We start from the raw sequence: 229,227 nt of genomic DNA on the forward strand, positions 1-229,227 counted from the left end.
ATCTGTTCGTCCGTAAATCGCGTTCGCTTCATTGTCCGTCCTCAAGTTGGATCGGACTCTAACCGACGATGGAGGAAAAATCCCGTGGCAGGTCAGGATCTCCATAGGTGACGATCACATCCACGCCGTCCTTTCGCAGATTGTTCGTGCCGTATGGGAATAGGGCTTGGCCTATGCCTTCGCCTTGTCGCCCGGTGGCTACCGCAGCTGGCGACAGCATGAAGGCCGTTCGGTCATCCTCGGTGTCCCGCACGGGCTTGAACGGGGCAGTGTGAGGCGGTCCACCATTCACGCGGGCACGCGCCAGACCGCCCGCCGTTCCTCTCACGAGCATCTCCAAGGGGGTGTAGGCCAGCGTCGTTACTTCGAGAATGTCGCGGGTGGGTGCCCACGTCGCTCAGCGCCGCATCAGGGCGGAGCGCGGCACCAGTGAGGTGGTGTCGCCAATCGCATGCACCTCAAAGCCATCCGACGCTTGCAAGGCATCTTTGATCATCCCTGTCCTTTGTGACACCCACGATGGTCAGACGGTCACTCATGGACTGTATTTACACCCGAGCGGGCCAGCCATCATGCACCATGAAAGCGCAAGCGCCTGTTTCAAGGCCGTCGAAGCTACGCAGAACGGGTTGCAGCGCCGATCGGCACAATGTGGTTATCCCACGCGACAGCTTGGTCTTGCAGGACGCGCGCCTGACCGTCGTTCAACGCATGAAACACACCTTGCCCTGTGGACGCGACAAAGCCATCGGTGCCTGGCGCCAGTCCGCAAACGTCGCGAAGCAACACCTCGTTCTGGAACACGGCAGAGGCCGCATCGAACACCTGCACGCGGCCGCCACGCGGCGAGGTGATGCCCACCTGTCGACCGTCACCGCTGAACGACACGCTGCCTGCGTAGCCTTCCATCGCGGCGTGAAGCGCCTCAGGCGCACGCGCCCAGACCGGGGCTTGCCCGCGTTTGTGCAGCATCAACAGGGCAGGGGCATCGGTCACCTCGCCTTGCCATTGCAGCGCCAGCGCCACTTGACCATCCGGCCCGACGGCGAGGTGTCGCATCGAGTTCTTGTGCTCCGCGTCGGGCGGCGCCACCTGTTCGAGGATCTCACCCGACAGCGACACATAGGTCAGGTTGGGTGCCATGAAGGGGATGTTGAGCTTGGCGCGTCCGGCCTCCGGGTGGGTTTCGATCCCTCCGTTGCCGATCGCAAGCGTCTGCCCGTCGGGCATCAGCCGCAGTTCGTGCGGACCGACTCCGCCAGAGCTGAATTCCCAAAGCCGGGTGTAGCCACCGGCCACATCCCAGACACCGACAACACCGCGCGCGGTTTCGAAATCGTTTTCCGTGGTGAACAGCAGGCTGCCATCGGCAGAGAACGCGCCGTGCCCATAGAAATGCCGCCCCTCGGGCGCGGTCAGTTCGGCTTTCACCTCCCCGCTCAGGCAATCCAGAACGATGGCATAGGTGCCGGGACGGCGGGCAAAGGCCACCGCCTCGGCGCGTGTGGGGTGCGCGGCCGCCGCATGGCCCCGCGTCGGTAGCGGCACAGAAAACAGGCTGACGCCATCCACCGAGACGCCGTGCAGCGCATAGCCACCTGCAGTGTGCTGCGCCGCCGCAAGGTAGCGCGGCCCGCCCACATCGGCCCATCCCTGCGCAGGCCAAAGGCCCGCCGCGATCATGCCGCTCAGCATGCCCCGTCGTGACAGCATGTCAGTCCCCATCCAAAGCGTTGAAACCTTCGACCACGCCCAGTTCGGGACCAAGCTCCAGCCCGATGACCGTGCGCACGCTGTCCACCGCCCCTTGCAACACTTCCACCTTGAAGCGCCCCATCGGCGTGTCCACGTTGGCAAAGGTCGGGCTGTCCTGCGCCTCGACCTCGGCGAAGGCGTCGGCATAGGCGTCCTGGATGTTCTTCGCGACCTCGGGGGCCTCTGCGGCCAATGCGAGGGCCAGCGCTTCGGTCCCTTCCAGCGACAGACGCACATGACGCAGCGACCGTTCGGACCGGCGCGCTTCGGCGCGGGCCGGGCGGGGACGGTCAAAACTGCCCATGGGTCGCCCGATCCGCGTGTCAGAGGTGAATTGCAGTCCGGCTGTCACGGCCTTGAACAGCTCTTGCAGGGCCTCTTCGCGGGTCTGATAGCGGCTGCCCTCGTCGGTGAACTCGACAACAAAATCCTGCCAGTCCGCGAGGATCGCGTCGGCGATGTCGGATGTGTCCCGCGCCACGGCCTGCACCAATTGGCAGGTGTAGTCGGACCCGTCGGCGTATGCCGGATCATAGAGCAGAAATTCCAGCGCGTAGAACCCGCGCGCGGCGATGGAGACCTCCTGGAACGCTTCAGGGTTCGTCACCACCGGGTCTTCGTCGGCGATCAGCCCGGCCAGCGTCCGTGGCGTGACGCCCCGGCTGTCCGGCCAGAAGGCGAGCGCAAAGGCGCGGTCGTCGACCTCTGTGGGGCCAAAGCGCAGGTGGCTGACGCGCACCCAGGCGTCGAAGGCCTCCGCCCAGGCGTCGCGCAGGGCGACGCTGTCGGGCGCGCAGTCCTGAGCGGCGGCGGCGTCAAGCGCATGGCTGCGCTCGGCCAGGGTCTCGAAGCCGGGCAGGACCACGTCCCGCACCACCTGCGCCGGATCGGGGTTTGCCATGGCGACACCGGCCAGCAGGGAAAACGTCAGCGACAGGGATTTCAGCATCAGAGACTCTCCAGAAAAGCGATCAAGGCGGCGCGGTCAGGCGGCGGCATCTGCGCCACGCTATCACGTGCGGGCTGCGCCTCCCCCCCGTGCCAAAGCACAGCTTCGAGCAGGGAGCGCGCGCGCCCGTCGTGCAGGAACTGCGTATGCCCGGAGACCTCCTGCGTCAAACCGATCCCCCAAAGCGGCGGCGTGCGCCATTCCTGACCGTCGGCGCGCGCCTCGGGCCGGTTGTCCGCCAGACCCGGCCCCATGTCGTGCAGCAGCAGGTCGGTGTAGGGCCAGATCAGCTGGAAGGATTGCTCGGGGCGATCCTCCAGACGATGAGTGACGAATTTCGGGGTATGGCAGGAGGTGCAACCGGTCTCATAGAGCAGCTGCTTGCCGCGCAAGACCTGCGGGTCGTCCACATTGCGTCGCTCCGGCACAGCGAGGTTGCGGCTGTAGAAGGTCACAAGGTCCAGGCCCTCGGCGTCGATTTCAAAGCCGCGCTCGTCCTGGTCGCCGTGAATTGTCAGCTGACAATCGACCTGAGCCGCCGTGCATTCGCCCGCCCCAGAGCTGAACAGCGGGTTGGAAATGCCAATGTCGCCGGAAAAGGCTGCCGCCGATTGTTCGCGGATTGTCGGGGCTCCGGCCTTCAGCCCGAAGCGCCCCAGCATGGGTCGGTCGAACTCCCCGGACCAGATGATCTGCGCCTTGCCGGAAATGCCGTCGCCGTCCGCATCGTCAGGGTCGGCCTGCGCAAGGATGTCCTCGGCCGGGATCGCCTCCAGCAGGCCAAGGCCGATCATCTGCGGCGCGACGCGCGGTGACAGCATCGCATCCTGGGCCAAGGGACCGTAGCCCAGATCAGCGGCGGTGTAGGTCGGCGCGCGCAGATGCGCGACCTCACCGCCGGACAGCGGCACCTCGACCTCGTCGTAGTCGATTTGCAGGCGGTATTCTGCATTGTGGCCTGCGTTGGCAAACTCCTGCAGCTGCAGCCCGTAGTTCGGTTCCGGCACGGTGCCGAGGTAGCCTTCGATCTCTGGCACCAGATCGTCCGGCCCCGCGGGGACGGAGACACGCAAGAACATGGATGTGGCGGTATCGTCCGGGCCTGCGGGCACATGGCCGCGCCCGTCCTTGATGTGGCAGCGCTGGCAGGAGCGCGCGTTGTACAGCGGTCCCAGCCCGTCAGAGGCCAGTGTCGAGGAGGGGGCCGACACCCAGACCTTCTTGAACAGGCCGTTGCCGACCTTGAAAGTCAGCTCACGTTCAAAGGAAATATTGGCCGAGGGCTGGGAAAATGCGTCCTGGGTCATCCGCGCCCGCACGGTGGCTGCCCCGCCGGACATGGTCTCGAACGGTTGCGGCGCATCGAAATTCTCGGGCGCGGCAAGCGCCCCGGCGATGCGCGCGGTTTCGTCCTTGGTTCGGGGGATCACGTTGAGATGGATGTCATCCAATTCCTGCGCGGGGAGGGTCGTTCCGCTCAGCAGCAGTGCAAACAGGGAGGTCACGCAGGTGGTCTTCATCTTCAGCCTCAGGCCCTTCGGTAAGAATGGCGAACGCCCGCAGGAGGGATGCGGGCGTTGCAGGACGGGCGGCACAGGGGGATACCAGCATGACGTGCGCCGCTCATCGTTTCACGGTCTTATTGGAAGACGGCCTCGGGATTGTCGAGGCTGTCGGACCCTTCGATGTTCACGTCGTCAGCCTGCATCAGGGCCACGACGCGTTCGATGCTGCGGGTCTGGTCGACCAGCGCGTCAACGCCACCCATGATAAGCGCCTCGCCTTTGTCGCTGCCGCGTTCCAGCATCTGGTCGTAGGCGAACCCGCCTTCGGCCGCGTCGACGATATCACCGAGCTTGTCCATGGTGGTGTCGAGCTTGGCGGTGAGCTCCGCGTCTAGGTCGGCGTCCATTTCAGCGACCATATCGCTGAGGCTGGGGCCGGTCACTTCGGAGCCGTCGACACGGGTGTAGCTGCCGGTATAGACGTTTTGCACGCCCTTGCCGTCGTAGTAGTGCGAGTTGTGCGTGTTGTCGGAGAAGCAGTCGTGCTCTTCCTCGGGGTCATTCAGCATCAGGCCCAGACGCATCCGCTCGCCCGCTTGCTCACCGTAGGACAGGGAGCCCATGCCGGTCAGCATGGCGGTGATGCCTGCGTCTTCGTCGTCCAGCAGCGTGGTGCGCGCGTCGCCGCCCTCGGCCCACTGGGCGGTCATCCACTCAAGGTCAGAGACCAGCAGATCGGTCGCGGCCTTCAGGTAGTCGCCACGGCGGTCGCAGTTGCCGTTGGTGCAGTCGTCGCCTGTGGCAAAATCGGTGGCGGGACGGTCGCCGGCACCGGCCTCGTGGCCGTTCAGATCCTGACCCCAGAGAAGGAATTCCACCGCGTGGTAGCCGGAGGCCACGTTGGCCTCGACGCCGTCCGCCTCGTGCAGGGTTTCACCGATCAGCTCCGGCGTGATCTCGGTGGCGTCAACCTCTTCGCCCGACAGGGTAAAGGTCGGGTTGGCGACAACATTCAGCGCGGCAAGCTGGTTTTCATCGGTCGGCCCGCCGTAGGTGGCATCAACGTAGTCGATCAGCCCTTCGTCCAGCGGCCAGGCGTTGACCTTGCCTTCCCAGTCGTCAACGATCGCGTTGCCGAAACGGAACGCTTCGGTCTGCTGGTAGGGCACGCGCGCGGCCAGCCATGCTTCGCGGGCGGCGGACAGCGTTTCGTCTGACGGGCTTTCCAGCAGAGCGGCGACCGCCGTTTGCAGGGTCTGCGCGGTGGTCAGCGAATCCTCGTAGCCCGCATGCGCGATATCTGCGTAGGTGTCGAGCACCTCGGATTTCTCCACGGCCAGCGCGGGTGTTGCGCACAGAGCCGCCAGTGCGACCGAACCTTTGATGAATTTCATGACTGTTTCCCTCGGTTATCCTGTCGCCGTATTCCTGAGCAATTTGCTCGGCGATGTCAATCCCGGCGGAATTAACCTGGAGAAACGGAGCGATCCGCTGTCTGATCGGGATTTGAAGAGCGGCCCGGTCAAAGCCGCTTTTCAAAAAAGAAGTCCGGGTAGGGGTCCTCGTTGAAGCGGTCGATTTCTGTCCAGCCGCGTTTGCGGTAAAAGGCGATGGCCTCTGGCAGGGCGGAGTTCGTGTCCAACCTGAGCAGGTCGATCCCCAGACTGCGCGCGCGGTCTTCGACCGTGTCCATCAACTGGCCGGCAAGGCCCATGCCACGCGCCGACTGCGCAACCCAGAGGCGCTTGATCTCGGCATAACCTTTGTCAGTGCCCTTCAGCCCGACGCAGCCAATGGGCAGCCCGTCCGACAGGGCAATCAGGAAGGACCCGCGCGGCGGGATCATATCGGTGGCTTCGGGATCGGCGGAGCGCGTCACGTCGAACCCTGTCCGCAGGCGCTGGGCGAGTTCTTCGTAATAGACCTGAAGACAGGCACGGGCGCGTGGCTCTTCTGGAGAGAGCTCCTCAAGCCTGACCCGTTCCATGCCAAGCGCAGTGGCGACGATGTCCATGGCGTTCAGCAGGATCTCCGGGCGCGGATGGCGGGCGACGATCTGCTCTGCCTGCTGGTCGGAAAGCCGCTCATATTCGGCAAATTCTGCACGACCGCTATTGGTCAGCTGGGCTTCACGGCGGCGCCCATCGGTGGAGGAGGCGGTGAGTTCGATCAGCCCCTCGTCCTCAAGTCCGCGCAACAGGCGGCTCATCAAACCGGAATCGAGGCGCAGATAGGCCCTGATCTCCCCGATATCGTGCATTCCGTGCCCAATCGCGTTCAGCACGCGCGCCGGTCCAAGGGGGCGGCCGCGCCCGAGGAAGGAGGAATCCAGCACACCGGCTTCGGTCGTGACGGCGCGGTGAAAGCGGCGCGTGCGCGCAATGGGATCAGATAACATGTGTGGCTCCGATACTTATTACCTGACATTTGTCAGCAAATTCGGGCGCGGTCAATTGCTCACGGGAAGCAAATGCGAAAACACGTGCCGGAGGCCCTTGGCACGAGGTGAATGTCGCCGCCATGCGCCTGCAAGATTGTGCGGGCGATGGTCAATCCCATGCCTGTGCCGCCGGAGTCCCGGCGCGTGGTAAAGAACGGGTCGAACACGCGGGCGGCGTTGCCGTCGGAGATGCCCGGCCCATCATCACAGACCAAGAGGCCCGTTTCGGTCTGAGACAGCGTAACGTTCTGCGCGCCCATGGCCGCGGCGTTGTTCAGCAGGTGCAGCAACACCACGGCCAGCCCGTCAGAGGACAAGGGCAAGATGGCGGTGTCCCCTGTATGATGAACCGCGATATGAACCTGTCCCAGAACCAGATCCAGGGCGCGCTGCACGGTGGTTTCGCCCAAGTATCGCACTTCGCGCGCCTGTGCGACGCGGCGCAGAGCGGCCAGCTGGGTTTCGATTTGCAGCCGCGCGCTGTCGATCTGGTCCAGCAGCCGCGCGTCCTCCGCCGTCAGCGAGCCGCCATCCTGCATCAGTTCGACCCCGGCGCGGATGCCCGCTACGGGGGTCTTCAGCTCATGCGTCACATGATCGGTGAAGGCGCGCACGGTGGCTTCGCGGTCGCGCAGGGCGTCGGCCATGGCGATGACGCGCTGGGCGGTGGCGTGCAGTTCGCGGGTGCCGTGGTGGCGTGGTCGGTCGGCAGCCCCTTCGGCGAGGGCAAAGGCCTCCAACGCGCGAATGGGGCGTAACAGCAAGCGCACCAACAGCCAGCCCAACGCCCCCGTGGCCGCGGCAATGACGGCGGCGACGAGCATCGCGGCGGGGCGAAAGCCGATCTCGGCCCCGAGGTAGCGCAGCACCACCAGTCCGGCGAGCGACATGGCCAGGGTCGCGGCCAGCGCGCCGCCAAGGACGAAGGCCAGAGAGGGCCGCCAGCGCCGCGCGGTCATCCGCAGTGCCCTAGGCGCATACCTTGGCCATGCACGGTTTCGATCGCGTCGGGCAGGCCCGCCTCGGCCAGTTTGCGGCGCAGATTGCGCAAATGGCTGTCCATGGTGCGGTCGGATTGCTGCGCACCCGCGCCCCAGACAGCGTTGGCCAGTTCGGCGCGCGACAGCAGGCGATTGGCCGCACCGACCAGAGCGGCGATCAACTGAAACTCGGTTCCGGTGAGAGACAGCGGCTGGTCGTCAATCCGGCAGTGGCGCGCGCTCAGATCCAGTGCAATGCGTCCGTGTCGTCGGGTTTCGGCGGGAGCAGCGCCGCTGGTGCGGCGCAGGATGGCCGCGATGCGGGCCACCAGTTCGCGCGGGCTGAAGGGTTTGGAGACGTAGTCGTCCGCCCCCAGTTCCAGCCCGACAATGCGATCCACTTCGTCATCGCGCGCGGTGAGAAAAAGGATTGGCACCTGAGAGGTCTGGCGGATGCGGCGGCAGACCTCGAGCCCGTCCATTTCCGGCAGGCCGATGTCGAGCACCACAAGGTCAGGGGTGCTGCGGCGGGCTTCGGTCAAGCCTTGCGTCCCGTCTGCGGCGCAGAGCACGTCATGGCCCGCACGTTTCAATGCCGTGCGCACCAGGTCGCGCAGTCGGGGGTCGTCGTCGACCACGAGGATCTTCATGGATGCTGCTCCGTTTTACTGGGGGCAGATTGGCAAGAAGCTGCGCGGTGGGAAAGCCCCCAAGGCGTGCGGTGTCTGCGCATGTGCATGGTATGCGGTGCAGAGGGTGGGGAGGGGTTATGCAGAGGCTGCGCAATCAGACGCCTTGGCCGCTGGGGAGAATCGTGCCCAGTCACGCGGCATGACAGGTCATGAGCCTGAAGTCTCAACCGCGGAGGTTGGCCTCCAACTGGCGTAAAATCGCACGGACAGGGGGTTAGCCGGGCTGGTGTTCGCGGGACAATACCGTGGCGATGGCCTGCGCCAGATGATTGGTGCTGATGGGCTTTGTCAGGTAAGCGTCGGCGAGGGTTGTTTCGACCCGCATTTCAGTCTCGGGCAGGCCTGACATGAGCACAACCGGCGTCTGCGCGTTTGTGGCGCGCAGGGCGCGCAGGAAGTCCGTTCCGTGCTGGCCTGCGCCGAGGATCAGGTCCACGAGGAACAGCTGAGGGCCGTCCTGCGCTATCGTGGATTGCAGCGCGCCGTTCACGGTGGTGGACGTGGAGACGCGGTATCCTATCGAGGTCAACATCCGCGCGAGGGCGCTTTGGACCGAAGGGTTGTCCTCCAGCACATGAATGTGTTCGCCTGAGCCGCGCCTGATCTGCCCGGGCGTTGTCGAGACCGTGGCGCTGGGCGACGTCTGCGAGCGCGGCAGCATCAAGACCACGCGGGTGCCATTGTTCGGCTGGCTGTCGATGCAGGCGTCGCCGCCGGATTGGCGAGAGAAGCCGAGGACCATGGACAGGCCCAGACCGCTGCCGCGCCCGACGCCTTTGGTCGAAAAGAACGGCTCGAACGCGCGGGCGAGCGTTTCGGGCAACATGCCGCGACCTGTGTCGGTCACGGCGATCTCGACATAGGCGCCTGGCTCCAGTTCCATGCCGAGGTTGGGCGTGTCTTCGGCCACGACGCGGTTACGAGCGCAGATCTGAAGTGTGCCGCCATTGGGCATGGCATCGCGGGCGTTGATGGCCACATTCAGCAGCGCGGCCTCCAGACGGCTGGCATCGACCCAGACGGGCCAGAGGTCGGCGTCCAGCTCCATCTTCACGGTGACATATTCGGTCAACAGGCGTCGCAGCGTGTTTTGCAGCCCGCCCAGCACCTTGCCGAGGTCATGCGCAGTGGGTTTGAGCATCTGGCGGCGGGCAAAGGCCAGCAGGTGGGTGGTGAGGTCCGCACCACGGCCAACAGCGGTCACGATCTCTTCGATCAGTTCCTTGTCGGTTTCGCCGGCTTCTTGCAAAAGCTGTGCGTTGCCTTGAATGACGGTCAGCAGGTTGTTGAAATCATGCGCAATCCCGCCGGTAAGCTGGCCAATGGCTTCCAGCCTTTGCGCGGCCATCAGCGAGGTTTCCAGCGCCCGTCTTCGGGTCACGTCGGTGAGCAGCCCGACGGAGCGAATGGGCACACCCATGTCGTCGCACAGCATGCGTCCCTGAGCGTGAAACCAGCGCACGTTGCCGTCCTTCATGACAAAGCGGACTTCTTCGGAAATCGGAGCATCGGGGGTGCGGACGAGTTGATCGACGATGGCATGAAAGGTGGCGGCGTCGTCGGGAAACAGAAGACCATCAATGCCTTCCTCGCGCAGAATGTCGTGGAATTCCTGTTTCTTGTAGCCGAGGTCACGAATGAAACTGGGGGAGAAAAAGACCTTGTTGCTTTTGACGTCCCAGTCCCAGATTGCGGCCATTTCGGTGGCAAGGGCGTAGCGTTCCTCGGAGGCGCGCAGCCGGTCGGTGCGCTCTGCGACCGTGCCTTCGAGGATCTGGTTCGCCCGTTGCTGCTGCTGGCGTTGTTGATATTGTTCGGAGATGTCTTCCTCGGAGACGATGGCGACGTAATCGCCGGTGATCGGATCGCGTCCACGGCGGGCCGACACAAGGTGCCAGTGCAGCCCGTCACTGCGCCGGACGAGCGCCTCGCACGAAAGGCTTTGATCGGCGCGGATGCGATCCAGAAGATCATGTGCAATTTCGCGGTCGACGAACCGGGCCTCCAGATCACTGCGCCCGCCGGAGCGCGCGCGCGCGGGGCCATGCCATGCGGCGGACGACGGGTTCTGCGCCAGAAGCTGACCATCGAGCGAGAAGGTGGCCACTGCCAGCGCCGTGGCGCGGGCGGCTTCCATCAGGCGCAGCGTGTCGGCATCGACGACATCGGCGTGGGTTCGGTGGACTTCGATCAGGATTCCCGCAGATGTATCGTTCAGCCAGACGGGCTGACACGACAACAGCGCGGGGATTGGCGTTCCGCCGGGATAGAGCGTCCATGTATCCTGAATTGGGGTCGATCCCGAGGCCGTGTCCACCACCTGACGCAATCGCCGCCGGGCTGTGTCCGTGTCGGTCGAAAAATCCCGCGCAAGCAGCGAGGGAAGATCCGGGGCCTTCCAGAAATGCACCGCCGCTGCATTGGCCCACCACATGCAATGCGCGTCGACGTCGAAGACCCAGATCGGAGTCTTCAGCGCGGCGAATTGGCGCAAATCGCCGTGGGATTTGAGTGTGAGGCGGTTCAAAATCTTCACGGGCTCCGGGCCAGTCGTAAAATAATAGGGTAACGATAGACGCGGCCTGTGCGATCGCGCAAGCGCCGCCTTTCAACCTGTGTGACGGATGTGCGCCGCGACAGAGGAGGGACCGGCCTGTTCGGAGTTGGGACTTGGGGGGCCTTGAGGCGTAAAATAGCGTTCGAAATTGGCGAATCTGCTGCTTTGCGCGGGGCGTGACGGTCAGGCATGTCGTAGCCGGACGCATAGGAATTACCCATTCAGGTATAAATTGCGTCGGCTTTTTCATCGTAAAGCCGGATGGAACGTCGGCGGGTGCGCTGGCGACAGAAATCCGAGCGCGGCGCATGAGAAATTTTTGTTTCCAAGTGGAAGAGTTCTGGACAAGTTGGCCTTTATCATGGTCCCATGGGGCCGAGACAGCGATGCTGTTGCCGTACGCTGCGAGGACCGCAAGGTTTCCCGCACCAGTCAAGATGTAGGGGAGGACATCATGGCACGATTTTGCGGAACGTCCGTCTTGGCGCATGTCTGCGCCTCGGGACGTCGCTGCACCCCCGGCCAACTCTGGACCCTATGCAGGCGCGTGTTGCCCCCTGATGTGGCGTGATGGCGGATTGAGAATACCAAACAAAGGCTCACAAGAGCCGGTCTTTCTGGGAGGAAATGAAATGCACACACGGAGAACCTTTTTCGGCGCAACGGCCGCCGCGCTGACGGCGACGCTGATGTCGACCACCAGCGCGCTGGCCGCGGATGTGACACTTTCGATGGAACACATGCTGCCGGCGCAGGCCACGGTTCCGACGGAGATCCTTCAGCCCTGGGCCGACAGGATCGAAGCGGAGTCCAACGGTCGCATCGAGGTAGAGATCTACCCGTCCATGCAACTGGGTGGCAGCCCGCCCGAGCTGTTCGACCATGTGCAGGATGGCATCATCGACGTGGGCTGGACCGTGGTTGGGTACACGCCGGGCCGGTTCCCGCGCAGCGAAGTGTTCGAGCTGCCCTTCATGGTCGAAGATGCGCGCGCCGCGTCCTATGCCTATGCCAAGATCAGCGAAGAACAGATGCAGGATGCTGATTTCGCAGACGTCAAGGTCATTGGCACATGGGTGCATGGCCCGGGTTTGTTTCACACCAACAAGGCGGTCAATGTTCCCTCTGACCTTGAGGGTATGAAGATCCGCGGTGGGTCACGGCTGGTGAACGACCTGCTGACCCGCGTCGGCGCGGAGCCCATCGGGATGCCGGTTCCGGCCGTGTCCGAGGCCCTGTCCAAGGGCGTTCTGGATGGCACCACGATCCCGTGGGAAGTGACCCCTGCCTTGAAAGTCGCGGAACTGGTGAGCCACCACACTGAGTTCGACGGCCCGGCCCTGTATACGCTGACCTTTGTGATGGCGATGAACAAGGACGTCTACGAGTCCATGGACGAGGACCTTCAGAAAGTCATCGACGACAATTCTGGCGTGGCGTTCTCGATCTTTGCCGGTGGCACGCAGGCGGATGCCGATGCTCCGGCGCGGCAGATCGCGGTGGATCTTGGCAACGACATCAATGTTGTGTCCGAAGAGGATGCGCAGGAGTGGGACGCCCTGGTCAACCCGATCTACGAGACGTGGATTGCGGACATGGAGAGCAAAGGCATCGACGGTCAGGCGCTGATCGACGAAGCCAAAGCCCTGATGGGGGAATATGATCCCTCCATGGACACCTGGGGCCAGTAAACCCTCAGGATGCGGGGCTGCGTGCGTTGACCGTGGCCCCGGACTTTCAACCAGAACTCAGAACTTGAGGGGAATGCTGCGATGGCCGGTTTGCACCGCATCGTGCTGGGGCTTGCGCGTGTGATGGCGCTGGCCGGGGGTACCGTGCTGACGATTTTGATCGTGATGACCTGCCTGTCCATTCTGGGCCGCGTGGGCAATTCCGTGCTGCACTGGATGACCGGGGTGGGTCTGGCGGCGGGATTTGCCCAAGGCATGATCGACGCGGGCTTTGGCGCGATCCGGGGCGATTTCGAGCTGGTGGAGGCCGGCATGGCCTTTTGCATCTTTGCCTTTCTGCCGTTTTGTACCGTCTCTGGCGGACATGCGGCGGTGGACGTGTTCACCAATGTGCTGCCGCGCGGGGTGAACCGCGCGCTGGATGTGCTGATTGCCGTCTTGATGGCCGTTGTGATGGTGGTGATCGCCGTGCAGCTCAACGAGGGCATGGCGCGCAAGATCAGTTCCGGGCAGACGACGCTGCTGTTGCAGTTCCCGGTCTGGTGGGCCTACGCGGGGAGCCTTGTGGGCGCGACGCTGACCGCCTTGACCGCCTGTTACGTCGTAATACTGCGGGTTTATGAAATGCTGACAGGGCGTGTGATCGCGCCGAACGCTTTGGGGGCGAACCATTGAGCAACCTCGAAATCGGGATCTGGTCCTTTCCCGCCCTTCTGCTGCTGATCTTCCTGCGGGTGCCGATCGGGCTGGCCATGTTTTCCGCGGGCTTTGCCGGGATGTGGATGGTGATGGGCAACACGCGCCTGCCTATGGCGCAGCTCAAGGATATCGCTTTTACAACCTTCTCCAGCTACTCGCTGTCGATTGTGCCGATGTTCCTGTTGATGGGGTATTTTGCCACGCTCGGCGGTATGTCCCAGTCGCTGTTCAAGGCGGCGGAGAACTTTCTCGGGCATCGTCGTGGCGGTGTGGCCATGGCGGCCATTGGCGCCTGCGCGGGCTTTGGCGCGATCTGCGGGTCCTCGCTGGCCACCGCAGCCACCATGAGCCGGGTCGCCCTGCCAGAGTTGAAGCGCTACGGCTATGATGGCGGGTTCTCGACCGCGACGCTGGCCGCCGGGGGCACGCTGGGCATCCTGATCCCGCCAAGCGTCGTGCTGGTGATCTACGCCATCCTGACGGAGCAAAACATTGCCAAGCTGTTCCTTGCGGCCTTTGTTCCCGGTGTGCTGGCGGCCATCGGCTACATGGTGGCCGTGTCGATTTACGTCCGGATGAACCCGGGCAGCGCAGGTGTGCGACCGCCCGTTCCGATGGGCGAGCGGTTCCGCGCGTTGCTGGATGTCTGGCCGGTGTTGCTGGTGTTTATCGCGGTGGTGGGCGGTATTTACGGTGGTATCTTCACCCCGACGGAGGGGGCGGCGGTGGGCGCGCTGGGCACCGGCATCATCGCGCTGGCGAATGGTGGCCTGACCTTTCGCACGCTGCTGGACAGCTTTACCGATACGGCGCGATCTTCTGCCATGATCTTTTTCATCGTTCTGGGGGCCGCGTTCTACAATGCCTTTCTGGCACGGACGCGCCTGCCGCAGGAGCTTTCGTCCTGGGTGGTGGAACTGGGCATGTCACCTTTGGCGGTTCTGGTGGCGATCCTGGCGATCTACCTTGTGCTGGGCTGCTTCATGGACTCCCTGTCGATGATCCTGCTGACCATCCCGATTTTCTTTCCGGTGATCATGGCGATGGATTTCGGACTGTCGCCCGAGCACACGGCGATCTGGTTCGGCATTCTGGTTCTGATCGTGGTGGAGGTCGGTCTGATCACGCCGCCGGTGGGGATGAACCTGTTCGTCATCAACGCAATGTCACCTGAGACGCCGATGGTCAGCACCTACCGGGCGGTGATGTACTATGTGATGTCGGACCTGGTGCGGGTGGTGCTGCTGGTGGCTTTTCCGGCGATCACGCTGTTTCTGCTGCCCTGATCCGCACGTGTCGCCTTCGTGGAGGGCGGGGCTATCTTTTGAGTATTTGACAAGCAAAGAAGCAGGGGCGCGGTGGCGCGTCCCGGTGTTTCGAGAGGAGACAAGATGCAGATTTCCGGACATGTGGCGATCGTGACAGGTGGGGCGAGCGGCCTGGGCGCGGCGACGGCGCGGCGGCTGGCGGCCGAGGGGGCCAAGGTCGGTATCCTCGATTTCGATGCCGACCGTGCCGCAGAGGTGGCGCGCGAGATCGGTGGTCATGCGGTGAAGACCGATGTGGGGTTGGAGGCGTCTGTGGCGGAGGCCGTGGCAGAGGTGACGGCGACCTTGGGCGCGCCTCGGATCTCGGTGTCCTGCGCCGGGATCGGATTGGCCGCGCGCGTGGTGGGGCGCGATGGGGGTCTGTCCTCGGAGTTGTTTGAAAAGACCATCCGCGTGAACCTGATGGGGTCCTATTATGTCATGAGCCACGCGGCACGCGAAATGATGGCGCTTGACCCATTGGAAAGCGGAGAACGCGGGGTGGTGATCAACACGGCCTCGGTCGCCTACGAGGACGGGCAGATCGGGCAGGTGGCCTATTCGGCGTCCAAAGGGGGCATCGCCGCCATGTGTCTGCCAGCGGCGCGCGAAATGGCCAAGCAGGGCGTGCGCGTCATGGCGATTGCGCCGGGGTTGTTCAACACGCCGATGATGGAAGGTCTGCCCCAGGAAACGGTGGATGGTATCGTGGCGAACATTCCCTTTCCGCACCGTCTGGGCCTGCCGGAGGAATATGCGCAGCTTGTCACGCAGATTTGCGAGAGTGCCTATCTGAACGGGACAGTGATCCGGCTGGATGCCGCTGTGCGCTTGCCACAGCGCTGACGTTTCAGGGCAGGACGGGCGCGCGGGTCTGATGACGGATCGCGTGGCAATGGTAGGGCGGATCGGGCCGATGGCGCGTTCCGCCCGATTGCTGAGCGCAGTCTGAGCGCGGTTTTGCGATGCATAGTCCGGTCATCAGGAGCGACCGCGCCTTGGGTCAGTTTAGGTCTGCCAGCAGGCGCCCATGGCGCTTTGTCTCGGATAGAACATCGGCCAATGTGTGCATGCCTTGTGCCTCCAGCATGGGCAGCATCCGGGCCAGAACCTCTGCCGTGGCATGGGCGTCGCCGAGCGCGGTATGTCGCAGATTCGGCGGGATGGTGACCGCGAGCCGGTCGCACAGCGCGTCCAATGTGTGTTCCTGCGAGGCACCGAACAGGATCGCGGACAGAAGTACCGTGTCAAGGATGGGGTGATCCCACTCCACCCCGATACGCCGCTTGTGCCGATGCAGAAATGCCATGTCGAAGGGGGCGTTGTGCGCCACGATGACGGAGCCGCGCGCGAAGGTGTGAAATTTTTTCCCCGCAATGGCGATGTCGGGCTGACCTGCGACCATGGCGTCCGTCACCCGATGCACTTTGGTGGAGGAGGGTGGGATAGGACGGCCCGGATCAACAAGCTGGTTCATGCGTTCGCCCGGCACCAGACGCCCGTTGACGATGCGCACCGCGCCGATCTGCACGATCTCATCCTTGTGCGGCAGCAGGCCGGTTGTCTCTGTGTCGAAAACGGTGAAGGTCAGCCGGCGCAGCGGTGTCTGGTCCAGCGCGCCATCGTTCTGGTCGAGCAGGTCGAAGTCATAGGTCAACGGGCGCGCGGCCTCTGGCGGCAGGTCCAGATGCGCGGCATCCACCAGCATCATGTAGCCACCGCTTTGCATCGGGCGCAGCCGGGCGTCGTAGCTTTGCGTGCCGTCATGGCCTGCGAGGGTGATGCTGACCTCGCGCCCGCTGCGGTTCATGCGATCGCGGGCCTTTTCCAGCGCCTTGGCATCGAAATAATCGCTGAGGTGCGCATTCAATCGGGGCACGCCCTGACTGGCCAGAACCTCGGCGGCTTGACCGTCATACAGGACGATGTGATCGGAAGCGTTGACGAGCAGGGTCGCCACCGGGATTTCCGTCAGCAGGGCGGTCAGGCGGGCTTTCTCGGATTCCAGTCGGGCGGTCTCCGAGGCGATGCGGTCCGCGGTGACCATGGTGCTGTCTGACAGTTTGCTTGACAGGGCGCCGGCGGCGGGGGCGAGGTCGCCCAGATATCGCGCGCGGCCCGTGTCCATGCGCAAGGCAACGCCGGCATGGGCCCGCGTGCGGAGGTCCGCCGCAATCCGCTCGATGGGCTTGGCCACGTTTTCGTCGAACAACAGCCAGACCCCGGCGGACAGCGCAATCAGGGCGAACGCGCAGAGGATCGCAGCAAAGATAAAGCCGTTGGTCACATCGCTTTCCAGCGCGCGTTGCCAGCCAAGGTAAAGCGCACCAAGCGTCAGGCCGGTGCCGCCCAACCCGATCAGGCAAAAGAACAGAAAGATCCGCGTGCGCAGGGACAGGCTTTGCAGCATCAGAGCGCCTCGCAGACGGTTTGAACGATGGGGTCATCGGCGCCCACCGTGCGCCAGACGGGATCTGCGCCATCATCGCGGGCAGGGTCGGCGCGGCGCTTGTTGGCACAGTCGATCATGATTTCCACCTGGGTGAGCGGCTGCCAGCGGCCGAAGAAATAGAGGTCGGTGATATAAAGCTGCGGCGTCTCCAGATTGGCCTGGGTGCGTCGGGTGTCCACCGCGATAAAGCGGTCTGTCATGGGAAAGACGTAGGTCCAAGGTCGCCACGGCGCTTTGGACGGAGCGGTTTGCGCGACCAGAACGCCCTCTGGGAGGCCATTCACGGTGCGACCGTACCAGCCATATTCAGAGGATATCGTGGCGGCCAGCATCGCGGCTCCGGCGCCGATCGGCACCAGCCAGCGCGGCAGGGCAACGAAGCGTGTGATCAGCAGCATCACGCCAGCCCCCGCGATCCCGGCAAAAATCACCGCCAGCAATTCCAGAAACATGGTCTTCCTCCTCCTCGTGCGGTCAGTGCCGCCCGTCTGCCCGACGGATCGGGCGATGTCCCTTGGCGCGCTGCGCCGTCAGCCCAACATCCCCTTGCCATGCCCAGCAGCGGATTGCAGCGATTTGACCACAACAAAAGCGTCGCGCAAATGACTTCGCTCAAAATCCGACAGGCTGGCGGGGGGAAGATAGTTGTCCGGAGCCTGACCGGACTTTACCTGCCGGGCCTGATGCTCCAGCCTGGTCTCGGCAATCAGGTCGTAGGCGTCCAGCAGGTCATGCCCGCCCGAGGCGCTGAGGCGGCCTGCGCTGATCGCGGCCTCCAGCCGTGCACGGGTGTTGACCGGGGCAAGCCGCCCCTGCAGCGCGTAGAGCCTGCCAAGGTCAACCACAGGCACGACGCCGGAATGCTTCAGGTCGATGCGGTTCTTGTGCTCGCCGGATTTGATCGTGGCAAAGCCGCGCAACAGCCCCAGTGGCGGCGTGTGTTTCAGCGCGTTGGACACCATATGTGCCACGAAGATCGAGTTCTTCGCGGCGTGTTCCAGCGTCTCGGTTTGCAGGGTGTCGAGCAATGTGGCGTCCCCGCCGATGGGCCGCAGATCGAACATCACCGAGGCCAGCATCTGGGATTCCGGGGTCGGTTTGCCGATCCAGTTGCGGAAATAGATGCGCCAGGTCTTGAGCGGTTGGCACCAGCGCGGGGCGGAGGCCATCATCTCGCCGGGGCAAAATACGTAGCCGCAGGTGTTGAGACCGGCGGTGACCTGCTGCGCCAGATCCGCAAAGTACGGCCGCATGTCTTCGGTGAAATCGTCGTGCAGGATCAGCACGTTGTCCTGGTCGGACACGCCGGTCTGTTCCTGCCGCCCCTGACTGCCGCACGCCGCCCAGACGAAAGGCACCGGGGCGGGGCCAAGGCGCGCCTCGGCCAGGGCCAGCAGGCGCCGGGTGGCGGTGTCGGCGATATCGGTGATGAGCCGTGTGACCACTTCGTGGCGGTTTCCGGCGGCGACGAGCTGAACCAGCAGCTGCGGAATGCGGGCCGTCACATGGGCCATGGTGGCGGCGTCGGGGGCCCGCGCGATTTCGGCCACCAGTTCGGCAGAGCTTGTGGCCTGAAAGCGGGTCAGATCGGTTTGCGAGACCATGCCCAGCAGGCGGCCTGCCTCTGCAATGGGCACGTGGCCGATGTGGCGCTCCAACATCATGTGCAGCACGTCGGACCCGATGGCGCTGGGCGGCAGGGTCACGGGATCCGCGGTCATCACGGCTGTGATCGGCGTGTCCAGTGGCAGGTCACCGCCCACAACCTTGCCCGACATGTCGCGGATCGTGGCGATACCGCGCAGCACGTCGCCATCGCAGATACAGATCGAGGAGACGTGCCGTGCCTGCATCATCTGGGCGGCCTCTTGGACCGTGGTCTGCGGCGCGCAGGTGAGTGTCCTGGTCGCCATAAGTGTTTCCACGCGGCTGGTGGCCAGATCAGCCGGGCGCGGTCGGGCCGGGCGCGTCCGGTCAAAGAACCGCGTGACCGCCGGCTCGTGTGTCACGAGCGTCAGGAAATCCGCGCGGGGCAGAACAAGCAGCACGCTGTCAGCGGTGGTACGCGCCTGCGTCACGGCCCGTCCGTCGCGGGTCAATCCGCGCTCCCCAAAGGAATTGCGCGGTCCCAGCACGGAGATCTGGACATCATTGCAGTCGCGTATCTCGACGGCACCGGAGTGGATCAGGTACAGCCCCTCCAGGTCCTCGCCCAAGCCATAGACGGGTTGCCCTGCGGCCAGAGAGGTTGTCCGAAACGCGGGCAGCAGGTCGTCGATCACCTCGGCAGGCAGGCTGTCATAGGGGTGGACGGTGGCCAGGAAGGCCCTGAGGGAATCTTGGTCGATGGGCATGGCTGCCTCCCTGCGGGAACTCTGTGCAGTGTATCGCGCCAAAGCGGGAAATCGTAGGGCAAACAAGCCTTTGCCCGAATTTTGTGATGCGCCCTTTGTGGTGCCGGGGCGCTGCCTCGCCCGCGCAATGCGACCGAACAAAAGAAAACCGGCCCCCGCGGAGGGGACCGGTCGGTTTTACTTCACGTGAGGCGTCAGTGATCGACGGCTGTCCCGGCGCCGCGCGGAACGCGCACCGATTCCACCAGCTCTTCGATGTGCTGCGGGATGGGCGCTGTGAGCTTCGACACGGTAAAGGCCACCGCAAAGTTCAGCATCGCGCCAACCGCCCCGAAGGATGTCGATTTCACCGTCAGGAACAGCGGGTCCGCATCGTCAAAGCTGTTGGTGCCCGGAATGAAGAACCAGCCCTTGTGCAGGAAGATGTAGACCAGCGTCACCACCAGACCGGTGATCATGCCAGCCACGGCCCCCTTGTTGTTCACCTTGGTGAAGATGCCCATCATCAGCACAGGGAAGATCGACGCCGCCGCGAGGCCGAAAGCCAAGGCCACCGTCTGGGCTGCAAAGCCCGGAGGGTTGAGGCCGAGGTAGGTGGCCACCGCGATGGCAACGGCCATGGCGATCCGGGCAGACATCAGCTCGTTCTTCTCTGACATATGCGGGGTCAGCTGCCCTTTCAGCAGGTCGTGAGACACCGCCGACGAGATCGCCAGCAACAGACCGGCAGCCGTGGACAGTGCCGCCGCAAGACCGCCTGCCGCCACAAGACCGATCACCCAGCCCGGCAGGTTGGCGATTTCCGGGTTGGCCAGAACAAGGATGTCCTGGTTGAAGTTGGTCAGCTCGTTTTCCGATCCCCAGCCAGCGGCTTCCATCGTCGCGACTGTTTCCGGATCCTGGTCGTTGAAATACGCGATGCGACCATCACCGTTCTTGTCTTCCCAGTTCAGCATGTTGGTCTTTTGCCACGTCGCCATCCAGTCATAGTCGGCGTCGGTTTCGATGGTCTCGGTGGAGACGGGCTCACCCGAGGCACCATTCGGCCAGAATTGCTCTGTGATGTTCAGACGCGCCATTGCGCCGACAGCCGGGGCGGTGAGGTAGAGCAGTGCAATGAACACTAGCGCCCAGCCTGCGGACCAGCGTGCATCCGCCACCTTTGGCACGGTGAAGAAGCGCATGATGACGTGGGGCAGACCGGCGGTGCCGATCATCAGCGACAGGGTGAACAGCACCATGTTGAAGGTGTCACCGTTGTGCGCCGTGTACTCCTTGAAGCCCAGCTCGGTGACGATCTGGTCGAGCTTCATCAACAATGGCTCGCCAGTGTCAGTGGAGCCGAAAAGCCCAAGCGCGGGAACCGGGTTGCCGGTCAACTGCAACGAAATGAAGATCGCCGGGATGGTATAGGCCAGGATGAGCACGCAGTACTGTGCCACCTGCGTATAGGTCACGCCCTTCATGCCGCCGAACACCGCGTAGGCAAAGACGACGACCGCGCCGATCAACAGGCCGGTGGTGTTGGAGACTTCGAGGAAGCGGCCAAAGGCCACGCCCACGCCGGTCATCTGGCCGATGACGTAGGTCACGGAGGCGACGATCAGGCAGATCACCGCCACCATGCGCGCGGTGGGGGAGTAGAAGCGATCCCCGATAAACTCTGACACGGTGTATTTGCCGAACTTGCGCAGATAGGGCGCAAGCAGCAGCGCCAGCAGAACATAGCCGCCCGTCCATCCCATCAGATAGGTGGAGTTGTCGTAGCCAACGAAGGCGATCAGGCCCGCCATGGAGATGAACGACGCCGCAGACATCCAGTCCGCCGCCGTCGCCATCCCGTTGGTGACCGGGTGGACACCGCGACCGGCGGCGTAGAATTCGGATGTGGACCCGGCACGGGCCCAGATCGCGATGCCGATATAGAGCGCAAAGGACGCGCCCACGAACAGCAGGTTGATGGTAAACTGGTCCATGATCACTCCTCCTCGACGCCGAATTCACGGTCCAGTCTGTTCATGCGGAACGCGTAAAAGAAGATCAGCGCCAGAAAGACCAGGATCGACCCTTGTTGCGCCACCCAAAAGCCAAGGTCCGTGCCGCCCACGCTGATGCCTGACAGCATCGGTCGCAGCAGGATGCCAAAGCCAAAGGGCACGATGGCCCAGATGACAAGGCTGATGAGGATGATGCGCACGTTGGCTTTCCAATAGCTTCGGTCAGCTTCGGCCTGCGCGGCCGCATGTGTGGTGTGATCCGTCATGTTGCGGGTCCTCCTTCCCAAAATTCGCCCCGGGGAAGCGGGGCGCCCCTCTCCAGTCCCGCCGCGCCGTGGCGCAACGGGGTGACGTCCCTTAGCGGGTCGCCTCTTTCACGATCACGGCCATTTTTGCCGCGATATCGTCGATCTCGCCCATGGCATTGACGCCAAGCAGCGCGCCTTGTTCGCGGTAGTGGCTGATCAGCGGCGCGGTGCTTGCGTGGTATGCTTCAAGGCGGCTCGCCACGGTTTCCGCAGTGTCATCGGCGCGACGGTTGAAGTCCGTGCTGCCGCATTTGTCGCAAGAGCCGGCCTGTGTCGGCTGCTTGAAGTCGTCGTGATAGCCTTCGCCACAACCCGCGCAGGTGTATCGGCCAGCCACGCGTGCGACCATCGCGGCATCGTCCACCTCGAGGCTGATCGCCGCGTCGATCCTGCTGCCGGTCTCTGCCAGCAGCGCATCCAGCGCCTCGGCCTGCACGGCGGTGCGCGGAAAGCCGTCAAGGATGACGCCCTTGTCGCAATCGGGTTGAGCCATGCGGTCGCGGAGGATTGCGATGACGATATCGTCGCTCACAAGCTCGCCTGCTTCCATCACGGTCTTGGCGCGCTTGCCGGCCTCCGTGCCAGCGGCGACCGCTGCGCGCAGCAGGTCCCCGGTGGACAATTGGACAAGGCCGAACTTCTCTTCGAGCATCCGCGCCTGCGTGCCTTTGCCGGCCCCCGGAGGGCCCAGCAGGATCAGGACCGGCGCGGTGTGGTGGGTCAGTGTACCATCCATGGATCACGCCCCCCGGTTCATGCGGTTTTCGATGAGGTCATCGACCACCTGCGGTTCTGCGAGGGTGGATGTGTCGCCGAGCGCGCCGTAGTCGTTTTCGGCGATCTTGCGCAGGATGCGGCGCATGATCTTGCCGGAGCGGGTTTTCGGCAGGCCCGGCGCCCACTGGATCAGATCCGGCGAGGCGATGGGGCCGATTTCCGCGCGGACCCAGGTGCGCAGCTCCTTGCGCAGGTCTTCGGTCGGCTCGACGCCGTTCATCAGGGTTACGTAGCAGTAAATGCCCTGGCCCTTGATCTCATGCGGGTAGCCGACGACCGCAGCCTCGGCGACCTTTTCGTGCGCGACGAGGGCGGATTCCACCTCTGCCGTGCCCATGCGGTGGCCGGACACGTTGATCACGTCATCGACGCGGCCGGTGATCCAGTAGTCGCCATCGGCGTCCCGGCGGCAGCCGTCGCCGGAGAAATAGTAGCCTTTGTAGTCCGAGAAATAGGTCTTCTCGAACCGTTCGTGGTCACCCCAGACGGTGCGCATCTGGCCCGGCCAGCTGTCGGCGATGGCCAGCACGCCCTCAGTCGGGGAGGCGTCGATTTCCTGCCCGCTCTGCGGGTCCAGCACCACCGGCTGAATGCCGAAGAACGGCTTCATCGCGGCGCCCGGTTTGGTGGCATGGGCGCCGGGCAGGGGGGTCAGAAGGTGCCCGCCGGTTTCCGTCTGCCACCATGTGTCCACGATGGGGCAGCGACCACCGCCGACCATGTCGTTGTACCAGTTCCACGCCTCCGGGTTGATCGGTTCGCCCACCGTCCCGAGGAGTCGCAGCGAGGATAGATCGTATTTCGTTACGAATTCGTTGCCCTGGCCCATCAGCGCGCGAATCGCCGTGGGCGCGGTGTAGAACTGGTTCACCTTGTGCTTTTCACAGACCTGCCAAAAGCGGCTGGCGTCCGGATAGGTCGGCACGCCTTCGAACATCAGCGTGGTCGCGCCATTGGCCAAGGGCCCGTAAACAATATAGGAATGGCCCGTGACCCAGCCCACATCGGCGCTGCACCAGAAGACGTCGCCGTCGTGGTAATCGAACACGACCTCATGCGTCAGGCTGGCGTAAAGCAAATATCCACCAGTGGTGTGTACAACGCCCTTGGGCTGACCCGTGGAGCCGGAGGTGTAGAGAATGAACAGCGGGTCTTCGGCCTTCATTTCCGCCGGCTGGCAGTGGTCGGAGGCTTCGATCGCCATTTCGTTGTAGTCGTAGTCGCGGCCGTCGACCCAGGTGGTCTGGCCGCCGGTGCGTTTCACCACGAGGCATTTGACGCTGTCCTTGCAGTGCAGCAGCGCCTTGTCGGCATTGGTTTTCAGCGGGGTCTTGCGGCCGCCGCGCGGGGCTTCGTCCGCGGTGATCACGACCTTGGCGTCACAGCCGTTCACACGGGCGGACAGCGCGTCGGGGGAGAAACCGGCGAAAACGATGGAATGGATCGCGCCGATGCGCGCGCAGGCGAGCATGGCGTAGGCGGCCTCTGGGATCATCGGCAGGTAGATGATGACCCGGTCACCTTTGCGCACGCCCATGGTTTCCAGCACGTTGGCCATGCGGCAGACGCGGCGATGCAGGTCGTTGTAGGTGATCGACTGGGCGGTCTCGTTGGGGTCGTCGGGTTCAAAGATGATGGCGGTCTGGTTGCCGCGGGTCTCAAGGTGGCGGTCGATGCAGTTGGCGGCGACGTTGAGCGTGCCATCGCGGAACCATTCGATGCTGACCTGGCCGAGGGTGAAATCGGTGTTCTTGATCTCGGTCGGCTGCTTCATCCAGTCGAGCCGCTTCGCCTGCTCGCCCCAGAAGGCCTCCGGATCCGCCACCGAGCTCGCATACAGCGCGTCGTACCGCGCGGCGTCAACGTGGGCGCTTTTTGTCAACTCGGCCGAAGGCGCATAGGTTGCGGCGTCGGTGGGATTGCTCTGTTCGTTCATGGAAATCTCCCCCTCCATTTCTGACCAGATGGCGTGCCTGTCGTTGCGTCACCATCAGGGGGTTACCATACGCTAAGTCGAAAATTTATCTATAACACCCATTTAAATAACAGAAAATTTGTAAATGCTGTCGATCATCAAGTGATAATCAGTAAATTAATTTGCGGCGGTGACGCTAACATCCTTGTTTTACCGTGGCTTGCGGATTTCGCGTAATGCGTGTGTTTTAAGCCCTGTGCCCATTTCTGCGCCGCAGAATTTCAGTTCTGAGGGTGCGACAAAACGTTCCGCCGCGCCTGCCTGAACGTGTGTCTGCCGCTAACATCGGCCGCTTTCTTCGAATCTCCATCGAGGCGCCAAATGTCTTGCGCCGTGGCGCGGTTCCACTAGGCTCGTGTTTAGAGCGGGTTTACCGCCGCAAAGGAGACGGGGCAGAACCATGCCCCGCAAAGGGAGGACTATCATGAATTTGACGACGAAACTCTGTGTCTCGGCGTTGGCGCTGAGCTTTGCCACCGAGGCGGCTGCCACCGAATGGAATGTCTCTGTCTGGGGCAAACGCCGCGCGTTTACCGAGCACATCCACAAGCTGGCCGAACTGGTCGAAGAAAAGACCGACGGCGCGTTCACCATGAATATCAGCTACGGCGGCCTGTCCAAAAACCGTGAAAACCTCGACGGTATCTCCATCGGTGCGTTTGAGATGGCGCAGTTCTGCGCCGGCTATCACCCCGACAAGAACCGCGCGATCACCGTGCTGGAGCTGCCTTTCCTTGGCGTTCAAACGCTGGATGAAGAGGTCGCCGTCAGCCATGCGGTCTATGATCACCCGGCGGTGGCGGACGAAATGGCTCAGTGGAACGCCATGATGCTGATGACCTCGCCCATGCCGCAGTACAACATTGTGGGCACGGGAGAGGCCCGCAGTGAGCTGTCGGAATTTGACGGGATGCGTGTGCGCGCCACCGGCGGCATTGGCCAGGCGTTCGAGGCGGTCGGTGCCGTGCCGACCTCTGTGACCTCCTCCGAGGCCTATCAGGCGATGGAAAGCGGTGTCGTGGACACGGTGGCCTTTGCCCAGCACGCGCATCTTTCGTTCGGCACCATCAACGAAGCGGACTGGTGGACCGCGAACCTGAACCCCGGCACGGTGAACTGCCCGGTGGTTGTAAACATCGACGCCTATGACATGCTGTCCGACGAAGAACGCGCTGCGCTGGACGAGAGCGTGCCCGAGGCGATCGACTATTACCTGTCCAACTACGGCGAGCTTCTGAAGCGCTGGGACGAAGTGCTGGCAGAGAAAGACGTCCAGAAGGTCGAGATTTCTGACGAGGAACTGGCCAAATTCAAGGATGTGGCCGGGCAGCCGATCCACGATGCCTGGATCGCGGACATGAGCGCGCAGGGGCTTCCGGCGCAGGAACTGTATGACCTCGTGCAGGCCACGCTCGCAGAGCAGCGCGGCAACTGATCCACGGCTGGGGTTCGGCGGGTCCGGACCCCTTTTCATGACAAGATGACCTGCAATGCGGGAGGATAGCCTATGGCCGGAGCAGCATCTGTTCTGGAGGACGACAGCCTGTTGTCGCGCCTCGACCAGAGGTTGGCAAAGCTGGAATGGGGCATGGCCTTTGTGTCCGGCCTCGGGGCTTTTGCGCTGATGATTCTGGCGGTGAGGTCCGTGGGCGGGCGCGAGCTGTTCGAGGCGCCTCTGCGCGGCTATGTCGACTGGATCGAGATGGCCATGCCGCTGATCGCGATTTTCGGCATCTCTTATGTGCAGCGCCAGGGCGGGCATATTCGCATGGACATCGTGATTGGCCAGCTGAGCGGGCGGTCCCTGTGGCTGCTTGAGCTTGTAACCACGTTTTTCGCCTTGGTGCTGATGGTGTTTCTTGTCGTTGGCGCGTGGGCGCATTTCGACAGATCGTTCGATTTTGCCGCCCAGAACTGGAGCCGGGACAGCACGATCGATATCGGCCTGCCGATCTGGCCTGCCAAGCTGGTGGTGCCTGTGGCCTTTGGCGTGGTGTGCCTGCGGATGATTTTGCAGATGGTGGGCTTTGGTCGTGCGTTCTGGTTGGGGCTGGAACGTCCGGTGGCGGTGCCGCTGGTCCTGTCTGCGGCAGAGCAGGCGCAGGCCGAAGCAGAACATATGACCGGTCATGACGCGTAACGCGCGTCTTGGGCGACGGATAATGCGCGAGACAGCGCAGAGCAGGGGAGGGGCGCGATGACAAGCACCGACATCGGGCTTTGGGTCACTGGCGGGATGCTGGTGATGGTAATTTTGGGGATGCGCGTGGCCTATGCGGCGGCCATGGCGGGGTTTGTCGGGCTGATCTGGATTTTCTGGTCCAAGACGGGCTACGCGCCGGATCGCTTTTTCTACTTCAACGAACGGCGGGAGATGTGGGACGGCGCACTCGGCAAAGCCTTCCTGACGGCGGGGCAGGTGCCTCACGGCAAGGTCACGAACCAAGCGTTGTCTTTGATCCCGACGTTTATCCTGATCGGCTATCTTGCCTATTACGCAGGCCTGACCCGTGCGCTGTTCGAGGCGGCAAAGCGGTGGATCGCCTGGTTGCCGGGCGGGCTGGCCGTGTCGACGGTGTTTGCCACCGCAGGTTTTGCCGCCGTGTCCGGCGCGTCGGTGGCAACGGCGGCGGTCTTTGCCCGCATCGCCATTCCGGAAATGCTCAAAGTCGGTTACGACAAGCGTTTTGCGGCGGGGGTCGTTGCGGCGGGCGGAACGCTGGCGTCGCTCATCCCGCCCTCGGCGATCCTTGTGATCTATGCGATCATCGTGGAGCAGGACGTGGGCAGGCTGCTGTTGGCGGGGTTCATTCCCGGCATGTTCTCGGCCTTTGTCTACGCGGCGTTGATCGTGGGGCTTGCGCTGACCATCCCGAATTTCGGACCACCGGTCACGGGGTTCACGTGGAAACAACGCTTTGAAAGCCTGCCACCGGCGCTGCCCATTGTTGCCGTGGTCGTGATCATCGTCTTCTTTGTGTACAATCCGTTTGGGGGCGATGCCTGGGGCACGCCGACCGAAGGGGGTGCCATCGGGGCCTTTATCGTCTTTCTCATGGCGCTGTGGCGCGGGATGCGTTGGCCGGAGCTGAAGGATGCCCTGGTGGAAACCGCCAAGCTGTCGATCATGATCTTTACCATCATCTGGGGTGTGCTGATCTACGTGCGGTTCCTCGGGTTTGCGCAGTTGCCCAAGGTGTTTTCGGATTGGATCACGTCGCTGGACTATCCGCCGATGCTGATCCTGATCTGCATCCTGCTGGCCTACGCCGTGCTGGGCATGTTCATGGATGCCATCGGGATGCTGCTGCTGACCTTGCCGGTGGTGTATCCGGCAGTCATGGCGCTGAACGGGGGCGAGTTTGTGTCTGCGGCGGACAGTGCCTTTGGCATGAACGGGACGATGTGCGCGATCTGGTTCGGCATTCTGGTGGTGAAGATGGCGGAGTTCTGTCTGATCACGCCGCCCATTGGCCTGAACTGTTTTGTGGTGGCGGGCGTGCGCCCCGAACTGTCGGTGCAGGATGTGTTTCGGGGCGTCATGCCGTTCTTTGTCGCGGATGCCGTGACGATTGCGCTGCTGGTGGCTTTCCCGGCCATCGTGCTGTGGTTGCCGTCTTTGGCATGAAGTCAGGTCGCCGGGCCGCGTCCGGCGACCGCAAGGGTCAGACGTGGCGCATGGCCTGATGCGCAAATCCCAGTTTCGAGCGTACCGGATCCGACAGCACAAAGGGGTACACGTCCGACAGATCCAGTGCGCGGTTGACGTGGTTGATTGCCATGGACAGATCGACCGCGAGCGTCAGCAACCGCTCTGTGTCGCTTTCGCGGTAGGCGTCGTAGCCCGACGGTGGACCCGAGGGCAGGGACAACCCTGACGCCGCCGCACTGTCCAACAGGTCGGTCAGGTGCAGCAGGTGCGCGATGGTTTCCGCCCAATCCTCGTGCGGGTGCGCGGTGGCGTAATCGGTGATATACGTCTGGCCCGGACTTTTGGGATTGGCGTAGTGTTGTTTCAATGCCTCGCCATAGTCCGCACGCTCATCCCCGAAACGCGCGCGGAAGTCGCTGAGGAAGCCTTGATCCTCTGCCAGCCGCTCGAACAAGAAGTGCGCCAGCTCGTGGCGCATGTGGCCGATCATGGTCCGATACAGTTCGCCCATGTCTTCCTGGCGCTGCGCAAGTTCCGCGTCGGAGGCTTCGGACACGTTGATCGTGATCGTGCCGGCAGCATGTCCCATGGTGACCTGCGCCTCACCCTCGGCGGTCTGTTCCGAGAGCAGTTTGAACACCGGACGCCTGCCCTGGTCATTGGCGGTGAACCAGTCCCAGCGCATGACATTGGCAAGCACCCATCGCTTGGCTTCTTCGGTGCGCTGCCACAGCGGCAGGTTGTCCGGCTCGCGCAGGTCAGGGACCGTTTCGGTCATCGCACAGGACCGGCAAAGCCCACCGGTGTCGGCTTGCGTTTCTGCGGTCCAGTTGCAGCCGATGTCGGCGCGGTTTTTACAGGCCGTCCCGTGCGGTGTCATGGTTTGTGCGTCGGGGTCAAAATAAACCTGCGTCCCGCAGGTGCAGGCCGTGTTGTGAAACCAGAGCCGCGCATTGCAGGAGGGGCAGTGAAAGATTTGCATTCTTGTATCTCCGTGACGACGGTCTCGTATCACCTGGCCCTAGTGGCTGAGGTGTGCCGGTCATCGCATCTGAACGCTTCGGATTTGTTTGCGTTCCGGGCGAGAAAGGTCTTTTCCGAATCTTGTTATTCCATTATTCTGGAAATATGGAAAAAGAAGCGATAACTCAGCTGACAGCCTTGGCGCACCCACGCCGCCTGCGCCTGTTCCGCCTGCTTATGCGGCGGTATCCCGAACAGGTGGCAGCGGGGGATCTGGCGCAGGCTCTGGGGTTGCCGGCCTCGTCGCTGTCAGCGGCGCTGACCCAGTTGCGACAGGCGGGTTTGGTGACACAGTCCCGTCACGGGACGTCGTTACTCTATGCGGCGGATCTGGGCGGGGCGGGGGCGCTGACCGATTATCTGATCTCTGATTGTTGCCGGGGCCGCGTAGAGACCTGTTTTGACAAAAAACTGCCTGAGGCGGACATGACGAAAACCTGGAATGTGCTGTTTGTGTGTTCGGGCAATTCTGCCCGGTCCATTTTTGCCGAGACGATCCTGCGAGATTGGGCGGGAGACAGGTTCAACGTGTTCTCTGCGGGGACGCGCCCACAGTCGACGCTGAATCCTTTCGCTGTGGAGCTGTTGCGCGCCAAAGGACATGACACCGGCGCGCTGCGCGCCAAACATGTATCAGAGTTTCAGGAGCAGAGCGCGCCACAGATGGATTTCGTCTTTACCGTCTGCGACACAGCCGCGAACGAAGAATGCCCGCCGTGGCCCGGACAGCCGATCACCGGTCATTGGGGCCAGGCCGATCCCGTCGCGGCCACCGGCACCGAGGCGGAAAAACGCCTCGCCTTTCAACAGGCATACGGCGGACTGAAACGCCGGATCAAAGCCTTTGCTGCGCTGCCGGTCGACACGCTCGACCGGGCCAGCCTGCAGCGGCAGATCGATGATATCGCACGTGAGAAAGAAGACCTATGACTGTTTACGCGTTGAATGGCCTTGGCCGAATGGGGAAACTGGCTTTGAAGCCGCTGCTTGAGGCCGGGATCGACATTGCCTGGATCAACGACGCGGTGGGTGATCCGGAAATGCATGCGCATTTGCTGGAATTCGATACGGTGCACGGTCGCTGGGACGCAACATTCGACCACGATGCGGACAGCCTGACCATCAACGGCACGCGCTTGCCTGTCTTTGGCGAAAAGAGTCTCGCAAAGCTGCCGCTCGACGGGGTGGACGTCGTGATAGATTGCACCGGCTATTTCAAGACGGCGGAGCGCATCCAGCCGTATTTTGACGCCGGCGTGAAAAAGGTTGTGGTCTCTGCCCCGGTGAAGGACGGCAAAACCGCCAATATCGTGGTGGGCGTGAACGACGACACCTATGATCCGGCCGTGCATGATATCGTCACGGCCGCGTCGTGTACCACGAATTGCCTCGCCCCGGTGGTGAAGGTCATTCACGAGGGGCTGGGGATCAAACATGGGTCGATCACCACCATCCACGACGTGACGAACACGCAAACACTTGTAGATCGTCCGGCCAAGGACCTTCGCCGCGCACGGTCTGCGTTGAACTCGCTGATCCCTACGTCCACGGGCTCGGCCACCGCGATTACGTTGATCTACCCTGAACTGAAAGGTCGTTTGAACGGCCATGCAATACGGGTGCCGTTGCTGAATGCGTCGTTGACCGATTGTGTCTTTGAGGTCGAGCGGGAGACAACGGTTGAGGAGGTCAACGCCCTGTTCCAGGCCGCCGCCGAAGGACCTCTCGCAGGCATTCTGGGCTACGAGGAACGTCCGCTTGTGTCTTGCGACTACATCAATGACGCAAGGTCGAGCATCGTGGACGCGCCGTCGACGATGGTGATCAACGGCACGCAGGTGAAGGTCTACGCCTGGTACGATAACGAATGGGGCTACGCACAGCGATTGGCAGATGTGGCCTTGATGGTTGGTCGTAGCCTTTGATAGGCGGTCTTTTTGCGGCCTTGGAATGAGTACGTGCCAAAGCAAAGAAGCCTCAAAGCGCAGGTTGCGCCTTTGCTTGCATAAAGACTGCCGGGTCAGCCAACACAGGGCGCTCGGGACAGAGCCCCAAACAACAGCAGGGTGCAGATCAAAATGACATTCACAACGGCGCGTCCGCTCGCGGCCTACATCACTGTCACCGGGGCCTATTGGGTCTTTATGCTGACCGATGGCGCGCTCAGGATGCTTGTGCTGCTGCATTTTCACACGCTCGGGTTCAGCCCGGTTCAGCTGGCCTACCTGTTTGTGCTTTACGAAGTGGCAGGTGTCATCACCAACCTCTCAGCCGGGTGGATCGCGGCGCGGTTTGGTTTGACCTCGACGCTTTACGCGGGGCTTGGCTTGCAGGTTGTGGCGCTGCTGGCGCTGGCACAACTGGATCCTGCCTGGGGGCTTAGCGCGTCGGTGGTCTTTGTCATGCTGGTACAGGGGGTCTCTGGCGTGGCCAAGGATCTGTCCAAGATGTCCGCCAAATCCGCTGTCAAGTTTCTGGCCCCCAGCGGGCAAGGCGGGCTGTTTCGGTGGGTCGCGCTGCTTACGGGCTCAAAGAACGCGGTCAAGGGTATCGGGTTCCTGCTTGGCGCGGTGATGCTGGCATTTGCCGGGTTCCGCCCGTCGATTTACGCGATGGCGGCGATCCTCATGGCGGTCCTGCTGGTGATTGTGCTGCGGATGCCGGGCGGGCTGCCGATGGGCAAGAAAGGGGTCAAATTCACGTCCGTCTTTTCGAGGGATCGGAATGTGAACTGGCTTTCAGCGGCGCGGGTGTTTCTCTTTGGGGCCCGCGATGTGTGGTTCGTGGTGGGGATCCCGGTCTATTTTTACGCCGTGCTCTCTGACGGATCGGAGGCTGGCAACCGCGCCGCGTTCTTCATCATCGGCAGCTTTATGGCGGTATGGACGATCCTCTACGGCGCGGTTCAGGCCTACGCGCCCAAGGTGTTGCGTGCGGCGACGCGACCCGAGGCGCAGCTTGTCACTGCTGCCAAGGGCTGGGCCATGGCGCTGGTTCCGGTGCCGCTGGTGCTTGCCGTATTGGTGAGTGTCGCGGGGGGCGCTGCCGCGTGGCTGACCGCGACGATCATCGCGGGACTGCTGGTGTTCGGCGCCGTTTTTGCCGTGAATTCGTCGCTTCACAGCTATCTGATCCTCGCCTTCTCTCACGGGGATCGGGTCACCATGGACGTGGGGTTCTACTATATGGCCAACGCGGCGGGGAGGCTGTTGGGCACGCTGTTGTCGGGGGTGAGTTACCAGATCGGCGGGTTGCCTGCCTGTCTGGGCACGGCTGCCGTGATGGTCGCCTTCAGCGCTATTGGGTCTGGCCGCTTGCGCGCGTCGGGCTGACGCCTTGCGCTGGGCGGTCGGGCCGAGATGCTCCTCGCCGCCGGAACGCACATGAAAAAAGTGGCTCAGCGTGCGGACACTTCGCGCAGCAGTGCTTCCAGTCCATCTTCCAACCCGGCGAAGGCGTCGGCCAGCCGCGCCTCGATTTCTTGCTGGTAGGCCATTGCCAAGGGAAGAAGGTCCGCCATCAGTGCGCGCCCCTTGTCAGTCAGCGCAAGCCGCACCAGCCGCCGGTCACCTGCATCCTGTGCCTTGACGATCAGGCCGGCTGCCTCCAGCCGGGATGCGGCGCGGCTGACCTTGCTTTTTTCCATGGCCACGCGCGCCTCGATGTCGCGCACAGAGACTGTCTGTGCACCGTCCACGGGTTTGGCCAAGTGCACAAGCACGCGCCATTCCGGGATCGAGACGCCAAACCGCGCCCGATACTGCCGTGCCAGTTCTTCGGACGTACGGTCGGCGGCAACGGCCAGCCGATACGGCGTGAAATGGCTTAGATCGAAGTCGGGCAGGGGAGGCTTGTTTGTCATGGCATTCCTTTTGACCCAAACCGGGCACAGGCGCAAAGGTGAACCGCCTTTACAACATTATGGTTGACTTCATTGCATATGCAACGAATATTCACGGCAACCGCAGTCACCAGGGAGGAGACGGGATGACCACGCAAGATTTGCCGCAGGGTATGATCCGAGCGCCGCAGGGTGCCGGTCCGCACGAGGGTTACATGCCGGGCTTTGGCAATGACTTTGAGTCGGAGGCCCTGCCAGATGCGCTTCCACAGGGCATGAATTCGCCGCAAAAGTGCAACTACGGCCTGTACGGTGAGCAACTCTCGGGCACGGCCTTTACTGTGCATCCGCCGGAGCGCACCTGGGTGTATCGCATTCGGCCATCGGTCAAACACTCCACGCGCTATACGCGGATCGATCTTCCCTACTGGGAAACTGCGCCCCACCAGCCTGCGGATGTGATTTCTCTCGGGCAATACCGTTGGGACGCGGTGCCGCATACCGATGAGCCGCTCACCTGGCTGACCGGAATGCGCACCATGACCACCGCAGGGGATGTGAATACCCAAGTGGGCATGGCCAGTCACATCTACCTTGTGACTGAAAGCATGGTGGACAGCTACTTCTACTCGGCGGATTCCGAATTGCTGGTTGTGCCGCAGGAGGGGCGCTTGCGCTTTTGCACCGAGCTTGGCGTGCTTGACGTGGCCCCCAAGGAGATCGCCATTCTGCCGCGCGGTCTTGTCTATCGGGTCGAGGTGCTCGACGGGCCGTGCCGCGGCTTCGTCTGTGAAAACTACGGCCAGAAGTTCGAATTGCCGGCCCGTGGCCCCATCGGGGCCAATGCCATGGCCAACCCGCGTGACTTTAAGGCGCCCGTGGCGGCGTTTGAGGATCGCGAGGTGCCCTCGACCTTGACGATCAAATGGTGCGGACAGTTTCACGAGACAAAGATCGCGCAAAGCCCGCTGGACGTGGTGGCGTGGCATGGCAATTACGCGCCTTACAAATACGACCTGACCACCTATTGCCCGGTCGGCGCCATTTTGTTCGACCATCCCGACCCGTCGATCTTTACCGTCCTGACCGCGCCGTCGGGGTCTCCGGGCACGGCCAATATCGACTTCGTTCTGTTTCGTGAACGCTGGATGGTGGCAGAAAATACGTTCCGCCCGCCGTGGTATCACAAGAACATCATGTCCGAATTGATGGGCAACATCTACGGCCAGTATGACGCCAAACCGCAGGGCTTTGCCCCCGGCGGCATGTCGCTGCACAACATGATGCTGCCGCATGGGCCGGACCGTGATGCGTTCGAGAGCGCGTCGAATTCCAACCTCGGGCCGCGGAAGCTTGAAAGCACCATGTCCTTCATGTTCGAGACCCGCTTTCCGCAGCATCTGACGGAATTCGCTGGCAAGGAAGCGCCGTTGCAGGACGATTACATCGACTGCTGGGACAGTCTGGAGAAGAAGTTCGACGGTACGCCCGGCACCAAATGAACGGCAATCCGCAATCTTGCACGTCGGAGCCAAGGGGAGGGCCTGTGCGATGATCCTGTACAGCTACTGGCGTTCCACGACGTCCATGCGGGTGCGCGCGGCGCTTAACGTGAAGGGCGTGGCCTACGACATCGCACCAGTCAACCTGCTGGAAGGGGCGCAACGCGCGTCCGACTACGCAGCCTTGAACCCTGTGGAAGCGGTGCCAACGCTGGTGCTGAAAGACGGCACAGCGCTGACACAATCCATGGCGATCCTCGACTGGCTCGAAGAGACGCATCCGGAGCCGCCTTTGCTGCCCGCCGCCCCGGTTGCCCGTGCACATGTGCGGGCAGCGGCACAAACCATTGCGATGGATATTCATCCGGTGAACAATCTCAAGGTTTTAGCGCATCTCAAAACGCGCGGCTTTGACGATCTGGCGGCGACAGATTGGATATGTCACTGGATGGCGCGTGGTCTTGCCGCGTACCAACGCTTGATTGCAAAAGAGGGGCGGTTCAGCTTTGGCGATGAGCTGACGCAGGCCGACCTGTGCTTGGTGGCGCAGATGGTCAATGCCCGCCGTTGGGGGCTGGATCTTGCGCCGCTGACCCGCCTGACCGAAATTGACAGCGCCGTGCGAGATATCCCCGCGATCCGCGCGGCGCTGCCCGAAAATCAACCCGATGCCCCGATGAAGGAGGCCATATGCCCCTGAACATAAGCTGGGTCGAAAGCGCAAACACGCCCGACACCGATTTCCCCCTCAACAACTTGCCCTACGGCGCTTTCGTCAGCGACGCGGGAGAGCCGCATTGCGGTGTGGCAATCGGGGATATGATCCTTGATGTGACCGCGCTGGAGGCTGATGGCGTGCTTGCCGTGCCCGAGGAGGAGGAGGTCTTCTTTTTCGGTGACTGGAGCGAGTTCATGACACTCGGGCCAGAGATCTGGACCGGTTTTCGTGACGCGCTGACAGAGCTTCTGTCAGAGGCCTACGCAGATCCGCAGGGCCTGACGGGCTACATGGTGCCACAAGTGGGCACGCAAATGCTCATGCCGTTCACCGTCTCCGAGTTCACCGATTTCTACGCCTCGAAAAACCATGCCAGCAACGTTGGCACCATGTTTCGCGGGCCGGAAAATGCGCTGCCGCCAAATTGGTTGTCGATGCCCATCGGCTACAACGGCCGTGCCTCGTCTGTGGTGGTCTCGGGCACCGATGTGCGCCGTCCCTGGGGACAACTCAAATCTCCTGATGCCGAGTTGCCGGTCTTCGCGCCCTGCAAACGCTTCGACATCGAGTTGGAAATGGGCGCGATCGTGGGTCAGCCATCCGAAGGGCCGGTGACGGTTGCAGAAGCAGACGACATGATCTTCGGGTATGTGCTGCTGAACGACTGGTCCGCGCGCGACATTCAGGCTTGGGAATACCAGCCGCTTGGCCCGTTTCAGTCGAAGGCGACAGCCACCACTATCTCGCCTTGGATCGTGCCCAAAGCGGCATTGGAAGAGTTCCGGGTGGACACACCCAACCGCGAACGTCCCCTGCTTGAGCACCTGACGGAACCCGGCCCGATGTTGTACGACATTGCGCTGGAGGTCGGCATGGCCCCCGAAGGCAAATCCGAAACGGTCATCGCGCGCACCAATTATCGTGAAATGTACTACTCTTCGGCGCAGCAGCTGGCGCATCACAGCACCTCCGGTTGCCCGATGCGCGTCGGTGATCTGCTTGGTTCCGGCACCATCTCGGGTCCGGAAAAGGACCAGCGCGGCGCGCTTTTGGAAATCACCTGGGGCGGCAAGGAGCCAATCACGCTGGACACCGGCGAAACCCGCAGCTTCATCGAAGACGGCGACACGCTGACCTTGCGTGGCGCGGCCATTGGTGATGGCTATCGCGTAGGCTTCGGTGCCTGCGTGGGCACGGTGCTGCCCGCACTGGACGACCCGTACAAGCGCTAAGCCGTTTCTCGGCTTCGCAAAAACTCAAATCCGCGCCGTCAACAGGCGCACCCGACAGAAGGACACGGAAAATATGGCCAAGGCATTCGCATCCGCAGGCGACATGGCAGAGAAGAAGACCAGCTTCACACAGGTGGGCGAGGGGCTTTATGCCTTTACCGCCGAGGGCGACCCCAACACCGGCGTCATCATTGGCGACGACAGCGTCATGATCGTCGAGGCGCAGGCCACACCGCGCCTTGCGCGCAAGGTGATCGAACACGTCCGCGAGGTCACGGACAAGCCGATCACTCACCTCGTCATGACGCATTACCATGCGGTGCGCGTGCTGGGGGCCTCGGCCTATGGCGCGCGGGAAATTATCATGTCGGACACCGCGCGCGCCATGGTGGCCGAGCGCGGGCAGGAGGATTGGGACAGTGAGTTCGAACGCTTCCCGCGCCTGTTTCAGGGCCACGAGGAGATCCCCGGCCTGACATGGCCGACCACGACCTTCAGCGACTCCATGACCGTTTACCTTGGCAATCGTCGTGTGGACATCATGCATCTGGGCCGCGCCCACACCGCCGGCGACGCCGTGGTCTGGGTGCCGGATCAGGAGGTCATGTTCACCGGTGACATCGTCGAATATCATTCCGCCTGCTACTGCGGGGACGGGCACTTTTCTGACTGGGAAGACACTCTGATGAACATCGCGGAGTTCGAGCCCAAATCCATCGCTCCGGGGCGCGGCGACGCGCTTGTGGGCGAAGAAATGGTGGCCGAGGCGCTCGCCAGCACGGCAGATTTTGTCAAATCCACCTACAAACCCATCGCCAAGGTCGTTGCCCGTGGCGGCACGCTCAAAGAAGCATGGGATGCTTGCCGCGCAGAATGCGACCCCAAGTTCAGCGACTATGCCATCTACGAGCATTGCCTGCCCTTCAACGTCGCCCGTGCCTACGACGAGGCCCGTGGCATCGACACGCCCCGTGTCTGGACCGCACAGCGTGACAAGGACATGTGGAATGCCCTGCAGGACTGACGACGTCTGAACAGTACATCGGGAAGGGCTTTGGAGAGAGCTCTTCCCGGTGACACCGTCGATAGAGGAGGAGCCGAGATGATCCATGACCGCTACCAGCTTGCGTTCAAGCTGTACCCTTACGCCCGCAGCGCCGATCAGGATGCTGACGCGCCTGTGCGCCACCCCGTCGTGGTTCTCGGTGGCGGCCCCGTCGGCATCGCCACGGCGCTCGACCTTGGGCTGCAAGGCATCCCTGTTGTGGTGCTCGACGATCACGAGGGGATCGGGCAGGGATCGCGCGCCATCTGCTTTGCCAAACGCTCGCTGGAGATCGCGCATCGCTACGGCTGTGGTCAGGCAATGCTGGACAAGGGCATCATCTGGAACCTCGGCAAGGTCTTTCACGACGACCGAAAGGTGTTTGAATTCAACTTGCTGCCCGAAGAAGGCCACCGCTTTCCGGCGTTCATCAACTTGCAGCAACCGTATTTCGAGCGCTTTCTGGTGGAACGGGTGCGGCAGGCTCAGGCCGAGGGCGCGCCCATCGAAATCCGTGGCCGCAACCGCGTCGACCAGGTGGAAGTTTCCGACGGCGGCGCGCTGTTGACCGTCGCTACCCCAGAGGGTCCTTATACCATCGAGGCGGATTGGCTGATCGGGGCCGACGGCGCGTCCAGCCCGCTGCGCGGCATGATGGGCCTGGACTTTGATGGACGTGTGTTCGAGGACAGTTTTCTCATCGCGGACATCCGCATGGTGAACGATGATTTCCCGACGGAGCGCTGGTTCTGGTTTGAGCCGCACTTCAAATCGGGGGCCTCGACCCTGTTGCACCGGCAGCCGGACGGCATCTGGCGGGTGGACTTCCAGATTGGCTGGGACGTGGACCGCAAGACCGAATTGCAGGAAGAAAACGTACGGGCACGGCTCGACGCCATGCTCGGCGATGTCGAGTACGAGATCGTCTGGACCTCTATCTACACTTTCCAATGTCGCCGCATGAAGAAGTTCCGGCACAACCGGGTGATCTTTGCCGGGGATGCCGCACATCAGGTGTCACCCTTTGGCGCGCGCGGCGCGAATTCCGGGATGCAGGATGTCGACAACCTCGGCTGGAAGCTCGGCGCGGTGATCCGGGGCGAAGCGCCCGAGACGCTGCTCGACAGCTATGACACTGAGCGCGTTCACGGCGCTGATGAAAACATCCTGAATTCAACGCGATCCACCGATTTCATCACGCCGAAATCCAAGGTGAGTCACACCTTCCGCAACGCGGTTCTGGATCTGGCCGAAACCAATGCCTTTGCCCGGCCGCTGGTCAATTCCGGTCGGTTGTCCGTGCCCTGCACCTACGATGGTTCGACGCTGAACACGCCTGATGCGCTGGAGGGAGGGCCTGCCCGCACGCGGCCCGGCAGCCCGTGTCCCGATGCGCCAGTTTCAGACGGGTTTCTGCTGGATGGCCTTGGCCACGGCTTCAAATTGCTGGCAGTGAATACCGAGGTGCCGCAGGGTGCTTTGCCTGTGGTTTCCGTCTCGACTGAAAGCGATCCGGAGGGGGCGCTGGCACAGCGATATCTAGGCGACGCGACCACTGCGGTCTACCTGATCCGGCCGGATCAACACGTCGCGGCGCGCTGGTCCAGCTATGACGCCCAAGCCGTATCAGAGGCGCTCTCGCGCGCCATGGGGAAGGTCTGAACGATGACGGAAATGCTCTTGAACACGCAGCCGAATATCGCGGACCCTGATGGGTTTTACGCGGAACTGATCGCGGCGCATGACGGTCTGTCAGACGAGGAAAGCCAGACGGTGAATGCCCGGCTGATTCTGCTTTTGGCCAATCATGTGGGGGATCGCGAGGTGCTTCGCGCAGCTTTGAAGGCGGCACGGGGCGACTGACGCCCCGTCCGTGATCTCGGGTCAGCCCCAATCGCGGCAGACGTATTTGATCTCGGTGAAGGCCTCCAACCCCTGCCGCGCGCCTTCACGGCCAAGGCCGGATTGCTTCATCCCGCCAAAGGGGATCGGGGCGCCGGTCACCTTGGTGCGGTTGACCGCGACCATGCCGAACTGCAACGCGCGGGTGGCGCGGTAGATGCGGCGCGGGTTCATGGTGTGGACATAGGCGACCAGCCCGTATTCGGTGTCATTGGCGCGGGCGAGCACATCGGCCTCGTCGTCGAATGGCACCAGCGCCGCCACGGGACCAAAGGTTTCCTCGCGCAGGATGTCCGCATCGTCGGGCACATCGGCCAACACCGTGGCCGGATAAAACAGCGGCCCCCGGTCCAGACGCGCGCCGCCACAGGTCAGCCGCGCGCCTTTGGCCAGCGCGTCAGCCACCTGAGATTCCTGTTTGGCAACAGCGGCTTCGTTCATCAGGGGGCCAAGGTCCCGGTCTTCCATCCCGGCGCCGATGGTCAGCGCTTTGCTGGCTTGGGTGAATTTCTCGACAAAGGCGTCATAAATCCCACGCGCCACAAAGATCCGGTTCGCGCCAAGGCAATCCTGCCCCGTCGTGGCGAATTTGGCCTTGATGGTTTCCTCTACGGCGCGGTCCAGATCGGCATCGTCGAAGATAATGACGGGGGCGTGTCCGCCAAGCTCCATCACCAGCTTCTTCATGGTTCCGGCGCATTGACGATATAGCAGGCGACCGACCTCGGTGGAGCCGGTAAAGGACAGGGCGCGCACGCGGTGGTCCTGCGTCCAAGGTTCCACGATTTCCGGCGCGTGGCCCGGCACCACGTTGAAGACACCGGCGGGCATGCCGGCGCGCTCTGCCAGCTCTGCCAGTGCGAGGGCGGAGTAGGGCGTTTCTGCCGATGGGTGCGCCACGATGGTACAGCCGGCGGCCAGGGCCGCAGCAGCCTTGCGGGTCAGCATGGCGGTGGGAAAGTTCCACGGCGTGATCAGGGCAACGACGCCCACGGGTTCGCGCCACAGCTCGACCTCGGCGTCGGGCAGGTGGCTGGTGACGCCCTCGATGTTGGGGCGGCGGGTTTCTTCGGCATAGAATTCGATGAACGACGCCGCATAGTCGATTTCGCCGCGCGCCTCCGACAGTGGTTTGCCCTGTTCGGCCACCATCAGGCGGGCCAGATCCTCTTTGGCTTCCACGACCAGATCGTACCAGCGGCGCAGAATGGCGGCACGGTCCTGGGGAAGTGTCACAGACCAGCTGGCAAAGGCGGCCTGTGCAGCATCCACCGCCTGCGTTGCCTGTGCGCCGTCGAGTTTTGCAACGCTGCCAATGGGTTGTCCTGTCGCCGGATCAGTGACGGTGAAGGTCGCGCTGTCGGTGCCAGCGGTCCATTTGCCGTCGATGTAGCCAAAGCTGCGTTGCAGGCGGCGGTCGGTCAGCTTGGTGTCGTGGGGGATGTGGTCGAGCATTTCGCTGTCCTTGGGGTGAGGCGGATTTGACCTCAGTCTAGGGCAAGCGGGGCAGAGGGTGTGTTTGAACTGGAGCGGTCAAACAGTGGTTTCCTCGGGGCAGGGGCCGCGGTGCAGAGGATCTGTCTGTTACCCTTTGAGAGGGGGCAACGGGTCCGGGGCGGTTTTGATCGTTTTTGTCACGATGTAGCCAAAGTATTTCTCGATCCCTAAGCGGTCGTCCGCGAGCAGATCGTCCATCAACCTTTGATAGGCATCCACATCCGACACGACCAGCCGCAGGATGTAATCCACGCCACCGCCCAGCGCCCAGGCGCCGCGCACCTCTGCACGGTCCTGCATGGCGGTCTCGAACGTCCGGAAATCTTCGGCCCGATGGCCAGACAGGGTGATCTGCACGAGGACTTCGGTCACGGGGGCGATTTTGCGAATATCCACCTGCGCTGTGTAACCCGTTATGAAACCGGCGCTTTCCAGCTTTTTCAATCGCTCCCAGCAGGGGCTGGGGGAGAGGTTCACGCGCTCGGCCAGGGCGACCTTTGTCATACGCCCATCCTGCTGCAGCGCGTGCAGGATAGCGAGGTCGTACTGGTCCAGTTTTGGGGCAACGGTGGGCAAGGGGGGCTCCGGCTCAGGCTGGCCGGACCTTATACCGCTTGCGCTTTGGTTGAAAGGTCACAGCGCCGAGATGCCGCCATCCAATGTGATCGCTTGCCCGGTCATGAAGCTGTTGGCGGGCGAGGTGATCCAGAGCGCGGCATCGGCCATCTCCTGGGCGGTGCCGAAGCGTCCCAAGGCATTTAAAGGACTGTGAAGGCGGGATTTTTCAAGTCCCATCGCGTCAAGCATCGGCGTATCGGTAAAGCTGGGACACAGGGCATTGACCCGGATTTTCTGGCGCTTGAGCTCATGCGCGAGGGAGCGGGTGAGGCCCACCACGCCGTGTTTTGTCGCGGCGTAGGCAGCAAGCCCAGGCGCGCCGGAAATGCCTGCCAGGGAGGCGATATTCAGGATGCGGCCGTGATCGCGCATGGCAGGGATTTCAGCCTGCAAGCTATTGAAAAGCCCGGTCAAGTTGACCGCGAGCAGGCGGGACCAGTCGTCGGCTGACAGCTCAGTGAGCTTGCCGTGCGGGCCGGAGATACCAGCGTTGTTGACTGCAATGTCGATGGGGCCGAAGCGGTCGACACCTGCAGCGATCATCGCGCGGACAGATGCCGCGTCGGTCACATCGCAGGTGGTTGCAAAGGTTTGATCCGCCTCGGTAATTTTACCCATGGCCAGGTCGGAGAGGATAAGGCTCGCGCCGTGTTCGCTGAAGGTGGCGGCCATAGCCTGTCCCAATCCGCCGGCGGCACCGGTGATCAGAACCGTCTGTCCGGTGAGGTCGATTTTCATGTCGGCTTCCTTTGCGCTGTGAGGGGCAACAAACCACAGGCAAGCGCCGGGGTTAAGAGGGCGCGCGCATAGGTTAACGCGGTTTGGGCATGGCATATATTGTGGGTGGGCGTGGCGAGGCTACGAGGATGGAACCGGATGTTAAGTCGCATTAACCCGCGAACCGACCGGTTACCGGTGCAAAACCGGTCGGTTGTTAACCTCTTCCAGGTCGTACTGCATGACGTTGGGGCAGGATTGGTTTACACCGGCGTGATTTGTGATTTCTACCGTCACCTCGAGAGCCATCTGCGAGAGACCAAGCCTCCCTCCGTGAACGTGGAGCGCCTGACCGGCCATCAGTTTCAGGATGACCGATCCGGGTGTTTCAGCCGATGGTTTCATCGTCTGGTCCTGTCGTCGGCAGCCGCGGGGAATACGCGGGACAGGCCGTCACAGAAGAGCGGCGGACGATTGGCAAGCAGGCAAGATGCCTGAAATCCCAAATTCCATCCCGGGATCAGTTTGCCCCCAACGCGCGCCTTAACGAAGCCTATGCGCTGTCGGGAGCGCCACAGTCTTTGGCCAACTTAACCGGCGACCAGCGTGCTTTAAGGCGTTGCTGCCCGGACGGTGCTGAGTGCAGACGGTCCGACGGCCTCGAAAGACGGCACACCGAGTTGGCCCAGGGCGCGCACCAGCTCCAGCTGCAAAATCTCAAACGCACGCCGCGCGCCTGCGTCACCCCCCGCGCCAACACCATAGGCAAAGGCGCGGCCTGCAAAGGTGAAGTCGGCGCCCAAAGCCCTTGCGCGCAGGATATCGGCGCCGCGACGGATGCCACTGTCGAGGATGATCGTCATGCGGCCCGCGACCGCGTCAGCAATTGCGGGCAGAGCCTCGATGGAGGGCGGACCAAAGGCCACCTGGCGCCCGCCATGGTTCGACACGACAATGCCATCGCAGCCCAGTTCGGCGCAGGTCACGGCGTCCTGGGGATGCAAGATGCCCTTGACCAGAAGCCTGCCTTTCCAGCGCTCGCGCAGGTGTTTGAGGTCGTCCCAGGTGAACCCTGGCGTAATCAGCGTTTTTTGCACCTCTGCATAGGAGGTCGCGCTTTGCAGAAGGTCGGCATAGTTGGCCACATTCGGTGTGCCGTGTTTGAGGCTGGTCAATGCCCAACGCGGGTTGCACATGCATTGAAAGATCACTTCGGGCGTAAAGCGGAAGGGCACGGCAAGCTGATTGCGGATATCGCGGTCGCGCTTTCCTGCGGCCGGGACATCGGCGGTGACCATCAGCGTTGTGTAGCCTGCGGCCTCTGCCCGGGCGATCAACCCTTCGGTCACGTTTGTGTCGCTTGAGACGTAGAGTTGGAACCAGCCGTTGCCATCGGCAGCGTAGGCCAGAGCTTCGAGCGTGGTCGAAGAGGCCGAGCTTGCCGTGTAGGGGATGTTCTGCGCCTTGCAGAGCCGCGCCAGGGTGAGGTCAGCCCCCGGCCAAAAGGCATTGAGCATCCCGATGGGGGGCATGCCGAAGGGCTGATCAAAGGTCTGTCCGAAAATGGTCGTGCGCGTGTCGATTTTTGACACGTCGACCATGTAGCGCGGTGTCAGCTCGACCTCTTCGAAGGCCTCGGCGTTGCGGCGCATGTTGCGTTCGCTTTCCGCGCCGCCATCGACCAGATCGAAGGCAAAGCGCGGAATCCGGCCCTTGGCGCGCAGGCGCAGGTCCTCGATCGAGGCGGCACGCTCCAGTCCCATCAGATCGACCACCCACCGTCGACGGCAAAGGCCTGCCCGGTGGTGAACGCCGCAAGGTCGCCTGCGAGGTAACACACCATTTCGGCAATTTCTTCGGGCTGGCCAAGGCGGCCCATGGGCTGCCGGTCCTGAAACGCGGCCAGCGCCTTGTCGTAGTCCCCCGTGGCGGCCAGGCGATCATTCAATGACGGGCTCTGCACGGTGCCGGGACAGATTGCGTTACAGCGGATGCCATCCTTGACGAAGTCAGCCGCGATGGATTTGGTCATGCCGATGATGGCGGCCTTTGACGCGCCGTAGGCAAAGCGGCGCGGCGCGCCCTTTTCGCTGGAGACGATGGACGCGATGTTGATGATTGAGCCGCTCTTGTTGGCGAGCATACCGGGCAGCACGGCCTTGGTGATGCGGTACATGGCCTTTGCGTTCAGATCGAAGGCGCGGTCCCAGACATCTTCGTCGCAATCCAGGATCGTGCCGTCATGCACCCAGCCGGCGCAGTTCAGCAGGATATTCACGGTGCCTGCGGAGGCAACGATCGCGTCGACCGCCGCGGCGTCGAGAACGTCCAGGGCGTATCCCGTGATATTGGGCGAGGTTTCCGCCAGTTCGGCAACCGCCGCGCCATCCAGATCGGTGGCGATGACCTTGGCACCGCGCGCCGCGAGCGCCTCGGCGCTGGCGCGTCCGATGCCGGCGCCTGCGGCCGTGATCAATGCCGTTTTGCCTTCGAGTGAGTGTTCCATGGTTTTCTCCTAGCGGGCGAGCCAGCCGCCATCGACGGTGACCACGCTTCCGTGGCAGTAACTTGCGGCGTCAGACGCCAGAAAAACCGCCGCCCCCGCGATTTCGGAAGGGTCGGCAAAGCGACCGGCGGGTATGCGATCCAGCAGGGCTTTTGACCGGTCGGGGTCGTCACGCAGAGCCTGCGTGTTGTCCGTGGCGGTGTAGCCCGGTGCGATGCTGTTGACGTTGACACCGCGCGGCGCCCATTCGTTGCATAGCGCTTTGGTCAGGCCAACGACCGCATGTTTGCTGGACACATAGGCGGGCACGCGCAAGCCGCCTTGTGATGCCAGGACAGAGGACACGATGATGATCTTGCCCGAACCTTGGGCCACCATGCGCGTGCCCGCCGCCTGAGACAGCAGCCAGACGGAGTCGAGGTTGACGGAGATCACGCGCCGCCAATCGTCCAGCGGCATGTCGGTGCTGTCCTCGCGGTGGATGATCCCGGCGTTGTTCACAAGGATGTCGAGCCCGCCGAGCGCGTCGCTGGCAAAGGCCACCACACGGTCTGCCGCGGCTTGATCCATGCCGGCAAAGTCGGCCTGCACGGCGGCACCCTTGACGCCCAGGGCTTTGATCCTGGCGAGCGTTTCGTCGGGTTCATGGCTTCGGTAGGTCAGCGCCACATCGGCCCCGGCGGCGGCAAGGCCGAGGGCTATGCCCTCGCCGATGCCGGTTGCTCCGCCGGTGACCAGTGCTTTGCGACCGCTCAGGTCAAACGGGTTGCCCATGTCAGTAGCGGTTCGCGATGGGCAGTTCTTCGGCAGGGAAGAGGCTGATGACCTCGCAGCCGTTCTCTGTCACGACGACTTCTTCCTCGATCCGGGCGGCGGAATAGCCGTCGCTTGCGGGGCAGTAGGTTTCCAGGGCGAAGACCATACCGGTCTGGATCTCCATTGGGTGATCCATGGACACGGCGCGGGAGATGATGGGCCGTTCGTGCAGCGCAAGGCCCAGCCCGTGACCGAATTGCAGACCAAAGGCCTGATCTTCGCTTGCAAAACCGAGGGATTCCGCCGTTGGCCAGACTTCGGCCACCTTGTCAGTAGACACGCCGGGTTTGATCATCGCGATGGAGGCATCAATCCATTCGCGGGCCTTCACATAGGCGTCGTTCTGCGAGGGTGTCGCGCGACCGACGTTGAACGTGCGGTAGTAGCAGGTGCGATAGCCCTGGTAGGATTGCAGGATATCAAAGAAAGCCTGATCGCCGGGCCGGATCAGGCGGTCGGTGAAGTTGTGCGGGTGCGGATTGCAGCGTTCGCCGGAAATGGCGTTGATCGCTTCCACATCGTCCGAGCCCATTTCGTAGAGCATCTTGTTGGACAGGGCGACGATATCGTTTTCGCGCACGCCCGGTTTCAGCTCTTCGTAGATCATGTGATAGACGCCATCGACCATGGCCGCCGCCTGGGTCAAAAGCTGGATTTCGTCCGTATTCTTGATTTCACGCGCCGCCAGCATGATCTGTTGGCCATCCACCACGTTCAGACCTTCTTGTTGCAGCGCGTGGAACATGGCCGTTTCGGCATAATCCACGCCAACGGGCATATCGGCCATTCCCGCGTCGCGGATCAATCCGGCGATCTGCTTGGCGTATTTCTGCATCAGGCCGAATTCCGGCGGGATGGTGCCGCGCATGCCCACAACGCCAGCAAGGCAATGGCTTGGCTCCAGCCAGTCGGAGTGGCGCTTGTGGTGTTCTGCGGCGGACCCAAAGTCCCAGACATAGGGGCTGTCGTCCCCTGTCAGCAGGCAGAAACGGCACATCTTGTCGCGTTCCCATTCGCCGATCTTGGTGGCGGACACGTAGCGGATGTTGTTCACGTCGAACAGCAGCAGCGTGCCCGCGTTCGAGTTCTTAAGCGACTGACGGGTCCGGGCCAGACGGTAGCGGCGCAGGCGGTCGTGGTCGATCCGGCGTTCGAAATCCACGGACATGTGGCCATGGGCGGGCAGCTTTTCGCGCCACTCCCAATTGGGTTCAAGATCCTGCGGTGTGAGCAGGTTTGGCATGAGGGCATTGCCTGGACGTTCTGACATGGAAGTCTCCTTCGGGAGCGTTAGCCCCGTTTGACATACGGATTTGAAATGCGTGGCCGGTTACTGGATGCACCAGCCGCCATCGACGTGGATCATCTGGCCGGTCATGTAGTCGCTGTCATTGCTGGCAAGGAATGACGCGGTGCCGACAATGTCCCTGGGGTAGGACACGCGCTTGATCTGAAGCGCATCGCGCACGATGTCGTCGTAGGCCTGCCCCTCTTTTTGCTTGAAGCCGATGTCCACGAGGTCCTTGTCCAGCTGTTCCCAAAGAGGGGTCACCACGACGCCCGGCGCGTAGCCGTTTACGGTGATGCCATGCTCGGCCAGCCCGATTGCGCCACAATGCGTCAGAGCGAGGCAGCCGTATTTTGATGTACAGTAGACGGTGACATCCACCAACGGCTTGCGGGAGGCGATGGAGCCCACGTTGATAAGCTTGTAGGGGTGATCTTCCATCGGGCCTTGGGCGATCATCTGGCGAGCGGTTTCCTGCATGCCAAGCCACATCGCCTTGGTGTTGACGTTCATGATCAGGTCCCAGTTGTCTTCGTCGATATCCATGAAGAACCGGGGCTTGTTCAGGCCTGCGTTGAACACGCCGACATTGATCGAGCCAAAAGCGTCGACGGTCGCAGCCACGGCGGCGGCGTTGTCTTCGCGCTTGGTGACATCCATCCTGATCGCGATTGCCTTGCCGTTGTTGGCGGCGTTGATGTCGTCAGCGACCGTTTGAGCCATCTCGAGGTCGAGATCGCCGATGCACACATTTGCGCCTTGTTCAGCGAAGGAGCGTGCATTGGCTTCACCCATGCCGCGGGCGGCTCCGGTGATGAGAATATTCTTACCTTTGAGGCGGTTGGGGTCCATGGATGTCTCCTCCTGACGTCATGATTATGGGGGTGGTGCCAAGGTTGCGTCGGCTCTCTCCTGCGCGCGACGCAGTGCTTTTTGCAGGCTGATGATCCCGCGCAGCATGTCGTGGAACTCTTCTCCGCAAATCTGGATGATCTCGCAGATTTCCGGGATCGGCGGGCGGGGCCAGAACTGAAGCTCGTCGCGCCAGGACATGGCGTCGACCGCTTCGAATATGGGCGACAGGCGGCGCACATCGGGGTCGGACCCCACGGAATACCGCGGGTTCGTCCGACTGCCGTTCTGGACATAGAGTTTTTGTGCCGGTGGCGAGGTGAAGACCAGCAAGGCCTCGACCGCCGCAGCAACACGTTCCTTGGGCAGATTTGCCGGGATGCCCATCACATAGCCCCCCACAGGTGCGATCGGTGCGCCGTTCGGCCCTGCGGGATGCGGCAGATACCCGGTCTGGCCATTGGCCGGGGACGCGTCATCCAGTTCAAAATACGGGGCGAGCAGCGTATAGCCGTACGCCATGGCAATCCGGCCCGCCGCATAGGGGCGAATGCGCTCATACCACGACATGGACAGAATATCCGGCGGGGAATACTTGAGCAGCTCGTTGAGGAATTCTGCGGCCTGCAAACCGGCGGCCGTATCAATGGTGACACGGTAATTGCGTTTCGCCAGATCCTGCGTGTCAAAGCCGCCCGCATTGGGTTTCAGATCAAGGATCGGTTGCCCGAAATCTGCCAATGTCATCAGAACGGTGTGACCCAATGCCGTGCCGCGCGCCGCATTCCAGGCGATCCCGTGCAGTCCGCGTTGCGGATTGTGCAATGCCTTGGCCGCACTCAGCAATTCATGCGTCGTTGCCGGTGGTGCGATGCCCGCGCGGGTGAAAAGATCCTTGCGATAGAACAACAGCTCCGGCGTTGTTTGCGCGGGAATGCCAAAGGCGCGACCATTCCAATGCGCCGCTTGCCAACCCGCCGTGTGAAAATCGGACGGATCGATGCGGGCAATATCCATCGCAACGTCGAGCGGCATCAAAACGTTGCTTTCAGCGAAACCACCGACCCATGGCAAATCGACGGCGATAATATCGTAATTGCTCGATTTGCGGTTTGCATTGCGCATTGTTTCTTCGCGCAAGCGGTCGATGGAAAAAGCGCGTTGGTGAATTTGCGTGCCGATTGTCTGTTCGAATTGCCGTTTGAGGTTGTCCATCACCATGAAGGTCGGATCCCCGTGGACCAGAACCCGCAGCCCTCCCGCGAGCTTGAGCGGCTCTACCAGCACCTCCATCGGCGGGATTGATTTCGCCTTCATGTAGGACTCACCGTAGTAGTATTCGGTCGTGTCCGTCGTGGCGCCGCCGTTGAAATGCGCGCTTGCCATCCGGTGCACGCGGCTGGCCAGCTGTGTCCATTGTTCCATCAGGTGAACGCTGGGATGCAGGGAAAAGCTCTTGCCGGTCGCAGTGCGTGGCCGCTGATCAATCAGCCCCGCCTCTTGCATGTCCTTGATGCGCCGGTTGGCCGTTGCGTAGGGCGCGCGACTGGCGCCGATCAAAGAGGTCATTGTGATCAGCCGCCCCTCAAGATGGCCGCGGATCAGATGAGCCGAAATGCGCAAATTCGGGGTGAGGGCCAATAGGTCGGAAGAGTTTTCAAGTTCGTCGCCGAACTCTTCTATAAAGGACAGCACGCTCAGCATGTCGGCCCTCGCTTGGGGCGGCATGAGCTGATTGAAAGTCTCTTCATTCATGACGTTCATGCCCCTTCCAATTCCCTTTCCTTCATTTTGGCGTTGTCTTGACTGTTTTTGGTCGCTTGCTTTGTTCAATTCGGATTTTTTGGAAATCGTCATGAGCTGTGATCCATCTAGACGTGAGAATGGATCCGGAATGTATCGCGAAAAAATCCAATATGGATATTTTATTGTCGAGAATGGACGTTATTCAGGGAGGGCAGCCAAGGTACGTGGGTGCAAGGTGGCTGCGATCATACCGGCACGCCGGATGATGATTCCCCATCGGGAGAGTGGGGAGCAGACGAAATGTCTAAAATGTTCTTGGAGGAGATCACCATGACTCTACGCACAATCCTGACTGCGACGGCGGCCACCACAGCATTGAGCGTCGCGGGCGCAGCTTATGCCGAAAGCCACAGCCCGATGCGCATCGGCATCACGCAAAACAACGTCGGCGTCGACAGCTATCAAACCACCTACGAAAACGCCTTTATCGCCGCCGCCGAAGCCAATGATAATGTTGAAGTCGTGGTTCTGGATGCCGGTGGCGACGTCGCCCGCCAGATCGCGCAGATGGAAGATCTGATCCAGCAGGACGTCGACGCCATCATCATCTGGCCAACCAACGGCGAAGCGGTCATCCCCGCCGTTCGCAAGGCGCATTCCGCCGAAATCCCTGTTATCGTTACAAATTCCAACATTGCCGAAGCCGGGTTCGACTTTGTTTCGACCTTCTCCGGTCCGGACAACATCACGCAAGGGTCGCGGTCCGCAGAAATCATGTGTGACCGCTTCAAGGCGCTGGGCATCGAAGACGAAGCGCGCGTCGTGCAGATTTCCGGCCAGCCAGGCTACACCACCGCCATCGAGCGTCAGAAGGGCTTTGACGACCGCCTGCCAGAGGTCTGCCCGAATGTGACGCTGGTCGAGACCCAGCCCGGCGACTGGAACCGCGAAAAATCCCAGCAAGTCATGGAAGCGTTCCTTGTCAAATATGACGACATCGACGGTGTCTATGCCGGTGATGACAACATGGGTGTCGGCGCATTGAACGCGGCACTGGCGGCTGACCGTGCCGAAGGGATCACCTTTGTGGGGGCCACCAACTTTGCCGTTGGCTACGAGGCGATGGAGCGTGGCGAATACTGGGGGTCCATCTACCAGTCGCCGGTTGATGACGCAGAAGCCGCGCTTCAGTCCGCGATCGACCTGATCAGCGGTGAGGAGCTGCCGTTCCTTAACTACTTCGACACGCCCAAGATCACGCAGGACAACATGACGGAATTCACAAAGCCGGTGTTCTGATCACCTCCCGTGTTGAGGGGCGCTTCGGCGCCCCGCTTCGCTTTATCATCATCATAAATCTACCGGGGGACGTGTCATGGGGCGTGTGACAGGGCGGTCTTGTATTGTGACGGGGGCCGCGCAAGGCATCGGACGCGCGATTGCCGAGGCGTTGCTGGACGAAGGGGCTGACGTCTGTTTTGCGGACATCAACGGCGACAAGGTTGCGCAAGTGGCAACAGCCAACGCGGAAAGATCGGCGCAACATGGTGGCAAGGTGACCTATGCGCAGGTCGACGTCACGGATCGAGGGTCCGTCAAGGCGATGATCGCGCATACGGTCGAGCGCTTTGGCAAGCTTGATGTCAAATTCAACAATGCCGGCGTGAACCGTCCGATGAATTTCCTGGATGTGACCGAAGACAACTGGAATTTCATTATGGGCGTCAACGGATTGGGGTGCATGATCGGCATGCAGGAAGCGGCCAGTCAGATGATCGCCCAAGGCACGGGCGGCAAGATCATCAACACCGCATCCATTGCCAGCCGGCAAGGGTTCGACAATGTTGCTCCGTATTGTGCCAGTAAATTCGCCGTTGTGGCGCTGACCCAGTCGGGCGCGCGCGATCTGGCCAAGCACAACATCACCGTCACGGGGTTTGCGCCCGGGGTCGTGGCCACGGAAATGTGGGAGCAGGTCGATCAGGACCTGATGAAGATCGGTGCCGCAGAGCGTCCGGGACAAGCGATGGAAGAGTTCTCGTCCGAGATCCTGCGCGGGCGCGTTGCCAAGCCGGACGATATCACCGGGACGACGACATATCTGGCGTCCAGAGACAGTGACTACATGACCGGCCAGATCGTCATGATCGACGGCGGAATGACCCTGGTCTGATCCAGAAGCGTCAGTGGCTGGGCCTTGGCCCGTGGGAGGGGAATATGGAGAGCATGTCTAAAGCAGGCATAGGACGATTTTTGGCGCGGCAGGGCATCTTGATTGCATTTGCCGTGTTCATCATCGGGTTCACGTTGGCGAACGGACGATTTCTGAGCCCTGAAAATGTGATGGGTGTGGTGCGATCCTCTGCCATTCTGGGGGTCATGGCGCTTGGTGTGACCTTTGTGGTCATCAGCGGCAATCTGGACTTGTCCGTCGGGTCGATGATGTCGTTCTCGACCATTGTGGTTCTGGATCTGCATGACAAGATCGGCCCCGTCCTGGCCATTCCCGCGATGTTTGTCATGACGCTGTGTCTGGGGGCCTTCATCGGATTTCTGGTGGGCTACCTCAAACTGAACTCGCTGATTGTGACGCTGGGGATGCTCTCTGCGATACACGGTTTGACGCTGACGTATTCTGGCGGTCAGAACATGGATATCGCCGACAAGGAAGGGACGTGGTTCAGCGTCTTTGGCCAAGGCTCGGCGCTTGGTATCCCCGTACCCATCCTGATTTTCCTGCTTTTGGCGGCGCTCTTGGGGATCGTATTGGCGAAAACGCCATTTGGACGCAAAGTCTATGCGGTTGGCGGCAACGGAACCGCCGCGACCTTTTCGGGCATCAAGCGGGCGCGCATCGTCTTCTTGTGTTACGTGATGTCGTCGTTTTGCGTGGCCGTGGCGGGGCTTATCCAGGCCAGCCGGTCGCTGGGGTCGCAAAACACCGTCGGCCAGGGACTTGAACTTGACGTGCTGGCCGCCGTGATCCTGGGCGGCGCATCGTTGCTGGGCGGGTCTGGAACGATCTTCAAAACTGTCATCGGCGTGCTGATCCTTGGGTTCATCCAGAACGGTCTGCTGCTGGTTGGCCTCCAGTTCTATGTCCAGTTCGTCGTGACATGGGCCATCATCATTCTTGCAGTCTGGCTCGATATTGCAGCCAAGCGCGGCAAGCTTTTGTCGACAATCGCGTAAGGGAGCGGAAAAATGGAAGCTGGAAACCTGTCCAAGTTTCTCAAGAACGGCGCGATTTGGGGCTTTATCGTTATAGAGCTGATCTTCTTCAGCGTGGCGGGCGAATTCATGTCGCTGTCCGACAAGGCCTTCATGGATGTGGACAACATGCTGTTGTTGCTCAAGCAATCGGCCCCCATCGGCATCATCGCCATGGGCATGACCATCATCATGGTCAACGGGAATATCGACCTGAGCGTCGGGGCGATCTTTGCACTGTCTGCGGTGATCCTGCTCGACAGTCTGACCTGGACGGTCTTTGCGGGGCTGGGCGATTGGGTGATCCCTGTGTCATGGGCCCTGGCCTTGCTGACCGGGGTTGGTCTTGGGGCGATCAACGGATTCATCGTGTGGAAGACCGGCGTCGACGCGTTCATCGTGACGCTGGGCTCCATGCTGGGCTTTCGCGGGCTGGTGTTCATGTACAACGGTGAAACCCCGACCTCGAGCCTGAACTGGACACTGGTGGATTTCGCAGAAGCACAGTTCCTTGGGCTGCATACGGCGACCTGGTTTCTGGCCATCGTGACGCTGGTGATGTGGTATCTGATGACCCGCACGGTCCACGGGCGCAACGCCTATGCCATTGGCGACAATCGGGATGCAGCTGTGAACGCCGGCATCAAGGTTGGTCCGCACATGCTGATCAATTTCATGATCATCGGTTTTCTCGCCGCCCTGTCTGCCGTGGTGTTCTACTCTGAATCCGGGTCGGTCAATCCAAACGATGGGCAGCTTTATGAGCTTTGGGTCATCACCGCCGTCGTGCTGGGCGGCACGAAGCTGACCGGCGGGGCAGGGTCGATTGTCTCCACCCTGGGCGGTGTTCTGGCCATCCAGTTGCTGCGCAAGGGACTGGGTCACATTGGGGCCGACACGTCGACCGTGAACCTTGTGATCGGCCTGATCCTGATCGCGGTCCTGTTCCTGGACCGGCAGCTGAACACCAAAGGCAAAGAGGAGTTGAAGTTATGAGCGATCAGACACCGGCCTTGCGCCTCGAAGGGATCGTCAAGACCTTTCCCGGCGTCCGCGCGCTTGATGGCGTTTCACTCTCGGTGATGCCGGGCGAGGTCCACGCCCTGATGGGAGAAAACGGAGCCGGAAAATCAACCTTGATGAAGGTCCTGGGCGGGATCTACCAGCCGCAGGAGGGCCGGATCATCGTGGAGGAAGTGCCGACCGTCATGACCTCGCCCTTGCAGGCGAAATCGAAGGGCATCGTTTTTATCCACCAGGAACTCAGCCTCGCCGAAGAGCTGACCGTGGCCGAGAACATCTATCTGGGCGAGCTGCCGCGCCGCTCCTTTGGGCGGGTCGATTGGGAGAAGCTTTACACACAAACCGACGCGATCCTCGCAAAGCTCAAAGTTGGGTTCAACGCCAAGACCATCGTTGGCGATCTGTCCATTGCCAACCAGCAGATGGTCGAGATTGCCCGCGCGCTGACCGTGGATGCCAAGGCCGTTATTTTTGACGAACCCACGGCCTCTTTGACGGATGCGGAGAAGGTCGTTTTGTTCGACGTGATTTCGGATCTGCAACGACAGGGCGTGGGGATCATCTATATTTCTCACCGGATGGAAGAGATTTTCAAGATCACCGATCGGATCAGCGTTCTGCGGGACGGGTCGTATCGTGGCACTCTCGAAACCCGGAACACCACAGAAGAGGAAGTCACTCAGTTGATGATCGGACGCGCGCTTGATCTGTCGCGCAACGAAAGCAATCACGAACTGGGCGATGTGGCGCTTGAGGTGCGCGGGCTGTCCTGCGGACACATGTTCAAGGACGTCAGCTTTGACGTGCGCCGAGGCGAGGTTTTGGGCTTTTACGGGTTGGTCGGGGCGGGACGTACCGAGATCGTCGAGACGCTTTTTGGCCTGCGTGAGCCGAGCGGCGGCAAAATCCTTTTGGATGGTGAAGAGGTGCGCATATCCTCGCCAGCGGATGCGATCAGCAAGGGCATTTCGCTGGTCCCGGAGGATCGCAAGGGCCAGGGCCTGGTCTTGGGTATGAATTGCCGGGACAACATGACGTTGCCGCAGGTTGGTGAGCTGTCCTCCGGTCCCTTCGTGGCGCCGGGCGCTGAAACGGCGATTTTCGACAAGTACAAGGAAAAGCTGGACATTCGGACGCCGGGTTGGAAGCAGACGGTGGGCAACCTGTCCGGCGGCAACCAACAGAAGATCGTGATTGCGAAATGGCTGTCCATGCATCCCAAGGTGCTGATCGTTGACGAGCCGACACGCGGCATCGACGTTGGGTCGAAGTCCGAGATTCACAATCTGATCCGCGATCTGGCTGCGCAGGGCTATGCCGTCATCGTTGTCAGTTCCGAAATGCCCGAAGTGCTGCATGTCAGCGACCGCATCGTGGCGATGTTCTCTGGCCGGGTGATGCGGACGTTTACTTCGGAAGAGGTCACCGAGGAGAGCTTGATCCAGGCGATTTCGGGGATCACGGCCACTGAGAAGGTCGCCTGAGATGCGTGTGGGGTTTGCCGGATTGGGCCGCATGGGCGCGCATATGGCTCGCAACCTGATTGCGGCGGGTCACGAGGTGTGCGTCTGGAACAGGACCCATCAGACGGCCAGTGATTTTGCCGCGTCGGAGGGCTGCACTGCGGTCGCGACGCCAGCGGAGCTTGTTCGCGGGGCCGATACCGTCGTCACCATGCTGGCCAATGATGCGGCGTCAGATGCGGTGCATTTTGGCGAGGACGGCTTGTTCGCGGGGGGAGGGGGCGTAACCCTGCTTGAGATGGGCACCATGAGCCCGGACCACATCCGCGCACTGGCTGAACAGGCTCCGCAGGACATGCGGGTGATTGATGCGCCGGTCTCAGGGGCGACGCAGGCGGCCGAAACCGCTGATTTGCTGATCATGGCTGGATGTCGCGAAGCGGATGCAGAGCTTGCTGCCGTGTTCGATGCGATGGGCCGTGACACCATATATCTTGGCGCGACCGGGGCGGGCGCAGTGATGAAACTGGCGGTGAACTCCTTGATCCACGGGATCAATCAGACGCTTGCCGAGGCCATGTCTCTTGCCGAAGCCGCCGGTATCGCGCCCGAGGTGGCGTTCGACGTGATCGAAGCCTCCGCCGCCTGTGCGCCGATGCTGAGATACCGACGCCCGCTGTATTTGAACGAGGCCGACCATGACGTGACGTTTACCGTCTCACTGGCGCGCAAGGACATGGACGTCACGGCGCGCCTGGCACAGCGGCTGGGCACTGCGATGCCACAAGGCGAAGTCACCCTGGCCAAATTGATCGAGGCGGAACAGGCCGGCTATGGCGCCCGCGACATGGCGTCGATCTTGACCTTCATGCGAAAGGAAACGCGATGAAAGCAGCCCTGTTTGTCGGCGGTTGGGAGGGCCACACGCCGACCCACTTTGCGGATTGGTACAAAGATCTGCTCGAGGCCAACGGCTTCGCGGTCGACGTCTACGACACACTGGAGCCCCTGGCGCAGCCAGAGGATTTGGCCGATGTCGATTTGATCACGCCGATCTGGTCGTCGGCGCGGTCAGGGCATCAGGACGAGTTCGGCAACATGACCAAACCGCAAGAGGACGGTCTGTTAAAGTTGATCGGTGACGGCTGTGGGATTGCAGGATGGCACGGGCATATGGGGGACGCGTTTCGCGACCGCCCGACCTATCATTTCCTGATCGGAGGGCAGTTTGTCGCGCATCCACCGGGATGGCCCGACAATCTGCAACCGCGCGAAGACTATATTGATTACGACGTCACCATCTGCAAACCCGATGACCCGATCGTCGAAGGGATCAGGAGCTTTCGGCTGACGACGGAGCAGTATTACATGCTCGTTGACCCATCCAATGATGTTCTGGCGACCACGACGTTTTCCGGCGACCATCTTTGGTGGATCGAAGGCACCGTGATCCCGGTTGTCTGGAAACGTCGCTGGGACAAGGGGCGGGTGTTCTACTGTTCCATCGGTCATGAGCTTGATGATCTCAAGGTGCCTCAGGTCACCGAGATCATCCGCCGCGGCGCGCTTTGGGCTGCGCGCGACGCAACTGTGTAAAGCAGAGTTCCTCAATCAAACAAGGATAGGATATGAAACTTCTTCGCTATGGGGCGCTCGGCGCAGAAAAGCCGGGACTGCTGGATGCCGCAGGGCGCGTGCGTGATCTGTCGGGCGTGGTTTCGGATATTGCGGGCGATACATTGCGACCGTCCGGTTTGAACGCGTTGCATGCGCTGGATCCGGAAACTTTGCCCCTGGTCGAGGGCAGGCCACAAGCCGACCTGCGCCTTGGGGCTTGCGTGGGCGGGATCGGCAAGTTCATTTGCATCGGCCTGAACTACGCGGATCACGCCGAAGAGGCGGGCATGCCGATCCCGGAAGAGCCCATCATTTTCAACAAATGGACCTCGTCGGTGGTCGGCCCGAACGACGACATTCAAGTGCCACGCGGTTCGGTCAAAACCGATTGGGAGGTCGAGCTCGGTGTCGTGATCGGTGAGCCGGGGTCTTATATCGACGAGGCCGACGCGATGAACCACGTCGCGGGCTTTTGCGTGATCAACGATGTGTCCGAGCGTGATTTCCAGCTCAATCGGGCAGGGACATGGGACAAGGGCAAAGGCTGCGACACATTCGGGCCGACGGGGCCGTGGCTTGTGACCGTTGATGAAATTGCCGACATGAACGCCATGGACATGTGGCTGGATGTGGACGGCAAACGCATGCAGACCGGTTCTACCGCGACGCTGATTTTCAAGATCCCGCATCTGGTGTCTTACTGCAGCCAGTTCATGAGCTTGCAGGCGGGGGATGTGATTTCAACGGGGACGCCGCCGGGTGTCGGCATGGGCCAATCCCCGCAGACATATCTGCATGGGGGCGAGATCGTGACCTTGGGCATATCCGGGCTGGGGGCACAAAAATCGAAGGTCGTGCCAGCCCTTTGATGCCACAAACGCCCCGGCGGGGGCCATTGCGGCAATTTGATCGCACGAATTCACAGTGCGCTTTTGTCCGGGTTTTAATGACACATCTTGGGACACGTTCGTCGTTGGAGCGCGACGAAAGCGCCGTCCGCCGGAGCAGCAATTTAATCCAAGTGCCTGCATCGCCATGTCTCGTTGCACGAGAGGGGGTAACCCGCGGCTGGGTTGAGAGCGACGCATACGCCATCAGGCCAAAAGCGCATCCCTCTCCTCCGGGAGCATACGGTTCTCTTTCCGCAGTTCAGCGATCTCGGGTTCCGGATCGGACTGGATGGGCGGTTTCTCAGAATTGCGCCGTTCCCGCTGTATCCAGCGTTTCAGCGTCGAGAAGCCGATCCCAGAACCTGCGGTCACCTGCTTTCGCGGCAGCCCGCTGGTCAAAGCCACGCGCACTGCTTTGGCGCGGAATTCTGCGGTCGGTCGTGACCCCGTCTGCATTCGCCTTTGCCACACGATACGTGGTCAAAGTAGCGGAACACATCCGTGACAGGTCCAGATCGGGACTTGTCCGGCGCAGGGCTTCCAGAACGATTTCCCCCCGGCGCTAAATGTCCGTTCGGGATTTTCGACAAAGCGCTGTAGAGTGACCGCGAGCACCGCGGCGAGGCTACGCCGGTTGGCGCGTCCCCATGTCCGGGCGACGGTTTCAAGTCGCCTGAGTGCACGCCGCAGACGCCGCCGCGGCCAAACAGCAAGATTGCCGGTAGGCTGCACAAATCTAATCTCTGTCGTTGTGTGAATTGCAAAACGGTCGCGATGGGCTGACGTGAGCGGCAGAAATCCTTGACGGGCAAAGAAACGCATTTCCACTGGTGAGATCTGCGCTGTCTTGTCCCGCATTGCGCGCACAGGCGCGACCGGGCGATCAGCGTACCAATTGAAATGCCACGATTTTAAGTGTGAGCAGCACATTTCTCCGCCAGCTTGCACTGCGGAACGGCTTCCGATTTCGAAAAGGTCACCTTTCCGCTCTTCTTGATGCGTACCTGAGCTGTGACGCTCGGCTTGCCGGCCGTTTTGGTGCGTGTCGTGATGGTTGCGGTTTTCACGCCTTTCCTTGTTGGAAGGACGATGGGGGCGACTGATTTCGCTCGGACCTCGGGGAGCGAAAAATCCTGGTAGCCTCCCTGTCGGTGAGTGCGTGACCTCTGTAAGCTCCGGTGCTACAAGACGCGTTCCGAGTGCTGAATTTGTGGCACCGGCTGCCAAAATCGTCGCGAGTAGTGGCGAAAGATCGCAAATCGTAGCCGCCATCGACGGAGGGCCAGCCAATGAAACAAGGGAATTGCAATGTGGTTGACGCCGCCCGCCTCTCTGTCGCCCCGATGATGGATTGGACGGATCGCCATTGCCGATATTTTCACCGCCTGATGTCGACCAGGACGTTGCTTTACACTGAAATGGTGACTGCGCCTGCGTTGGTTCGGGGGGGTGCATTGCATTTGCTGGACTTCGATCCCGAAGAACACCCCGTGGCCTTGCAGTTGGGTGGCTCAGATCCACAGGAATTGGCCCAGGCCGCAAGGTTGGGGGCGCAGGCGGGCTATGACGAGGTCAACCTGAACTGCGGCTGCCCGTCGGATCGTGTGCAATCCGGAACCTTCGGCGCTGTTCTGATGAAGTACCCGGAGACCGTGGTCGATTGCATCAAGGCCATGCAGGACGCCGTGGATGTCGATGTCACGGTGAAATGCCGGATCGGGGTCGATGATCAGGATCCCGAAATCGTGCTGCCGGATTTTCTGGAGCGCTTGCAGAGGGCTGGATGCATGCGTGTCACGATCCACGCGCGCAAGGCGTGGCTGCAAGGTTTGTCCCCAAAGGAAAACCGCGATGTCCCGCCGTTGGATTACAACCTGGTGCGACGTATGCGGACGGAGTTTCCGAACATGCATCTGTCGGTCAATGGCGGGATACGGACCCTGGCCGAGACGCAGGGCTTTCTGCATGATGGCCTGGACGGGGTGATGATCGGGCGCGTGGCCTATCATCAACCGTGGGACATTTTGGGCACGGCGGATGCGCTGTGGGGCGACACCCCGCATCAGAGCCGAGAAGAGGTGGTGGCCAAGATGCTGCCGTATATCGCCGGTCATATCGCAAAGGGTGGCAAGCTGAACCAGGTGACGCGACACATGCTCGGCCTTTTTGCCGGACGCCCCGGAGCACGTCGCTGGCGACAGATATTGTCGACTGAGGCGCACAAGCCCGGAGCCGGACCGGGCGTGGTCGAGGAAGCGCTTGCAGCCGTGCTGGCAGAGGCGGCCTGAGCCGCGACGCACGGCCTTTGAGCCCGGATCGAACAGGCCCCGGGGTGGGGGAATCGACATCAGCATACAGGCTTGCTCCGGGCTCGGCCTGTTGCCGACAGGTCAAGGTCTGCGGCATCAGCCCGTCCAATTCGTCACTTCTCGATCCAATGTTTCAGGCTTGGAAACAACTGCAGGCGCGTGTCCACTTATTTCCCCTATATCTCAATTCTTGGTATAGAATTTGGCAACATCTTGTTAACGATTGATCATACGTGCGATCTGCAGCGCGTTTGCTTGTGTGAAAAGGATAAATGTCATGCTGATGCTCACCCTCTTGCCCATGTTGCTTCTGGCGGGCATCGGAAGCCTCTGGGACGACTCGTCGGATGATAGCGACGATGGTTTGCCGGACAGCGGCCCAACACCTGGGGCTGAACCAGAGACCGAAGTTGACCCCGGGTTTGGAACCAACGCGGCGGATGATGTCGTATTGGATGGTGAAAGCACACTTTTCTATGCGCTCGGCGGCGATGACATGGTTGATGCCGGCTCTGGCAGCGACACCATCGATGGCGGTGCTGGCGCGGACACGCTGATGGGCGCAGGCGGAGATGACCTTATCTATGCCGACACCGGCAATGACCTTGCCTACGGCAACGCGGGCGACGACACGCTGCGTGGCGAAGACGGGGACGATACCCTGCTCGGCAACCTCGGCGAGGACAAGTTGGTTGGGGGTGACGGCGATGACTCGCTGGATGGCGGTCCCAACAATGACAAGCTGGTTGGCGACGCAGGCGATGACACGCTGATAGGCGCCGGCGGTGGCGACAGGATGATCGGTGGCACCGGGGCGGATCTGATCGACGGCGGCATGGGGAACGATACGCTGCTGGGTGGCGGCGGCAACGACACCCTGCTGGGTGGCGACGGCGACGACTTCTTCGATCCGGGTTTTGGCACGAACAGCGTTGTTGGCGGTGAGGGCGATGACTCGGTTCAGGTGACTGGCGGTCTGGGCACCATCGACACGGGCGAGGGTGACGACTCCGTCGCCATCGTGGGCGATGAGGCGGATTCTTCTCTGGTGTCCTATGATGTGATGCTTGGTGATGGTGACGACGTCTTTGCCAGCGAGAACAGTGACAGCACGGTCGATGGCGGCGCCGGGGCGGATACACTTGTGGGCGATGGGACGCTGATCGGCGGTACGGGCAACGACACCTTTGGCGGCAGCGGCCTGTTCACCGGCGGCGCGGGCGCCGACACCTTTGTTGCGGACAGCACCACCGAGGGAAGCATCACCGACTTTGCCAGTGGCCAGGACATGATCTTGTTCCAGATCCCGGAAGCAGATCTCGACGATGCGACCACAGAGATCGAAGCGATGGCCGACGGGACGTTCGTGGCGCGTGCTCTTGTGGGCGACGAAGTTGTGGCGTTCATGACGTCTGCCACCATCGTCAACCCTGCCGATGTGGCCCTGCAGGGGGTCTGAGCTTGACCATGGTCACACACACCAACTGCGTGTGATTAGACGATCCTTTTGCCGAGTGTCTTGGGCGGCCTTCAAGAGGCCGTTCGAATCCTTGCCGTCAACACCAGAATGCCCTCGCAAAATCTGCGGGGGCAAAACCGTTGTGACGGACGGTGTCGCTGACGTTTCCAGAAGTGCTGCTCCATCACCGGCATCAAGGAACGCGCGGCGGATTCAGCCGGTCGTCATCTGCACCTCGAAGGTCGGGGTGTTGCGACGACGGGGTAACACTGCCCGGTAGGCCAGTGCCCCGGCCCAGCGGCGGCTGCTTCACGGATTCACTGCGCCAAGCGGGCGATGTATGGGACACCTCGGCCATGGGGAGCGTCTTCTCGTCGCTGAACGGACGGCCTGAAAGGTCTGCCTTACCCGCGACATCATACCTGGAAACTCGGCGCGCTTTCTCTGTTGATGATCCAGTGATCTGTGGCGGACAGGAAATGGACTTTGATAATGTCCATGCTCAGATGCGAGGCAAAATTTTTGGATGGTCTCCCAGTGGCTCTTCTCTCAGCAGTGACGGTAATTACCAAGGTTGGCCCAGTGCGACACCGGGTGAAGCGGGGCAATCCGCCTCATCCGCAATCAGGTGAGGGTGCTCTGAAGCGGCTTGAAGTGGATTGGTGTGTGCTGGCGTGGCCGTGACCCGGGTGCGAGCCCCCATTAGGTAAACGTTGCGGGTGCACTGGTTGGCACGCAAAGACGGAATGTCGCGACAGCCCGAACTTTTCACACTGAAAAAGGTCTCGTCTTGCGTTTGTTGTGCCTCTCCTCCACGCGTGCAATACTGGCCTCCAACCACAAAGAACAAACCGGGCACATTATGGCAGACGATCTCCTTCATTCCGCTTCGGAAAACGAATACGACGCCTCGTCCATCGAGGTTCTCGAAGGTCTGGAACCTGTCCGGAAACGTCCCGGGATGTACATTGGCGGCACTGACGAACGGGCACTGCACCACCTTGTCGCCGAGGTGCTCGACAACTCCATGGACGAGGCGGTCGCAGGTCACGCCAATCGAATCGAGATTTTTCTGCACGCGGATTACTCCATGGAGATTCGCGACAATGGCCGCGGCATCCCGATCGACCCGCATCCGAAATTTCCCGGCAAATCCGCGTTGGAGGTCATCCTCTGTACCCTTCACGCAGGCGGTAAATTCTCTGGCGACGCTTACGAGACCTCTGGCGGCCTGCACGGCGTCGGCGCGTCCGTGGTGAACGCATTGTCCGATTCAATGGTCGTGCAAGTTGCGAAAAACAAAGCGCTTTACGAACAGCGGTTTTCTCGCGGCATTCCGCTTGGACCTGTGGAGCAGATCGGTGCGGCACCGAACCGCCGTGGCACCTCCGTCACCTTTCACGCGGATGAGCAGATCTTTGGCGCGCATCGTTTCAAGCCGGCCCGTCTGTTCAAGATGGTCCGCTCCAAGGCTTACCTGTTTTCCGGCGTGGAAATTCGCTGGAAATCCGAAATCGACGATCAGGAAACGCCGAAAGAGGCGACCTTCCACTTCCCCGGCGGTCTGGCTGACTACCTTACGGAAACGCTCGGCAAATCAACCACCTATGCAGAAAGCCCTTTCGCCGGTGTGGTCGATTTCAAGGAGCGGTTTCAGGTTCCGGGCAAGGTCGAGTGGGCCATCAACTGGACCCCGTCGCGCGATGGCTTCATCCAGTCCTACTGTAACACCGTCCCCACGCCTGAGGGCGGCACCCACGAGGCAGGGTTCTGGGCGGCCATCCTGAAGGGCGTACGGGCCTACGGCGAGCTGGTGAACAACAAGAAGGCCGCGCAAATCAACCGCGACGACTTGATCACCGGCGGATGTGCTCTCGTGTCCTGCTTCATTCGCGAACCGGAATTCGTCGGCCAAACCAAGGACCGGCTGGCGACGGTGGAAGCGCAACGTCTGGTGGAAAACGCTGTCCGGGACCACTTTGACAATTGGTTGGCCTCCGATACCAAATCCGCCGGAGCCATCCTCGACTTTCTGATCTTGCGGGCCGAAGAACGCCTTCGGCGCCGTCAGGAGAAGGAAACCGCGCGCAAGACCGCGACGAAAAAGCTGCGCCTTCCGGGCAAATTGACCGACTGCTCCAACAAGGCGCGTGAAGGCACGGAGCTGTTTATCGTCGAGGGTGATTCTGCGGGTGGCTCTGCAAAAGGCGCGCGGTTCCGCGAGACGCAGGCCTTGCTGCCGCTCAAGGGGAAGATTCTGAACGTTCTCGGGGCGGCCTCCAACAAGCTGACGTCAAACGCCGAAATCCGGGACCTCTGCGAGGCTTTGGGCGTGGGGCTCGGCACAAAGTTCAATCTCGACGACCTGCGTTATGAAAAGATTATCATCATGACGGACGCGGACGTGGACGGTGCCCACATTGCCGCGCTTTTGATGACATTTTTCTTCACGCAGATGCGGCCGCTGATCGACAATGGCCACCTCTTCCTCGCGTGCCCTCCGCTCTACCGTCTGACGCAAGGCCCGAAGCGCCTTTATGTGGCGGACGATGCGGCAAAGGAGGCGGCGATGGTCAAAGGGTTGGGCGGCAAGGGTAAAATTGATGTCCAGCGGTTCAAGGGTCTTGGGGAAATGGATGCCAAAGACCTCAAGGAAACGACCATGGACCCCGCGACTCGCACGTTGATCCGCGTCACGATCGATGAGGACGAGCCCGGCGAAACCGGCGACCTTGTGGAGCGCCTGATGGGGAAAAAGCCGGAGCTGCGTTTCCAGTACATTCAGGACAATGCAAAGTTCGTGGAAGAGTTGGATGTGTGAGGTCGCATCGTTTAGATGCGTTGAGAAAGGTTCTTTTTCACGGATCTCGTGATTGGCAAGGTGATTGGACGTCGGCATCGCGGGTAAGGAAATGGCTGTCCCCGCAATGCTCCCCTTGTCAGCCTGCCTGAGGCCATCAACGCATTTTGGCACTGGAAGAAACGCTTTGTGATGGCGCCGTTGAATGCAGTCGGATCGGCTGGCGTTATCGCGGGGCTCTCAGCTCGGAGTCATGAAGGCAAGCGTCTGTTGCGGGCCTTGGGGCTTTCCCTCTCAGGCCTTCGTGTCTTTCAGGCGAGCGGCCCGTCCTCCGCGGCGCTTCTTCAACGCGGCGCGGCGGTTCGGCAAAGCGTCCAGGATGGCGGCGCGGCTCTCAGGAGACTTACTGCCCCATCCTGCAATCTCATCCAACGTGCGCAGGCATCCGGTGCAAATGCCCTCGCGTCGGTGAATGACACAGATGTTGATGCAGGGGCTTTCGACCTCGTCCCGTTTCCAGATGTCTTCGCTCATGTCATCCTCAACACGCGCAGCCGGTCCAGCGCGCCTTGCAGGATGAACGAGGCTGCCACATGGTCAATCACCTCGGCGCGCCGCGCGCGGGAGGTGTCAGCCTCCAGCAACGCGCGCTCGGCGGCGACGGTCGACAAACGTTCGTCCCAAAACCCGATGGGCAGATCAATGCGCTGCGCCAGATTGCGCGCAAAGGCACGGGTCGACTGGCACCGGGGCCCTTCGGAGCCGTCCATGTTGCGCGGCAGGCCAAGAACAATGCCGGTGATGGTGCGGTTCGCGACGATCGCGGCCAGTCGGTCGGCATCCAGCGTGAACTTCTTGCGCTTCACGGTCTCCAGCGGGGTCGCAACGCTGCGCAGCCCGTCCGTCACGGCAACACCGATGGTCTTTGTCCCAAGGTCGAGCCCCATCAGCGCGCCCATCGGGGGCAGGGCGGCGGCGAACTCGGTGATCTCGTCGTGGATCATTCTGCAACCCCGGCGCGTTCGGCGGCCGTTCGCAGGGGGGCCAGTGCGTCCTCGTTGCCCTCGAACACGCGCTGCGCCTCGGTCCAGATGGCGGCGGCCTGATCGGTGTCGCCCAGGGTGGCGAGCGAGGAAATCAGACGTGCCCAGTCCTGCGGCGGCCCCCCTTCGGTGGCGAGCCGGTTGGACAATTGGTCGACCATGCCGCGGATCATGGCCTGGCGGTCCTCAGGTGACATGTCGGCGGCGTTGGCGATGTCTTCAGCTGACGGGCCCGGTCCGCCGTCGAGCGGTGGTAAGGTGAAACGGTTCTGCCCGGCGCGCATGGCCATCTCCTCGATCTGGGCGCGCAGCGGCTCGACCCAGGGATCTGATGGCTGACTGTCGCGCAAAAGCGCCTCCCACATGCGGAAGCCGATGTCCGGTCGCCCGGTTTGCGCCATCATCAAGCCACCGTAGAACCGCGCAACACCATTACGAGCGTCCATGGACAAAGCGCGTTCCAGCGCCTTTTGCGCCTCTGGCGAGACATAGCCGCCCGCCGCAAGCACCATCATATCGGCCAGATCTGCATAGTCTCGGGCGCTGGCATCATCTCCCTTGAGACGGATGATGTTCTGCTGCGCCGCATAGGCCGCTTTGTAATTGCCCAGGGCTGCCTCGGACCGGGCGAGCAGCAGTTGTCCCTGCAGATCGTCTGGACGCTCCTGGGTGGCTGTGCGCAGTCGCTCCACCAACGCGCCGTAGTCGTCGGGGACATCGGCTGGGGGAAGGGTGGGGATGTTGGCTTCGGCCTCGGCCTGAGAACCTCGATCATTCAAGGTGCGCTGCGCCGCGGCGAGCCGCTTTTGCAGCGGCAAGTCTTCGTAGCCTTGCGCGCCCAGCAGGGTGTACAGGCCGAAACCGCCGCCAATCAGCGCCACGGCCATCAGCGCGGCCACAGCTCCGCTGGCGCCCGCGGGCTGGGCGCTGGCGATACTGTCGCCCTGGACCTTGGCGTCGGCGGCCAGCAGACGGCGCGAAATCTCCACCCGCAGGCGCTCGGCCTCTTCGGGGTCGATCTTTCCCCGCGCAGCGTCGGCGTCAATTTCGATCAGCTGGTCACGGTAGACCTGTAGGTCAAAGGCCTCGGCCGGGCCGGTTTCGCGTTTGCCTCGGATAACCGAAAACGCCAGCCCCGCGGCCACCACCAGCGCCACGGCGCCTGTCAGGATCCAGAACAGCATGTTTCCTCCCATGTTTCATATACTGATCTAGATACTCAAAGCGCCTCTTGAAAGGGCAAATGCCGCCAGCGCGGGACCATGTCGCAACCCTGTGATACGGGATGTCGCAGCCCTGTGATACGCCATGTCGCAACTGCGTGATATTATGACGGTTGCATGTCGCTGATTGCACCGATTGGGTGCAAGAAACGGCCAAACGACCCGGGAATCGAGACATGAAACGATATTCTGCCTTTGCCATCGCCCGCGAAGCCCTGTTCTCCGATAACAAAGGATGGGACCGCGCGTGGCGCAAAGCCCAGCCGAAAAAACGTTACGACGTTGTTATCGTTGGTGCCGGGGGTCACGGCCTCGCAACCGCTTATTACCTTGGGAAAAACTTCGGCATCACCAATGTCGCGGTGATCGAAAAGGGCTGGCTGGGGGGCGGCAACACGGGCCGCAACACCACCATCATCCGTTCGAACTACCTGCAGGACCCCTCCGCGGCGCTGTACGAAAAGTCGCGCTCGCTGTACGAGACCATGTCGCAGGATCTCAACTACAACGTCATGTTCAGCCCGCGCGGCGTGCTGATGCTGGCGCAGACGGAACATGAGGTCCGCGGCTACCAGCGCACGGCGCATGCCAATGCTCTGCAAGGTGTCGAGACACGGTTTATCTCTCCCAAAGAGGTCAAGGAGATCGTGCCGATCATCAACCTCGACGGGCCGCGCTACCCGGTTCTGGGTGGCCTGTGGCAAGAGCGCGGGGGCTCTGCGCGCCACGACGCCGTGGCCTGGGGCTATGCCCGTGCCTGTTCCTCCATGGGCATGGACATCATCCAGCAGTGCGAAGTCACCGGCATCACCCGTGAAAACGGTCAGGTGACTGGCGTCGACACCTCCAAGGGGCACATCGGCTGCAACAAACTGGGCATCGTGGTCGCAGGTCACTCCGGTGAACTGGCACGCATGGCAGGCTTCCGTCTGCCGATCGAAAGTGTGCCGCTGCAGGCGCTGGTGTCGGAGCCGATCAAGCCGATCATGGATTGCGTCGTCATGGCCAATACCGTGCACGGTTACATGTCGCAGTCCGACAAGGGCGAGATGGTCATCGGCGGCGGCACAGACAGCTTCAACGCCTTCACGCAGCGCGGCTCGTTCCATCACATCGAACATACCGTCGCGGCGCTGGTCGAGACTTTCCCGATGGTCTCCCGCCTGAAGATGCTGCGCCAGTGGGGCGGTATCGTGGACATGACAGGCGACCGGTCGCCCATCCTGTCGAAGACGCCGGTAGACGGTATCTTCATCAATGGGGGCTGGGGCACTGGCGGTTTCAAGGCGACGCCCGGTTCGGGCTGGGCCTTTGCGGAACTCATGGCCAAAGGGCATTCGCCACTTTGTGCCGACTTCGGGCTGGAACGCTTCGCGGAGGGCCGCTTCATCGACGAAAGCGTTGCCGCCGGCGTGGCTCACTAAGGAGACTGGACATGCTGATTTTCACCTGTCCCTACTGCGGCGTGGCCGCCGAGGAAACCGAACTGGCCGCAGGCGGCGAAGCGCATCTGACGCGCTTTGGCCCCGGCTCGTCGGATGATGATTTCGAAAGCTACCTGTTCACCCGCGAGAACCCCAAAGGCGTGCACTTTGAACGCTGGCGGCATGTCTATGGCTGCGGCAAGTGGTTCCACGCGGCGCGCTGCACGGTCAGCAACGAAGTCTTTGGTACCTATTCGGCACAGACCACCGAGCCGACAGCAGAGATCAGGGAAACGATTTCCAAGAAACGTCCGGGCTGGTCCTGGCGCGACATGAATGGCGAGGGATGAGGTAGAAATGATCCACATTCTTGCATATATCCAACCTATCCACAGGGGAGGTGCTGACGCATGAGCACCCGTGTCGCCAAAGGCGGTCGCCTGATCGACCGCTCCAAAACGATTGAATTCACCTTCAACGGCAAGCGCTTTCAGGGCCATGCCGGGGACACTCTGGCCTCGGCTCTTTTGAGCGCCAATCAGATGCTGGTGGGCCGCTCGTTCAAGTATCACCGTCCGCGTGGCATCGTCGCCTCTGGCGTCGAAGAGCCCAACGCCATCGTCAACCTGGGCGAGGGCAACAAGCACGAGCCGAACCAGCGCGCCACCACCACCGAGCTGTTCCACGGACTGACCGCGACATCGCAGAACCACTGGCCGTCGCTGGAATACGACGTCGGTGCCGTAAACGGGCTGTTGGGGCGGTTCCTGACCGCTGGTTTTTACTACAAAACCTTCATCCACCCGCGCCCGTTCTGGAAGCACATCTACGAACCCTTCATCCGCCAGTCTGCGGGCCTGGGCAAGGCGCCGGATCCAGAAACGCGTGATCCCGATCACTACGAGCATTTCTACGCCTTCGTCGATGTGCTGGTGGTCGGCGGCGGTGTGGCCGGTCTGCAAGCGGCGAAAGCGGCGGCAGTGTCCGGAAAGCGCGTCATGCTGATCGAGCAGACCGCCCATTGGGGCGGCCGCGCCGTGGTTGACGGTGGCGAGATCGACGGAAAACCTGTCGACACCTGGGTGAACGATACGCTGCAAGCCCTTGAAGGCATGGAGAATGTCCGCATCCGCTCCCGCATGATGGGGGCAGGGGTCTATGACCACGGTTATGTTCTGGGCTACGAGCGCGTAAACGATCACGCGCCGGAAATCGGTGGTCCGCGTCACCGACTGTGGCGCATCCGTGCCAAGCAGATTGTGACCGCGACAGGCGCGCTGGAACGTCCGCTGTCCTTTGCGGGCAACGACATTCCGGGTGTCATGCTGGCCTCTGCCGTGCGCGACTACCTTGTGAACTATGGCGTATCACCGGGCGACCGCACCGTGGTCGTGACCAACAACGATGACGCCTATCGCACTGCCATCGCGTTGAAGCAGGCGGGCCTGGCCGTGCCCTGTATCATCGACGCACGTCACGAGGGCGGTGGCCAGTTGATGAAAGAGGCGCAAGCCCTTGGTATTCGCGTGGAAATGGGACATGGCATTGCCAAGGTTCATGGTGGCAAGCGCGTGTCGGGCGTCTCGCTCTGCCGTCAAAACGGCGAGGGCAACGTGCTGGAGGACATCGACTGCGACGCAGTGGCAATGTCCGGTGGCTGGTCGCCTGTTGTACACCTCTGGTCACATAATGGCGGTAAGCTGACGTGGGATGCGGATAAGGCATTCTTCAAACCTGATCCGAGCCGCGCGCCCATCGGCGACGATGGTAAACCGAACGTGATCACTGCGGGGGCGGCCTCTGGCCATCTTCGTCTGAAGGACCTGCTCGAAGACGCTGATAACGCAGGCAAAACGTCGGCGGGGCTCGAAGCCGCTTCTGACGCACCAACAGGCAGCGATGCCGATGAGGTCGCGCTGGAACCCGTGTGGCTGATGCCGTCCGGTGCGCACTACGGTCTGCGTCTCAAAGCGTGGCTGGATTACCAAAACGATGTGAAAGTCTCCGACGTACAACTCGCCGCCCGCGAGGGCTACGAGAGTGTTGAGCACACCAAGCGTTACACCACGCTCGGCATGGCGACGGACCAAGGAAAGCTGAGTAACATCAACGGCTTGGCGATATTGTCAGGCGCACTTGGTGCGGATATTCCGAACGTGGGCACCACCACCTTCCGTCCGCCGTACACAACCATTTCGATGGGGGCGATCACCGGCGATGCGCGGGGTGATCTGTTCCATCCGGTGCGCAAGACGCCGATCTCAGATTGGAGCATTGCGCATGGTGCGGACCTGGAGCCGGTCGGCGACTGGCGGCGGCCTTATACCTATCTGCGCGATGGCGAGACTCGGGAAACCGCTGTCATCCGCGAGATCAAGGCCACCCGCGAAAGCGTCGGTTTGCTCGATGCGTCGACGCTGGGCAAGATCATCGTCAAGGGGCCGGATGCGGGCCGCTTCATGGACATGCTCTACACCAACATGATGAGCTCCCTGAAGCCGGGCAAATGCCGCTACGGCCTGATGTGCTCAGAGAACGGCTTCCTGTCGGATGACGGCGTCGTGGCGCGGATCGACGAGGACACGTTCCTTTGCCACACCACCACCGGCGGCGCGGATCGCATCCACGCCCACATGGAGGAATGGCTGCAAACGGAATGGTGGGACTGGAAGGTCTACACCGCCAACGTGACCGAACAATATGCCCAGATCGGCGTGGTCGGTCCCAATGCGCGCAAGCTTCTGGAAAAGCTCGGCGGCATGGACGTGTCCAAGGAGGCGATGGCCTTCATGGAATGGAAAGACGGCGAACTGGCGGGCTTCCCCGTTCGGGTGTACCGGATCTCCTTCTCGGGCGAGCTGTCCTACGAGGTGTCGGTCCCGGCGAGCCAGGGCCGTGCGCTTTGGGACAAGCTGATGGAAGAGGGCAAAGAGTTCAACGCGACGCCCTACGGCACCGAGGCGCTGCACGTCATGCGGGCCGAAAAGGGCTTCATCATGATCGGGGACGAAACCGACGGCACCGTGATCCCGCAGGATCTGGGGCTGCATTGGGCGATCTCCAAGAAGAAGGACGACTACATCGGCAAGCGGGCGCAAACGCGTCGCTTCATGGACAATGCCGACCGCTGGCAACTGGTGGGTCTGGAAACCGTCGATGGTTCCGTCCTGCCGGATGGTGCCTATGCAGTGGCTGCGGGCAAGAACGCCAACGGCCAGCGCAACACCCAAGGGCGCGTGACCTCCACCTACTATTCGCCGACGCTCGAAAAGGGGATCGCCATGGGTCTGGTCCACAACGGGCCTCAGCGCATGGGCGAGGTCATCCCCTTCATGAAGGACGACGGCGAAACCGTGGTCGAAGCCAAGATCGTAAATGCGGTGTTCTACGACCCCGAAGGAGAGAAGCAGAATGTCTGACCTGAAAAACTTCGACGGGCTGGTGTCGATCCGCGAGATCGAAGGCCAGGGCATGTTGGTGGTGCGCGGAGATTTCTCCGCGCCTGCCTTTCGCGAAGCGGTCTGCGCGCTGGCCGGGGTGGATTTCCCCGAACAACGCCAGGCAGTGGTGCGGGACGGTCGCGGCTTGCTGTGGATGTCACCGGACGAATTGATGGTCATGCTGCCGCGTGCCGAGGCCTCGCGTGCGCGCGCCGATTTGGCCGCGAAACTGGCAGATCAGCACGCGCTGGTGGGCGACGTTTCGGACGCCCGTGTACACTTCCAGATCGAGGGCCGCGTGGTGCGTGAAACCATTGCCAAGTTGGCCCCGGTGGATATGCACCCCGACGTCTTTGCGCCGGGCACCCTGCGTCGCACGCGCTTTGGTCAAGTGGCGACAGCGGTTTGGCTGCTGGATGAACGCACCGCGCGCGTCTTCTGCTTTCGGTCCGTGCGCGACTACATGGCCAAATTGTTGGCGGTTGCTGCCGACGAAAAGAGCGAAGTGGCTTACTTTCAGAAGTAATGCTCGTTCGGTTGTCTTTGCCGCCTCGCAAGCAGATAGTGAGGCGGCAAAGACAAAGGATATCCCTATGAAGCGGTGTTTTGGCCTGGTTGCCGGTTTGGTTCTGGCAGCCAGCGGAGCTTTGGCGGCACCGGATGTGGTCGGGTACAAGTGCATCATCAAAGGCGCTGGCGACGGCGACTGGATTCAGCCGCTCATTTTCATCGCCTATAATCGCGATGCAGAGCGCGTTGTCGTGTCTGACCCGATGATTCTTGCGTTCAACGATGGTATTCCAGTGACGGGCCGGGTCGTGACCGACAACAGCAAGCGCACCACATTTGCGTGGGATGTTCAGATCACTCTAAATGTCAGCCCAGTGACCATGGGTTTTCGGGGCACTTACGTGAAATCCAATGGTGTCTTCTCGGTTGTGGCGACGCCGCGCGGGTATTCCAACAATTTCACACGCGGTGGAACGTGCAAACTGGATCGTCTGGAGAGTTAATTTTGTTGCTTAAACCGGTGCCTTTGCAGCTTTACACAGGACTTGCGCGGTGCCGCTTCCGTCTAAATTGCACAGGATCACTTGACGTTGGGGTCCTACCGGAACAGGTAAGTAGGCGAGAGTTAACAAACAGGAGAGGGTGACCAAATGGCATTCGAACTTCCCGATCTTCCCTATGCGCACGATGCGCTGGCGTCTTCCGGCATGAGCCAGGAGACAATGGAGTATCACCACGATATCCACCACAAGGCCTACGTCGATAACGGCAACAAGCTTATCGAAGGCACTGAATGGGCGGGCAAATCCGTCGAAGAGATCGTAAAGGGCACCTACGACGCGAACGCCGTCGCCCAGTCCGGTATCTTCAACAACGCCTCGCAGCACTGGAACCACTCGCAGTTCTGGGAAATGATGGGCCCGGGCAACGAGGCTATGCCCTCCGAGCTTGAAGCGGCGATCAAGGAGTCTTTCGGCTCGGTCGACAAATTCAAAGACGAGTTCGCGGCAGCGGGCGGCGGTCAGTTCGGCTCCGGCTGGGCATGGCTGGTCAAAGACACCGATGGCGGCCTGAAGGTCACCAAGACCGAAAACGGCGTTAACCCGCTGTGCTTCGGCCAGACCGCGCTGCTGGGCTGCGACGTGTGGGAGCACTCCTACTACATCGACTTCCGCAATAAGCGTCCGGCGTATCTGAAGAACTTCCTCGACAACTTGGTGAACTGGGAAAACGTCGCATCGCGCATGTAATCCTCACTTAGGTTAGATACAGAAGGGGCGTGGCGCAGGCTGCGCCCCTTTTCTTTTCAGAGGCTGCCCGCGATTGCGCAGGCGCGAGCTTCCATCGTTGGCGGTCGCTGCCGATCCTGACACTCATGCCGTTTTCGACCAGGTTGACGGCAGTCTCTGCATGGTGCGTCTTGATCCGGTGAGCCTTGTTTGCAGCAATCTTTGCGTCGTCTCAGGACATCGTCTGACCTAGAAAAGGGCACCTTGCCCCATCCAGATGCAGCAAGTCTTGACCAAGGACAAGCAGGGGCGTGACGCGCGCCTGACGAGGCTGGGTGAATTTGCCGAGATCAGCGGTGGCTCCGACCTTTCCGGATGCAACCTTTGCAATGAAGCGCCTGGCGCACGGACACGTTCTTGTCAGCGTTTTGCAGGGCAGACCTCTGGGATGGACCATCCGATCCTTGACGGACAGCGGGTTGCAGGGGGCCTGCGGCGGGCCTAAACATTCTCCCAACACTGTCGGAGCGCGCATGTCCCCCCAATTCCAAGGTATCCTCGCCATGATCGGCGCCTGCACGATTTGGGGACTGTCACCAATCTACTACAAGCTGCTCAAGGATGTACCGCCGCTGGAATTGCTGGCGCACCGCACGCTCTGGTCGCTGGTGGTCTTCGCGTCGATCCTTGCGATGCAGGGTAAGCTTGCACGACTGCGCGCGGCGCTGGGGTCTGCGCGCGCAGTGGTGGTGATCGCCTTTGCCGCGCTCATGATCTCCGCCAACTGGTACTTGTTCATCTTTTCGGTGCAACAAGGACACGTTACGCAGACCTCGCTTGGGTACTATATGTTCCCGCTGGTCGCGGTGCTGATCGGGACCGTGGTGCTCGGCGAAAAACTCAAGCCTTTGCAATGGTTTGCTGTGGCGCTCGCCGTGGTGGCGGTGGTGCAGCTGACCATCGGGCTGGGAGTCGCGCCCTGGATTTCGCTGACGCTGGCGGCGACGTTTGGCCTGTATGGGTTGGTGAAAAAGCAGCTGACGGTTGGGCCGATGGTGTCGGTCACTGCCGAGGTGCTGGTGCTCTCCCCCATCGCACTGTGCTGGCTGGCGGTGGTGCATGGCCGGGGCGACGGTGTTTTTGGCACGGACTTTGGCACCTCTGCGCTGCTGATGTTTTCCGGCTTTCTGACGGCGCTGCCGTTAATCCTGTTTTCCGCGGCCGCGCAGCGGGTGAACATGGTGACGGTCGGGCTGTTGCAGTACATCAACCCGACCTTGCAATTCTTCTGTGCCGTGGTGTTGTTCGGCGAGGCGCTGAACACGTTCCAGCTCGCGGCCTTTGGCCTGATCTGGACGGCTTTGGCGCTGTATTCCGGTCAGTCGGTGGCTCAGGAAAGAGCGCGCCGCAGAAGCGTCATGACCTCTGCCGCCGAATTCCCGCGCTGAACGAAATCCAGCAGAGACGCATCGGCAAAGCCGTTGTCCACAACGTGATCAAGCAGCGCCTTGAGCGGTCCCCAATAGCCGTTCACATCCATCAACACGATGGGTTTGTCATGCAGGCCAAGCTGCCGCCATGTGAGCACCTCAAAGAACTCGTCCAGCGATCCCGGCCCACCGGGCATTACAACCACAGCGTCGGCGTTCATCACCATGACTTTCTTTCGCTCGTGCATGGTCTCGGTCACGATAAACCGCGTGAGATCTGTCTTGCCCACTTCCATCGCCATCAGATGTGTCGGGATGACGCCAAAGGTGTCCGCCCCTGCGTCCTGCGCCGCGCGCGCGACGGTGCCCATCAGCCCGACGTCACCGGCCCCATACACCAGACGCCAGCCTTCCGAGGCCAGCGCACCGCCCAGCCGCGCAGCTTCCTCGGCAAAGGCAGAATCAGTGCCGGAGCGGGAGCCGCAGTAAACGCAGATAGACTTTTGAGACATGGCAGAGCACCTTCAGGGAAATAATGGGCTTTTGACCGTTGGTAGCCCTTGGTTTATACACGCTCAACTAATCTGTGACAGTCGGCTGGGGGCTGACCGAAACAAGAGATCGAAACGAAAGACTGCCATGAGCAATGCATTGAAGAACAGCGCGCTGGGTGGCGTGGCAGTGGTGGGCGTTTTGGCCTTGGCCTTGGCCTTGGCGACCGACGTGATCGACTGGCCGTTCGACGCGGTGCCGGAGCAGCGAGACGCTGGTCTAGCCTCTGGCAGCGCCTCTGAGGCCTCGACTACGTCTGCCGAAACTGATCAGCCGTCTGGTGTGACCGTCAGCCAGTCCGCCGAAACTGGCAAACAGACTGCTGAGACCGCTGCCCCCTCTGCCGGGACGGACGAAGCACTTGTTAAGCCTGCCGATCAGTCCGCTGTGACAGAGGAGCAGACTGCCAGCTCCGTTGCTCCGTCTGCCGAAGGCGCTGACTCGACGGCAGAGGCGAGGGCCACCACCACAGATGATACTGCCCAGACGCCTCCCCGCGACACCGACACGACATCACTATCGAACGCCGCCCCGGAGGTGACATCGGACGCGCCGTCCATCGCCATGCGCTTGTTGCCGGGCAGCAGCATCATGGTCACGGGCCGCAGCGGCCCCGGCGAAATCGTCGAAGTGCTTTTCGACGGCGCGCCGGTGACGCAGGTGCAAACCGAACGCGACGGCAGCTATGCCACGTTGATCGACCTGCCGCGCACAGGGCCGACGCGCCTTGTTCGCGCGCGCGTCACCCGGGACGGTCAGGAACGGCTGTCCGAGACTGAGCTGATCATCCCCGGCACCGATGTGCCCACAGCCCCCGAGCCGCAGGTGGCCAGCTTGGCGCCGGATGGAATGCGGGCGCCCTCCGCTGCGGGGGCCGCTCCGCAAGCGCCCGGAGATGCAGATGAGGTGGCTGTTTTGCGTCCCGACGATCTCGGCGCAGAACCGGCTCCGGGCTCCACGCCCGTCACTGCGCAATCCGCCCCGGCACCGCGTGCGAACGACACCACATCCGGCATGGCGTCCCCGCAGGATGACAGCGTGCCGACTCTGCCGCGCGGCTCCGACGCCGTGGCGGTCGTTGATCCATCCGCCGAAATGCCCTCCGCCGCACCGGGCAGCGCCCCAAAGGTGGACACACGCCCGGCACGGAACGCGACCCCCGAGACCACGGCCCTCATGCCGCAGGCCCCGACCGTCCCCGATGCGCCAGAAACCGACACGATCGAGGACCCGGCCGTCACCACGCGCAGCGAACCGGACAGAACCGACAGCCCGCAGGTCCCACGCCGTCCCGGCATCCTTGTGGCCGGTCCCGCCGGCGTCGAAGCACTGGACAAGGCACCGCTTTTGCCCGGTGACGTGGCGCTTGATTCCATCAGCTACGACACGGCAGGCGAGGTGATCCTCGCAGGCCGCGGCGTGGACGAGGCCTTTGTGCGCGTCTATCTCGACAATCGCCCGCTCACCACGTCGCGGATCAGCGGCGGGGACTGGCGCGTGCAACTGCCAGAGGTGGACACCGGCACCTACACGCTGCGCGTCGATCAGGTCGACGCCGAAGGCACCGTGATGGCCCGCGTCGAAAGCCCCTTTCTGCGCGAGGACCGCGCCGTTCTGGAACAGCTCGCCGAAGGCGCTGGCCCTGTGTCCGAGATCACCGTTCAGCCCGGCCATTCGCTCTGGGCGATCTCCAAGGATCGCTACGGCAACGGCATCGAATACGTGAAGATCTTTCGCGCCAACCGCGACCGCATCCGCGATCCCGATCTGATCTACCCCGGTCAGATCTTTGATCTGCCTTCGACGCAGCAGGCCAGTACACAACCCGCGACGGAGTAAGGTGCACAGCGGGGCAGGGGTGGTCATCCCGCGCAGTCCGGCCTAGGTAAGCGAAAAGCCGACAGTGTGCCGCCATCCCCCATCCCAGCCGGGCCGTCGCGGCCCCCAGCCAGGAGCCCCGATGCCTCCCGATACAGATATTGACGCGGCAGAGATCGCCCGCGAAGAACGCGCCTCCGGTCTGCGCACCATCAAACGCATGGCCCCCTATCTCTGGCCCGAAGGGGCGGACAAGAGGTGGGTGCGCTGGCGCGTCGTGATCGCGATGGTGCTTTTGGTTCTGGCCAAGGTCATCGCTGTCACCACGCCGCTGCTGTACAAGGAGGCGGTGGACAAGCTTGGCGGCGACGTGCCCGACATCGCCATAGGCGCCGTTGGTCTGACACTGGCGTATGGCATGACGCGCCTTCTGACGGTGGCCTTCCAACAGCTGCGCGACGGTATCTTTGCCAAGGTGGCTCAGGGCGCGCTGCGTCAACTGGCGTTGGAGACTTTCCAGCACATCCACAAGCTGTCCATGCGCTATCACATCACGCGCAAGACTGGCGGCCTCAGCCGGATCATCGAACGCGGTGTGAAGGGGGTGGAGTTTCTGCTCCGTTTCTTGCTGTTCTCCATCGGACCGCTGATCCTGGAGCTGCTGCTGGTGGGCATCATGCTCGCCTGGATGCTGGACATCTGGTATCTGGTCGTCGTGACGGCTGTGATCGCCATCTACGTGGCGTTCACCTTCAAGGTCACGGAATGGCGCGTGAAGCTACGCCGCACCATGAATGCCCAAGACACCGACGCCAACCAGAAGGCCATCGATAGCCTTCTCAACTTTGAAACGGTGAAGTACTTCGGGGCCGAAGCGCGCGAAGCGCGACGCTACGATCATGCCATGCAAGGCTACGAGACAGCCGCGATCAAGACTGCTACTTCCTTGGCTTTCCTGAACACCGGGCAGGCCGTCATCATCACCGCGGGGCTGGTGGTCGTCATGGTCATGGCGGCGATCGGTGTGCAGAACGGCGCGCTGACGGTCGGGGATTTCGTGCTGGTCAACGCCTACATGATCCAGATCACCATGCCGTTGAACTTCCTCGGATCGGTCTATCGCGAAATTCGTCAGGCCCTGGTGGACATGGGCCAGATGTTCGACCTGCTGGAGCAGCCCGCCGAAGTGTCTGACAAACCCGGCGCGCCGGCCTTGCGCGTCTCTGGCGGCGAGGTTGAATTGACCGATGTGACATTTGGCTACGATCCCACGCGGCCGATCCTCAAGGGGATCTCGGTGCGTGTGGGCGCGGGCGAAAGCGTCGCGCTGGTCGGTCCGTCAGGTTCGGGCAAGTCGACCATCGGACGGCTGCTGTTCCGGTTCTACGATGTGAACGGCGGGTCTGTGCGCATCGACGGGCAGGATGTACGCGACGTGACGCAGGAAACGCTGCATCAGGCCATCGGTGTCGTGCCGCAGGACACGGTGCTGTTCAACGACTCGATCCGCTACAACATCGCCTACGGGCGCGATGGGGCCACCGAGGAAGAGATCATCGCCGCTGCCCGCGCGGCTCAAATACACGAGTTTATCATCGCGCTGCCGGAGGGGTACGAGACCCCGGTGGGCGAGCGAGGGCTGAAGCTTTCCGGCGGCGAAAAGCAGCGGGTGGGCATCGCGCGCACCTTGTTGAAAAACCCGCCGATCCTGTTGCTGGACGAGGCGACCAGCGCGCTGGACACTGAAACCGAGGCCAGCATCCAAGGCGCGTTGAAGCGTGCGGGCGAGGGGCGCACCGTGCTGACCATCGCGCACCGGCTCTCCACCATCGCTGACGCAGACCGCATCGTGGTTCTGGAAAACGGACTGGTGGTCGAGGAAGGTACGCACGACGCGCTGTTGGAACGCAATGGTCGGTACGCAAATCTGTGGCAACGTCAGAAATCCGAGGATGCAGAAGCCGCCTGATCCATCAGTGATCGCCCACATGCGACGAGGGCCTTGTCACCCAAGGCCCTCGTGAAATCAGAAGCCGTCCAGCGCTGTCTGGATCTCCGAGATCAACGCGCCGACATGCTCGCCGTCTGTGACGGCATGGTGCACTTGAACATTCAGCGACATGTCCGCCCGTCCGTCTTGTTCGACGATCTTGCCCCAGGAGAGGCGCGGTATGCAGTCGTCAGGGCCGGGCACTGCGTGATCGAGCGCGGTGAAATCCAGCCAGGGGAGACAGGACAGATAGGCCACCGCATCGGTCTGCTCTGCGTGCTCCCGAATATCTTTGGCGCTGCGGACCTTGGCAATGTTCGCCCGCGCGGCACGGTCAAACACGTCAAAATCATCCACAAACGGCTGATAGCTATAGGCAAAACCGCCGGTGTCCCGCGGCACGGTAAACGAAAGCCCGATACTCTCATGCCGCACCACGGTGCCATCGGGTCGAAACCTGACCCTCAGCTCCGGCACCGCATTCAAGCCGTGCCCAACGGCATAGAGGCAGCCGATATACGGTGACACGCCCTCCGCCTTGCGCGCCATCAGGCGCGTGACATCCACGCGGCAGGTGATGGCGTAATGCGGCCGCCCGTAGTCTCTAAACCAGCGGTATGTGTCTGACCGATGCCATCTGTCCAGCGAGATAGGGGTGACGACAGATGTTTCGGCGAGTTCAGTTTTCAATTTACACCTTAAAGTTGATTATTCGTCTTGCTTGTGGCAAGATAGGTGCACCCCGTGACATTTCCACGGGGTTTTTTGCAAATCAATTTCACAAGGATGAGTCGCATGGCTGACACTATTTCCGTCGATGACGTCATGAACCACGCTGAACGCGCCGCCGCAGAGGTGCTGGGAAAGCCCTCGGACCTCGGGGACTATAAAATTGGCGTCTGGCGAGAGTTCGGCACCGTGGGGATCTGGATCAAGGATCCGAACTGGGAGAAATTTGAGCCCCGCGAGATGCTTGAGGTCTCCGACAAGATCACAAAGATCATGGGGCCGGTCGCCCGCGAAGCGCAGCCAGAGGTCAAGGTGATCCGCGGCGGGATCACCATGGGGTACTTTCCCGTCGACAAAGAGTTCATGGCACATTTCAAATGACCGGGAAGCTTTGTCCTTCCGCACAGCCGGATATGGCGGGCGCGCAGGTTCTTGGCGTGCACCGACCGGGACAAGACGTGGCCTACGTGGCCGGGACCGTGCCGGTCACAGATGCGGTGCTTGCGGCCACCGGTGATGTGCCGCCGACCCTGGTCTACCGCTTCGCCGCGCCTTGTGCGGAAAAGCGCTGCGGCCATTTCGATGGGGAACGCTGTCAATTGGCCACGCGAATCGCTGCGAAACTGTCCCCGGTGGAGACGCGATTGCCGGCCTGCGCCATACGCAAGACCTGTCGCTGGCACGGGCAGGAAGGGTCGGCCGCGTGCCTGCGCTGTCCGCAGGTGACGACGACCATCACCGAAGAAAACGATCCCCTGCGCGACGTGGCCTTTGCCGCCGAATGAAAGGGATCAGGACGCCCCCCACGATCCGGGGGCGTCCATAAAACGTCTAAGGTTATTCCGCGGCCAGCGCATGGGTCTCGTCGTAGAACATCTCCATCGCCATGACATGCACGGTCCTCGACATTTCGGAGATCAGGACATCCTTGCTCATGCGTCCTCCGGCATATTCCTCGAGATCGCCAGCAAGGCAGGCCATCAACCCCTCGATGCGCTGCAACTGCAGGCCCACGGTGGTGCGTTCTTCGATCAGATGTTCAAGCAGCACGTCCGGTCGCGTGGTTTCGCCCAGCGTGGGTGTCAGGTCCGCAGGCGTCACAAGATCGCGCAGCAGAACCTGCGACATGGTTTGTCTGGTCATGGCTTTCCCACCTTCTGTTGCGGATCGGTGAACGCGCGTCGTGACGGCGTCCGGCGTGTGCTTAAACGATCCTTAACGCGACCTTAACAGACCCCCGCACAGTTATCATTTCCCATGCACGTGAATGGTTAACCGGTGACACGCTCGCTGCCTTCCAAAGTGGCAAATTGCGTCGTCACGGGACTTTTGCGCGCTGGCGCAGGGGGGCTCGTGCGGCGTTCACCTTTTTCTTGCAAAGATCTTGGACTATATATCTTGCAAACAAGGAGCTTTTTCACATGACGCGGCCCATCGTCGGCATCATCGGCAATTCCCACCTCATCAATGACCAGTACCCGGCGCACGCGGGCGGAACGATGAACTCGGAGGCGGTGGCCTGCGTGTCGAATTGCATCCCGCTGCTGATCCCCGCCGACCCGCGGCTGGTTTCGGTCGACGAATTGCTGGAGACGTGCGATGGATTCCTGCTGACCGGCGGACGCCCCAATGTCCACCCCGAGGAATACGGTGAAAACTGGACTGAGGCGCATGGGGATCACGACCGCGCCCGCGATGCCATCGCGCTGCCGCTTGTGCGGGCCTGCGTGGAACGCGGCCAGCCGTTCTTTGGCATCTGCCGAGGTTTCCAGGAGGTCAACGTCGCCATGGGTGGTACGCTTTATCCGGAAATACGCGACCTGCCGGGGCGGATGAACCACCGTATGCCCCCGGACGGCACGCTGGAGGAGAAATTCGCCCTGCGCCACAAGGTGACACTCACCGAGGGTGGAAAATTCCACAAATTGTTCGGCGCGCCGGAGGTCATGACAAATACGCTGCACGGTCAGGGTATCAAAGAGCCCGGCCAACGCATCGTGGTGGAGGGCGTCGCGCCCGACGGCACTCCGGAAGCGATATACGTGGACGGGGCGACAGGATTTACCATGTCTGTGCAGTGGCACCCTGAGTGGGATGCGGCCAACGATCCGGTCTCGCGCCCGCTGTTCACCGCATTCGGGGAGGCGGTCCATGACTGGTCTCGCGTGCGCCGAGCCGGTGGCCTACTGCGTACGGCATAACCCGTTCGTGTGACGTTAATTTTAGCTGCGGAACCATTCGGCCGGTCAATGGTTCAGGCTAGATGAACGATCAAAACGCTCCCCAAGACATCCATTTACAGCAAAAAGACCCCGCCGAGTCAGACGCGGTCCGTGAACCATCAGAGGAAACCTCTGTCACGCAGGCATCCCGGCTGTCGGCCCGCCTGATTTACGAAGTCATTCGTCGCGATGGGCGCGAGGAACTGGCGCGCCCCACGGTGTCGCTGATCTGGTCAGGCGTGGCGGCAGGCATCCTCATCAGCTTGTCGGTGATCGCGCAGACGGTTCTGAAATCGCACTTGCCCGATGCCGAATGGACCATCCTGATCGAAGCCCTGGGCTATTCCGTCGGTTTCATGGTCGTCATCTTTGGCCGGATGCAGCTGTTTACCGAGAACACGATCACGACGGTTTTGCCTTTGGTGGCGGACCAATCCTTGACGTGCCTGCATCGGATGCTGCGGTTGTGGACCATCGTTCTGGCAGCAAATATCGTCGGCACCATCATCGCCAGCGGTTTCCTGTATATGCCGCACTTCTTGCCCGCACACATGACCGAAAGTCTGCTGGCCGTCTCCAGACATGCCACCGACGGCAGTTTCGGCGAGAACTTCTTTCGCGCCATCCCCGCCGGGATCATCATCGCCGCAGTCGTCTGGATCATCCCCGCAGCCCAAAGCAATGCGTTCTGGGTGGTGCTTGTGATGACATGGCTGATGTCGGCAGCAGGGTTTGCCCACGTCATCGCCGGATCGGTGGAGGCGGGCGTTCTCGTCTGGTTCGGCCAGATCGGTTTGGGCGAAGCGATCTGGCGGTTCTTCATTCCGGTGCTGGCGGGCAACGTCGCTGGTGGAACGGCTGTCTTTACGCTGCTGGTCTGGGGGCAGGTGAAAAATGAGGTCATCAAACCCTGACCCGGGGTCGGCTCATTCATTGATAAACCAGTGTTTCATGGACGAAAAAAAACACTTTCCAAACTTACCTGAGAGCAGCGCAGTCACGGGTTTCCCGCGATGTTCTTGGCCGAAACGCGAACGCTCGCCCGGAATGGGGCGAGCGCGCTTTGTTTCTGTCGAAGCGATCTGTCAGATCTTGAAATCGACATGCTTTTTCAGCGGCAGACTGCGATAGCGTTCGCCGCGCAAGTCATACAGCGCATTTGCCAGGGCAGGCGCTGCCGGGGGCGTGGCCACTTCGCCAATACCGCCCAAGTGGTCCTGCACCTCCAGTATGCTGACCTTGGTCTCCGGCATCTGGGTGATCCGCAGCGGCTCGTAGTCCGGGAAGTTCTTTTGCTGCACCGCCCCATCGGCAAAGGTGATCTCTTCGCTGATCGCGGCTGACAGGCCATAGACCATCGCGCCCACAAGCTGCGCCTTGATGTTGTCGGGGTTCAGCGCGACGCCGGGGTCGGCAGCGATCCACGCCTTGGTGATTTTCACCGCGCCGTCCTGATCGGCCACTTCGATCACCATCGCGACCGGCGTGCCAAAGCTGTAGCACATGGCCACACCGCGCCCGACACCGTCCGGCGTTTCACCGGTCCAGCCGGACATCTGCTTGACCGTGTTCAGCACTTCCCAAGCGGGCAGGAATTCGTCGCGCGTCAGGTCCATGCGGAATTGCAGCGGATCGATCCCGGCGGCCACGGCCATCTCATCCATGAAACTTTCCATGAAAAAGCCGTTCAGCGAATTGCCCACGGACCGCCAGAAGCCCACCGGAGGAAGGTCCGGCACCGCATACCCGCGCGCCCGGTAGTTCGGGATGGCGTAGGGCTGGTTCGCCGTGCCTTCGGTGATGGCAGCATCCGGCCCACCGGGGGAAAAGCCCGCCGCGCGGTCGAGCGCCGGGCCGATCACCGGGGCCGAGGACACCTGCGCATCCAGCATCACCGCCTTGCCATCCTTGACTGCCCCGGCAAAGCGCGCCTTGGCCGCCGGGCGATAGAAGTCATGGGTCATGTCCTCTTCGCGCGAATAGGTCAGCAAAACGGGGGTGCCGGGCATCTCCTTGGCGATGCGTGTGGCATAGCGGGTAAAGTCCACCTCGCCGCGCCGCCCAAAGCCGCCGCCCAGATAGGTGACGTTGAATTCCACGTCCGCCTCATCGAGACCGGCCTCTTCGGCAGCAACACGCAGGGCAAAGGTCGGCATCTGCGAGCCGGTCCAGACCTTCAGTTTACCGCCATCGAACCAGGCATTGGCCGACTGCGGCTCCATCGTGGCGTGGGCGAGGAACGGGACAGAGTACTCTGCCTCGATCCGGTCCGTGCCCATGGGCAGGGTCGACACGTCGCCGTCATCACGCAACATGGAATCCGCGGCCAGCTCGAAACCGGCTTCGAGCGCCTCGGATATGGCGGCGTCGCTGGGCAGATAAGCGGCGTCCTCCCACGTGACCGGGATCTCGTTCACCGCACGCTGGGCGATCCATGTGTTGTTGGCCACCACGGCCAACCCGTCGCCAAGGTCCACGACCTTTTCGACACCGGGCATGCGGCTGACTTCGAAGGCGTCGAACGATTTGATGCCCGCGCGGGTGGGGGACAAGCGCAGCGCGGCAAAGCGCTGGCCGGGCAGGCGCGTGTCGATGGCAAAGGTCGCGGTGCCGGTGGATTTCGCCGGAATGTCGGTGCGCCGGAATTTCGTGCCAAGGATTTTCCACTCCTCGGGCTGGCGCAATTCGACGCGGGGCGGTTCCATCTCGGCGGCATCTTCGGCCAGCGCGGTATAGGCGATCTTGGTGCCATCGGGGGCAATGACATGGCCTTTGTCTGTGACCAGCTCCGCGGCAGATACATCCAGCCGTTTGGCGGCGGCGGCCACGAGCATTTCCCGTGTGGCGGCGCCGACAACACGCATCCGCTCAAAGCCGTCCTTCATGGCGGTGGAGCCGCCGGTGACCTGCATGGAAAACACCTTGCCCAGATGGCCCATCAGCTCACCCATGGAGCGTTCGATGGAGGAAGCATCGTAGCCCGCCATCGCCTCGCCGACCAAGGCATGGTTGTAGTAGGCCTTCGCGGGCGGCCCGTGAATGATGCGCACCTGATCGAGGGTGACATCCAGTTCCTCGGCGATCAGAGCGGCCCACGTGGTTTCCGTGCCCTGGCCCATTTCCGCACGGGGGGAGACAAGCGTGATCCCCTCGCCGTCGATCACCACAAAGGGGTTCAGCGCGGTTTCACCCTCCGCTGGCTTCAGGGGGTTGGGGGCAGGTTTTGCCACCACCCACGCGCCAAAGGCCGCGCCGCCCACGACAACGGCGGTGCCGATCAGGAAGGTGCGGCGGAGGATTTTACCAGCAGAAGCCATCAGACGCCCTCCGCCACGGATTTGATCGCAGCACGAATGCGCGGGTAGGTGCCGCAGCGGCAGAGGTTTCCGGCCATGGCGTTGTCGATATCCTCATCGCTGGGGCTGGGCAGTTCGGCCAGAAGGCTTGCGGCCTGCATGATCTGGCCCGACTGGCAGTAGCCGCATTGTGGCACCTGATGGTCGATCCAGGCCTGTTGCAGCGCATGAAGCGTGTCCGGCTGGCCCAGACCTTCGATGGTTGTCACTTCGCCGTCCACATCCTCGAGCCGCAACACGCAGGAGCGCTGCGCCTGGCCGTCCACTTGTACGGTGCAGGCTCCGCAAGACGCGACACCGCAGCCATATTTTGTGCCGGTCAGGTTCAACTGGTCACGCAGCACCCACAAAAGGGGCACCTCGCCGGGCAGATCGACCTCGTGTGTCGTGCCGTTGACCGTGAGGGTATAGGCCATGGGGATCTCCTTGTCGCGAACGGCCCGTATGGCCGGTTTGCGTCCTTTGTGGTGCATTCGGCGGAGGTTGTCAGCCGAATGCGCAGATTTATCTGGATGATGCGCTGTTGTGCCCGAAGGTCAAGCGCCGGGCGTCGTGGAATGCGGCTTCGCAGCTTACGTCACGGCCTTGCGTTCTTTGTATTCGGGGGCATTCCATGCGTTGGTGGCCAGAATATCGGCCAGCACCTCGGCCGCGTGGTCGATCTCTGTCTCCGACAGGTACAGCGGCGTGATGCCGAACCGCAGGATGTCCGGCGCGCGAAAGTCACCGATCACGCCGCGCGCGATCAGCGCCTGCATGATGGCGTAGCCCTCCGGATGGCGAAACGACACCTGACTGCCACGATCCCGTGGCGCGCGGGGCGTGGCCAGCGCCAGATCTGTCGTTGCCTCCACCTTGGCGATAAACCGGTCGGCAAGCTCCAGTGACCGGGCGCGCAGCGCGTCGAGGTCCACCGTCTCCCAGATGTCCAAGGCGGCCTCCAACGCGGCCATCTGGATCACCGGAGGTGTGCCGACGCGCATCCGGTCGATGCCATCCCCCGCCGTGTAGCCAAGGTCAAAGGCAAAGGGCGCCTTGTGTCCCAGCCAGCCCGCCAACGCCGGTTCTGCCTCTGCGGCGTGTTTTGGCGCGACGTAGATAAAGGCCGGCGCACCGGGGCCTGCGTTAAGATATTTGTAGGTGCAGCCCACAGCGAAATCCGCGCCGCAGTCCGCCAGATGGACCGGAAAGGCCCCGGCGGAATGTGCCAGATCCCAGATGGTCAGCGCGCCCTTGTCATGGGCCAGCTGCGTCAGCGCCTGCATGTCGTGGCGGCGGCCCGTGCGGTAATCGACCTCGGTGATCATCATCACGGCGACCTCCTCGGTGATGGCGCTGGCCACGTCCTCGGGGGCGACCGTGCGCAGCTCATAGCCCTCTGGCAGCAGCTTCAGCAGCCCTTCAGCCATATACAGGTCGGTCGGAAAGTTGCCGGTGTCTGACAGGATCACCCGTCGATCCGGGATCAGCTTCAGCGCAGCGGCGAGCGCCTGAAACACCTTGATCGACAGCGTGTCACCGATCACCGTGTGGCCGGGCTCTGCGCCGATCAACGCGCCGATGCGGTCGCCGAGCGCGCGCGGCTTGGCCATCCAGCCACAGGTGTTCCACGCGGAAATCAGGTGCGCGCCCCATTCGTCCTGCACGGTTTGTGCCACTCGGGCTGCCGTCGCGCGGGGCAGGGGGCCAAGCGAGTTGCCGTCCAGATATGTCACCCCCGCAGGCAGGTCGAACAAGGCGCGGGTTTGGGAGAAATCAGTCATAAAGTGTCCTTTTGGCGCGCGGTTGGGGCCACGCAGTGCCCAGAGTTACATATCACCGCCAGCAATCTGAAGTGCCTGACCGTTCATGCTGCCGGAATTCTCGCCACACAAAAACAGCGCAGCCTCGGCCACCTCCTCGGGCGTGATCAACCGACCATGCGGGTTCACCCCGACCATCAGATCGCGCGCGGCGGCCTCGTCCATCCCCGTGCGCTGCATGATGGAGGTGACGTTGCGGCTGACAATTTCGGTGTCCACATAGGCCGGGCAAAGCGCGTTGAACGTATAGGGTTTGCCTGCGAAATCTGCCGCCAGCCCCCGGATCAACCCGATCAAGGCGTGCTTCGACGCGGTGTAGGTCGGCGCGCCCTTCAGCCCCTTCAGCCCGGCGATCGAGGACACGGCAATCACCCGGCCCCAGTCGGTGGTGGTCATGGACTTCAACGATTCGCGGATCGTCAGGAAGGCGCCATCCACGTTCGTCGCCATCATGTTGCGCCAGAAATCCATGTCGGTCTTCAGCAGGGCGCGTCCTTCGGCGAGGCCCGCATTGGGCACGCAGATCTGGACGGGACCACGGGCGGCGACGGCCTCTGCGATGCCATCCGTCACCGACGCCTCGTCCTGCACATCCATGCGCAGCGGGTGCAGACCATCGCCTGCCACGGCCTCCAGCGTGTCCAACCGGCGACCGGTGATCGTAACCTTTGCCCCCTGTTCGGCCAGCGCACGGGCGATGGCCAATCCAATCCCTGTGCCACCGCCTGTGACCAGCGCGTGTTTCCCTGTCAGCATGGTGTCCTCCCCTTTGCGCCAAACTGTACCGGTCCAAGGCGTGGGGACAAGCCGATGATGCTTGGCTTTTGAATGCACACATGCGAATGTTTATGAATGGTAGAGGAGGATCGCGTGATGAGGATCGCATTGGCAGGCGTATTGGCGCTGTTGGCTGGCATGGCCACGGCGCATGAGGACATCGCGGACAAATATCCGCAGTCAGAACTCTACAACAAGCCGGTGGAGTTCATCCCCGGCGTCTGGTCTGCCATCGGCGCGACCGCCCCGCCGACCTATGAAAACGCGGGCCACAACAACAACCTGTCCTTCGTCGTGACCGGTGACGGGGTCGTGGTCATCAACGGCGGGGCCTCCGTGCGACTGGCCGAGGCGCTGCATGACGAGATCAAGGCGGTCACCGACCAGCCGGTCAAGCTGGTCATCAACGAGAACGGGCAGGGACATGCCATACTGGGCAACGCCTACTGGCGCGCCCTCGGGGTTGATGTGCTGGCCCATGCCGAGGCCATCGCAGAGATCGAGGAAAACGGCGATTTCATCCTGCAAGGGATGCAACGCTACAATCAAGACAAGGCTGAAGGCACCACCGTCGCCGTGCCGAACCTGTCGTTCGACGACCGAAAGGTCATCGAGATGGGCGATGTCACGCTGGACGTGCTGCATCTTGGCCCCGCGCATGGGCCCGGCGACACCCAAGTCTGGATACCACAGTGGGATGTCGTGATCGCAGGCGACATAGCCTTTCACGAGCGGATGCCGCCGATTTTTGCCGACACCTGCACACGGTGCTGGATCGAGACGTTCGAGGGGCCATTCACCGACCTTGGCGCGATCTATGTGATCCCCGGCCACGGCCACCCAACGAATATGGCCGCCGTGACCGAAGGCACAGTTGGCTATCTGCGGGATTTGCGAGACCAGATTGGCGCGCATATTGATGCGGGCGGCGATCTTGCCGGCGCTTTTTACGTCGATCAGGCGCGCTGGGCGCATCTGGACACCTTCGAGGAGCTCGCCACAAAAAACGCAGGCCGGGTCTTTGAAGAAATGGAATGGGAATAAAACGGCTGATTGACTGAGTTTCCCGTGGTATTTCTTACGAACTTCATCTTGCGGGCCGACGTCATTGCTGATTGCGATGGGGCAGGGGATTTGTGCAGTTGGCGCATCCCTTCCCGACCGGTGTGACAAGGAAAGGCAGAGCGATGAAGCAGTTGGACGGGTTTCCCGATTGGCCTCAGGTCTGGTTCGCGGGCGCGCTGTTGCTGGCGTGGCTGCAACCGACCTTATACCCCGTCGGCAGCTTTGGACCTGTTTGGGCGGACCTGATTGGCGGGCTTCTGGTGGGCGGCGGCATCATCCTCGCCGCTCTTGCCATTTTTGAGATGCGACGCCACGGCACAACCGTTGTCCCCAACCGTCAGGCGTCGCGCCTGGTCACCTCCGGTATATTCAAGCGGTCCCGCAACCCGATCTATCTGGGGGACGTGCTGATCCTGACCGGCCTGATCCTGTACTGGGACGCGGTGCTGGCATTGCCCCTGATCCCGATCTTTGTCTGGGTGATCGAGACGCGGTTTATCCTGTCCGAGGAGCGCGGCTTGAGGCAACGTTTCCCGCGAGATTTCACCCGCTACGAGAAAGACACCCGCCGCTGGATCTAATCGCCGCCGCTCTCGTGGCATCGAGCCGCCGGGATGACCGGGGCCTTGATCCGTCCCGCAGATCAACGGGCAGGCTTACGCTTTGATAAAGCGTATAAATTCCGAGCCGCGAATGTTTGCGTGCCAACTCATGTATCGTTGTCGCGCATCCGAGGTGACCTGATCTCGCTCAAGTGCGCGCAAGTTTGTTGCCGTATGAGTATATTTTGCGCAACAAACGAGAGGATGGCTTTAACTTTCCGTCAACCTGTGGTCTAGAAGCGCCAGATACATGTGTCAGGAGATAGGTCAGGTCTGTAGACCCTTCCCTGTATCGTGGTAGTGTCATGGGCGGAACGACCGCTCTGCGGTCAAGAATTCCTGAATAAGGGGGAAGAGAAACGTGAAAATCGGGACACCAAAAGAGGTCGAGGCCGGCGAGAACCGGGTGGCGATGACGCCCGACTCGGCGCTGGCCTTGCAGAAGCTGGGTTATGAGTGCCTCATTGAATCCGGCGCAGGCGCAAAGGCGGAGTTCTCGGACGAGAAATACCGCGACGCGGGCGTGACAATCGTGAACAGCGCCGATGAACTGTGGGCCCAGTCCGACATCATCGCCAAGGTCCGCATTCCCACGCTGGACGAACTGGACTACCTCAGCGCGGACAAGACGCTGATTACATTCTTCAATCCCGGCGGGAACGAGGAAGGCCTGAACAAGGCCAAGGAAAAAGGCGCCAACGTCATCGCCATGGAAATGGTGCCGCGCATCAGCCGTGCGCAGAAGATGGACGCGTTGTCGTCGATGGCCAACATCGCGGGCTATCGTGGTGTGATCGAAGCGTCGAACAACTTCGGCCGTTTCTTCACCGGCCAGATCACCGCAGCGGGCAAAGTGCCCCCGGCCAAGGTGCTGGTTGTCGGTGCGGGCGTTGCAGGGCTTGCGGCGATCGGCACGTCGACTTCGCTTGGCGCGATCACCTACGCTTTTGACGTGCGGCCCGAAGTGGCCGAGCAGGTCGAATCCATGGGCGCGGAATTCGTCTACCTCGACTTTGAAGAGGAACAGCAGGACGGCGCGGCGACAGGCGGCTATGCTTCTGTGTCCAGCCCGGAGTTCCGCGAGGCGCAGCTGGCCAAGTTCCGTGAACTGGCCCCCGAGGTGGACATCGTCATCACCACGGCGCTGATCCCCAACCGCGAAGCGCCCGAGCTGTGGACCGAGGACATGGTGAAGGCCATGAAGCCGGGATCGGTCATCGTCGACCTCGCAGCGGAGAAGGGCGGCAACTGCAAGCTGACCGTCAAGGACGAGAAGATTGTGACGGACAATGGCGTGACCATTGTCGGCTACACGGACTTCCCCTCCCGGATGGCGACGCAGGCCTCCACGCTGTATGCGACCAACATCCGTCACATGATGACCGACCTGACGCCCGAGAAGGACGGTCAGATCAACCATAACATGGACGATGATGTCATTCGCGGCGCGACCGTGACGCATCAGGGTGAAATCACCTTCCCACCGCCGCCGCCTAAAGTGGCAGCCATCGCGGCGCAGAAGAAAGAGAAGCCCAAGGAACTGACGCCCGAAGAAAAGCGCGCCAACGAGGTTGCCGCCTTCAAGGCGCAGACCAAGCAGCAGGTGACCTTGCTGGTCGTCGGTGCCGCCATCTTGCTGGCCATCGGCCTCGTGGCCCCGGCCTCGTTCATGCAGCACTTCATCGTCTTCGTTCTGTCCGTCTTCATCGGGTTCCAGGTCATCTGGAACGTGTCGCATTCGCTGCACACCCCGCTGATGGCTGTGACCAACGCGATTTCTTCGATCATCATTCTCGGTGCGCTGACGCAAATCGGATCGGGTGGCGGCTTCCTCGTGGTGCTGCTGGCTGCGATTTCCGTCTTCTTCGCCGGTATCAACATCTTCGGTGGCTTCCTCGTGACACGGCGCATGCTCGCCATGTTCCAGAAGTCGTAAGGGGGACATAGAACAATGGAATTCGGATTTACCACGGCGGCCTATGTGGTCGCGGCCGTGCTGTTCATCCTCTCGCTGGGCGGTCTGTCCGGTCAAGAGAGTGCAAAGCGCGCGGTCTGGTACGGTATCGTCGGCATGGCGCTGGCGGTCTTTGCAACCCTGATCGGACCCGGCTCTGGCCTGTGGGTCCTGTCGATCATCCTCATCGCCGCTGGCGGTGTGATCGGCTACCTGCTGGCCTCGCGGGTCGAGATGACCCAGATGCCGGAACTGGTCGCCGGTATGCACGCGCTGGTTGGTTTGGCGGCGGTCTTTGTCGGCTATAATGCTGAGCTGGTGATGAACAACATCCAGGCGCTGCACCACGCAGGCGACGAAGCGGCAATCGCGGCGCTCAAGGGCTTCTCGGCCACTGTGGCGCACAAGTCTCCGGTTGAGCTGAACATTCTGAAGGTCGAGGTTTTCCTCGGTGTCTTCATCGGTGCGGTGACCTTCACCGGTTCTGTGGTGGCCTATGGCAAACTGGCGGGCAAGCTGACCTCTGTCGCGAAAAAGCTGCCGGGCGGTCACCTGCTGAACGCGACGGCCGCAATCCTGTCGGTGATCCTGCTGCTCGTTTACATGAGCACAGGTGGCGGCTGGACCCTGCTCGTGATGTCGTTGCTGGCCTTCTTCATCGGCTACCACCTGATCATGGGCATCGGCGGCGCCGACATGCCGGTCGTGGTGTCGATGCTGAACAGCTACTCTGGCTGGGCGGCTGCGGCGATTGGTTTCTCGCTGGGTAACGATCTGCTGATCGTTGTCGGTGCGCTGGTGGGCTCCTCTGGTGCGATCCTGTCCTACATCATGTGTAAGGCGATGAACCGCTCGTTCATCTCCGTGATCCTGGGCGGCTTCGGCGGCACATCCGGTCCGGCGATGGAAGTCGAAGGCGAGCAGATCGCCATCGACGCGGACGGTGTGGCCAACGCTCTGGACGAGGCCGACAGCGTTGTGATCGTGCCGGGTTACGGCATGGCCGTGGCGCAGGCACAGCAGAACGTGGCCGAACTGACGCGCAAGCTGCGCGCCAAAGGCAAGAACGTGCGCTTTGCGATCCACCCGGTCGCGGGCCGTCTGCCCGGTCACATGAACGTGCTGCTGGCCGAAGCCAAAGTGCCCTACGATATCGTCATGGAGATGGACGAGATCAACGACGACTTCCCGGATACGGATGTGGTCATTGTCATCGGCTCCAACGACATCGTGAACCCGGCGGCACAGGACGATCCGAACTCTCCCATCGCGGGGATGCCGGTTCTGGAGGTCTGGAAAGCAAAGCAGGTCTTCGTGTCCAAGCGCGGTCAGGGCACCGGCTATTCCGGTATCGAGAACCCGCTGTTCTTCAAGGAGAACACCCGCATGTATTACGGCGACGCGAAGGCGACCGTGGGCGAGCTGCTGACCAAGATCGACTAAACCGACCTTAGTCACAAGACAGGGGCCTCGCCGGACACGGCGGGGCCTTTTGCGTTTGGGCTTAGTGTTTTCCGGCGATGAACGTGGGGTATCGCTCATATCTATGAGCTTCAGGCTGTCGGTTTCTTCGAGTTGGTCAAACCGCGTTTCAGGCCATCCCATCCAGTCAAGCGCTCTGGTCTTGGCCCTTCAGCGACTGGTCTCAATGTGTCGTCACCTACGTTGAGTAAGGGGGCATGGATGCGGGAGAGCCCACTATTGACGTCATCGCGGGCGTAGATCCCGATCTTTTGACCGTAGCATCGTGCAGTTCGAACATGGGCCCCCAAAGGTGCACAGCGGGGAGGTATGAGTCGCCGAAGACGATGCAGGCGCAAAGGTGCGAAGCCTCAATTTCATCCAGCTACAAGTCGCAGGGGCTGAAGGAGCGCTTATCTCTTTTGTGATGCGCGCCGCATCGCATGGGTTGTCAGCTGACAATTTATCTGATTAATTTTGTCGGAAATAGGAGGCTGTGCCATGTCCCATCCCAAAACCGCAGCGGCGCATTGGACCGCCGAGTTCCCTCAGCTGCGCGCGCCAGACCCGCGTCTGGAGATTCTGCGCTACGAGTTGATGTACGCCGAAGAGGGGCATTCGCTGACACGGTTGCGGACACAGCTGGAGAAGGCGCTGAACAGGCCGATTGAAATTGCGCTGCCCGGCGATGAGAGCCGGAGCTTTGACGAGCGCTGGATGATGGCGGTCTTCGATGCGCTGAAGACATTGGATCTGAGGTGGTATCAGTTTCTCTTGCGGTCGCGTATGGAAGCCGGAGATGCCGCGCGGGTGCACTTTGCGTTGACACAGGCGCAGGTCTGGCTGGAAGCGCGGCTCTGAAATTTGTATCCGGTCGATGCTGGGCCTTGGCGGTGATGGGCTTCGAAACTCAGGAAAGATCAACGCCCCTTCACCACGGGGTATTTGCATCTGCAAAGTTCAAGTTTGCATATTTTCTGCATGTGCATTCGCGCAATATACTTGCGAGGCGTTCAACCATCGGGCACAAACGAGCAAATATTTTCGACAGGATAGGGGGAACCCATGACACTTACTTTTGACCGTGACGTGCTGGTCGATACTTTCGGTGCGACCGAAGGTGCGGCCCTGCGCGTGAAGCAAGCTGCGCTGGTCGTGCTTGGGATTGCGATGCTTGTCGTGTTGGCCAAGATCAAAGTTCCGGTGCCCGGCTCGCCCGTTGCGATGAACATGGGCACGTTTGCCGTGCTGACCATCGGCGCCGCCTACGGCCCGCGCCTCGGTCTGACGACAATCATGGGCTACATGATCCTCGGCATGATCGGGTTCGACATTTTCCAAAGCTCGACCGCAGATCTCAACGGCATCGACTACATGATGGGCAGCACCGGCGGCTATCTGGTTGGATACGTGATCGCCGTTGCCGCGATGGGCGTTTTGGCTCGTGCCGGCTGGGATCGCTCGGCGCCCAAGATGGGTTTCGCAATGCTGCTGGGCAACGCGATCCTGTATGTGCCGGGCCTGATCTGGCTGGGTATGCTCTACGGTTGGGACAAGCCCATCCTTGAGTGGGGCCTGACACCGTTTCTGATTGGCGATGCAGTCAAGCTGGCGCTGGCAGCCCTGATCCTGCCTGCGGCATGGAAGCTGGTCGGCCGCGCACGCGGCTGAGCCAGGAGACGGGTTGAGTTCAGCACTACGGTTTCAAGAAAAGGCCGGACCCAGGTGGTCCGGCCTTTTTGCTGTTTTACTCGGGGCGGCCAGTGCGGTCATGTGGTGCGCTCGCGTGGACTGTACCGATTGGCAGGTTTTCGCTTTCCCGTCAGTGGGACACTCGATTGAATGGTTGCAGCAGCGGATATCCTGACGGGCTGTCCCGCGTGAGTGATCTCGGCGTGCAGGGCGAGGACTGGCCTCATCACAGGACGCCGCATGGACTTTGAGCTGTGTGGGGTGACCAGACGCATGTGTGGCCACCTGTGAGCGCCTAGAGACTGTCGCATGTGGCAAGGATGCGTGACGGGATATGCCGACGATCGGCCAGCGTGCTTCAAGTTCTCCCTGCATGTCGCGATTGCAAGAGCCTCAGGTCATTTCCGTGTCAATCTGTGCGCCGGTTTCCAACGTGCGGTGGACCGGGCAGCGGTCTGCGATTTCCATCAGGCGGGCGCGCTCCTCCTGCGTGAGATCGCCACTGAGGGTGATGCGCCGGGTGAAACGATCAATGCGGCTCTCGCTGCCGCTGGCATCCTGTGCGTGGACCTTGTCGTGGGTGACATCGACAGAGACGCTCTCAAGCGGCCAGCCTTTGCGCCTTGCGTACATGCGGATGGTCATCGAGGTGCAGGCCCCGAGCCCCGCCGCCACGAAGCCATAGGGCGACATGCCACGGTTGGTGCCGCCGTAGGCCTCTGGTTCGTCAGCAAGGGCGTGATGGTGCGGACCTGACATCACATCCTGAAGGAAGCCTTGGGGATCTGCCTCGGTTACGCGGGTGACGTCCTCCGGCGCACCGGGGGGCGGGGCGGGGGGCGTGAGGTTGATGTATCGTCGCGCCCAGGCCGCGATGACCCCAGCGGCGTATTCGGCATCTTCGGGGCGGCTGACGAGGTGGTCGGCGTCATCCAGCGTGACAAAGCTTTTGGGGTGTTTGGCAGCCATGAAGATTTGCGTGGCGTTGGACACACCCACGACCGTGTCGCCGGGGGCATGCATCACCAGCAGCGCACGGTCGAGATTGGCCAGCGTCGTGCCGAGGTCGTGCTGCGCCAGATCGTCGACAAAGGCCTGCCCGATGGTGAAGGGGCGCCCGCCGAGATCCACCTGCGCCTCTCCTGAGGCGGCGATCAGCGGCAATGCGTCTGAGAAGGTGTGGGTGACATGGTCGGGGTCAAACGGGCTGCCGATCGTGACCACGGCCTTGGCGGCCGCGATTTGCCCGGCGGCGCGCAAAACAGCAGCGCCGCCCAAAGAATGACCAATCAGTAACGAGGGGGCCATATCGCGCCCGTCGAGGTATTCGGCAGCCTGCACGATATCGTCGACGTTCGAGCGGAGCGTGGTGTTGGCGAACTCGCCCTGACTGTGGCCCAGCCCGGTGAAGTCGAAGCGCAGCACGGCGATCCCCATGGCGGCGAGCCGCTGGGCAATACGGCGGGCTGCGTGGATGTCCTTGCCGCAGGTGAAGCAATGGGCGAAAAGCGCCGTGGCCAGATGCGGCCCGCGTGGCATATCCAGTCGAGCGGCCAGCGCATGGCCCGCGTGGCCGGGAAAGGTGATGCGTTCGCTGGGCATGGTGTGTCCTTGATGTGTCTTGTCAAACAATGGTCGCGGCAGTTGGCCTGTGCAAGTCAATGGGCTTGCGCGTCACGGGAAGGTGAGAATGATACAGGTGGTGCTGAAGGCGGTAGCGGTTTTGGCTTGGCTGGCTGTGGTCGCCAGTTACGGAGCGCGCATTCATCCCGTCGGGGACAGCCTTGCAGTTTTCCGGGTTGGGCTGCTTGTCGTGGCGGCCTTGGCGGTGATCTGGACGGATTGGTCGCGGTGGTTGCGCTGGCCTCTGGCCTTGGTCGCGCTGGGGGTGTTGGGCTGGCATGTGTGGATGCGCCTGCCGTCGCAAAGTTTGGAGCCGGGGCAGTTTCTGCTCTATCAGCAGAACCTGCTGTATAATCGGACCGAGGACGCTGCATTTCTGGCACAGATTTCGGAGCTGGAACCTGACTTCATCACCTTGCAGGAGGTCTCTAAACGCAATGAGGCCATTACGGATGCCTTGCGCGCGACCTATCCAACGCAGCAGCTTTGCCGGGCCCAATCGCAAAGTACCGAGGCGGTCCTGTCACGGTTTCCCTCGGTGCCGGGAACGGCGTTCTGCTCGACGCCGGATGGTTTGGCGGGGGTACAGATCCAGACACCAAGCGGGCCGGTGTGGCTCATTTCTTTGCATGTCGCCTGGCCTTGGCCCTATCGCCAGCCAGATCAGGTGGACAGGCTGATGGATGAGCTTCTTGCGCTGGAGGGGCCGGTCATTTTGGCGGGTGACTTCAACTCCGTGGCATGGTCTTGGACGGTGAAACGGGTGGCACGGGCCTCTGGGACCCAACGTGTGGGCAAGCATCTGCATACGTTCGGGGATATGCCGGTGCCGATGCACCTTGGGATTGACCATGTTCTGACGACGAGCGGTCTGGGCAGCGTCGAACAAATGCCGACCCTCGGATCAGATCATAACGGTGTTTTGGCGCGGCTTGACGGGTTTTGACCTCTCTGAATGCGATGTCTTCGGGAAATCAGGCTTTCGGTGATGGTCTGAACCGCCGAAAGACGATCTGATTGGCGGATTTCGGCGGCCTGAATAGCGCAAAGGTGATCCTGCACTGAATGTCTATTGGCGAGCACCTGACGGGCGTAGCCTTTTCCTGTCTGTCCAGAATGCGGCGCTTCACCGAAATCTCGATCTTGGGCAGAAAGTGCGTGGCCCTTGGTTTGCGAGCTGTGAGCCAGCGAAGAGTGCTGGCTGGCCGCTTGTTTCTGGTGCCGGGGGTTAATTTGATGTGGTCGTTTAGCAGAGTGCGCAAGGGGCGCAGCACGCGTGTATCCGTATCGAGATGTACGGGCCCCTATGTTCGCAGGTCAATGGCGTGCCAGCCTTGTCCGAGGGTGGCGGCTTGAACCCGGGGGAGATTTGCATCGGCGCGCCCAGCGTATTGCGTCTGCAAGAGGGGGCCAGACCTTCTACCCTCTATGAGGCGGATCACCCGATGCGGCGATCCCCTGCGGTTGCGTTTTTTCGCGAATCCAAGCTAGTCTCGGGAACGGGATAGATTCCCGGGGGGATGTAACGAATGAAGAGCGAACTGACGGTTCGCCTGGCTGCGCGGCTGTCTGTCCTGCGCGCGGCCCGTGGTTGGACTTTGGATCAACTGGCTGCGGCCAGTGGCGTGTCTCGGGCCGCTCTGTCACGGCTTGAGAATGCCGAGGTCAGCCCTTCGGCAGATGTGCTGAACCGCCTTGCGGCAGCGCATGAGATGACCTTGTCGCGTCTGATGTCGATGATGGAGGACGGATTCGCTGCCCAAATCCGACGTGATGATCAGGCGTTATGGCGCGATGGTGAAACCGGTCTGTCGCGGCGGATTGTCTCTCCGGCGTCGGCCGCGTTGTCAGGCGAAGTTGTCGAGTGCAAGATCACCCCAGGCACCCATTGGGTACAGGAAGCGCCGGAAGTGGCCGGACAGGAGCATCATCTGTTGATGTTGACGGGGTACCTGCATGCCGTCGTCGACAACGAAGCGCATTACCTCGCTCCGGGCGATGCGCTGCGGTACAAAGGGCACGGCGAAATCCGCTTTGTCACGGCAAAAGGGCAGGGGGCGAAGTTCATGCTGTGCAAGATCAGCGTTTAGGTGCGGACAATGCAATCTGTGCTGCGGCCGAGGGCGACGCAGCCCCGTACCGCGGGGGACATAGGCGTGGTCGGCCGAGCGGGGCATTTCACCCTGCGCCAACAGGGCTTCGACGTCCGGTTTGGACCCGCATAAACCATAGGGTCGTTGCGTGGTGGCCTCAAGAACGGTGCGCTCTGACGGCTTCGGGCACTGCTATGAACAGCAAAGACAGAGCGGCGATGATGAACAGCCAGCTTCCCACGATCTGAAACAACAGCGCCCCGCAAAAGCCCCCGAAAGCAAAACAGGCCAGTGTCAGACTGTGTAGTCGGAGCTTTGGCGTGGCTTCTTGTCGTGACGCTTCCCCTCCGAGCAGTGCCGCAAACTCTATGCCAATATCGGTCGCCATTCCCGACACATGGGTCGTTCGAACGCGCGCCCGCGAAATCATCGTGGTCGCCGCGTTTTGAAGACCCATCACAAAACTGAGGACGATGACCAGAAATGTCTCGTGCTCTGTGGCGGATGTCATGGCAAGCTCGGTGCCGACCAGTAAAAGAACGACGGCCTCGGCTGAAATCACCAGCGCGTATATTGACCGGAGTTGCCGGCGTTCACCGGCTTGAATAGCCAGTGCCGCCATACCTGCACCGCAGATAAAGGCAGCCACCAACCCCAAAAAGGAGAATGCGATCGTGAGCGCGCCATTCGCGATGTGGTCGGCGAAGGCCGAGATGTTTCCTGTCATGTTTGCCGTGAAAGTTCCGGCGATAAGAAATCCGACAGCGTTCAGCGCACCCGCGATTGAAGAGAGCAGGCCCGCCAGAACCAGATCGATATTCGAGGTGCGGGCATCGCCAACTTTGATAAGCATCAGACTTCCAGATGATTGTATCTCTTGGGCTGGCAGCGTTTCCACGACCGGCCGTGCGGCCTACGCAATCCTTTGCGGCTTAGGGCACATCACCACAAGGATCATCGACCATTTCCGGAAGGCACTCACCGCAATCATGGCCACCTTCTAAGACCTTAAGTTCCGGAAACCAGCGGTGCCACCCGGAAATGGCGCATGCCCCAGTTTTTCAGAGCCGACGAGACAGTGGCACCGTGCGAGACGGCGACAATGAGCAAGCGGCGCTGCCCCTCTAAAGACCCCAGGTGACCCTCAATAGCTGCGTCGGGGTACTGCCTGAAGGGAGACGTTTCGGATCAATGAGGCCAAACACGATTTGTGGGCGCCCCAGATATATCTAGGGCCCGAAGATCTGAAGATTAATCCTGCTTGCTTTGCGGCGGTGGATCTTCGGGTGTACCTTTATGCGGCGACAGCGCCCCTTCCCACGTTTGGTCAGCAATTGGGGATGTTCACAGCAAGCCCTCCGAGCGAGGTTTCCTTGTACTTTTCATGCATGTCCTGTCCGGTCTGGCGCATGGTTTCGATGGCGGAGTCGAGCGGCACAAAGTGCGTGCCGTCGCCCCTGATCGCCAAAGACGCAGCGGAGACGGCCTTGATCGCGCCCAGACCGTTACGTTCGATACAAGGCACCTGCACCAGCCCCTTGACCGGATCACAGGTCATGCCGAGGTGGTGTTCCAGCGCGATCTCAGCCGCGTTTTCAACCTGTTGCGGGGTCGCGCCCATGACGGCGGAAAGACCTGCGGCGGCCATGGCTGCGGCGCTCCCGACTTCCGCCTGGCATCCCGCTTCTGCGCCAGAAATCGATGCGTTGTATTTCACGAGCCCACCGATGGCCGCTGCCGTCAGCAGAAATTCGGGAATGCGGGAGCGTGTCGCGCCGGGAACATGGTCCAACCAGTAGCGGATCACAGCAGGCACCACGCCCGCCGCGCCATTGGTCGGCGCGGTGACGACCTGCCCACCGGCGGCGTTCTCCTCATTCACCGCCATGGCGTAGACGCTCATCCAGTCGTTGCATACGTGAGGCACGGCCATGTTGGTGCCGCGCTCTGCCAACAGCTGTTCATGGATGTTGCGCGCGCGCCGCTTCACGCTCAGGCCACCGGGCAGGATGCCCTGACCTTCAAGGCCCCGGTCGATGCAATCCTCCATCACCTGCCAGATGCGCGCGATCCCATCGTCAAGACGTGCGCTGCTGCCACGGGAAATTTCATTGGCGCGCTTCATTTCGGCGATGCTTTTGCCTGAGCTTTGCGCCATCTCCAGCATCTCGTTGGCCGATTTGAACGGATAGGGCACGGGCGCGCCGTCGTCTGTGTCCTTACCAGCGGCCAGCTCGTCCGCGGTCAGCACGAAGCCACCGCCGACGGAGTAATACGTCTCCTGCAAGATCACGTCGCCTTGGGCATCGAGGGCTTCGAGCACCATGCCATTGGCATGACCGGGCAGGGCCGGACCGAAATCAAAGCGCAGGCCATTCTCCGGATCGAAGGCCAGCGGCGACAAGCCACCCGGCGTCAGTTGGCCGGTCTCGCGGATTTTGGCCAATGTCTCCTCTGCCTTGTCGTTGTCGTAGGCTTCTGGCGTGAAGCCCGCCAACCCAAGCACCGTCGCGCGGTCGGTTGCATGGCCCACACCGGTGAAGGCCAGCGAGCCATAAAGCGACGCGCGCACGCCGTGGGCGGCGAAGGGCAGGGCGCGCAGCTTGTCGAGAAACCGCGCCCCGGCGACCATCGGGCCCATTGTGTGGGACGACGATGGGCCGATGCCCACCTTGAACATGTCGAAGACGGAGAGAAACATCAGGAGGCACTTCCTTCTGGAGGCTGGGCAGAGTTTTTGAGGCCAGCGCACGCCGACGGCCTGAAACGGAGCCGCCGGTCAGCGATCCGTTTTGTCGTAGGGGCCGTGTCAGGCGCGCGGGGCAAAACATAGGTCATGGGTACATCATGCCTGACTTGCAGCGTAACCCGCATACAAAAACGCCGCGCGCGCTCTGAAAAGCGGCTTGGCGTCGCGTGGCGCAACCACACGCGAGCGTGAAGTGAATAATTGAAATTTCTCGAAACTTCATGCGCATGTCTTTCGTGGCTCTAGGCAACCGTGAGGCCAAAGTGGTCCGCGGCACTGAATAGTCTGACCTGGAGGAACACCCTATGAAAACCCTGACACTGAGCATCATCGCAGCCGCTCTGACCGCAACCGGCGCAATGGCCGAAAGCCATTCCGAGACCGGCAACCCGATGGTGGGCGGCGCGGCCATGTTCGCTGACAAGACCATCGTCGAGAATGCGGTGAACTCCCCGATCCACACCACTCTGGTTGCTGCTGTGCAGCAGGCGGGCTTGGTGGATACGCTGAACTCCGAAGGTCCGTTTACCGTGTTCGCGCCGACTGACAAAGCGTTTGGCATGATCTCCGAAGAAAGCCTCGGCGCGCTGATGATGGACGAAAACAAGGACCAACTGGCGAAAATCCTGACCTGCCACGTGGTGTCTGCCAATGCGATGTCCGACGCAATTGCCGGCATGATCGCAGATGATGGCGGCATGCACCCGGTTCCGACCGTTGGCGGCTGCACCCTGCAGGCGAAGATGGACGGCGACATGATCACGCTGACCGACGAAAACGGCCGCGAAGCGACCGTGACCGTGGCCGACGTTCAGCAATCAAATGGTGTGATCCACGTCATCGACCGCGTTCTGCTGCCGAAGCAATAAGGCTCTCACAGGCCGGGGCAGTACCCCGGTCATCTTCGTCCTCCCGCAAGCGCTTTGGCGTGTTTGCGGGAGGACGTTGGTGCCTTCGACATGACGTGCAAGGCTGTGCTGGGTCGACACGTGGAAGACGCTCACGGGGACGTGGCTTGCCTGATTGGCATTCCGCTCCCACCTTGGAACAAACTCTGGAGGAGCCACATGAACAGACGTATTTTCTTGGGGACTGGCGCGGCCTCTGTGCTGGCTGCCGCCCTGACCACCCGCACCCAAGCCGCTGGCGGTTTCGAGGTGACGCGCACCGAACAGGAATGGCGCGCCATGTTGAGCGCCCTTGAATACAAGGTCATGCGCAAAGAAGGCACAGAGCGTGCTTTCACCTCGCCGCTCAATGACGAAAAGCGAGACGGCACGTTCCTGTGCAAGGGCTGTGATCTGCCGTTGTACCCATCGGAGACGAAATACGAGAGCGGCACCGGCTGGCCGTCATTCTGGAAGCCATTGGACAATGCAGTGGAGACGAAAGCCGATCGCAAATTCTTCATGGTCCGCACAGAGGTGCATTGCCGCCGCTGCGGATCCCACCTGGGGCATATTTTTGACGATGGGCCGGAGCCGACGGGCGAACGACACTGCCTGAACGGCGTATCTTTGACGTTCAAGCCGGCCTGACGCGACGCCACGGGCCCGGCGCGATCGCAAGGCCCGTGGTCTACGGCACGTCTGTGAGTGGTGGGAGATGTTCGGACAATACCCGAAACGACCTGATCCAAGGCTAGGATATGCTGAACCGCCTGTCTACAATTTTTTCAACCATAGGTGGTGATGCGCCGCGCGTTTCCCAAGTGGTTCGCAGCTCTCCTTGTCGTTCCATATGGCAAACGGCCCGCCCCTTACGCAGGAGCGGGCCGTTTTTCAGATTGAAGATCGGCAAAGCCAGACCTGACCATCTTGGCCCGCGCCCTATTTGAAAGAGCGCGAATCCTTGATCTGGTCCCATGCCCAGACGACTTCTTGCAGCTGATCTTCCTGGCTGCGATCCCCACCATTGATGTCGGGGTGCAGCACCTTGATCAACTTCTTGTAAGCCTTGCGAATCTCGGCCTTGGTCATGTTGTCCTTGGCATCGAGAATCTCCAGCGCCTTACGCTCGGTCGGAGGCAGTTTGCGGGTGCCACCGGCCTTGGCGCGGCCAGGGTTGCGCGTTGCATTGTCACCGAGAACCTGATGCGGGTCCTCGATTCCCAGGCGCGCCCAAGCCTTTGCCTCCGGGTCGCGCCAGTCTTTTGTCTTTCTTTCCCAGACCTTGTCGGAGGATTCCTGGGCGTTCATTTCAGCTTCGGTCTTGCCATCAAAGAAGGACCACTTGGCGTTGTATTCGCGGACGTGGTCCTTGCAGAACCAATAGAAATCATCCAGCACATCCGGGGCCTTTGGGGCCCGGAACTTGCCCGGCTGGTCGCAGCCCTCGTGTTCGCACACGCGCTGCGAGGTTTCGGACTCGCCGGTCATGCCACGCCGCCCGCGCGGGTTCTTTTTCTTGGCGGACTTGATCGACATATCGAAACCGAAGGGATCGGATCTGCTCATTTCAACCTCTCTCGACTCGGACGCTGGACTTTAGACAATTCGGGCCGCGATTACAGGTCTTGACGACAAAAAAAATGCCGCGCGCGCAACATCGTGAGAAGGGATGGCAAGCCTCCGCCTGACAGTTGGGGATAGGCAGTCATCTCGGAGTTAGCACGCGTTAACAACGTGTCCGTCAAGGCTGCGCGGGAAGGCCGAGCCGAGGTGGATTGGCGGGAGTACGGTTTCTGCGCTGCGGTGGGAGAGGATTGCCTACGGTCTTTGTGGTCCTGTCCATCGGGAGGAGGGGCCGAGACTGTGGTCGCCGGGCGCCTCCCTGTTGATCGGAGGCTGGGATCGGCGCGGCGGTTGCCGCTGAGCGTGCCGTGAAAAGGGGTATGGATACCGACGGCGAGAAAAAACGGGGCCTCGTGGAGACCCCGTTCAAAATACTGTTTTCAGGCGGAGACCGTTATGCTTGAGCGAGCTTCGCCGCGACGAGCTCGTTGACGGCCTTGGGGTTGGCCTTGCCGCCCGTCGCTTTCATGACCTGTCCAACGAACCAGCCTGCCAGTTTGGGGTTCTGTTTGGCCTTTTCGACCTGCGCCGGGTTGGCGGCGATGATCTCGTCCACCGCGGCTTCGATTGCGCCGGTGTCGGTGACCTGTTTCATGCCACGTTCTTCGACGATGACTTCCGGGTCGCCGCCTTCGGTGTAGACAATTTCAAACAAATCCTTGGCAATCTTGCCGGAGATGGCGTCCGATTTGATCAGCTTGATAATACCGGCGAGCTGCATGGGGCTGACCGGGCTGTCCTTGATGTCCTTGTCGTCCTTTTTCAGACGGCCAAAGAGCTCGTTGATGACCCAGTTGGCGGACAATTTGCCGTCGCCTGCCTCCGTTACGACCTGCTCGAAATAGCCGGCGTTCACCACTTCGGCCGTCAGCACGTTGGCATCGTATTCGGACAGGCCAAAGTCCTTGATGAAGCGCGCTTTCTTCTCGTCGGGGAGTTCCGGCAGAGACGCTTCGATGTCATCGACCCAGCCTTGCTCGATCTCCAGTGGCAGCAGATCGGGGCAGGGGAAGTAGCGGTAATCATGCGCTTCTTCCTTGGACCGCATGGAGCGCGTTTCGTTCTTGTCCGGATCGTACAGACGGGTTTCCTGATCAATCGTGCCGCCGGCCTCGATGATGGCAATCTGCCGCTTGGCCTCCACGTCGATCGCCATCTGGATAAAGCGCATGGAGTTCATGTTCTTGATCTCGCAGCGTGTACCGAGATGCGCAAAATCCTGCGTTTCCTGATACTTCTCGTATTGGCCGGGACGACAGATGGACACGTTCACGTCGGCGCGCAGGTTGCCATTCTGCATGTTGCCATCACAGGTGCCCAGATAGCGCAGGATCTGCCGCAGCTTGGCAATGTAGGCGGCGGCTTCCTCCGGACCACGGATGTCGGGGCGGGAGACAATCTCCATCAGCGCAACACCGGTGCGGTTGAGATCGACGAAGGACATGTTCGGGTCCATGTCGTGGATCGATTTGCCTGCATCCTGCTCGACGTGGATGCGTTCAACGCGCACCAGACGCGCGATTCCCGGCTCCATATCCACCAGAATTTCGCCTTCGCCCACCAGTGGGTGATAAAGCTGAGAGATTTGATAGCCCTGAGGCAGGTCGGGGTAGAAGTAGTTCTTACGGTCAAACGCCGACTTCAGATTGATCTCGGCCTTCAGGCCCAGCCCCGTGCGCACGGCTTGTTCGATGCAATATTCGTTGATGACCGGCAGCATCCCCGGCATGGCAGCATCGACGAAGGACACGTTGGAGTTCGGCTCGGCACCGAATTTTGTCGACGCGCCGGAAAACAGCTTGGCCTCGGTGGCGATCTGGGCGTGGACCTCCATACCGATCACCAGTTCCCAGTCGTGCTTCGCGCCCGCGATCACCTTGGGCTTGGGGGTCTCATAGGTCAGGTCCAGCATGGCACGTCCTCTCGGGCTCGGGCGGATAGGGGCAGAGTTGAGAGGCGGAATAATTCAGGCGGGGCGCGGGGGCAAGGTCCGCGTGGCTCAGTCGCCCTTCAACATGCGCACACCGTCAGCGGAGAACACCAATCGGCGGCCGGCGTTCAACGCCGGCGCGTAAAATTCCCCCAACGCAGAGTTCGCCCGGATGCGGCCCCGCTTGGACGGGTCCTTGGTGCTGTCGCCGGGCAGGGGGCGACCGGGGGTTGGCGCCTCGGCCCAGATGACGGGGTGTAGTTCGCGCAGGTGGTCTTGTGTGATCCAACCAAGGGCGTCCGCCACGCGGCGACGCGAGGAGCCGGGTTCCGAGGGGCCTCCGACCGTCAGCCCAGTGAAGGCCGCAAGCCGGTTGGCCATGTCCTGTGTCGGAAAGCGCGCCAGAACGTCGTGTAAACCTGCAATGAAGAGTTCCGCGTCGAGGCGGCGGAAGGCCCCGGCATCGCGTTCCAAAGCGCCGATGTACACCCAAGTGTAGCCACCGACGCCCCAGACGTCTGCGGTTTGCATGGCCACGCGACGCGCCTCGTTTTCCAACACCTCCCAACTGCCGAAGCGGCGGGGTCGTGCGTTGCGGCCAAGGGCACGCATGGGGCCCGGCAGGCGCGGGTCCATTTCGATGAAATCTTCGTAGTCGTCGGCCATCCGTGACGCGGGGTTTGCATCGGCCTCCAGCACCGCGCAGCGCAACGCGGCCCAGAGGATCGTGTTATGTTCAAACGGATCGAAGCGGTCAGCGAGCGCCTGAGCCGCGCGCATGTGTTGGACATAGGCGCTGCGCCGTTGCTGCGCGAGCTTCGCCGCAGGAGATGCACCGCGCCAGGCACCGGCGGTTTCCACATGCGCCATGGCAAGGATGTAATAGAGCAAAGGCAAGTCTTCGGGGTCTTCGTCGGCGAGGCTGGCCTCGAAAGCGCGCAGGGTGGTCACGACCCGCTGCGGTTCGCCGCGTGCGACAGCCTTGCGGGCGGCAGTGCAGACATCGGACCGTGCGCCTTCGGCCAAACACATGGTCACGGGGGCCAACCCGGGGGTGAGAAGCTTTGCCGATTCGGCTTCGCGCATCTCCTTGGCCAGCTGATCCCAGGCCTCCTGGCGGGCCAGAAACCGCCCACGGCTGTGATGACGTGCGCGGTCTTCGGCGTCGGGGCAGGGGTCGCGGACCGGAATATCCACACGCGGGCGCAAGGGCGGAACGGCCTTTTCACCCGCGCTCCGGACCAAGGCCAGGCGCGCAGGGTCAAAGACGGGATGTGGCGTTGTGGGCCGATGCAGATTCATGGGGCTCCTCTAATTACGAATGCGGACAATATGACAAAAGCCAATGGAATATACGTAGTTTGAAAGGGTTTCAGGGCTGCACACTGGCTGCTCAAATGGACCAAAAGAAGGCGCGTTCTAGAAGAACAAGCGACCGGCTGTCGTTCATTGTTCGGCGAGGCTTGGGCATCCGCGGATGTGAGGCGCTGGCGCTGCAGGGCACTGGTCCATGCGCCGTATTCCGCCATAGTTCGGCAAGGCTCTGCCAACCATGCGATCAAGGCAGACTTGAATTTTACGACAATTGTAGGCAGGTTCCCGGCGTCATGTTGCGTGTTGCTGCCCTTATCACGCTCATCGGGACATTGTCGGCCGTGTCGACAGCGGATGCAAATCCGTTGCCAATGCAGGCCGAGTTAAACGCGCCTGAAGTCATTTCGGACCAGGCGGTCTCTGTCTCGTTGCGCCCCGTCACTCGCCGTTTTACGGTGCCCGAAGCCCGCTGGGATGAAAAACCCGGCCGTAAAAGCTGGACCATGGCCTCTCTCAAGGCCTTGCGATCCCATGCCCACAATCTACCCGATATCGTACCCGCGGATATCGAAAACTACTGCCCTGCGTATACAACCGCAAGCCGCGAACAGCGCGAAGCCTTTTGGGTTGGGTTGATTTCTTCGGTGGCGTGGCATGAAAGCACCCATCGTCCCACGGCCGTCGGAGGCGGAGGTCTTTGGTATGGTCTGACGCAAATCCTGCCAGGGACGGCGCGCGGTTATGGCTGCAAGGCTCGGTCGGGAAATGCCCTCAAAGATCCTGAGGATAACCTGTCCTGCGCTTTGCGAATCATGGCCGTGACGGTGGAGCGCGATCAGGTTGTCAGCTCTAACATGCGTGGTGTGGCAGCTGACTGGGGGCCATTCCACTCGCGCCGCAAGCGTCAGGACATCATGAACTGGACGAAGTCGCAGTCCTACTGCCAAGGCTTGGGCAAATCGCTGCGTCCTGTCGCCCGCGATGAGGGGCTGATGGTGCGCTTTGAACAGGAAAAGCGCAATGCCCAGATGGCGGAGTTCGCAGATATTCGGCCATTGGTGCGCCCAGTTGCGGTGCTCGCCCGCGCCTACGCGGAACGGCTTTTGCCACAAACGTTGGGTCCGCAGATCGAAAAATTTCAGGAAGCCTACGATGCGATCCCTGTGATCAGCACGCAATCTGAAAGCTGATTGTCGAACGCGGCGCAGATAACAAGAAGGCCCCCGATTCGGGGGCCTTTCGGGTTTTATCAGGCTTTGCGCCAGCTTGGGCGGCGCGTGGCGTCCAGCAATGACACCGCCGGGGCCTTCGGCCCACCAAGGGCCAAGGTGGCGCGTCGCAGCATTTCGATACCCTCTTCGGACTTTGCCGGCAGTGCAGAGGGGGAAATCGGCTCACCAATGGTGATGCGGAAGGGCTGGCGTGCTTTGTTCAGCGTCTCATGGAAGAGGGAAATGTCCCGCAGCGTGGGATGCAGAATATCGAACAGGTAGAACATGGCCGAGTTGCGCGCGCGGATGTTCACCGGGATCACCGGCAGGTCCAATTTGCGCGCGATCATCGCAGCGGAGGCCATCCAGGGCCGTTCATGCAGCGACAGCCCTCGCCGTTTGGCCAGGCGCCCGGAGGGGAAAATCACCCCAAGTCGGCCCTTTTCCACGGCGTCGCGGCAGTAGGCCATCGTCTCACGCGTCTTGGCGTGTGAGCGTTGCTCCTTGCGCCATTCCACCGGGCAAACGATGTCATCGAGCTGTGGGAGAACGCGCACAACGTCCTTGTTGGCGAAGAAGTACGCGTCCGGGCGAATGTCAGCCAAGGCGTTGTACAACATTACGCCATCGGCCAGCCCGGTGGGGTGGTTCGACACGATCAGGGCCGGGCCCTGACGCGGGATGTTGTCCAATCCGGTGATCTGCACATCGCGGTAAATGATGTCACCCAGCAGGCGAAAGCCATCCTGCGCGCTGATATGTTCGAGCTCACCCGCCACGTCGAGCGTGCGCTGGTACTGCAACAGACGCTCCAGAATACGGCGCCATGCAGCAACGGCCACGGTATCCCGGTTGAACCAGGGCGCGCGTTCCTCGATCAATGGGTCTATGCGGTCTTTCATATATCTGCCGAGATCACATTTTTGTTAAAGATTTCATGACAGACACGCCGTCATAAGTCCAGTTGCACAGATATATAACACTTTGCGAGCGGACGACCATGCGCAGAGTGAAAAACAGCGTCTTGTCTAGGCGATATCAGCGACCACCTGTGACATCAAGGATCGAGCGCGTCACATAGGATGCCCGTTCCGACAACAGCCAGAGCGCGGCTTCGGCGATTTCATCTGCCGTGCCGGGCCGGCCCATGGGGGGCGATTTGCCAATCTTTTCGAGTCGATCGGGCACGCCGCCTTTGGCGTGGATACCGGTCTCGATAATGCCGGGGCGAATGCCGTTCACGCGGATGCCCTCAGGCGCGAGTTCATCGGCGAGGCCAAGCGTGAAGGTATCAATTGCCCCTTTGGTCGCCGCGTAGTCGATGTACATGTCGGGCGCTCCCAGCCGAGCCGCCGCGCTTGAGATGTTCACGATGGCGCCGCCTTTTCTCCAGTCCCGTATCAGGCCAACGGTCTGTCGCGCCACCTCGATCGCGCCAAAGCAGTTGACGGCAAAGACCTTTTCGACACGCTCCGGCGTCAAATCCATGATCGAGCCGGTCGGTGAAACGATGCCCGCGTTGTTGAGGAGACCGACCCGTCCCGGCTTCATCTCGGCCAGTTTCACGAACATGCGCGCGACGGCCTTTGGCTTTGTCACGTCAGCCTGAAAAAGATAGGCCTGCGCACCCATGCTTTCGACGACGGCGGCGGTGTCCTCCGCTCCGGTCTTGTCCTGACCATAGTGCACCACAATCCGCGACCAACCGTTGAAGGCCGCATTGCGCGCGGTGGCAGCGCCAATTCCTGCGGAGGCTCCGGTCACAATTAAAAGTCCAGTCATCCCCGCTCCTGTTCCTTGGTCCAATGGCTCATCAGGCATGTGACAACACGCCTGAAAGCTGAGGCCAATTAAACTGCTACGGGTTGCAGCGGCAAGTCCGCACTGAAGGTATGGAGGGTGTCACGCATCTGGATCCGTCGGAGAGCGTCCCACCAAGCGCATCGATAAAACGCGGCGTGTTACCGAGGTGCCGAGGGTATTGAGCTTTGCCTGAACGGCGGTCCGCGAAGTATGTGCGGGGAAATGGCGTCGCATATATGTGCCTTTTCTTTGCATGCCAAAAAGTGGCCGCGATGAAATTCATCGCGGCCACTTTGGTCAAGACCAACTCAGATCACCCGTATCCGGCTGCGCCATGACGGGCACGTTTCTGTCGGCGTGTCAGCCCAGGATACGGCTTACCATCTCATCTGTGTCGCGGCTCAGGTTTGGCTTTGATTTGATACGCTCCAGCTGAGTGCGGATCAGCGCCTGTCGGTCCGCATCGTAGCGAGTCCACGTCTGGAAGACGGAACACATGCGGGCCGTCGTTTGCGGGTTCAAATCGTCCAGCGCGATCAGTTTGTCCGCCACCAATGCGTAACCTGCGCCATCCTTTTGGTGGAAGGCCGCATGATACCCGGACAGAGCCCCCAGTGTCGCGCGGAAGCGATTGGGGTTCTTGATGGTGAAATCCTTGTGGTTTGTCAGGGCTGCGGTGCGGGCCACGGCCTGTTCGGGGGGCAATGCGGCGATTTGCAGACCGAACCACTTGTCGATCACCAGGCGGTCGTTCTGCCATTGGTCGTAGAAGGCGGCGAGGGCGGTGTCGCCCTTGCCCGCGCGCACCAGCTGCGCCAAGGCGCTCAGTTGATGGGTCATGTTGTCGGCGCTCTCGTATTGCGCCTGCGCGGCCTTCCCACCATCCAGACGTGTTTGCAGCGAAAGCACTGCGGAGCCAAGCGAGCGCTTTCCCGATTGCTCTGCGTCGGGGGCGTAGGGGGCCGTGACGCGCGCTTCCTCGGCGAAGCGCGGCAAGAGATCCACCCAGCGTTCGGCGCGGAACTGTGACAGGGTTTCCCCCGCGTTGTAGATCGCATCGGGATCGGGAGTGTGGCCGCGTTCGTGCAACACCTGCGCCATCTCGGAATTGGTTGGTCCGGCCAGCATCAGGGCGCGATAGGCGGGGTCGAGGCTTTCGTCGCGCAGCACGTTTTCCAAGCCGTCCAGCCATGCGGTGTCGGGACCAGCGCCATCGAGGATCATCGCCAGAAGGCATTCGCGGGCGAGGTCGCGGTTGGCTTCCCACCGGTTGAAGCTGTCGGTGTCATGCGCCAGCAGGAACGCCTTTTCCTGCGCGGTTGTGGTCCGTTCCAGCACGACCGGGGCAGAGAAGCCGCGCAGCAGCGAGGGCACCGGCTTTGCAGACAGCCCGTCAAAGGTAAAACTCTGCGTGGTTTCGGTGAGTTCCAGCACAGTCGTGGGCACGACCTCATCCCCATTGGGATTCAGCAGGCCAACAGCCATGGGAATGACCTGCGGCCGCTTGTCCGTCTGGTTCGGCGTGTCGGGGGAGTGCTGTTTGAAGGTCAAGGTATAGCTTCCCTCGGCGTAATCCTCGGTGACGGAAACGCGCGGGGTGCCGGATTGCGAATACCAGAGCTTGAACTGTGCCAAATCGCGGCCGGTGGCATCCTCGAACACGCGCAGCCAGTCGTCAATGGTGGCGGCGTCGCCGTCGTGGCGTTCAAAGTAAAGGTCGAGCGCCTTGCCGTAGGCCTCGTCGCCCACCAGCAGCTTCAGCATACCAATGACTTCGGCGCCTTTCTCATAGACGGTGGCGGTGTAGAAGTTGTTGATTTCCTGAAAGCTTTCAGGGCGCACAGGGTGCGACAGCGGTCCTTGGTCCTCCGGGAACTGGCGCGCGCGCAGAACCATCACATCCTCGATCCGTTTCACCGGGGCAGAGCGCATATCAGAGGTGAACTGGCTGTCACGATAGACAGTCAGCCCCTCCTTCAGGCACAGTTGGAACCAGTCGCGGCAGGTGATGCGATTGCCTGTCCAGTTGTGAAAGTACTCATGGGCGATGATCGCCTCGATACGCTCGAAGTTTGCGTCGGTGGAGGTCTCGGGGGAGGCGAGCACACAAGACGAGTTGAAGATGTTCAGCCCCTTGTTCTCCATTGCGCCCATGTTGAAATCGTCGACGGCCACAATGTTGAAGATATCAAGATCGTATTCGCGTCCGTAAACGTCCTCGTCCCACTTCATCGACTTTTTCAGCGCGTCCATGCCAAAGGCACATTTGTCCTCGTCGCCGGGCCGGACCCAGATGTTCAACTCCACATCCTTCCCGGAGACAGTGGTAAAGCGATCGGGATGGTTCACCAGATCTCCGGCGACGAGCGCGAACAGATACGCAGGCTTGGGCCAGGGGTCGTGCCATTCGGCAAACGCGTCACCGGTGTCGCCGGGGTTCCCGTTCGACAACTTGACCGGCTCTTTGCCTTCGATCCGGACAGTGAAGGTGGCCATCACGTCTGGGCGGTCGGGATAGTAGGTGATCTTGCGAAAGCCTTCTGCCTCGCACTGGGTGCAATACATGCCGCCCGACATGTAAAGGCCCTCAAGCGCGGTATTCTGCGCAGGCGCGATCTCGACCTCGGATTCCCACAGGAAGCGGCCGGCAGGCACTTGCGCCGTAAGGCCGCGCGCGGTGACCTCTGGCGTGATGGCCACGCCGTCGATCCTGGCTTCGATCAATTTCAGGTCTTCGCCGTGCAAAAAGAAATCCTGCGCCGGGGCATCAGGGTTCGGTGCAAAGTGGATGCTTGCCAGGACACGTGTTGCGTCGGGAGACAGGCGAAAGGTGAGGTGCACAGCCTCGACGATCCAGCCGAAGGGGGTGTAGTCCTTGAGGAAAACTGTCTCCGGGGCGGTGGGGGCTTGATCCTTCATGGTGTGCTCCTTTTTTGGTGACACGATGGAACCCGCGCCGTTGCTGAAGTGTTAGGCCTGTAACCAAGCAGCGGCAACCACGCCGCAGGAATTTGTTCACCGCCGAGGAGACACACATGTCTGCACCCGACACCAATATCAAAACCCAAGAACGCCGTCACAAAGGGGCGCTGGGCGGAATGAAAATGGTCCTCGGCTTTGTGGCAGTGATCCTCTTGATTTTTGTTGGGTATCTATTTTTTGCGTCCAACGGGCCGGAAGAGGCAGAGTCGCAGGTTGAAGTTGGTCCCGGCATCGAAGTGACCGAACCGGACAACGCGATCCCGGCTGGTGAAGTCGACTGATCCTTTTGAATTATTGGCACGTACAGGAAACGGGCATGGACTGAGCGGGTCCGTGCCCGTTTTCTGTTCGGAGGGTGGGCTGTGCCACGTGGTGTGAAGAAATCGAATCTGCCGGAAAAGACCTGCGCCACCTGCGGGCGTCCGTTCACTTGGCGCAAGGCGTGGGCGAAAGTCTGGGAAGATGTGCGCTACTGCTCAAACCGCTGCCGCGCGGAAAGGCTGAAAAAGGCGTCCTCCTCAGCCCGCTGAAATCGGGCCTTTGAAAGAAAATACAGGCAGCGCTTTTGGCTTTGACGAGCCCTGTCGCCAACTTCTTAGCTTCTCGAATACTCCGCAGGCAGCACCCCATCTATGCTTGCCAAGGCCGCAGGGCTATTCCGCAGCGCGCAACGTCTGTGCCTCCGTCGGGGAGGACGGGCGGTCAATTTCTTCCCACAATATTTCAGGTGCCTTGATGCGTTTTGCTTCGCGAGCCAGCGCCCAGTCGCGGGCGATGCGCGATCCACGGCCAAAGGACAGGCGTGCGAGCTGAGTGGCGATCCACTTGGCATAGGTCGCCGCCCATATGCGCACCGCCAGCATGGATGGGGTGAAGACCAGCGTCAGGATCGTCGCCGTTGCAAGGCCAAAGACCACCGCTGTAGCAAGGTTCTTCCACCAGAGCGCCGTGGGGCTGTCGACGGAATAGCCGCCGCCGAAGAAGTCCAGCGACAAGCCGAACATCATCGGGGCCAGACCGGCCATGGTGGTGATCGTCGTCAGCAGCACCGGGCGAATGCGGTCCTCTGCCGTGCGCACGATGGCTTCCAGCCTTGGCATGTAGCGCTCGTATTCCTGATAGGTGTCGATCAGAACGATATTGTTGTTCACCACGATCCCCGCCAGCGCCACGATACCAACCCCCGTCATGATGACAGAGAACGACTGCCCCATGATCAACATGCCCCACAGCACACCGGCCACCGACATGATGACCGCCAGCAACACCAGCACCGAGTTGTAGAAGGAGTTGAACTGCGCCAGCAGGATGATGAACATCAAACCCAGCGCTCCGGCAAAGGCCGACTGCAAAAAGGCCTGAGATTCCGCCTGATCCTCCTGATCGCCGGTCCATTCCGTCGTGATCCCGGCGGGCAGCGGATTGCCTTCGAGCCATCTGTCGACTTCGGCGATGCGTTCGTTGGCGGTGACTGGGACAGCTTGCAATCCGTCGGCCGCTTGCAAGGCCGGCAAGTCGGCAGGGCTTACGGCGTAGGTCTTGTCCCCCAGAGTAAAGGACACCTTGTCGCCCGTCTTTTCTGTCTGGCCATAGGCTATCAGCGTGGCGTCTTTTCCTGTCCCCGTGTCGAAGCGGACCATGCCGTCGGCCACGCCGGCCTTCACGTCGAAGTAGCGGGTCTGGTCGATGCGATTGATCTCGGCCAGCTGTTCCACCGGCGTGCGGGTGATGAAGTTCGACAGCGGGATCAGTCCGGTGTTTGTGCGGACCTTGAGTGTGTCGAGCGTGGACAGCACACGGTCGTCCTCAGGCAGGCGCACGCGGATTTCGATTTCTTCGTCCGAGCTGTCGACGCGCATGGTGTCGAGCAGGATCCCCCGCGTCACAAGCTGCACCATGCCCCCCACTGTGGCGACGTCCGCGCCATAAAGACCGGCCTTTTCAACGTCGACGTCGATCTGCCAGTCGATGCCGGGCAGGGGGCGCGTGTCCTCGACCAGCGTCAGGCCGGGCATGTCCTCGAACTTGGAGCGGGCGGCGGCCGTGGCCGTGATCAAATCGTCCCAGTTATCTCCCTTTAGCCGCAGATGAACGGGTTTCGCCGACGCCGGGCCGCGCGCTTGTGCGAGGATCTCGACCTCGATACCCGGGATCTGTTCCAGCTTCGCGGTGAGCTCGGTGATGATCGTGTCGCCGTCCAGGTCGTCCAGCGTCACCTCGTCGGGGTGGGCGGCCGCGTAATCGGCGCGATCCTCCCAGGGGATCGTTTCAAGCTGGACCTGACCGATGGTGTCCTTGGGGGCTTCGGCCCCGCCGGTGTTGTTGTTCAGGCCGCCGTCGCCGGCAAAAGCGAAGGCGTTAAGGATGCCGGGATGCGACAGGACGACGTCCTCCGCCCGCTTTACGATCGCGTCCTTTTCGGACAGCGACAGGTTGCCCCGTGCTCGGACGTAGACAATGGCCTGCTCGGGTTCGCTGTCGACAAAGAACTCTGTGCCGTTGTTGTTTTGCCCGTAGTAGCCAAAGGTGAAGATCACGAAGCCCACGACGCCGGCGATGGTCACCAGCGGCATGATCGGGTTGCCCGCGATGAAATGCATGAACGACCCAAAGGCGGAGCGCCGATAGCTGCCTTGAATCCGGCGCGGTTTGCGCTGTGGGGCGGCAGCGTCCATCGACACAGAGGCCAGAACGGCAAACAGCAGGAAGATGACGATGCCGGGCAAGCGTGCGCCAAAGCCGGTCGCCTCTGTCGGGGCGATGTAGGACGGGTTCAGAACCATCATCGCGCCGGTGTAGACGCCGACCAGAGCCACGGCGACCAAGGCGATGCGCAGCCACCAAGGTGCGGACTTGCGCAAAGCCTGGCCCATGGTGTGGATCTGCCGGGACCAGCGGCCTGAGACACCGCCCATCACGGGAAGGTAGATCAGCGCCACCACCAGCGATGCGGACAGCACGAAAATCAGCGTGACCGGCAACATGCCCATGAATTGCCCTGCGACCCCCGGCCAGAACAGCATCGGCAAAAAGGCACAGAGGGTCGTCGCAGTGGAGGATACCACGGGCCAGAACATACGGTGCCCGGCTTCCACATAGGCGTGCATGGGGCCTGAGCCTTCTTCAATGCGCTTGTCGGCGTATTCGACAACCACGATGGCCCCGTCGACCAGCATCCCCACGGCAAGGATCAGGCCGAACATCACGATGTTGGACACGGACACATCCATCAGCGCCAGCAGCAGAAAGCACAGCAGGAAGGAGGTCGGAATCGCAAAACCCACCAACAAAGCGGGCCGCAGGCCAAGCGATGCCAGCACCACGATCATCACCAGGGCAATGGCGGTCAACACCGACCCTTCGAGTTGCGAGACCATCGACGCCACCTGCCGCGATTGATCGTTCGATGCGCCGACGTCGAGCACCGCTTGCAGTTCTTCGGGCCAGTCAGCCTCTGCCTCGGCGATCACCGCGCGTACGGCGTCGGCGGTATCAATGATGTTGAACCCTTTGCGTTTGACCACCTGTAGCGCCACAGTGGTCGCGCCATTGAAGCGGGCAGTGCCGATGCGGTCCTCGAAGGTCAGGCGGATCTCTGCCAATTCACCCAAGGTCACGGTGCGCTGGCCATTGGTTTTGACCGGCAGGTTGTAGATGTCCTGACTTTCCTCGAAGGAGGCCGGGATCTTGACCGCAAAGGTGCCCTGGTCAGTTTCGATTTCACCGGCGGCGATCAGCTGGTTGTTGTTCTGCACGACATTGATCAGCTCAAGCGCTGTGATGTTGTAGCTTTCAAGCCGCAGGGGGTCGATGATGACCTCGACCATTTCGTCGCGGTTGCCGGCGATACCGGCCTCCAGCACGCTATCGAGAGATTCCACGCGATCCTGCAGATCCTTGGCAATCTGTGCCATGGTCCGTTCCGGCACCGGGCCGGTGAGGTTCACGATCAGGATCGGAAATTCAGAAAAGTTGATTTCGTTGATGGAATACTGCTCGGCGCCTTCGGGAAACTTGGCCTCGGCGTTGTTCATGCTGTCGCGTACATCGGCGATGATCTTGGTCTTGTCCCAGCCGAATTCGAATTCCAGTGCAAGACCGGCATAGCCTTCGGACGCGGTGCCGGACATGGACTTCAGGCCGTCCAGATCGGACAGCTCGGTTTCCATCGGTTTGACCAGCAACTTTTCGCTATCGGAGGCAGAGATGCCGGGAAAAGGGACAGAGACGAAAAGCGCGGGAATCTCGATGTCCGGTTCGCCCTCTTTGGGGAGGGTCGCGTAAGCCCAGCCGCCTGCCAGCAAGGACAAGACGATGAAGGCGATGACCATCCGGGCGCGTGCGGCGGCCCAGTCGATAATGCCGGTCATTGAATGACCTCCTCGAAGCTGGGTGCAAGGGGCACGCCATCGGTGACGTATTCCTGACCGAGGATGATGATGTCGACCGTATCGGGCAGGCCGGTGACCCAGACACCTTGTCGTGTGTCGCGCAGGACGGTCACGGGCATGAAGGCGGCGGTTTCCGTGTCAGAGACGGTGCGCAGGCCAAGGTCGCCCTCATCGTTCAACGTCAGTGCGGATTGCGGCACCAGATGAGCCTGCGCGCCTTCAGCCTCGATGGCGATGTCGGCGGTTTGGCCGTCGCGGATCGACAGGTCTTCGTTCGGCACCTCCAGTTCCACACGGAAGGTGCGTGTTGCCGGATCAGCGGAACGGGAGACAAAGCTGACGTCACCGGTGACTTCGCGTCCGCTCACCAGGCGTGCGCCTGCCTGTGCGCCGACCTCTATGCGCGCAACGGAAGCTTCGGGGGCGTAGGCGACGATCTTCACCGGGTTCAGCTGGATGACAGTGGCGCAGGCAGACCCGGGCTGCATCAGCGCGCCCAGCTCGGCGGTATCGGTTTCCAGAAGCCCGCCAAAAGGTGCGTGGATCGACAGGCGATCAATTTCCGTGTCGGCAGCTGCGACACCTGCTTCGGCGGATTGAATGGCGGAGAGCGCGGTTTCCTCGCCCGTCATGGCAGCCTGCACGCCGGCTTGCGCGCCTTCCAGTTGCGACTTGGTCGAGGCGATGGCGGTCTTCGCCCCTTCAACGCCTGAGAGGGCGGAGGACACGCGGGCGCGCGCCCCTTCGATCTGGCTGCGGGCGCTTTGCACGCCTGCCTTGGCATTCGCAATCTGGGTGCGTGCGGCGATCACACCGGCCTCGGCGTTACGGATGCCGGATTGCGCAGCCTGGACCGAGGCGCGGGCCGTTTCGACGTTGCTTTTGGCGGCTTGGATGCCGGAGGCCGCGGCCAGAAGCCCGGCTTGTGCGGTTTGCACCTGCGCCTTTGCGGTTTCGAACGCGGCCTCGGCGGAGGCGAGCCGGGTTTGCGCGGTAAAGCCGTCACGGGCGAGGCTTTGCGAGGCGTTGAGGTTGATCTCGGCTTCGCGGACCTGCGCTTCGGCCTGTTGCACCCGGGCTTCGGCCTCCGGAACGCGCGATTGTGCTTCTTCGAGTGCGGCTTGCGCGGCGGGCACGGCGGCTTCTGCTTCGCGCAGGCGTGCCTTGGCTTCGGGGACGCGGGATTCGGCTTCGATCAGGCGGGATTCGACCTCCGGCACGCGGGCTTCTGCCTCGGCCAGAGCGGCCTCGGCGGCGGGCACCCCGGCGCGGGCTTCTGACAGGGCGGCCTCTGCGGCGGGAATATTTGCTTCGGCCTCCAGAATAGCGGCCTCAGCGGCCGGAACCTGTGCCTTAGCCTCCGCCAGGCGGGCGCGGGATTCCGGCAACAGGGCCTTTGCCTCTGCCAGTTTCGCCAGAGCCTCGCGTTTGGATACCTCCCGAGTACCGGGATCGATTTCGCACAGCAGTTGCCCGGCCTCGACCAGCGTCCCGTTGCGCAGCGGATCAGAGACCACCTTGCCGGAGGTTTCGGCGCGCACCTCGACCTGACGCACAGCCTGCGTCTCGCCCCGCAAGATGACGGCACTGTCGACCTCTTGCGCGACGGAGCGGCGGGCCATGACGCGCACTGAGTTGACGGTGACATTTTGTATGGCCGTCGCTGTATCGACCTGCGCCTCCTCCGGCACATCCGTCTCGGCGGGAGCCTCTGCGCCCGTCCATGCCATGAGCGTCTCACGTTCCATCACAAGCAGGTACAAAAGCCCCGCAACGATGATCGCGGTGATGATCGATACAATGCGCATTCAAGGTCTTCCCGATTGTCGCGCCGCCAAAATCGCGGCCGTCTGTTATATAAATCCAGTTTCTATCAGATACGCACGCGAAGGCGGATTGGATTGAACTGCTTGGTTCAGTTTATTAGGCTGCTGCTAGGCGTCACGCAAGCGTGACGGGCAGGCCGTGCATATAAAGCGGCTGTTTGCGACAGGTTACCTGACAGATTTTGGCAGTTGTGCCCCGGAAATGGTCGCTGAGAGGCTCTTGGCAGAAAGCGGATTGCGCTGCTGGGCGGGTGTTGGCAACGGACCGGTCAGCCTGTAAGAGAGGGCAAAATTCCGAGGGGGGCTCAGGTGAGCGACACCGACAGTTTTATCGACGAGGTGACCGAAGAGGTCAAACGCGACCGGCTTTTTGCGACGATGCGCAAATATGGCTGGATTGCCGTGCTGATCGTGCTGCTCCTGGTGGGCGGCACTGCCTATCGCGAATATGCGCAGGCGCAGGATCGTGCGCAAGCGCAGGCGCTGGGCGACCAGATTCTTGCGGCGATGGAGACCGAGGACAGCGCCGCGCAGGCCGAGGCCTTCGACGCCATCACCGCACCAACGGTTGGGTCCCGCGTCCTTGCAGAAATGCTTGCCGCCGAAGCGCAGGCCGAGGCCGGAGAAATCGAGGCTGCGGTCACACGTTTGCAAACCGTGGCGAATGACGCCGAGGCGGAGCAGATTTATCGCCAGATCGCCAGCTTCAAGGCCTTGGCATTGGGCAAAGACGTTCTGTCGGTCGAAGACCGCCGCGCGGGTTTTGAATCGCTGGCCGTCGCTGGTCAACCGCTGCGGCTGCTGGCCGTAGAGCAACTGGCCCTGATCGACATCGAAACCGGTGACCGTGAAGGCGCGGTGGATCGGTTGCAGTCAGTGATCTCTGACGCGGAGGTGAGCGCAGGCTTGCGTCGTCGCGCAAGTCAGTTGATTGTGGCATTGGGTGGCGAGTTGCCGGAACAGGCCTGAGGGTCTGCGGCAACACGCAAGAGTACAGCGCTGGACGCGGGCTTTTGGGCGCTGCGAACAGCCAAAGTGAACAGACCGAAAGCGGTCTGACGGGCTGGAAGAGGTAAGACGATGCAGCGCAAGGCTTTCATCCTGACGTGCGTCAGCGTTCTGGCGCTGGCAGGCTGCGGAAACAACGATCCGATCCTTGCCGGTGAGCGTCTGAACGTCCGTGACGTTTTGCAGACCCGCGCCAGTGGCGAGAACTCCGAGGTGGTGAACCAGGCGCGCGCCATGTCGCTGCCCGCTGCCGTGACGAATACAGACTGGCGGCAAAGTGCTGTAAGCCCCTCGGTTCGCGTCACCAACGCAGCCTTGGCCGCAGCGCCGCAGCCTTTGTTCTCGACGTCCATCGGGACCGGTGACACCCGCCGCAGCCGTTTGCTCGCCGATCCGGTGATCGCTGACGGCGTGATCTACACGATGGATTCGCACAGCGTGGTGCGCGCGACCTCTATCGCGGGGCAGCCGCTCTGGTCCGTCGATCTGACCCCCGCGCGCGAAAACGCCGGTGCCGGTCAGGGCGGCGGTCTGGCGCGCGGTGGCAATGCGCTGTTCGTTTCGTCTGGCTTTGGATCGGTCGTGGCGCTTGATCCGGCCACCGGCACGGAGCTGTGGGAGCAAAAGCTGGGTGGCACTGCCACGGGCGCGCCGAGCTACGCCGACGGGCTGGTTTATGTTGTCTCCGGCGACACCACGGGCTGGGCCATCGAGGCAGAGGACGGCCGCATTCGTTGGCAGACCGAAGGGCAGGGCAGCATCAACAATGTGGCCGGTGCCCCTGCGCCAGCAATCGGCGATCAGCATGTGGTGTTTTCCTTTGGTAGCGGTGGCGTGTCTGGCGTGTTCCGCAAAGGCGGCCTGCGGTTGTGGAGTTCTGATCTGCTCGGGCGGCGCAACGGTGTCGCGGTAGCGGCGGTGAACGATGTGACCGGCGATCCGCTGATTGCGGGCGATACAGTCTATGCAGGCAATCACGCAGGCAGCGTTGCGGCGATGAGCGTCTACACCGGCGACCGCTTGTGGACGGCGGATTACGGCGCGCTTGGGCCCTTGTGGCCAGCGGGCGACTCGGTTTTCTTTGTGTCCGATCGCAACCAGTTGGTGCGCCTCGACGCGTCCTCCGGCGAGGCGATCTGGGAGGTGGAGCTTCCGGGCTACAAGCCGACCCGCAAACCCAACAAGCGCCGCGATGCGGCCTACGCGAACCGTGGCCCGGTGATGGCTGGCGGACGACTGCTTGTTGCCGGCTCTGACGGGTTCATACGATCCTTTGACCCGGTCAGCGGCGCGCTTTTGTCGACGCTTGAGGTGCCCGGTGGGGCCACCACGCGCCCGGTTGTCGCCAACAACACCCTGTATGTCGTGTCAAAGAAAGGCGTGCTGCACGCCTGGCGCTGATCCGGCAAAGCGACGCCCCTTGCGTGAGGGGCTTTCGCTGCGCCGCGAAATGCGCTAGATGCGCGGCTTGATCCGCGGAGCCCTATTGCATGTCCTTCACTCTCGCCATCGTCGGTCGCCCCAATGTGGGCAAGTCGACCCTCTTCAACCGCCTTGTGGGGCGTCGCATTGCCCTGGTCGATGACCAACCGGGTGTGACGCGCGACCTGAGAGAAGGCGCCGCGCGGATCGGCGATTTGCGGTTCACTGTCGTGGACACCGCCGGTCTGGAAAATGAAACCGACGATTCGCTGCCGGCGCGGATGCGTCGCCTGACGGAACGTGCGGTGGACATGGCGGATATCTGCCTGTTTATCGTTGACGCACGCACGGGGCTGTTGCCTGACGATCGTGTGTTTGCGGAGATTCTGCGCAAACGCGCGAAGCATGTGATCCTCGCCGCCAACAAGGCCGAGGGCAATGCCGCCGAAGCCGGTGTCTTCGAGGCCTACGAGCTGGGTCTGGGCGAGCCTTTGCGTCTGTCGGCAGAGCATGGTGAGGGCATGGCGGATCTGTATTCGGTGCTGCAACCCTTTGCCGCCGAGTTCGAGGAACGTGCTGAGGCGGATGCGCCGGACACCGATGTGTCGCTTTCCGAGGAAGAGGCTGAGGCGGCGGACGAAAACGCCATCCAGATGCCCACGGCAGAGAAACCATTGCAGATCGCCGTTGTCGGCCGTCCAAACGCGGGCAAATCCACTCTGATCAACCAGATCATCGGCGAGGAGCGCCTGCTGACAGGCCCAGAGGCCGGGATCACCCGCGATGCGATCTCGCTCAGCCACGAGTGGAACGGCACGCATGTGCGCATCTTTGACACCGCCGGCATGCGGCGTCGTGCCAAGGTACAGGAAAAGCTCGAGAAACTTTCAGTCTCTGACGGCGTTCGTGCGGTAAAGTTCGCCGAAGTGGTTGTGGTCTTGCTGGACGCGGCGATCCCGTTCGAGACACAGGATCTCAAGATCGCAGACCTGGCCGAGCGCGAAGGCCGCGCTGTTGTCGTTGCGGTGAACAAGTGGGACATCGAGGACGAGAAGCAGGAAAAGCTCAAATGGCTGCGCGATCAGTTTGAGCATGTCCTGCCGCAGCTGCGCGGTGCACCGCTGGTGACCGTCTCCGCCCGGACGGGCAAGGGACTGGACAAGCTGCAGCAGGCCATCGTCGAAGCCTATGTGACCTGGAACCGCCGCGTGTCCACCGGACAGCTGAACCGCTGGCTCGACTCGATGATCACCCGGCACCCGCCGCCCGCGCCGCAAGGCAAGCGTATCAAGTTGCGTTACATGACCCAGGCGAAAACGCGACCGCCGGGCTTTGTCGTCATGTGTTCGCACCCGGACAAGCTGCCTGAGAGCTATTCGCGCTATCTTGTGAACGGTCTGCGCGAGGACTTCGACATGCCGGGCACGCCGATCCGGCTTTATATGCGCGGCCAGTCTGACAAGAACCCGTTCAAGGGGCGCCGTCCGAAGAAGCCCGGCGCATTGGGCAAACACTTGGGCAAATTGCAAAAGAAACAAGACTAGGGGCGGCAGATGCCTTTGGTCTGAAAATCAAAAAAAGGCAGCGCTCATGGGGAGCGCTGCCTTTTTGTTTTGCAAGGTATCCGGGCCGGTTATTCTGGAACGTGTGGGATATCCCATGCTTTTTTCACGGCATCTCGAGCCATGAAACGCTGGCGGTACCCTTCGAGGTTTTCGAAATTGTCCCATCCCAGCAAATCGGCGGCGTCGTAAAATCGGTGGATGGTTTCCAGCCACGGAACGATGGCCATATCGGCGATGGAGTAATCTCCTGCCACCCATTCCTGACCGTTGAGCTGGGTGTCCAGTACGCCGAGAAGACGACGGGCCTCATTGACGAAGCGCTCCTTGGGGCGCGGATCGTCGATCTCTTTTCCTTTGAAGGCGTGGAAGTACCCAAGCTGGCCGAGCATTGGCCCAAGGCCACCCATCTGCCACATCAACCACTGGATGACTTTCAGACGATCTGCACCGGAGGGCAGGAATTTCCCCGACTTTTCCGCGAGGTGGATCAGGATCGCGCCGCTTTCGAACAGGCTCACCGGGCCGTCCGGACCCGCGGGATCAACGATGGCGGGGATCTTGTTGTTCGGAGAGATCGACAAGAACTCCGGGCTGCGCACGTCCTCGTCGGAGAGCGAGACAAAGTGCGGCTCGTAGGGCAGGCCGGTCTCTTCGAGCATGGTGGAAACTTTTACGCCGTTGGGCGTGGGGTAGGAATAAAGCTGGATGACCGAGGGGTCTTTGGCGGGCCAGCGGTCGTTCACTAGGAAGTCGTCGGGAAACATCGGGAACCTCTGTCAGTGTCTTTGCTGACAAGTAAGGTGGTCTGTTTCCGCGCTCAGTCCAACTGCAGATACGCAAAGGTGCAGTGCGCATCTGCAGAGCGTCTACGGGCGTTATTCGGTGTCCGTGCTGCGCAGACCAAGAATGGCAACGATGCCGAGGATGCTTAGCCCCGCCACGGCGGCGTTGAGCGGCCCGGTGTTTTGTACGATCACGCCAACCAGCGCCCAGATGACGGTGACGCCGTATTCCGGGGCGCGGTGCAGACGATATTGCACCACCAGTGCCACGGCCAAAGCCATAACGAGGCACACGAGCGCCGCTGGCGTCGGAGGCAGGAGGCCATAGCCGCCCATCACCACGCCCAGGCCGACGAAGGCCGCAGCGGTCAGCCAACCTGCGTAAATGGCCACCGGGGCTTGTTGCAGCCAGCGGTCGGTGACGCCCACTGAAAACAGTGCCTTGAGGGCGGCGGCCAACATAACAAAGATCACCGGAATGGAGAGCAAGGGAGAGACGGAGGCCACAGGCAACCATGTCGCCCCGATGGCCAGACTTAGGGCAATCCAAGGACGGAAATCGGCCCAATCGGGATCATCGGCGCGCCTTACGGCACCCACTACGGCCGCCACGAACAGCCAAACGTAGATCAGCCCCCAAATCGAGAAGGCGTAGCCAGCCGGTTGAACAGGCGGGTGTTCGATGCGGTTTGGAAATTGGCTCGGCTCAAAGCCGTTGAAACCCGGTACAATAAAATAGGAGCCGAGAAAGGCCAATGTTGCAAGCAGCGTCAGATAGGCCCAGAGGCGGTTGGTCATGTGGTGTTCTCCGGTTCCCGAGAGCCTGAATTCAGGCAGGCTGCGGCGCGGCATCAGTCAATCCGACGGCGTATCTCTTGTCAACGAAACGAGGCGGTTGCGGTTCCCCGCGGTTGGTCGCGCCCCGTGTCGCTGGATCGTGATCAGGCGAGGGTGCCTTCGGCGGTGAGGCGGGTCTTGCCGCCCAAGTAAGGGTGCAGCGCCTCCGGCAGATCGACGGAGCCGTCCGCCTGTTGCCCGTTTTCCAGCACCGCGATCAGGCAGCGCCCCACCGCGAGGCCGGACCCGTTCAGCGTCGCCACGAAACCCAGCTTGCCACCGCCGGCGGGCTTGAACCGTGCGTTCATACGCCGCGCCTGAAATTGACCGCAGGTGGAGACAGAGGAAATCTCGCGGTAGCTGTTCTGGCCGGGCAGCCAGACTTCGATGTCGTGCGTTTTTTGCGCGCCAAAGCCCATGTCACCGGTGCACAGCACGACTGTGCGGTAGGGCAAGCCCAGCTTTTCCAGGATTGCCTCGGCGCAGCCAGTCATGCGGTCATGCTCGGCGATGGCCTCGTCCGGATGACAGATGGTGACCATCTCGACCTTTTCGAACTGGTGTTGGCGCAGCATCCCGGCGGTGTCCCGTCCGGCGGAGCCTGCCTCGGACCGGAAGCACTGCGAATAGGCCGTCAGGCGGCGGGGCAGGTCGCCTTCATCCAGGGTTTCGCCGTTAACGGTGTTGGTGAGCGTCACCTCGGATGTCGGGATCAGCCACCATCCGTTGGTGGTCTCGTAGCTGTCTTCGCCAAACTTTGGCAACTGGCCAGTGCCGTACATCATTTCCGGGCGGACCAGTACAGGGGTCCACGTCTCGGTCAGTCCGTGGTCATCGATATGCGTGTCGAGCATGAACTGCGTCAGGGCGCGGCTGATGCGGGCAACGGCCCCTTGCAGGACGACAAAACGCGCGCCCGAGAGTTTGGCAGCGGTTTCGAAATCCATGCCGGGTTTCACACCGGCCAGATCGTAGTGTTCCCTTGGCGTGAAGTCCAAGGCGCGCGGTTCTCCCCAGCGCTTGACCTCGACATTGTCGTTTTCATCGGCGCCCTCGGGCACCTCGGGCAGCGGCAGGTTGTCGATGCCCATCAGCAGGTCGGTCAACTGCGCGTCGAGCGCCTTTGCCTTTTCCTGCATCTCGGAGACTTCGGCTTTCTTCTCACCAACAAGCGCGCGCAGACGTTCAAATTCAGCGTCGTTGCCGGAGGCCTTGGCCGCGCCGACTTCCTTGGCGGCCTTTTTTTGATCCGCCTGTGCAGTCTCGGCGGCGAGGATGGCGGCGCGGCGCTCTTCGTCCAGCGCGAGCACGGAGGAAGACATCGGCTCCTTGCCGCGGCGGCTGAGGGCCGCATCCCAGGTTTCCGGGTTCTCGCGGATGGCGCGGATGTCGTGCATCTCATTCTCCCATGGATGTCATTGAGTCGCCCTGCTTATGCCCGATCTTTTCGCAGGACGGTAGGGCCAGCCTGATGCGATGCGCTGGCTGTGTTTGGGGATCCGTGACGCTGTGTTTCCGACTTAACCGGATTTTTCCAAATGATTGGCAAGGTTCCGCCATAGCCCGGCGACATGAGGCAGACCGGGAATCGAGGAGCACTGCAATGGGGTTTGGCCTGCTTGCGGTCATTGGGGCGGCGGTCCTGATGGCCCTTCAATCTGTTATGGAAGACGTACCCGAGCCGGGCGAAGAGGTGATCGAAGACGGCGATAGTATCGCGGGCAGCGATTACGACGATGTTATCAACGGTGATGCATCGGCGCAGATGATCATGCCGCATTCCGGCGACGATCTGGTGAATGCCGGCGGCGGCGATGATTTCGTGTCCGATTTCCCTTGGGACCAGGACAGCGTCAGCACACCCGCCGGTCTGGTGAACCCCGATTGGGATGACGACACGATCAATGGCGAGGGGGGCAACGACCGTATTCTGGCAACCGGCGGGGCCAATCTGGTCGACGGCGGGGCAGGCAATGATACGGTCAGCACCGTGGACCTTCATCCGGATGCGCCCTTTGCACCCGATAGGGTGTCGGGCGGCGGTGGCGCGGATTGGTTGATCGGTGACGACGGCGACACACTGAGTGGCAATGGCGCGACCGATTTCTTTACCGCTATCGTGGATGAGCCACAGGATGAGGTGGTCACGATCACAGATTTTGACCGGGGCGAGACGCTGGAGATTCTCCTCTATGATCCCAGCCTGTTGAACCCGGACGGCAGCGCGCCAGAGGCCGATTTGCGCGACACGCAGGATGGTGTTGTGGTGTCTGTGGCAGGCCAGGATGCTGTAATATTTGCGAATTCTCTGGCGCGGGATCTGAATGGCACAATCCGTGTGCTGGACGGTTTGTCGCTTTAACCTGCTTCGGCGCGGCCCTTGGGGCGGAGTTTCACTGATGCGCCGGGGCCTGAGGCGATCAGTCGGTCAGGAGGGCGCGCACCCAGTTGTCGATCGGAACCACCAGTGCTTCCTCCTCAACCACGGCTGCGATGACGGCGACCAGTTTGCGGGTCGCACCGTCACCAGACAGAACCGGCCCGCCGGATTGCCCGCTCTCCACCCGACAGCGGATCCGCCAGAGGCCGGAGTTTTCGTCGCCGTAACAAAAGTCGGTCTCCACTTGGCGATGTGGTGCGGAGCGTTGGTAGCCCACCAGCGTCAGTGGTCCGGGCAAACCGCCCCGGCCCAAGGTCATCGGCGGCGGTGTCAGGCGGCTTGAAAGCCGAACCGCTGCGATATCATGGCGGAGGTTGAACCGACCGTTTTCATAGGCCTTCGGATGTACTTCGACAGAGGCGATGCGCGCGCTGCCCTTGTGGGTGGCGCCGTCCCATGCGGCGACAAAAATCATATTCTCCAACCGCTTGAGATAACCATCCTCCGGGGTCGTCACGCAGTGCGCAGCGGTCAGCGCCGTATCTGGCGCGATCAGCGTGGCGGTGCACATCTCACGTTGGCGATAGCCTGCCATGTTCAGCCGACCGACCGCATCATCAGCGTGGGCGGGCAGGGCGATCAAAGTCAAAAGCAACCAGCGCAACATGCCGGCCACGATAGTCCACATGCGCGCCCGGTCCAGATGACATCACGACGCGCGGCGTCTGCCTTGCATCCGGCGCGAGGGACGCATAGGTATCGCCCACTTTCGCGGGGGATGCCCCGCTGTTTTGACCGATCCAGCAAGGAGCATCCCATGGACCAGCAAACCATGTCATCTTTTGTGATGATGGCCCTGATTTTCGCCATCATGTACTTTCTTCTCATTCGTCCGCAGCAGAAGAAGATGAAACAGCACAAGGCGATGATCGAAGCGATCCGCCGCAACGACATCATCGTCACGCAAGGCGGGATCATCGGCAAGGTGATGAAGGTCAAGGACGAGAACGAAGTCGAAGTGGAAATTGCCGAAGGTGTGAAAGTGCGTTTGATGCGCTCTACCATCGCGACGGTGAAATCCAAGACCGAACCCGCCGAGGCCTGATAAATCATGTTGCAGATCGACGCCTGGAAGCGCTGGCTGATCTGGCTCACCGTCGTGGTGGGCCTGCTTTTGGCCATGCCGAACCTGTTCTATTCCCGAGTTGAGACCCACAACGATGCGGTCAAGGCTATCGAGGGCGGCGCGGACACCACCGCCAATCGCGAGGCCGAGGCGCTTTGGCCCGGGTTCCTTCCATCGGGGCTGGTGAACCTCGGGCTCGATCTGCGCGGCGGTGCGCATCTTCTGGCAGAAGTGCGCATGGAAGACGTCTACAAAAGCCGGATGGAAGCGCTTTGGCCCGAGGTTCTGCGCGTGCTGCGCGCCGAACGTGACGAAATCGGCACCATCCGTTGGAATTCCGCTGCGGTGGACCAAGGCGAATTGCGCGTGCGGCTGGTGTCGCAGCCCGACGCCATGGAACGCGCCATCGAATTGGTGAACGCGCTGCGTCAGCCGGTTGTTTCATTGACCGGTCAGGGCAGCCATGACTTCGAGGCGCGCGGCGACGGCGACGAATTGGTCATCACCCTGACGGAGGCCGAAAAACAGGCCACGGATGACCGCACCATGCAGCAGTCGCTGGAAATCATCCGTCGCCGTATTGACGAGGTGGGGACCCGCGAGCCGACGATCCAACGTCAAGGCGCGGATCGCATCTTGATCCAGGTGCCGGGCATCGGCTCCGCAGCCGAGCTCAAGGACATCATCGGCACAACCGCGCAGCTGACATTTCAGCCTGTGGTGGGCCGGGCGAGCAACGCCAACGACGCTCCCGGAGCTGGAAATGAAATTCTGCCTTCGCTGGACCAGGAGGGCGTGTTTTACATCCTTGAACAATCTCCGGTCGTGACCGGCGAAGAGCTGACCAACGCGCAGCCGACGTTTGACCAGAACGGTCGCCCGTCGGTGAGTTTTCAGTTCAACGGCTCTGGCGGACGCAAGTTTGGCGAATATACGGCTGCCAACATCGGCTCTCCTTTCGCCATCGTGCTGGACGATGAGGTCATCAGCGCCCCAGTCATCCAAAGCCACATCGGCGGCGGTGCGGGTATCATCACCGGTGATTTCACCATCGAGGAATCGACCAACCTTGCGGTTCTGTTGCGCGCAGGCGCATTGCCCGCGGGTCTGGATTTCCTCGAAGAGCGGACAATCGGCCCGGAACTGGGCCAGGACAGCATCGACGCAGGCAAGATGGCGACAATTGTCGCATTCGCGGCTGTGCTGATCTTCATGCTGGCGAGCTATGGCTTGTTTGGCGTGTTTGCCAACATTGCGTTGATTTTGAACGTCGCGATGATGTTTGGCCTGTTGTCGATGATCGGGGCGACACTGACGCTGCCGGGTATCGCAGGTATCGTGCTGACGGTCGGCATGGCGGTGGACGCCAACGTGCTGATTTTTGAGCGTATCCGCGAAGAGCTGAAAACTGCCAAAGGTCCGGCCCGTGCCATTGAACTTGGCTATGAAAAAGCCCTGTCGGCTATTGTCGACGCTAACATCACCACGTTCATCACGGCGGTGATCCTGTACGTTATGGGGTCAGGTCCTGTGCGCGGCTTTGCGGTCACGCTGGGATTTGGCATCATCACATCGGTGTTCACGGCGATCTTTGTCACGCGTCTGTTGATCGTGGTCTGGTTCGAACGCCGCCGCCCCAAGACGATTGAGGTCTGATATGCGCTTGCGACTGGTAAAAGACGATCTGAATCTGGACTATTTCAAGCGGGCGACCATTTGGCTGGGTATCTCTGGCGTGCTCGTCGTGATCGCTTTGATCAGCTTCTTTATGCAGGGGCTGAACTACGGCATCGATTTTCGCGGCGGGACTACGATCCGAACCGAAACCTCGACGCCGGTGGATGTGGGCGAGTACCGAAGCGCATTGGACGCGCTGGGGATGGGCGATGTCGTGATTTCCGAGGTCTTCGACCCCAGTTTCCGCGATGACCAGAACGTTGCCATGGTGCGCATCGGCGCGCAGGATGGCGAAGAAGCGGTGAGCACCGAGGTCATCGAAAGCGCGGAGGCCGCATTGGCCGAGGTCGCGCCCGACATTCGGTTTGTTTCCGTGGAATCGGTTGGACCCAAGGTTTCCGGCGAGTTGATCCAGACCGCATCACTTGCTGTGGCGCTCGCCATAGGCGCGGTGCTCATCTACATCTGGTTGAGGTTCGAATGGCAGTTCGCGGTGGGGGCGGTCGTCGCCCTTGTGCACGATGTGGCGCTGACCATCGGGATCTTTTCCGAGTTGCAGATCAAGTTCGACCTCGCCATCATCGCAGCGCTTTTGACCATCGTCGGCTATTCGTTGAACGATACCGTGGTCGTGTTCGACCGTGTGCGCGAGAACCTGATCAAGTATAAATCCAAGGACCTCAAAGAGGTTCTCAACATGTCCATCAACGAGACCATGAGCCGGACCATCATGACCTCTCTGACGACACTTATCGCGCTGATTGCGCTGTTTGTGCTGGGCGGCGACGTGATCCGTGGCTTTGTCTTTGCGATGATCTGGGGCGTGTTTGTCGGCACCTATTCGTCGATCTTCGTGGCTTCGACCTTTCTTGTGAAGCTCGGGGTCAAGCGCGACTGGACCAAGCCTGATGAGCCTGGCCCTGCGGGCACCCAGTTCGGCGACGTGGACGCGTAAAAGGAGGCACCAGATGCGCCTGAACGAGATCGTCTTTACCGATGCGCGGCCCGTGGATGGCTACGGGCCGGGCTTTTTCCGCGTGGCGGGAGAGGTCCATGACGGCGCCTTGCTGCTTTGGGACAAAGGCAAAGCCGTCTGGGGCGGTATGGATGACACTGACAGCCTGTTGGGCTTTGTTGGCGAGGTCGATGTGCTGTTCGTGGGCACAGGTGCGGAGATTGCGCATTTGCCCACCGATCTGCGCCATCAGCTCGAAGAGGCGGGGTTGGGGGTTGAAGTGATGAACTCTCCCGCTGCCTGCCGCACCTACAATGTACTGATTTCCGAAGGTCGGCGCGTGGCGCTGGCCGCACTGCCTGTCTGATCGGGCGCGCTGGGGTATGCTGACAGCACAGGATCTGACCGTATCGCGCGGTGGCATCCCGGTGCTGGAAAGCCTCAATTTTACATTGAACGATGGTGCGGCTTTGGTGCTGCGCGGCCCCAACGGTGCAGGTAAGACAACGCTCTTGCGCACGGTGGCGGGGTTGCAGCCACCGATGCAAGGCACGCTAGAGGGCGCCGGCGAACGGATAGCGTATGCGGCCCATGCCGACGGGCTGAAAACCATGCTGACCGTCACGGAGAACCTGAGCTTTTGGGCGTCGGTTTTTGGAACAAGTGGGATCGAGGATGCTGTGCAAGCTTTCGATCTGTCCGCATTGCGCGACCGGCTTGCCGGATCTCTGAGTGCGGGCCAGAAACGGCGGCTGGGGCTGGCAAGATTGATGGTCACAGGGCGACCCGTTTGGGTGCTGGATGAACCGACAGTCTCGTTGGATGCCGTTTCGGTGGGCTTGTTCGCCGACGCCGTGCGCGCGCATTTGTCGGGTGGTGGCTCCGCGCTGATGGCCACACATATAGATCTGGGGCTGGAGGCAGGTGTCCTTGACGTTGGTCCGTTCAAAGCCCGTCCTCGCGCCGCTTTGGAAGACGAGGCGTTTCTATGATCGCCCTGCTGCTCCGGGATTTGCGTTTGGCCGTGCGTGCGGGCGGAGGCTTTGGCCTTGGGCTGGTGTTCTTTCTGATCGTGACGGTGCTTGTGCCCTTTGGCGTTGGTCCGCAGACCGATCTTTTGTCGCGGATCGCGCCGGGGGTCCTGTGGGTCGGCGCGCTTCTGGCTTGTCTGCTGTCGTTGGACCGGATCCTGGCCTTGGATTGGGAAGATGGCTCGCTTGACCTGCTGGCCACCGCGCCATTGCCCATGGAGGGCATCGTCAGCGTCAAGGCCTTGGCGCATTGGATCACCACGGGACTGCCGCTGGTTTTTATCGCCCCGATGCTGGGCGTGCTGCTGAGCCTGCCGTTGGAGGGCTACGTTTGGGTGCTGGTCAGCTTGCTGCTCGGCACGCCTGCGCTGTCGGTGATCGGCACGTTCGGCGCGGCACTGACAGTGGGCTTGAAACGCGGCGGACTGTTGATGAGCCTTCTGGTTCTGCCGCTCTACGTGCCTACGCTGATCTTTGGTGCAGAGGTGGCGCGGCGCGGCGCCGACGGGCTGGCTGTGGCGACACCTTTGGCAATGTTGGCTGGAATCAGTTTTGGAGTCATGGCGCTTCTGCCCTTTGCCAGCGCGGCGGTGCTGCGTATCAATCTGCGATAGGCTATGTCGGCGTAAACCCCGAGCTGCAGGCAAGGCTGCGCGGGGCGGCGAACATATTGCGTCTCACCGATATTTGAGGTGTATGGAGCAGGGGAAGAGGGTAGGGAAAACCATGGCGTCGATCTGGGAATATGCCAATCCGGTAAAGTTTGTCCGCACGGCCGACAGGGTTTTGCCTTGGCTGTCGGGCCTGTCTCTGACCGCTTTGGTGGTGGGACTGGTCTGGGGTTTTTTCTTTACGCCGGACGATTATCGTCAGGGCGCGACGGTCAAGATCATCTATCTGCACGTTCCGGCCGCGCTGATGGCGATCAACGCATGGCTGATGATGTTGGTGACCTCCCTGATCTGGATAGTACGGCGGCACCATGTCTCGGCTCTGGCGGCGCGCGCAGCGGCTCCGGTGGGCGCACTGTTCACTGTGATTGCGCTGGTGACTGGCGCGATCTGGGGGCAGCCGATGTGGGGAACATGGTGGGCGTGGGACCCTCGGTTGACCTCTTTTCTGATCCTTTTCCTGTTTTACCTCGGCTACATGGCGCTGTGGGGCGCGATCGAAAATGACGACACCGCCGCTGACCTGACGTCGATCCTGTGTCTCGTGGGATCGGTCTTTGCGATACTGTCGCGCTATGCGGTCAACTTCTGGAACCAGGGGCTGCATCAAGGCGCATCAGTGATGCGGGCCGGGGCGCTGGCCGGTGACACGGCGGAGCGCGTGTCGAACGTATATGCGGTGCCGCTTTTCATCTGCATGGCGGGATTTGCCTTGCTGTTCCTTGCGCTGGTGCTGTTGCGGACACAGACTGAAATTCGCGCCCGCCGCATGCGGGCACTGTTGATGAGGGAGCGGATGGCATGATGCCGGAGCTTGGGAAATATGCGACGGAGGTGCTGTCCTCCTATGTTGTGTCTCTGGTGCTGATCGGCGTGCTGGTTGCCATGTCCGTTGTCCGTGCGCGACGGGTCAAGCGTGAGCTGGCTGATGTGGAGGGCCGCCGCAATGGCTAAGGTGTCACCGCTGATGATCTTGCCGCCGGTGATTTTTGCGGCGTTCGGGCTGGTGGCGTACATGGGGTTGGGCCGGGAAGGCGCAAACGATCTCGAAAGCATGTTCGAGGGCAAGCCTGCGCCGTCGATGACCGATGTCCCGTTGGAGGGCTATCCTGCCATCACGCCAGAGCTGTTGGCGTCAGGCGAGGTAACGCTGGTGAACTTCTGGGCCTCGTGGTGCCCGCCGTGCCGTGCCGAACATCCACGCTTGCTGGAGATGGCGGAAGACGGCATTCCCATCCTTGGGGTGAACCTCAAGGATCAGACGGGCAATGCGACGTCCTATCTGGCGAAAGACGGTAATCCGTTTCAGGCGGTGGCGTTTGATCCCGCAGGGCGCACGGCAATTGAATGGGGCGTGACTGGCCCGCCAGAGACTTTCATACTGGATGGAGAGGGCATGGTCCTGTTCAAGTTTGTTGGGCCGTTGGTCGGATCGGACTATGAGCAGAGATTTTTGCCTGAGCTGCAAAAAGCGCTGGCAGGCGAGTGACATCAGCTTGATGAGGATAGACTAAAGGGCGCCCTTGGCGCCCTTCTTGGTTCCCGTTGCGCTGTCTTTATAACTCGCAAACGGCTTCGGTCTGGCTGCCGGAGCAGTGGTGGCTCGCATTCTGAGCGGTGCTCGCATAGGCGCCAAAAACTGCGAGCATCAGGAGTGCGCCCGCCTGGATCAAGGTAATGAGTTTCATGTGTCTGCCTCTGATTCTGCCGAAGGGCCTTTGCGGCCTCTGTGCATTTGATTTGGGGCTAAGGGGTGGCATTTGGAAGTCGCTATTTTTGCAATGTGGTCGTCTATAAATTGAGTTGATCTAAAATTGTGCGGATCGTCGCCTTGGTGATCTGATTCTGGCACTGTGCCGCCGACGCAAGAGTAATGAGATTACCCTAGGGCATCCCGGTATCTTTGCGCAGGTCAGGATAACCAGACCGATTGCCTGATCGGGCAGCGCCAGAACTCTCTGCTGGCTGCCGTGATCCAACGTCTTTGGTCCGCACTGAGAGCAGGGGCGGAGGCGTAGACCGTTCCAGCGTCAAAACAGACGCCAAGAAAAAAGCGCCCCGTGAAGGGGCGCTTTCAGTGCAATATTTCGGCAGGGTTAACCGCCGCTGTGTTTTATTCCGCTGCGACGGGCGCATCCTTGGCAAGATTGCGCAGGACGTAGTGCAGCACGCCACCGTGCTCGATGTATTCCACCTCGATGGCGGTATCGATCCGGCACTTCAGGGTGATCTCCTTGGTGGAGCCATCCGCAAAAGTGATGGTGCAAGGCGTTTCCTGACCGGGCTTCACATCGTCCAGACCTTTGATGTCGATGGTTTCGTCACCTTTCAGGCCCAGCGATTTACGGGTGTCGCCGCCGGTGAATTCGAACGGGATAACGCCCATACCAACCAGGTTGGAGCGGTGGATCCGCTCGAAGCTCTCGGCCACGACCGCTTTGACGCCAAGCAAAGCCGTGCCTTTGGCCGCCCAGTCACGCGAGGAGCCCGCGCCGTACTGTTCACCGCCAAAGATAACCAAGGGAGTGCCTTGGTCCTGATAGGCCATCGCAGCATCGTAGATGGAGGTCTCTTTGCCATCGGGGCCCTTGGTGTAGCCGCCTTCGACGCCGTTCAACATCTCGTTCTTGATGCGGATGTTGGCGAAGGTGCCCCGCATCATGACTTCGTGGTTGCCGCGACGGGAGCCGTAGGAGTTGAACTCACGGACGGGCACCTGACGCTCTGTCAGGTACTGACCGGCAGGCGTGCTTTCCTTGAAGGAGCCAGCGGGGGAGATGTGGTCGGTTGTGACCATATCGCCCAGGATCGCCAGAACACGCGCGCCGTCGATGTTGGAGATGGTGCCCGGCTCTTTGCCCATGTCCTGGAAGTAGGGCGGGTTCTGAACGTAGGTCGAAGCAGCTGGCCAGTCGTAGGTTTCGCCGCCGTTGACTTCGACGCCCTGCCATTTTTCGTCGCCCTTGAAGACGTCGGCGTACTTCTCCTGAAAGCTGTCGCGCGTAACGGTCTTTTCGACCAGCGCTGCAATCTCGGCGTTCGAAGGCCAGATGTCTTTCAGGTAGACGTCATTGCCGTCTTTGTCCTGACCTAGCGCATCTTTGGTGATGTCGACGTTCATGTCACCGACCAGCGAATAGGCTACCACCAGCGGCGGGGATGCCAGGTAGTTCGCGCGCACGTCAGGCGAAATACGACCTTCGAAGTTGCGGTTGCCCGATAGAACCGAGGTCGCAACCAGATCATACTGGTTGATTGCCTTGGAAATCGGGGCGTCGAGCGGACCGGAGTTGCCGATACAGGTCGTGCAGCCATAGCCCACAAGGTTAAAGCCGATGGCGTCGAGGTGCTCCTGCAGGCCAGCGGCCTCAAGATACTCGGACACGACCTGCGATCCCGGTGCGAGCGAGGTTTTCACCCAAGGCTTACGGTTCAGGCCCAGCTCGTGCGCTTTCTTCGCCACCAAGCCCGCGCCAATCATGACGTAGGGGTTGGAGGTGTTGGTGCACGACGTGATCGAGGCGATCACGATTGAGCCGTCGTGCAGCTGGTAGTTGCCTTCAGCAGTTTCCACATAGCCGCGCTTGTGGCTGCCTTCGTCGCCGGGGATGTCGCGCGGTTCGGGCTGGCCGCCTTCACCTTCCCATGTGACTTCCTGCGCAACGGAGGCGTCTTCTCCGCTGCGGACACCTTTGATGTACTCAGCGAAAGCAGGCGCGGCCTTGTCCAGCGCGATGTAATCCTGCGGACGTTTCGGACCGGAGATCGCGGGCACGATTGTGCCCATGTCCAGTTCGAGGGTCGAGGAATAGATCGGGTCGTAGTCGGCGCCGCGCCAGAAACCGTTTTCCTTGGCGTAGGCTTCGACCAGTGCGATGCGGTTCTCGTCACGGCCCGATACGTGCATGTAGCGCAGCGTTTCATCGTCGATCGGGAAGAAACCACAGGTTGCACCGTATTCCGGCGCCATGTTTGCGATGGTGGCGCGCTGTGCCAGCGGCAGGTTGTCGAGGCCGTCGCCGTAGAATTCGACGAACTTGGACACGACGCCGTGCTCGCGCAGCATTTCGACGACCTTGAGGACAAGGTCGGTGCCGGTTGTGCCTTCGACCATTTCGCCGGTCAGTTTGAAGCCGACGACTTCGGGGATCAGCATGGAGATCGGCTGTCCCAGCATGGCTGCTTCGGCTTCGATCCCGCCGACGCCCCAGCCCAGAACGGCTGCGCCGTTGACCATGGTCGTGTGGCTGTCAGTGCCGACAAGCGTGTCAGGGTAGGCAACCATTTCGCCATTCTGGTCGGTGTCGGTCCAGACGGTCTGCGCGAGATATTCCAGGTTCACCTGGTGGCAGATGCCCGTGCCCGGGGGAACAACGCGGAAGTTGTTGAACGCGGTCTGGCCCCACTTGAGGAACTCGTAGCGCTCCATGTTGCGCTCGTATTCACGGTCGACGTTCATCTGGAACGCGCGGGGATTGCCGAATTCGTCGATCATCACGGAGTGGTCGATGACCAGATCCACGGGGTTCAGCGGGTTGATCTTTTGTGCGTCGCCACCGAGCGCTTTGATGCCGTCGCGCATCGCGGCCAGGTCAACCACAGCGGGAACGCCGGTGAAGTCCTGCATCAACACGCGGGCAGGGCGGTAGGCCAGCTCGCGGTCGCCTTTGCCGCCATTGGTTGCCCAGTCAGAGAACGCCTTGATGTCGTCCTGTGTCACTGTTTTACCGTCTTCGAAGCGGAGCATGTTCTCCAGCACAACCTTGAGGGCGGCGGGCAGTTTGGAGAAATCGCCAAGGCCAGCGGCTTCTGCTGCGGGGATCGAGTAATAGGCGACGGTTTGGCCGCCTGCTTCGAGCGTCTTGCGCGTCTTTGCGCTGTCGTTGCCGACTTGAATGGTCATTGGATGCCTCCGATGGTGGACGGATTTGGGTGTCTTGCACTCTAATGCCGCATGGCAGCGTTCAACTCAAGAGGGCTGCGTCGTTTTGTATGCCATTGTACACAATTTTTCATGTCGTTTCCAAAGTGGGTTTGTCACAGGCTCTCGCAAATGATTGATTGGTTTCATCACATATCAGGAGATAAACAGTTTGAAGACGGGGCAAGAGCGGGATGCGATGCGATGAACAGAGTTCTGACACTGGGGGCCGCTGTCTGGATGGGGCTGGCCGGATTACCGGCAGGCATCGCCCATGCCGAAGACGACAACCCTGTGGTGGTCGAATTGTTCACCTCGCAGGGCTGCTCAAGCTGCCCGCCAGCGGATGCGCTTCTGGAAGAAATCGGCACCCGGGATGACGTGATCGCCTTGGCGCTTCACGTTGATTACTGGGATTATATCGGCTGGAAAGACCGGTTCGCATCGCCGAAATTCACCAAGCGTCAAAGGGGCTATGCCCGGGCTGGTGGGTGGAAGATGATCTACACACCGCAGATTGTTGTGAACGGGATGGAAGACGTCGTCGGGTCACGTCCGGGGGCCGTTTCTGCATTAATCGCAGCGCACGAAGATGCCGCGCCCAAGGCACATGTCACCTTGGAACGCGTTGGGGACATGGTGCGTATTCGGGCCGTCAGTGATGGACAGGTTCGCCCTTGCGACGTGCATGTCGTGCGGTACGATCCGGCCGAAGAGGTCATGATAGGCCGCGGCGAGAATGCCGGAAAAACAGTCAATTATACACATATTGTGCGTGATTGGGATGTCGCCGCGCGGTGGGACGGCACGGGCACCTTCGAAGCCGAAGTTCCGGTGCCCGGTGATATGCCCGTGGTCGTGCTGCTTCAATCCCCACGGCATGGGCCAATCATCGCGGCTGCGCGCCTGCGTTAAGTTTGTTTCATGGCCTTGGCGCGACGCTTTGCCATGCGCTTTGGCTTCCAGCGTCGATGCGTCCACATCCATTGGCCGGGGTCCGCTTCGATACGCGCCTCTAGCCGCTTTGTGACCTCTGTCATCATCGTGACGGGATCGGTATGTGGCACGGGTTCCTCTATCACTGCGTCAAAGCCATAGCGGTCCTCGCGGCGAATGCCGAAATACGGGATCAGCAGCGCTCCGGTTTTGAGTGCGATGTCCGCGGGCGAGGTCGCCGTCGGTGCAGGTTGGCCCAGAAAGTCGATCATCGCGCCCGAGGATTCAAACACATCGAAGGCCATGGCAGCCATCCCACCTTCGCGTACATGTTTGATAAGCCCCATCGTTCCGCGTCGCCCCTGTTCAAAGACGGGCTCACCAACGTCTCGATAGTTGCGGATGTAACGCGCGTTCATCGGCGCGTTGGACATGGGACGCAGCAGGCCGGCAACCGTGTAGCCGCGCGCAACCAACGCGGCGCGTGCGCAAATCGGGCTGCCGTAATGACCGGTGATCAACAAGACGGGGCGTCGGTTTTCACGCGCCTCTTTTAGAATGGGCACACCGGGGCCGCTGAGCGGATAGTTCGCTCCACGCTGCAGCATCTCCTCCGGATCGTAATTTTCGATCAAGGCGCGGGCGAGATTGTCGATTGATTTGCTGGCGATGGCCTTTTTGCGTTCCTCGGTCAGCTCAGGCCAAACGAAGTTGAGGTTCTCATCGACTCGATCATACCAGCCCAATGCGTGCGCCGCCACATGGCGCACCAACCATCCCGTCAGAGAAAGCCTTTGGCGGACGGGCAGCAGGCCGGTTGCACCGATGTATGCGTTAAGCGCCGCATTGGCGAAACGCTCCTTTTTGGAAGGGGAAGATGATTGATCTGCCAAGGCGTTGGTCCGCTTGTGTGGTCGGGCCGGTTCTACGCGCGCAGAAAAGGGGCGGCAAGGGGCACAGGAGCGCCCCCGCGCGGTTTACTCATCTGAGTCGGGGTCGAGCAGTTCGATTTCACCCACGCCCACGAGGTCTCGAATGGCTGAGACGACAGCGTTCATCGCTTTTTCGCCGACTTTGGGTTTGACCGTACCTTTCCCCGAGGCTTCTTCGCGGATGCTCTCGGCCAGACGCTTGGACATGTTGCTGAGCAGGAAGTCGGCTGTCGCCTGATCCTCAGGGGTTTCCGCTGCGGCGATTGCCGTGGCCAGGACATCCGGCGGCACGTCGCGTGATATCTTTGGAACATCGATCGCATTTAGGCGCTCGGGGATGTTTGCGAAGGTAAAGATCGCCTTTCGCACGGCGGAGGCGAATTCCTCATCTTCTTGTTCAAGTTGTTGAAGCAATTCGTCGCGTATCGCAGCGTTGGAATAGTTTAGAATCGCGCCAAGCCGTTCATCGGGCCGTTTGACGAAAGCCTTTTCAGGCTCCTGGTCGATCTGCGCAGCAAGGCTCAAGCCGATGCGATCCACTGCATCGGGTGTGACACCTGTGGTCATGGACACAGCGTAAGAGATCCGCCGCGCCTTGTCGCCGGGCAGCTTGCCCAGGACCAAGGCAGCCTTACCCACGTCGATTTTGGACATCATGACGGCAGCAACCTCTGTGCTTTCGGACAACACAAGCTGCTCCAGCCGCTCCGGCGGCAGGGCGTTGATGCGGTCCCACGGATCGCCTGTCTGGCGAACCCCGGCTTCCTTGCGCAACCGCGATGCCGTTCTTGGATTGATGCGCCCATCCAGCGCCGTCAAGGCGCCAGCCATATCACCGGGGAAAGAAAGCCCAACTGATTCCAGCTCATCGGCAAACTCATTTATCACCTGATTGAGCGTTTCTCGGTCGATGTAGCGCATATTGCCCAGCAGAAGGGTAAGCTCCTCCTGCAACTCGTCGGGCAAAGCAGCGAGCGGAACATCGGAGTCCTCGTTCAGGAGGAACTGTACGATGATAGCGGCCTTCGCCTTGCGCGAAAGCGGGAGTTTTCCGGCCGTGAACGGACCGGGAAGGGCGGCGAGAGCCATGTTCGACATGAAGTGGTCTCCGGACATCTGATGCTGCCCTTGGTAGACGGACAAGGTTGCCCGGCTCTTAAAGAAGAGAGGGGGGAGGCCACCTAAATTTGCCTAGAATGCGAGGTATTTGCGACGCCAGGCGTTAGGGTCGTCTTCACGCTTGCCGCCCAGTTTAAAGATGGTGGGTGCGTAAATATCGGGGATAAGGCTGGCATGGCTTGGTTGGAGCGGCAAGGGCCAGGCACTTGCCTGGTCGTGGACGACAATTCCTTTGACAGGTGTATGTTGCGGCGCTGCCTCGGGCGCGATCGCCCCGACCTTGAGCTGTTTGAGGTGGATTGCCTTGCGGGCGCGCGGGCCTTTCTGACACGTCGTGCGCCCGATATGATCCTGCTCGACCACCGCCTTCCGGACGGGCAGGGCGCAAGTTTCGCCCGTGAGCTAAAGAAGGATGAGCGGCTGTCCAATACGCTGCTCTGTGTGGTGACGAATGCCGACCCGCGATTGCTGGACCCGGATGTACTGGCCATGTCAAAGGATGACCTGACGCCGCAAGCCCTGTGGACCTTGATCGATGGCTTCCTGGCAGAGGGTAAGGCGGCTGATCGCGAACACCCGCCCACTTGGGTTGCAGAGGTGAACGCAGCCGCGCAGGAAAATCTGGCCGGCGCTGTGTCGCGGATGCTTCGCACATTGCGCCGCGCACGCAGCACGTCACGCCGCAGTATCCCCAGTGCCGCAATGAGCGACCTCGACAGTCTGGAGGAGATGCTGCTGGCCTTCTCTGAAGTTGTGGAGCGCCGCACTTAGTGCCGGCCGGAAGAGCACCCCGTAGCGCGGACGAAAAACGCCGCCCTTCATAGAAAGACGGCGTCAATTCAAGGCACTAACCCGAGATCAGTCTTCGTGGAACACGCGGGCAAAAATCGTGTCGACGTGTTTGGTGTGGTAGCCAAGGTCAAACTTCTCGTTGATCTCTTCTTCGGAGAGGGCCGCGCGGACCTCTTCATCGGCCAGCAGCTCTTCGCGGAAGTCCGTGCGATGATCCCACACTTTCATCGCGTTGCGCTGCACCAGGCGATAGGCATCCTCACGCGACACACCGGCCTGCGTCAGCGCCAGCAGCACGCGCTGCGACATGACCAGACCGGGGAACTTGTTCATGTTGTCGAGCATGTTCTGCGGGTAGACCAGCAGGTTTTCGATCACCGATGTCATGCGCGCGAGCGCGAAATCAAGCGTGATGGTGGTGTCCGGACCAATGTTGCGCTCAACAGAGGAGTGCGAAATGTCGCGCTCGTGCCACAGCGCCACGTTCTCCATCGCCGGGATGACCGCCATGCGCACAAGACGCGCGAGGCCGGTCAGGTTTTCGGTGAGCACCGGGTTCTTCTTGTGCGGCATTGCCGAAGAGCCCTTTTGCCCCATGGAGAAGAACTCTGCCGCTTCCAGAACTTCGGTGCGCTGCATGTGGCGGATTTCAATGGCGATGTTCTCGATTGACGACGCGATGACACCCATCGTGGCAAAGAACGCCGCGTGACGGTCGCGCGGAATAACCTGCGTGGAAATCGGTTCCGGCACGAGACCAAGCTGATCGCAAACATGCTCTTCGACCGCCGGGTCAATGTTGGCGAACGTTCCGACCGCACCGGAAATCGCGCCTGTGGCGACTTCCGCGCGCGCATCGCGCATCCGGGAGAGGTTGCGGTCCATTTCAGCATAGAACCGTGCAAAGGTGAGCCCCATCGTGGTCGGCTCGGCGTGGATGCCGTGCGAGCGCCCGATACGGATGGTATCCTTGTGCTCGTAGGCTCGCTTTTTCAGGGCGGCAAGCAGCCCTTCGATGTCGGCGATCAGGATGTCCGCGGCGCGCACCAGCTGCACATTGAAGCAGGTGTCCAGAACATCCGAAGAGGTCATGCCCTGATGGACGAAACGCGCCTCGTCCGAGCCGACATGTTCCGCGAGGTGGGTGAGGAAGGCGATGACGTCATGCTTTGTCACGGCTTCGATCTCGTCGATGCGGGCGACGTCGAACTCCACGTCCTTGGCCTTCCACACGGCGTCAGCGTTTTCCTGCGGGATCACACCCAGCTTTGCCATGGCGTCGCAGGCGTGGGCCTCGATCTCGTACCAGATCTTGAACTTGGTCTCGGGCGACCAGATGGCGACCATGTCGGGGCGAGAGTAACGGGGAATCATCGGCGGGGCCTCCTGCGCGTGTACGGTTGCGGGCCGTTTACGGGGCTGAGCCGCTGTCCTCAAGGGCTGGGCGGGCTGGCGCGTCATTTGGCGCAATGCTAGGCGAGGCAGATGACACGAAACTTGACGGATTTTCTGGGGCGCTGGCAGATTGCCCGCGAGATCGCGCACAGCGATGGCACGCAGGCCAGGTTCGCTGGGACGGCTGTATGGACGCTTGGCGAAAGCGGCGCCGACTATGTCGAAACCGGTGTTCTGGAGATGGGAACGGCGCGGTTCAACGCCGAGCGGCGCTATCGCTGGACGGACGCGCTGGAGGTCTATTTCGACGACGGTCGCTTCTTTCACGCGGTGCCGCAAAGTGGCGGACGTGCGAGCCATTGGTGTGATCCTGACCAATATGATGTGACTTATGAGTTCGCCGATTGGCCGCGGTGGCGGGCTGTATGGCGGGTGCGTGGGCCGCGCAAGGATTATACAATGATCAGTTGCTACACCCCAGACGCAGGGTAACATTATGTTTTGACAGGCTTTTGCGACGAGGGGTGCCGTTTGCCGGTCGCAGGTATACCGTTGCATTCCGCTAAGGCTTTGAAAAGTATGTTTAAACGGCTTTACCTTGCTGCGGCATTGCGGCATTGAAGAGCTGTGTCACTGACCACGGGAGGCTGGCCAACGATGTCGCCGATCCAGGATCACCAGCTGCGCTACAAGCTGGCCAATGAGCTGCATGCGCGGCCGTTCCCCTCTCTGACGTCCCCCTGCCGGGCGGTCTATCTGGCCGTGAAGCAGCCCAAAGATGCGGCTACTCGGGATCGGGAACTTGATCTGCAGCACCTGAAGGAGTTGCTTGATCGCTACGACGCAGCTCACCCGCAGCCCGGCGCGACGCATTTTAGTGCGCGCATCGGACAGAACACTCTGAAGTGGGAACAGCATACCGAATTCGTGACGTACACGATCTTTCTGCCGGGCTTGGGGGAGCGGCCTTACGATCCGGCGGATTTTGAGGTTTTTCCAGAGGAATGGCTGGTGCGCGCCCCTGGCGTACGCGTGACATCTGCCATGATCCGGGTCGAACGACGCATCGAGGATGAGGAAATCCGCAAGCGGCTTGAGGACTGGATGGTTCCCGAAAGCATCGCCGTGTCGGATGTGATCGACAACGAGGCGGTGATTGCCGGAGATTTCCGGATCGATACAAACGGGCATCAACGCTTTGCGGTCTTCGCCAAATCCGACGTCGGCTCGCGCCGTATCGGGCGCATTGTGCAACGGCTGTGCGAGATCGAGACATACAAGGCGATGTCGATGCTCGGCTTTACCCGTATGCGCGAGATTGGTCCGCGCATGGGCGAAATCGACATTCAGCTCACACGCCTGATGCAGGTCATGACCGAGGGCGAGAGTGAGGGCCACGAAGAGGCGACTTTGAAGGCATTGCTCTCGGCTTCGGCGGAGCTGGAGAATATTTCGGCAAAGGTGTCCTTTCGCCTTGGTGCGACGGAGGCCTATGAAGCCATTGTCATGCAGCGCATTGCGGTGCTGCGGGAGGAACGGTTCCAAGGGCGGCAAACGTTTTCAGAGTTCATGATGCGGCGCTATGATCCCGCAATGCGGACGGTGAAATCCTCTGCCCGTCGTTTGGAAAGCATGACCGAACGCGCCACCCGCGCTGCGGATTTGCTGCGAACCAGGGTGGAGGTTGGGCGGTCTGCCCAGAACCAGCAATTGCTCAAGAGCATGGACCGACGCGCAGAGCTGCAGTTGCGATTGCAACACACGGTGGAGGGTCTTTCCGTGGTGGCGATCAGCTATTACGCCGTGTCTTTGGTGGGCTATGTTCTGTACCCGCTGACCGACCTGTTCGGGGTTTCAAAGGGAACATTGACCGCGATCATTGCTCTGCCGGTGGTCTTCGCGGTCTGGCTGGTGATCCAGCGCATCAAGCATCATGGCAAAGATGGTGGGCCGGATCTTTGAACGGCTATTGAATATAAAGAAGGGGGCCGTTGGCCCCCTTCTTTTATCCTTGTGAATGCGGTTCGCTTATTCGGCCGGCTGTAACGCACCCGATGGGGCGCGGTTCAGTGCCGCATGTGTGACCACAGCGCCAGCTGCGATGGCGGCGATGGCCAGCAGGGCCGACAGACCAAGGGTCGGGACACCCGACAGACCCGCACCCACGGTGCATCCACCCGCCAGCACGCCGCCAGCCCCCATCAGCACGGCGCCGGTCAGATAGCGCCCTGTTTCGCGTGGGGAAGAAAAGCTCTGCCACGCCAGACGGCGGCCCAGAGCGGCGGACAGGAAGCCGCCCACCAGTACGCCACCAATCATGCCTGTTCCGAACCCCGCCGGGATCGACGTTGCGGCAATGAACCAGAACAGCGTGTCCGACCATGTGGAGGTGAAGGCGAGGCTCTCCATTGCGACCGGATCAAAGTCATCAAAGAGGATGAAACCTGTGCCGACCCACGCGATGGGAACCAGCAGGCCCAGCAGCGCTGCACCGATGAGGGTCACGGGGCGCGCGCCGGAGCGGGCCACGATCAGCAGCGACGCGATCGCCAACAGGGCGGTCCAGACTGGCGCGCCACCCGGCAGGGCGGCGAGGGATGTGCTGTCCCCCAGCGGAATGGTGAAGGAGCCGAGCGTGGTGCGGATCGGCGCTGCGACGCCTTTGAGCAGCGCGTGGGCGGTTATGGCGAAGACAACCAGCACCGTCAAACCACGCAGGTTGCCGGTCGCGGTCAACACCGTCAGGCGAGAGGCACAGCCACGGGTCAAGACCATGCCAGCGCCGAACAGCAGGCCACCGACCAGAATAGCGACCCACGGCAGATCTGGCGCAAGGAAACGGTGATCAGCGAAACTGATATAGCCCAGGGCCACGGCCGCCTGTGTGCCGATCAATGCGGCGGCGAGGGCCGCGAACCAGACGCCAGAGGCGGCCCGGCGGTCCTCGCCCACAAGCGCGCGGCGAAAACAAAACTTCGTACGTTCCGCAAGAATGCCGAAGGCCAAGCCAACGAGAGCAGCGAAATAGACCGCCGCCTCAGGGGCGGTGAGGTTTTCAAAGCCGAGGGATTCGTACATGAGGGTGCCTCCGGTTGGACCGATTTTGCTAATTGGCGCAATTGTCCCCCGTAATCAATGTCTGGCGCCACCTGAACAGCGAGCCTGCATGGGACATTGTTCCATAGCCAGCGGTCGCAGCGAGACGCTCCCGTACTGTGCGGAGGGGAAAAGGCGCGACGTTTCAGCGAAATCGGTCAGCGCGGGTCGCTTGTTCTTTTTTGACACGGCTGTCTGGAACGTGGGTGCGTTGCGTATCCAGCGCAACGAGTGCCCGCCGCCGCACATGGCGGTCGCGGCGGCGGGCTTTAGGATCAGCGTCCGCGAATGCGCGGATCGAGCGCATCACGCAAGCCGTCACCGAGATAGTTCACCGACAGAACCGTCAACGAAATGGCGATGCCTGGCAGCATGACCCGCTCGGGGAAACGCTCCATCCTTTGCACTGCGTCGGCCAGCATTTTGCCCCAAGTGGGAAAGTCAGACGGGAAGCCCACGCCAAGGAAGCTCAGCGCCGATTCAGTGATGATCGCTGTAGCCAGACCCAGCGCCGCCGACACAAGAATGGGCGAGAGCACGTTTGGCAGGATATGCCTCCGGATCAGCTTGCCGGGTGTCGAGCCGATGGACCGGGCCGCGAGCACGAACTCGCGCTCCTTGATGGCCAGAACGTCGCCGCGCACGATGCGCGCCGTCGGCATCCACGAGGTGATCGCCACGATGGACACGATCAGGATGAACATCCCCCCCTCAGGCCCGAACCCGGCGCGCAGGGGCTGGCGGAACAGTGTTACCGCCAGCAACAACAGTGGCAGGATCGGCAGCGCGAGAAAAAGATCCGTCAGGCGCATCAGCACACCGTCCAGCTGCTTGAAGAAGCCTGCCAGAACGCCCACTGCGGTGCCGATGAGAACAGACAGGAGCATGGCCGCCCAGCCCACTGCCATGGAGGCGCGCCCGCCCGCCAACATCTGCGCAAGGTTGTCCCGACCCAACTGGTCCGAGCCCAGCGGCTTGTTCCAGCCAACCTTGGCCGAACTGTCCCAGAGCGCGGTGTAGATCGGGCGAAAATCCTTTGCCCGAATGTCGAGCTTTTGCGGATCTACGGTGTAGATGTAGGGACCGACGAGCACGGCCAGCGTGATGAAGGACAGAAAGCCAAGGCCCAGCATGGCGCCCTTATGCTTGCGAAACTGGCTCCAGATGTCGCGCCCGCGCGAGGTGGGCGGGGCGACTGGCCCGTCATCGGTAAGCGCGCCAATGGCCTGCGGCGAGGAGGCCGCCAGAATGAGGTCGTCCTGAGGGCTGTCAGTCATAGCGGATCCTCGGGTCGAGCAGGCCGTACAGTATATCTGCGATCAGGTTGAAAACCACGATCAGCACGGCAAAGATAAAGGTCAGCGTCATGACCATCGGCAGGTCATTGGCGAACAGGGCGGTCAGCAGAAGCTGCCCGATGCCATTCACCTTGAACACGGTTTCAGTGATAATCGCACCGCCAAAAATCGCGGGAATTCCCAGCGCGATGACTGTAATGACTGGGATCATCGAGTTGCGCAGCACGTGGACATTGACGACCACGGCCTCTGACAAGCCCTTGGCGCGGGCGGTGCGGACGTAATCCTGCCCCAGATTGTCCAGCATGGAGGCGCGCATGTAGCGCGACAGCTGTGCGGTGATCTGAAAGGCCAGAACCATCACGGGCATTGTCATTTGCTTGACCTGAAACCCGAACGATTGCCAGTCATTCACCACGTGCGTGGTGTCATAAATCGAGGGCAGCACCGGCAGCCACCATGTCTCCAGCGAAATCACGGAGAAGATCACGATCAGCAAAGGCCCGGTGAAAAACGGCGGGATTGAAAAGCCAATCATGGTTACGAAGGTCCCGGCCTGATCAAAGACCGAATACTGCCGGTAGGCGGAATACACGCCGATGGGCAGCGCGATGAGGATCGCCACGACATAGGCGACGCCGACGACCCAAAGCGTCTGAGGGATGCGCTGAAGGATGATGTCCATCACCGGGGACCGCGTCTGCCATGAGATTACGCGCAGCTTGCCCTCTGCCAGTGAGGTGCCAAAGATCCAGTCGATAAGGACCTGTGGCTCGATCCAAAAGACCTGCACCAGCCATTTCCAGTATTGCACCAAGGGCGGCGCGCCGAGACCAAGCGCCTCGCGCATCTTTTGTTTGACGTCAGGCGGCACGGTCAGGGGAACCTGCGCCATGGGATCGCCGGGGGCGAGTTGCAGCAACATGAAGATGACGAAGCTGATGAAGAGCAGCGTCGGGATCGCAAGGATCGTCCGTCGCGTGGCGTAGGTGAGCATAGCGCGCGTCTGCCCTGTTGTGGTCGTTTCATTGGGGAAGGTGGCGGATCTCAATCCGCCACCGCCGAGGGTGGCTTAGGTCGGGATCAACCCCGACCTAACTGGTCACTCCTTGATGCGATACCAGTCCGCAACGTTCCACAGCTCGGAATCCCAGACGTTCAGAATCACGCCACCGAGGGTGTTGGAATGTGCCGACAGGCGACCACGGTGGACCAGCGGGATCAACCCGCCGCGCTCGTAGGCGATCTGGCTCAGCTTGCGGCCAATCTCTTGACGCTTTGCAAGGTCGGCGGTCTTGGTCAGCTCCGTGTGAAGCGCGTCGTATTCCTCATCGCAGAAGCGCGAGATGTTCTCTCCCTGCCACTGAGTATCGGGGCGCGGAGCCGTGTCGCACAGACCGTGGCCCAGGTAGGCTTGAGGGTCAGTGCCATTGAACGTGTTGGCGTACATCTCGACATCGGCATAGAACTTCTGGAAAGTGTCGGGGCTGCCTGCGTCACCGCCGAAGAAGACAGAACCGTCAACGTTGCGCAGTTCGACTTCCATGCCGATCTGCTCCCACCAATCCTTGATCAGCGCCTGGAAATCCTGACGCACGGCGTTGGTGGAGGTCTGGTACAGGATGCTCAGCGGCACGCCGTCCTTTTCACGCACGCCATCGCCATCGGTGTCGACGATGCCGGCGTCATCAAGCATGGCCTTCGCGCCTTCGATGTCCTGTGTTCCGCAGTCCTCGTTCTGATAGGCAAAGGCCTCCGGCGCGGGCACCCAGGAACAGGTCACTTTACCCGCTTGGCCGTAGCCCACTTCGACCAGCAAGGGGCGGTCGATGGCCATGGACATGGCTTTGTAGACCGCCGGATCGCTCAAGAAGGGGTGCGGACGGATCACCGACCGTTCGTCCGGGCCAAGCGCCGGATCGGGGTTGGTGTTGTTGAGCATGATGCGTTCCATAAGCGGGCCAAAGCCTGCAACGGGTTTGCCTTGACCACCGGCTTCCATCTCAGCGATCACATCGGGCGCAAGCTGCAGGTTCCACGCGTAGTCGTACTCGCCGGTCTGCATCACTGCTCGGCCCGCGCCCTCTGCATCGCCGCCGCCCTTGAAGGTCACCTTGGCAAACGCGGGTTTTGCCGGATCGCGGTAATTCGGGTTGGCGGAAAGCGTGATCACGTCGTTGGGCTTGAACTCGTCCACGACGAAGGGGCCGGTGCCGATCGGGTTGAAGTTCTGCTCCGTGCAGGTGGAGGCCGCCGCGCCAAGGCACTGTTCAAACTGCGCTTTTTGCAGGATCGGGCTTTCGCCGCCGACAAATGCCGTGAACGGATAGGGGGTCGGCTCGTTGAACGTCACGACAACGGTCAGATCGTCGGGTATCTCGACCGAGGCCACCGGCTCGAACTTGGTCAGCTGAGCGCAGCCGCCCTCGGGGTGGGTGCAGTATTCGTAGGTGAACTTCACGTCTTCGGAGGTGAAATCGCTGCCATCGGACCATTTCAGACCCGGCGTGATCTTCCATGTGATCTGGGTGAGATCCTCGCTGATTCCACCGTTTTCGACGGTGGGAATTTCATCGACGAGCCACGGCACCAGATCGCCAGCTTCATTGAAACGCGCCAAGGGTTCCACGATCAACGAAGAGGACTCCGTATCTTTGGTGCCGCCCGACAGGAACGGATTCAGGATCGAAGGGGCCTGCCAGTATATAATCTTGACTTCGCCGTCGGCACCGCGTTCTGCGAAAGCAGCGGGCGCAAGCGCGGCGCTGGCCACCGCACCCAGCATCAGGGACTTGAGGGTCATGCATCTCTCCATGTTGATCGGGGCCGTGTTGATCCAGCCCGCGTTGTTTGTAAGGGAAAGCTGAAACGGACATCGTTGATCTGGCAACCCGCAAAATGCTGTCTGTCGCGAAAGACATCCCCATACATCAATCATCGAAGCCCGCGGGCGCTCAAAATGCAAGCATTCGGAGGGAGAGGCGTGAATGTTTTTGACCTTGTGGTCAGAATCATGACGCTGATCTTGCGACCCGTCGCAGCCCTGAAATGTGTGCGGACTCAAGGGGTAAAGGTATATCCAAGGCGCGCAAGTCCGCGCGGCCGCGATTAGAACGCCTCTTTACACCCGGCAGCCCGGGCGCCTAGCCTTTAAGCAGACGACAGGGAGCCTTCTGATGCTTGACGACACTTCCACCGCGCAACCCGTTGCCCGCATCGAGAACCTGCGTGTCGAATTCCAAACCAAAGCGGGCACAGTTGCCGGCGTCAAGGACGTCTCTTTTGAGATTGGCGCCGGAGAGACGGTTTGCGTTGTCGGGGAATCTGGATCGGGGAAGTCTGTTTCCTCCCTCGCCTTGATGCGCTTGATCGAATATGGCGGCGGCACCATTGCGGGTGGCAAGCTTTTGTTCGATAGCCGGGATCGCGGGCCGCTGGACCTTGCCGATCAAAGCCAGCGCAACATGCGTGACATTCGCGGCAACGAGATCGGCATGATCTTCCAGGAGCCGATGACCGCGCTCAACCCGGTGTTCACCGTTGGCAGGCAACTGACCGAAGGGCTGCGCGTGCATCGCGGCCTGTCGAAGGCCGAGGCTCGCGCCGAGGCGCTGTCGCTACTGCAACAGGTGCGAATCCCTGAACCCGAGCGGCGGTTGGATCAGTACCCGCACGAGCTGTCCGGCGGTATGCGACAGCGCGTGGTGATCGCCATGGCGCTGGCCTGCAAGCCGCGTCTGCTGATTGCGGACGAGCCGACCACCGCTCTGGACGTGACCATTCAGGCCGAAATCCTCGCCCTTATCGATCGTCTGAAGCGAGAAACCGGTACCGCCGTGATGTTCATCACCCACGACATGGCCGTTGTTGCACAGATGGCCGACCGCGTCGTGGTCATGTTCCGCGGCAACAAGGTCGAGGAAGGCACCGCCGAAGAGATCTTTGAACGCCCGCAACATCCCTACACCAAAGCGTTGCTGGCTGCTGTGCCAAAATTGGGCGAGATGTCCGGCACCGATCTGCCGTCACCCATGAAACTGGTGGGGCAGGAGAGCCGAATTCCTGCACCCATTCCCGGAAGCACGGAGGTTTTGCTCAAGGTCGAGAACTTGACGACGCGCTTCGCTGTAAAGGGCGGGCTGATGCGCCGCACCGTCGCCAATGTACACGCGGTGGAGGATCTTTCGTTCTCTGTCAACAAGGGCCAAACCCTGTCCTTGGTGGGCGAATCCGGCTGCGGCAAATCTACTGCGGGACGGTCGCTGCTACGCTTGGTGGAGCCATTGTCCGGCAAGATTGATCTTGATGGCACGGATGTCATGGCGCTTTCACAATCGGGGCTGCGCAATGCCCGACGTGAGATGCAGATGATCTTTCAGGATCCCTTTGCCTCGCTCAATCCGCAGATTCAACTGGCTGATCAGGTGGCGGAGCCTTTGTCGAACTACGGCGTTGGCTCCCGATCAGAGCGTCAGGATCGCGTTGCGATGCTGTTCGATCGAGTGGAATTGCCGCGCAGTTTCATGCAGCGCTATCCGCACGAATTGTCGGGCGGTCAGCGCCAGCGGATCGCCATCGCCCGCGCTTTGGCGCTGAACCCCAAGCTGATTGTGGCGGATGAGGCTGTGTCTGCTTTGGACGTGTCGGTGCAGGCGCAGGTCGTGAACCTGATGATGGAACTTCAGGCGGATCTGGGTTTGGGTTACGTCTTTATCTCGCACGACATGGCGGTGGTGGAGCGTGTCTCGCACCACGTGGGGGTTATGTATCTGGGGCGCATCGTTGAGATCGGCCCGCGCCGCGCAGTGTTCGAGGATCCACGCCACCCTTACACACAAGCCCTGATGAAGGCGGTTCCCATCGCCGATCCAAAGAAGCGTAAGTCCGAAAAGGACCTGCACTTCAAACCGATCCCTTCACCAATCCATCCCGTGGGATACGAGCCTGCTCCCTCCGTCTATAATGAGGTGAGTCCCGGCCACTTCGTATTGGAAACGGACAGCGGTTACTGACGTCCGTTTTGCTTGCGGTGTTTGAAGATATCCTGATACGGCTTTGATAACGCGTGTATAATCTGCACAATGCAGCGGTATTTTTGGCGCGCTGCAGGCCTGAAAAACGAAAAGAGAGATGACTATGACGGAACGGCTTAGCCCGCGCGCGATATTGGAAAAGCTGGTCAGCTTTCCCACGGTTAGCCGCGACCCAAATGGCATGCTGATCGACTGGGTGGCGGGCTATCTGGCCGAACACGGGATTACGGCGCATGTGGTTGAAAAGCCCGGTGCACCGGAGTGGAAGGCCCTCTTTGCCCATGTGGGGCCAGAGGTCGAGGGCGGCGTGGTGCTGTCAGGTCACACGGACGTGGTGCCGGTAGACGGGCAGACATGGGACACGGACCCTTTTACCCTGACCGAACGCGACGGGCGGCTTTACGGGCGTGGGGCCTGCGATATGAAAGGCTTTGACGCGCTGGCGATCTGGGCATTGGTGGAGGCGAAGTACGCGGGTGTACGCCGTCCGCTGCAGTTGGCGCTGTCTTATGACGAGGAAATCGGCTGCACCGGCGTGGTCGACCTGATCACGGCCATGACCGACCTGCCGCGCGCTTCTGACGTAATCGTGGGCGAACCGACGATGATGAAAGTGGTCACCGGCCACAAGGGTGGCCTGTCGTATTGGGTGCATGTCCACGGCTTCGAGGTGCATAGTTCTCTGCTGCACACAGGCGTGTCCGCCATCATGTGGGGCGCAAAGCTGATCGAATGGGCCAACGCCATGAACGATGCCGCCGCTGCAAGGATGCCTGAGGGCATCGCGGAGCAGTTCAACCCACCTTACACCAACGTCCACGTTGGGCCGATCAGCGGCGGCACAGCGCATAATATCACTGCCAAGGACTGCGAGTTTGGCCTTGGATTCCGCGTTGTGCCGGGGGAAACTCTGCAACAATATGATGCGGTTCTTCGGAAGGAAATCAACGAGCTAACAGGCAAGATGAAGGCAGTGCGTGAAGAGGCGTGGATCGAGGTGACGGAACGTTTCAGCCTGCCACCGTTCGCGCCCGAAGCCGACAACGGGGCAGAGGCGCTGGCCCGCCGGCTGACCGGCGACAACTCGGACAATTTCGTCAGCTACGCAACCGAAGCCAGCCACTTCCAGACCGCCGGCTACAAGGTTGCGGTCTGCGGCCCGGGGTCCATCGAGGTGGCGCATCAACCCAACGAGTACCTATCGCTGACACAATTCGCAGAAGGACAGGCCTTCATGACGCGTCTTGTCGCGGAGGTGTCATGAGGTTCCCTTTGACGCTCGCCGGAGGCGAGCACGCCGCTGATTTGCCGGAGGCGGTTGACCTGGTGGTCATCGGGGGCGGCGTCATCGGCGTGTGTACAGCCCTGTACGCTGCCCGCGGTGGGGCGTCCGTTCTGCTGCTTGAAAAGGGTCGCGTGGCGGCAGAGCAATCCTCGCGCAATTGGGGCTGGATCAGGGTGCAGGGCCGCGACATGGCGGAAATCCCGATTGCGCTGCAGGCCCAAGATCAGTGGCGTGATCTGGATGCTCAGTGTCATGGGCGTCTGGGGATCGAAACGGTCGGCGTGACATACCTCGCCGAGACCGACGCCGATATGGCCGCTTACGAGGAATGGCTGCAAGAGGCCAGGCCGCGCGGCGTATCCTCCGAACTGTTGGAGCGCAAGGCTGCCGCTCGACTGATGCAATACCCCCACGCAGGATGGCAGGGGGCGCTGCACACGCCAACGGATATGAAGGGTGAACCGTGGGTGGCTGTGCCGGAACTGGCCCGACTTGCGGCGTCCGAAGGGGTTATGATCCGCGAGAAATGCGCGGTGCGCGGGCTGGACATGCGCGCCGGTCACATGGCGGGCGTCGTGACCGAGGCCGGCCGCGTGCGGTGCGAGCGCGTGGTACTGGCGGGCGGTGCCTGGTCCTCGCTGTTCCTGCGCCGCCACGGCGTGTTGATCCCGCAGCTCTCGGTGCGCTCTACTGCGCTGGCGACGACCCCGGTCGCAGATCTGGGCGTTCCGGCGGGGGTGGATACTGACGTTGCTTTTCGCCGACGCGCCGATGGCGGCTACACGCTGGCACCCGCAGGCTTTGCCGAATTGTACACCGGGCCTGACACGCTGCGCCATCTGCCCACCTATCTGAAACTTGCACTGGAGGCGTCCTTCGACGTCTGGCCGCGCGGCACACAGACAAAAAACATGCCGGACGCGTTCGGCACACCGCGCCACTGGACCGCGAGTGAACAGAGCCCGTTTGAACGCTGTCGCATCCTCGATCCTGGTCCGAATATGAAAATGGCTGCCGCTACGCTGGAACGTTTTGAAATGCTCTATCCGCAGCTTGGCCCGCTGCGCTCGGCGCGCATCTGGGGCGGAATGATCGACGTCTTGCCGGATGTGGTGCCGGTGGTCGATCAGGTCGACGCGCTGCCCGGTCTGGTCGTCTGCACAGGCATGTGCGGTCATGGTTTTGGTATCGGGCCGGGCTTTGGCCGTATCACTGCGGACATTGCAATGGGCCGCGACCCGGACGCCGACCTCGACCGTTTCCGCCTCAGCCGGTTCAGCGATGGCTCCCCCATGGTTCCCGGGCCGAATATCTGACCGCCGCCCCGCAGCCTTTTCCGTTTGATCAAAAAACCGGCGGTGAATGCTTGCACTCCGTATCCATCCGTCTACGCTTTGACGAAACGGGCGGTGCGGCCCAGACGACACATCCATAGGAGACAAACATGCCTGTCAAGAATCGCTTTGCCGAGTTGCAGGACGAGATCACGCGGTGGCGTCGGGACATTCACGAGAATCCCGAAATCCTCTTCGAGACACATCGCACAAGTGCGCTTGTGGCGGAAAAGCTCAGCGCCTTCGGCTGTGACGAGGTTGTGACCGGCATTGGCCGCACCGGCGTGGTGGGCGTGATCAAGGGCAATGGCTCCAGCGACAAGGTCATCGGATTGCGTGCGGACATGGACGCGCTGCCGATCACCGAGGCGACCGGCGTCGACTATGCGTCAAAAACCCCCGGTGCGATGCACGCCTGCGGCCACGATGGCCACACGGCCATGTTGCTCGGGGCGGCGCAGTATCTGGCCGAGACGCGCAACTTCGACGGCACTGTTGTCGTGATCTTCCAGCCCGCCGAAGAAGGCGGCGGCGGTGGCAAGGAAATGTGCGACGACGGCCTGATGGAGCGGTTTGGCGTGCAAGAGGTCTACGGCATGCACAACTGGCCCGGCCAGCCCTTGGGGTCCTTCGCCATTCGTCCTGGTGCGTTTTTTGCGGCGGCTGATCACCTTGAGATCACCGTGACGGGAAAGGGCGGCCATGCTGCCAAGCCACATGAAACGGTTGATCCCACCGTCTGCGCGGCTCAGATCCTGACGGCTTTGCAAACCATCGCCAGCCGAAATGCCGATCCGGTCAGCCAGATTGTCGTGTCGATCTGCTCATTCGAGACCTCTTCACACTCCTTCAACGTGATCCCTTCATCGGTGCATATGATGGGCACCGTGCGTACCCTGTCGCCGGACAACCGTGACATGGCAGAACAGCGCATAGCCGAGATCGCGAATGGCGTTGCAGCGGCCATGGGGGCAACTGTCGATGTCCATTACAAGCGCAATTACCCGGTCATGGTGAACCACGACGAACAGACCGAATTTGCCGCCGATGTGGCGCGCGCGGTGGCGGGCGAATGCGCTGATGCACCCTTGGTCATGGGGGGAGAAGACTTTGCCTTCATGCTCGAAGAACGTCCCGGCGCGTACATCCTTCTGGGCAATGGCGACACCGCCCCGGTGCATCACCCGGAGTACAATTTCAACGATGATGCCATCCCGGCCGGCTGCTCTTGGTGGGCAGAGATTGTCGAGCGTCGGATGCCGTTGAACTGATGCCCATCGCGATGGTGACAGGGGCCGCGCGCGGGATCGGGCGCGGCATTTGCGACCGGCTTGTGGCCGAGGGTTGGGAGGTTCTGGCGCTGGATCTGTCGTTCGAGGACACTTCCTCCGGCACGCAGATCAAATGTGACGTCTCTGACGAGGCTTCGGTTGCGGCGGTGTTTGAGGAGTGCGCTCGAACCTTGTCTCCGGGGCTGGATCTTCTGGTGAACAATGCCGGGGTGGCGGGGCCTGAAAGCGGTCCGGTGCAGGATCTGTCGCTCGACAGTTGGAATCGCTGGATCAGCGTGAACCTGACCGGGGCGTTTTTGATGGTGCGCTCCGCGGTTCCACATCTCAGACGCGCGAAAGGGGCTGTGATCAATATGTCGTCCACCCGCGCGCACATGGCCGAGCCCCACACCGAAGCCTATTGTGCCTCCAAGGGTGGGATCGAGGGTCTGACGCAGGCGCTGTCTGTGTCACTAGGGCCGGAGGTGCGTGTAAATGCCATCGCGCCGGGTTGGATCGTGACAGGCGACGTCCAGGATCTCACGGAAGAAGACCACGCGCAGCATCCCGTGGGCCGCGCCGGTCGGGTGGAGGATGTGGCGGAGGCGGTGCTTTATCTGGCCCAGGCGGGCTTCACCACTGGGCAGGTGCTGACGGTGGATGGCGGTATGACGCGCAAGATGATCTATGCCGAATAGGTCAGCGCGTCGGTATGGATAGGGATAGACCGAAAACAGCTTTGACACTGGCGATACCGCGCGCGGAGCGTTAGAGAGCGCCCATGACTCAGATCCAGACCTCTCAAGCCGTAAATATCATGTGCATCAAATGGGGCACTCTGTTTGGCCCCGAGTATGTGAACCGCCTCTATTCCGGTGTGCGCCGCAACATGTCACGGCCCATCCGGTTCTTCTGCATGACCGAACGCGGCGAGGGCCTTCACCCCGAGATCGAAGTTCTGGACCTGCCGGTCGAACCCTATGCCGAGCCCATGGCCGCCGCGTTGAAGGTCGCCAATCGCCAGGGGGCCATGCGCAAGACCTCGCTCTTTCGCCGCGATCTGGTCCCCGATCTGAAAGGGCCCGTGCTGGGATTCGATCTGGATGTGGTGATCACTGGCAACCTCGACGACATCCACGACCTTGCGCCGGGCACGATTGCAATGCGTCACGACTGGGTGGAAAAACGCAAAGGCCGCCCGACGGGCCACGGTTCCGTCTTCCGCTTCGATCCGGCGCAGCACGGATTCCTCTATGATGACCTCGCCGCCGATACCTACAAGGTGGTTGAGAACGCGCGCGGCTCGGAGCAGCGGTACACCTCGCACAAGGCTATGGAAAACAACTGTTTCACCTATATCCCGGAGCAGTGGGTGGTGTCATTCAAATACGACTGCAACCCGTTCCCCGGCAACTGGCTGCGCCCGCCGCATTTGCCAGCGGATGCGCGGGTGGTCTGCTTTCACGGGCGCCCCAAGATGCCCGATGCGGTCGAAGGGTGGAACGGGTCGCTGATCCGCCACTCCAAACCCTGCGGCTGGCTTCGGGACCACTGGATCGACCGCTCGCGCGCCGATCTTGGCGATGCCTGGGCCTGACACGCCAGGCTGCTGAACGCCAAAGCCGACCCCGCTCTGGCCTCTTTGCTGAGACAGAGACTCCGGGGGAAGGCGAGGCACGTGCTGAGGCTGTAGCTCCCCGGCTCACAATGCAGTTGCAGCGTGTCATCTGCTTGCCCCGGCGGGGCTAACCACGCTAAGAGACCCGCGCGATAGTTAGAGGAGAGCAGCGTCATGACACGTCGCGTTGTCGTTACCGGACTGGGATTGGTCACGCCGCTGGCCTGCGGAGTCGAAGAAACATGGAGCCGTCTGCTGGACGGCCAGTCCGGAGCGGGCACGATCTCGCGCTGGGATGCCAGCCATCTGGCGACGGATTACGCCTGCGAGGTGCCGTTTGGCGATGGCACCGATGGCACTTTCAACATCGATGACTGGATGGACAAGAAGGAAGCCCGAAAGGTCGACACCTTCATCCAGTTCGGCATCGCTGCCGCTGAACAGGCGGTGAAGGATTCCGGCTGGGCCCCGACCGAGGATGAAGACCTTGAACGCACAGGCGTGCTGATCGGGTCCGGCATCGGTGGTCTGGCCTCCATCGCGGACACGGCTGTGCTGATCAAGGAGAAGGGCCCGCGCCGCGTGTCGCCTTTCTTTATCCCCGGCGCGCTGATCAACCTGATTTCGGGCAATGTCTCGATCCGCCACGGGTTCAAAGGTCCAAACCACGCGGTCGTCACCGCTTGTTCCACCGGGGCGCATGCCATTGGCGATGCGGCGCGGCTGATCAAATACGGCGATGCGGATGTGATGCTGGCTGGTGGCGCCGAGGGCGCGATCTGCGAGATTGGGATCGCGGGCTTCAACGCGTGCAAGGCTTTGTCGACCAAACGCAAGGATGACCCCAAGGCGGCATCGCGTCCCTACGACGCGGACCGTGACGGTTTCGTCATGGGCGAAGGCGCGGGCGTGGTGGTGTTGGAAGAATACGAACACGCCAAGGCGCGCGGCGCGAAGATCTACGCCGAAGTCTGCGGCTACGGTCTGACCGGCGACGCCTACCACATCACGGCCCCGTCCGAGAGCGGCGAGGGTGGCGAGCGGTCGATGAAGGCCGCGTTGCGTGACGCTGGGTTGCAGCCGTCGCAGTTGGATTACATCAACGCGCACGGCACCTCGACCATGGCCGACACCATCGAACTGGGCGCGGTTGAACGCATGCTGGGCGATGCTGCGTCCAAGGTCACCATGTCGTCGACGAAATCCATGACGGGCCACCTGCTGGGCGCGGCGGGTGCGATCGAGGCGATTTTTTCCATCCTTGCGATCCGCGATCAGGTGGCGCCCCCGACCATCAACCTTGACAATCAGGCTGTCGCGACACCGATTGATCTGGCCCCCAACGCGAAGCGAGAGCGGGAGATTGCCTATGCGCTGTCGAACAGCTTTGGTTTCGGTGGCACAAATGCCAGTGTGATCTTCGGCAAGGTCGACTGACATCGACAGGTCCGGCGGCGCGATACATGTGCCGCCGGGAGGCTTCGGCAGAGGGCATCGGGCGCAGATCCGGGGCCGCAGTGAAAAGGGCATTGGATCATGTGGCGCAGTATCGCCTCCAACGCGTTGACCCTTCTGGTCGTCGCGCTTTTTCTTTTTGGTGGAATTCTTTTGTGGGCGCGCGGTGAATACGCGGCGCAAGGGCCTTTGGACGCGCCGATCTGTCTTGAGGTGCCGCGCGGCTCAAACTTCAGCCGTGTGTCTGAAAACCTTGCCGATCAGGGGGCGATCAAGAGCGCCATGATGTTTCGGGTGGGCGCGGACTATACGGACAAGTCTCAAGAGCTGAAAGCCGGGTCATATCTGATACCGGAGAAGGCCTCGATGGTGGAGATCACCGACGTGATCACCCGCGGCGGTGCGTCCACCTGCGGCACCGAGGTTGTGTATCGCATCGGTATCGCGCAGGCCACCGTTCAGGTGCGTCAGATCGATCCAGAGACCGGCCGCTATGAGACAATGGCGCAGTTCAACCCCTCCGAGGAAACGGCCCCCGCTGAATACACCGACGTTCGGGACGCGGGTGACACCCGCTACCGTGTGGCACTGGCCGAAGGCGTAACGAGCTGGCAGGTTGTGCAGGAATTGGGACAGATCGACATCCTCGAGGGGACTGTCGAGGTGCCCCAAGAGGGCAGTCTCGCCCCAGACAGCTACGAGATCGGGCCGGGCGACACCCGCGCCAACGTGATTGAGCGGATGCAAAACGCGCAGGAGGTCATACTGGCAGAGGCTTGGTCCAATCGTGCAGAGGGTTTGCCTCTGGAAACACCGGAAGACGCGCTGATCCTTGCCTCCATCATTGAAAAGGAAACCGGCAACGCCGAGGAGCGCGGCGTTGTGGCCTCGGTCTTTACCAATCGTTTGGAAAAGGGCATGCGGCTGCAAACCGACCCGACGGTGATCTATGGCGTGACCGAGGGCAAAGGCGTCCTGGGCCGTGGCCTGCGTCAGTCTGAATTGCGCGCGGAAACCCCGTGGAACACCTATGTCATCGCTGGTTTGCCGCCGACCCCCATTGCCAATCCGGGCCGGGCGTCCATTCAGGCGGCGCTGGATCCTGAAGATACGGACTTCGTCTACTTTGTCGCGGCGACGCTGGACCCTTCGGACGGACACCTGTTTGCGGAGACGTTGGACGAGCACAATCGGAACGTGGCGGCCTACCGCGCGTTAGAGGCAAACCGGGATAATTGATGAGATCGGCGGATCGGGACTCCTGGCAAAGCCAGATCGCCCGCCCGCCGACCCGGACCTCAAAAAAGATCTTCGCAGGCCGCTAGGGTGCTGTAATGACCAAGGCCATCGTGCCGATGTAGCGTGGCGTTCGAAAGATGTTCTGCCAATGCTTCGGACATGGCAAAGGGCGCCCAGCGGTCCTCGGTCCCGTGGTGCAGATCGACCCGACAACGGATATAAGGCAGGTGCCCGGCCCACGGCTGTACATAAGCGGCCATCTCTCTCAGATAGACAGAGCGGTGGGCGGTGAGCCCCTCGGTGATTGCCTGTGTCACGACGCGTCGGGTCGGAGCTTCTGAGAATAGCGCGCGATCCGCGGGATCAGCATCCCGTGTGAGCAATTTCATGAGCAAGGCAGGCGAAACGCGGGCGAGCGTGCTTTGCACCGTTGTCAGCGCCGACAGCTGAGCGTGACTGCGCGCCATGCGGAACACCGACGCCCCCGCCATGTGTGGAAGAAAATCTCCGAGCTCCAAAGGCGCTGCGGCAGAGATCAGCGTCAGCCGTGCGACCTTCTTTGGTACCAGCGCCGCAAGCCTCAGAGCGCAAGGCGCACCAAGCGAAAACCCGACCAAATGCAGCGGACCATCGGGCAGGCGCAACGCCAATTGAGCAAAACTTCGGGCGTCTCGATCCAATGTCTCGATCTTCCATCCGGGAAGGGCTTGTTCCGCGGCGCTTCCCGGCAGACCGTGCAGGTAGATCGGTGTCATTCAGAACGCTCCTGTTTGAAAGGGCTGGGCTTTGCACAGCGTCCGTGCTAAGGGCTTCGCCATGACCACCGTAGCCATCATTTTCTGCTGCATTACTCGCTGACATTGTCGGTGGGCCGGTCTCCTATTCCCTCTCAGAGATGAAGTTGCTAAGCCCGCCGCGAGCCCATCGCCCGAGGACTTTCGCATGGACATCAGACTGACCAATTCAAAGACCCGCAGCAAGGAGGTCTTTGCCCCGCTCGATCCGCAAAATGTACGCATGTATGTTTGCGGGCCGACGGTCTATGATCGCGCGCATCTGGGCAATGCGCGGCCTGCCATCGTCTTTGACGTGCTGGCGCGGCTGCTTCGGCATCACTATGGCGCAGACCATGTGACCTACGTGCGCAACTTTACCGACGTTGACGACAAGATCAACGCGCGGGCCGCAGAGGCTGGTCGCTCGATCGGCGAAATCACCGCGGAAACAACGCAATGGTATCTCGACGATATGGGCGCTGTGGGCGTGTTGGAGCCGGATCACATGCCGCGCGCCACGGCTTATATCGGTGAGATGGTCGCCATGATCGAAGAGCTTATCGCCAGGGATCACGCTTACGCCGCCGAAGGCCACGTGCTGTTTGCAGTGGACTCGTGGAAGGGCGGCTATGGGCGTCTGTCTGGTCGCTCTGTGGATGACATGATTGCGGGCGCGCGGGTCGAGGTGGCGCCCTACAAGCGCAATCCGATGGATTTCGTACTTTGGAAACCGTCTGATACTGATGTGCCGGGTTGGGAGTCGCCTTGGGGCCGTGGGCGGCCGGGGTGGCATATCGAATGCTCGGCGATGTCCAAGGCGCTGCTGGGCGAGGTCTTTGACATCCACGGCGGCGGCAATGACCTGCTGTTCCCGCACCACGAAAACGAGATCGCGCAAAGCTGCTGCGCCAATGGCACCGACCAGATGGCGCAGGTGTGGCTGCACAACGAGATGTTGCAGGTCGAAGGCAAGAAGATGTCCAAGTCGCTGGGCAACTTCTTTACCGTTCGTGATTTGCTGGAGCAGGGCGTTCCGGGAGAGGTGATCCGTTTTGTCATGCTATCGACGCATTACCGCAAGCCAATGGACTGGACTGCGGAGAAGGCGCGGGACGCGGAGAAGACTCTGCGCGAGTGGCGGGGCCTGTTGACGGGTGTCGCGCCATCCCAGCCGAACGAAGATTTGGTCACGGCAGCCGTGGCCGATGACCTCAATACGTCTTGGGCGATCACCAATCTCAGGCAAATGGCCAAGACACTGAAACATGTGCAATACCATCAACATCACCAGACCGCACCGCTCACACAAAGCGCAGAAGTGGTTGAAGCCGAGTTTCTCGCGAGTGCGCGATTGCTTGGTCTACTGGAGGAAGATCTTGGCGGCTGGCTGGATGGACCGATCATCGACCTTTCTTCCTATACCGCCCGCATGGTGACTGCACGCGAAAAAGCGATGAAAACTAAGGACTTCTCCGGCGTCGATGCGATGAAACAGGCGCTGATCGCGGCGGGCGTCGAGGTGCGTATGTCCAAGGCGGGGGTTGAGCTGGTGCCCGGTCCGGGCTTCGACGCGGCGAAGTTGGAGCAGATCTGATGTGTCTCGAAACGGGTGCCGTCGCATGTGGGGGCAGCCCCGACACCCCCGGAGGTATTTGGAACGCAAAGAAGCAGGTGCAGTGCGCGGCTGGCTTCAAGGAGGATCATGATGGAGCGTGAGAAGCTTTATCTGTATGACACCACGCTGCGCGATGGGCAGCAAACGCAGGGTGTGCAATTTTCCACGGCAGAAAAACTGCGCATCGCCGAGGCGCTTGATGTGCTCGGTGTTGACTATATCGAAGGCGGTTGGCCCGGTGCGAACCCGACGGATTCCGCCTTCTTTCATGAGGTGGGTACCACGCGTGCAACCATGACGGCCTTCGGCATGACCAAACGCGCGGGTCGTTCTGCGGAGAATGACGATGTTCTTGCCGCCGTGATGAACGCAGGGACGCCGGCGGTCTGCCTTGTCGGCAAGAGTCATGATTTTCATGTGACCAAGGCACTGGGGATCACACTGGACGAAAACGTGAAGAATATTCACGCGTCAGTCGCACATCTGGTCGCCTCCGGTCGCGAAGCGCTTTTCGATGCGGAGCATTTCTTTGACGGGTACAAGGCCAATCCAGATTATGCCGTCGCATGTTGCAAGGCTGCGCTGGAGGCCGGCGCGCGCTGGATCGTGCTTTGCGATACCAACGGTGGGACGTTGCCGCATGAAATCGGTCAGATCGTAGCCGAAGTCATCGAAAAAGGGGTGCCGGGTGACCATTTGGGCATTCATACGCACAATGACACGGAAATGGCTGTGGCGGGCAGCCTCGCCGCCGTGGACGCGGGCGCGCGACAGATCCAGGGCACGTTGAACGGCTTGGGCGAGCGCTGCGGCAATGCCAATCTGACGGCCATTATTCCGACGTTGCTGTTGAAGGAACCCTACGCCAGCCGTTTCGATACGGGCGTCTCCATGGAAGCGCTGGAGGGTCTGACGCGCGTCTCGCGCATGTTGGATGACGTACTGAACCGCGTGCCGTTCAAACAGGTGGCTTACGTGGGCGCTTCGGCCTTTGCCCATAAGGCTGGGTTGCACGCCAGCGCGATCCTTAAAGACCCTTCGACCTATGAACACGTCGATCCCGGCGTTGTCGGCAATCGGCGCGTGATCCCCATGTCCAATCAGGCTGGCCAGTCGAACCTGCGCCGTCGTCTGGTAGAGGCCGGGATCGAGGTGGAACCGGGCGATCCGGCATTGTCCCGGATCCTTGATCGGGTCAAGACACGCGAATCCGAAGGCTACTCCTACGACACGGCTCAGGCATCCTTCGAGTTGCTGGCGCGGGAGGAATTGGGCGTGTTGCCTGAGTATTTCGAGGTTAAGCGCTATCGCGTCTCCGTCGAGCGGCGAAAGAACAAGTACGACCGCATGGTCAGCCTCTCCGAGGCGGTGGTGGTGATCAAGATCGACGGTGAAAAGAAGCTGTCTGTCTCTGAATCCATGGATGAGGAGGGCAATGACCGTGGACCTGTAAACGCGCTGTCGAAAGCCTTGGCCAAGGATCTGGGCCGCTTTCAGGACATCATCGACGATATGCGATTGGTGGATTTCAAGGTCCGCATCACGCAAGGCGGGACTGAGGCGGTCACGCGGGTGATCATCGACAGTGAGGATTCGACGGGTCGACGATGGGCGACCGTGGGCGTGTCCGCCAACATAGTTGACGCTTCGTTTGAGGCGCTGCTGGATGCGGTGCGATGGAAGCTGGTCCGCGCGGGGGCAACATGATCGAGCAGGGCTCTGATCTCTGGAATTGCGCGGCGCAGGTTGAGCGGACCGATCCTGAGCGGTTCGCCTCTGCCATGGCGGCGCCGGTTGCGGCGCGCGCCGTACTGTTTCCGCTCTATGCTTTCAACGCCGAAGTTGCCCGCGCGCCATGGGTCACCGCGGAGCCGATGATCGCCGAAATGCGCTTGCAGTGGTGGCGCGATGCGCTGGACGAGATCGCCACCGGCGGAGCGGTGCGGCGGCACGAGGTTGTCGTGCCGCTGGCGCAGGTTCTGGATGCCGAAGGGTGCGCCGTGCTCGACAGGTTGATCGAGGCGCGGCGGCTGGACATAGAAAAAGCGCCCTTCGATGATGAGGACGCGCTATGGCGCTACTTGCAGTCCACCGGTGGCGGGCTGATGCAGGTGGCCGCAAGATGCCTGGGTGACCGGGACGGGCGCGCAGCGCACAGTCTGGGAACCGCGGTTGGCCTGATGCAATACCTGAAGGCCGTCCCGGAGCTGGAGGCCAAGGCCAAGCTGCCATTGCCGGATGGGCGGCACGAGGCGGTGCAGCGTTTGGCAGAGCGTGGGCTGCAGGAAATCCGCGTCGCACGTCAGGCCCGCGCCGCGGTGCCCAAATCGGCCCGCGTGGCGTTTTTGCCCGGAGCTTTGGCTGTAACCGTGCTGCGCCGGGCAAAGTCCGACCCGGACCGCGTGAAGGCCGGAGCCTTGATGCCCTCAGAAGCGACTGTTCGATTGATGCGGCTCAAAACAGGTTTCTTGGGCGGCTTCTGATCGACTTTCTGAACGGCAGATGCGCGGCCGGATCAGGCCGTCGCGTCGTCCTTGGGTCGGAGCCAGAGCCAGATCAGCGCTCCGCCCGCAAGCACCAGGAAGGGCGCCATGGCGAGGTTGACCATCGTCCAGCCTTGCACAGGTGAGCCGCCCGAGCAGTTCATCAGCCCGCCAGACGCCAGCGATGCAAAAGTCACCCCACCAAAGACAATCAGATCGTTAAGGCCCTGCATCCTGCCACGTTCATGCGGTTCATGTGCCCCTGCAAGCATGGAGGTGGCCCCGATGAACCCGAAGTTCCATCCCAATCCCAGCAGCACCAGCGTCACGAAAAACTGGTTGAGGTCAACGCCAGACAAACCGACGGCGCCTGCGCTTGCCAAGATGAGCAGCCCCAGCCCCATGATGCGTTCGACGCCGAAGCGGGCGATCAGGTGGCCGGTGAAAAAGCTTGGCGCAAACATCGCCAACACATGTGCTGTCACAACATTTGCGGCGTCGTTGGTCTGATACCCACAGCCGACAACAGCAAGCGGGGTTGAGGTCATGACAAGGTTCATCAGTGCATAAGAAACGGCGGCGACGATCACGGCCACGGCGATGCGCGGTGTTTTAAGCAACTCCATCCGGGAACGCCCCACGGGGGCATCTTCGGCAGGGACAGGTGGTTTGGGAATGTCGAGGAACAGGAACAGAAGCGCGCCGACCACGTTGATGGCGATGACTGCGGCGTATGTCCCGAGGAAGGGGATGACATAAGCGTCTGCGGTAAATTTTACCAACTGCGGACCGATGATCGCCGCGGCCAGACCGCCCGCCATGACGTAGGAAATCGCCTTGGGTCGGAACGCGTCAGAGGCCGTATCGGCGGCGGCGAAGCGGTAGAACCCTTGCGCAGACATGTAGACGCCCGTGACCAAAGACCCCAACATGAAAATCGGAAAGGAAGCCGTGAACAGGCCGTAGGCGCCGATGGCTCCGCCCAATGCTCCCGCGGCTGCACCAAGCGCAAAGCCTGCGCGACGTCCATATTTCTGCATCATGGCAGAGACAGGCGTCGCGGCCAGCATCGACCCCAGAACGATCAGCGAAATCGGTATGGTCGCAAAACAGGGATTGGGTGCGAGACTTTGACCAGCGAGCCCCCCAATCGTGAAAATCATAGGCATCTGCGCACCAAGGATGGCCTGTGCCAGCACAAGGACAAACACGTTTCGGCGCGCGCGGGAGTCGATTTGGACGGTCTGGTCAGTCATGGCCAAAGTGGTAGGAGCGGGCAGGGGATATCACAAGGGGCGAATGTGTTTCGGGTACAATCCGACAAGGTATCAGAGTGTGATGGGCAAGTCCGAATGTTTGCTGAGAGCCTTTTGACTGCGCGTTTCCGGGCTGCTTTTCCGCGAGTATGCGGATGCCAGAATTTCCCGCCACTAGGCCGCCCCATGCCGCCTTTCTCTGAAAGACACGTGAGGGCATCATTCTCGGAAACAGACCCATCGAAAGCTGGCGCACCTTTAAGCGGCTTCGGGGAGGGCTGGCCCAAAAGTCGGTCTCATGTTCAATTTCGATCTGGCAGCGATCAAATTGCTCACTGCGGATGGTGCATAAGGCGTCGAAGGCAGCGATTGGGGTGGCTTGACGGCAGGGCCCGCGCAGGGTGATGAGGGCACATGACAGTTGGACGGATCATTGAAAGCGATGCTTGCGTGGCGGAAGGGGCGGCCTGGCTCGCGGCGCGTGAACCGCGTTTTGCCAGAGCGTTGGAGGAAACCGGGCCGCTGCCCTTGCGGCGCAGGCCAGATGGGTTCGCGCATCTTCTGAGCGCAATTGTCAGCCAACAGGTCAGCGTGGCCTCTGCCCGTGCGATCTGGGCGCGGTTGGATGCGGCGGGCATGGTGTCACCGGAGGCCGTTGCGGCCGTTGGCGAGGACGATTTGCGCGCGCTGGGACTGTCGCGGCAAAAAGCGTCCTATGCTTTGGCGCTGGCCGGGGCCGGGATCGATTATGATGCCTTGCGTCACATGCCCGACGATGAGGTGGTAAAGACATTGGTCGCCGTTAAGGGCATTGGCGTCTGGACGGCAGAAATCTATGCCATGTTCAGCCTTGGCCGCGCGGATGCTTTTGCCCCGGGTGATCTGGCGTTGCAGGAAGCCGCGCGCATGTTGTTCCAGCTCGACAGCCGGCCTAAGGAACGCGCCTTACGCCAGATGGCGCAGGATTGGTCGCCATGGAGATCTGTGGCGGCACGGTTGCTGTTTGCCTATTATCACGTGGCGAAAAAGCGCGAAGGGCTGGCCTGACGGGATTTGCCCTCGCAGAGCGGCGCGCAGAACGGTATCGCTGATGCAAAGCGCCGGAGAGGCGCAAAACCTGCAAGGAGACCGAGATGACACGGGTATTGAACACGCAGCGCAAGGAACCGGTTTCGGGGGAGACGCGCTCCTGCGTGGTGTTTTTGCATGGCTACGGCGCGAATGGGGCAGACCTTTTGGGGCTGGCCGATCCGCTCGGGGAACACCTGCCTGACACTTTGTTCCTGGCGCCCGATGCCCCTGAAAACTGCGCTGGCGCGCCGATGGGCTTTCAGTGGTTTCCGATTCCCTGGATCGATGGATCTTCCGAGGAAGAGAGCATGGCCGGCATGTCACGGGCCATCGACGATCTGAACGCTTTTCTTGATGCGCTGATGGTGGACGAGGATCTGTTGCCGGAACAGGTCTGTCTGTTCGGGTTCAGTCAGGGAACGATGATGTCGCTGCACGTGGGCCCACGCCGAGAGGATGAGCTGGCGGGAATTGTCGGTTTCTCTGGCCGTTTGTTGAATCCGGAATTGCTGGCCGATGACGTGCAAAGCAAACCGCCGGTCCTGCTGCTGCATGGCGATCAGGATGATGTTGTCCCTGTGCAGTCTTTGCCAGAGGCGGCGGAAGGGCTGCAAGCGGCGGGCTTCAAGGAGGTCTTCGGTCACGTGATGAAGGGCACCGCGCATGGCATCGCACCTGATGGTCTGTCGGTGGCGCTGGCCTTCATCCGGGACAAATGCGGCTTTTGATTTTTTGGCGGAAGGTCGCGCAATCGCGGCCTTCACGCAGACGTGCGCTTGTCAGCAGCCCCGCAGCCCCTCAACCTGTGCCCGAACCACTGGCCGCAGAGCCGGGCAATGGAGGCAAAGCATGCGACATATTCTTTCGGCCGCTTTGATGACGGGGCTGCTTGCGGCGGGGACCGCACAGGCCGGGGCTTGTGACTACAAACCCTCCCGTCTGGCCGCATCTGCCAAGGACAAGGCCGCTCCGGTGGTCGGAGGGGTCGGGACCGTCGCAAAGACCGGTGCGAAGACCATAGGTCACTACGCGTTGATGCACCCAGAGAAGAGTATTTCGCTGGTTTCATCTGTAGCAGGCTCTGGCGCGGCCTCCAGCGCAGCGGCCGGTGCGAGCGGCCTTGGCGCCACTGCCATTGCGGTGATCACAGCACCGGTGACGTTGATCGTGGGGGCGATCACTTTTGGCGCGGCGGGCAGTTATGAGGGGCTGTGCTATTTCAAAGTGGATCGTGTCACGGAACCAGACGCCGTGCGTTCCATCGTAGAGGACATCGCCTCCAATGATCCGCTGGTCTGGACGCGCAACACCAATTCCGGCCCGGTGATGGTGCTGGGCAGCCCCGAAGGCGAAACCGTCTATCCGATCAAAAACCTCTACGTCGCGGATGGCGTGATGAAGGTGCGCGGCTGGGGCATTAATGACAGCCTTGGCCCGGTGGCCTATGTTGCGCTCGAAGAGGATGCCGCTACCCCAAAAGCTATCGACACAGAGCCAGAAGCGGTGGTCACACCAGAGGCCGCCAGCGAGTGAACCGCCGTGCACAGCCTGTCACATGCGCATTACATAGGCGCTCTACACCTCTGCATAGCCACTTCATCTTGTGGGGCTTGCCGGAAGCCAAATGCGAGATATAGTGACTGATATAGCTGGGGCGGGCCGTCTCGCTCTGGTGCTTGAATGATAAGCAGTCGGAGCAAGGGACGAGTCCAGTCATGGATGGCAATTTCAGAACCAATTTTGTGCGGGAGCCGGGGGCGCTACGACATCACCCCGCTCTGGTGTTGAATGCGGACTACCGGCCGCTTTCTTATTACCCCCTCAGTCTATGGACGTGGCAGGAGGCGGTGAAGGCCAAGTTTCTCGACCGCGTCGACATCGTCGCAGAGTACGACGAAGTGGTCCGGAGCCCAAGTATGGAGATCCGAATACCCAGTGTCGTGGTCCTCAAAGATTTCGTAAAACCTCAAAAGCGCGTGGCCTTCACGCGCTTTAATTTATTTTTGAGGGACGAATTCCTTTGCCAATACTGTGGCACCAAGACAGAGCTGACCTTTGACCACGTGATCCCACGCGCGCGGGGCGGCATCACCAGTTGGGAAAACGTCGTGGCGGCTTGTGCACCGTGCAACCTGCGCAAGGGGTCGCGCAGCCTGCGCCAATCCGGCCTGAGCCTGCGCAAGGTTCCCCGCCAGCCCACAGCAGGGGAGCTGCTGAATATGGGCCGCCGTTTTCCTCCAAACCACTTGCACGATAGCTGGATGGACTTTCTGTATTGGGATGCCGAACTGGACGCGTAGCTATTCGCTCTGGCGGACGTTGACACATGGCGCGCCCATAGGCGGATGGACGTGATGCCGATGAGGCCGGGGAATATCGCGGCGACTTCCTAGCGTGGGGCGACACGAAGGGCGTTCTTGACCTGTTGCAGCAGCGCTCGACCAGATTTTCGAAGGCGATAGAGTGCGCTCACGCGTAGCTTGCGAGATTTCCGCATCGCTATCTGGATCAGCACGTTACGCATGTCCATGAAGCGGGGAATTCGGTTCGCGTCATCGCCCCGGTTTGCAAAAGGGACGCTCGCTTCGACCAGGTTTTCGGCCGTGACCAGATCCGCGCCCGTGTCCTACGCCGGAACTGCAAGTAAACCTTCGACCATTTGCGGAACCTCCCGGGTAGGGAGCGCCACGGGGTACCCGTCCGCGGGAGCCACACATAACATCAGGAACAAGGCGGTGATTGGAAGGTCTGGGCTCGTTCGGGGCGCGGATTTCCAGGCTGAACTGCTGAAAGAACGTCCGTTCCTCCTCCAACGCAAGGTTCGGCAAACCCGGTCTTTATCCTAGATACAAGCTTGTCTCATGCCTAATCGAAACTGTGAATCCTTTTTGTCGACAGGGCCTGGGTGCGTTCAACCCGAGCAGTACATATATCTGGCTGAGGCTGGTGAAATGCGAGCCATTGGATGAGTAGGACACAGGGATGTTTTCACGCGCGACCCGAGCGATCACTGGCATCGCCAGTTCGCTGTCCGTCACGGCCTGTTCAGTTTTTGGCAGTGCGGCGGCACCGGAACCTGACTACATCGTGATCCTGTCCGAGCCGCCGTTCGAGGTGCGGGATTACGGCGAACTGGTCGTTGCTAAAACCGCGATGGCCGACGGCTCGCGCGCGGCGTTCAGCCGTCTGTTCAACTACATCTCGGGTGCCAACACCGGAGGCAGTGACATAGCGATGACCGCCCCGGTTCTAAACACTGACAACTCGGACGGATCGAAAATCGCCATGACCGCACCGGTCCTGCAGAGCGGCGAGGGTGGGCGCGAGATGCTTTTTGTGCTGCCCGATAACATGACACTGGAGGCCGCCCCCGCACCGACTGATTCCGCCGTCACCCTGGACACCATAGGGCCGCGCCGGGTGGCGGTCGTGCAATATTCCGGGTTTATGGCTCGGAACGCTACAGCTGAGGAAACGCGTCTGCGCGACTGGATGGCGCGCAAAAACCTGACCGCTCAGGGCTCGGCGGACGTCGCGGGCTACAATCCGCCGTGGACGCTGCCGCCGTTGCGCCGCAACGAGGTTCTGATCCCGATCGACGCGAAATAGCACCGCAGGAACATTCATGTTCCTATCTTCTTCCGATTAACCTGTGGAATAGATCCCCAAATTTTATCGGGGCAGTGGCAGGATATCTCGACACGCTGAACGGCAACCACTGCGTCGCCGTTGAATTAGGCGTCGGTGATGAGACCTTTCCGCCGCCTCTGGTGATGCAGGGGCCGGGTCGGGCAAGACCAACTCGCTGGCGCATCGTGTCGCATACCTGCGGATCAACGTTGCCGCAACGAAGCCTGAGATGTGAAAATGACCGAACTGAGACGAGGCGCCACGCGTTGACACCCAAACATATCTGAAAGGGACCGCCATGCATATCGACACCGTGTTATTGAAGAACACTGATAAGGTAAGTATGCCCAAGATCGGAATCGGAACCTGGCACATGGGTGAGACCCCAAAGTCCGCCGAGAGCGAGATTGCCGCCCTGCGCCACGCTCGCGACCTCGGCTTCGCGCATTTCGACACCGCCGAGATGTATGGCGAGGGCGGCGCCGAGGGCATCTTGGGCCAAGCTTTTTCTGAGCGGGACCGGGACGGGCTGTTCCTGACCTCCAAGGTGTATCCGTGGAACGCAGCGAAAAACGGCATGGTCACCGCCTGCGAACAGTCGCTGAAGCGATTGCAAACCGATTACATTGATCTTTACTTGCTGCACTGGCCCGGATCGGTGCCGTTCGAGGAGACATTGGATGGCGCGCGTATCCTGCTGGATCAAGGCAAGATCCGCGCCTTCGGGATCAGCAATTTCGACACTGAAGGGGTGCGGCAGATCATCGATGCGGGGCAGGGCGACCTCGTCAGCCTCAATCAGGTGATGCACAATATGCCCCATCGCGGCGTGGAACTGGATCTTTTCCCATTCATGGCAGAGCATGACATTACGGCCGTGGCCTACTCCCCGTTGGAAATCGGCCCGACCAAGGCGATCCCCGGCATTGCCGATCTCGCCCGTGACGAAAACCTCACCGTGGCGCAGCTTATCCTTGCCTGGCATATGACCCGCGGTCTGGCGGTGCCCATCCCCAAGTCCAGCCGGATCGAGCATCTCGACGATCTGGCCGCTGCTGTCCAGGTGCAACTTTCCCCGTCAACGCTCGATCGGATCGACGAACTGGCCCCGCGTCCGCCGCAGCCTGTGCCGCTGGAGATCCGCTGACCGGGGCGGCGTGCCTAGTGTACCAAGGGTGAAGTGGACTGGGCTTTTCAGCTGCGTCCGGGGCGAACCCTTTGTTAATCGCCGTCTTGCCAGACTCTCATTTGAACGGAACATCTCCCACTTGAAGCGGACGCGATCTTCGCGCGGCCTTAAGCGGATCGTTTCTGACGCGCGAAAGCCCTCGCTCACGGGGTGAGCTTCAGATCGCCCTGAAGTCTCAGCTGCAAGGGAAATAAATTTTCAAAAAGACCGCTTGGGAAAACTCGGTCCCAAAGCCCCCATGAGATTAGTCGGCTATGGCACAATGTGCTTGCCAGAAAATCGAGAGTTTTTTTCGACATGTCGTCATGAGCTCAATGATATGCAGGCATCGCTATGCATTCCATTTGGGTTCCACCGCCCGAAGCTGGGAACGGTCCAGAAACTCAAAAGCTGCTGCACCATGGATCCAGAGTGGAAGCAGACATTTGCCCAATGTTTCGCTTCTCGTTGTCGGTGGAGATTGGTCGATACCGACGCGTCACATTGATAACTTCATCTACGCCGATGACCCCGGCGTTGATACGGACGTTACCCTTAAATATCGCAGTGACGACAAAGGAATTGACGTAAACGAAGTCTGGCCAATTGCTGAGCCTCCACCGCGTGCTGTCGGTTGGCCTGATGTCTCCCGCAGCTTATAAGGTTCCAGAGCACGCTTCACCGGTGCGGATCATCCGTCGCAGCCTCGCGCAAGCCGAGTTTCGCTACGTCATGAGGCTTCCCGCTCAATCATGGTGTCCGCTCTTTTTTCTGACCGGAAAACCGCAGGCCCCGTGGAAGTGAACTCTGCATCGCAAGCAATTTGACTGGTGCTGCTGTGACGCACCGGGAGCACAAAACAATCCGCGAAGGTGGTCGCGGCAAGGCTTTGCGTGTGACCTTTCACTTGGCCGAATTTGGTCCTGTATACTGTCTCAAAAGCCGTGCGGATGCGGCTCGATACCGGCGTGCACATGAATGGATGATCTTTCGTTATCAATGAGTTGATCCGGCAAAGATCGCTTCTCTTTTCCTGCCAAAGGCCTGCAACCTCTGGTGCGCGTCATTTCGCCAGTGTCGCCCAATCCAGTCGAGCGTCTTGGCCCGCTGCGCCGCGGCGAACGGAAAAACGGCTGCGACCCGTCCTTGTTAGGCGCAGTGCGTAGGCACGAGTGGCAGCCGGCTGGCGCAAAGCGTCCAACTGCCTGGTGCTGGCAAAGTTCTCAGGCCGTGGAAGCCTTTAATCAGCGCCCGTGTGGCATCCTTGCCAAGGCAATGTGCTTGGATATTTGCGCCCTCCAGCTGAGACCGCGAAGTTTGTCGCTGTCACAAGACAACAGTTGTTTATGCAGTTTCCGGTGAAGCCAAGGCGAGATCAGGTCGGGACGGCGGATCTGGACATGCCCGACACGTCGAGTTCGCGCAGGCGCAAGGTGCTTAAAGCGGGGCAGGGCAGGCGACGGCACTGCTGGCAACCGCAGGCCTCACCCGTCCGGTTCTCTGACGCTAAATTTGTCCGACTGCAGAGCAAACAACCCGTCGCGTACATCTTCACACCAACGGTTTGCACATGATCCGGTTGTCACGATGATCGTCGAAAATCAATCCCTTACGAGGGCGCAGCAATGATTGCCGAGGACATCGACTTGGTCGAAATCTATGGCTATGGTTCCCCACGTTGGGAGGCTGTCCGATTTTTTCAGTCGCTAGATCGGGCGGAACCGGGGAGGACAAATGACGCAGGAACTTAGCCATATCACGACCGATGAAATTCCGATCGAAGTTCTGCGCCAGGACATAAATGAGATTTGCGGCGCTTTCGAGATAGAGCCCGCTCACCGCGAAGGCCCATCGCATGGATTGGCCCGGAGCCAAAGAATGGGTGGTTTCGACGCGGCGCTCGTGTCGCTCGATGCGCAGCATGTAAACCGGACGCGAACTTGTATCCGTCGCGATCCAGCGGAATACCTGTACATGCTGGTGCAGGATGTCGGCGAATGCGTCGTGCATCAGAACGGGGCCGCAACCTTGCTGCGGCCGGGCGACATGTTTCTCGTGGATGCAACCCGACCTTCCCAATTTATCTATGACGGAAAACTGTCGCATCAGATTTCTGTGCACCTGCCCCGAGACGAGATGATCGGGCGATTTGGCAGCATCTGCGAAGGCGGAGTTGCGGTCGATCGCACCGATCCCCTTTGGGTCGCGCTCAGGGCCGTGCTATGCAAAATGACGCAGTGCCCGCCCGGCGCAGGGACGCAATTGAGCGAAGCTTTCTATGGGCTTCTGGGTGCCTATCTTCACCAGCGTCACACCCAGTTGCCTGACGCGCGCGGGCAAATCGTCGAACAGGCGTTGCACTTGATGGCACGACATTTTCGCGATCCTGACTTCGGCCCGAGCAAGCTGGCGTCGGAATTGCGCGTCTCTCTGCGCAGTCTGCAACGCTATTTCGAACCTTTGGGTGAAACCCCCGGCCAACGTCTGTTGCACCTGAGGTTGGCGCGGGCACATTCGGAACTGTCCGGCGGGCGCTGCAGGGATGGTGCAGTCGCTGACTGTGCCTACCGGTGCGGGTTCAACGATCTGTCGCATTTCTACCGTGCCTTCCGACAGCGGTATGGAACAACGCCGGGCGCTGTTGCTGCCTTGTCCGGCAATGCTGGCGTGATTGGCTAACAGATCTGTCGTCTTCGCCCAAGATCAGCTTTCGTCGGGACCATAGCCTTCGTGTCGAGGATATGTTCCGGCCTTCTGCCGGAATGCGATGACGGAGGACATCATGAAGGACACGATCGAGACCATTGGACTGATCGCAAACGGAGAGCGGGTTGAGACGATCAGCCGCTTCGAGGTTCGAAATCCGGGCACTGGCAACGTCGCAGGCTATGCGCCTGATGCGGGCCAGGACGAGCTGGACCGCGCCGTCTCTGCGGCCAAGGCAGCATTCCCGGCTTGGGCGGCCACGTCGGATGAAGAGCGCGCCGCGGCTTGCAACGCTGTTGCCGATCATATCGAGGCCCACGCCGAAGAGCTTGCCCAGCTGATCACCCTTGAACAGGGCAAACCCCTGGGCGGTCTGGGGTCGCGTTGGGAAATTGGCGGTGCCGTCGCCTGGGCGCGGTATACAGCCGCGTTGTGCCTGCCGATGAAGGTTCTTCAGGACACGAACGAAGGCAAAGTCGAGATGTACCGCAAGCCGCTGGGCGTCGTGGGGTCGATCACGCCGTGGAATTTTCCCGTGATGATCGCCGTCTGGCACATCCTGCCCGCATTGCGCAGCGGAAACACCGTGGTCAGCAAACCGTCTCCGATGACGCCACTTGCATCGCTGCGGCTGGTGGAACTGATGAACGAGCTCCTGCCTGCTGGTCTGGTCAACTCGGTCAGCGCGGCAGACGGGGCCTTCAACATGGGCGCTGCGATGTCCTCTCACGAAGACATCGCCAAGATCGTATTCACCGGGTCCTGCGGCACCGGCCAGAAGGTCATGCAATCGGGCGCCGAGACCATGAAGCGCCTGACGCTGGAGATGGGCGGCAACGACGCAGGCATCGTTCTGCCCGACGCTGACCCGCAGGCCATTGCCGAAGGCCTGTTCTGGGGCGCCTTCATCAACAATGGCCAGACATGCGCCGCGATGAAGCGTCTCTATGTGCATGACGACATTCACGACGCTGTCTGCGAGGCGCTGGTCGCCTATGCCAGCAACATCAAGGTCGGTGAGGGCACGCTTGAAGACAGTGTACTCGGCCCGGTTCAGAACAAGGCGCAGTTCGACAAGGTGGCACGTCTGGTGGCAGCCGCCAAGGAGACAGGGCAGGTGCTTTTGGGCGGCGAGCCCGGCGAAGGGTTGTTCTACCCTCCGACCATCATAGCCGGCCTCGGCGCAGACGACGCGCTTGTATATGAGGAGCAGTTCGGCCCCGCGCTGCCCGTGATCCGCTATACCGACGTCGAAGACGCCTTGGCGCAGGCCAACGCGCTGGACGTAGGTCTCGGCGGTTCTGTGTGGTCATCCGACAAGGACGAGGCCAAGGCCGTGGCGCAGCGGATGGAATGCGGCACAGTCTGGATCAACGGCCATGGCGGTATTCAGCCCAATGCGCCCTTTGGTGGCGTCAAGAAGTCCGGGTTCGGCGTCGAATTTGGCGAGGAAGGCCTGAAGGAATACACCGACATTCAAGTCATCTTTTCCTGATCCGCACAGTACACATCAACCAATGGCGCCCGCCTCGGCGGGCGCTTTCACCGGTAGGTAAAACGTTGTGATCATCATTCGTCGGGGGCTGCGGCCCTTGCCTTGTTTGAGGGGGCCGCGTTCGAGCAGCCGCTGGACGGGTTCTCCGGTCAGGAATACCAGAAGATCACCGAAATTCTCCGCGCCAGAGACTGGTCGATGATGAACCGCGTTGTTCACTGATCAAGCTAACTGTTCTGCCCGCCGTGAAATTTCTCATCGCAAGATGTAGGCTGCGCCAACTCTGAAATAGTACGCTCTTTCAGCCACGTGCCGGGAGACTTAGACGGATTGCTTCGAGTTACGCATGAGAAGGCCCGCCCCTGGAAGGGAAGGGCGGGCCAGATAGCGCGTTGCAGAAAGGTATCAGCGATGCGCATCCTTGATCATGTCCGCTGCCTTTTCCGCGACCATGATGACCGGAGCATTCGTATTGCCGGCCATCACGCGTGGGAAGATCGACGCATCTACCACCCGCAGTCCCTGAAGCCCGCGTACGCGCAGCTCGGGGTCGACCACCGCAGTTTCGCCGGTGCCCATGGCGCAGGTGCCGTTTTGGTGGTGATAGGACAGCACCGCAGTGCGGGCATAGGCGGCGAGATCCTCGTCGCTTTGCACATGTTCGCCCGGGTAGATTTCACGGCCCTTCCATTCAGCCAGCGCCGGTTGCTGCGCGATCTCGCGCATCTGGCGCATGTTCTTCACGAGTATGTCGACGTCATGGCTGTCCGACAACACCTTGGGGTCGATATGCAGCGGATCGTCAATCGACGGACCCGTCAGCCGGATCTCGCCGGTCGAGGCCGGCTGCACCCCCGATGCGTTCAGGGTGAAGGCATTGCCGGTCGGCTGCTCCATCTCGGGCGTGTAGTAGGGCACATGGAAGAAGAGGGGCTGCATGTCCGGCCCGGGCAGGGACGGGTCCGAGCGCATGAACAGATGCGCATGCAGTACGGTGATCGCCATGTCCGACGGCGCCGGGATCTCCTGCGCGCCTTCGTAGATCACCGGACAAAGCGTGTGGTCATTGAGGTTCTGACCGACGCCAGGCAGGTCATGACGGACCTCGATTCCGACCTCTTCGAGATGCGCGCGTGGACCGATGCCGGACATCATCAGGATGCGCGGGCTCTCGATCGCACCGCCACAGACGATGACCTCGCGCGTGGCCGAGACTTGCCGCTCCGCACCGTCTTGCAAGTAGCGCACGCCGGTGGCGCGGTCGCCGTCCAGCGTCACATCCAGCACGCGGGCGTTGGTGATCAGCGTCAGGTTCTCGCGCTCCAGCGCCGGGCGCAGGAAAGCCGCCGCGGTCGAGGCACGCTGCCCGTCCTTGGTGTTCAGATCGACGTATGCCACGCCATCCTGCTGTGCCCCGTTGGTGTCCTCGTTCAGCGGGTGCCCGGCTTCGACGGCCGCGTCGACGATGGCGCGCGTGATGGGGTGCGGCTCGAAATCGGCGGTGACATGCAGCGGGCCGCCGACACCATGGTACTCATCTTCCCCGCGCGAAAAATCCTCGGACTTGCGGAAATACGGCAGGACGGATGTGTAATCCCAACCTTCACAGCCGAAATCGCTGGCCCATGCATCGTAGTCCGAAGCATTCCCGCGCACGTAGATCATGCCGTTCAACGACGACGAGCCGCCCAGCGTCTTGCCCCGCGGCCAGTAGAGCTGACGATTTGCGGCGTTTTCCTGCGGCACGGTCTGGTAGCCCCAGTCGAAATCGGTCCCCCAAAGCTCGATCAGGCGCATCGGGGTCGAAATCATTGCATCCGCATCCGGTCCGCCAGCTTCCAGCAACAGCACCCGCGCGCCGTCCTCGGTCAGTCGGTTGGCCAGCACGCAGCCGGCGCTACCTGCGCCGATGATGACGTAGTCATGGTCCGTCTCCTGAGCGTCAGCCGGGTTCACCGATGCCCCCCACAGTCCGCCGCCCAGGCTGAGAACGCCGGAAGCGACGGCTGTACGCCCCAGAAAGCTGCGGCGGTTTAACTTTTGCGTCTTAGGGTCTTTCATCATGGGGTCCTCCCGTTGATTTAAAGCGGTCGGGCGCACCTCCTCGCACGCCCGTTTCCGTGAATGACGTCAGGAAAATACCGGTTGGATACGGGTATTTTCCATCATTCCGCCTTCGTCGATGCACCGTCCAGCGTCGACGTCTTGTGCCCATGAAAGGGCGCGTCGCGTTCCAGCGCCAGAAAGGGGCCGCTGCCGGGGATTCTGCGCGGGAATGATATCGGCGGTGACTGTTTGGTCACCTTCGAAGGTCAGGGACTTGTCGCGCATGTCGTGCTCCCGCTGTGCATCATAAGAAGGTCTTGGGAAACGGTAGTCGTGCGTCGCGACGGCGTCTTCGCATCCTGCGCCAGCATCATTCGCGTATCGCGCCAGTCGGCAGGGCGACCTTCTCGGGTCGGGTTGCACGACCGCCCTTCCGTAATACACTCAGCCACCCGGATGTGTGTACTTTCGGGCCAATAACGCCCAATGGCGATGCTGACCATTTGCTGGTGGTGAGCCATCGCTCGAAGTGCCGTGATCTAGCCGCTCCGTTACCAGGCGTTCTCTCCCGTCGGGCGCGCGCTCCTCGGGGAAGCAGGACAGGCCATCGCGGGTCATCTGTCTACGCATTCGCGTGCTAACCTCCCGGCCGGACGAATATTCGCCGGATGCCTCCCTCGCGATCAAGCAGTCGGATTTGATCCATTTCGGCACCTTCGCGAAATGCTGACCTTGGCTGTCGAGCGACTCCGGGAACATTTCCTTTTCTCATAGAACGAACGTTCACTTCCTCCCGCCGGTTGAGGCATACACCCGAATGCCCGGTTGGTTTTCGGGCGCTTTTGGGAGGGTCGCTGACATGCGGGCGTGGCAACATCTCTATCCGGCTCTCCCGGCGTTCCATGGCCGCGAGCAACTGCGGGCTGGTATCGGCGCGCTGATCGGGATCACCTTGTGCGCCGTCGTGGTAAGCCTCGCAGCCAGCCTCGGAGCGTCGTCGCTATCTCTTGTGGCCCCTCTCGGGGCGACGGCAGTGCTGGTCTTCTGCGTTCCGAACGCGCCTCTTGCCCAGCCGTGGTCAGCGATCGTCGGAAATGGAATTTCGGCGCTCGTCGCGCTTGTGGTCATCCAGATTGTTCCTGCCCCGTGGTCGGCCGGCGTTGCGGTCGGCGCAGCGATCACCGCGATGATGTTCGTTCGGGCTTTGCATCCGCCGGGAGGCGCTGTTGCACTGCTGACCGCGCTCGATCCGGCCGCGGCACTGAACACGGGACCGCTGTTTGCGGTGATGCCGGTCGGGCTGCTTACTGCCGTGCTTGTTCTCACAGCCATAGCCTACAACAGGGCCACCGGACGGGTGTATCCGTTTAGACAGCCCGAAACGGAGGCTGCAAGCGAGCCTGAGACTGAGACGCGGCTCGGGTTGTCGACCGAACAGCTCGGGGCATTGCTTGATCGGTTCAACCAGTCGGCAAATGTCGGCATCGCCGATCTGGGTCGTCTGCTCGCAGCTGCCGAAGCCGAAGCGGCGCAGCACCGGTTCGACGGCACCACCTGCGCCGACGTCATGACCACGGACCTTATCACGGTGCGGCCCGACACGCCGCTTGCGGAGGCAGCACGGCTCTTTGGTCACCATGCGATCAAGTGCCTCCCCGTCGTGGACCCCGACATGACATTGCAGGGGCTCGTGCTCCAGGCAGATATCCTCGGCGCCGTGCAGCTGAAGGGGCGTCATTCAGCGCTGCGCCTGCGCTCACCCGGTCGCACCGTGTCGGAGGTGATGCGTCCAGCTGGTCGAGCAGTGTCTCACGATCTGCCCGTCGGGGCGCTGCTCAATCGGCTGGCGGTGCAGGGGAGCGAGGTCGTTCCGGTCACACAAGATGGCCGCCTCCTCGGCATTCTCACCCGCTCCGACATCATTGGATTGCTACTTCATGGGGCAGGCGATCAACCGGCAGTGCCGGCGTCTGCTTGAATAGCCGGTGCGCCAATCTTATACTGGAGGCAGGCGAGGACGACCCCGCCCGGCCAAATGGTCAACACGCGGGACGGCCCGAATAACATTCGGAGCCTTTTTCATGCGCAACACCGCAGACCGTATCCGTCAGGCCGTGAGCTTTGAGCTCCTCGGTATCATGATTGTCACGCCCCTCTTTGCCTGGATTTTTGATCATTCAATGGGTGACATGGGCGTTCTGGTCGTGCTCGGGGCCACGGCAGCGACCGTCTGGAACTATCTCTTCAATCTGGGCTTCGATCACCTTCTCCATTGGCGCCGAGGCGACACCCGAAAGACTGTTCCTCTCCAGGTCGTTCATGCAGTGTTGTTCGAGGTGACGTTGCTCGTTCTTTTGCTGCCGGTTTTCGCCTGGTGGTTGAGCCTTTCTCTGGCGACCGTGGTGGTGATGGAGCTTTCGTTCGCGGCATTCTACATGATCTATGCCTTCGTCTTCACCTGGGGATACGATACCCTGTTCCCGCCGCGTCAGCCCGACTGCGAGGCTTGAAAAGGGACACGGAAAACGATGGAGGGCGCTCCTTGCGTTGTCCTCTGTTCGTCGACGGGTACACAGGTCGGTTCCGAACGGGGCGCGATGTGAGACGATCCACGTACGTCATGCGCACCCGATCTGTCGCCGCGCACGCATAGCAATAAACGCGCGATAAACGGGGGGCCGCCCTGATCGACGGTCTGAACAGCATTTTCGCGCTCGGACCAAGTTCGACGTATGCCGCTCAAATCTCCGTTCGCGATGCGGACCGTTTCAAACGTCGGGCCTTGGGCTATGTGATGAGTATAACAAGCTCAGATGGGAACCCGAATGTCTCCGACCGCCGAAACTGATCATCAGTTGTCCGCCAAAGTTGCGGAGCAACCGTTCCTTCTGCTTGGCCTCAGTCTTCTTGCAGTCTTTGGCTGTGTAGCGCTCGCAGGCTCTATTTTGGTCGCGGATTTCGTGGTTCCCGACCATGATTGGATCGCTGATACCATAAGCGACCTCGGGGCGGGACGGTACGAGTTCATCGTCGATATCGGGCTTTACACCTTTTCCGCCGCATTGATCGGCTTGGCCGTATCCGCCGCCCATGTCCATCTCGGCAGGTGGGACTGGAGTGTGGGCATCATCGCGCTCGTTGTCTTTGGGTTGTTGGTTTTCCTTATCGGGGCCCGTAACGAGTACGGCGACAACGACAGTGAAGGCTGGGTAATTCACGTCTACCTGGTCTATGGCGTCGGGGTCGCAATGACCGTTGCGTGTTTCGCGCTGGCGCGCGGCGCAGCTCGGGCCAGTCCACGCTACCGGACGATCCTGAACGGCACCGGCATTGTCTGGGTTGTCTCGGCTCCTGTATTCTTTTTTCTGCCCACGGACATCGACGGCCTATACGAGCGATATTTGGGCGCGTTGTCTTGCGTCCTAATCGTGTCGCTCGCACATCTGTTTTACCAGCGCTCCAAGCTGCGGGACGTGAATTGATGTTCACGGATATTACGGCACTCGACGTCCTTTTGCGCGGCACTCTGCTGGCCTTTATCGGCCTGTCATGGGTGGTGATTTGCGTCCGCGTGATCGGTCTGCGAGCCTTCTCGAAAATGACATCGTTCGATTTCGTGACCACCATCGCCATTGGTTCGCTTCTGGCGGGATGTGTGCAAGCCACCAGTTGGAGCACAATGCTTCAAGCTATGATCGCCATCACGGCTCTGCTCGGTATCCAATACACCTTGTCTCGAAATCGCGCCAACCATGACGATTTCGAAGCCCTCATTGACAACACACCCACCCTATTGATGCGCGATGGTGAATTTCTGGAAAGCGCACTCAGACGCACCCGAACGTCGCGCGGTGACATCATCGCCAAGCTTCGCGCCGCAAATGTGCTGCAGCTTGGCGACGTTCGCGCCGTCGTGCTCGAGGTCACGGGCGACATTTCCGTGCTCCACGGAGAGACCCTTGAGAGTGTTCTTCTGGAGGGCGTCGAGACGGGCGCTTAGCATTCACTGGCAGAACCTCAACGTCTTGTTTCTCCGTCAAACCGAAAGCCGGCATTCGCTTTTTGACCAAACGGACACATCCGCCTCGCACGTCTGTCCTTACTGCCAGACGATGTCGCCCGATGACGCGATTGACTGCTACGGAGAAGGCCTTCGATGCAGGCTTTGGCGTTTCGGTGGCCATCTCGCGATAACAGCCCGCGTTGATAAACCTCAGAAGGGCGGTCGCCGCGGAGGGGTCATGAACCGACGAATGAACTCGGGCGTGGGCAGTTGCGTCGCCTTTTTGGCGATCCTCGGGCTTTATCCGGTCATTCGCCCAGCGGAAGGCCACGGTGTTGGCATCGGCGCAATCGCAACATAACCCGCACATCCAGAAAAAACCTTGGTTTGCAGGGAGCCCACCGTGTGCCATCCTGTGACAGGCCACCTTCGGACGCGATCGTGTGGATGTGGGGATGGTGGGGCAGTGCCGATCCCCAAGTGAGTCAGAGACACAGGGCGTGACGATCCGTGCCCTCATGCGCTTGGGATCGGCGGCGATATTCATCACTCTCCATAAGCCCTTGGCCACAATAACAGCCGTAGCGGCGAGCGTAGCTCATTCTGGTCGTCAATCGGCGTCCGCTTCCTCCGCTGCGCTACAGTTTCCGAAACGTGGCGCAGCTGATGCATCCCACCCTTTCCCTTCCTGATCGGGATGACCGACTTCACCTCGATTGGCGAGGTCCCTTGACTGACTAAAAAGGCTGGGCTACAAAATTCTACATATTGAACGCGTTCAAAATAGTGAACGGTACTTGGGAGGGGCCGATGAGCTCGGGACGAGGATCTGAACGGGTGTTGATGCTGCTGGAATGGTTTTCGAGCCAGACCCGGTCAATTACGCTGGCGGAGGCCAGTGCCGCACTCAAGGCGCCGAAATCGAGCGTGCTCAACCTGCTCAGGATGTTGGTCGACATGAATTACGTCGAACGAGATGGTGACAGCGCCTATCGCCTCGTTCGTCTCCCGGGCGAGGTGTCCGCAGGTGGTGGGGCGCATGGCACGTTGGTGCGGCGCTGTGAACCTGCAGTCCACGCAGCAGTGACGGCGTCCAAGGAAAGTGGGTTCATCGCAGTCGTTGATGGCGCCTACGTCCGCTACCTCTGCAAAATCCTGCCTGACAGGGAGATCCGCTACGACCGCAATATCGAGATACCACGCCGCGCCATACAGGTAAGCAGTGGCATCGCGATTATGACCGGTTTGAGTGATGCGGCCTTGGCCGACGAAGCGGCCAAGGCCGAAGCCGAGGGGCTTGGCGATGCCGCGGCTCTGATAGCGCGTGTCGAAGAGGCGCGCTCGGTTGGCTACTCGGTCACCCGCCGTGGCATCGTCGAAGGTGCCGCCGGTGTGGCCGCCCCATTGCGGGATGCCAGTGGCGATGTCGTCGGTGCCCTGAACATCGCGGGTCCAGCCGCCCGGCTGGCCGAAAACCTCGATGATATCATTGCCATCGTACGTGCAGGCGCGGCGGAAGCCTCCGCCGCTCTCGGATGGCGTGGTGAAGACCCCCGTGCCTGAAGGGCGCGCAGAAGAAACTCAGTAAGGAGGAGATTGAGATGATGACCTTTAGAACCGTGACCAGAGCCGCCAGCATTGCCGCCGTCGGTCTGTCACTGCTGGGAACGTCCGCGTTGGCGCAAGCGTTTCCGGATCGCCCATTGGAATTTGTGGCAGGCTATGGACCAGGCGGCGGCCATGACACGATGCTGCGCACCATGGCGCGCCTGATGTCTCAAGAAGACATCACCGACGTACCGATCAACGTGGTGAACAAGGAAGGCGGCAGCTCGGCTGTGGCCATGGGCTATCTGAATGCCCGCGAAGGCAATCCCTATTACCTGATGTCGATCACGTCATCGCACATCGCAACTCCGCTGACGTCGAATATCGGCCTCGACTATTCGAGCTTTACGCCGATCGCGCGTATCGGCATCGATCCGGAGCTTCTGGTGGTAAACACCTCCAAGGGGTACGAGACACTCGAAGATTTGAAGGCCGAGGACCGTATGCTGAACGTGGGCGGCACGGCTGCCGGCAGCATCGAGCACATCGTGACGATGCAGCTGGCTGAGAAGACAGGAATGGAGCTGAACTTCATTCCTTTCCAGGGGGACGGTGAGGTGGTGACCGCGCTACTGTCCAACCAGATCGATTTCGCAATCGCCAATCCTGGCCCGGTGGGTGACTATCTTTCGAACGACACGTTCAAGGCACTCGCGATCAGCACCGAAGAACGGATCGATAATCTGCCCGATGTGCCGACGTTCGCCGAACAAGGCGTGGACATCACGATCTCACTCTTCCGCGGCTTGACCGCCGCGCCGGACATCTCGGACGAAGACCGCGACGCGTTGATCGCGATGGTCACAGAGCTCTTCGAGACTGAAGCCTGGCAGAAAGAGTATATCGAGCCCAACGCAGTGGTGCCGCTGGTGGTGACAGGACAAGATTTCGCCGACTACCTCGGCGAGACCGAGGCCGTTTACCGCGAGACGTTGACCGATCTTGGGATGATCGGAAACTAAAAAAACTGGCCGCGGGCTGCTTCATGCTGGCAGCCCGCTTTCCCCACCCACTACCTTCCCTCATTTTTCAGTCGGAGGCTGCCATGCGGACTTCAGAACTATTTCTTATTGCCGCAACGGCCGTCTTTGCGGTGGTCTTGGGTTTGCAGAGTACCGACTTCCAGTACTTCTCAAGACAAGGTTTCGGCCCGGGCTTCGTTCCAACCAACTTCGCGATACTCACACTTCTTCTGGCGGCCTACCTTGTGGTCAAGGCGCGGTTGAAATCGGGCGGGCCGTTCCTGCCCGAGGGTCTCGCGGAGCGGTTCAAAGCCGTTCTTCCGGCATTGTCTGCTGCGGTACTCCTATTCGGCGCGACCGCGCTCATGGGCTTTGGCTCCATTCTGGCCCCCTTGTACGTGGTGATGGTCATCATCTCGCTTGCGTTTCTCGGCCACGGTCTGGCGCGGGCGCTCGTCTTCAATGCCGTCACGCTTGTGGCGATCTACGGGATCTTCAGCCTGTGGCTGAACATCCCCGTCATCTGATCGGAGGCCCCCGAAATGGACGCTTTAAACAATCTCATGATGGGGTTCGGAGACATCCTGACGCCATTCAACATCGCGGTTATCTTTGCTGCCGGTCTGATCGGTACGGTGGTCGGCGCACTGCCCGGATTAGGCCCTTCTGCTGGCATCGCGCTGATGCTGCCGCTGACGTTCGGCATGCCCGAAGCGTCCGGCCTGTGTCTGTTGACCGGAGTCTACATGGGCACGATGTACGGCGGGCGCATCACCTCGATCCTGATCAACGCGCCGGGCGACGCACCAGCGATCATCACCGCGCTGGAAGGCTATCCGATGATGCAACAGGGCAGAGGGGCGATGGCGCTCGGCATCTCTGCCTTTTCCTCGTTCATTGGCGGCCTCTTCGGCTTGCTGGTCCTGATTTTCGCCGCCCCGGTCATCGCCTCCTATGCGATCTACCTTGGTCCACCGGAGTACTTTCTTCTGATGGCAACAGGGCTTGCAACCGTGATGCTGCTGGCAGGAGACCAGATCGCCAAGGCTTTCTTCGTGACCTGTCTAGGCGTGCTGGTCAGCACATTCGGAAGCGACTATGTCTCGGGTCAGATCCGGTTCGCCTTCGTGCCGGAGTTGATCGAAGGGATCGACTTCGTCGCGATTATTATCGGCCTCTACGGTTTAGGGGAGGTGTTCTACAATCTTGAGAAACGAGTGAAGCTGAACCTGGGCAAGCCCGGCTTTCGGATGAAGGAATTCATCCCCGGCAAGGCCGAGTTGAGCCAGGCTGCGGCGCCGACCTTGCGCGGATCAATCCTCGGGACCTTGATCGGAATCGTTCCCGGCGCTGGCGCCACGGTAGCGACCTTTCTCGACTACGCGATGGAAAAGCGGCTGTCGAAGAAGCCGGAAACATTCGGCACCGGCAACATTGCGGGCCTCGCCGGTCCGGAGGCCACCAATAACGCGGCTGTGCCCGGATCGCTGATCCCGCTGATCACGCTGGGCATCCCGGGATCGGGCGGTACGGCGATCATGTTGGGGGCGCTGATCATGTTCGGTCTGCGGCCCGGGCCTCTCCTGATGACAACGTCGGGAGATATCGTCTGGGCAATGATCGCGGGCCTTGTGCTGGCGAACGCGTTCCTGCTGGCGTCGAACGTGCTGCTCATCCCGGTTTTCGTCAACCTGCTGCGCGCGGTGCAGGGCAATCTTGCGAATGTGGTTATCGCGCTTTGTGTCGTGGGGGCGTTCTCGCTTGCCTACAGCCCTTTCAACATCTGGATCATGCTGATCTTTGGCCTGCTGGGCTACCTGATGAAGAAGAACGATTACCCGACCGGTCCATTCATCTTGGCAGTTGTCTTGGCACCGCTCGCCGAGAACTATTTCCGGCAGTCCGTGATGTTGGGGCAGGGCAGCGCGCGCATCTTCCTCGATAGGCCCATCTCACTGACGATCCTTATCCTGATGGCGCTGATCATTGCGCTCTCCATCTTCGGACAAGTGCGCGCCAAGCGTCGCGCCCTCCGAGCCGGAGCGGACGGAGAATGATACGGCGGACTGCACCGTCCAAGTTTCCCTCGCACAAGTGCGGGGGAGGGGCCCAATCAATATTCAATAGACGGAAAGCTAAACAATGAGCGAACATAACTGGCACACCCGGGACTTCGACGCCGATGCGACAGGTCCCATGACCGGGGTTCGCGTTCTGGACCTGTCCCGGCTCGTCGCTGGCAATATGTGCTCCCTTCAGCTGGCCGACTTTGGGGCCGATGTTGTCAAGGTTGAGCCGCAACCCGTGGGCGACCCGCTGCGCGCTTGGAAGCAGCAAGGGCAGAGCACCTTCTGGAAAACCTATGGGCGCAACAAACGCTCGATCGCGCTTGACTTTCGCGCTGATGGCGGGCTCGAGGTGCTCGAACGGCTGATGGCGCAGGCCGACGTGATGATCGAAAGCTTCCGCCCCGGCACGATGGAAAAGATGGGCCTCGGTCCCGATGTTTTAGAGAAGCGGTTCCCGCAGCTCATTCTGCTTCGTGTTTCGGGCTTTGGACAAACCGGTCCCTATTCGCCGCGTCCCGGTTTCGGCACTCTGGTTGAAGGCATGTCTGGCTTCGCGCACCGCAACGGCGAGGAGGGCGGAGACCCCTTGCTGCCACCGCTGGCACTTGCCGACATGATTGCCGGGCTTTACGGGTCCAACGCCATCATGATGGCGTTGCGATCGCGGGAACAGACAGGCCGCGGGCAGGTCGTTGACCTTTCATTGCTTGAGGCCATGGTATCCGTCCTTGGGCCTGAACCGCTCGACTATCGGCTGACCGGCGCGCCGAAACCGCGGGTCGGAAACGGATCCAACACGTCGAGCCCGCGAAATGTGTATCACAGCAAGGATGGGCACTATATCGCGGTCTCGGCATCGGTCCAGAATGCTGCGACACGAATGTTCAACACCATCGGTCGCCCGGACATGAACACCGATCCGCGTTTCTCGACCAACGAGGAGCGCATCAAGCGCCGCGAAGAAGTAGACGAGATCGTTGGCAGCTGGATGGCAAAACACACCCGCGACGAACTGCTCGAGATTTTTGAGCGTGACGGCATAACGGCGGCACCGCTGTACTCCATCGCCGATATCGCCGAGGACCGGCATTTTATCGACCGGGAAATTTTCGTCGAAGTGCCGGACGCCGAGCTGGATAGCGTTCCGATGCACAGCCCTCTGCCGCGCATGTCAGCGACACCGGGCACGTTGCGGTGTCCGGCGCCTTCGCTTGGTGAACACGGTCGCTCGATCCTCGCCGAAGCGGGGTACGAAGCGGAAGAGATTGATGACATGGTCGCCGCTGGCCTCATCGCTGTCCCTGACGAGGAGGTGACACAATGATATTGAGGTCGCTGCTCTACGTTCCTGCCAGTGCCGAACGGTTCGTCTCCAAAGCGCATGAGCGCGGCGCCGATGCGGTTATCCTTGATCTGGAAGATTCCGTTGAGGAAGGATCGAAGGACGCGGCGCGCGCGGCACTTGCTGTCGCTGTGCCACATGTCGCGCAGAACGGAGCGAAAGCCTACGTCCGGGTAAATGTCGGCCCGAGGATGGGGGATGATGCCCGCGCGGCCGTTGCCGCCGGTGCTCAGGGACTCGTGTTGCCCAAGGCGGATTCAGTTGCTGCCGTAAATGCGCTTTTGGCGGAGCTGGGCGATGCAGACGACGGAACCATCGACATCCTGGCGATCATCGAGGACGCCGTCGGTCTGCTCGAGGCGCGGCAGGTGGCGGCGCATCCACGTGTCCTTGCTGTCTCCCTCGGGGCGGAGGATTTCGCCACCTCGACCGGGGCGGAACCGGTCCCGGAGGTTTTGAAGCTGCCTAAGCTGATGGTCCATTATGCCGCAAAAGCGGAAGGCAAGCTTTCGCTCGGCATGCTGCGCTCGATTGCTGACTTCGACGATGGCGACGGTCTGGTGGCCGCCGCGAAAGAAGCTGCGCGCTTCGGCTTTGATGGATCAAGCTGTATCCACCCTAAAGTGGTCCCGGTACTGAACGAGGCGTTCTCTCCCTCTGAAGCCGCGGTTGCGCGCGCCCGCCAAATAGTCGCCGCCGCCGAGGATGCCGCGGCCACCGGCACCGGAGCATTCTTGTTGGACGGCGAATTCATCGACCTTCCGGTGCTGAACCGTGCGAAGGCAGTTTTGGCCAAGGTTGGCGAGGCCGCATAAAAGCACTCGGCCCCTAGGATGGTGGTTTGCCACCGCCAGTGGCGCGCCTGTGTCCTCTGGTCCTGAGTAACGCTTGATGACCATTTCGCGCTGCGGGTCGCCTACTTGGCGTCCCCGCGCGTCATCCGGCTTGGACCAATGGCCAATCGTTGGCGGCAAGCCATCGCTCAAGCCGAAACATGCTCGGGCGATCAGGGGGCGGCTTGAACTGGCCGAGAACAATGGCGCTCTTGCTCTCTTCAACCGGGCACCCGACAGCAAATTGCTTGGCTTCGATCCGGTCAGGATCTAAGCCCCTTACTGCGAAAAAAAAGGCGCTTTCTGGTGTGGATATCAGACCAATCATAGCCCACAGATTGGCCCGCGCTTCTCTCCTTTTGATGTGTCGCCGTTGCAGTTCACGCTGACAGCAGCCACAAACCTTAGACAAAGCAAGATGTGTGTGACAGCCGGCACGAAAGCAGAAGTGACTTCAGAACAAGCCGACACCTCTGGGAGGGCTTCTCGAACACACGAGACTAAGTTCTGCACATCAGCTTACGGACTGTTTTCCCTTACCCCAAGCGGATTTATCCCACGTCTTTTGTGACAGGGCTGTCATCCGCATTGAAGCGGTGCAGGATCGCGATGCGCACATGACCGCCCGCGACGTGGCGGTTGAAACCCTGTGCAATCAGGCTTTGGCAGAGTAGTTTCGCGCAGTGCATCCACTGTCCGGCCGCGCGTTTCCATGGGAAATGTTCCGAAAGGTTTTGTCTCGCCGCGACTCCAGCGGCGATATGCGCTTCAGGTCCACCGGAGTGCCCGAGCCAGAGATATTGATGCGCGGAGTGCGTCGTTTCTGGCGATGGCACAGGCATTGATTGGCTGGGCATTTCGGCGTGGCATAGACGCGTGCCATACACACCATCGGCAGTCACGCCGCCAATCCCATGATCGCGCGGGATCCTGTTGAGCAGATGAGGCAACGTCGATGCATCCCCGGTATAGCTTCCAGTGATCTCGACGGCTCTTTTTCCAGTGTTCGCGCCTCGCATCCCATCTGGGCCTTGCGCCAGGTGAGCCATGTCGCGCCATTGGTCTGAGTGACATCTACCCGTTTGCGGTCGCCATGATTTCGGGCGGTCCAATCGCCTTTATCGTGCCTCGACCCCGGTGCTGTCGACAGGCAGATGCAGCGGGCCTTTAGAGCCGCGCCACGAGATGGTGACCGCAGGGGTCCTCTGTCGCCGGCACATGGTGCCAAGTCAGGCCCGGCACAGTTCATCCCCGTCATCCGCAAGAGATCATCCACAAACCCAGTAGCAGGGACACGAGCGCTAACCCGGCCCGCTGTTTCGGTGGAGCATGACCAGCTATCACCACCATTTCTGTGGATCGGTGGTGATAGCTGTAGCGTTCTGCCAACCGGGTGGATGCTAGAGCGCTTCGGCTTTGACCAGTGAGTGAACCTCGTCGACACGGGCGGCGTCGAGGTCACTTTCGGTGATGCCGAATTCCTGCCCCATCAAATCTTCGACTCCTCGGACCAGCGCCAGTGCATCCAGACCGTAATAGCGCATCAGATAGGGCCGTGACCCGCCGTGGGCGTAGGTGTCCCGCAAGCCAAGCCGGATCAGGCGCTTGCCGACGCCGGCATCCGCCATCGTCTCGGCAACGAGGCTGCCGACACCGCCTTCGGTGACGTGGTTTTCCAGCGTGATCACGCCGTGCTTCACGCTGCCGATCTGATCCAGAAGCGCTTTGGAATCGAATGGCTTGATCGTATGCAGGTGCAGGTGGCGGATCGACAGGCCCGCTTTCTTCAGGGCGGCGCGGGCGCGCATGGCTTCCTCGGTGCAGATGCCGGTGGTGACGACGAGGATGTCGTCACCCGTGCTGAGTTCGCGCATCTCACCGACCTTGATCGGTGTATCGAACAGGCGCGGCACGGATCCGCGCAGCACCCGGCACCAAACCGGCCCGTCGATGCTGTCGGCGGCTTCGCAGATCGATTCCACTTCGGTCGCGTCGCCGGTTTCCAGAATCGTCATGTTCGGGATCGACCGCATGACCGAAATATCCTCGATCGACTGGTGCGTCATGCCGCCGGGCGTCGTGACGCCGGGCAGAAAGCCCATCATGCGCACCTTGCGGCGCGGATAGGCAATCGAGGCCATCAGCTGATCGTAGGGACGCCGGTACATGAACACACCAAAAGTGTGGATGAAGGGGCGATAGCCCGCCAGACCAAGACCGCCGGCAAAGCTCATCATGTTCTGTTCCGCCATGCCCATTGACAGGAACTGATCGGGATGGCGATCGCGGAAGCCGTCGATCTCGCAGGACGAGGTCAGGTCCGCCGAAAGGCACAGGATGTCGGGATTGCCGGCTGCGAATTTCTCGAAGGCCGACGCGTAGGGGCGTGAAACCATTTCTACCATGTGTCGGGTCTCCTTAGTGGGCGTAATCGATCGGGTCGACGCCCAGATCTTTTGCGATGGATTGGTTCATGCGCGCGCGCTCGTCTTCGGACTTGAACCGCACGTAATGAAGCCGCGGGAAGCGTTCCTCGAGGATCGACATCGCGTGGAAGGGGTTGGTGCGCGCCAGGATGATCAGGGGCTTGCCCTCGTGATTTTCCTGCGACGCCTGTCGGATGGCATTCAGGTCGTGACCGTCAACCTCGACGCAATGGGCTCCGAAATTGGTGAACTTGGTGCGCAGGTCGCCGACCTCCATCACGCTGTCCATGGCACCGTCGCATTGCTGGTCGTTCACGTCCATGATCGCCTTGACCTCGATATTGTGGAAGGCGCAGGCCTGCACCGCCTCCCAGGTCTGGCCCTCCTGGACCTCCCCGTCGGACATGAAGACCCAGGTGTTGCCGGTGTCTCCGCGACGCTTGCGTCCAAAGGCAAGGCCCGCTGCCGTCGACAGGCCGATGCCCAGGGTGCCGTTGTGGACTTCCATGCCGGGGCTGTGCTCCGCGCCGATCATCTCGACGGAGGAGCCATCCTGGTTGAACATCTCAAGGCCCTCGGGGGCCATACGCCCGACCTCGATCAGCGTGGCATAGGCGACCAGCGCGTAGTGCGCGGGGGCGATGAAGAGCCGATCGTATTCAGGCCCCGCCGGGCCGTTGTAGCCGGCGCCCGTGTGATAGTCGGGATTGTTCGGAGAGGGCACGCCTTCGAACGGTTTGGGAATCATTGGCAGCGTTGGCTGACCAAGGTTCAGCGCTTCGTTGTAAAGCCAGGCAAGCTGTTCGCCCGCCGAACACGCCTGGCTGAGATATCCGCCGTTGTTGCGCATCGAGTGTTCAAACACGCGGCGGCGAATGCCAAGCGCGATATCTTCCGTCGTCTTTTCATTCCTCACGGGGATCTCCTCTGATCTTTACAAATGTCATTAAAAGATGCAAATGTAAAAAACAAGAGATGATTGCAACGTCCCGGTCTTGGAAAGGTGCGACATGAGACGAATGAACGCTATTCGGTGCCATGGTTTCGGCGGACAGCATCGGTTTGAAACCGGGCTGAACGTACCAGAACCGGGGCCGGGTGAAGTGCTGGTCCGGGTCGACGCCAGCGGGGTCTGTGCCGCTGACAGGGCCATGTGGAACGCAACCGGGCCGTGGGACCTGAGCTTTCCGTTCACGCCGGGGCATGAGTTCACCGGGACGGTTGTGGCGCTTGGCGAGGGCGCAGGCGCGCGGCATAGGCTGTCCGTGGGCGACCGGGCCATTGCCGAGCTGAACATCACTTACGGGAATGACTTTTTCCGCCAACGAGGTCTCTACCACCTGTCGGACAGTATGGATGTCCTGGGCGCGACGCTGAACGGCGGCTGGGCAGAGTACATGATCTATCCTGCGGACGCGGTGATCCACAAAGTGCCGGACAGCGTGTCGAACCGCGCGGCCTGCTATACAGAGCCGTTGGCGAACGCGATCCACGGGGTTCAGCGCGCGGAGATCGGGTTCGAGGACGTGATCGTCATCGCCGGGGCAGGGCCTATCGGGATGGGCATGATTCAGGCCGCCCGGCTAAAGACACCGCGCAAGCTGATCCTGATCAATCCGGGCAAGCCCAAGCGTGACTTGGCTCTGAAGCTGGGTGCCGATCTTGCATTTCATCCCGAGGACCCCGATTTGCGCGCCGCGCTGAACGACCTGACGGACGGCCGCGGCGCTGACGTATTCCTGGAGGCCTCGGGGCAGGGGGCGGCCTTTCTGCAAGGGCTGGATTTGATCCGCAAGGCCGGGCGCATGGTGGTCTTTGGCGTCTATAAGGATCCGGTGCCATTCGACCTCAACATCCTTGGCGAGTTCAAGGAACTGGATCTGCGCGGCGGCCACCTTGCGCCGTTTACATATGCCACCGCGCTTGATCTGATGGGGCGGGGCCTGATTGACGGTGACGCTTGCGTGACGCATTCCTATCCTCTGGAAGAGTTTGAAACTGCCATCGTCCGCACCCCGGACCCGGACGAAGTGCAGATCAAGGTCATTTTTGAGCCGAACGGCACGGAGGCTTCGTGAAATACACATCTTCCCATTGGGGCAGCTACCAGTTCGAACCCGGCGGCCCGTTGATGCCGCTGGCGAGCGACCCCGACCCTTCGCGCATTGGACGCGGCTGGGCCAGTGCTTCGCAGGACCGGCAAAGCCGTATCCTGCGCCCCGCCATCCGGCAGGGCTGGCTGGACGGCGACAAGGGCCGGAACCGTTGTGGCGACAGCTATGTCGAGGTGTCCTGGGAACGCGCGATCTCGCTCGCCGCCGGGGCGTTGGGCGACACGGTTGAGGCGCATGGCAACGGCGCGGTCTTCGGTGGATCTTACGGATGGTCCAGTGCGGGCCGGTTCCACCACGCGCAAAGCCAGATGCGGCGGTTCCTGAACCTTGCGGGCGGCTGCGTGTCGTCGCGCGACACTTATTCCCATGCCGCCGCCGAAGTGATGTTTCCGCATATCCTCGGTCTCAGCAACAAGGCTTTTCAGGATCAGATGACGGCGATGCCGCTGGTCGCGGAGCATTGCGAGCTGCTGCTTGCGGTCGGCGGCATTTCGCGGCGCACGGCGCAGATCACCTCGTCGGGGACCACGACGCACGAAGTCGGCCCATGGCTGGAGCAGATGCGCGCCAAGGGCACCCGGATCATCGAGTTGTCGCCCGCCCGTGGCGACGGTGCAACGGAATGGCTGTCCATCCGTCCGGGCACGGACACCGCCTGCCTGTTGGCTCTGGCCTATGAAATCCATGCCGCCGGTCTGGCGGATGAGGCGTTTCTTGCCCGCTACACCAGCGGCTGGGAGACGTTCCGCGATTACCTGACCGGCGCTGCGGACGGCACGCCCAAGACCGCCGACTGGGCCGCGCCCATCTGCGACCTCGACGCGCAGGTGATCCGTGATCTGGCCCGCGATCTGGCGGGGTCCAAAAGCATGATCGCCGTGGCCTGGGGCCTGCAACGCGCTGAATACGGCGAGCAGCCGCTTTGGGCCGGACTGGCGCTGGCGTCGATCATCGGGCAGATCGGCCAGCCGGGCACCGGGTACGCCTTTGGCTATGGTTCGACCACGCCGGTGGGGCGGGCGGCACGATTGATCCCCTGGCCTTCGATGCCGCAGGGACGCAACCCGGTCGACGATTATATCCCCGTGGCCCGGATCGCTGACATGCTGCTGAACCCCGGCGGTGCCTACAAATACGACGGCGAGACCCGGATCTATCCCGACATCAAGCTGATCTGGTGGACCGGCGGCAATCCATTCCACCACCACCAGGATCTCAACCGGCTGGAAGAGGCGTGGACGCGCCCCGATACGGTCATCGTGAACGATCACAGCTGGACGGCCACGGCGCGGCGGGCGGATATCGTCCTGCCTGCCACGGCACCGCTCGAACGCGAAGACATCCTGATGAACCGGCGTGATCCGACGCTGCTGTGGATGTCGCGGTACCACGCCCCCGTCGGCGACGCGCTGGACGATCACGAGATCTTTGCCCGCCTCTCGCAACAGATGGGGTTTGGCGATGCCTTTACCGAAGGCCGTGACACCGAGGGCTGGTTCGCCTGGCTTTGGGAGCGCTCGCAGGAGGTTGCAAAAACGCATGGGTTCGCGTTGCCCGACCTGAACAGCTTCCGCGCAGAGGGGCGGTTCGACATCCCCGACGCGGCAGAGACGCGGATCGCGCTGGGCGATTTCGTGGCAGACCCCGAGGCCAATGCGCTGGCCACGGAAAGCGGGCGCATCACGCTTGCCAACGAATGGATCGGCGCGCTGGGCCTGCCGAACTGCCCGGGTCACCCGACATGGATGGAGCCGACCGAATGTCTGACACGGGCGCAGCCGGATGAGTTTCACCTGGTGTCTGGCCAGCCGGACACCAGGCTGCATTCTCAGAACGACCGAGGGTCCGAGGCGCTGGCCGACAAGATCAAGGGGCGCGAGGCGGCCAGCTTTCACCCCGACACGGCAGCGGCTCTTGGCCTTGTCGCCGGGAACATGGTGCGGCTTTACAACGAGCGGGGCGCGTGCCTCGCAGGGGTGCGGTTGAACGACGGGCTGCGGCGCGACTGCGTGTTCTTGCCCACCGGGGCCTGGTTCGACCCCCAGACCGTGAATGGCGCGCGGCTGGAGGTCCATGGCAACCCGAACGCCCTGACCCGCGACGTTGGCTGTTCAGAGCTGTCGCAGGGCAACACCGCTCATTCCTGCCTTGTCCGGGCAGAGAAGTGGACCGGCGTGGTGCCGGACCTGACCATCGACACGCCACCTGTCAAAGCATCCTGACGAGGGCAGGGTGCTCAGTCGCCGTCGGCGCTGCGCATGTTGCGCTGCGCCACGGCGAGGGCCAGCGCCGACACGAGAATTATTCCTGACAGCGCATCCTTGGTGTTGAAGTTCAGCCCCATAAGATTCAGGCCGTTCGTGACCATACCCAGGAACAGAACACCCGCCAGCGTGCCCAGCACGTTCGGTCGTCCGCGCGGATGCAGGGCCGCGCCGATGAACACGGCGGCGATGGCGTCCAGCAGGTAGGCAAAGCCGGACAGTGGCGTGAACATACGAATGTTGGCCGCCGCGATCAGCCCGCCCACCGCGCAGGTGATCGAGGCAAAGACAAAGCACGCGATCAGGATACGGTTCACGCGAATGCCAGCGACGATGGCCGCGGACCGCTGCATGCCCATGGCATGAACCCGCCGTCCCCAGACCGACCGTTCCAGTACGAGATAATAGATCACCACCAGAACGGCGGCGATGATGACTTCGGTCGGAATTCCGAACAGGTTGCCCTGCGCGATGTTGCGAAAACCGTCAGGCATCTGGCGATAGGAAATCGGCCCGCCGCCGTGGGTGAAAATACGCTGAACAGATGACCCGATGAAGAACGTGCCCAGCGTCGCCAGGAAAGGGCTGATCCGCAGCCCGACCACGAGCGCGGCGTTCAGCAACCCCACCAGGGAGCCGCCGAGCAGCCCCACGCAGGCTGCCGGGAACCACCCCATGCCGTAGGACTTCATTGCCACCACGGCAAAGGCCGCCCCGAAGTCCAGCGCGATCCCCACCGACAGGTCGATGCCGCCGGTCGCCACGATCAGCGTCATCCCAAGGGCAATGATGATCAGGATGGCAGAGCCCTCGACGATGTTCAGCAGGTTCTGACCCTGCACGAAAACCGGGTTCCAGGCGGCGAAGAACAGGAAGAAGGCAGCAAAGACGATCAAGAAGCCGAAGCGCATCAGGATCTTGCGCGGCGAGAGCCAGTTTTTATTTGCAAAAGTATCCATCACTGCACCCGTTGTGAAATTGCCGACAGCGCCACGACGATCACGATCAGTGCGCCTTTGATGAGGTCGGTCCAAAAGACATTCACCCCGATGGTCTTGAGTCCGATGGAGATCGCCGCGACCAACACGGCCCCCAGAATGGCGCCCCAGACGGTGACGATCCGGCGTGGCGAGAACGCGGCCCCGAGAAAGGTCGCCAGCACCATTTCAAGCATCAGGTTGTCCTGCGCGCCGGGGGAGTAGCCGTTGGCCCTCGCAAGCATGAAGAACCCGGTCACGAACCCCATGAACGCCGCCAGAAGGTAGGATTGCGCCACCAGCCGGTCGACGCGGATGCCCGAGATTTCGGCCGCGTCACGGCTTCCGCCGGCCGCCTGAAGGTTCAATCCCCACTTCGAGCGGTGCAGGAAAAACCAGGCAAGCAGGCTGAGTATTGCGACGAGCAGGATGCCAAGCGGAATGCCGGGTACGATGTCGCCGCGCAACGCGGCGATGGAGTCTGCGTTGAGGTTGAGCCGCTTGCGTTCTGTGATGACATTGGTGATGCCCACCACGGCCACGAACATGGCCAGCGTGGCCAGAAGCGGCGCCATGCGCAGCCGCGTGATCAGCACCGCGTTCACGACGCCGACGAGCATCGACGCGACCAGCGCAGCCCCGGCAGCCAGGATGACCGGCTGCCCCGCGCTGGTCATCACCGCGACGATCCCGGCACAAAGTACGGCGGTGGCCGGGATCGACAGGTCAATCCCGCCAGAGACCACATCGTCACCGCCCGCCATGACCACGGCAGACAGTCCGATGACGGATAAGACGACCGTCAGGCTTTGCGTCAGCACCAGTTTCAGGTTCACCACGGTCAAGAAGTTTGGCGCGTTGAGACCCACGTAGAGCAACAAGGCCAGGAAGATGATCAGTGGCAAGAGCCCGACGATTGTCGCCAGCCGGTGCCTCTGGTGTCGCGCGCTAGCTTGCATATGCGGTCTCCGAAACGGTGGTGGCGCCGGTTGTGACCGCCACGAGATGGTCCACGTTGAGGTCCGGCTTGTCGATGATCGTGCGGACTTCGCCGCGCATCATTACGGCCACGCGGTCACAGGTGCCGACAAGTTCCACCGGATCGGAGGATGACATCACGATGATCGCGCCCTGAGAGGCGAGGTTTTCAATCAGCTGGTAGATCTCTGCCTTGGCACCCACGTCGACGCCCACCGTGGGTTCGTCAAAAATAAAGATCCGGGCGCTCTTGGCCAGCCAGCGGGCCAGAACGACCTTCTGCTGGTTGCCGCCCGACAGGAAACGGGTGACCGCCAGCGCATTGGCGGGCCGGATGTCCAGGTCCTTGATCAGCCGCTCGGTCGCAGACCGCGCTTTTTTACGGTCGATCAAGCCAAAGCTTGCGTTCTCGTCGAGCGTGGCCAGCGTCGCGTTCTCGGTCACTGTCATCGGCAGGACCAACCCGTCGTGGCGTCGGTCGCGCGGGACAAGGACCATGCCGTTTGCCACCGCCTTCGCGGCGGTCTTGGTGTCCAGCGTCGCGCCGTCCAGCGTCAGTGTGCCTTGCGACTTGCGCAACCCGTAAAGCGCATCAATCAGCTCATCGCGGCCCGATCCGATGAGGCCCGCGATGCCAAAGATCTCACCCCGCCGGACGTCAAGGTGCACATCAGAGAAGGTCTTCCCGTCGTCGTATCCGGCCAGTCGCAGGCTAACCTCGCCCGGCTGGCGGTCGGTGGTGGGAAAGAAGTTGTCGAGCGCGCGCCCGATCATGGCAGAAACAAGCTCTGACCCGGTATTCTTGGTGACCTCGTCGAAGACGGCGACGTTCTTGCCTTGCCGAAAGACAGTGACGCGATCGCAGATGTCGATGATTTCGTTGAGGTAATGCGACACATACAAAATGGCGATGCCGCGCGATTTCAGCCGTGCGATAGCCGTCATGATCGTGCGCACATCCTCGCTGGCGAGCGGGGCTGTCGGTTCGTCGAAGACGACGACCTTCGCGGCCCCGTCAACCAGCGCGCGTGCGACCTGCACCAGTTTGCGCTCCGCCGGGCCCAGGTCGCGGATCAGGCGATTTCCCGGCAATTCCGTGCCGAGTTCATCGCGCATGAAAGCCTCCGCGCGGCTGCGCATCTTCCTCTTGGACAGTCCAAACGGGCCGGAAATTTCCTGCCCCATAAACACCGATTCCGCGACGGTGAAATGTGGCACAAGATGTAGTTCCTGATGGATGAAACGGATTCCGGCATCGCGGATCTTTTCAGGCGTGGCAGGGGAAACAGAGGAGCCGCCCACCTCGATCCGGCCTTCGTCAGGCTGGTAAACACCGGCCAGGACCTTGATGATCGTGGATTTTCCGGCGCCGTTCTCACCGACGAGGCCGTGGACTTCGCCGGGGTAGATCGTCAGGTCGGCTCCGTCGAGCGCGCGGACACCGGGAAATGTCTGAACGATTCCGCTCAGCTGAAAGGCTGCTTCGGTCATGTCGCCTCGTCGGGTGAAGAAGAGCTGCGCACATGCGGGAAGATCCGCATATGTCTAACGGTCGCGACAGCCGTTTCACCGGCTGCCGCATTGCCAACAGAATAAAAGGTTACTTGATCTCGCCGTAGCCCAGTTCTTTATAGGCGGCCTTGGCTTCTTCCGGCCCGTTGACCGGCACCACGTCCACGTAAGTCTGCGGCAGAAGGGTCTCACCGGCAAAGTAGCGCGCCACGTTTTCTGCGGCGGTCTGGCCGATCAGGCGCGGCTGCTGGGCCACGTTGGCCACGAAGGGGCTGCCCTCTTCGGCCATGATTTCCATCGTGTCCGGACCACCGTCGAGCGCGGTCACGATTATGTCGGTACGACCGGTTTCCTCAAGCGCCTGCACGACGCCGATGGCCGGCTGATCCCAGCAACCCACGTGGATGGCGTCAAGCTCGCCCTCGGGATACTGGCTGAGCAGGTCGAGCGTTTGGCGGCGCGCATCCTCGGGCGCATTGGCAAACTCTTCGGCCAGCTCGGGCTGGATGATTTCGATCTCGGGATAGTCCTGCAAAACGTATTTCCACAGGCCGGTCCGAATGCCACAGATCCGAAGGGAGTTTTCAAACGCGTTGAACACGGCAACCTTGCCTTCGCCCCCCATGGCGTCGGCCATGTAGCGACCGATGGTGGTGCCCATGTAGTAGTTGTCCGACGTGGTGTTGTTCACCACATACGGGCTGGGGTGATCGACGGAAAACACCGGAATGTCGGCGGCTTGCAGCGCTTCGAACTTCGGGTCGACAGAGCCATCACCGAGGATCGAGATCACGGCGTCAACGCCACGGTTCATAAGCACGTCGTGGTTATCGGCGTGGACCTGGTTGTCACGGCCACCATCGACAGCCACCACGGTTCCGCCAAGGTCTTCCACCTTGCTGGTTGCGCCGTTAAAGGCTTCGCGGTCCCAGAAATGCTGTGTTCCCACGACAGCGACGCCAATGGTTTTGCCCTCAAGGCTTAGCTGGTCTTGCGCCCAGGCGGTGGACACGCTCAACACCGCGATCGCACTGGTGGCGGCTAACAGTTTCTTCATGATTATTCCTCCCGGTTGGCAAAAGGTACCTCCTCGTACCTGTTGTCAGAACCAGAACAACCTTCTTTACAAATGTCAACAATCAATTCATTTGTATAAATCGGGAGGACGGCACGTGAACGAAATTAGAATTGGCCTGGACGTCGGGACGACAGCGATCAAGGCAGCGGCCTATCGACCGGACGGCACCTGCGTGGCGCGGGCGGAACGGAGCAACAAGGTCCTGCGGGCCGGCCCCGGTCAGGCGGAACAGGATATGGAGCAGGTCTGGCAAGGCGCAGTGTCGTGCTTGGCCGAGGTCGCGCAAAGCTGCGACGGTGCGACGATCCAGTCGGTCGGAGTTTGCGGTCAGGGTGACGGTCTGTGGGCGATGGACGCAGACGGGCAACCGGTTGGCAACGCGATGCTGTGGAATGACACGCGCGCGGCGGCCGACTTGGAAGGGCTTGTCGACACCGATCGAACCGACGCCATCGGCAGAGGATCGGGCACGTCGCTTTGGCCCGGCACATCCGCAATGCTGTGGCGCTGGCTGGAGGCGCAGCACGCTGATGTGGCCTCCCGGGTCGCCACCGTTTTCACCTGCGCCGACTGGATCGGCTACCGCCTGACAGGGGCGGTGGCGACAGACATGTCGAATGGGTCGATCCCTTTCATCGACCTTGATGCGCGTCGCTACAGTGACGAACAATTTGCGTCGGTCGACTGCGAGGGGCTGAAGTCCCGGTTGGCATCGCCCCGTCGCGCCTCGGACCGGCTGGGCGGCCTGACAGCAGAAACCGCCCGCGCCACCGGCCTTCCCGAAGGATTGCCAGTGTCGGTCGGCACGCTCGATCTGGCGGCGATGATTGTCGGCATGGGCCTCGATCAGCCTGGCCAGACCATGCTGATCATGGGCACGACGGCGGTGGTCAACATCCTGACCGATGTCGCGGACCGCGTTCCGGTCCCCGTGGGCGCGTCAGCGCTGCACGCCACCAGTGACGCGATCATCCGCATCTTTGCCCCCTCGACCGGCGCGGCGGCATTCGACTGGTTCGCCCAGTTGCATCCCAAAAGCCTAGGTGGCGACACACCCTCGGAGGTCGCGGCAAAGCTGAATGCCTTGGTGCAAAGCGTTCCGGTCGGTGCAAACGGGGTGACCTTCCTGCCGTATCTGAACGGCGAACGCGCGCCCTTCGTCGCTGCCGACATGACGGCGGCCTTCCACGGGATGCGCTCCGACACGACAAAAGCCGACCTGGGACGCGCGGTTATGGAAGGCACGGCGATGAGCCTGCGCCACTGCTTTGAAAGCCACTCCGGATTGCCGACAGAGCCAGTCCAGTTGACGGGCGGTGGGTCGCGCAACACGGTCTGGTGTCAGATCATTGCGGACATCATCGGTCAGGACGTGGTGGTCAGCCTGCAATCGGACCAGGGTCTGTGGGGGGCGGCCTGCCTTGGTGCAGCCGCCGCTGGCGCGGGCGATGCCATGTCCCTCGTGCGGCGCGACGAGGACACGACCACCTATGTGGCCGATCCCGAAAAACACGCCGCCTACAGCGCAGTCTACCGACGCTACGAGATGATCTCGTCCGCGATGCGGCGGCTGCAGAAAGACCTCAATTCAGTCAAGGACCCTTTGCCATGAGCAACATGATGAAAGCGGCGATCCAATACGCCATCGACGACATTCGCATCGAAGAGCGACCGGTCCCTGAAATCGGCCCCGGCGAGCTGCTGCTCAAGACCCGTGCCTGCGGGCTGTGCGGGGGAGAGACGATGGCGTGGTACAAGACGGAGCCAAAGGTCTTGGGCCACGAACCCTCGGGCGAGGTGGTCGAGGTGGGCGCCGGCGTGACAGACTACAAGATCGGCGACCGGGTGTTCGTAAACCACCACGTCGGACGAGTGGACAGCCACCTGTCCCGCCGCGGCCACTTTACCCGCGATCCGTTCTACAAGACCATGAAGCTCGATCCCGGCGGCGTTTGCGAGTATTTCCGCGTCACCGCCCAGCACCTTGCGATGGACACGCACAAGCTGCCCGACAGCATCTCGGATGAGGCTGCCGTCACCATTGAACCCTGGTCCTGCGTGCTGTCCGGTCTCAAACGCTGCATGATCCAGCCGGGCGATACCGTGGCCGTGGTCGGCGCGGGCTTCATGGGGCAGGGCTTCGTGCATCTCGCGCCGCTGTTCGGGGCAGGCAAGGTGGTGGCGCTGGATTTCTCGGACTGGCGGCTGGAAAAGGCAAAGTTCTTTGGCGCGACCCACACGATCAATCCCAAGACCGAGGATGCCGTCGAAGCGATGCGGGCGCTCAACAATGGGCGTCTGGCCGATACGGTGATCGTTATCGCGCCGTTCCCCTCTGCATGGGATCAGGCGCTTGCCCTGACCGAAGTCGGTGGATGCCTGCATCTGGGCGCGCCGATGCCGCCCGACACGGACTGGGTGCAAAGCGGCCACAAGGCCTATTTCGACCAGATCACCATCACCTCGCGCTACAGTTCCGACCACACAGATACGTACAGCTACATCCGCTTGCTGGAAGCTGGCCGGATCAAGGCCGAGGAAGCCATTTCGCACCGCTTCGACATCAACGACAGCGCCGAGGCGTTCAAGATGCTGGTCGAAGCCGAAAAATCCCTGAAGATCGTCGTCTATCCCCACGGAATCCCCGATAGCAAAAAGGAGCAGGCTCATGCTTGAGGCGCTGAAGGAACTCGTCTGCGAACAAAACCACGAACTGCCTGCCAATGGGTTGGTGGTCGGGTCTGGCGGCAATGTTTCCGGCCGGGACCCTGAAACAGGTCTGGTCGTTATCAAGCCCTCCGGCGTGAAATTCGCCAAGCTCACGCCCGACACGATGGTCGTTGTCGACCTCGACGGGAACGTGGTCGAGGGGACGGCCAAGCCCTCGGTCGATACCGGCATCCACCTGTACATCTACCGCAACCGCGCGGACGTTTTCGGCGTCGCGCACACCCATTCGCCCTATGCCAGCAGCTTTGCCGCGCGGGGCGAACGCATTCCGGCAGTGATGACGCCGATCACCCACATGCTGGGCCGCGACGTGCCCTGTTCGCGGTACGCGACGCCAGGCGAAGTGGACACCGGAGAGGCCATCATAGAGGCCGCGGAAGGGGGCTGGGCGGTGCTCGTCAAGGCGCATGGCGTCTTCACCATGGGGCGCGACGCAAAAGAGGCCACGTCAAACGCGATGTATCTCGAAGAGGCTGCCATGACGACGCATCTGGCCATGACCCGCGGCCCGGTCGAGGAATTGCCACGCCAGGAAATCGAACGCTGCTATGACTGGTTCCGCAAAAACTATGGGCAATCCGGCAGCAAAATCGTTAAAGATTGATGGATGAACAAGCCCTCGAAACTCCCCACCGTCAAAAGCGACAAGGATGCGCTCCTGTCCAACATCGCCTTGCTGTACTACGGCGAGGGCCTGACACAAAGCGAGATTGCCAAGCGATATAAGCTGTCGCGGGTCACAATCGTCAATATGCTGCGCGATTGCCGGGAGCGGGGCATCGTCGAGATCCGTGTCGACGGGCAGCATTTGGCAGCCTCCAGCCTGTCGCGCGATCTGTGTGAGAAATACGGTCTGCAGGACGTCTACATTGCGGTAGACGGGATCGAGGACGGATCGACCCGCCGCAGCGATAAGCTGGCACAGGTGGCGCGTGTCGCCTCTATGGCCATTCTCGACATCGTCGAACCCGGCGACCGGATCGGCGTCGCCTGGGGCGAGACCATTGCCGCTGTCGCCAATGCCATGCCGCGAAACTCCGTGCCCGGGACGCAGGTGTGCCAGCTTATCGGCTCGCAGGAATCCGCGCGCGTCCCGGCATCCGAGATCTGCGCCATCGAAGTGGCCAACAAGCTGGGGGCCCAGTGCCATACGCTCCACGCCCCCGGCATCTTGTCCAGCGCGGAACTGGCCAGCGCTCTGAAGTCCGAAGTCACGATCCAAACCCAGCTGGCGCGGCTGTCGAGCCTCGACATGACCATTGCCGCCGTCGGTCACCTGGGCCGCGACACCCACATGGCCGCCGCCGACATCGCGTCAATCGCAGAGCTGGAAGCCGCCAGGCATCAAGGCGCCGCAGGGATCATTTGCTGCCGCTACATCGATGGAAACGGCCAAGAAATCCGCACGGCCCCCTACGATCGGATCATCGCGGCTTCGATCAATGATATCAAGGCAGCCCCCAAGAAACTGCTCGTCGTCTGCGGCAATGATCGGTTGGATGCGACCCGCGCCGCAATTCATGGCGGGCTCGTCACCCATCTTGTGGCCGACCGAGAGCTCGCCGAAGCCCTGATCAACAGCTAGGACGTGGTCAGGGCATCGCGCCTCTAGACCCTGCTTCGGGGCACCTCAATAGGCTGTGTTGCAGCACGCTATGGCAAACCTGGCACGGCCACACAGCCACAGTCCCTTTCTTCACAGCTATCCCAGCTGCGCTCTCAGATGTGCGCGCAGTCGCCCTGACCGGCGTAGCTTTGTGGGGCTGGGCATACTGGTAGACACGGTGTTTGATGAAAATACCGCAAAACCGGTATCTTTTGCTGAAGCGATGCTTACAGTTCATACTCGTAAGTGCCTTGCAGGGAGCCAGAGCATAATGCCGTCGCCGACTGACAAGCACCGAGTTTCGTTCGCCGCCGTTGCTGTTGGATTCGGGCTCTGTCTGCTCGTGATGCTGGGCATTACGTCCGGCAAAAGGTACATTGAAATCACCCGAACCAATATAGAGGTCTCGCGCCTTTTCCTTCGGCTGGAACAGACCATCGGTTACGACGGGTTTATACACAATTTCAAGAATTTCGTCCTGCGCCCGGATGAACCGATCTTTCAGGATCGTGCTAAGACCGATCTCGCAGAGGTTCTCGAGACCATCGAAGAGATAAGTCGCCTCGCGAGTGACCTTGGCATTTCTCATGATCTGAACGCCGTGTCGGATACTGTGCGCGAATATGGCAGCACGCTCGACCGCATCCCGGTTCTGTGGGCGGAGGGCCTGAGCAGCCAGGACATAGACGAAATCGTTCGCGTGTCGGACGTTTCTGCAAGTGCCGCAATTGAGAGTTTTCAGACGAAGGTAGAAAGCGATTTTGTCCGAAGGCAACTATTGTTTTCAGCGATATTTATAGTGGCCATCTCTTCTGTGATCGTTCTCCTGGCAGCACTGCTGTTTTTTCAAATTGTCCTCAAACGCAAGTCCCAGGCGCATGCCGAGGAAATCGAACAACGTGCCGAAACCCTTCGAAAGGCCGAGAATCTGGCGCGGCTTGGACGATGGGAAAGCAACCTGAAGGACCGGGTGATATGGTCGGAATCCACCCGTCGCATGCTCGGCGTTGATGCGGAGAAATTCGGCGAATCCAGGGAGTTTGCCTGGGATCTGGTGCATCCCGAGGATCGCGGCAAACTGCGCATGGCGATGCGCAAGGCCATCGAGGGCAACGGTCATTTCTCATGTCTTCATCGCATGATACGTCCTGACGGACAGACAATTATCGTAAATGACATCGGTGAACCCATGCTGAACAAGCGCGGTGAAATCACGGGCTTCAGCGGGACAATCCAGGATGTGACCCAGATCGTCGAACTGGAGGATCGACTGCGTCAGGCTCAAAAAATGGAAGCGATCGGACAGCTTGCCGGTGGTGTGGCGCATGACTTCAACAATCTCCTCGCAATCATCCTCGGCAACCTCGAACTGCTTGTCGAAGCGGACAACAAGGACGATGTGCATCGACACGCAAAAATTGCTCTGGATGCCACCAACAGGGGGGCAAGCCTGACCCGCAATATTCTTGGCTTCGCGCGCAAATCCAATCTTCATGTCGAGCCTACGAACCTCAACGACATGCTGCGCAAGAGCAATGCGATGGTGGAGCGTATCCTGCCTGCCACGATATCCATTGAAACCGCTTTGTCGGCGGGCCTCTGGCCAGTCGACGTGGACCGCGATCTGGCGCAAAACGCGATCCTGAACTTGATCCTGAATGCGCGCGACGCAATGCCGAAGGGCGGCCGTATCACCATCGAGACGGCAAACGTCCGCATCGACGATGACTACATTGACAGCCGTGGCGAGGAAATCGAACCGGGCCGCTATGCGATGATCGCCGTCAGCGACACCGGAAACGGCATTAGTCCAGAGAACATGAAACGTGTCTTCGAGCCGTTCTTCACCACCAAAGCGCCGGGGCAGGGGTCTGGCGTCGGTCTCTCCATGGTGATGGGGTTCATGCGCCAATCCAAGGGCACCATCCTAGTGTATTCCGAGCTGGGAATTGGCGCGACCTTCAAGCTGTATTTCAAAACCGGAAAAAGCATTGCGCCACCTGAGTCGCTGCCAGAGGAGAAGGCAATCGCTACGGATCAGGGCACAGGCGCGCGCATCCTTGCGGTCGAAGACGAGGCAGACGTCCTCGCCACCATTGAGGAAACCCTGACAAAGGCCGGTTTCGAGGTGATGACCGCGCGGTCCGGTGACGAGGCTCTCTCGCTATGGGGCGACACCGAAGAATATGATCTTCTGCTCACCGACATCGTGATGCCAGGCAGCCTTCAAGGCACGCATCTTGCCAAGAAACTCCGCGAACGGAGGCCGGATTTGCCGGTTGTTTTCATGTCTGGTTATGCGTCGGAGGCCGCAGTGCATGGCAATGGAGTCTATCCAGAAGATGGTCGCCTGATGAAGCCTGTTGCACGATCCAGCCTGATCAGTACCATCAACACAGTTCTGCAAAATAGCAGGAAAACAAATACGAAGAAGGAAGAGACAGACTGATATCCAACGCGAATATCCGTTACACTGCGCAAGACCTCGGAAACTATGGTAAACGACTTCTACGGCGTGATGCGCCGCAATTCGTATTCGGTTCTAGTAGACAGAGGAGCAACCCCGCCACATGTCGGAGGGAGCATTTAAAATCTTCATCGCAGATGACAATCAGGAATTTGCGAACTTTTGCGCGGAAGTTGCGCGAAAAGAAGGATGGATCCCCACTGTGTGTTGCGATGGACTTGAACTTCTCAGGTCACTCGAGGGCGAGGAAGATCCTGTTCTGATAATCTGCGATTTGAATATGCCACACCTCGACGGCATCGCTGTTGCACAAGCATTGCCCGAAAAAACTTCGGCCCGGCGCATCCGTTTCATTACGGGCGGTGCCGAAGCAAACGCGCTCGCGGCACGCCTCATTGCTGATGCGCGTGACCTCGCCGTCGGGCGCTTCCTGCTCAAACCAATCTCGGTCGCCCATTTGCGCGAGATTCTGGAATTCGAGCGCGCGGCCTTGAGTAAGTTGACGTCTTAATTTTCTGCCCCACCGGGCCGGGCTGATAAGTGTCCATCCGGACGACGTCGATGTGGCCAAATCAATCGAATTGACCCTCAAAGCAGTGCGGTCGTACCGCAGGTTGTCCCGGTCATGCCAACCTTGCGATGGATCTGACAACACGTGTGACCTGCGACTTCAGCCGGATCAGAGAAGGCGAGCCGTTTCCCATGCGGTCGGCGCGTCACGCTCTGACCTGATCCGAAAACCTGTGGCACCAACACAAAAGCCGCCCCAAAAGGAGCGGCTTGATTCACGCGATAAGGTAAAACTTAGCTCTGCTGTGTCGCAGGTTGTGCAGCCGCCGCGCCGCCGGGCGCTGCGCGGGTCTTGCCGCCGTTGAGCGGATCGTCCTGACGTTGCACGGATCCTTCGAAATGGGCGCCGGACTCGATCGCGATCGTCTTGTGGATGATATCCCCTTCGACGCGCGCGGTGGCGGTCAGGCGAACCTTCAGGCCACGAACACGACCGACGATACGACCGTTTACCACCACATCGTCGGCGATGACTTCGCCCTTGATGGTGGCGCTCTCGCCGATGGTCAGCAGGTGCGCACGGATGTCGCCCTCGACGGTGCCTTCGACTTGAACGTCGCCGGTTGTCTTGATGTTGCCAGTGATGTGCAGGTCAGCGGACAGCACGGATGCCGGCGGTTTCGCCTTCGGCGCGGAGGACGCCTTGTACTCGCCTGCGGACGATTTGGGCGATTCGGACACCGACGGCTTGGCCGCAGTATCGTTGCCGGGACCGGGTTCGTTGATTTTGCTCTTAGAAAACATCGTTCGCAGCCTTGATATAAGTCATCGGATTGACAGGATTACCGCCGACGCGGACCTCATAATGAAGATGGGTCCCGGTCGACCGTCCAGTGTTCCCCATATCACCGATGCGTTGCCCGCGCGAGACCCTTTGGCCGACCTTGACGCGAATTTTCGATTGGTGTGCATAGCGGGTTTCGATGCCGAACTCGTGCTGGATTTTGACCAGACGGCCATAGCCCGACGACCAGCCCGCGTGCACGACGACACCATCCGCGGTGGCGTAGATCGGCGTACCATGCGGCGCGGCGAAATCGGTACCCGCGTGCAGGCGGCCCCAGCGGCGACCAAACCCGGAGGTGAATCGGAACGGATCTTTCAGCGGCGAGGCGAAAGGCGCCTTTTGAGCGGCAATGCGATACAGGTTCAGCCGGTCCATCTGGTTCAGGATGCGGTTGGCCCGCAGGGTATCGGCGGAGGGCTCATCCCCACGGGTGGAGAAGGACAGCGGCGCCATCGGGCCACCCTGACCGGAGTAACCTTTGCGCACTTGGTTCAGGATGGTGTCCGGGTCCATGCCGGCTTTTTCGAACATCTTGTCGAGCGGCTTGACCGAGACGGTCATGGCATCTTCGAGCTGACGGAAAATCGTGTCGTTCTTGTCCTGCATCTGCTCGATCTCGGCCTGCATTTCTGCGGCGCGGATCAAGGACGCCTGGGCATCGGCAACCACCTGGTCACGTTCGGCGGCGGTGCGGGCGAGGGCATCGGACAGGATGTCCATGGTGCTGTCGTCCTGTGCGCCACCGGCCACTTCGACGTCTCCACCTTCGATCTGATCTTGCAGGTTGGTGAGTTGGTCGGAAAAGTTCTCGCGATCCTTCATCGTCTCGCGCAGCGTCGCCTGGATCACGTCAATCCCGGTTTCCAGCTCGCGGCGACGGGTTTCCGAATTCAGAAGCTCCGTCTGCATGGAGGAAATCTGCTTGAGCGCCGCGTTGAAGCGGTTTTGCGCCGCCAGCGCTTCTGCGGCGCGGCTGTCGCGTTCACCGGACAGCGCGTTGAGACGCTGCTGATAGGTGATCTGCTCTCGCTTTGCCTGTTCGCGGAAGTTGCCGGCGCCAATGGAATCCATCAGCAGGATGGCCGTTGCAATGGTGGTCCAGGACACAACCAGAACAGCCCCGGTAAAGGCCACCGCCTGCGTGCCCGACTTCAGCCGGATAAATCGCGTATCAGTGTCGGATCGGAGAAAAAGTCGGCGTTCCGGAAAGAATCGCTCTAGAATTGCATGTGTCTTGATTGCCAGACGAGTACGCACTCTGACCGTCCCTTTATTGTCCCCATTAAAGGCGAAAGGTCCCCCAACCCAGCCTCAAGGACAGGGCTTATCCACCGAGGGCAGTTGGCGCAACTTTTTTGGGCCAAGTGGACCGAGACACCGGCGAGTTGACGCCAAATGGGCGAAAATTCGCCGATTCTCAGCGGAATCAACGGGTTCGGTTAGGGGTATCTTCAGACAGCGGCCAATAGAAGTCTGGTGGCAAACCTGCTTCGGCGCGTTTTTCATCGTTGAACGGTGGTTTCAGTGCGCCTTTGAAATACCGTCGGACCAATCTGTGAAAGGCCTCTTTGGGGTCTTCATCATGGCGTCCGCACAGGAAGTGAAACCATTTCGACCCATAGGCGACATGGCCGACCTCCTCGGCGTAGATGGTGTTCAGCGCATCGACCACAGAGGTCGACTTGGCCTTCTCGAACAGGGCGATCATGCCCGGTGTGACGTCCAGCCCGCGCGCCTCCAGGACCATGGGCACCACGGCGAGCCGCCCCATGAAGTCATCCACCGTGTCCTCGGCGGCGCGCCACATTCCGGCATGGGCGGGCAGGGCCCCGTAATAGCTGTCCATCTCTTCGAGGCAGTCGCACATCAGGTTGAAGTGCTTGCTCTCTTCATCGGCGGCTTTGACCCAATCGTCGTAATATCCAAGCGGCATCTTAACATGGGCAAAGCGCGGGATGATGTCCCAATGCAGGTCAACGGCGTTCAGCTCGATATGCGCCACCGCGTGAATCAGCGCCAGCCGCCCCTGCGGGCTGCCGGGTTTCCGCTTTGGTACGTCGCGCGGGTTGAGCAGTTCGGGTTTTTCCGGCCGCGACGGGCGCAGCGGCGGCGTGGCCTCTCCCACGGGGAGGGGCGTGCCGGCCTTGCGGGCGGCGAACCATTGCGCGGCATAGTCTCGGGACTTCGCGGTTTTCTCGCGACCGTCTGCGGTGGTCAGAACATCCACCGCCATTTGGGAAAGCGTCATCATGCGGGCGATGTGCCACGGGCGCGGCGCGCAACGCAACGCCCATGTTGATACCGCTCCCCCATGACGGCTCACATGGCCCGCGCGGCCTCCAGAACCTCTTCGGCGTGGCCGGGCACTTTGACCTTGCGCCATTCCCGCATCACCTGACCCGCGCCATCGATCAGGAACGTCGACCGCTCGATGCCCATGAAGGTTTTGCCGTACATCTTCTTTTCCTTGAAGACACCCAGCCGCTCCGACAGGTCGCCGTCTTCGTCAGAGATTAGCGGCACGGTCAGATCCTTTTTCTTCATGAATTTTTCATGGCTGGCGATAGAATCCTTGGAAATGCCGAACACCTTCACACCCAATGCCTCGAACTCCGGGAGCAGCGCGGTGAAGGCTTCGTTTTCCTTCGTGCAGCCGGAAGTGTCATCGCGTGGATAAAAGAACAGCACGTACGCAGCCCCCTTCAGCGCGTCAGAGGAGACCTCGCCGTTGGTGGCGGGCAGGGTGAATGCGGGGGCCTCGAAAGGCGTCTGTTCGCTCATGCGTGTAAACCTTGCTTGAAGTGATCTATGATGGACGGCACAGCCGATGCATAACGGACAATAACGCGACAGGCACGGGCTTCCAGTGAGCGATGACACTCTGACAGAAAAACCACAAAAGCGGCGTGGACGCAGGGCTTTGCTCTGGGGCCTTGGCGTGCTGGTGGCCATGGCGGGTATTCTGGTCGCCGGCGGCTGGTACATGATCGGACGCGAGGTCGCGGCACCGCCCTGGCTGCGCGAAAAGATCGAACAGCGCATCGCGCAAAGCACACCTGGCATCGACATCGACTTTGGCCGGATGAGCCTTCGGGTCGAATCCGACGGTCTGGCGCGCGTCATCTTGTGGGATGTCGCGCTGCGCAACGATCTGGGCGTGCTGGTCGCTGAGGTCAACGACGTCGAGGCGGCGATTGCACCGGTGTCGCTTCTGAATCGGCAATGGCAATTGCGTGAAGCGCGTATTTCCGGTGCCTTCGTGACGTTGCAACGGGATGAGACAGGGCGCATCGGTCTTGCCCTCGGCGATGCCTTCGCAGCTGGAACCCAGGTGCCCGATATTGGCCAGATCATCGCGCAGATTGACCGGATGGCCGAGGACCCAAGGCTGGCGCAGCTCGATCTTTTTCAGGCGGATGCGCTGACCTTACGTTACGAGGATCTGCGCGCCGGTCGGGGCTGGACCGCTGACGGTGGCCGCTTGCGGGTGACGCGCGAACGTCAGGCGCTGCGCATCGCGGGCGATGTGGCGCTGCTGTCAGGCGGGGCAGGCGTGGCGACCGTGGAGCTCGCCGCCTCCAGCAAGATTGGCGAAACGGCAGTCGACTTCGGCATGACGCTGGACGGTCTGGCCTCCAACGACATCGCCACCCAAAGCCCGGCGCTCGCCTGGCTCGACGCTCTGGACGCCCCGATCTCCGGTAGCTTGCGCTCCTCGCTTGGCAGTGATGGCGCATTGGGTGAAATGCGGGCGACGCTGGAAATTGGCGCGGGGGTTTTGCAGCCGCGTCAGGAAACCACGCCGTTGAAATTCGACGAGGCGCGCACCGCCTTTGTCTACGATCCGCACGCCGGGCTGCTCCGCTTTGATGAGATCCGCGTCAGGTCGAACCTGCTTCAGGTCGAAGCCTCCGGTGTCACTCAGCTCGAAGGGCTCGAACAGGGATGGCTCAGTGGCATGACCGGGCAGTTTACCTTTGGTGACATCGCCGTGGCCAAAGGACCGATGATGGAGCGACCCATCGCGTTGTCGGGGGCCGAAGTCGCCTTTCGCCTTGGGCTAAAGCCGTTTCGCGTCGACCTTGGATCGTTGCGCATCACCGACCCGCAATTTCCGGTCACCGCAACCGGCTGGATCGAGGCCGCACCCGAAGGCTGGGCGGCGTCCGTCGACACTCAAGTGGCCCGCACGACCCCGCAACAGGTGCGCGATTTCTGGCCGGCCAAGCTGAATCCCAGGCCCCGGAAATGGGTGATGGAGAACCTGCTTGATGGCGAGGTCCGCGATGCAACCTTTGCGCTTCGGCTCGAACCCGGCATGCCCAAGCCAGACACCTTCCTCGACCTGAGTTTCATCGACGGACGCGTGACCTATGCGCCGGGTCTGCCCGAGGTCAGTGGCGGCGCTGGTCGCCTGACCATCTACGACGGGCGTCTGGGTTTGCGTCTGGATCGTGGTCACATCGACATGGGCGATGCGGGGGAGGTCGCGCTGGACGGCTCCGTCTTCGTGATCCCGGATCTGAAACAGCGCCCCGCCACCGGCCAGTTGGAGCTGATGGCCGAAGGCCCGCTGGAGGCTGTGCTGACCTATGTGGACAACGACAAATGGCGCGTTCTCAGCAAGGCGGGTCGCACACCGCAACTGGCCACCGGGCGGGCAACGGTGCGTGGCCGTGTGTCCATCCCCCTGCGCAAGGGGCTGACGTTCGCGGATACAGACCTCGCCTTGACTGGTCAGCTCTCTGACCTCGAAAGTGACAGCATCGTGCCCGGGCGGCGCCTGCGCGGCGAGGCGCTCGATGTGACGCTGAACAACGCCGCTTTGGCCGTGGCGGGTGGGGTAAGCTTTGATGGCATCCCCGCTGACGGGCAGTGGCGACAGACATTCGGCGGCGGTGGGTCTACCGTGACGGCAAAGGTCACGATCACACCCGACAGCCTTGCGACCCTTGGCATTCGCTTGCCCGATGGGATGCTGCGCGGCAAGGGTACCGGCGATCTGACGCTGACCTTGCCGCCGGGCGGCACGCCGCGTTTCGTGGTGGAAAGCGATTTGGCCGGTCTGGCACTGGCCATCCCCCAGATCGGCTGGTCCATGTCCTCCGGCACGCGCGGCAAGTTCCGCGTGGCGGGCCGCCTCGGGACACCGGTAGAAATCGACGAGATGACGCTGACAGGCGGCGGGCTGGACGCCGATGGCCGCGTGGTTCTGAACGCGGCTGGGGCCTTTGATCGGCTGGAGCTGACCCGCTTGCGTGTCGGCAAGTGGCTGGATGTGGCGGGGCGTCTGCGTGCGCGTGGACGGAACGCCGCCCCTGCGGTGGAGATCACCTCCGGCAAGGTCGATCTGCGCGACGCGCCCATCGGCTCCGGCGGCGCTGGCGGTGGCGGCACCACAGGCGGCGGCGCGCCGATCACGCTGGCGCTCGACAGCCTGCGCGTCACCAACACCATCGAGCTGCGCGCGTTCCGCGGCAACTTCGACACGACGGGCGGATTGTCAGGCAATTTCAGCGCACAACTCGGCGGCGAAGCACCCGTGGGGGGCGAGGTCGTGCCCCAGAACGGGGGCAGCGCCTTCCGCATCCGGGGCGAGGACGCGGGCGACATCCTGAAGGCCGCAGGCCTTCTCAAAACCGTGCAGGACGGCACCTTCAGTCTCGATCTGGCCCCTGTGCGCGGTCAGACGGGCAGCTTCGATGGCCTGCTCAAGGTCGCGGGCGCCCGGCTGCAAAAGGCGCCGACCATCGCCTCGCTTCTGGATGCGATCTCCGTCGTTGGGATTCTGGACCAACTCAACGGGCCGGGGATCTTCTTTTCCGATGTTGAGGCGCGCTTTCGCCTGACCCCCGGCCAGGTGATCCTGACACAAAGCAGCGCGGTCGGCCCGTCCATGGGTATTTCGCTGGACGGATACTACAATCTGACCTCCGGCGAGATGGACATGCAGGGCGTGCTCTCTCCGATTTACGTGGTGAATGCGGTTGGGCGGCTGTTCTCGCGAAAGGGCGAAGGGCTGATTGGCTTCAACTTCACCCTCGGCGGCACGGTGGCCGACCCGAGCGTTTCGGTGAACCCGCTTTCCGCCTTGACCCCGGGCATGTTCCGCGACATCTTCCGCCGCCCGCCACCAGAGCTGTAATGCTTTCTTTTTTCTCAAATTTCAAAAGGCTAGCCGATGAAGTTGAGCGATTTTGACTTTGATTTGCCAGAACGGCTGATCGCAACCCGTCCGGCGCGGCCGCGGACCTCGGCGCGTTTGCTGGTGGCGCAACGCGACGGGCTGACCGATGCGCGCGTGTCAGACCTTGCGCAATGGCTGCGGCCCGGTGACCGGCTCGTCCTGAACGACACCAAGGTTATCCCCGCACGCCTGTTCGGCACACGTCGCCGCATGTCAGAGCAGGGCGAAACCTCGGCCCAGATCGACGTGACCCTGCTGGAGCCTCGCGCCGACGGGATGTGGGCCGCGCTGCTCAAGCCGCTGAAAAAGGTCCGCGACGGCGAGGTGATCCGCTTTTCCGACAGCTTGTCCGCGACGGTCGAAGGGCGCGAAGACGGGCAGGGGCTGTTGCGCTTCAACCTTGTGGGCGAAGATTTTGACGCCGCGCTGAACGCCGCCGGGGCGATGCCGCTGCCACCCTATATTGCGGCCAAACGTCCCGCCGATGCGCAGGATCACGACGACTACCAGACCGTCTGGGCGCGCAATCGCGGCGCTGTTGCCGCGCCCACCGCGTCCTTGCATTTCGATGACGCGCTTTTGGCCGAGCTTTCAGCCATGGGCGTGACCTTCACCCATGTCACGCTGCATGTGGGCGCGGGCACCTTCCTGCCGGTGAAGGTCGAGGACGTGACCACCCACAAGATGCACGGCGAATGGGGCGAGGTCACGCCACAGGCCGCCTCCGAGATCGCCGCCACCAAGGCCGCAGGCGGGCGCGTGATCCCCGTCGGGACCACCGCTCTGCGCCTGATCGAAAGCGCGGCCCGGCAGGGAACGATTGCGCCCTTCGAGGGCGTCACCGACATCTTCATCTACCCCGGCTTCACATTTCATGTGTCTGACGCGCTGATGACCAACTTTCACCTGCCAAAGTCGACCCTGCTCATGCTGGTCTCGGCCTTGGTCGGGCAGGACCGTGTCCGCGAGATTTATGACCATGCGGTAACCAATGATTACCGATTTTTCTCGTATGGCGATGCATCCTTGCTGATCCCCTGAAATCGTCCCTCACGATGTCCGGCGGGCGGCGTTTTTCGCCGCGATTGGTCGCACATTGACATCGAATCGTGACATGGGTCGCATAGGGCCAACCGACAGCCGCCGCACTCCGGCAGGCTAGATAAAAGGAATTGACGCGATGTTAGGCGTTTTGGGAAATTCATGGGCGCTCCTGCTTGGGATGTTGCTCTTGATGGTTGGCAACGGTTTGCAGGGCTCCCTGCTGGGTGTGCGCGGGGCCGAGGCGGGCTTCTCCTCGGGGACCATGTCCATCGTGATGTCGGCCTACTTTGCCGGCTTCCTCTTTGCGTCGAAAATGGCGCCAGAATTGATCCGGCGCGTGGGACACGTCCGGGTCTTTGCTGCGCTCGGCTCGTTCATTTCCGCCGTGCTTATCTTGTTTCCGGCGTTGCAGCATCCGGCCGCCTGGGTGTTGGGGCGTCTGGTGCTCGGCTTTTGCTTTTGCGGCGTCTACGTGACCGCCGAAAGCTGGCTGAACAACACCGCCAGCAACGAGACGCGCGGGCAGACGCTGTCTGCTTACATGATCGTGCAAATGGCCGGGATCATTATCGCGCAGGGCTTGCTTTTGGTGCCTGACGTGTCTGGCTTCCTGCTCTTCATCATCCCATCCGTGCTGGTTTCCATATCGTTTGCGCCAATTCTGCTGTCGATTTCACCAACGCCGGCTTTTGAATCCACCAAGCGTATGACGCTCAAACAGCTTTACGCGATCTCTCCGCTGGGGATGGTGGGCATATTCTTGCTGGGCGGCGTGTTTGCCGCACAATTCGGCATGGCAGCGGTCTATGCGACCGAGGCCGGCATGACCCTCGTGCAGACATCCATCTTTATCGCGGCCTTCTACGTGGGCGCGCTCATCATGCAGTATCCGCTGGGCTGGATTTCCGACCGGGTCGACCGCCGCGGGCTTGTGCTGGTGGTGGCTGCCGGTGGCGCGGCCGCCGCGGTCATGGGTGTCATTGTCAGCAACTTCTGGATGATCTCGTTCGCCGCGCTCGTCATTGGTGGCGCGTCCAACCCCCTGTATTCATTGCTGATCGCCTACACCAATGACTTTATGGAGGTTGAAGATATGGCCGCTGCCTCCGCCGGTCTGTTGTTCATCAACGGTGTCGGCGCCATCACCGGCCCGCTGATTATCGGTTACGTCATGCAGTGGGCGGGACCGGCGGCCTTCTTCGCGCTGATTGCGGGTCTTCTGACAATGGTGTCTGCCTACGCCGCGTATCGGATGACACAGCGTCCGGCGCCTGATGTGGACCAGACCGGGGCCTATGCGCCGCTGGCACCGCAAAGCTCGCCAATGGCCATGGAGTTCGCGCAAGAATATTTCATAGATCAGGCTGAAGAGGACGAATAATTACGCCGGCACTCTTGCGTTTTTGTTAGAATGTGACAGGAATTGTGATTAGGCAGGGCAGAGACGCTGTGCGTAACGTGGTGCGACTGACGACAGGACCGCTCAGGAGGATGACATGGTGGGGCCGGAAGAAATTCTTGCGTTTTGGTTGGACGACGTCGGACCCGAGGGCTGGTACAAACAGGACGAAACGCTGGATGCCACAATCCGGGACCGCTTTGGAAAAACCTGGGAAGGGTTGATGCAGGGGCGGTTCGGCCTCTGGCTGACATATCCCTCCGGCGTTTTGGCCTACATCATCCTTGCGGACCAGTTCCCGCGCAACATGTTCCGGGGCGACGGCAAATCCTTTGCGTCGGACCAGATTGCGTTGGCCGCCGCCAAGCAGGCCATTCACCGCGGCTGGGATCTGAAAATCGACGAACCGTCGCGGCAGTTCTTTTACCTGCCGTTGATGCACGCTGAAAACCTGTGCGATCAGGACCGCTGTGTGCGCTTGATGAAAGAGCGGATGCCAGAGGGCGGGGACAGCAATTTGCTGCACGCCCGGGTCCACCGCGAAGTTATCCGCATGTTCGGACGCTTCCCCTATCGCAACGAGGCTTTGTCGCGGAAGACCACCCAGGCGGAGGCCGACTACATGGCGCAGGGCGGCTACGCCCAGACGCTGCGCGAGATGCAGGCAGAGCGGGAAGCTGCCTGACCGATCAGGGGCGGGGTCAACCCGCCCCGATGGGGTCCGAACAACCGAAAAGCGGTTGGGATTGGCGAAGATGCGGGCTAGCCTTGGGCCGGGAAACCGGCAGGGAGGGCCGCAATGCAAACCTATGATATGGTGGTGATCGGGGCTGGCCCTGGCGGCTATGTCTGCGCGATCCGTGGCGCGCAGCTTGGGCTGAAGGTGGCCGTTGTGGAACGTGAACACCTTGGCGGCATTTGTCTGAACTGGGGCTGCATCCCGACGAAGGCGTTGCTGCGCTCTGCAGAAGTTTTCCACCTGATGCACCGCGCGGCCGAGTTCGGGCTGAGCGCAGAAGGTCTGAATTTCGACCTCGACAAAGTGGTCAAACGCTCGCGCGGGATCGCAAGACAACTGAACTCTGGCGTTGGCCATTTGTTGAAAAAACACAAGGTGGACGTGATCATGGGCGCGGCGCGGCTGGATCGGCCGGGGCGCGTGCGCATTGATGACAAAGTGCTGGAGTCCAAGGCCATCGTGCTGGCCACAGGCGCACGCGCGCGCGAGCTGCCGGGCCTTGAGGCCGATGGCGACAAGGTCTGGACCTACAAACATGCGATGTCCCCGCCTCGGATGCCAAAGCGGCTTCTGGTGATCGGCTCCGGGGCGATCGGTATCGAATTTGCATCGTTTTACAACGCGTTGGGGGCTGACGTGACGGTGGTCGAAGTCATGGATCGCATCCTTCCGGTGGAGGATGCAGAGATTAGCGCCTTCGCCAGAAAACAATTTGAAAAGCAAGGCATGACCATCCTCGAAGGGGCCAAAGTTGCCGGTCTGGACCGCAGCGGTCCCGGTGTCGTGGCCAAGGTCGAGGTCGCCGGAGAAACGTCAAGCCTTGACGTGGACACGGTGATCTCCGCAGTTGGCATTGTCGGAAATGTAGAAGATCTGGGTCTCGACACCATGGGCATACGCGTCGAGCGCAGCCACGTGGTGACCGACGCCATGTGCCGCACGGGGGTGGAGGGCATTTACGCCATTGGCGACGTGGCCGGCGCCCCTTGGTTGGCGCATAAAGCCAGCCACGAGGGCGTCATGGTGGCAGAGCTGATCGCGGGTGGAACCCCGCACGCCTTGGACCCGGACACCATCGCCGGATGCACCTATTGCCAGCCGCAGGTGGCCTCTGTCGGGCTGACGGAGGCGCAGGCACGTGAAAAAGGCATCGACGTGAAGGTCGGTCGCTTTCCCTTTATAGGCAACGGCAAGGCCATCGCCTTGGGGGAGCCGGAGGGCATGGTGAAAACCGTGTTTGACGCGCGGACCGGCGCGCTGCTCGGCGCGCATATGGTGGGGGCCGACGTCACCGAGCTGATCCAGGGCTACGTTATCGGTCGCCAGCTTGAGACAACGGAGGAGGACCTGATGCAGACCATCTTCCCGCATCCGACCCTGTCAGAGATGATGCACGAATCCGTTCTGGACGCATGGGACCGAGCCATCCATTTCTGAACCCCGACCTAGGCCTTGGCGCCTTGCAGGCTGTCGATCATGTCGTGGACCTTCGGGGCGATCCAGTCCCACAGCGCGGGGGCGCCTGCTGCGATCTTTGAGCCAACGGCCCTGTCGAACGTATCGCGCGTCACGTTGTATTCGACCCATGACCCGCCGCCAGAGGCCAGGTTCTGGTTTGGCGGGTTGAAGCGGTCGAGCGATTTGGCAAAGCGCGCCTCGGGGCTCTCATTCGCCTCGAACTCGGACCAAAGCGCGCGCAACGGTTGCCCTTCCTCTCCGAGCAGGCCGAAAAGACGGTCAGCCGCTGCGATTTCGGCGGCCTCGACAGCGGCGGTATCAACCGCGCCAAAGACCGGAACGTCGCCCGCGTCGATTTCCACAAGATCGTGCAGCAGAAGCATGGTGATGACCTTGGCGGCATCGATGGGCTGCGGCGCATGTTCGGACAGGATCAGGGCATACAGCGCCACATGCCAGGAATGTTCGGCACTGTTTTCACGCCGCGCGCCTTTCAGCACGAGCGTGGCGCGGTTGACCCGCTTGAGCCGGTCAGCCTCTGCCAGAAAGGCGAGGCGGTTGTTCAGCGGCCCAGCGGCTGGCGCCTCACCGGCCATGAGAGCGCGTGTATGCGCGTCCAGAGCGGGCCAATCTTGGGCCATGCGCCGTGCACGGCCTTCGGTCAGCGTATGTCCGGCGATTTCGGGGTGGTCAGCGTGCCATTCGGGCGCGCAAAAGACCTGCAAGATCGGCTGCATGTGATCGACGCGCTTGGCAAACACAGCTGTGGGGGTGGCGTTCTCCTCGAACTCCTGCCAAAGCGCGTGTAGATGTGCGCCCTGGTCCGGCGGTAACAGCCCGAACAGGCGCACCGCAGCGGCGTTTTCCTTGCGGGCGATCTCATGCGGGTCATGCGCCACGGCGACGGAGTGGTCACCCGCGTCAATTTCCACAATGTCATGGATCAAAAGCATGGCGATGGCGCGGCTCAGGTCACAGCCCTCGGGCATATCCGGCGCAAGGATCAGCGCCCAGAGCGCCACATGCCAGCTGTGTTCGGCCACGTTTTCGGGTCGCGACAGATCGAGCAGCACGTTATGACGTTCCACACCCTTGAGCGCGTCAGCCTCGCCAAGAAAGGTCATTTGCCGGTCAAGCCGGCGCAAGTCAGTGGGCTCAGTCATACCGGATCTCACAGGTGTTCGTTGTCGACGCCGGGGGCAATGGCGGTGGGGATGGCCTCACCCTTTTTCTTTGCCTCCAGCGCACGTTGCACATGGTCGGTCAGAAAGCTTCGGGCGCGACGCTCCGCCAGCCGGATACGCACCGCAGCGCGAAAGATCTCTTCGGAGGAGGGGGAAGATGCGCCCAGAACCGCTGCGACCTGATCGGGCAGGTTTTCATCACCCAGCGCATCCATTGCCTTGATGACATCCTGGGCAAGCTTGTCGGCAAGCTCATCGACTACAGACATGGCGGTCTCCGGTCACGGCTGACGCCGGGATGGCGTCAGCACAATGCTGGTCTGCCCGCGCTTTTAGCGGGAGTTTTCGGTCAAACGGCGCTTCACATACCCGCTCACGGAATCGATCATGTGTTCCATGTGCGGCTCTTCAAAGAAGTGGCCTGAGCCTTCGACTTCTTCGTGCGTGACGGTGATGCCCTTTTGTTCGTGCAGCTTGTTCACCAAGGCGCGGGTGTCCACGGGCGGGGCCACGCGATCGGCGGCACCGTTGATCACCAGGCCGGAGGCCGGGCAGGGCGCCAGGAAGGAAAAGTCGTACATGTTCGCCGGGGGCGACACAGAGACAAAGCCGGTGATCTCCGGGCGACGCATCAACAGCTGCATCCCGATCCACGCCCCGAACGAGAAGCCCGCGACCCAGCAGTGCTTTGAGTTCTGGTTCATCGACTGCAGATAATCGAGCGCGGACGCCGCGTCAGACAGCTCACCGACGCCTTGGTCGTATTCGCCCTGCGACCGGCCGACGCCGCGGAAATTGAACCGCAGGACCGTAAAGCCCATGTTATAAAAGGCATAATGCAGGTTGTAGACCACCTTGTTGTTCATCGTCCCGCCGAACTGAGGGTGCGGGTGCAAAACGATGGCGATCGGTGCATCGCGGTCTTTTTGCGGGTGGTAGCGGCCTTCGAGACGACCTTCGGGTCCTGGAAAAATGACCTCGGGCATGGGTGCGCGCGGCTCCTGAAATTGGTGCGCCTCAAGGGGCGGTGCGATCGGGACCGGGAAATCTTGACGAGTTCACTCGGCTACTTTAGAAGCGTTCCAAAGAGGGCCATGCGGCCGGAACGGGCTTTGGTGCAGATATGCCTTTGCGCGGGCGAGGTCAATTGGCCCGCACGTCTGTGTCATGTTTCGAGCGGTTTGCGTGTCAGCGATGCTACGGGCGCGTGAGGGCGCAGGGGGAGACGGAATGAAACTAAGCACGAAGGGCCGCTACGCGATGGTGGCGCTGGTCGATATCGCTTTGCAGCCTGCCGACACGCTTGTGACGCTTGGCGACGTGTCGAAGCGGCAGGATTTGTCATTGCCCTATCTGGAACAACTGTTCGTCAAACTGCGGCGCGCCGGGTTGGTGGAGTCGGTGCGCGGTCCGGGCGGCGGCTACCGTCTGGCGCGCCCAACCTCGGAGATTCGCGTGGTCGAGGTGCTCGGCGCGGTAGATGAAACTGTCGACGCCATGCACAAGGGCGCAGGGGCGTCCGGCGGTCTCAGCGGGTCCAAGGCCCAGTCGATGTCCAACCGCCTGTGGCAATCGCTGTCGGCGCATGTCTACGTTTTCCTGCACCAGACCCGCCTGTCGGACGTGGTCGATGCCGGGCTTGTGCCCTGTCCCGCCGTTCCCGCGTTGTTTGATGTCGTCCAGGAAGACGGGTAAGGCGTGGCGTCTTGACGATGGGTCTTCGGATGCGCGGTGCCCGCGGGATTTTTGAGTATTTGTGAAAGCAGAAAACAGGGGCGTGGCGCGTTCCGGAGATAAGAGAATTGAAACGGGTTTACTTCGATCACAATGCAACCACGCCGCTGAGGGCTGAGGCACGCGCGGCCATGCTTGCGGCTATGGATGTGGTGGGCAACCCGTCGTCGGTGCATGCCGAAGGACGCGAAGCGAAGTCACTCGTCGAGCGCGCGCGCGCACAGGTCGCGGCGCTGGTGGGCTGCAAGGTCAATCAGGTCATTTTTACCGGCTCCGCGACGGAGGCTGCGGCGTTGGCCGTGGCGCAAAAGGCGCGACATGGCGGACGGTTCGGGGCCTTGGAAACAGAACATGACGCGGTGCATGTGTGGAGCGATACGCCGCTTCCCGCCATCAATGACCGTGATGGTCAGTTCGATGAGGCCGCATTTGGCGAAATCATGAACTGGATCACGCAAGGCGGCCCGACAGAGTGGTCAGCCGATCATGGCCGTGTTGCCTTGCTGGCGATTTCGGGCGCAAACAGTGAAACCGGCATCATGGCAAAGAACGGTACCGTGGTGCCGAGCGGTCGGGTGAACGCCTCACATGCCGGATCTTTACCATATTCGGTGCTGTGCGATGTCACGCAAATGGCTGGCAAAGTGCCGATAGTTTATGATGCAGAGACGCCGTCCTATATGATCCTCTCGGCGCACAAGCTTGGTGGACCAAAGGGCGTCGGCGCACTGATCAATTTCACGGCCGACGACCCGGAGGCGATGCTGAAGGGCGGTGGTCAGGAAATGGGCAGACGCTCGGGCACCGAAAACACCATCGGCATCGCCGGATTCGGCGCCGCGGCAGAGGCTGCCGCCCGCGATATCGCGGAAGATCGCTGGGCGCAGACCGAGAAACTTAGAAACATTCTAGAAAACGAGATTGCAGATACGGCGAAAGAGACTATTTTTGTCGGGAAGGGCGCGCGGCGGTTGCCGAACACCTCGTGCTTTGCCACGCGGGGATGGAAGGGCGAAACCCAGGTCATGCAAATGGACCTTTCGGGTTTTGCCGTCAGCGCCGGATCGGCCTGTTCTTCAGGTAAGGTCCGGGCCAGCCGCGTGTTGCGCGCCATGGGATACGGCGATGACATCGCCAGTTCCGCCATCCGGGTCAGCCTGGGGCTGGACACGACTGAAGACGATGTGTCGCGCTTTGTCGAAGCGTGGCGAAAGAAATACCAGCGGTTCCGCGAACGAGCCGCATGAGAGAGGAAACGCGCATGTCCATGACCGAAGACGTCAACGTCAAGGAAGGGGTCGACCAGCAAACGGTCGATGCCGTCAAGGATGTCTCCACCTATAAATACGGCTGGAACACCGATATCGAGATGGAATACGCACCGAAGGGGCTGACCCCTGACATCGTGCGCCTGATCTCTGAGAAGAACGAAGAGCCGGAGTGGATGACCGAATGGCGTCTGCAAGCCTACGAGCGTTGGCTCCAGAAGGAAGAGCCCACATGGGCCATGGTCGATTATCCGAAAATCGACTTTCAGAACCAGTATTACTATGCCCGCCCCAAGAGCATGGCAGAGAAGCCGAAGTCGCTTGACGACGTCGACCCCAAGCTGCTGGAAACCTACAAGAAACTTGGTATCCCGCTGAAGGAGCAAATGGTCCTTGCAGGCGTCGAAGGGGCAGACGCTGCTCCGGCCGAGGCCAAGGAAGGTGAGCGTCGCGTTGCGGTTGATGCGGTGTTCGATTCCGTCTCCGTCGGGACGACCTTCCAGAAGGAGCTGCGCGCAGCAGGCGTGATCTTCTGCTCGATCTCCGAGGCGATCCGCGAGCATCCCGAGCTTGTGAAGAAATACCTCGGCTCGGTCGTTCCCGTGTCGGACAACTTCTACGCGACGCTGAACTCTGCGGTGTTCTCCGATGGCTCGTTCGTCTACGTGCCGCCGGGTGTGCGCTGCCCGATGGAGCTGTCCACCTACTTCCGCATCAACGCCGAAAACACCGGCCAGTTCGAGCGGACGCTGATCATCGCGGACAAGGGCAGCTACGTGTCCTACCTCGAAGGCTGCACCGCGCCGCAGCGCGACACCTCACAGCTGCACGCCGCCGTCGTCGAGATCATCGTCGAAGAAGACGCCGAGGTGAAGTATTCCACCGTTCAGAACTGGTATCCCGGTGACGAGAACGGCAAGGGCGGCATCTACAACTTTGTGACCAAGCGCGCGGATTGCCGCGGCGACCGGGCCAAGGTCATGTGGACCCAGGTGGAAACCGGCTCCGCGGTGACGTGGAAGTACCCCTCCTGCATCCTGCGCGGCGAGGAAAGCCAGGGCGAGTTCTACTCCATCGCCATCGCGAACAACCACCAGCAGGCCGACACCGGCACGAAGATGGTTCACCTGGGCAAGAACACGCGCTCGCGCATTGTGTCCAAGGGCATCTCCGCAGGCGTGGCGCAGAACACCTATCGCGGTCTGGTGTCGATGCACCCAAAGGCCAAGGACTCGCGCAACTATACCCAGTGTGACTCGCTGCTGATCGGCGACAAATGCGGGGCGCACACGGTGCCGTACATCGAGGTAAAGAACAACTCGAGCCGGGTGGAACACGAGGCCACCACCTCCAAGGTGGATGACGACCAGCTGTTCTACTGCCGCCAGCGCGGCATGGACGAGGAAGAGGCCGTCGCGCTTGTTGTCAACGGGTTCTGCCGCGAAGTGCTGCAGGCGCTGCCGATGGAATTTGCCATGGAAGCGCAACAGCTTGTGGCGATCTCGCTCGAAGGGTCCGTGGGCTGACGCCTTTGGCAGGTCGGGGCCACACCCGACCTGCACCACTGCAAGCAGAAGGACGATCACTATGGGGGGACCTTTGGAATTGCCGAAACCCGGTGGCGCGGCCAGCGACTACTTTGACGTGACAGAAGCACTCGAGGCTTTGACGTCAGGTGAGGCAATGACATTCCCTCCCATGCAGGCGACCCGTGCGCGGATCGGTGATCGCGATTTATCGTTTTTCACGAACTACCACGCGGATCCTATTCAAAAGGCCCACCGAAAAGGTCTTTTTTACGAACAGGAGGATCTGTCCGAACTGGCAAAGCTCCTTCCCGATGCGCCGCGTGTCTTGGACGTCGGGGCCAACGTGGGCAACCATTCGCTGTTCTTTGCCACGCAGTGCGGCGCGCAAAGGGTCGTGGTGATCGAACCAAACCCTTTGGCGCTCGCGCCGCTGGTGGCAAATATCGTCTTCAACCAGCTGACTGACGTGATCGGGATGGAGGCCCTCGGGGTCGGCCTTGGCGCGAAATCCGAGGGTGGTTTGTTCATGCGCACGCGCGCCCGCAACCTCGGTGGGACCAAGATGAAACGAGGCAAGGACGGGACACTCGAAGTCCACGCCGGCGATGCTCTTTTCGCGGATGAAACATTCGACCTTATCAAGGTCGATGTGGAAGGCATGGAAATGGACGTGTTGGCAGGCCTCGCTCAGACGATTGATCGCTGCCGTCCGCTACTTTTTGTCGAAGTCGATGACCAGAACACTGCGGCGTTCAAAAGCTGGTGCGACGTGAATGGCTACGTCACCCGCTACGAACAGCGCCGGTACAAGACGAATATGAATTTCATTGTCGCCCCTGCGGGAGCCCTCTCATGATTGTGACCACAACACCAAACGTCGAAGGCCACCTGATCGCCGAATACAAGGGCATCGTGGTGGGGGAGGCCATTCTGGGCGCAAACGTGTTCCGCGATATGTTTGCCGGGATCACGGATATCATCGGCGGCCGCTCCGGTGCCTACGAGGCATCGCTGGGCGAGGCGCGCGAAACCGCGCTGAAAGAGCTGGAGCAGCGTGCACGGGACGCAGGCGCCAATGCAGTCGTGGGCGTGGACCTTGATTACGAGGTGATCAACAACATGCTGATGGTTTCGGCCTCCGGAACAGCAGTGGTATTGGGCTGATCTTTTGGTTAGGGCGTTTGGGCTTAAACGGGACGTGATCTTGTCAGATTTCGGAAAATCTTGGGCGACTGCCACAATGTTGCCACTGTTTCGGCTTAAACGAACCCTGCGTGGGGGGGCGTTTCCGAGAGGGTGCCGACATGCATGGATCAATGGCCCAAGAAGACACTATATATCCGCAAAGCTCCGACTGGAACGCGATGCGCACGCAGGAGAAATCCTTGCGCGCGGCCATCCTGTCGTCCGAGATCTACGAACAAGCGCCACAGCCACGCGGCCTTCGGCTTTGGCTGCCGGGCATCGTCGGCGTCACCGTGCTGGTGACAACGACGGTCGTGCTGGGCGCGGGCGTCTTCAGCTGACAGCCCTGTGGCTCCTCCCCGTGAGGAGGGCCGCATGACACTGACCAAGACCCTCAAACGACCAGAACTGACCTTGCCTGACGCAGAGGCCGCGCTTGTGCGCAACGCTTACGCGCGGGCGGAGGTCATCCTCGAATATGGCTCCGGCGGGTCCACCGTAATGGCCGCCGAGATGCCGGGCAAATCTGTCTTCAGCGTGGAATCCGACCGCGACTGGGCACAGATGATGCGCGACTGGTTCGCCGCAAACCCGCCCGCTCAGGGCACCGATCTGGATGTCATCTGGTCCGACATCGGCGCAACCAAGGAGTGGGGTCACCCCGTCGATCACACCGAGTGGCGTCGCTTTGCACGCTATCCGCTGGACGTTTGGGGCATGTCCCACTTTCGCCAGCCCGATGTGGTTCTGGTGGACGGACGGTTCCGCGAAGGCTGCGCCCTGGCCTGCGCTTTTATGTCGAAGGCCCCTGTCGAGCTGCTCTTCGATGATTATGTCCAACGCAATCAGTATCACAAGGTCGAGGACATCCTCGGCCCTCCCGAAATCACCGGGCGCATGGCGCATTGGCATGTCACCCCGCAACCCATCCCGCCGGATCGCCTGATGTGGATCATCAGGTTGATGCAGAACCCCTGACCGGCAAATGACAAAAAGAGGACGAACAAGATATGTTGGAAATTAAAAACCTGCACGTGAAGCTGCAAGAAGAGGACAAGCAGATCCTCAAAGGTGTGGATCTGACCGTCGAAGCCGGCAAGGTGCATGCGATCATGGGGCCCAACGGGTCAGGCAAATCGACCCTGTCCTACGTTCTGTCGGGCCGTGATGGCTACGAGGTCACGGATGGCTCCGCCACGCTGATGGGCGAGGACATCCTTGACATGGAAGTCGAAGATCGCGCCGCGGCCGGCCTGTTCCTTGCGTTCCAGTACCCGGTGGAAATCCCCGGCGTCGGCAACATGACGTTCCTGCGCACCGCGGTAAACGCACAGCGCAAGGCGCGCGGTGAGGACGAGATGTCCGCAGCCGAGTTCCTGAAAGTGATCCGCGAGAAGGCCAAGAGCCTGCAGATCGACGCCGAGATGCTGAAGCGCCCCGTGAACGTCGGCTTCTCCGGTGGTGAGAAAAAGCGCAACGAAATCCTGCAGATGGCCATGCTTGAGCCGAAGATGTGCATCCTCGACGAGACCGACTCCGGTCTGGATGTGGACGCGATGAAGCTGGTGTCCGAGGGAGTGAACGCGCTGCGCAACGAAGGCCGGTCCTTCCTTGTCATCACGCACTACCAGCGCTTGCTGGACCACATCAAACCTGACGTCGTTCACATCATGGCCAATGGCCGTATCATCAAGACAGGCGGACCGGAGCTGGCGCTTGAAGTTGAACATAACGGGTATGCCGACCTGATGGCAGAGGAGGCGTAAATGTCCCTTCCCAAGGTAAAACAGGATGCAACCGACGCGCGGTTGAGCGCGCTTACGCTGCCGGCCGGCGGCTGGGCGGACCCCGCGCGCAAGGACGCGCTGTCTCGCGTTCAGGCCATGGGCCTGCCCAATGCGCGCGATGAATACTGGAAGTACACGCGGCCCGATACGCTGGTCTCTGCCGAGGTTCAGGACGCGCCTGCGATCGAGGCCCATGAGGCCCCGATCTTTGGCGAGCGTGACCGGCTTCAGGTGGTGTTCGTCGATGGCGTGTTTGATGCAGAGGCCTCTGACGATCTGGCGATGGAAGGCGTGACCATCGAACGTCTCGCCGACGCGCCGGACATTCACTGGGCCAAGGACGTCTACGGCGTGTTGGAAACCCGTGGCCAGACGCCGGTGCATCGCCCCCTGGCGGCGCTCAACACGGCCTTTGCCACCGATGGCCTGCTGATCCACGTCACGGGCAAAGCGCCCAAGCCGATCCACATCAACTACGTGCACAAGGGCGCGCAAAGCGATGCGATCCTGCACCACGTGGTCAAGGTCGAAAGCGATTGTCAGCTGACAATTCTGGAAAACGGACCGGCAGCGGCGCGCTTTAACAAGGTGATCGAGGCGGACATCGCGGACACTGGCACGCTGCATCACGTGCGCGCGCAGGGTCGCGACCACGACCGTCGCGCCGTGACGCATATCTTTGCGCGTCTCGGCTCGGAAAGCACGTTCAAGACCTTTACCCTGACGGTGAACGGTGTGCTGACGCGCAACGAGGCCGTTGTCGAGTTCACGGGCGACGATGCCAAGGCGCACATCGCGGGCGCGTGTCTGGGGGATGGGTCGTTCCATCACGATGACACCGTGTTCGTCACCCATGACGCGGTGAATTGCGAAAGCCGTCAGGTGTTCAAGAAAGTCTTGCGCAACGGTGCGGTCGGTGTGTTCCAGGGTAAGATCCTTGTGAAACCGGACGCGCAGAAAACCGACGGCTACCAGATCTCGCAAAGCCTGCTGCTGGACGAAGACAGCCAGTTCCTCGCCAAACCTGAGCTGGAAATCTATGCCG

General features: G+C 61.3%; 204 protein-coding genes and 2 pseudogenes (1 of these 206 only partly in view). 122 read left to right on the forward strand and 84 right to left on the reverse strand.

Annotation, left to right across the window (positions count from 1 at the left end; all coding sequences use genetic code 11):
- Positions 1–58: 58 nt before the first annotated feature.
- The 9 genes from GGQ68_RS13995 to GGQ68_RS14035 form a co-directional block, all read right to left on the reverse strand.
- Positions 59–328 carry a hypothetical protein gene (locus GGQ68_RS13995; protein WP_183967039.1) on the reverse strand — a complete coding sequence of 90 codons (270 nt, stop codon included), beginning with the start codon at positions 326–328 and terminating at the stop codon, positions 59–61.
- A 287-nt stretch (positions 329–615) separates the two neighbouring features.
- Positions 616–1,713 carry a DUF1513 domain-containing protein gene (locus GGQ68_RS14000; RefSeq protein WP_183967041.1) on the reverse strand — a complete coding sequence of 366 codons (1,098 nt, stop codon included), beginning with the start codon at positions 1,711–1,713 and terminating at the stop codon, positions 616–618.
- A 1-nt stretch (position 1,714) separates the two neighbouring features.
- On the reverse strand, positions 1,715–2,704 hold the full coding sequence (locus GGQ68_RS14005) for an imelysin family protein (protein WP_183967042.1): 990 nt from the start codon (positions 2,702–2,704) through the stop codon (positions 1,715–1,717).
- Positions 2,704–4,224 carry a di-heme oxidoreductase family protein gene (locus GGQ68_RS14010; RefSeq protein WP_183967044.1) on the reverse strand — a complete coding sequence of 507 codons (1,521 nt, stop codon included), beginning with the start codon at positions 4,222–4,224 and terminating at the stop codon, positions 2,704–2,706. Before GGQ68_RS14010 ends, GGQ68_RS14005 begins: the two co-directional genes overlap by 1 nt.
- Positions 4,225–4,343: 119 nt before the next feature.
- Positions 4,344–5,603, reverse strand: a complete 1,260-nt coding sequence (locus GGQ68_RS14015) for an imelysin family protein (protein WP_183967046.1) — start codon at positions 5,601–5,603, stop codon at positions 4,344–4,346.
- A gap of 128 nt (positions 5,604–5,731) precedes the next feature.
- A complete protein-coding gene (locus tag GGQ68_RS14020; RefSeq protein WP_183967048.1) occupies positions 5,732–6,607 on the reverse strand; it encodes a bifunctional helix-turn-helix transcriptional regulator/GNAT family N-acetyltransferase in 876 nt (291 codons plus the stop codon).
- Positions 6,608–6,666: 59 nt separating this feature from the next.
- Entirely contained in the window at positions 6,667–7,608 is a 942-nt protein-coding gene (locus GGQ68_RS14025) for a sensor histidine kinase (protein WP_183967050.1), read from the reverse strand.
- The gene (locus tag GGQ68_RS14030; protein WP_183967052.1) at positions 7,605–8,279 is read right to left on the reverse strand and encodes a response regulator transcription factor; all 675 of its coding nucleotides are present in this window, start codon (positions 8,277–8,279) and stop codon (positions 7,605–7,607) included. The genes GGQ68_RS14025 and GGQ68_RS14030 overlap by 4 nt, the downstream gene beginning before the upstream one ends.
- Positions 8,280–8,535: 256 nt before the next feature.
- Positions 8,536–10,857, reverse strand: coding sequence for an ATP-binding protein (locus GGQ68_RS14035; protein WP_183967054.1), 2,322 nt, complete (start codon positions 10,855–10,857; stop codon positions 8,536–8,538).
- A 653-nt stretch (positions 10,858–11,510) separates the two neighbouring features.
- Here GGQ68_RS14035 and GGQ68_RS14040 point away from each other — a divergent pair.
- The 4 genes from GGQ68_RS14040 (at position 11,511) to GGQ68_RS14055 (ending at position 15,421) form a co-directional block, all read left to right on the forward strand.
- Positions 11,511–12,569: a TRAP transporter substrate-binding protein gene (locus GGQ68_RS14040; RefSeq protein WP_183967056.1), complete on the forward strand. Its 1,059-nt coding sequence runs from the start codon at positions 11,511–11,513 to the stop codon at positions 12,567–12,569.
- Between the two features lie 81 nt (positions 12,570–12,650).
- Entirely contained in the window at positions 12,651–13,244 is a 594-nt protein-coding gene (locus tag GGQ68_RS14045) for a TRAP transporter small permease (RefSeq protein WP_183967058.1), read from the forward strand.
- Complete coding sequence (locus GGQ68_RS14050) at positions 13,241–14,554, forward strand: TRAP transporter large permease (protein ID WP_183967060.1); 1,314 nt, start codon at positions 13,241–13,243, stop codon at positions 14,552–14,554. Before GGQ68_RS14045 ends, GGQ68_RS14050 begins: the two co-directional genes overlap by 4 nt.
- Positions 14,555–14,659: 105 nt before the next feature.
- A complete protein-coding gene (locus GGQ68_RS14055) occupies positions 14,660–15,421 on the forward strand; it encodes an SDR family NAD(P)-dependent oxidoreductase (RefSeq protein ID WP_183967062.1) in 762 nt (253 codons plus the stop codon).
- Between the two features lie 157 nt (positions 15,422–15,578).
- On the opposite strand, the gene GGQ68_RS14060 is transcribed toward GGQ68_RS14055, so the two are convergent.
- From GGQ68_RS14060 to acs, 7 genes are all read right to left on the reverse strand, one after another.
- Positions 15,579–16,985 (reverse strand): 3'-5' exonuclease, encoded by a 1,407-nt coding sequence (locus tag GGQ68_RS14060; protein ID WP_183967064.1) that lies wholly within the window; start codon positions 16,983–16,985, stop codon positions 15,579–15,581.
- Positions 16,985–17,479, reverse strand: a complete 495-nt coding sequence (locus GGQ68_RS14065; RefSeq protein WP_183967066.1) for a hypothetical protein — start codon at positions 17,477–17,479, stop codon at positions 16,985–16,987. The genes GGQ68_RS14060 and GGQ68_RS14065 overlap by 1 nt, the downstream gene beginning before the upstream one ends.
- A gap of 78 nt (positions 17,480–17,557) precedes the next feature.
- Positions 17,558–19,381, reverse strand: coding sequence for a DUF294 nucleotidyltransferase-like domain-containing protein (locus tag GGQ68_RS14070; protein WP_183967068.1), 1,824 nt, complete (start codon positions 19,379–19,381; stop codon positions 17,558–17,560).
- 194 nt (positions 19,382–19,575) lie between these two features.
- Positions 19,576–21,357, reverse strand: coding sequence for a sodium:solute symporter family protein (locus GGQ68_RS14075; protein WP_183967070.1), 1,782 nt, complete (start codon positions 21,355–21,357; stop codon positions 19,576–19,578).
- 2 nt (positions 21,358–21,359) lie between these two features.
- On the reverse strand, positions 21,360–21,644 hold the full coding sequence (locus GGQ68_RS14080; RefSeq protein WP_183967072.1) for a DUF4212 domain-containing protein: 285 nt from the start codon (positions 21,642–21,644) through the stop codon (positions 21,360–21,362).
- A gap of 91 nt (positions 21,645–21,735) precedes the next feature.
- Positions 21,736–22,422: an adenylate kinase gene (locus GGQ68_RS14085; protein ID WP_183967074.1), complete on the reverse strand. Its 687-nt coding sequence runs from the start codon at positions 22,420–22,422 to the stop codon at positions 21,736–21,738.
- A gap of 3 nt (positions 22,423–22,425) precedes the next feature.
- The gene (acs, locus tag GGQ68_RS14090; protein ID WP_183967076.1) at positions 22,426–24,399 is read right to left on the reverse strand and encodes an acetate--CoA ligase; all 1,974 of its coding nucleotides are present in this window, start codon (positions 24,397–24,399) and stop codon (positions 22,426–22,428) included.
- Between the two features lie 463 nt (positions 24,400–24,862).
- Here acs and GGQ68_RS14095 point away from each other — a divergent pair, with 463 nt between their 5' ends.
- The 3 genes from GGQ68_RS14095 (at position 24,863) to GGQ68_RS14105 (ending at position 28,066) form a co-directional block, all read left to right on the forward strand.
- Entirely contained in the window at positions 24,863–25,873 is a 1,011-nt protein-coding gene (locus GGQ68_RS14095; RefSeq protein ID WP_183967078.1) for a C4-dicarboxylate TRAP transporter substrate-binding protein, read from the forward strand.
- Between the two features lie 72 nt (positions 25,874–25,945).
- Positions 25,946–26,578, forward strand: coding sequence for a TRAP transporter small permease subunit (locus GGQ68_RS14100; protein WP_183967080.1), 633 nt, complete (start codon positions 25,946–25,948; stop codon positions 26,576–26,578).
- A gap of 57 nt (positions 26,579–26,635) precedes the next feature.
- Positions 26,636–28,066, forward strand: coding sequence for a TRAP transporter large permease (locus tag GGQ68_RS14105; protein ID WP_183967082.1), 1,431 nt, complete (start codon positions 26,636–26,638; stop codon positions 28,064–28,066).
- Positions 28,067–28,103: 37 nt separating this feature from the next.
- Here GGQ68_RS14105 and GGQ68_RS14110 read toward each other — a convergent pair whose 3' ends face one another.
- Positions 28,104–29,072: a zinc-binding metallopeptidase family protein gene (locus GGQ68_RS14110; RefSeq protein ID WP_183967084.1), complete on the reverse strand. Its 969-nt coding sequence runs from the start codon at positions 29,070–29,072 to the stop codon at positions 28,104–28,106.
- A 146-nt stretch (positions 29,073–29,218) separates the two neighbouring features.
- Between GGQ68_RS14110 and GGQ68_RS14115 the strand changes: the two genes are divergently transcribed.
- The 3 genes from GGQ68_RS14115 to arsJ all read left to right on the forward strand — a co-directional run bounded on the left by GGQ68_RS14115 (position 29,219) and on the right by arsJ (position 32,445).
- Positions 29,219–30,043 carry an arsenate reductase/protein-tyrosine-phosphatase family protein gene (locus tag GGQ68_RS14115; protein WP_183967086.1) on the forward strand — a complete coding sequence of 275 codons (825 nt, stop codon included), beginning with the start codon at positions 29,219–29,221 and terminating at the stop codon, positions 30,041–30,043.
- On the forward strand, positions 30,040–31,038 hold the full coding sequence (locus GGQ68_RS14120) for an ArsJ-associated glyceraldehyde-3-phosphate dehydrogenase (RefSeq protein ID WP_183967088.1): 999 nt from the start codon (positions 30,040–30,042) through the stop codon (positions 31,036–31,038). Before GGQ68_RS14115 ends, GGQ68_RS14120 begins: the two co-directional genes overlap by 4 nt.
- 153 nt (positions 31,039–31,191) lie before the next feature.
- Positions 31,192–32,445: an organoarsenical effux MFS transporter ArsJ gene (arsJ, locus tag GGQ68_RS14125; RefSeq protein WP_183967090.1), complete on the forward strand. Its 1,254-nt coding sequence runs from the start codon at positions 31,192–31,194 to the stop codon at positions 32,443–32,445.
- 65 nt (positions 32,446–32,510) lie between these two features.
- On the opposite strand, the gene GGQ68_RS14130 is transcribed toward arsJ, so the two are convergent.
- Positions 32,511–32,975 (reverse strand): MarR family winged helix-turn-helix transcriptional regulator, encoded by a 465-nt coding sequence (locus tag GGQ68_RS14130; RefSeq protein ID WP_183967092.1) that lies wholly within the window; start codon positions 32,973–32,975, stop codon positions 32,511–32,513.
- Between the two features lie 125 nt (positions 32,976–33,100).
- Between GGQ68_RS14130 and hmgA the strand changes: the two genes are divergently transcribed.
- The 6 genes from hmgA to GGQ68_RS14160 all read left to right on the forward strand — a co-directional run bounded on the left by hmgA (position 33,101) and on the right by GGQ68_RS14160 (position 39,314).
- Positions 33,101–34,456: a homogentisate 1,2-dioxygenase gene (gene hmgA / locus GGQ68_RS14135; RefSeq protein ID WP_183967095.1), complete on the forward strand. Its 1,356-nt coding sequence runs from the start codon at positions 33,101–33,103 to the stop codon at positions 34,454–34,456.
- Between the two features lie 49 nt (positions 34,457–34,505).
- The gene (gene maiA / locus GGQ68_RS14140) at positions 34,506–35,156 is read left to right on the forward strand and encodes a maleylacetoacetate isomerase (RefSeq protein WP_183967097.1); all 651 of its coding nucleotides are present in this window, start codon (positions 34,506–34,508) and stop codon (positions 35,154–35,156) included.
- Positions 35,147–36,406 carry a fumarylacetoacetase gene (gene fahA, locus GGQ68_RS14145; protein WP_183967099.1) on the forward strand — a complete coding sequence of 420 codons (1,260 nt, stop codon included), beginning with the start codon at positions 35,147–35,149 and terminating at the stop codon, positions 36,404–36,406. Before maiA ends, fahA begins: the two co-directional genes overlap by 10 nt.
- 73 nt (positions 36,407–36,479) lie before the next feature.
- Positions 36,480–37,430 carry an MBL fold metallo-hydrolase gene (locus GGQ68_RS14150; RefSeq protein WP_183967101.1) on the forward strand — a complete coding sequence of 317 codons (951 nt, stop codon included), beginning with the start codon at positions 36,480–36,482 and terminating at the stop codon, positions 37,428–37,430.
- Between the two features lie 78 nt (positions 37,431–37,508).
- The gene (locus GGQ68_RS14155) at positions 37,509–39,113 is read left to right on the forward strand and encodes an FAD-dependent oxidoreductase (RefSeq protein WP_183967103.1); all 1,605 of its coding nucleotides are present in this window, start codon (positions 37,509–37,511) and stop codon (positions 39,111–39,113) included.
- A 12-nt stretch (positions 39,114–39,125) separates the two neighbouring features.
- Complete coding sequence (locus GGQ68_RS14160) at positions 39,126–39,314, forward strand: DUF2783 domain-containing protein (RefSeq protein ID WP_183967516.1); 189 nt, start codon at positions 39,126–39,128, stop codon at positions 39,312–39,314.
- A 21-nt stretch (positions 39,315–39,335) separates the two neighbouring features.
- Here the strand turns inward: GGQ68_RS14160 and GGQ68_RS14165 are convergent, their stop codons facing one another.
- From GGQ68_RS14165 to GGQ68_RS14210, 10 genes are all read right to left on the reverse strand, one after another.
- Entirely contained in the window at positions 39,336–40,808 is a 1,473-nt protein-coding gene (locus GGQ68_RS14165; protein ID WP_183967105.1) for an NAD-dependent succinate-semialdehyde dehydrogenase, read from the reverse strand.
- 129 nt (positions 40,809–40,937) lie between these two features.
- Positions 40,938–41,426 carry an Lrp/AsnC family transcriptional regulator gene (locus tag GGQ68_RS14170; RefSeq protein WP_246429375.1) on the reverse strand — a complete coding sequence of 163 codons (489 nt, stop codon included), beginning with the start codon at positions 41,424–41,426 and terminating at the stop codon, positions 40,938–40,940.
- Positions 41,427–41,483: 57 nt separating this feature from the next.
- A complete protein-coding gene (locus GGQ68_RS14175) occupies positions 41,484–42,206 on the reverse strand; it encodes an SDR family NAD(P)-dependent oxidoreductase (protein WP_183967107.1) in 723 nt (240 codons plus the stop codon).
- 171 nt (positions 42,207–42,377) lie between these two features.
- Positions 42,378–42,590, reverse strand: coding sequence for a hypothetical protein (locus tag GGQ68_RS14180; RefSeq protein WP_183967109.1), 213 nt, complete (start codon positions 42,588–42,590; stop codon positions 42,378–42,380).
- Between the two features lie 206 nt (positions 42,591–42,796).
- Positions 42,797–43,948: an alpha-hydroxy acid oxidase gene (locus GGQ68_RS14185; protein WP_221235602.1), complete on the reverse strand. Its 1,152-nt coding sequence runs from the start codon at positions 43,946–43,948 to the stop codon at positions 42,797–42,799.
- Entirely contained in the window at positions 43,948–44,691 is a 744-nt protein-coding gene (locus GGQ68_RS14190; RefSeq protein ID WP_183967113.1) for an SDR family oxidoreductase, read from the reverse strand. The genes GGQ68_RS14185 and GGQ68_RS14190 overlap by 1 nt, the downstream gene beginning before the upstream one ends.
- Before the next feature lie 9 nt (positions 44,692–44,700).
- On the reverse strand, positions 44,701–45,465 hold the full coding sequence (locus GGQ68_RS14195) for an SDR family oxidoreductase (RefSeq protein WP_183967115.1): 765 nt from the start codon (positions 45,463–45,465) through the stop codon (positions 44,701–44,703).
- A 1-nt stretch (position 45,466) separates the two neighbouring features.
- Positions 45,467–46,777: a M24 family metallopeptidase gene (locus GGQ68_RS14200; RefSeq protein ID WP_183967117.1), complete on the reverse strand. Its 1,311-nt coding sequence runs from the start codon at positions 46,775–46,777 to the stop codon at positions 45,467–45,469.
- A gap of 60 nt (positions 46,778–46,837) precedes the next feature.
- Positions 46,838–47,647 (reverse strand): SDR family NAD(P)-dependent oxidoreductase, encoded by an 810-nt coding sequence (locus GGQ68_RS14205; protein WP_183967119.1) that lies wholly within the window; start codon positions 47,645–47,647, stop codon positions 46,838–46,840.
- Between the two features lie 24 nt (positions 47,648–47,671).
- Positions 47,672–49,411: an ABC transporter substrate-binding protein gene (locus GGQ68_RS14210; RefSeq protein WP_183967121.1), complete on the reverse strand. Its 1,740-nt coding sequence runs from the start codon at positions 49,409–49,411 to the stop codon at positions 47,672–47,674.
- A 312-nt stretch (positions 49,412–49,723) separates the two neighbouring features.
- Here GGQ68_RS14210 and GGQ68_RS14215 point away from each other — a divergent pair, with 312 nt between their 5' ends.
- The 8 genes from GGQ68_RS14215 to GGQ68_RS14250 all read left to right on the forward strand — a co-directional run bounded on the left by GGQ68_RS14215 (position 49,724) and on the right by GGQ68_RS14250 (position 57,575).
- On the forward strand, positions 49,724–50,692 hold the full coding sequence (locus tag GGQ68_RS14215) for a sugar ABC transporter substrate-binding protein (protein WP_183967124.1): 969 nt from the start codon (positions 49,724–49,726) through the stop codon (positions 50,690–50,692).
- A 76-nt stretch (positions 50,693–50,768) separates the two neighbouring features.
- Entirely contained in the window at positions 50,769–51,566 is a 798-nt protein-coding gene (locus GGQ68_RS14220) for an SDR family NAD(P)-dependent oxidoreductase (RefSeq protein WP_183967126.1), read from the forward strand.
- A gap of 44 nt (positions 51,567–51,610) precedes the next feature.
- Positions 51,611–52,585 carry an ABC transporter permease gene (locus tag GGQ68_RS14225; RefSeq protein ID WP_183967128.1) on the forward strand — a complete coding sequence of 325 codons (975 nt, stop codon included), beginning with the start codon at positions 51,611–51,613 and terminating at the stop codon, positions 52,583–52,585.
- A 12-nt stretch (positions 52,586–52,597) separates the two neighbouring features.
- Positions 52,598–53,599 (forward strand): ABC transporter permease, encoded by a 1,002-nt coding sequence (locus GGQ68_RS14230; RefSeq protein ID WP_183967130.1) that lies wholly within the window; start codon positions 52,598–52,600, stop codon positions 53,597–53,599.
- Complete coding sequence (locus GGQ68_RS14235) at positions 53,596–55,110, forward strand: sugar ABC transporter ATP-binding protein (RefSeq protein WP_183967132.1); 1,515 nt, start codon at positions 53,596–53,598, stop codon at positions 55,108–55,110. The genes GGQ68_RS14230 and GGQ68_RS14235 overlap by 4 nt, the downstream gene beginning before the upstream one ends.
- 1 nt (position 55,111) lies before the next feature.
- Positions 55,112–55,978: an NAD(P)-dependent oxidoreductase gene (locus GGQ68_RS14240; protein ID WP_183967133.1), complete on the forward strand. Its 867-nt coding sequence runs from the start codon at positions 55,112–55,114 to the stop codon at positions 55,976–55,978.
- Positions 55,975–56,685, forward strand: coding sequence for a ThuA domain-containing protein (locus GGQ68_RS14245; RefSeq protein WP_183967135.1), 711 nt, complete (start codon positions 55,975–55,977; stop codon positions 56,683–56,685). The genes GGQ68_RS14240 and GGQ68_RS14245 overlap by 4 nt, the downstream gene beginning before the upstream one ends.
- A gap of 32 nt (positions 56,686–56,717) precedes the next feature.
- Entirely contained in the window at positions 56,718–57,575 is an 858-nt protein-coding gene (locus GGQ68_RS14250) for a fumarylacetoacetate hydrolase family protein (protein ID WP_183967137.1), read from the forward strand.
- A gap of 225 nt (positions 57,576–57,800) precedes the next feature.
- On the opposite strand, the gene GGQ68_RS14255 is transcribed toward GGQ68_RS14250, so the two are convergent.
- Positions 57,801–58,052: a transposase gene (locus tag GGQ68_RS14255; RefSeq protein ID WP_183967139.1), complete on the reverse strand. Its 252-nt coding sequence runs from the start codon at positions 58,050–58,052 to the stop codon at positions 57,801–57,803.
- An 833-nt stretch (positions 58,053–58,885) separates the two neighbouring features.
- On the opposite strand from GGQ68_RS14255, the gene dusA reads away from it, so the two are divergent.
- From dusA to parE, 3 genes are all read left to right on the forward strand, one after another.
- Positions 58,886–59,884, forward strand: a complete 999-nt coding sequence (gene dusA / locus GGQ68_RS14260) for a tRNA dihydrouridine(20/20a) synthase DusA (protein WP_183967141.1) — start codon at positions 58,886–58,888, stop codon at positions 59,882–59,884.
- 298 nt (positions 59,885–60,182) lie between these two features.
- Positions 60,183–61,364: a calcium-binding protein gene (locus GGQ68_RS14265; RefSeq protein ID WP_183967143.1), complete on the forward strand. Its 1,182-nt coding sequence runs from the start codon at positions 60,183–60,185 to the stop codon at positions 61,362–61,364.
- 862 nt (positions 61,365–62,226) lie between these two features.
- Positions 62,227–64,185, forward strand: a complete 1,959-nt coding sequence (gene parE, locus GGQ68_RS14270; RefSeq protein WP_183967145.1) for a DNA topoisomerase IV subunit B — start codon at positions 62,227–62,229, stop codon at positions 64,183–64,185.
- 273 nt (positions 64,186–64,458) lie between these two features.
- On the opposite strand, the gene GGQ68_RS14275 is transcribed toward parE, so the two are convergent.
- From GGQ68_RS14275 to ccmI, 3 genes are read right to left on the reverse strand one after another with little or no spacing between them, the layout of a single operon-like run.
- Positions 64,459–64,698, reverse strand: coding sequence for a DUF1289 domain-containing protein (locus GGQ68_RS14275; RefSeq protein ID WP_183967147.1), 240 nt, complete (start codon positions 64,696–64,698; stop codon positions 64,459–64,461).
- A complete protein-coding gene (gene ruvX, locus GGQ68_RS14280; protein ID WP_183967149.1) occupies positions 64,695–65,168 on the reverse strand; it encodes a Holliday junction resolvase RuvX in 474 nt (157 codons plus the stop codon). Before ruvX ends, GGQ68_RS14275 begins: the two co-directional genes overlap by 4 nt.
- Positions 65,165–66,391: a c-type cytochrome biogenesis protein CcmI gene (gene ccmI, locus GGQ68_RS14285; RefSeq protein WP_183967150.1), complete on the reverse strand. Its 1,227-nt coding sequence runs from the start codon at positions 66,389–66,391 to the stop codon at positions 65,165–65,167. The genes ruvX and ccmI overlap by 4 nt, the downstream gene beginning before the upstream one ends.
- A 215-nt stretch (positions 66,392–66,606) precedes the next feature.
- Here ccmI and GGQ68_RS14290 point away from each other — a divergent pair, with 215 nt between their 5' ends.
- The 7 genes from GGQ68_RS14290 (at position 66,607) to rarD (ending at position 74,481) form a co-directional block, all read left to right on the forward strand.
- A complete protein-coding gene (locus GGQ68_RS14290) occupies positions 66,607–67,854 on the forward strand; it encodes a sarcosine oxidase subunit beta family protein (RefSeq protein WP_183967152.1) in 1,248 nt (415 codons plus the stop codon).
- A gap of 11 nt (positions 67,855–67,865) precedes the next feature.
- A complete protein-coding gene (locus tag GGQ68_RS14295) occupies positions 67,866–68,204 on the forward strand; it encodes a sarcosine oxidase subunit delta (RefSeq protein WP_183967154.1) in 339 nt (112 codons plus the stop codon).
- 60 nt (positions 68,205–68,264) lie between these two features.
- On the forward strand, positions 68,265–71,273 hold the full coding sequence (locus GGQ68_RS14300) for a sarcosine oxidase subunit alpha family protein (protein WP_183967156.1): 3,009 nt from the start codon (positions 68,265–68,267) through the stop codon (positions 71,271–71,273).
- Positions 71,266–71,820 (forward strand): sarcosine oxidase subunit gamma, encoded by a 555-nt coding sequence (locus tag GGQ68_RS14305; protein WP_183967158.1) that lies wholly within the window; start codon positions 71,266–71,268, stop codon positions 71,818–71,820. Before GGQ68_RS14300 ends, GGQ68_RS14305 begins: the two co-directional genes overlap by 8 nt.
- 67 nt (positions 71,821–71,887) lie before the next feature.
- Positions 71,888–72,307, forward strand: a complete 420-nt coding sequence (locus GGQ68_RS14310) for a hypothetical protein (protein WP_183967160.1) — start codon at positions 71,888–71,890, stop codon at positions 72,305–72,307.
- A gap of 147 nt (positions 72,308–72,454) precedes the next feature.
- Complete coding sequence (locus GGQ68_RS14315) at positions 72,455–73,054, forward strand: superoxide dismutase (RefSeq protein WP_183967162.1); 600 nt, start codon at positions 72,455–72,457, stop codon at positions 73,052–73,054.
- A 512-nt stretch (positions 73,055–73,566) separates the two neighbouring features.
- Entirely contained in the window at positions 73,567–74,481 is a 915-nt protein-coding gene (rarD, locus tag GGQ68_RS14320) for an EamA family transporter RarD (RefSeq protein WP_183967164.1), read from the forward strand.
- Here rarD and GGQ68_RS14325 read toward each other — a convergent pair.
- Positions 74,424–74,975, reverse strand: a complete 552-nt coding sequence (locus GGQ68_RS14325) for an LOG family protein (RefSeq protein WP_183967165.1) — start codon at positions 74,973–74,975, stop codon at positions 74,424–74,426. The two genes, rarD and GGQ68_RS14325, sit on opposite strands and share 58 nt — an antisense overlap.
- A 127-nt stretch (positions 74,976–75,102) precedes the next feature.
- Between GGQ68_RS14325 and GGQ68_RS14330 the strand changes: the two genes are divergently transcribed.
- Positions 75,103–76,854: a LysM peptidoglycan-binding domain-containing protein gene (locus GGQ68_RS14330; RefSeq protein WP_183967166.1), complete on the forward strand. Its 1,752-nt coding sequence runs from the start codon at positions 75,103–75,105 to the stop codon at positions 76,852–76,854.
- 121 nt (positions 76,855–76,975) lie between these two features.
- Entirely contained in the window at positions 76,976–78,802 is a 1,827-nt protein-coding gene (locus GGQ68_RS14335) for an ABCB family ABC transporter ATP-binding protein/permease (RefSeq protein ID WP_183967167.1), read from the forward strand.
- Between the two features lie 57 nt (positions 78,803–78,859).
- Here GGQ68_RS14335 and GGQ68_RS14340 read toward each other — a convergent pair whose 3' ends face one another.
- Positions 78,860–79,513 carry a CatA-like O-acetyltransferase gene (locus GGQ68_RS14340; RefSeq protein ID WP_183967168.1) on the reverse strand — a complete coding sequence of 218 codons (654 nt, stop codon included), beginning with the start codon at positions 79,511–79,513 and terminating at the stop codon, positions 78,860–78,862.
- Between the two features lie 105 nt (positions 79,514–79,618).
- Between GGQ68_RS14340 and GGQ68_RS14345 the strand changes: the two genes are divergently transcribed.
- On the forward strand, positions 79,619–79,933 hold the full coding sequence (locus GGQ68_RS14345) for a hypothetical protein (protein ID WP_183967169.1): 315 nt from the start codon (positions 79,619–79,621) through the stop codon (positions 79,931–79,933).
- A complete protein-coding gene (locus GGQ68_RS14350; RefSeq protein WP_183967170.1) occupies positions 79,930–80,337 on the forward strand; it encodes a hypothetical protein in 408 nt (135 codons plus the stop codon). Before GGQ68_RS14345 ends, GGQ68_RS14350 begins: the two co-directional genes overlap by 4 nt.
- A gap of 52 nt (positions 80,338–80,389) precedes the next feature.
- Here the strand turns inward: GGQ68_RS14350 and GGQ68_RS14355 are convergent, their stop codons facing one another.
- Complete coding sequence (locus GGQ68_RS14355; protein WP_183967171.1) at positions 80,390–80,695, reverse strand: hypothetical protein; 306 nt, start codon at positions 80,693–80,695, stop codon at positions 80,390–80,392.
- A gap of 278 nt (positions 80,696–80,973) precedes the next feature.
- Between GGQ68_RS14355 and GGQ68_RS14360 the strand changes: the two genes are divergently transcribed.
- Both GGQ68_RS14360 and GGQ68_RS14365 read left to right on the forward strand, forming a co-directional pair.
- A complete protein-coding gene (locus GGQ68_RS14360) occupies positions 80,974–81,753 on the forward strand; it encodes a gamma-glutamyl-gamma-aminobutyrate hydrolase family protein (RefSeq protein WP_183967172.1) in 780 nt (259 codons plus the stop codon).
- 62 nt (positions 81,754–81,815) lie between these two features.
- Positions 81,816–82,688: a formate/nitrite transporter family protein gene (locus tag GGQ68_RS14365; protein WP_183967173.1), complete on the forward strand. Its 873-nt coding sequence runs from the start codon at positions 81,816–81,818 to the stop codon at positions 82,686–82,688.
- 171 nt (positions 82,689–82,859) lie between these two features.
- Here the strand turns inward: GGQ68_RS14365 and GGQ68_RS14370 are convergent, their stop codons facing one another.
- From GGQ68_RS14370 to GGQ68_RS14385, 4 genes are all read right to left on the reverse strand, one after another.
- The gene (locus GGQ68_RS14370) at positions 82,860–85,091 is read right to left on the reverse strand and encodes a xanthine dehydrogenase family protein molybdopterin-binding subunit (RefSeq protein WP_183967174.1); all 2,232 of its coding nucleotides are present in this window, start codon (positions 85,089–85,091) and stop codon (positions 82,860–82,862) included.
- Entirely contained in the window at positions 85,091–85,546 is a 456-nt protein-coding gene (locus GGQ68_RS14375) for a (2Fe-2S)-binding protein (RefSeq protein ID WP_183967175.1), read from the reverse strand. The genes GGQ68_RS14370 and GGQ68_RS14375 overlap by 1 nt, the downstream gene beginning before the upstream one ends.
- 156 nt (positions 85,547–85,702) lie before the next feature.
- A complete protein-coding gene (kynU, locus tag GGQ68_RS14380) occupies positions 85,703–86,893 on the reverse strand; it encodes a kynureninase (protein WP_183967176.1) in 1,191 nt (396 codons plus the stop codon).
- 45 nt (positions 86,894–86,938) lie between these two features.
- On the reverse strand, positions 86,939–87,688 hold the full coding sequence (locus GGQ68_RS14385; RefSeq protein WP_183967177.1) for an SDR family NAD(P)-dependent oxidoreductase: 750 nt from the start codon (positions 87,686–87,688) through the stop codon (positions 86,939–86,941).
- Positions 87,689–87,805: 117 nt separating this feature from the next.
- Between GGQ68_RS14385 and GGQ68_RS14390 the strand changes: the two genes are divergently transcribed.
- From GGQ68_RS14390 to GGQ68_RS14415, 6 genes are all read left to right on the forward strand, one after another.
- Positions 87,806–88,753, forward strand: a complete 948-nt coding sequence (locus tag GGQ68_RS14390) for an MBL fold metallo-hydrolase (protein WP_183967178.1) — start codon at positions 87,806–87,808, stop codon at positions 88,751–88,753.
- A gap of 143 nt (positions 88,754–88,896) precedes the next feature.
- A complete protein-coding gene (locus GGQ68_RS14395; RefSeq protein ID WP_183967179.1) occupies positions 88,897–89,355 on the forward strand; it encodes a methyltransferase family protein in 459 nt (152 codons plus the stop codon).
- Positions 89,356–89,737: 382 nt separating this feature from the next.
- Positions 89,738–91,312, forward strand: coding sequence for a Re/Si-specific NAD(P)(+) transhydrogenase subunit alpha (locus GGQ68_RS14400; protein WP_183967180.1), 1,575 nt, complete (start codon positions 89,738–89,740; stop codon positions 91,310–91,312).
- A 15-nt stretch (positions 91,313–91,327) separates the two neighbouring features.
- Entirely contained in the window at positions 91,328–92,773 is a 1,446-nt protein-coding gene (locus GGQ68_RS14405; protein ID WP_183967181.1) for an NAD(P)(+) transhydrogenase (Re/Si-specific) subunit beta, read from the forward strand.
- 519 nt (positions 92,774–93,292) lie between these two features.
- A complete protein-coding gene (locus GGQ68_RS14410; RefSeq protein WP_183967182.1) occupies positions 93,293–93,652 on the forward strand; it encodes a hypothetical protein in 360 nt (119 codons plus the stop codon).
- A gap of 204 nt (positions 93,653–93,856) precedes the next feature.
- Positions 93,857–94,462 (forward strand): biotin transporter BioY, encoded by a 606-nt coding sequence (locus GGQ68_RS14415; protein ID WP_183967183.1) that lies wholly within the window; start codon positions 93,857–93,859, stop codon positions 94,460–94,462.
- Between the two features lie 414 nt (positions 94,463–94,876).
- On the opposite strand, the gene GGQ68_RS14420 is transcribed toward GGQ68_RS14415, so the two are convergent.
- Complete coding sequence (locus GGQ68_RS14420; RefSeq protein WP_183967184.1) at positions 94,877–96,085, reverse strand: bifunctional alpha/beta hydrolase/OsmC family protein; 1,209 nt, start codon at positions 96,083–96,085, stop codon at positions 94,877–94,879.
- Positions 96,086–96,173: 88 nt separating this feature from the next.
- Here GGQ68_RS14420 and GGQ68_RS14425 point away from each other — a divergent pair, with 88 nt between their 5' ends.
- Together GGQ68_RS14425 and GGQ68_RS14430 are read left to right on the forward strand one after the other, a co-directional pair.
- Positions 96,174–97,052: an endonuclease/exonuclease/phosphatase family protein gene (locus GGQ68_RS14425; protein ID WP_183967185.1), complete on the forward strand. Its 879-nt coding sequence runs from the start codon at positions 96,174–96,176 to the stop codon at positions 97,050–97,052.
- A 583-nt stretch (positions 97,053–97,635) separates the two neighbouring features.
- On the forward strand, positions 97,636–98,196 hold the full coding sequence (locus GGQ68_RS14430) for an XRE family transcriptional regulator (RefSeq protein ID WP_183967187.1): 561 nt from the start codon (positions 97,636–97,638) through the stop codon (positions 98,194–98,196).
- Positions 98,197–98,356: 160 nt separating this feature from the next.
- Here GGQ68_RS14430 and GGQ68_RS14435 read toward each other — a convergent pair whose 3' ends face one another.
- Entirely contained in the window at positions 98,357–99,052 is a 696-nt protein-coding gene (locus GGQ68_RS14435; protein ID WP_183967189.1) for a YoaK family protein, read from the reverse strand.
- Between the two features lie 474 nt (positions 99,053–99,526).
- On the reverse strand, positions 99,527–100,900 hold the full coding sequence (locus tag GGQ68_RS14440) for an L-serine ammonia-lyase (RefSeq protein ID WP_183967191.1): 1,374 nt from the start codon (positions 100,898–100,900) through the stop codon (positions 99,527–99,529).
- A 353-nt stretch (positions 100,901–101,253) separates the two neighbouring features.
- Between GGQ68_RS14440 and GGQ68_RS14445 the strand changes: the two genes are divergently transcribed.
- The gene (locus GGQ68_RS14445) at positions 101,254–101,817 is read left to right on the forward strand and encodes a fasciclin domain-containing protein (protein WP_183967193.1); all 564 of its coding nucleotides are present in this window, start codon (positions 101,254–101,256) and stop codon (positions 101,815–101,817) included.
- Positions 101,818–102,015: 198 nt separating this feature from the next.
- Positions 102,016–102,486, forward strand: a complete 471-nt coding sequence (msrB, locus tag GGQ68_RS14450; RefSeq protein WP_183967195.1) for a peptide-methionine (R)-S-oxide reductase MsrB — start codon at positions 102,016–102,018, stop codon at positions 102,484–102,486.
- Between the two features lie 291 nt (positions 102,487–102,777).
- Here the strand turns inward: msrB and GGQ68_RS14455 are convergent, their stop codons facing one another.
- The 3 genes from GGQ68_RS14455 to GGQ68_RS14465 form a co-directional block, all read right to left on the reverse strand.
- Positions 102,778–103,404 carry a J domain-containing protein gene (locus GGQ68_RS14455; RefSeq protein ID WP_183967197.1) on the reverse strand — a complete coding sequence of 209 codons (627 nt, stop codon included), beginning with the start codon at positions 103,402–103,404 and terminating at the stop codon, positions 102,778–102,780.
- Positions 103,405–103,855: 451 nt separating this feature from the next.
- Positions 103,856–105,373: an Asp-tRNA(Asn)/Glu-tRNA(Gln) amidotransferase subunit GatB gene (gene gatB, locus GGQ68_RS14460; protein ID WP_183967199.1), complete on the reverse strand. Its 1,518-nt coding sequence runs from the start codon at positions 105,371–105,373 to the stop codon at positions 103,856–103,858.
- An 87-nt stretch (positions 105,374–105,460) separates the two neighbouring features.
- Complete coding sequence (locus GGQ68_RS14465; RefSeq protein ID WP_183967201.1) at positions 105,461–106,693, reverse strand: hypothetical protein; 1,233 nt, start codon at positions 106,691–106,693, stop codon at positions 105,461–105,463.
- Here GGQ68_RS14465 and GGQ68_RS14470 point away from each other — a divergent pair.
- A complete protein-coding gene (locus GGQ68_RS14470; protein ID WP_246429376.1) occupies positions 106,672–107,895 on the forward strand; it encodes a lytic transglycosylase domain-containing protein in 1,224 nt (407 codons plus the stop codon). The two genes, GGQ68_RS14465 and GGQ68_RS14470, sit on opposite strands and share 22 nt — an antisense overlap.
- Before the next feature lie 59 nt (positions 107,896–107,954).
- On the opposite strand, the gene GGQ68_RS14475 is transcribed toward GGQ68_RS14470, so the two are convergent.
- The 3 genes from GGQ68_RS14475 to pepN form a co-directional block, all read right to left on the reverse strand.
- Positions 107,955–108,818 carry a lysophospholipid acyltransferase family protein gene (locus tag GGQ68_RS14475; protein WP_183967203.1) on the reverse strand — a complete coding sequence of 288 codons (864 nt, stop codon included), beginning with the start codon at positions 108,816–108,818 and terminating at the stop codon, positions 107,955–107,957.
- 136 nt (positions 108,819–108,954) lie between these two features.
- Positions 108,955–109,698 (reverse strand): SDR family oxidoreductase, encoded by a 744-nt coding sequence (locus GGQ68_RS14480; protein ID WP_183967205.1) that lies wholly within the window; start codon positions 109,696–109,698, stop codon positions 108,955–108,957.
- 381 nt (positions 109,699–110,079) lie between these two features.
- A complete protein-coding gene (gene pepN / locus GGQ68_RS14485) occupies positions 110,080–112,638 on the reverse strand; it encodes an aminopeptidase N (RefSeq protein WP_183967207.1) in 2,559 nt (852 codons plus the stop codon).
- Between the two features lie 116 nt (positions 112,639–112,754).
- On the opposite strand from pepN, the gene GGQ68_RS14490 reads away from it, so the two are divergent.
- Together GGQ68_RS14490 and GGQ68_RS14495 are read left to right on the forward strand one after the other, a co-directional pair.
- The gene (locus tag GGQ68_RS14490) at positions 112,755–112,982 is read left to right on the forward strand and encodes a hypothetical protein (protein WP_183967209.1); all 228 of its coding nucleotides are present in this window, start codon (positions 112,755–112,757) and stop codon (positions 112,980–112,982) included.
- A gap of 93 nt (positions 112,983–113,075) precedes the next feature.
- Positions 113,076–113,231, forward strand: coding sequence for a DUF2256 domain-containing protein (locus tag GGQ68_RS14495; RefSeq protein WP_425502983.1), 156 nt, complete (start codon positions 113,076–113,078; stop codon positions 113,229–113,231).
- A gap of 123 nt (positions 113,232–113,354) precedes the next feature.
- On the opposite strand, the gene GGQ68_RS14500 is transcribed toward GGQ68_RS14495, so the two are convergent.
- Together GGQ68_RS14500 and GGQ68_RS14505 are read right to left on the reverse strand one after the other, a co-directional pair.
- On the reverse strand, positions 113,355–117,071 hold the full coding sequence (locus GGQ68_RS14500; RefSeq protein ID WP_183967213.1) for an efflux RND transporter permease subunit: 3,717 nt from the start codon (positions 117,069–117,071) through the stop codon (positions 113,355–113,357).
- Entirely contained in the window at positions 117,068–118,900 is a 1,833-nt protein-coding gene (locus GGQ68_RS14505; protein ID WP_246429377.1) for an efflux RND transporter periplasmic adaptor subunit, read from the reverse strand. Before GGQ68_RS14505 ends, GGQ68_RS14500 begins: the two co-directional genes overlap by 4 nt.
- Before the next feature lie 327 nt (positions 118,901–119,227).
- Here GGQ68_RS14505 and GGQ68_RS14510 point away from each other — a divergent pair, with 327 nt between their 5' ends.
- The 3 genes from GGQ68_RS14510 (at position 119,228) to der (ending at position 122,892) form a co-directional block, all read left to right on the forward strand.
- Positions 119,228–119,887, forward strand: a complete 660-nt coding sequence (locus GGQ68_RS14510) for a tetratricopeptide repeat protein (protein WP_183967215.1) — start codon at positions 119,228–119,230, stop codon at positions 119,885–119,887.
- A 111-nt stretch (positions 119,888–119,998) separates the two neighbouring features.
- Complete coding sequence (locus tag GGQ68_RS14515; RefSeq protein ID WP_183967216.1) at positions 119,999–121,327, forward strand: PQQ-like beta-propeller repeat protein; 1,329 nt, start codon at positions 119,999–120,001, stop codon at positions 121,325–121,327.
- An 89-nt stretch (positions 121,328–121,416) separates the two neighbouring features.
- On the forward strand, positions 121,417–122,892 hold the full coding sequence (gene der / locus GGQ68_RS14520) for a ribosome biogenesis GTPase Der (RefSeq protein ID WP_183967217.1): 1,476 nt from the start codon (positions 121,417–121,419) through the stop codon (positions 122,890–122,892).
- 89 nt (positions 122,893–122,981) lie between these two features.
- Here der and GGQ68_RS14525 read toward each other — a convergent pair whose 3' ends face one another.
- The 3 genes from GGQ68_RS14525 to serS form a co-directional block, all read right to left on the reverse strand.
- Positions 122,982–123,677 (reverse strand): glutathione S-transferase family protein, encoded by a 696-nt coding sequence (locus GGQ68_RS14525; protein WP_183967218.1) that lies wholly within the window; start codon positions 123,675–123,677, stop codon positions 122,982–122,984.
- 111 nt (positions 123,678–123,788) lie between these two features.
- The gene (locus GGQ68_RS14530; RefSeq protein ID WP_183967219.1) at positions 123,789–124,493 is read right to left on the reverse strand and encodes a hypothetical protein; all 705 of its coding nucleotides are present in this window, start codon (positions 124,491–124,493) and stop codon (positions 123,789–123,791) included.
- 143 nt (positions 124,494–124,636) lie between these two features.
- Positions 124,637–125,929 (reverse strand): serine--tRNA ligase, encoded by a 1,293-nt coding sequence (serS, locus tag GGQ68_RS14535; protein WP_183967220.1) that lies wholly within the window; start codon positions 125,927–125,929, stop codon positions 124,637–124,639.
- Between the two features lie 206 nt (positions 125,930–126,135).
- Between serS and GGQ68_RS14540 the strand changes: the two genes are divergently transcribed.
- Positions 126,136–126,894, forward strand: coding sequence for a calcium-binding protein (locus GGQ68_RS14540; protein WP_183967221.1), 759 nt, complete (start codon positions 126,136–126,138; stop codon positions 126,892–126,894).
- 58 nt (positions 126,895–126,952) lie between these two features.
- Here the strand turns inward: GGQ68_RS14540 and GGQ68_RS14545 are convergent, their stop codons facing one another.
- On the reverse strand, positions 126,953–127,600 hold the full coding sequence (locus GGQ68_RS14545; protein WP_183967223.1) for a trypsin-like serine peptidase: 648 nt from the start codon (positions 127,598–127,600) through the stop codon (positions 126,953–126,955).
- Between the two features lie 129 nt (positions 127,601–127,729).
- Between GGQ68_RS14545 and yajC the strand changes: the two genes are divergently transcribed.
- From yajC to GGQ68_RS14590, 9 genes are all read left to right on the forward strand, one after another.
- Positions 127,730–128,017, forward strand: a complete 288-nt coding sequence (gene yajC, locus GGQ68_RS14550) for a preprotein translocase subunit YajC (protein WP_183967224.1) — start codon at positions 127,730–127,732, stop codon at positions 128,015–128,017.
- Between the two features lie 6 nt (positions 128,018–128,023).
- Complete coding sequence (gene secD, locus GGQ68_RS14555; RefSeq protein ID WP_183967225.1) at positions 128,024–129,694, forward strand: protein translocase subunit SecD; 1,671 nt, start codon at positions 128,024–128,026, stop codon at positions 129,692–129,694.
- 1 nt (position 129,695) lies between these two features.
- Positions 129,696–130,670, forward strand: a complete 975-nt coding sequence (secF, locus tag GGQ68_RS14560) for a protein translocase subunit SecF (RefSeq protein WP_183967226.1) — start codon at positions 129,696–129,698, stop codon at positions 130,668–130,670.
- Between the two features lie 13 nt (positions 130,671–130,683).
- On the forward strand, positions 130,684–131,037 hold the full coding sequence (locus GGQ68_RS14565) for an Mth938-like domain-containing protein (RefSeq protein WP_183967227.1): 354 nt from the start codon (positions 130,684–130,686) through the stop codon (positions 131,035–131,037).
- A gap of 16 nt (positions 131,038–131,053) precedes the next feature.
- A complete protein-coding gene (gene ccmA / locus GGQ68_RS14570) occupies positions 131,054–131,662 on the forward strand; it encodes a heme ABC exporter ATP-binding protein CcmA (RefSeq protein WP_183967228.1) in 609 nt (202 codons plus the stop codon).
- Positions 131,659–132,315 (forward strand): heme exporter protein CcmB, encoded by a 657-nt coding sequence (gene ccmB / locus GGQ68_RS14575; RefSeq protein ID WP_183967229.1) that lies wholly within the window; start codon positions 131,659–131,661, stop codon positions 132,313–132,315. Before ccmA ends, ccmB begins: the two co-directional genes overlap by 4 nt.
- Before the next feature lie 112 nt (positions 132,316–132,427).
- A complete protein-coding gene (locus GGQ68_RS14580) occupies positions 132,428–133,177 on the forward strand; it encodes a heme ABC transporter permease (protein WP_183967231.1) in 750 nt (249 codons plus the stop codon).
- Complete coding sequence (gene ccmD, locus GGQ68_RS14585) at positions 133,174–133,326, forward strand: heme exporter protein CcmD (protein ID WP_183967233.1); 153 nt, start codon at positions 133,174–133,176, stop codon at positions 133,324–133,326. Before GGQ68_RS14580 ends, ccmD begins: the two co-directional genes overlap by 4 nt.
- The gene (locus GGQ68_RS14590) at positions 133,319–133,861 is read left to right on the forward strand and encodes a DsbE family thiol:disulfide interchange protein (protein WP_183967235.1); all 543 of its coding nucleotides are present in this window, start codon (positions 133,319–133,321) and stop codon (positions 133,859–133,861) included. Before ccmD ends, GGQ68_RS14590 begins: the two co-directional genes overlap by 8 nt.
- A gap of 67 nt (positions 133,862–133,928) precedes the next feature.
- Here GGQ68_RS14590 and GGQ68_RS24600 read toward each other — a convergent pair whose 3' ends face one another.
- Positions 133,929–134,060, reverse strand: coding sequence for a hypothetical protein (locus tag GGQ68_RS24600; protein ID WP_281374839.1), 132 nt, complete (start codon positions 134,058–134,060; stop codon positions 133,929–133,931).
- Positions 134,061–134,485: 425 nt separating this feature from the next.
- Entirely contained in the window at positions 134,486–137,275 is a 2,790-nt protein-coding gene (gene acnA / locus GGQ68_RS14595) for an aconitate hydratase AcnA (protein ID WP_183967237.1), read from the reverse strand.
- 222 nt (positions 137,276–137,497) lie between these two features.
- Here acnA and GGQ68_RS14600 point away from each other — a divergent pair, with 222 nt between their 5' ends.
- Positions 137,498–138,208: a DUF1223 domain-containing protein gene (locus GGQ68_RS14600; RefSeq protein WP_183967239.1), complete on the forward strand. Its 711-nt coding sequence runs from the start codon at positions 137,498–137,500 to the stop codon at positions 138,206–138,208.
- On the opposite strand, the gene GGQ68_RS14605 is transcribed toward GGQ68_RS14600, so the two are convergent.
- Both GGQ68_RS14605 and GGQ68_RS14610 read right to left on the reverse strand, forming a co-directional pair.
- Positions 138,205–139,122 (reverse strand): lysophospholipid acyltransferase family protein, encoded by a 918-nt coding sequence (locus GGQ68_RS14605; RefSeq protein WP_183967241.1) that lies wholly within the window; start codon positions 139,120–139,122, stop codon positions 138,205–138,207. The two genes, GGQ68_RS14600 and GGQ68_RS14605, sit on opposite strands and share 4 nt — an antisense overlap.
- A gap of 84 nt (positions 139,123–139,206) precedes the next feature.
- Positions 139,207–140,259, reverse strand: a complete 1,053-nt coding sequence (locus GGQ68_RS14610; RefSeq protein ID WP_183967243.1) for a flagellar motor switch protein FliG — start codon at positions 140,257–140,259, stop codon at positions 139,207–139,209.
- A 195-nt stretch (positions 140,260–140,454) separates the two neighbouring features.
- Here GGQ68_RS14610 and GGQ68_RS14615 point away from each other — a divergent pair, with 195 nt between their 5' ends.
- Positions 140,455–141,051 (forward strand): response regulator, encoded by a 597-nt coding sequence (locus tag GGQ68_RS14615; RefSeq protein ID WP_183967245.1) that lies wholly within the window; start codon positions 140,455–140,457, stop codon positions 141,049–141,051.
- An 87-nt stretch (positions 141,052–141,138) separates the two neighbouring features.
- On the opposite strand, the gene purB is transcribed toward GGQ68_RS14615, so the two are convergent.
- Entirely contained in the window at positions 141,139–142,446 is a 1,308-nt protein-coding gene (gene purB, locus GGQ68_RS14620) for an adenylosuccinate lyase (RefSeq protein ID WP_183967247.1), read from the reverse strand.
- 111 nt (positions 142,447–142,557) lie between these two features.
- Between purB and GGQ68_RS14625 the strand changes: the two genes are divergently transcribed.
- On the forward strand, positions 142,558–142,959 hold the full coding sequence (locus GGQ68_RS14625; RefSeq protein WP_183967249.1) for a DUF6314 family protein: 402 nt from the start codon (positions 142,558–142,560) through the stop codon (positions 142,957–142,959).
- 165 nt (positions 142,960–143,124) lie between these two features.
- Entirely contained in the window at positions 143,125–144,429 is a 1,305-nt protein-coding gene (locus GGQ68_RS14630) for a DUF3422 family protein (protein WP_183967251.1), read from the forward strand.
- A gap of 66 nt (positions 144,430–144,495) precedes the next feature.
- On the opposite strand, the gene GGQ68_RS14635 is transcribed toward GGQ68_RS14630, so the two are convergent.
- The 4 genes from GGQ68_RS14635 to GGQ68_RS14650 form a co-directional block, all read right to left on the reverse strand.
- Positions 144,496–145,545 carry a YeeE/YedE family protein gene (locus tag GGQ68_RS14635; RefSeq protein ID WP_183967253.1) on the reverse strand — a complete coding sequence of 350 codons (1,050 nt, stop codon included), beginning with the start codon at positions 145,543–145,545 and terminating at the stop codon, positions 144,496–144,498.
- Between the two features lie 293 nt (positions 145,546–145,838).
- Positions 145,839–146,840, reverse strand: a complete 1,002-nt coding sequence (locus GGQ68_RS14640) for an ABC transporter permease (protein ID WP_183967255.1) — start codon at positions 146,838–146,840, stop codon at positions 145,839–145,841.
- A complete protein-coding gene (locus GGQ68_RS14645) occupies positions 146,833–147,858 on the reverse strand; it encodes an ABC transporter permease (RefSeq protein ID WP_183967257.1) in 1,026 nt (341 codons plus the stop codon). The genes GGQ68_RS14640 and GGQ68_RS14645 overlap by 8 nt, the downstream gene beginning before the upstream one ends.
- Positions 147,859–147,963: 105 nt before the next feature.
- Entirely contained in the window at positions 147,964–149,664 is a 1,701-nt protein-coding gene (locus GGQ68_RS14650; RefSeq protein ID WP_183967259.1) for a peptide ABC transporter substrate-binding protein, read from the reverse strand.
- 373 nt (positions 149,665–150,037) lie between these two features.
- On the opposite strand from GGQ68_RS14650, the gene GGQ68_RS14655 reads away from it, so the two are divergent.
- The 8 genes from GGQ68_RS14655 to mltG all read left to right on the forward strand — a co-directional run bounded on the left by GGQ68_RS14655 (position 150,038) and on the right by mltG (position 160,096).
- Positions 150,038–151,873 (forward strand): ABC transporter ATP-binding protein, encoded by a 1,836-nt coding sequence (locus tag GGQ68_RS14655; RefSeq protein WP_183967261.1) that lies wholly within the window; start codon positions 150,038–150,040, stop codon positions 151,871–151,873.
- A 124-nt stretch (positions 151,874–151,997) separates the two neighbouring features.
- Positions 151,998–153,158 (forward strand): acetylornithine deacetylase, encoded by a 1,161-nt coding sequence (gene argE / locus GGQ68_RS14660; protein WP_183967263.1) that lies wholly within the window; start codon positions 151,998–152,000, stop codon positions 153,156–153,158.
- A complete protein-coding gene (locus GGQ68_RS14665; RefSeq protein WP_183967265.1) occupies positions 153,155–154,495 on the forward strand; it encodes an NAD(P)/FAD-dependent oxidoreductase in 1,341 nt (446 codons plus the stop codon). Before argE ends, GGQ68_RS14665 begins: the two co-directional genes overlap by 4 nt.
- Positions 154,496–154,623: 128 nt before the next feature.
- A complete protein-coding gene (locus GGQ68_RS14670) occupies positions 154,624–155,784 on the forward strand; it encodes a M20 aminoacylase family protein (RefSeq protein WP_183967267.1) in 1,161 nt (386 codons plus the stop codon).
- Positions 155,784–156,482, forward strand: coding sequence for an SDR family oxidoreductase (locus tag GGQ68_RS14675; protein WP_183967269.1), 699 nt, complete (start codon positions 155,784–155,786; stop codon positions 156,480–156,482). The genes GGQ68_RS14670 and GGQ68_RS14675 overlap by 1 nt, the downstream gene beginning before the upstream one ends.
- Before the next feature lie 83 nt (positions 156,483–156,565).
- On the forward strand, positions 156,566–157,381 hold the full coding sequence (locus GGQ68_RS14680; protein WP_183967271.1) for a glycosyl transferase: 816 nt from the start codon (positions 156,566–156,568) through the stop codon (positions 157,379–157,381).
- Positions 157,382–157,576: 195 nt separating this feature from the next.
- Positions 157,577–158,839, forward strand: coding sequence for a beta-ketoacyl-ACP synthase II (gene fabF / locus GGQ68_RS14685; protein WP_183967273.1), 1,263 nt, complete (start codon positions 157,577–157,579; stop codon positions 158,837–158,839).
- A 99-nt stretch (positions 158,840–158,938) separates the two neighbouring features.
- Positions 158,939–160,096 (forward strand): endolytic transglycosylase MltG, encoded by a 1,158-nt coding sequence (gene mltG / locus GGQ68_RS14690; RefSeq protein ID WP_183967275.1) that lies wholly within the window; start codon positions 158,939–158,941, stop codon positions 160,094–160,096.
- A gap of 59 nt (positions 160,097–160,155) precedes the next feature.
- On the opposite strand, the gene GGQ68_RS14695 is transcribed toward mltG, so the two are convergent.
- On the reverse strand, positions 160,156–160,851 hold the full coding sequence (locus GGQ68_RS14695; RefSeq protein ID WP_183967277.1) for an alpha/beta fold hydrolase: 696 nt from the start codon (positions 160,849–160,851) through the stop codon (positions 160,156–160,158).
- Between the two features lie 187 nt (positions 160,852–161,038).
- On the opposite strand from GGQ68_RS14695, the gene cysS reads away from it, so the two are divergent.
- From cysS to GGQ68_RS14710, 3 genes are all read left to right on the forward strand, one after another.
- Complete coding sequence (cysS, locus tag GGQ68_RS14700) at positions 161,039–162,466, forward strand: cysteine--tRNA ligase (RefSeq protein ID WP_183967279.1); 1,428 nt, start codon at positions 161,039–161,041, stop codon at positions 162,464–162,466.
- Positions 162,467–162,577: 111 nt separating this feature from the next.
- Complete coding sequence (gene cimA, locus GGQ68_RS14705; protein WP_183967522.1) at positions 162,578–164,194, forward strand: citramalate synthase; 1,617 nt, start codon at positions 162,578–162,580, stop codon at positions 164,192–164,194.
- Positions 164,191–164,970, forward strand: coding sequence for a squalene/phytoene synthase family protein (locus GGQ68_RS14710; RefSeq protein WP_183967281.1), 780 nt, complete (start codon positions 164,191–164,193; stop codon positions 164,968–164,970). The genes cimA and GGQ68_RS14710 overlap by 4 nt, the downstream gene beginning before the upstream one ends.
- A gap of 32 nt (positions 164,971–165,002) precedes the next feature.
- On the opposite strand, the gene GGQ68_RS14715 is transcribed toward GGQ68_RS14710, so the two are convergent.
- Positions 165,003–166,226 carry an MFS transporter gene (locus GGQ68_RS14715; protein WP_183967283.1) on the reverse strand — a complete coding sequence of 408 codons (1,224 nt, stop codon included), beginning with the start codon at positions 166,224–166,226 and terminating at the stop codon, positions 165,003–165,005.
- Between the two features lie 414 nt (positions 166,227–166,640).
- Between GGQ68_RS14715 and GGQ68_RS14720 the strand changes: the two genes are divergently transcribed.
- From GGQ68_RS14720 to GGQ68_RS14735, 4 genes are all read left to right on the forward strand, one after another.
- Positions 166,641–167,273, forward strand: a complete 633-nt coding sequence (locus GGQ68_RS14720; RefSeq protein ID WP_183967285.1) for a DNA-3-methyladenine glycosylase family protein — start codon at positions 166,641–166,643, stop codon at positions 167,271–167,273.
- 86 nt (positions 167,274–167,359) lie between these two features.
- On the forward strand, positions 167,360–168,025 hold the full coding sequence (locus GGQ68_RS14725) for an alpha/beta hydrolase (RefSeq protein ID WP_183967287.1): 666 nt from the start codon (positions 167,360–167,362) through the stop codon (positions 168,023–168,025).
- A 121-nt stretch (positions 168,026–168,146) separates the two neighbouring features.
- Complete coding sequence (locus GGQ68_RS14730; protein WP_183967289.1) at positions 168,147–168,830, forward strand: hypothetical protein; 684 nt, start codon at positions 168,147–168,149, stop codon at positions 168,828–168,830.
- A gap of 182 nt (positions 168,831–169,012) precedes the next feature.
- On the forward strand, positions 169,013–169,597 hold the full coding sequence (locus GGQ68_RS14735) for an HNH endonuclease (RefSeq protein ID WP_183967291.1): 585 nt from the start codon (positions 169,013–169,015) through the stop codon (positions 169,595–169,597).
- 17 nt (positions 169,598–169,614) lie between these two features.
- On the opposite strand, the pseudogene GGQ68_RS14740 reads toward GGQ68_RS14735, so the two are convergent.
- Positions 169,615–170,125: pseudogene (locus GGQ68_RS14740) on the reverse strand (transposase); the annotation flags it as partial.
- Positions 170,126–170,279: 154 nt separating this feature from the next.
- Between GGQ68_RS14740 and GGQ68_RS14745 the strand changes: the two are divergent.
- The 4 genes from GGQ68_RS14745 to GGQ68_RS14760 all read left to right on the forward strand — a co-directional run bounded on the left by GGQ68_RS14745 (position 170,280) and on the right by GGQ68_RS14760 (position 176,296).
- Positions 170,280–170,906, forward strand: coding sequence for an SOUL family heme-binding protein (locus tag GGQ68_RS14745; RefSeq protein WP_183967293.1), 627 nt, complete (start codon positions 170,280–170,282; stop codon positions 170,904–170,906).
- Between the two features lie 364 nt (positions 170,907–171,270).
- Positions 171,271–172,074, forward strand: a complete 804-nt coding sequence (locus GGQ68_RS14750; protein WP_183967295.1) for an aldo/keto reductase — start codon at positions 171,271–171,273, stop codon at positions 172,072–172,074.
- Positions 172,075–173,829: 1,755 nt separating this feature from the next.
- Positions 173,830–174,774, forward strand: coding sequence for a helix-turn-helix domain-containing protein (locus GGQ68_RS14755; protein ID WP_183967297.1), 945 nt, complete (start codon positions 173,830–173,832; stop codon positions 174,772–174,774).
- Positions 174,775–174,877: 103 nt separating this feature from the next.
- Positions 174,878–176,296, forward strand: a complete 1,419-nt coding sequence (locus GGQ68_RS14760) for an aldehyde dehydrogenase family protein (protein WP_246429378.1) — start codon at positions 174,878–174,880, stop codon at positions 176,294–176,296.
- A gap of 405 nt (positions 176,297–176,701) precedes the next feature.
- Here GGQ68_RS14760 and GGQ68_RS14765 read toward each other — a convergent pair whose 3' ends face one another.
- Both GGQ68_RS14765 and GGQ68_RS14770 read right to left on the reverse strand, forming a co-directional pair.
- Positions 176,702–178,360 carry a GMC family oxidoreductase gene (locus tag GGQ68_RS14765; protein WP_221235603.1) on the reverse strand — a complete coding sequence of 553 codons (1,659 nt, stop codon included), beginning with the start codon at positions 178,358–178,360 and terminating at the stop codon, positions 176,702–176,704.
- Positions 178,361–178,426: 66 nt separating this feature from the next.
- Positions 178,427–178,627, reverse strand: coding sequence for a hypothetical protein (locus GGQ68_RS14770; protein ID WP_183967301.1), 201 nt, complete (start codon positions 178,625–178,627; stop codon positions 178,427–178,429).
- A gap of 574 nt (positions 178,628–179,201) precedes the next feature.
- Here GGQ68_RS14770 and GGQ68_RS14775 point away from each other — a divergent pair.
- The 5 genes from GGQ68_RS14775 (at position 179,202) to GGQ68_RS24605 (ending at position 182,706) form a co-directional block, all read left to right on the forward strand.
- The gene (locus GGQ68_RS14775; protein WP_183967303.1) at positions 179,202–180,320 is read left to right on the forward strand and encodes an HPP family protein; all 1,119 of its coding nucleotides are present in this window, start codon (positions 179,202–179,204) and stop codon (positions 180,318–180,320) included.
- Between the two features lie 103 nt (positions 180,321–180,423).
- Positions 180,424–180,852 carry a PACE efflux transporter gene (locus GGQ68_RS14780; protein ID WP_183967305.1) on the forward strand — a complete coding sequence of 143 codons (429 nt, stop codon included), beginning with the start codon at positions 180,424–180,426 and terminating at the stop codon, positions 180,850–180,852.
- A gap of 315 nt (positions 180,853–181,167) precedes the next feature.
- Positions 181,168–181,824 carry a DUF998 domain-containing protein gene (locus GGQ68_RS14785; RefSeq protein ID WP_183967307.1) on the forward strand — a complete coding sequence of 219 codons (657 nt, stop codon included), beginning with the start codon at positions 181,168–181,170 and terminating at the stop codon, positions 181,822–181,824.
- Complete coding sequence (locus tag GGQ68_RS14790; protein WP_183967309.1) at positions 181,824–182,342, forward strand: DUF421 domain-containing protein; 519 nt, start codon at positions 181,824–181,826, stop codon at positions 182,340–182,342. Before GGQ68_RS14785 ends, GGQ68_RS14790 begins: the two co-directional genes overlap by 1 nt.
- Before the next feature lie 241 nt (positions 182,343–182,583).
- Entirely contained in the window at positions 182,584–182,706 is a 123-nt protein-coding gene (locus GGQ68_RS24605) for a hypothetical protein (protein ID WP_281374840.1), read from the forward strand.
- Here GGQ68_RS24605 and GGQ68_RS24870 read toward each other — a convergent pair.
- Positions 182,687–182,895, reverse strand: a pseudogene (locus GGQ68_RS24870) (transposase); the annotation flags it as partial. The gene GGQ68_RS24605 and the pseudogene GGQ68_RS24870 overlap by 20 nt on opposite strands.
- 260 nt (positions 182,896–183,155) lie before the next feature.
- Between GGQ68_RS24870 and GGQ68_RS14800 the strand changes: the two are divergent.
- The 6 genes from GGQ68_RS14800 (at position 183,156) to GGQ68_RS14825 (ending at position 189,141) form a co-directional block, all read left to right on the forward strand.
- Positions 183,156–183,908, forward strand: a complete 753-nt coding sequence (locus tag GGQ68_RS14800; protein ID WP_183967310.1) for an IclR family transcriptional regulator — start codon at positions 183,156–183,158, stop codon at positions 183,906–183,908.
- Positions 183,909–183,946: 38 nt separating this feature from the next.
- Complete coding sequence (locus GGQ68_RS14805) at positions 183,947–184,915, forward strand: Bug family tripartite tricarboxylate transporter substrate binding protein (protein WP_183967311.1); 969 nt, start codon at positions 183,947–183,949, stop codon at positions 184,913–184,915.
- An 83-nt stretch (positions 184,916–184,998) separates the two neighbouring features.
- Positions 184,999–185,442, forward strand: a complete 444-nt coding sequence (locus GGQ68_RS14810; protein WP_183967312.1) for a tripartite tricarboxylate transporter TctB family protein — start codon at positions 184,999–185,001, stop codon at positions 185,440–185,442.
- 15 nt (positions 185,443–185,457) lie between these two features.
- The gene (locus GGQ68_RS14815) at positions 185,458–186,972 is read left to right on the forward strand and encodes a tripartite tricarboxylate transporter permease (RefSeq protein WP_183967313.1); all 1,515 of its coding nucleotides are present in this window, start codon (positions 185,458–185,460) and stop codon (positions 186,970–186,972) included.
- A gap of 85 nt (positions 186,973–187,057) precedes the next feature.
- Complete coding sequence (locus tag GGQ68_RS14820) at positions 187,058–188,308, forward strand: CaiB/BaiF CoA transferase family protein (protein ID WP_183967315.1); 1,251 nt, start codon at positions 187,058–187,060, stop codon at positions 188,306–188,308.
- Positions 188,305–189,141 (forward strand): HpcH/HpaI aldolase/citrate lyase family protein, encoded by an 837-nt coding sequence (locus GGQ68_RS14825; RefSeq protein ID WP_183967317.1) that lies wholly within the window; start codon positions 188,305–188,307, stop codon positions 189,139–189,141. The genes GGQ68_RS14820 and GGQ68_RS14825 overlap by 4 nt, the downstream gene beginning before the upstream one ends.
- Before the next feature lie 569 nt (positions 189,142–189,710).
- On the opposite strand, the gene GGQ68_RS14830 is transcribed toward GGQ68_RS14825, so the two are convergent.
- The 4 genes from GGQ68_RS14830 to GGQ68_RS14840 form a co-directional block, all read right to left on the reverse strand.
- Positions 189,711–190,208 carry a hypothetical protein gene (locus tag GGQ68_RS14830; protein WP_183967319.1) on the reverse strand — a complete coding sequence of 166 codons (498 nt, stop codon included), beginning with the start codon at positions 190,206–190,208 and terminating at the stop codon, positions 189,711–189,713.
- Between the two features lie 69 nt (positions 190,209–190,277).
- The gene (locus tag GGQ68_RS24875) at positions 190,278–190,379 is read right to left on the reverse strand and encodes a hypothetical protein (protein WP_425502981.1); all 102 of its coding nucleotides are present in this window, start codon (positions 190,377–190,379) and stop codon (positions 190,278–190,280) included.
- A gap of 180 nt (positions 190,380–190,559) precedes the next feature.
- Positions 190,560–191,564, reverse strand: coding sequence for a transketolase family protein (locus GGQ68_RS14835; protein ID WP_183967321.1), 1,005 nt, complete (start codon positions 191,562–191,564; stop codon positions 190,560–190,562).
- Between the two features lie 13 nt (positions 191,565–191,577).
- Entirely contained in the window at positions 191,578–192,501 is a 924-nt protein-coding gene (locus GGQ68_RS14840) for a thiamine pyrophosphate-dependent enzyme (RefSeq protein WP_183967323.1), read from the reverse strand.
- Positions 192,502–192,595: 94 nt separating this feature from the next.
- Here GGQ68_RS14840 and GGQ68_RS14845 point away from each other — a divergent pair, with 94 nt between their 5' ends.
- Both GGQ68_RS14845 and GGQ68_RS14850 read left to right on the forward strand, forming a co-directional pair.
- Entirely contained in the window at positions 192,596–193,663 is a 1,068-nt protein-coding gene (locus GGQ68_RS14845; protein WP_183967325.1) for a zinc-binding dehydrogenase, read from the forward strand.
- Entirely contained in the window at positions 193,660–195,921 is a 2,262-nt protein-coding gene (locus GGQ68_RS14850) for a molybdopterin-dependent oxidoreductase (RefSeq protein ID WP_183967327.1), read from the forward strand. Before GGQ68_RS14845 ends, GGQ68_RS14850 begins: the two co-directional genes overlap by 4 nt.
- Positions 195,922–195,935: 14 nt before the next feature.
- Here GGQ68_RS14850 and GGQ68_RS14855 read toward each other — a convergent pair whose 3' ends face one another.
- From GGQ68_RS14855 to GGQ68_RS14870, 4 genes are all read right to left on the reverse strand, one after another.
- Positions 195,936–196,922: an ABC transporter permease gene (locus GGQ68_RS14855; RefSeq protein ID WP_183967329.1), complete on the reverse strand. Its 987-nt coding sequence runs from the start codon at positions 196,920–196,922 to the stop codon at positions 195,936–195,938.
- Positions 196,922–197,899, reverse strand: coding sequence for an ABC transporter permease (locus GGQ68_RS14860; RefSeq protein WP_183967331.1), 978 nt, complete (start codon positions 197,897–197,899; stop codon positions 196,922–196,924). The genes GGQ68_RS14855 and GGQ68_RS14860 overlap by 1 nt, the downstream gene beginning before the upstream one ends.
- The gene (locus GGQ68_RS14865) at positions 197,889–199,409 is read right to left on the reverse strand and encodes a sugar ABC transporter ATP-binding protein (protein ID WP_183967333.1); all 1,521 of its coding nucleotides are present in this window, start codon (positions 199,407–199,409) and stop codon (positions 197,889–197,891) included. Before GGQ68_RS14865 ends, GGQ68_RS14860 begins: the two co-directional genes overlap by 11 nt.
- A gap of 109 nt (positions 199,410–199,518) precedes the next feature.
- Positions 199,519–200,487, reverse strand: a complete 969-nt coding sequence (locus GGQ68_RS14870) for a sugar ABC transporter substrate-binding protein (RefSeq protein ID WP_183967335.1) — start codon at positions 200,485–200,487, stop codon at positions 199,519–199,521.
- A gap of 115 nt (positions 200,488–200,602) precedes the next feature.
- Here GGQ68_RS14870 and GGQ68_RS14875 point away from each other — a divergent pair, with 115 nt between their 5' ends.
- From GGQ68_RS14875 to GGQ68_RS14900, 6 genes are all read left to right on the forward strand, one after another.
- Entirely contained in the window at positions 200,603–202,120 is a 1,518-nt protein-coding gene (locus GGQ68_RS14875; RefSeq protein WP_183967337.1) for an FGGY family carbohydrate kinase, read from the forward strand.
- Positions 202,117–203,184 (forward strand): zinc-binding dehydrogenase, encoded by a 1,068-nt coding sequence (locus tag GGQ68_RS14880; protein WP_183967339.1) that lies wholly within the window; start codon positions 202,117–202,119, stop codon positions 203,182–203,184. Before GGQ68_RS14875 ends, GGQ68_RS14880 begins: the two co-directional genes overlap by 4 nt.
- The gene (locus tag GGQ68_RS14885; RefSeq protein WP_183967341.1) at positions 203,177–203,842 is read left to right on the forward strand and encodes a class II aldolase/adducin family protein; all 666 of its coding nucleotides are present in this window, start codon (positions 203,177–203,179) and stop codon (positions 203,840–203,842) included. Before GGQ68_RS14880 ends, GGQ68_RS14885 begins: the two co-directional genes overlap by 8 nt.
- A gap of 3 nt (positions 203,843–203,845) precedes the next feature.
- Entirely contained in the window at positions 203,846–204,823 is a 978-nt protein-coding gene (locus GGQ68_RS14890) for a sugar-binding transcriptional regulator (RefSeq protein ID WP_183967343.1), read from the forward strand.
- A gap of 199 nt (positions 204,824–205,022) precedes the next feature.
- Positions 205,023–207,293 (forward strand): response regulator, encoded by a 2,271-nt coding sequence (locus GGQ68_RS24320; RefSeq protein ID WP_183967345.1) that lies wholly within the window; start codon positions 205,023–205,025, stop codon positions 207,291–207,293.
- Between the two features lie 121 nt (positions 207,294–207,414).
- Positions 207,415–207,822, forward strand: coding sequence for a response regulator (locus GGQ68_RS14900; protein ID WP_183967347.1), 408 nt, complete (start codon positions 207,415–207,417; stop codon positions 207,820–207,822).
- A gap of 293 nt (positions 207,823–208,115) precedes the next feature.
- Here the strand turns inward: GGQ68_RS14900 and GGQ68_RS14905 are convergent, their stop codons facing one another.
- The 4 genes from GGQ68_RS14905 to GGQ68_RS14920 form a co-directional block, all read right to left on the reverse strand.
- Positions 208,116–208,625 carry a bactofilin family protein gene (locus tag GGQ68_RS14905; RefSeq protein ID WP_183967349.1) on the reverse strand — a complete coding sequence of 170 codons (510 nt, stop codon included), beginning with the start codon at positions 208,623–208,625 and terminating at the stop codon, positions 208,116–208,118.
- The gene (locus GGQ68_RS14910; RefSeq protein ID WP_183967351.1) at positions 208,615–209,925 is read right to left on the reverse strand and encodes a DUF5930 domain-containing protein; all 1,311 of its coding nucleotides are present in this window, start codon (positions 209,923–209,925) and stop codon (positions 208,615–208,617) included. The genes GGQ68_RS14905 and GGQ68_RS14910 overlap by 11 nt, the downstream gene beginning before the upstream one ends.
- 169 nt (positions 209,926–210,094) lie before the next feature.
- The gene (locus GGQ68_RS14915; RefSeq protein ID WP_183967353.1) at positions 210,095–210,919 is read right to left on the reverse strand and encodes a ferritin-like domain-containing protein; all 825 of its coding nucleotides are present in this window, start codon (positions 210,917–210,919) and stop codon (positions 210,095–210,097) included.
- Between the two features lie 68 nt (positions 210,920–210,987).
- Positions 210,988–211,449, reverse strand: coding sequence for a peroxiredoxin (locus GGQ68_RS14920; protein WP_183967355.1), 462 nt, complete (start codon positions 211,447–211,449; stop codon positions 210,988–210,990).
- Between the two features lie 85 nt (positions 211,450–211,534).
- Here GGQ68_RS14920 and GGQ68_RS14925 point away from each other — a divergent pair, with 85 nt between their 5' ends.
- From GGQ68_RS14925 to lpdA, 5 genes are all read left to right on the forward strand, one after another.
- The gene (locus GGQ68_RS14925; protein ID WP_343055949.1) at positions 211,535–214,813 is read left to right on the forward strand and encodes a YhdP family protein; all 3,279 of its coding nucleotides are present in this window, start codon (positions 211,535–211,537) and stop codon (positions 214,811–214,813) included.
- Positions 214,814–214,849: 36 nt separating this feature from the next.
- A complete protein-coding gene (gene queA, locus GGQ68_RS14930; RefSeq protein WP_183967357.1) occupies positions 214,850–215,896 on the forward strand; it encodes a tRNA preQ1(34) S-adenosylmethionine ribosyltransferase-isomerase QueA in 1,047 nt (348 codons plus the stop codon).
- A 139-nt stretch (positions 215,897–216,035) separates the two neighbouring features.
- The gene (locus tag GGQ68_RS14935) at positions 216,036–217,280 is read left to right on the forward strand and encodes an MFS transporter (protein ID WP_183967359.1); all 1,245 of its coding nucleotides are present in this window, start codon (positions 216,036–216,038) and stop codon (positions 217,278–217,280) included.
- Positions 217,281–217,395: 115 nt separating this feature from the next.
- A complete protein-coding gene (locus GGQ68_RS14940) occupies positions 217,396–217,983 on the forward strand; it encodes a DUF924 family protein (protein ID WP_183967361.1) in 588 nt (195 codons plus the stop codon).
- A 114-nt stretch (positions 217,984–218,097) separates the two neighbouring features.
- Positions 218,098–219,474 (forward strand): dihydrolipoyl dehydrogenase, encoded by a 1,377-nt coding sequence (gene lpdA, locus GGQ68_RS14945; protein ID WP_183967363.1) that lies wholly within the window; start codon positions 218,098–218,100, stop codon positions 219,472–219,474.
- An 8-nt stretch (positions 219,475–219,482) separates the two neighbouring features.
- On the opposite strand, the gene GGQ68_RS14950 is transcribed toward lpdA, so the two are convergent.
- The 3 genes from GGQ68_RS14950 to GGQ68_RS14960 all read right to left on the reverse strand — a co-directional run bounded on the left by GGQ68_RS14950 (position 219,483) and on the right by GGQ68_RS14960 (position 221,665).
- Positions 219,483–220,658 (reverse strand): HD domain-containing protein, encoded by a 1,176-nt coding sequence (locus tag GGQ68_RS14950; RefSeq protein ID WP_183967365.1) that lies wholly within the window; start codon positions 220,656–220,658, stop codon positions 219,483–219,485.
- Between the two features lie 8 nt (positions 220,659–220,666).
- Positions 220,667–220,948, reverse strand: a complete 282-nt coding sequence (locus tag GGQ68_RS14955) for a hypothetical protein (protein WP_183967367.1) — start codon at positions 220,946–220,948, stop codon at positions 220,667–220,669.
- 63 nt (positions 220,949–221,011) lie between these two features.
- Positions 221,012–221,665 carry an alpha/beta hydrolase gene (locus GGQ68_RS14960; protein ID WP_183967369.1) on the reverse strand — a complete coding sequence of 218 codons (654 nt, stop codon included), beginning with the start codon at positions 221,663–221,665 and terminating at the stop codon, positions 221,012–221,014.
- Between the two features lie 244 nt (positions 221,666–221,909).
- Here GGQ68_RS14960 and iscR point away from each other — a divergent pair, with 244 nt between their 5' ends.
- The 9 genes from iscR to GGQ68_RS15005 form a co-directional block, all read left to right on the forward strand.
- Complete coding sequence (iscR, locus tag GGQ68_RS14965) at positions 221,910–222,374, forward strand: Fe-S cluster assembly transcriptional regulator IscR (RefSeq protein WP_183967371.1); 465 nt, start codon at positions 221,910–221,912, stop codon at positions 222,372–222,374.
- A 107-nt stretch (positions 222,375–222,481) separates the two neighbouring features.
- A complete protein-coding gene (locus GGQ68_RS14970; RefSeq protein ID WP_183967373.1) occupies positions 222,482–223,660 on the forward strand; it encodes a cysteine desulfurase family protein in 1,179 nt (392 codons plus the stop codon).
- 14 nt (positions 223,661–223,674) lie between these two features.
- Positions 223,675–225,207 carry a Fe-S cluster assembly protein SufB gene (gene sufB / locus GGQ68_RS14975; RefSeq protein WP_183967375.1) on the forward strand — a complete coding sequence of 511 codons (1,533 nt, stop codon included), beginning with the start codon at positions 223,675–223,677 and terminating at the stop codon, positions 225,205–225,207.
- A gap of 61 nt (positions 225,208–225,268) precedes the next feature.
- Positions 225,269–226,066, forward strand: coding sequence for an FkbM family methyltransferase (locus GGQ68_RS14980; RefSeq protein WP_183967377.1), 798 nt, complete (start codon positions 225,269–225,271; stop codon positions 226,064–226,066).
- Positions 226,063–226,374, forward strand: coding sequence for a heavy metal-binding domain-containing protein (locus GGQ68_RS14985; RefSeq protein ID WP_183967379.1), 312 nt, complete (start codon positions 226,063–226,065; stop codon positions 226,372–226,374). Before GGQ68_RS14980 ends, GGQ68_RS14985 begins: the two co-directional genes overlap by 4 nt.
- A gap of 152 nt (positions 226,375–226,526) precedes the next feature.
- Positions 226,527–226,736, forward strand: a complete 210-nt coding sequence (locus GGQ68_RS14990) for a hypothetical protein (RefSeq protein ID WP_183967381.1) — start codon at positions 226,527–226,529, stop codon at positions 226,734–226,736.
- 34 nt (positions 226,737–226,770) lie between these two features.
- On the forward strand, positions 226,771–227,373 hold the full coding sequence (locus GGQ68_RS14995) for a hypothetical protein (protein WP_183967382.1): 603 nt from the start codon (positions 226,771–226,773) through the stop codon (positions 227,371–227,373).
- Between the two features lie 32 nt (positions 227,374–227,405).
- Positions 227,406–228,161 carry a Fe-S cluster assembly ATPase SufC gene (sufC, locus tag GGQ68_RS15000; RefSeq protein WP_183967384.1) on the forward strand — a complete coding sequence of 252 codons (756 nt, stop codon included), beginning with the start codon at positions 227,406–227,408 and terminating at the stop codon, positions 228,159–228,161.
- Positions 228,162–229,227, forward strand: the 5' portion of a protein-coding gene (locus GGQ68_RS15005) for a SufB/SufD family protein (RefSeq protein ID WP_183967386.1). It continues 212 nt past the right edge of the window; 1,066 of the gene's 1,278 nt are visible here — the first part of the coding sequence; its start codon is at positions 228,162–228,164; its stop codon lies off the right edge, out of view.

The sequence above is a fragment of the Sagittula marina genome, from assembly GCF_014196795.1.
Taxonomy (GTDB): domain Bacteria; phylum Pseudomonadota; class Alphaproteobacteria; order Rhodobacterales; family Rhodobacteraceae; genus Sagittula; species Sagittula marina.

Excerpts from the sequence above, each read along its gene's own strand:
- GGQ68_RS14745 (WP_183967293.1), top strand. The coding sequence starts at position 170,280 with ATGTTTTCACGCGCGACCCGAGCGATCACTGGCATCGCCAGTTCGCTG.
- GGQ68_RS14695 (WP_183967277.1), bottom strand. The coding sequence starts at position 160,851 with ATGACACCGATCTACCTGCACGGTCTGCCGGGAAGCGCCGCGGAACAA.
- GGQ68_RS14665 (WP_183967265.1), top strand. The coding sequence starts at position 153,155 with ATGAGGTTCCCTTTGACGCTCGCCGGAGGCGAGCACGCCGCTGATTTG.
- GGQ68_RS14265 (WP_183967143.1), top strand. The coding sequence starts at position 60,183 with ATGCTGATGCTCACCCTCTTGCCCATGTTGCTTCTGGCGGGCATCGGA.
- ccmD (WP_183967233.1), top strand. The coding sequence starts at position 133,174 with ATGATGCCGGAGCTTGGGAAATATGCGACGGAGGTGCTGTCCTCCTAT.
- ruvX (WP_183967149.1), bottom strand. The coding sequence starts at position 65,168 with ATGATCCACGACGAGATCACCGAGTTCGCCGCCGCCCTGCCCCCGATG.
- GGQ68_RS14465 (WP_183967201.1), bottom strand. The coding sequence starts at position 106,693 with ATGAATCTGCATCGGCCCACAACGCCACATCCCGTCTTTGACCCTGCG.
- GGQ68_RS14410 (WP_183967182.1), top strand. The coding sequence starts at position 93,293 with ATGTCCCATCCCAAAACCGCAGCGGCGCATTGGACCGCCGAGTTCCCT.
- GGQ68_RS14120 (WP_183967088.1), top strand. The coding sequence starts at position 30,040 with ATGACTGTTTACGCGTTGAATGGCCTTGGCCGAATGGGGAAACTGGCT.
- GGQ68_RS14650 (WP_183967259.1), bottom strand. The coding sequence starts at position 149,664 with ATGACCCTCAAGTCCCTGATGCTGGGTGCGGTGGCCAGCGCCGCGCTT.
- GGQ68_RS14935 (WP_183967359.1), top strand. The coding sequence starts at position 216,036 with ATGTTAGGCGTTTTGGGAAATTCATGGGCGCTCCTGCTTGGGATGTTG.
- GGQ68_RS14890 (WP_183967343.1), top strand. The coding sequence starts at position 203,846 with ATGAACAAGCCCTCGAAACTCCCCACCGTCAAAAGCGACAAGGATGCG.
- GGQ68_RS14195 (WP_183967115.1), bottom strand. The coding sequence starts at position 45,465 with ATGGGCAACCCGTTTGACCTGAGCGGTCGCAAAGCACTGGTCACCGGC.
- GGQ68_RS14590 (WP_183967235.1), top strand. The coding sequence starts at position 133,319 with ATGGCTAAGGTGTCACCGCTGATGATCTTGCCGCCGGTGATTTTTGCG.
- ccmI (WP_183967150.1), bottom strand. The coding sequence starts at position 66,391 with ATGCTGTTCTGGATCCTGACAGGCGCCGTGGCGCTGGTGGTGGCCGCG.
- GGQ68_RS14080 (WP_183967072.1), bottom strand. The coding sequence starts at position 21,644 with ATGACGGATCACACCACACATGCGGCCGCGCAGGCCGAAGCTGACCGA.
- GGQ68_RS14095 (WP_183967078.1), top strand. The coding sequence starts at position 24,863 with ATGAATTTGACGACGAAACTCTGTGTCTCGGCGTTGGCGCTGAGCTTT.
- GGQ68_RS14220 (WP_183967126.1), top strand. The coding sequence starts at position 50,769 with ATGGGGCGTGTGACAGGGCGGTCTTGTATTGTGACGGGGGCCGCGCAA.
- fabF (WP_183967273.1), top strand. The coding sequence starts at position 157,577 with ATGACACGTCGCGTTGTCGTTACCGGACTGGGATTGGTCACGCCGCTG.
- GGQ68_RS14440 (WP_183967191.1), bottom strand. The coding sequence starts at position 100,900 with ATGTTTCTCTCCGTCTTCGACATGTTCAAGGTGGGCATCGGCCCATCG.
- GGQ68_RS14990 (WP_183967381.1), top strand. The coding sequence starts at position 226,527 with ATGGCCCAAGAAGACACTATATATCCGCAAAGCTCCGACTGGAACGCG.
- der (WP_183967217.1), top strand. The coding sequence starts at position 121,417 with ATGTCCTTCACTCTCGCCATCGTCGGTCGCCCCAATGTGGGCAAGTCG.
- GGQ68_RS14085 (WP_183967074.1), bottom strand. The coding sequence starts at position 22,422 with ATGGATGGTACACTGACCCACCACACCGCGCCGGTCCTGATCCTGCTG.
- GGQ68_RS14540 (WP_183967221.1), top strand. The coding sequence starts at position 126,136 with ATGGGGTTTGGCCTGCTTGCGGTCATTGGGGCGGCGGTCCTGATGGCC.
- GGQ68_RS14040 (WP_183967056.1), top strand. The coding sequence starts at position 11,511 with ATGCACACACGGAGAACCTTTTTCGGCGCAACGGCCGCCGCGCTGACG.
- GGQ68_RS14190 (WP_183967113.1), bottom strand. The coding sequence starts at position 44,691 with ATGGAACACTCACTCGAAGGCAAAACGGCATTGATCACGGCCGCAGGC.
- GGQ68_RS14845 (WP_183967325.1), top strand. The coding sequence starts at position 192,596 with ATGAGACGAATGAACGCTATTCGGTGCCATGGTTTCGGCGGACAGCAT.
- GGQ68_RS14015 (WP_183967046.1), bottom strand. The coding sequence starts at position 5,603 with ATGAAATTCATCAAAGGTTCGGTCGCACTGGCGGCTCTGTGCGCAACA.
- GGQ68_RS14490 (WP_183967209.1), top strand. The coding sequence starts at position 112,755 with ATGTCTGCACCCGACACCAATATCAAAACCCAAGAACGCCGTCACAAA.
- GGQ68_RS14815 (WP_183967313.1), top strand. The coding sequence starts at position 185,458 with ATGGACGCTTTAAACAATCTCATGATGGGGTTCGGAGACATCCTGACG.
- GGQ68_RS14370 (WP_183967174.1), bottom strand. The coding sequence starts at position 85,091 with ATGGCTTCTGCTGGTAAAATCCTCCGCCGCACCTTCCTGATCGGCACC.
- GGQ68_RS14430 (WP_183967187.1), top strand. The coding sequence starts at position 97,636 with ATGAAGAGCGAACTGACGGTTCGCCTGGCTGCGCGGCTGTCTGTCCTG.
- GGQ68_RS14870 (WP_183967335.1), bottom strand. The coding sequence starts at position 200,487 with ATGAAGAAACTGTTAGCCGCCACCAGTGCGATCGCGGTGTTGAGCGTG.
- GGQ68_RS14715 (WP_183967283.1), bottom strand. The coding sequence starts at position 166,226 with ATGACTGACCAGACCGTCCAAATCGACTCCCGCGCGCGCCGAAACGTG.
- GGQ68_RS14800 (WP_183967310.1), top strand. The coding sequence starts at position 183,156 with ATGAGCTCGGGACGAGGATCTGAACGGGTGTTGATGCTGCTGGAATGG.
- GGQ68_RS24605 (WP_281374840.1), top strand. The coding sequence starts at position 182,584 with ATGAACCGACGAATGAACTCGGGCGTGGGCAGTTGCGTCGCCTTTTTG.
- GGQ68_RS14755 (WP_183967297.1), top strand. The coding sequence starts at position 173,830 with ATGACGCAGGAACTTAGCCATATCACGACCGATGAAATTCCGATCGAA.
- GGQ68_RS14160 (WP_183967516.1), top strand. The coding sequence starts at position 39,126 with ATGCTCTTGAACACGCAGCCGAATATCGCGGACCCTGATGGGTTTTAC.
- GGQ68_RS14350 (WP_183967170.1), top strand. The coding sequence starts at position 79,930 with ATGACCGGGAAGCTTTGTCCTTCCGCACAGCCGGATATGGCGGGCGCG.
- GGQ68_RS14810 (WP_183967312.1), top strand. The coding sequence starts at position 184,999 with ATGCGGACTTCAGAACTATTTCTTATTGCCGCAACGGCCGTCTTTGCG.
- GGQ68_RS14515 (WP_183967216.1), top strand. The coding sequence starts at position 119,999 with ATGCAGCGCAAGGCTTTCATCCTGACGTGCGTCAGCGTTCTGGCGCTG.
- GGQ68_RS14205 (WP_183967119.1), bottom strand. The coding sequence starts at position 47,647 with ATGGACCCCAACCGCCTCAAAGGTAAGAATATTCTCATCACCGGAGCC.
- GGQ68_RS14425 (WP_183967185.1), top strand. The coding sequence starts at position 96,174 with ATGATACAGGTGGTGCTGAAGGCGGTAGCGGTTTTGGCTTGGCTGGCT.
- GGQ68_RS14835 (WP_183967321.1), bottom strand. The coding sequence starts at position 191,564 with ATGGTAGAAATGGTTTCACGCCCCTACGCGTCGGCCTTCGAGAAATTC.
- GGQ68_RS14055 (WP_183967062.1), top strand. The coding sequence starts at position 14,660 with ATGCAGATTTCCGGACATGTGGCGATCGTGACAGGTGGGGCGAGCGGC.
- GGQ68_RS14565 (WP_183967227.1), top strand. The coding sequence starts at position 130,684 with ATGCGCCTGAACGAGATCGTCTTTACCGATGCGCGGCCCGTGGATGGC.
- GGQ68_RS14610 (WP_183967243.1), bottom strand. The coding sequence starts at position 140,259 with ATGTCGAACATGGCTCTCGCCGCCCTTCCCGGTCCGTTCACGGCCGGA.
- GGQ68_RS14300 (WP_183967156.1), top strand. The coding sequence starts at position 68,265 with ATGAGCACCCGTGTCGCCAAAGGCGGTCGCCTGATCGACCGCTCCAAA.
- mltG (WP_183967275.1), top strand. The coding sequence starts at position 158,939 with ATGTGGCGCAGTATCGCCTCCAACGCGTTGACCCTTCTGGTCGTCGCG.
- GGQ68_RS14775 (WP_183967303.1), top strand. The coding sequence starts at position 179,202 with ATGCGGGCGTGGCAACATCTCTATCCGGCTCTCCCGGCGTTCCATGGC.
- GGQ68_RS14600 (WP_183967239.1), top strand. The coding sequence starts at position 137,498 with ATGAACAGAGTTCTGACACTGGGGGCCGCTGTCTGGATGGGGCTGGCC.
- GGQ68_RS14730 (WP_183967289.1), top strand. The coding sequence starts at position 168,147 with ATGCGACATATTCTTTCGGCCGCTTTGATGACGGGGCTGCTTGCGGCG.
- GGQ68_RS14295 (WP_183967154.1), top strand. The coding sequence starts at position 67,866 with ATGCTGATTTTCACCTGTCCCTACTGCGGCGTGGCCGCCGAGGAAACC.
- GGQ68_RS14290 (WP_183967152.1), top strand. The coding sequence starts at position 66,607 with ATGAAACGATATTCTGCCTTTGCCATCGCCCGCGAAGCCCTGTTCTCC.
- GGQ68_RS14225 (WP_183967128.1), top strand. The coding sequence starts at position 51,611 with ATGGAGAGCATGTCTAAAGCAGGCATAGGACGATTTTTGGCGCGGCAG.
- GGQ68_RS14100 (WP_183967080.1), top strand. The coding sequence starts at position 25,946 with ATGGCCGGAGCAGCATCTGTTCTGGAGGACGACAGCCTGTTGTCGCGC.
- GGQ68_RS14820 (WP_183967315.1), top strand. The coding sequence starts at position 187,058 with ATGAGCGAACATAACTGGCACACCCGGGACTTCGACGCCGATGCGACA.
- purB (WP_183967247.1), bottom strand. The coding sequence starts at position 142,446 with ATGATTCCCCGTTACTCTCGCCCCGACATGGTCGCCATCTGGTCGCCC.
- GGQ68_RS14185 (WP_221235602.1), bottom strand. The coding sequence starts at position 43,948 with ATGGGACTGGAGCGTGCCGCCTCGATCGAGGACCTGCGCCTGCGCGCC.
- GGQ68_RS14020 (WP_183967048.1), bottom strand. The coding sequence starts at position 6,607 with ATGTTATCTGATCCCATTGCGCGCACGCGCCGCTTTCACCGCGCCGTC.
- GGQ68_RS14165 (WP_183967105.1), bottom strand. The coding sequence starts at position 40,808 with ATGCTCGACCACATCCCCCACGACACCAAGCTGACCGACCGCCGCCTG.
- GGQ68_RS14275 (WP_183967147.1), bottom strand. The coding sequence starts at position 64,698 with ATGAGCGAAGACATCTGGAAACGGGACGAGGTCGAAAGCCCCTGCATC.
- cysS (WP_183967279.1), top strand. The coding sequence starts at position 161,039 with ATGGACATCAGACTGACCAATTCAAAGACCCGCAGCAAGGAGGTCTTT.
- lpdA (WP_183967363.1), top strand. The coding sequence starts at position 218,098 with ATGCAAACCTATGATATGGTGGTGATCGGGGCTGGCCCTGGCGGCTAT.
- GGQ68_RS14420 (WP_183967184.1), bottom strand. The coding sequence starts at position 96,085 with ATGCCCAGCGAACGCATCACCTTTCCCGGCCACGCGGGCCATGCGCTG.
- ccmA (WP_183967228.1), top strand. The coding sequence starts at position 131,054 with ATGCTGACAGCACAGGATCTGACCGTATCGCGCGGTGGCATCCCGGTG.
- GGQ68_RS14445 (WP_183967193.1), top strand. The coding sequence starts at position 101,254 with ATGAAAACCCTGACACTGAGCATCATCGCAGCCGCTCTGACCGCAACC.
- ccmB (WP_183967229.1), top strand. The coding sequence starts at position 131,659 with ATGATCGCCCTGCTGCTCCGGGATTTGCGTTTGGCCGTGCGTGCGGGC.
- GGQ68_RS14355 (WP_183967171.1), bottom strand. The coding sequence starts at position 80,695 with ATGACCAGACAAACCATGTCGCAGGTTCTGCTGCGCGATCTTGTGACG.
- GGQ68_RS14710 (WP_183967281.1), top strand. The coding sequence starts at position 164,191 with ATGATCGAGCAGGGCTCTGATCTCTGGAATTGCGCGGCGCAGGTTGAG.
- GGQ68_RS14360 (WP_183967172.1), top strand. The coding sequence starts at position 80,974 with ATGACGCGGCCCATCGTCGGCATCATCGGCAATTCCCACCTCATCAAT.
- GGQ68_RS14530 (WP_183967219.1), bottom strand. The coding sequence starts at position 124,493 with ATGACCAACCGCCTCTGGGCCTATCTGACGCTGCTTGCAACATTGGCC.
- GGQ68_RS14770 (WP_183967301.1), bottom strand. The coding sequence starts at position 178,627 with ATGCGCGACAAGTCCCTGACCTTCGAAGGTGACCAAACAGTCACCGCC.
- GGQ68_RS14995 (WP_183967382.1), top strand. The coding sequence starts at position 226,771 with ATGACACTGACCAAGACCCTCAAACGACCAGAACTGACCTTGCCTGAC.
- sufC (WP_183967384.1), top strand. The coding sequence starts at position 227,406 with ATGTTGGAAATTAAAAACCTGCACGTGAAGCTGCAAGAAGAGGACAAG.
- GGQ68_RS14310 (WP_183967160.1), top strand. The coding sequence starts at position 71,888 with ATGAAGCGGTGTTTTGGCCTGGTTGCCGGTTTGGTTCTGGCAGCCAGC.
- GGQ68_RS14790 (WP_183967309.1), top strand. The coding sequence starts at position 181,824 with ATGTTCACGGATATTACGGCACTCGACGTCCTTTTGCGCGGCACTCTG.
- kynU (WP_183967176.1), bottom strand. The coding sequence starts at position 86,893 with ATGACTGATTTCTCCCAAACCCGCGCCTTGTTCGACCTGCCTGCGGGG.
- GGQ68_RS14230 (WP_183967130.1), top strand. The coding sequence starts at position 52,598 with ATGGAAGCTGGAAACCTGTCCAAGTTTCTCAAGAACGGCGCGATTTGG.
- acnA (WP_183967237.1), bottom strand. The coding sequence starts at position 137,275 with ATGACCATTCAAGTCGGCAACGACAGCGCAAAGACGCGCAAGACGCTC.
- GGQ68_RS14065 (WP_183967066.1), bottom strand. The coding sequence starts at position 17,479 with ATGTTTCTGGAATTGCTGGCGGTGATTTTTGCCGGGATCGCGGGGGCT.
- GGQ68_RS14645 (WP_183967257.1), bottom strand. The coding sequence starts at position 147,858 with ATGCTCACCTACGCCACGCGACGGACGATCCTTGCGATCCCGACGCTG.
- serS (WP_183967220.1), bottom strand. The coding sequence starts at position 125,929 with ATGCACGACATCCGCGCCATCCGCGAGAACCCGGAAACCTGGGATGCG.
- maiA (WP_183967097.1), top strand. The coding sequence starts at position 34,506 with ATGATCCTGTACAGCTACTGGCGTTCCACGACGTCCATGCGGGTGCGC.
- GGQ68_RS14060 (WP_183967064.1), bottom strand. The coding sequence starts at position 16,985 with ATGCTGCAAAGCCTGTCCCTGCGCACGCGGATCTTTCTGTTCTTTTGC.
- pepN (WP_183967207.1), bottom strand. The coding sequence starts at position 112,638 with ATGAAGGATCAAGCCCCCACCGCCCCGGAGACAGTTTTCCTCAAGGAC.
- arsJ (WP_183967090.1), top strand. The coding sequence starts at position 31,192 with ATGACATTCACAACGGCGCGTCCGCTCGCGGCCTACATCACTGTCACC.
- GGQ68_RS14785 (WP_183967307.1), top strand. The coding sequence starts at position 181,168 with ATGTCTCCGACCGCCGAAACTGATCATCAGTTGTCCGCCAAAGTTGCG.
- GGQ68_RS14940 (WP_183967361.1), top strand. The coding sequence starts at position 217,396 with ATGGTGGGGCCGGAAGAAATTCTTGCGTTTTGGTTGGACGACGTCGGA.
- GGQ68_RS14885 (WP_183967341.1), top strand. The coding sequence starts at position 203,177 with ATGCTTGAGGCGCTGAAGGAACTCGTCTGCGAACAAAACCACGAACTG.
- GGQ68_RS14955 (WP_183967367.1), bottom strand. The coding sequence starts at position 220,948 with ATGTCTGTAGTCGATGAGCTTGCCGACAAGCTTGCCCAGGATGTCATC.
- GGQ68_RS14130 (WP_183967092.1), bottom strand. The coding sequence starts at position 32,975 with ATGACAAACAAGCCTCCCCTGCCCGACTTCGATCTAAGCCATTTCACG.
- GGQ68_RS14625 (WP_183967249.1), top strand. The coding sequence starts at position 142,558 with ATGACACGAAACTTGACGGATTTTCTGGGGCGCTGGCAGATTGCCCGC.
- GGQ68_RS14760 (WP_246429378.1), top strand. The coding sequence starts at position 174,878 with ATGAAGGACACGATCGAGACCATTGGACTGATCGCAAACGGAGAGCGG.
- GGQ68_RS14635 (WP_183967253.1), bottom strand. The coding sequence starts at position 145,545 with ATGTACGAATCCCTCGGCTTTGAAAACCTCACCGCCCCTGAGGCGGCG.
- GGQ68_RS14860 (WP_183967331.1), bottom strand. The coding sequence starts at position 197,899 with ATGCAAGCTAGCGCGCGACACCAGAGGCACCGGCTGGCGACAATCGTC.
- GGQ68_RS14315 (WP_183967162.1), top strand. The coding sequence starts at position 72,455 with ATGGCATTCGAACTTCCCGATCTTCCCTATGCGCACGATGCGCTGGCG.
- GGQ68_RS14900 (WP_183967347.1), top strand. The coding sequence starts at position 207,415 with ATGTCGGAGGGAGCATTTAAAATCTTCATCGCAGATGACAATCAGGAA.
- GGQ68_RS14415 (WP_183967183.1), top strand. The coding sequence starts at position 93,857 with ATGACACTTACTTTTGACCGTGACGTGCTGGTCGATACTTTCGGTGCG.
- GGQ68_RS14615 (WP_183967245.1), top strand. The coding sequence starts at position 140,455 with ATGGCTTGGTTGGAGCGGCAAGGGCCAGGCACTTGCCTGGTCGTGGAC.
- GGQ68_RS14005 (WP_183967042.1), bottom strand. The coding sequence starts at position 2,704 with ATGCTGAAATCCCTGTCGCTGACGTTTTCCCTGCTGGCCGGTGTCGCC.
- GGQ68_RS14805 (WP_183967311.1), top strand. The coding sequence starts at position 183,947 with ATGATGACCTTTAGAACCGTGACCAGAGCCGCCAGCATTGCCGCCGTC.
- GGQ68_RS14335 (WP_183967167.1), top strand. The coding sequence starts at position 76,976 with ATGCCTCCCGATACAGATATTGACGCGGCAGAGATCGCCCGCGAAGAA.
- GGQ68_RS14505 (WP_246429377.1), bottom strand. The coding sequence starts at position 118,900 with ATGCGCATTGTATCGATCATCACCGCGATCATCGTTGCGGGGCTTTTG.
- sufB (WP_183967375.1), top strand. The coding sequence starts at position 223,675 with ATGTCCATGACCGAAGACGTCAACGTCAAGGAAGGGGTCGACCAGCAA.
- GGQ68_RS14305 (WP_183967158.1), top strand. The coding sequence starts at position 71,266 with ATGTCTGACCTGAAAAACTTCGACGGGCTGGTGTCGATCCGCGAGATC.
- GGQ68_RS14905 (WP_183967349.1), bottom strand. The coding sequence starts at position 208,625 with ATGTTTTCTAAGAGCAAAATCAACGAACCCGGTCCCGGCAACGATACT.
- GGQ68_RS14500 (WP_183967213.1), bottom strand. The coding sequence starts at position 117,071 with ATGACCGGCATTATCGACTGGGCCGCCGCACGCGCCCGGATGGTCATC.
- GGQ68_RS14830 (WP_183967319.1), bottom strand. The coding sequence starts at position 190,208 with ATGGCTCACCTGGCGCAAGGCCCAGATGGGATGCGAGGCGCGAACACT.
- parE (WP_183967145.1), top strand. The coding sequence starts at position 62,227 with ATGGCAGACGATCTCCTTCATTCCGCTTCGGAAAACGAATACGACGCC.
- GGQ68_RS14855 (WP_183967329.1), bottom strand. The coding sequence starts at position 196,922 with ATGGATACTTTTGCAAATAAAAACTGGCTCTCGCCGCGCAAGATCCTG.
- GGQ68_RS14250 (WP_183967137.1), top strand. The coding sequence starts at position 56,718 with ATGAAACTTCTTCGCTATGGGGCGCTCGGCGCAGAAAAGCCGGGACTG.
- GGQ68_RS14865 (WP_183967333.1), bottom strand. The coding sequence starts at position 199,409 with ATGACCGAAGCAGCCTTTCAGCTGAGCGGAATCGTTCAGACATTTCCC.
- GGQ68_RS14395 (WP_183967179.1), top strand. The coding sequence starts at position 88,897 with ATGAAGCAGTTGGACGGGTTTCCCGATTGGCCTCAGGTCTGGTTCGCG.
- GGQ68_RS14525 (WP_183967218.1), bottom strand. The coding sequence starts at position 123,677 with ATGTTTCCCGACGACTTCCTAGTGAACGACCGCTGGCCCGCCAAAGAC.
- GGQ68_RS14045 (WP_183967058.1), top strand. The coding sequence starts at position 12,651 with ATGGCCGGTTTGCACCGCATCGTGCTGGGGCTTGCGCGTGTGATGGCG.
- gatB (WP_183967199.1), bottom strand. The coding sequence starts at position 105,373 with ATGCTGGACCTGACCTATGAGACCCCCAAGCCCAAGGTGATCGCGGGC.
- GGQ68_RS14435 (WP_183967189.1), bottom strand. The coding sequence starts at position 99,052 with ATGCTTATCAAAGTTGGCGATGCCCGCACCTCGAATATCGATCTGGTT.
- GGQ68_RS14210 (WP_183967121.1), bottom strand. The coding sequence starts at position 49,411 with ATGAACGTCATGAATGAAGAGACTTTCAATCAGCTCATGCCGCCCCAA.
- GGQ68_RS14180 (WP_183967109.1), bottom strand. The coding sequence starts at position 42,590 with ATGAAACCATCGGCTGAAACACCCGGATCGGTCATCCTGAAACTGATG.
- fahA (WP_183967099.1), top strand. The coding sequence starts at position 35,147 with ATGCCCCTGAACATAAGCTGGGTCGAAAGCGCAAACACGCCCGACACC.
- GGQ68_RS14985 (WP_183967379.1), top strand. The coding sequence starts at position 226,063 with ATGATTGTGACCACAACACCAAACGTCGAAGGCCACCTGATCGCCGAA.
- queA (WP_183967357.1), top strand. The coding sequence starts at position 214,850 with ATGAAGTTGAGCGATTTTGACTTTGATTTGCCAGAACGGCTGATCGCA.
- GGQ68_RS14750 (WP_183967295.1), top strand. The coding sequence starts at position 171,271 with ATGCCCAAGATCGGAATCGGAACCTGGCACATGGGTGAGACCCCAAAG.
- GGQ68_RS14345 (WP_183967169.1), top strand. The coding sequence starts at position 79,619 with ATGGCTGACACTATTTCCGTCGATGACGTCATGAACCACGCTGAACGC.
- GGQ68_RS14365 (WP_183967173.1), top strand. The coding sequence starts at position 81,816 with ATGAACGATCAAAACGCTCCCCAAGACATCCATTTACAGCAAAAAGAC.
- GGQ68_RS14075 (WP_183967070.1), bottom strand. The coding sequence starts at position 21,357 with ATGGACCAGTTTACCATCAACCTGCTGTTCGTGGGCGCGTCCTTTGCG.
- GGQ68_RS14765 (WP_221235603.1), bottom strand. The coding sequence starts at position 178,360 with ATGATGAAAGACCCTAAGACGCAAAAGTTAAACCGCCGCAGCTTTCTG.
- GGQ68_RS14640 (WP_183967255.1), bottom strand. The coding sequence starts at position 146,840 with ATGACTGACAGCCCTCAGGACGACCTCATTCTGGCGGCCTCCTCGCCG.
- GGQ68_RS14980 (WP_183967377.1), top strand. The coding sequence starts at position 225,269 with ATGGGGGGACCTTTGGAATTGCCGAAACCCGGTGGCGCGGCCAGCGAC.
- GGQ68_RS14000 (WP_183967041.1), bottom strand. The coding sequence starts at position 1,713 with ATGCTGTCACGACGGGGCATGCTGAGCGGCATGATCGCGGCGGGCCTT.
- GGQ68_RS14720 (WP_183967285.1), top strand. The coding sequence starts at position 166,641 with ATGACAGTTGGACGGATCATTGAAAGCGATGCTTGCGTGGCGGAAGGG.
- rarD (WP_183967164.1), top strand. The coding sequence starts at position 73,567 with ATGTCCCCCCAATTCCAAGGTATCCTCGCCATGATCGGCGCCTGCACG.
- GGQ68_RS14330 (WP_183967166.1), top strand. The coding sequence starts at position 75,103 with ATGAGCAATGCATTGAAGAACAGCGCGCTGGGTGGCGTGGCAGTGGTG.
- GGQ68_RS14240 (WP_183967133.1), top strand. The coding sequence starts at position 55,112 with ATGCGTGTGGGGTTTGCCGGATTGGGCCGCATGGGCGCGCATATGGCT.
- GGQ68_RS14780 (WP_183967305.1), top strand. The coding sequence starts at position 180,424 with ATGCGCAACACCGCAGACCGTATCCGTCAGGCCGTGAGCTTTGAGCTC.
- yajC (WP_183967224.1), top strand. The coding sequence starts at position 127,730 with ATGGACCAGCAAACCATGTCATCTTTTGTGATGATGGCCCTGATTTTC.
- GGQ68_RS14385 (WP_183967177.1), bottom strand. The coding sequence starts at position 87,688 with ATGCTGACAGGGAAACACGCGCTGGTCACAGGCGGTGGCACAGGGATT.
- GGQ68_RS14475 (WP_183967203.1), bottom strand. The coding sequence starts at position 108,818 with ATGAAAGACCGCATAGACCCATTGATCGAGGAACGCGCGCCCTGGTTC.
- GGQ68_RS14390 (WP_183967178.1), top strand. The coding sequence starts at position 87,806 with ATGAGGATCGCATTGGCAGGCGTATTGGCGCTGTTGGCTGGCATGGCC.
- hmgA (WP_183967095.1), top strand. The coding sequence starts at position 33,101 with ATGACCACGCAAGATTTGCCGCAGGGTATGATCCGAGCGCCGCAGGGT.
- GGQ68_RS14030 (WP_183967052.1), bottom strand. The coding sequence starts at position 8,279 with ATGAAGATCCTCGTGGTCGACGACGACCCCCGACTGCGCGACCTGGTG.
- GGQ68_RS24875 (WP_425502981.1), bottom strand. The coding sequence starts at position 190,379 with ATGTGCCGGCGACAGAGGACCCCTGCGGTCACCATCTCGTGGCGCGGC.
- iscR (WP_183967371.1), top strand. The coding sequence starts at position 221,910 with ATGAAACTAAGCACGAAGGGCCGCTACGCGATGGTGGCGCTGGTCGAT.
- GGQ68_RS14110 (WP_183967084.1), bottom strand. The coding sequence starts at position 29,072 with ATGCAAATCTTTCACTGCCCCTCCTGCAATGCGCGGCTCTGGTTTCAC.
- GGQ68_RS14175 (WP_183967107.1), bottom strand. The coding sequence starts at position 42,206 with ATGAAAATCGACCTCACCGGACAGACGGTTCTGATCACCGGTGCCGCC.
- GGQ68_RS14070 (WP_183967068.1), bottom strand. The coding sequence starts at position 19,381 with ATGCCCATCGACCAAGATTCCCTCAGGGCCTTCCTGGCCACCGTCCAC.
- GGQ68_RS14680 (WP_183967271.1), top strand. The coding sequence starts at position 156,566 with ATGACTCAGATCCAGACCTCTCAAGCCGTAAATATCATGTGCATCAAA.
- GGQ68_RS14455 (WP_183967197.1), bottom strand. The coding sequence starts at position 103,404 with ATGAGCAGATCCGATCCCTTCGGTTTCGATATGTCGATCAAGTCCGCC.
- GGQ68_RS14725 (WP_183967287.1), top strand. The coding sequence starts at position 167,360 with ATGACACGGGTATTGAACACGCAGCGCAAGGAACCGGTTTCGGGGGAG.
- GGQ68_RS14375 (WP_183967175.1), bottom strand. The coding sequence starts at position 85,546 with ATGGCCTATACCCTCACGGTCAACGGCACGACACACGAGGTCGATCTG.
- GGQ68_RS14480 (WP_183967205.1), bottom strand. The coding sequence starts at position 109,698 with ATGACTGGACTTTTAATTGTGACCGGAGCCTCCGCAGGAATTGGCGCT.
- GGQ68_RS14630 (WP_183967251.1), top strand. The coding sequence starts at position 143,125 with ATGTCGCCGATCCAGGATCACCAGCTGCGCTACAAGCTGGCCAATGAG.
- argE (WP_183967263.1), top strand. The coding sequence starts at position 151,998 with ATGACGGAACGGCTTAGCCCGCGCGCGATATTGGAAAAGCTGGTCAGC.
- secF (WP_183967226.1), top strand. The coding sequence starts at position 129,696 with ATGCGCTTGCGACTGGTAAAAGACGATCTGAATCTGGACTATTTCAAG.
- GGQ68_RS14675 (WP_183967269.1), top strand. The coding sequence starts at position 155,784 with ATGCCCATCGCGATGGTGACAGGGGCCGCGCGCGGGATCGGGCGCGGC.
- GGQ68_RS14325 (WP_183967165.1), bottom strand. The coding sequence starts at position 74,975 with ATGTCTCAAAAGTCTATCTGCGTTTACTGCGGCTCCCGCTCCGGCACT.
- GGQ68_RS14025 (WP_183967050.1), bottom strand. The coding sequence starts at position 7,608 with ATGACCGCGCGGCGCTGGCGGCCCTCTCTGGCCTTCGTCCTTGGCGGC.
- GGQ68_RS14655 (WP_183967261.1), top strand. The coding sequence starts at position 150,038 with ATGCTTGACGACACTTCCACCGCGCAACCCGTTGCCCGCATCGAGAAC.
- GGQ68_RS14150 (WP_183967101.1), top strand. The coding sequence starts at position 36,480 with ATGGCCAAGGCATTCGCATCCGCAGGCGACATGGCAGAGAAGAAGACC.
- GGQ68_RS14950 (WP_183967365.1), bottom strand. The coding sequence starts at position 220,658 with ATGACTGAGCCCACTGACTTGCGCCGGCTTGACCGGCAAATGACCTTT.
- GGQ68_RS14200 (WP_183967117.1), bottom strand. The coding sequence starts at position 46,777 with ATGTCAGAACGTCCAGGCAATGCCCTCATGCCAAACCTGCTCACACCG.
- GGQ68_RS24600 (WP_281374839.1), bottom strand. The coding sequence starts at position 134,060 with ATGAAACTCATTACCTTGATCCAGGCGGGCGCACTCCTGATGCTCGCA.
- GGQ68_RS14545 (WP_183967223.1), bottom strand. The coding sequence starts at position 127,600 with ATGTGGACTATCGTGGCCGGCATGTTGCGCTGGTTGCTTTTGACTTTG.
- GGQ68_RS14405 (WP_183967181.1), top strand. The coding sequence starts at position 91,328 with ATGGAATTCGGATTTACCACGGCGGCCTATGTGGTCGCGGCCGTGCTG.
- GGQ68_RS14155 (WP_183967103.1), top strand. The coding sequence starts at position 37,509 with ATGATCCATGACCGCTACCAGCTTGCGTTCAAGCTGTACCCTTACGCC.
- GGQ68_RS14255 (WP_183967139.1), bottom strand. The coding sequence starts at position 58,052 with ATGCAGACGGGGTCACGACCGACCGCAGAATTCCGCGCCAAAGCAGTG.
- secD (WP_183967225.1), top strand. The coding sequence starts at position 128,024 with ATGTTGCAGATCGACGCCTGGAAGCGCTGGCTGATCTGGCTCACCGTC.
- GGQ68_RS14215 (WP_183967124.1), top strand. The coding sequence starts at position 49,724 with ATGACTCTACGCACAATCCTGACTGCGACGGCGGCCACCACAGCATTG.
- GGQ68_RS14580 (WP_183967231.1), top strand. The coding sequence starts at position 132,428 with ATGGCGTCGATCTGGGAATATGCCAATCCGGTAAAGTTTGTCCGCACG.
- dusA (WP_183967141.1), top strand. The coding sequence starts at position 58,886 with ATGAAACAAGGGAATTGCAATGTGGTTGACGCCGCCCGCCTCTCTGTC.
- GGQ68_RS14115 (WP_183967086.1), top strand. The coding sequence starts at position 29,219 with ATGGAAAAAGAAGCGATAACTCAGCTGACAGCCTTGGCGCACCCACGC.
- GGQ68_RS14235 (WP_183967132.1), top strand. The coding sequence starts at position 53,596 with ATGAGCGATCAGACACCGGCCTTGCGCCTCGAAGGGATCGTCAAGACC.
- acs (WP_183967076.1), bottom strand. The coding sequence starts at position 24,399 with ATGAACGAACAGAGCAATCCCACCGACGCCGCAACCTATGCGCCTTCG.
- GGQ68_RS14880 (WP_183967339.1), top strand. The coding sequence starts at position 202,117 with ATGAGCAACATGATGAAAGCGGCGATCCAATACGCCATCGACGACATT.
- GGQ68_RS14960 (WP_183967369.1), bottom strand. The coding sequence starts at position 221,665 with ATGCCCGAGGTCATTTTTCCAGGACCCGAAGGTCGTCTCGAAGGCCGC.
- GGQ68_RS14105 (WP_183967082.1), top strand. The coding sequence starts at position 26,636 with ATGACAAGCACCGACATCGGGCTTTGGGTCACTGGCGGGATGCTGGTG.
- GGQ68_RS14670 (WP_183967267.1), top strand. The coding sequence starts at position 154,624 with ATGCCTGTCAAGAATCGCTTTGCCGAGTTGCAGGACGAGATCACGCGG.
- GGQ68_RS14825 (WP_183967317.1), top strand. The coding sequence starts at position 188,305 with ATGATATTGAGGTCGCTGCTCTACGTTCCTGCCAGTGCCGAACGGTTC.
- cimA (WP_183967522.1), top strand. The coding sequence starts at position 162,578 with ATGGAGCGTGAGAAGCTTTATCTGTATGACACCACGCTGCGCGATGGG.
- msrB (WP_183967195.1), top strand. The coding sequence starts at position 102,016 with ATGAACAGACGTATTTTCTTGGGGACTGGCGCGGCCTCTGTGCTGGCT.
- GGQ68_RS14245 (WP_183967135.1), top strand. The coding sequence starts at position 55,975 with ATGAAAGCAGCCCTGTTTGTCGGCGGTTGGGAGGGCCACACGCCGACC.
- GGQ68_RS14010 (WP_183967044.1), bottom strand. The coding sequence starts at position 4,224 with ATGAAGACCACCTGCGTGACCTCCCTGTTTGCACTGCTGCTGAGCGGA.
- GGQ68_RS14920 (WP_183967355.1), bottom strand. The coding sequence starts at position 211,449 with ATGAGCGAACAGACGCCTTTCGAGGCCCCCGCATTCACCCTGCCCGCC.
- GGQ68_RS14915 (WP_183967353.1), bottom strand. The coding sequence starts at position 210,919 with ATGATGACGCTTTCCCAAATGGCGGTGGATGTTCTGACCACCGCAGAC.
- GGQ68_RS14735 (WP_183967291.1), top strand. The coding sequence starts at position 169,013 with ATGGATGGCAATTTCAGAACCAATTTTGTGCGGGAGCCGGGGGCGCTA.